Below are 230,686 nucleotides of genomic sequence, written 5' to 3' on the forward strand. Positions count from 1 at the left end.
GCAGGTCGTGGAGATGGGTCGGCTGCTCCAGCCGAAGGTCGAGGCGGAGATCGCGTTCATCCTGGACCGGGACCTGGACGATGGATCGCTCGACACCGAGTCGGTCCGTCGTGCGGTCGCGTACGCCGCGCCTGCCCTCGAGATCGTCGACAGCCGCATCGCCGGGTGGGACATCACCTTCGGAGACACCGTCGCCGACAACGCGTCCAGCGGCCTGTTCGTGATCGGCAGGCCAGGTCATCCTCTCGGGCGCGCTGGGCCCGATGGCACCTGTGGTCGCCGGCAACCACGTCACCGCGGAGATCGTCGGTTTGGGCGTGGTCCAGGCCCGCTTCGCGGACAGCGCAACCCCCATCCAGGCCACCAGTACCTCTGCAGGAGAGACAGCATGAACCACAGCACCATAGGGAAGACCAAGGTCGCCGTCATAGGTTCCGGGAATATCGGCACCGACCTGATGATCAAGGTGCTGCGGTACTCGAAGCACCTGGAGATGGGCGCCATGGTGGGCATCGACGCGGGCTCCGACGGCCTGGCGCGCGCGGCACGCTTCGGCGTACCACCACGGCCGACGGTGTCGACGGCCTATCGGCATGGCCGGATTCGCGGACATCGAGATCGTGTTCGACGCGACGTCGGCCGAGGCGCATGAGGTCAACGCGGCCAAACTGGCACCGCACCGCAAGCGCCTGATCGACCTCACCCGGCGGCGATCGGGCCGTTCGTGGTGCCGGCAGTCAACATCGAGGGGCACATCGACGCCGAGAACGTCAATATCGTGACCTGGCGTTGGTCAGGCGACGATCCCGGTCGTTGCGGCGGTCGCGCGGGTGGTACCGGTCGCGTATGCGGAGATCGTGGCTTCTATCGCATCCAAGTCCGCCGGCCCGGGGACGCGCGCCAACATCGACGAGTTCACCGAGACCACTTCGCATGCCATCACCAGCGTCGGGGGAGCGGAGCGCGGTAAGGCCGTCATCATTCTCAACCCCACGGAGCCCCCGTTGATCATGCGCGACACCGTCTTGTGCCTCGTGCACGCCCCCGACGAGGCCGTCCATACCGAGATCACCGCGTCGGTGGCGAAGATGGTCGGCGACGTGGCCGCCTACGTGCCCGGGTACCGGCTCAAACAGGCGGTCCAGATCAGTCCGATCCCTGACGACCAACCGGTACACACGTTGCTTCGCAACGACACTGACATCGCGCCCACCCATCAGGTGTCCGTTTTCCTCGAGGTCGAGGGCGCTGCCCACTACCTGCCCGCGTACGCCGGAAACCTCGACATCATGACCTCTGCCGCAGTGCAGATGGCCGAGCGCATCGCCCAGCAGAAGGAAGCAAACCGATGACCGCCAACCTGTTCATCCAGGACGTCACGCTACGTGACGGCATGCACGCCGTGCGGCACCGCATCGCGCCGGAGGATGTCGCCGCCATTGTGGCCGCGCTCGATGCGGCCGGTGTCGGTGGCATCGAGGTCGCGCACGGTGATGGCCTGGCCGGCAGCTCCCTGAACTACGGTCCTGGGTCGAATTCCGACTGGGAGTGGATCGAAGCCGCCGCTGACAACATCGAGAACGCTCGTTTGACCACCTTGCTGTTACCGGGCATCGGCGACCTGAAGCGGGCGTACTCCCTCGGCGTCCGCTCGGTCCGCGTAGCCACGCACTGCACCGAGGCCGATGTCTCGGCGCAGCACATCGCCACGGCACGTGAGCTCGGCATGGACGTGTCCGGCTTCCTGATGATGAGCCACATGGCGCCGGCCGGCGAGCTGGCGAAGCAGGCGGTCCTCATGGAGTCTCCTCATGGAGTCCTATGGCGCCAACTGTGTGTATGTCACCGACTCCGGAGGCCGGCTCACGATGGAGGGGGTCCGCGAGCGTGTTCGTGCCTACCGCGACGCGCTACCCACGGAAATCGGCATTCACGCGTACGAGAACCTGTCGCTGTCGGTTGCCAACTCCGTGGTCGCGGTCGAGGAAGGTGTGACCCGTGTCGACGCCTCCCTGGCGGGCCACGGCGCGGGCGCAGGCAACTGTCCGATCGAGCCCTTCGTCGCCGTCGCCGACCTGTACGGCTGGAAGCGCGGATGTGACCTCTTCGCTCTTCAGGACGCGGCGGACGATCTCGTGCGACCGTTGCAGGACCGGCCGGTTCGCGTGGACCGCGAGACTCTCACGCTCGGCTACGCGGGTGTCTACTCGAGTTTCCTGCGTCACGCGGAAGCCGCCTCCGCGCGGTACGGCATCGACGTGCGGGACATCCTCCTCGAGGTCGGCAGGCGAGGGCTTGTCGGCGGACAGGAAGACATGATCGTCGACGTCGCCCTGGACCTGGCGGCCGCCCTGACCTCATGAGAATGGTTCGCGCGACGTGCATGCCGACTCTGAAACGGATTCTCGCTCAATGCCATTCGCAGGTGCCGCGACCGAGTGACAGGCGCATCGAGACGCTGCCCTCGTTGAGGCGCCACTGTTGAACGACGAACGTTCGCAGACGCGCTTCGACAAAAGGATCCTCTGACGCGATGGCCGACGCCTCGGCCTCGTCGGAGGCTCGGAGGACCGTGACGCCCGCTCCCGGTCTCACGCCGGGGCCACTGACGAGGGGGCCCGACAGGAAGACGAGGTTGCGTTCCTCGAGGTCGAGCAGCCAGGCGACATGCGCCGGGGCGACGGCAGCGATGTCCTCGGCGGTCGTCCCGTCGACTGGGGTCGAGGTCACCATCCAGTAGTCGCGGCCCAGGAGCCGGGAGAGATCCGGAGTGTCGTGATCGGCAGCGGAAGGCAATGAATTCATCCCGAAACTGTATGCAATCTGAGCCTGACGTCAACATCCCGAGGAGCCTTGACAGCAAAAGTGCATACACATTACCGTCGGAGATAGCGCACAGGAGTGAAGCCACATGCGGACTCTCCGGCCGGGCTGTTCGAGGTGCAGTTCATCGACCACCACAGGACCCGGCCGCCACCCATCGGAAGGAAGGTTCACCATGCCGATCGCTGAACTCGGTCATTTCGGAGTTTTCTGCAATGACCTGGAGACCAGTACAGCGTTCTACCGCGATGTCCTCGGACTGACCGTCACCGACGAGGATCTGAATCTGGGCATGCGGTTCTTCAGCGCCCGACCGAACTTCGAGCACCACGAGTTCCAGCTCGTCGAAGGCCGGACCGTGGCGCGAGCCGACCAGGACACCAAGCTCATCCAGCAGGTCTCGTTCCGGGTCAATCATCTGACCGAGCTGCTCGAGTTGCACCGCAGATTCATCGAGCACGATGTCGACTTCGACATGATCGTGACGCACGGCAACGCGTTCGGCATCTACTTCTTCGATCCCGAGGGCAACCGGTGTGAGGTGTACTGGCAGACCGGGCTGCCGGCCCGCCAGCCGTTCCTGGCAGCGATCGACCTCACCGAACCGATCGAGAAGCTGCTGGCCGACAACGCGGCGCTGGTGGCTCAGTACGGGGAAACCGGCTATCTGCAGCCGGGGCTGGTGAAGAACCTGATCCCGGACGCGATCGACTCCTGACAGCGCGCGTTCGGCAAGGTTCCACAGGAGAGGAAACCCATGATCACGCTGACCGACATCGCCTACGTGCGGTCAGGAGTCGCCGATCTCAGGACCGCTGTCGACTTCGCGACTCGCATCGTCGGTCTCCAGCTCGCCGGCGAGACCGAACCGGGCGTCGCGCACCTGCGCGCCGACTCCCGCCACCACTGTCTGGCTCTGGTCGAGGGAGTGTCGGGGGTCCTGGCCTCCGGATTCACCGTTGCCGACACGGATGCGCTGGAGGCTGCCGAGAGCCATCTCGAGCGGGCTGGTTTCGCGGTGCGGCGTGGGTCGAAGCAAGAGGCTCGTTCGCGGCGCGTGGCCGATTTCATCGGCTTCGACGATCCCTTCGGGAATCGCATCGAGCTGGTCAGCCAACAGGAGACGATCACCCGGCCGGTCGCATTCACGCGACCGGCCGGCATCACGGAGTTCGGGCACCTGTGCCTCGACGCCCCTGACGTGCACGAGGCCTACCGGTTCTGGAACGGGCACTTCAATGCCCGCGTATCGGATTGGATCGGAAATGCCGCGTGCCTGATGCGGATCGATCCCGTGCACCACAAGCTCGCCGTATTCCAGGGCGAGAGCGCTGGTCTGTGCCACATGAATTTCCAGGTCGAGTCCATCGACGACGTGTTCCGTTCCTGGCACTTCCTGCAAGAGCACGACGTCCAGATCGAAATGGGTCCTGGTCGCCACCCGCAATCGACAGCGGTGTTCCTCTACTTTCTCGGGCCGGAGGGTTTCACCTACGAGTACTCGTATGGGGTGCGTCGCGTCGAAGACGAGGCGGCCTGGCGACCGCGCACGTTCGATCCGGACGAACCAGGTTCGATCGATATGTGGCTGGGCCCGGTCAAGCGGGTCTCGACGCAGCGTCCGGCCCCGGTGGCCGGAACTCATTCCACCCCAACGAGGAGCTAGGTAGTGACCGTCACCAGCGATAATCTGACTGCATCGATCCGCGAGGTCGATGGGGTGCGCACCGCTGTCATCGACACCGGGGAGCCCAGCGGCGAGAGCGTGCAGCCGCCGCTGCTGCTCCTGCACGGATCCGGTCCTGGTGTCAGCGCCGCGGCCAACTGGCGTCCCGTGCTGCCGTCCCTGTCGCAGACCCGGCGCGTCATCGCCCCCGACCAGTTGGGCTTCGGTGGCACAGCCACCGGTGAGCCGCGGACGTGGGGTCGGCAGGCGTGGACCCGGCACGCACTCGCGCTGATGGACGAACTCGGCATCGAGACCTTCGACATCATCGGCAACTCGATGGGCGGGGCCATCGCCCTTTCGCTCGCGGCCGAGCGCCCCCCGGCCGTTCGTCGCCTCGTCCTCATGGGATCGATGGGTGTCGCGATGGCGCTACCGCAAGGGCTCGACACGGTCTGGAGCTATCGGCCAGGAATGGAGAACATGCGCGAGATCATCGCGCTGTTCGCCTACGATCGGCGGCTGATCACCGATCAGCTGGTCGAGATGCGATACGGGGCAAGTGCCGAGCCCGCCGTCGCGAAATCCTGGGAAGCGATGTTCCCCGAACCGCGCCAACGCTGGGTCGACGACCTGGCACTGCCGGGGGCCGAGCTGGCGCAGGTGGCGCAGCCGACCCTGATGATCCACGGGCGTGACGACCGAGTGGTGCCGTGGAAGGAATCCTCCGGAGCGTTGTTGGAACTGCTGCCCGACGTCCGGCTGCACGTGCTGGGCAACTGCGGCCATTGGACCATGATCGAGAAGACCGCCGAGTTCCTCGGCGTCGTGGAACCGTTCCTGTCCGAGGCCCGACCTGGCTGAGCACGCGCGCTCGCGGGGCCTTCAAGAATTCACCCGTTTCTACGAGATCTTCCGCCGTGGTGGCGAACTCGACGGGGTGATCCCGCGATGCTGTCCGGCCGCAACACCCGCACCTCGCGGACGCCGAAGGTGGCTGGAATGGATTTGGCTTTCTGAGCGGAAGTCACTGAAGGAAATGAGGAGTTCCGATGTTCAGCACTATGCAGGACGAGCCGTTGTCGTTGGCGACGTTGCTGCGCTACGCATCGACGTTCGTCGGTGATTCGACCGTGTCCACGTGGACCGGTACCGGTGTGCGCACGATGACCTACCGGGAGGTGGGTGCGGAGTCGGCGCGGTTGGCGAACGCGTTGCGCGGGTTGAGGGTCGGGGTCGGTGACCGGGTCGGCACGTTCATGTGGAACAACAACGAGCATCTGGTCGCGTATATCGGGGTGCCGGCGATGGGTGCGGTGTTGCACGCGCTGAACATCCGGTTGTTCCCCGAGCAGGTCGTGTATGTGGCCAACCACGCCGAGGACCGGGTGGTGCTGGTGGACGGCAGCCTGGTGCCGTTGTTCGGTCAGATCTTGCCGCACCTGACGACGGTCCGCCACGTCGTCGTGGTCAACGGTGACGCTTCGACGCTGAGCGCGCCGGAGGGTGTGCAGGTGCATTCCTACCCGGAGTTGCTGGCCGGGCAGCCGGACAGCTACGACTTCCCGGTGCTCGAGGAGCGGTCGGCCGCGGCGATGTGCTACACCTCCGGCACCACCGGTGATCCGAAGGGTGTGGTGTATTCGCATCGGTCGAACTGGCTGCACGCCATGCAGGTGGCCGCGAACAACGGGATGGGCCTGTTCGAGACCGACACCATTTTGGCGATTGTGCCGTTGTTCCACGCGAACGCGTGGGGTTTGCCGTATGCGGCGTTGCTGTCGGGTTCGAATCTGCTGATGCCCGACCGGTTCCTGCAGCCGGGTCCGTTGCTGGAGTGCATGGCCGCGCGAAAGCCGTCGTTCGCCGCGGCCGTGCCCACCATTTGGGGTGGGGTGCTGGCGGCGTTGGCGGCGCAGCCGCAGGACATCACGCACCTGCGTGCGGTGGTGGTGGGTGGTTCGGCGGTTCCGCCGTCGATGATGCGGACCTTCCAGGACCGTCACGGGGTGCGGGTGCTGCATGCGTGGGGGATGACCGAGACCTCGCCGCTGGGCAGTGTCGCGCATACGCCGGCGACCGCGGTCACCGAGGAACAGCAGTGGGCCTACCGGGTGACCCAGGGCCGGTTCCCGGCCGGTGTGCAGGCGCGTCTGGTCGGTGATGAGGGTGTGGTCGCCAACGACGGGCAGTCGTTGGGTGAGCTGCAGGTGCGGGGCCCGTGGATCACCGGCTCCTACTATTCGCCGGATGGCACGGTGGTGGATCCGGAGAAGTTCGACGAGGGTTGGCTGTGTACCGGTGATGTCGGCAAGATCAGCCCGGATGGCTATCTCACCCTGGTGGATCGGTCCAAGGACGTGATCAAGTCCGGTGGTGAATGGATTTCGTCGGTGGATCTGGAGAACGCGGTGGTCGCTCATCCGGCGGTGGCCGAGGCCGCGGTGATCGGGGTGCCGGATGAGAAGTGGGACGAGCGTCCGATGGTGGCGGTGGTGCTGGCCGAGGGTGCCGAGGCGAAGCCCGAAGAGTTGCGCGAGTTCCTGGCCGACAAGTTCGCGAAGTGGCAGTTGCCCGAACGCTGGACGTTCATCGCGGAGGTCCCCAAGACCAGCGTGGGCAAGTTCGACAAGAAGCGGTTACGCGCCCAGTACGCCGACGGCGACCTGGACGTCACCACGCTGGGCTGAGCCCGCTTGCCCCGTCCGACCGGCCCCGCCGCACCACTTCAGCATCGGCAGTGGTGAGGTGGGGCCGGTCCGCGGCCGCCGCTCACCGTCAGTCCGGGACGCCGACCATCTCCAGTGCCTCCGGCACGGCGATCGGCTCGTAGTCGGGCGAGGTGTCGCTCAATACTTTGAGGGCGGTGTGGGCCAGGTGGCTGGCCATGAAGGCTTGCGCCGTGGCCTTGGAGCCGTCCGCCAGGGCAGACAGAATCCGCGCGTGTTCGTGATCACCGGCCGTGTGCCAGCTGTTCGGCTCACCACCCTGGTAGATCCGGATGTACCGGACACACCGGTCGGCCAGCTGACGCAACTGCTTCTGCATGGTGTCGCTGGCGCCACAGGTGATCGTGCGATGGAACGCCGAGTGGATGACGAACCAGCGCTCGGTGTCGCCCGCCTCCGCGGCCACGCGCATGGCCGCCAGCTGCTCAGCCGCCTGCTCTCGGGCTGCGGCGTCGAAGCTGCCCACTGTCATGGCCACGGCCAGCGACTCGAGCGCGATTCGGCTCGCATAGATTTCGTCGAGCTCACGGGGGTCGAGCATGGAGACGCGGGTGCGCTGGTTCGTCTCGATCTGGACCAGGCCCTCCTCCTGCAGCATCCGCAGTACCTCGCGCAACGGCGTGCGGCTGACGCCGAGCTGCTCTGCCAGCGACACTTGCGAGAGCTTCGTCCCAGGTCGCAGCGTGCCGTCGAGAATCCTCTCGCGCAGGTAGGCGTGTACGTGCGGGATTGCTTGGCGTGGCTCGGGTAGTTCCACCCTGGTGATGTGCGGGACGAGCACTTTGCGACTCATGACCCTAGCGTAAGCGATGTGTATACATATTCCTTCTCTTTCCCATGACGGCCAGGTAAAGTGTATACAGTATTAGAGTCGTGGCGCCTGCGAAGTCGTCCCCTCCCCACGAAAAGACCGGAAGGACGTGACGAATGTGAGAACTATCGGGGTCATCGGCCTGGGCAAAATGGGCCTGCCGATCGCTGAGAACTTGCTGAGCCGCGGCTTCGGCGTCGTCGGGTACCGGCGCAGCATCGAATGTCCCGAGCTCGAGGCCGCGGGTGGCACCCTTGCGTCGTCGCCGGCGGAGCTGGCCGCCTCGTGCGAAGTCATCGTGTCGATCCTGCCGACCGCGGATGACGTCGAGCACGTGGTCTGCGGGCCCGAGGGCACGCTGTCGACGATGCGCCCCGGAGCGGTCCACCTCGAGATGAGCACGATCCCGGTAACGAGCAAACTCGGTCTGATGCGTCAGCTCGGACACGTCGGGGCCACCATGCTCGACTGCCCGATCAGCGGCAGCCCCGGAATGGTCGGCCCGCGGCTGGCCACCGTCTTCGCCTCCGGAGCGGCGGAGGCGATCGATCGGGTGGCCGACGTCCTGGACGCCATCTCGGGGCCCTGGGTCAGAACCGGTGACTTCGGGACCGGCACCCACCTGAAGTACATCTCCTCCATGCTGGTGGCGACCCATACGGTCGCGGCCGCGGAAGCGATCGTGCTGGCCCGCCGCAACAACTTGGACCTGGATATGGTCCAGCACACCCTGGAGACGTCCATCGCGGGCTCGGCGCTGCTCAAGCAGCGAGGTCCCCTCATGGCGCACCGCTCATGGCTGCCGGCCCCCGGGCCCATCGCGACGCTGCACGAGATCCTCGACCAGATCGAGGTGCACCTGCACGATCTCGGCGAGCATCGGCCGGTGTTCGAGGCGGCCAAAGCAGTGTTCGACCAGGCCTTGGCCGACGGCTGGGGAGAGCTCGATATAGCCAGCGTGCACGACCAGATCTCCACCGAAGACGCGCTCTCGCGCAAGGAGTCACCCAATGATAGGAGTCACTAAATGATCTACGTCACCCATCGTCTCCCGGTCAACGAGGCGGGCGAGCCCACGCTCGATCGGGCTGCCGTGTGGCAGGGACTGGTCATGAAGGCCAACAACGCGCTGCCCTTCGTGCCGATCATGACCCACTGTCACGTCACCGCCCGCCTCGACGACGAGACTTTCGATCGTGAGATCGAGCTGTTCGGCGACCGCTACACCGAGCGGATCAGCCTCCAGCCCCAACGGCGGGTAGTGTTCACGCGCCTCTCGGGGCCGGTCCTCGGCACGATCGTCAATGACATCGAGGAAGACGAGGGGGAGCTGTTCCTCCGGTTCAGCTTCGCGCTGGTGCTCGAAAGCGCCCAGAGCGGTTCTCTCGAGGAGTCGGCGTACGCCGACGAAACCACGACCCATTACATAGCGGCCGTCGGCGCAACGCTCAACGCCATGCGTCGGGTCGCGCGCGGAGAAGCGCCCGTCGAGCTGTCCGCGAGCTGACGTCCGGCGACCGAACCGTCGACGGCGGCCCCGCGCTCCAGCGCGGGGCCGCGGTGCATTTGCTCATCGGCCTCGGCCGGCGCGAACGCGACCGAATCCACTTCCGCCGCAAGCTGATCCAGTCCGGCCGACATGGCGGCGAGATCGAACTCCGACAGCAGTCCGGCCTCGTGCGGCACACGCGCGTGGGATCAGTGAGCGGGGCGCGTCGTCGCCGCTTTGCGCAGCAAGTGTGCCCCCAGTCGGGGCAGTAACTCATGTTTGACGGCCTGCCATGAGCGGATCTCGTCCGCCGACATGGCGGCGGCGGGCTCGTCCCTCGTCTGGAGCCAGACGGTGCACGCGGCGGCGAGCACCGACATGGTGGCCACTGCCGTGGCGGGGTCGACGGCCATCGCGATCGCGCCGTTGCCACGCAGAATCATCGCGTCCGACGACCCGATCGCCTCGGCGAGTCGACGGCCGCGGTCGGCATCGCGGACAAGTTGCGCGGAGGGGTACACCGGCACGGAATCGCCCAGCCAGCACGCTTGGCCGTGGGTCGGGGCAATGCGCTCGGCGAGCATGCCGACGGCCAGCGATGCCGCTGGCTGGGCCCGTGCGATCGCTCCGGTCGCCGGGAATCGGTTGTAGAGGGCCAGATGGGCCCACGCCTCAGCCGGGCACCCGGATGGCAAAGACGTCGCGTTCAACGGCACGCGGATGCAGTTCGACACCTCGACGGTCGCGAGGTCTGCGGCCGGGGTGATGACCATGTGGTCGACGTCCCTGGCGGACACATGCCCGAAGGCATCGACCAGCCCCAGGGCAGCCATGGCTCGCGCTGCGTCGGCAACTTGGACATCGAGGGACCGGGCGGTGGAGGAGTGCACGACAGATAACTGTATGCACTCACGGATCGCAGCGCCATGCCTGGGGCGGAATCGGCCACGCTACCTGGAGCTGATTCCGGAAGGCGAAATTTGCGCCCGGGGATATGACGGGCGTCACTCCGGCGAGTCAAGGTGTATGTAGCTCAGTCGAAAGGATCCATCATGACCAGCGCTTCGACCGCCGCCGTGTTCCACGCGCTCGACACCCTCGACTCCAAGGCCTTTGCGGAGCTTTTCGCCCACGATGGCAACGCCATCTACGGCAACGGCCCCACCCTCGAGGGGCGCGAGGCGGTCGAGGCGGGCGCTGTCGGCTTCTTCGGTGCGATCGATGGGATGCATCACGACATCGTCAACGAGTGGGTCGTGGGCAACGACACCATCGTCGAACTGGCTGTCACATACACGCGTAAAGATGGTCAAAAGATCTCCATCCCGGTGGTGTCGATCTGGACTGTCGGCGGCAGTGGCCTGATCGACACCTACCGGGTCTTCTTCGACGTGGCCCCGGTCTCTGCATGACCACACGCAACGCGACAGGCGTGTCGCGGTCGTCACCGGAGGCGCCGCCGGTATCGGGCAGGCCTTCGCCGAGCGCCTGGCAGGCGACGGTCACGCGCACCTGAGGCGACGGTCACGGGGTTGCCGTCGCCGACGTCGGCTCCGCGGAAGAGACACTGCGCCTGAAGGCGGGCGGCCGGGGTTTCGTTCGTAGCCTTCGCCATGCACGCAGCCGAGAAGGCAGGGCAGAACGTCCCAGCCGGCCCCTGACCGGGCCGGACCTTCGCCCGCGAGGTCACGCAGCGGCCGGCAGCTGGCTCGGTGCTCAGTCGGCAGCCGACCATGGCGAGCAGCTCGCAGAGTCCGTCATACCGGCGGTCCGGTCAACACTGGAGTGAGTCAACGCTGGAGTGACCAGCGCGAGGCGGAGCCCCGCCCGTCAGGCAAAGTTCTCAGCGATCGCGGACGCGGTCGCCTGGACCTCGGGCACGAGATCGACGAGGTGCTTGCGGCTGGAGCCCGCCGACGGGCACGCCAACACGACCGCGGCGATGACCCGGCCCGACTGGGTGGTGACCGGGACGCCGACGGCGTTCACGCACTGCTCGCTTGCCTCCAGGCACAGGGCATAGCCCTGCCGGCGGACGACACCGAACTCACGACGAAGCGCGACAAGCTCACGCATCGAGCCATCGCGCATTCGGACGTGGCGGTCGGGGTAGAGCGCGACCAGTTCGCTGTCGGGGAGCTGGGCCAGGAGCACCTTGCCGCCCGATGTGGTGTGTGCGGGCAGCAAGAGTCCGACGCGACTCCCGACTCGGTGGGCACGGCTGCTCTCGACGCCGTCGATGAAGCGGCAGCCGTTGCCTTGCAAGATCACCAGAAAAGTTGTGCAGCCCAACCTGTGCGATAAATCCGCCAGATAGGGGTGGGCGAGGACGCCGAGGTCGCGGAGTGGCTCGGCGCCCGACGGAAGTTGCGTCAGCCGTGGTCCCGGCAGGTAGGCGCGTTTGCGGTCCTGTTCGGCGAACCGGTGTCGCTTGAGGGCGGACAACAGCCGGTGTGCGGTCGGGGGTGTCACCGCGAGCAGCTCCGCGGCGTCGGAGACCCGCAACTTGCCGTTCTCGCGCAGAGCGACGAGGAGCGTGAGCACGTTCTCGGCCGAAGACACCGACTCGTGGGATGGCATGGTCCCCGCCTTCATCGACGATCGACGACCCTTGTCATGCCGCGACCATCCTGTTCTCCAGCCGACCGAGGCCGTCGATCTCGGTGACGACCAGGTCGCCGGCGTTCAGGAAAGTCTTGCGCGGCATGCCGACGCCGGCCGGCGTACCGGTCAGGATGATGTCACCCGGCTCCAGCGTCAGCACGCGGCTTGCGGCCGCGATGAGCCGCGGCACTGTGATCACCATGTCGGCAGTGGACGCTTCCTGCTTGATCTCCCCATTGACTGTCAGCCGAAGCGTGAGGTCTTGCGGATCGTCGATCTGCCAGCTGGGGACGACTCCGGGTCCCAATGGGCACGACCCGTCGAATGCCTTGTGCTGGAACCAGTCCCAGCCGAATGGTGCCAGGACCGCGTCTTTCCTCGGGAACAGTCCCCGGGCGGACAGGTCGTTGGCGACGGCGTAGCCCGCCACGTGATCGAGGGCCGCGCGCTCGTCGATATTGTGCCCGCCGACGCCGATGACGACGGCCAGCTCGACCTCCCAGTCCACGTCGGCGCGGTCCGGCAGGCGCACGTCGTCGTGCGGTCCCACCACCGTCGTGGTCGGTGGCTTGAGGAAGAAGAAGGGCTCACCGTCCGGATCCGGACGCTGCGTGCCCATCTCCTCCGCGTGTCCGTAGTAGTTCGCCCCTGCGCAGATGACCTTGCGGGGGTAGGTGAGGGGTGCGACGAGCTCGACGTCCGGTACGACCTCGAGCGCCGAAAGCTGGAGGTTCTGGAGCAGCGGCGTGAACTCCGCCCACCGATCGAGAACTTCCAAGACAGTGAGACCTGACAGCGGCTCCGGCACTCGACCGACTTTGCCGCCGGCGAGCACGCCGACACTCGGCTGCGCTCGGTTGCTCCCGACGAACTGGACTAGACACCACTGCTGCGACATGGAACCCCTTAGGAATCAATAAGCTCCCTAAAGTGCACACACTTTTGCGATGGTTGTCAAGCCTGCCCGCTCGACCGGCTCGCTATTCCGGAGGCCGAAATTTGCCGTTCGGCCCCCGGGCGACGCCCGTCACCAAAGCCTCCGGCAAACACAAAGCCACACACTTCCGGTGGGCCTGCAACAAACGCTTCCGGCAAGCCATCACGACCTGCGCCGACAACAGCCGACACGAAAGCCCCTGGGCCGCACACATCTACCAGCGAGCACGCGCTTCCGGCAAAGACCACCCCACGCGGTGCGCATCCTCGCCCGAGCCTGGATCCGCGTCATCTGGCGCTGCTGGCACACCGGCACCGCCTACGACCCCGCCTGAACCGTCCTGGACTTGTTGGAGGCTCCCGTTTTAGCAAGGGAGACTGTCAGTCATGGGTGCACCACGGAAGTTCGACGAGGAGACTCGTGCTCGAGCAGTCAGGAGCCTGCCCTGGAGCCGGAAGCGTTCGGAACCCTTAGATCACCTAGCGAACAGACCATTCGCGCAGTTGCAGAGACGGAGTTCGCGATCTGGATGTCAATCACGTCCACGTCTCGGCCACGCTCAACCAGAGTTGACCGCCAGCCGAATCCGGTGAAGTGGCGGCATCGAACAGTACTCGAGCGCGTGTTCGTAGAGCAGGAAAGCGGCGAGGCCGCCGGGGGAACAATCCGTCGCACGCTCACGGAGCTTCTGCGTCCGGCACCTTGTCCAGGGCAGCGGTGATAGCGTCTGACCAAGCCCCGGCGGCCACGATCCTCGGAGGGATAGCGCGCCAGAGCCGCCGCGGCATGAGCAGCCTCAGGGTTGCGCGCATCTTCGTCGAACTACCTCGGCGGGTGTTGACGGTGGGCAGCCCAGGGACAGCGGTCCCCGCTCGAATCGACGAGGTCGCCATCGCGGCGACCACGCAGACCGGCGGCCAGGGCCTGACCATACTGCGAACGGCAGCGGGGAGGCGCCCACCATTGCGCAGCCACTGGTGCAGCTGCGTTCCCGGTTCGGGGTCGGACGACGAGACCGACGATCCTGATCGCCGCGCCGCCCACCAGAGGACGGACGATGACCGAGCACGCTTCGGGTGAAGCGGCAGTCGGGCGCACTCACGGAGTTCGACCGGCTTCGAGCAACATGCTTGCTGCGGCGGTGACATCGAGTTCGGGGTCGAGCATGGCAGCGGCGCGCAATCCGGCCACGGTCATCTCGAGGATGCAGTCGACCATGTGCTTCACATCGAACGGTTCGTCGTTCTGCAACCAGTAGACTGTCGCCTCGTCGAGTGCGCCGATAGTCGACCGCATCATCATCCGCAGGGCAGGGTTCTCGGGATCGAGTCCGAGCAGCGTGGTCCACTTCTCGATTGCGCGCCAGCGCCCGGCTTCGAACGCCTCCGCTGTCTCGGGGTCGGTGGCGCGCCCGCTCAGAACGAGGCGCAGTGCTAAGCCGCGGTGCGCGGCGAGATAACGAAAGTGGGCGTTCAATCCTGCGCGGATCTGCTCGGCGGCGGGAAGGTGGGGATCCGACTGCTGTACTCGCACGATCCGGTCCGAGGCGTCGCGCATAGCCTCGAGGTAGATGCCGCGTTTGTTGCCGAAATAGTGGAAGAGCAGCCCGTGGGCGACACCGGCCGTCTTGGCGATGTCGGCTACGGCCACCTCCTCGTAGCTCTGCGCGGAGAACGCCTCTACTGCGGCGTCGATGAGGCGCTGCCTGGTCTCGGCGGCTTGCGCCGCGCGCGTGGTGCGTCCTTTCGGTGCTGCCGCGGTCATCGGCTTCCCTTCCCTCGACGGTAACCAATCCGATAGTGCTAGCTCACTAGGGTGAAGAACAAATTGACTCCAAGTCATTGACATTCAGTCAAGAGCGAGTTTAGCCTATCCATCGGCAACCATGTGACCTGCCGTTTCCCCGGCGCCGAGCGAAGCGTCGAGCGGAGCCTGATCCGTCGCCACCGGCCCCTGTTCAGCGATCGAGGAGTTTCGATGCGAAATCGCACAGCCACCCCGGCTTATAGGCCCGACCTGTACTCTCGGACAGCGATTCTCGACCCTTATCCGCACTACCAGCGGTTGCGGGAGCTGGGGCCGGTGGTATGGCTGGTCAAGCAGCGTGCCTATGCGTTGCCTCGTTACGCCGAATGCAAAGCCGTGCTGCTGGACGACGAGACGTTCATCTCCGGCGAGGGCGTCGCATTGAATCCAGTGGCCAACAGGCTCTCGCGCGGTACCACCCTCAATAGTGACGGCGCGGACCACAGCCGTCGGCGTGCGCTTCTGGCGCACCGGCTGACACCCAAGGCGCTGCGCGCGTTGCGAGAAACGGTCGAGCAGCAGGCAGCGGCGGCGGTCGAGGCCGCGGTCTCGCGCGATGTGATCGACGGCGTCGAGCTCGCAACCGCGCTGCCGATGTCGGTCGTACCGGATCTGATCGGCTGGCCACAGCATGGCCGCGAACACCTCTTGCGCTGGGCCGGAGCGACTTTCGACTCGATGGGGCCGCTCAACGGCCAATCGATCCGGACCGCCCCGGCGAGCGCGGAGATGATGCGCTTCACCCGGCGGCTCGCCCGCGACCGAGACCTCCTACCCGGCAGCGCGGGGGAGGAGGTCCTGCAGGCCGCCGACGAAGGCAAGCTCCCGCACTCGGAATGCCCTGCGCTGCTGATCGACTACCTCGCGCCCTCACTGGACACCACGATCGGCGCCATCTCCAGCGCCTTATATCTCTTCGCCACCCACCCCTACCAGTGGCAGATGCTGCGATCCGACCCGGCGAAGATCCCGAACGCAGTGAACGAGGTGGTGCGGTACGAGTCACCATTGCGAGCATTCTCCCGCAAAGCAATCCGGGATACCTCTGTGTCCGGCACCACGATACCCAAAGGTGCGCGGGTGGTAGTCATCTATGCCTCCGCCAACCGAGACCCACGGGAGTGGGACGACCCGGACAGCTTCGACATCCGCCGCGACGCCTCCCGCCAGCTCGGCTTCGGACACGGCACCCACGGCTGCGCCGGACAAGGCCTGGCTCGGCTGGAAACCCAAGCCATGCTCCGCGCGCTGGTCGACCGCGTCGAACGCATCGAGATCACCGGCCCAGGCGAATGGGCGATGAACAACATCATCCACCGCTTCGAACACCTTCCCCTGCAACTCGTTCCCGCCTGAAAGACAACCGCGATGAAAATCTCCGTCGACTACACTCGCTGCGAAGGCCATGGCCTGTGCGCCGAACAGGCCCCCACCCTGTTCAGCCTCGACGACGACGCCGAACTGACCTACCAATACGAAGGCACCGACGTTCCCGACGAGCACATCGCCGCCGCCCGGGCAGCCGTCAACTCCTGCCCGATAGCCGCCCTGCGAGAACAGCCATGAGGCCGCCCGGCTCGATAGTCATCGCCGGTGAATCCATCGCGGGCGTCACCGCCGCGCGCGAACTACGGGCACTCGGCTACACCGGTTCGATCACGATCGTCGGCGGCGACAACGACGGGGCGTACGCCCGGCCGCCGCTGTCGAAAGCCGTTCTGCACGACCCCGCCGCGGAGGACACCCTGCAATATCGGCTCGACGGTGCGGACGTCAACGTGGTGCGGGAACCCGCCGTAGCCGCGGACCTGGATGATCGCACCGTTACCACCAGCACCGGCCGAATCGTCGGCTACGACGCGCTGATCGCCGCGACCGGTGCGAACGCCCGCCGCCTCGCGGCTCCGGGGCAGAGCGGCGAGCTGGTCCTCCGGACGCTCGCCGACGCCCGACTGCTGCGGACTCGGCTCGCCACGGCAACTTCGGCGATCGTGATCGGCGCCGGGTTCCTCGGGATGGAGGTCGCCACCGCCTGTGTCGCCCGCGGTATCCCGGTCACCGTGGTCGACGTCGACCCGCCGCTGCAGCGGATTCTCGGCCCTTTTCTCTCCGCCGCCGTCACCGCCCGCGCCGAGCAGCACGGTGTCCAGGTCGTGCAGACACCGCACTTCGTCACGCTTGCCGGCGACCCTGTGTGCGGCGTGGTCATGGTAGAAGGCCAAGTGCTATCCGCTGATCTTGTGATCAGTTGTGTGGGAGAAATTCCGAACACTGCATGGCTGAACGGTTCCGGGGTGGCCGACCACCTCGGCATCGGCATCGATGACCACTGTTCGACGACCGTACCCGGGGTGTACTCGGCCGGCGACGTGGCGTACCGGCGCTTCGATGGGCGCCGTTCGCCATTCTGGTCCAACGCTGTCGCGCAAGCCAAGGTCGCCGCCGCCTCGGCTCTCGGGCTGCCACTGCGAAGCACACCGACCGACGACTACTTCTGGACCGAAATCCTCGGCCTCGCGATCAAGATCGTGGGCCCACTGCCGGTGGCTGGTGAACCGACTGTCCTCGAGGGCAGCCTGGCCGACGGGGCCGCTTTGCTTCGCTGGGATGCCGGCGCTGCGAGATCGACTGTTGTCGCCTATGGGATTCGCAAGCCCGTCCCTAGATTGCGGGCCATGGCCAACACACTGTCCGGTTGACCTGGTGATCGTTCTCGAACCGAGCGCAGGCCCGGGACGACGAACCATCCGGTGATCGAACCGGGGCGGTCGACACCGCACCGGTTCCATTTCCGCGCGCGAGAACGATTCCGCAGCTTCGAGGCATGCCTGGGTGGCGATGCTGCCGGCCGGGCCTGCTTCGACATTCGAACGTGCCGCTCGACCGTAGGCTCGGTTGAGTCGTGGCGAAAGCCCAATGGACTCGCGACCTGCGTGGGGCGGTAGTGATGCGCGCGAGTCCATTGACGGACCTCACTATAACGGCGACACTGTAACCATTATGAGTGGACAAGTTACTGCAGCTGATCAGATCGACCAGGGCCCAGCCCTTCGTGGCCGGCCTCGTGACAGCAGGACGAGCGCGCCGCTGCCGTGGTCTCCGATCAGTTGAGCGCGCGGGCGCGCAGTGCTCTACGGACGCGCGCTGCGCTGATGCGTTCGGGACGGTGGGCCCTGGGTGGCGACATTGCCGAAAGGATCGGCGTCGCCGATCTGGCACGGGATGCCGGTGTCGCGATCGGGTCCTTCTACAACCACTTCAGTAGCAAAGACGAGTTCTTCGACACCGTCATCGCCGAGGTGATCGAAGACCTCGCGTGGATCCTAGACAGCGCTACTGCGGGTATCGACGACCCAGCCGGCATCGTCGTCGCGCACTTGCGTGCGCTCGGCACGGTCGGTGTCTGCCACCCCGACATAGGCGCGGTTGTCCTTGCGATGGGGTACCGGATCCTCGACGACCCGAGCATCAAGTCGCGTCTTGCCGCGAACATTCGTACCGGTATGTCAGCGCAGTGCTTCCATATCCACGACCTGAGCGCCGCTCTCGACCTGATCGGTGGAGTCGCCCTGGCGGTTCTGCGCACATCACAGCGCGATCCGGCCACAGTGACCGCGGCGTGGATGGACACCCTCGCCCAGCAGGCACTCAGCGCGCTGGGGCACCGTTGAGGCGGAGGCTGCAGGAGCGCCGGGTCGGCATGATCGTGCTCGAGAACTTCCCGGGAAACAGGGCGTGCCACCGCGGTCGCGCCGGACTCCGTGCTACGGACAGAGGCTCGAACCCCTCCAGGCCCGCCCCGGAAACCCCTAGGTCGTTGAGCCCCTCCATCGAGATCGTGGGCTCACCGCCGGTGGCCGGTGAACCGGACCACCGTCGAGGGCAACCTGGCAGGCGGGGCCGCTTTGCTCAGCTGGAGTTTCGGCGATGCGCGATCCACCTTCGGTCGTACATGGAATTAGCAAGCCCGTCCCGCAACTGCTAGCCATGGCCAAACGCGCGCCGGTGGACAGCCACCCGACCGGGGTGCTATTTCGTCAGTCCGAGCAGCGCGGCGGTCAGGCCGTAGTCAGGGCCGAAGTCCTGCATGTTCCCGGTACGGCAGCCGTCGGCTTTCATCTGGATGCGCTCGCAGAACAGGCTGATGATTTCACCGTTGAGGGCGGTGGGGATGATGACATGGGTTCGCACCCATCCGTTCTCGCGGTCCATGATGTTGTCGACGTTCTGAAACACCATCGGTGTGAGGTCGGCGACTTCGGTAAGGCCGGAGGCGTTGTCGCGAAGCTGGCGAGTGACGTTTGTGAGTCCGGTCAAGGTGCCCGCGAGCTGGTCCTGGTATTGCCCGAGCGTGCCGGAGGTATTGGCGAGGAAGGTGGTGAGCTGGTCCAGTGTCGCCTGCAGACCGGGAGATTGCTCGGCGAACAGGCCGGACATCTGGGTCATTCGGTCGCTGAAACCGCGGATGGTCTGGTCGTTTTCGGCGAGAATGGTGGTGAGCTCGTTGAGTCTGAGGATGATGTTCGACACCGCGTCCCTGTTGTCGATCCCGACCTCGAGTGCGGCCGACAGCGCTTCGAGGGTGTCGCGGATCTTCGCGCCGTTACCCTCGAGCATGGGGTAGAGCACCCGGCCCGACATCGGGCCGGGCCTCTCGGCGCCTTCCTGCGGTTTCAGCGCCGCCGCAAAGTGATCGATGGTCTTGATCATGGTGTCGAGTTCGACCGGGGTCTTGGTCCGCGATTTCGGCAGGTGCGCGCCGTCGGAGAGGGTGTCGCCCTGGGTGTAGACCGGGGTGAGCTCGATGTGACGATCGGTGACAATGGACGGCGAGATAATCGCCGCCACAGCGTCTTTCGGGATCTTCACGCGGGACTCGATCGACAGCCGCACCTCGACGAGCGTGCCTTTCGGTGTAACACTCTCGACTTTCCCGACTTCGAGTCCGAGGACGGTGACGGGGTTGCCTTCGTAGATACCGGCGATGTTGTCGAAATCAGCGGTGATCTGCGTGGTATCTCGCCACGCGTCGTTCGCCGCGTTGGGTAGTCGCGAGCAGCTGCCCACCGTCAGTGCCGTCGCGCTGATCGCGAGTGCTTTGACCGGCCAGAACTCGGTCGCCGAACTGAATTTCGGCACGGGCACGCCTCACTTCTTGCTTGATGCTCCACCCTTTGTGGGATGAAGATTGCTGGGTTGCCGGGATGGATGACGGAGCGATCTCGCGGGATACCACTGGATACATCGCGGTTGCGGATCGCACGGTTGAGTGGCTCGTCGGAGCCGAAGGCTGGCCGCTCGGGACGACAGATCGAGTTCTACCGTCGGCGGCTGTCGATCGGGCGTCAGGCGACGAGGCTTTGCACCTTCTTCAACGATTTGTCGAGCGCGCCGACAATGGAGTTCTTGAAGACGCCGCCCATGGGGCCGTCGATCATGCCGCCGTCGATACTTGCTGTCACGTCGACGTCGGTGGTCTCGGCTCGCTCTCGCAGGCTGATCGCCAGCGCCAGGTTGACACCGGCCCTGGTGATTCCGTTCATGGCGATCGTGCGGGGCGCGTCGACGTTTTCGAATGTCCATTCGATGGTCACCGGCATATTCATGACGCTGGCGCCCGCCGTGGCGGTAGCGCCGCTGACGATCTCGGTCGGAATGCCGCTCTTCCACGACTTGTGAATCACCAGCCACTCGCCCCATCGGGAGAGGTCGCCCACGACCTCCCAGATCTCCTCGGGACGCGCCTGGAAGCTGGCGCAGGTTCGAACGGTACGCATGGGTTCTCCTGTCCTGCGAACACCTCGCGGCGAGGAGGCCCTAGCACTGGAGTGCAGCTAATTCGGGTACAGCGTAGCCGATATAATGGGGCTCCGCCAAGCTGCTGACAAACGGTCCGGCGAAGTGGGTCGCAACCGGAGGTTGGATCCCGTTTGGCTGCGAGGTCACGGCCGCCCAGTGGAGCGACATCGGACGCCGCGGGCTCACGGATCTCCAATGTCGACAACGATGCGCGAGTGCGCCCCTGCCGCAGGTCCCCGATCGATCGAGTGCGCGGGCACTTCGCGCCATTCGGACGCGCCTGCGTTGATGTGTCCGGAACGGCCAGCCTTAGCGATCCGGCCGAAGGATCGGTATCGCCGATCTGGCACACGACGCCGGTGGCGCAATCGGACCCCACAACCATGCAGCAGGGCAAAGACAAATTCTTCGACACCGTCATCGCCGAGGTGATCGAAGACCTCGTGTGGATTTTTCGACAACACTATCGCGGGTATCCACGACCCAGTCGGCATCGTCGCCGCGCATTCGTGCGTGTTCGGCGCAGTCGGTCGCGCTTCCGATGGGCGCCGTCAGCGCAGAGCCGAAACCTCGACTTCGTCCGCGGGGCTCGGCATACATTGATCCGAGTACTGCCGCAGGCACCGGATCAGGTGGAATCCGAATGGGCCGCTGCGGCACGGATCGGTGCGAGGCCCGCGACGAGGAGTTGGAGTCCGAAACGGAATTCGCTTTCCAGGGTCTGAGCGGGTAGGCAGTCGGCGACGGCGATCGTGGCAGGGAATTGCGCCGAGTCGAGCTGGCGATAGAGGGCCGTGAGGGCGGTGGGGTCGATATTGGCTTCGGTGTCGTGGCCTTGAAGTTGTGCGGCGAAGCCGACGACGTAGCGGGCCAAGGTGGCGTACACCATGGCGGCCGACTGCGGGGGGAACCCGTTGGCCAGCAGCATCGCCAAGACTCGCTCGCGCAGGCGCAGTGCGTTGGGTCCGACGGGCACCTGTTCGATGAGCAGGGGAGCGACACCGCGGTGGCGGTGGAGGGCGGCGAAGATGGCTTCGGCCGCGGTGATGCAGGCGCGTTGCCAGTCGTCGTCGGTTGCGTCGTCGATGTGGACTTCGCCCAGGACCCAGTCGACGACGTGGCCGATGAGTTCGGCCCGATTGGCGACGGCTCGGTAGAGCACCGCGGTACCTGTTTCGAGGCGTTGGGCGAGGGTGCGCATCGACAGTGCGTCGGCGCCTTCCTCGTCGACCAGGCGCAGTGCGGTGGTCACGATCCGTTCGAAAGGCACCCGCGGGCGGCCGGGGGAGCGGCGGCCGGCGGTCTCTGCATCGGCGGTGGGCACGCTCGCATTCTCCCGGATCGGCGAACTGGACATACGCTCAGCATATAACGGTGACGACGTGGCCTTTATAGTTCGATCATGCCGCAAATATGCGGCAACATGCCCTGGCTCGGTCGCGCCGCGCCGGTCGAGCCCCGCGCAGGAGTCCGCCCTGGTGACTCACACCACCGGGCAGCAGTCCAGCTCACCGACTTTCCACCGTCACCGAACCGCTTGGTGCGGACGGCTCGACCATAGGATGCGCTGTCCGCACCAACTCAATGCGCGGAGCGGCGGCGATGGTCAGCCAGACTGTCGAGCCCGAAATCCGACCGCGGGTTGCGCCAGACCGAGTGTGCGTGGTTGGCGTGGCGTTGGGTGTTGTCGTACTCGATGAGCAGGTCGGGTCCCTGGATCCGGTAATAGTGCGGTTCGCCCGCCTGGCGGCTGCCCGCCCATCCGAAGTAGACCTCGTCGAGTACGTCGTCGGCCTTGTAGTGCGCAGCGTGGGCATCGGCGAGTGCGCTCGGCGCACGACCGGTGTACAGGCTGATCAGCTGCCGTAATACGTGCCGGTGCTGCGGGTCGAGGTCGCGCGCGGCCAAACCTTTGGGTGGTATGCAGATCGCCATGGCCGCATGGTCGGCTGCGGTGTATCCGCTACCGCTTTCGGCGCGTAAGTCGATATCATCGACCAGCTTTCGCAGCGCCGGATCGGTGAACCTGCCGCGCCAGAGATCCTGCATGTGCATCATCGCGTCACCGTGGGCGATTGTCGGCCGGTTGCCGGAGACGATGTCGGATATGGCGTTGGTGTGCAGCAAGGCCGCTTGGAACCTCTCGGAGTCCAGCGATCGCGCCAGGTGCCGCGCCGCCTCCTCCGGCCCGCCCAGCGGCCGTAGCGTTCCACCGAGCAAAACAGCACTGGCTGGATCGGCGCCGATGAAGCACGGCGTCGTCGAGACGATGCGCCCGCCGATGATGAGGTTGTTCAGCGAGATGTGGTGGCCGCCGAAGCGCCATGCCCAGACCGCGTCGCCCGGTCGGCCGAACAACCTCAGCCAGTACAGGCCGGGGTCTCGGCCCCGTTGCCGTCCCCAGTGGACGTGCCAACCTTCGACCCGATCGAGGACGTTCTCCAGGCCCATTACGGTGGCGACGGTCGCGTATCCGGCCTCGGATAGTCCCGAGGCGACCAGTCGCATCGCCAAGCTCTGCTGACGTGCGGTCTGGTCGCGGAGGGCGAGTCCACCGTGGTCGGTCGGAGTGTAGAACCAGCGAAGCCGCTCGGCCTCCGCGTCCGGAGCCAGAGGCGAGTCGAACTGCGCTCGCGTCAGTTGATCCGGGGCGAGCGATTCCAGCCATGCTGCCGCGCAGGCAGCCATGTCGGTGGCGACCAGCTCGCGGACCGGAGCAAGCGTGGCCTCATCCGGTGACATCGAGCATGACCTTGATCGCGTTGTCTCGCCGTTCGGCGTAAGTATCGAATGCTTCGGCGATGTTCTCGAGTGGGAAATGATGGGTGACCAGGGCGCTGGTGTGCAGTCGTCCCCGCGATGCCAGCGACAGGGCCCTAGCTACCGAGTTCGCGCCTTCGCCGCGGATGGTGTTGATCGAGATCCCATTCATGACAGCGTGATTGAGGTCGGCCGTCACCGGGTGTTCGAAGAAGCCCGCCAAGACGATTCTGCCGCCGCGCTTGACCATGTGGATCGCGTCGTCGACGGCGCTGGGAGCTCCGGAGCACTCCACGACGATGTCGGGGCCGAGTCCGCCGGTGATCTCTCGAACCGCGGCGACGGCGTCCTCCTCGCGGGCGTTGAGTAGATGGTCGGCCCCGAATTGCTTCCCGATCTCCAGTCGGTTGTTGCGTGTGCCCACTAGCATTACCGGCTCGGCTCCGAGTTCGCGGGCTACCTGGACGGCCATCAATCCGATAGGGCCGGGACCGATCACTGCGACGCGGGCGCCCACCAGCAGCGAGTCGAGCACGTCGTACGCGTGCATCACGGTGCCGGCGGTGGTCAGCACGACGGCCGAGTCGAAGTCGATGTGATCGGGAAGCCGGTACAGCGTGGAGACGTGGTTGACCACATACTCGGCGAAGCCGCCGTTGACCGTCATCCCCTGTGTCCGATGGCCTTTGGCCTGGTTGCCGTAGTTCAGACAGTCCGTGTAGGAGCCGGACAGGCAATTGACGCATCGCATGCAGCCCCGATGCGCCTCGGTGACGACGCGATCGCCGACGGCGAACTCGTCGACGGCGCTGCCGACCGCGACCACGACGCCGGCGTACTCGTGGCCGGGGATGAAGGTGTCCGGCGCCGGTCCGGCGCCGCGGAAGAAGCGACGGCTGCGGACCTTGAGATCGGTGCCGCACAGTGACGCCCGGTGAACTCGTACAAGAACGTCGTCCGGGCCCGGACGGGGCACCGGCATGATTTTGGTCTTGATAATTCCCGGCTCGCCTATCACTGCCGCGAGCATTGTTTCCGGAAAGGACATCACATTGCCTTTCAAGGGCTTTTTATGGTCCACAGGAGGCTATGTGAGCGAATTCTTTTCTGTCCAACGGTCGGCGGGTGGCCGATGGCGGAGAACTCTCGCCAATGGTTCGCTGTCCTGCACGTATAGGTCCTGCCTATAGGGCACCGCGAATATTCGTATTGGGCGCGCTCGTCGTCGTGGTGTTACGGTGCGAAACATCTGGAAATTGCCGGAATTATCGGCGTTCATTCGAGGAGTGGACTTTGGATCTCGAGATTGCCGGTCGAACCGCACTGGTTCTCGGCGCGGGCGGAGGCCTCGGTGGCGCCATCGCGGAGAAACTTGCGGCCGAGGGCGCCGGGGTGGCCGTCGCCGACATCCATCGCGAAGCCGCCGAATCCCGCTGCGACACGATCGTCGCGGCCGGCGGCCGAGCCGTCCCGGTGGCGTGGGATATCGCCGACCTCGACGCCATCGAGGGCAACGTCGCTGCGATCGAGCGAACCCTCGGCCCAGTCGACATCTTGGTCAACAACACCGGGGGGCCTCCGCCCTCGCCGATCCTGGGCCGGCCTTCTGCCATGTGGCTCGATCATTTCCGTTCCATGGTGCTTTCGGTGATCGCCATCAGCGACGAAATCGTCCCGGGTATGCGGACGCGCGGATGGGGCCGCGTCATCACCAGCACGAGCTCGGGGGTCGTCACTCCGATTCCCGGTCTCGGCCTGTCGAACGGTCTTCGTGCCGCATTGCTCGGCTGGTCCAAGACGCTGGCGCGGGAAGTCGCCGCGGACGGTGTCACATGCAACATCGTCGTGCCAGGTCGGATCGGCACCCGTCGCGTCGAGCATCTCGACCGGATCAAAGCCGAAGCCGAAGGCCGAACCGTCGAACAGGTCAGGGCCGACAGCGTCGCCACCATCCCCATCGGCCGTTACGGCGACCCGGACGAATACGCGGCGACGGTGGCGTTCCTGGCGAGCGTTCCGGCGTCGTACATCACCGGCACGGTGGTGCGCGTCGACGGTGGTCTCATTCCCAGCCTCTGATACTCACAGACAAAGGATCTCAACCATGGCGGTGCTCACCCGAGATGCGAAGGGCATCTTCGCCATCGCGCCCACTCCCTTCGATGAGCAAGGAGCGGTGGACTTCGACTCTCTGCACCGTTTGGTCGATTTCTACGAATCGGTCGGCGTCACCGGGGTCACCTTGCTCGGCCAGATGGGCGAGGCTCCCAAACTGACTCATGACGAGGCGACCCGAATCGTGCGGCACGTGCTGCGCAGGACCCGGCTTCCGGTCGTCGTGGGTGTCTCCGCTCCCGGCTACGCCGCGATGCGCGCCCTCACCGGTGAGGTCATGTCGGCGGGAGCGGCGGGCGTCATGGTCGCACCGCCGAACACCTTGCGCACCGACGACCAGATCGTCGGCTACTACGAGGGCGTCGCGGCTGTGCTCGGCGACTCGGTTCCTCTCGTCGTGCAGGACTACCCCTTGTCGTTCTCGGTGGTCATGAGCGCCGGGGTCATCGCGCGTATCGCCCGCGCCGTGCCCAGCTGCGTCATGCTCAAGCACGAAGACTGGCCGGGACTGGAGAAGATCAGCGCCTTACGGCACCTCGAAGCCGAGGGCGACATGCCACGACTGTCGATTCTGTGCGGCAACGGGGGACTCTTCCTCGACTTCGAGACCGCGCGGGGCGCCGACGGCGCCATGACCGGATACTGCTTCCCCGAGATGCTGGTCGATGTGGTCGGTCATACCGCAGCGGGCCGCTCCGAGGAAAGCCATGACATCTTCGATGCGCATCTGCCACTTCTGCGATACGAACAGCAGCCGGGTGTGGGCCTGGCCGTGCGCAAATACGTCATGCAACGGCGCGGCCTGTTCGCCTCCGACAACCAGCGCACACCCCGCAGCGTGCTCTCGAGCCGAGCACGGTCGGAAGTCGACCATCTGCTCGCCCGGCTCGCTCGCCGAGACCGCCGAGCGAATCGGGTCGCGTGACTCGCTCGCTGCGTGTCTGCGGTCGGCGGGGCCGGCGGTAACTTCATCTGATGCGCCTGCGCCAGCTGGAGTACTTTCTCGCCGTATGGGAAAGCGGGTCGTTCAGTGCCGCCGCGGCGCGGCTGTATGTCTCGCAGCCGTCGCTGTCGCAGCAGATGCGTCTACTGGAGAAGGAACTCGGCGCGCAACTGCTCGAACGCGGCCGCCACGGCCTGGCCCTCACGCCCGCAGGACGGGCCTTCCTGCCGCACGCCGAGCGGGTATTGCGGGCTGTCGGCGAAGCCGCGGATGCCGTGCACCAAGTGGTCGAGGGGCGAAGCGGCGACGTGCACGTGCTGACCGTCCGGTCGATCGCCTCCGGCATCCTGCCCTCGAGCGCCGTCCGGTGGCACTCCCTGTTCCCGACGGCCGTACTGCGGGTGCACGACTTCTCGCACCGTCGTGCGCTCGAGGAGGCGGTTCGCGGCGGACAGGGCGACATCGCGGTGGGTCCGCGGCCCGAACTGTGGGAGGGACCCGTGGTGTCGCTCGGTTATGAGGAGATGGTGCTGGTCGGCCCGGCGGGGCGGGACACGGGTTCCACGGTGGAACTCGACGAACTTGCCGCAGCCGACTGGATCCTTTATGAGCCCGAGCAAGGCATGAGCGAGATCGTGGACCGGACGGCGACCGCCCTCGGATTCACTCCACGCGCGGTCGCGCGTACCGGACAGGTGGCCGCCGCATTGCTGTTCGCCATGGAGGGCATGGGAGTCGCGCTGGTGCCCAACAACGCCGTACCGGGCGGCTGGATACGGCACGCCAGAAGGATCGGGCCGGGGGTTTACCGCGAGATCGTCGCCTACAGCCGCAGCACGCCGACGCAACTGGCGCAGCGGTACCGAGACTTGCTCACGTCCCTCGAGTTGCCACTCACCTCGGCCACGGAGCTTCCGGCAGGGGCTTTGCGCTGCTAGGCGTTCCTCGCCACGATCAACCGAGGCCATCGAGGCCTGGACTTCGCTGCTGGCTCGATCCGCAGAACTCGGCCCTGCGCATGATGATCCGAGCGGGGCGGGCGCCATCGATGAGGCCGCCGTCTATTGGCTGCCGAACGGCGAACCGTTCGACTCGACGCTGCGGTCGAGTGCCTGATGCAGCTGACCGTGGCGGCGCTGCGTTCGGCCGCCGCGCTGGACAGCACTTGTCGGCGTGGACGCGGCGCTTCGGCCGATGCTCGACGCTCCCTCCAGGTCTTCTGAAGTGCAGCAAGGATTTTCACCTATTCGTCGTTGAGCGGGTAGGTTCCGCCATATTGCGGGGAGCGTGCTCCACATCGCCCTCGCTTCGCCGTGGCCGGGCGGCTCCAAAAAAATAACGGCAACGATGTTGTTGAAACATATTGACGACTGCCGTGATATCGGCCACACTGTAGCCACTATGCCTGGACGAGTAGCTGTCGATAACCGGATCGACCCCGATCCGATCTTCGGGACCGAGTGGCAACGGAAGAGCGCACGCGGGAGCCGCAGGTAGTTGATGCGGCGAACGCGGGGGCGCGAAGCGTGCTGTCCACGCGTCGAAAGCGTCCACTGAATTGATGTTCATCCCTTCCGCTTCGAGCGGAGGGGCCAACTGAGCGACTACATGATCATTTATGAGCGTGTAGTCGGAAATGCGTAGTGATCGTGGACCGATCATGCGCGGACGCCGAAAAGCTGATCGGCGTATACCGGTCCCAAGCGAAAGTTCGATCGTTTTGACTCTGACACCCGACGTATTACCGCCGCAGCGGCGCGACGCCTCCGCATTGCGGATCGTGCGAGCGAATTTCTCCGATACCGTTGTTTCGGGGGTGCGCACCGGCGGACGGACCGTGGACATCGCGTTGGAGACCGTTGGCGGGGCGTTCGCGGATCTGGTTCGTCGCCGCTTCCAGTGGCGCGAGATGCTGCAACAGGCGTGGTACCTGATCACGGTCACAGCTCTCCCCGCGATACTCATGGCGGTGCCCTTCGGGGTGATCGTCTCGTTGCAGATCGGCAATATGATCCGGGAACTGGGCGGCGACTCCCTGCTGGGGGCGGCGAGCGGGCTCGGGGTCATCAAGCAGGGCGCTCCCATCGCCACCGGGCTACTGCTCGGCGGCGCCGGTGCGGCGGCGATCGCCGCGGACCTCGGCGCGCGCACGATCCGTGAAGAAGTGGACGCGCTGCGGGTGATGGGCGTCAGCCCGATCCATCGGCTGGTCATTCCCCGCACCGTCGCCATGGTGCTGGTCGCACCGCTGCTGAATGTGCTGATCATCTTCGCCGGCGTGGTCGCGGGGTACATGGTCGCGATCGGGGCACAGGGTGTGACCTCGGGAAGTTACTGGGCTACTTTCGGTTCTTTCACCACGGTCACCGATGTGGGCATTTCGCTGCTGAAGGCCATGGTGTTCGGATTGATCGTCGCAATCATCAGCTGTCAGCGCGGGCTCGAGGCCAAGGGCGGCCCGCGCGGAGTGGCAGACGGAGTGAACGCCTCGGTCGTGCTCTCGGTGGTGTGCATCATGATCGTCAATCTCACTGCCACCCAGTTGGTTCAGATGTTCGCACCGACGAGGTTGGCCTGATGACCGCGACTACGTATGCCCCGAAGGGACTGCGCTGGGCTTATCGATTGGCCCGCGACCGGAACATGCTGCTGCCGGTGGACTCCCTCGGATTCGCCCTGTCGTTCAGCTGGCAGGTGCTCTCGGCCATCCCCATGACGCTGAAGCACTATCGGATGCAAACCCTGCGCGCTATCGGTGACACAACCTGGGGGAGGGGTTCGCTGATCGTCGGCGGCGGCACCGTGCCGATGCTCGTCCTGCTGGGCATGGTGCTCGGCGCCAGTGTGGGCATCGAGTCCTACGGCACCTTGAACATGATCGGGCTCGGCCCACTGACCGGTGTGGTCTCTTCGTTCGCGAATACTCGCGAGCTGGCGCCGATCATCGCCGCCGTCGGATTCGCGGCGCAGGCCGGGTGCCGGATGACCGCCGAGATCGGATCGATGCGCATCTCCGAAGAGATCGATGCGATGGAATGCTTGGGATTGCGGTCGATTCCGTTCGTGGTCACCACCCGGGTCATCGCCGGCGTCGTGGCGATCGTACCCACCTTCCTGGTCACGCTGATCCTCAGCTATCTGGCCTGTGCCGCGATCGTCGTCGGCGTCCACGGTCAGGCATCGGGGGTGTACCAGCACTATTTCGACCAATTCGTCAGCGGTCCCGATATCGCCGCGGCGGTGCTGAAGGTACTGGTATTCGGCGTCGCGGTGATTTTGATCCATTGCTATCAAGGATTTTTCGCCGTCGGCGGGCCGGAGGGTGTGGGAATCGCCTCCGGCCGGGCGGTGCGTGCCAGTTTCGTCGCGATCATCACTTTGGACATGCTGCTGAGCCTGGTCATCTGGGGATTCAGCTCACCAGTCACGTTCACGGGGTAATGGAATGCCAACATATGGATTGCCGGGTACCGCGATCACCGCGAAGTCAGCACGACGGACAGGTGTGCTCGCATGCGCCGTCGCCGCGGTCGTCGCTGCGGTGTGGGTTGGGCATCACGCGGTGCGTGTGGACGCTCGAATGGCAGTCACGCTGCGCACCGAGCAGATCGGCGACGGCGTGGTCACCGGAGCTCGGGTGCGGCTGGACGGGGTGGCTATCGGCGCGGTCACCGGCATAAGCAGTGTCGGAGGCGGGCAGCAGCAGATCACTCTGCGGCTGGACGGCTCTCAACTGACCGGACTCACCGACGCCCTCGTCATCGACTACGCGCCGTCGAACCTCTTCGGTATCAGCGAGATCGAATTGCGTCGCGGCCAGGGTGGCGCCCCGTTGCGGGAGGGAGCGACCATCGACCTCACCGGTGCGGCGGCGTTCCGAGTCACCGATGTCACGATGGGCACACTGATCCGGTCACTGGGACAGACCACCGACCAGGTACTGACACCGGAACTCACCGGCGTTCTGACCGAGCTCGCCACCGATGCCAAGGCATTCACGCCGATGCTGGAGGCCATCGTGATGTTGGGGCGAGCGGTGGCCGATACCCAGCGATACGATCCGTCGTTCCTGATCGGCCAGTATGCTTCGACCCTGTACGGGACGGCCGAATTCGCGGGCGCCACTGTCGACCTGCTCGACCACATCAACAACATCGAAGTTCTGCGCACCGACCAGCCGCTCTTCGATGCCGGTGTCACCCTGCTCACCGACGACCTGTTTCCCGCGCTCACGAACTTGGGCCACGTCGGGCAGCGGCACTACACCGGCTACAGCGACATGCTGACGCCATTGCTGAGCATCACCGCCCAGATGGTGCCGACCCCGCAAAAGTCGAGTGCGGAGCTGCGAGCCATTCTGGAACGCATCGACAATTCGTTCGTCGACACCCCTGAGGGACCTGTTCTCCAGCTCGAACTCACCCTGCGTGGATTTCCCGTACTAGCCTCCCCGCTGCTTGGCTTCCCTGGGGTCGGTGCGGCGCTCGCGCCACCCGCACCGGCCGAGCCGGCAGCGATTCCGGGAGGTACTCGATGAAATCGATCGCCCACATAATCCTGCGTCTGGCGGCATTCGCGGTGGTGATGGCGGCCCTCTTGGCCCTCGTCGTGGCGGCAATCCAGCGCCCGGTAGCCGGGAGTACCGACACGTTCCGAGTGATCTTCACCGATGCCAACGGCTTGAAACCCGGTGACGACGTCCGCATGTACGGAGTGCAGGTTGGCAAGGTCGAGGCGATCGCCTTGGATCAGGGGCAGGCCTCGGTACGAGTGACCGTCCAACGCGACCACGCGGTGTACGAGGCGAGCACATTCGCGATCCGGTACCAAACGCTGACCGGCCAGCGGTATGTCGACGTGCGCCAGCCGACCACGCCGGGCCCGAAACTGGCGACCGGCGTGACCGTTCCGCCCGAGCGCACGATCCCCTCTTTCGACATCACTACGTTGTTCAACGGACTGCAACCGGTTCTCCGGGAATTCTCGCCCAGCGCACTCAACCAGTTCGCCGAGAGCGTCCTAGCCGTGATCGAGGGCAACGGCACCGGGTTGGGGCCCGCGCTGGACGCGGTGGAGCAGCTCAGCCGTTACGCCGTCGACAGGCAGACCCTGATCTCCACGCTCGTCCGCAACCTGCACATCATCGACGACCGTATCGGCGGCAAGTCGCCCTACCTGGAAGACCTGATCCAGGGCCTGACCGACCTGTTCTCCGTGCTGGAGGACAAGCTGAACGGTCTGGTCGACTACGCACTCGCCGCACCACCCGTGCTCGGCCCCATCGACGATTTGCTCGCGACGCTCGGGTTCACCCCCGAAACCAATCCGGATCTCGACAATGCCCTGCGCGCGGCGTTTCCCGACCCACAGTCGGCGGTGGAGGTGCTGGGCAAACTTCCCAGCCTCCTGCAGTCGCTGGAGGTGCTACTGCCGAAAACCGGGCCCGAAATGAACACCAGTTGCTCGAAAGGAGTCGCCGCGATGCCAGCGCAACTGCGGGTATTTATCGGCGGCCAAAGGATCGCCCTATGCAACCGCTGAACAAACTGCCGCGCGGACGACTTCGATTCCGTGGCGATAGACCCGTTGCCGAGGACCGGACGTTACGCCGACGGGAGCTGCGGCTCGGCTTGATCGGCGCGGCAACGGTGGTGTCGGTGCTGGCTGCCTGCGGAATCTTGTACGCGCTACCGCTGGGCAAGGTGGAATACCGAGCCGACCTGAGCGAGTCCGGAGCCATCCGTCCCGGTGAGGACGTGCGCGTGGCGGGGATCAACGTGGGCACCGTCGAATCGCTGGAATTGCACGACGATCGAGTGCACATGGTTTTCACGGTGGACAGCGATGTGTTCGTCGGTGATCAGTCGACCCTGGACATTCGCATGTTGACCATAGCCGGCGGCCACTTCGTCGCACTGACGCCCGCGGGATCGAAGCCACTGGGCAAGAAAGTGATCGCCAAAGACCGCGTACGGCTGCCGTACACGCTCGGTCAGGCATTCCAAGACGCGATCACCCCGTTGCGGGAGGTCGACGGGGAGGTTCTCCGGGACAACCTCGGCCAATTGCAGGCAGCATTGGTGGAAAGCCCGGACGGCCTGCGGCAGCTGGGACGAGCGGTGGATTCCGTCGTCGACATCCTCCACCAACAGAATATGGATGTCTCTCGCGCACTGGCGGTTTCCCAGGAATACCTGAGCAGGATCAGCGGCAATACCGCGTTGTACGGCCGGCTCAACAGCAAGCTCAACTTGACCACCGACATCCTCGTCGACAAGCGCGCCGAGCTACGAGTGTCGTTGGCTCTGCTGGCGCGGTTGCTGTCGCGCATCGCGGCAGCCGAACCCGCCTACGGCCACACGATGAAGCCGATGCTGGACGAACTCGCGGAGGCGATTCCGGGGCTCGAGCGGCTCACCGATCGCCTCGATCAGGTCATCGACTCCGTCCAGAGCATCGGTCAGCAGCTACAGCAGATCGCCGGACCAGACGGATACGCCGTCGATCAATCGAAGGCGACCGTCTCCGCGCCCGCACTGTGCATCCCCGTGCCCGGGAGGTCGTGCTGATGCGACGACTTCTCGCGTCCCGTGGATTCATGTCGGTCACGACCGTTCTGGTCCTGCTCGGGGTCTGCGCCGCCGCCTACCTCGTGCTGACCGGAGCCGGTAAGTCGATGCGCTCGTACTGCGCGATGATGCCGGATGCGGTGGGCCTATACCAGGGCAGCCATGTCACAATGCTGGGGATCCCGGTCGGCTCGGTGACTCGGATCGAGCCGTCCGGTGATGGCGTTCGTGTCGATTTCACGGTCGAAGCCGATCACCCCCTGCGCGGCGACGTATCAGCGGTGACGCTGTCCGACACACTCGTCGCCGATCGCAACCTCGCCATTCTCTCCGAGCCGAGACCGGCGCCCGAGTGGGGCGCAGGCCGGTGCATCACCCGGTCTCTCACTCCCAAGAGTATGACCGAGACGTTGAACGCCTTGTCGAAGCTTGCCACCGAGCTGAGCACGCCGGACGACCCGGGCAAACGGGACACAGTGAGCGCAGGACTGTCGGCTCTGGACACCGCCGTGTCGGGCACCGGCCCCGCGCTCAACGAGTTGATCTTCAAACTAGGCGATGCGCTGGAATCGCCGGACGCGGCCATCGGACGCATCGGTGAACTGATAGACGCGATCAGCAAACTCGGCGCGGTACTGAAGAACAACTGGGGCGATCTGGAACATATGCTGACGCGACTCGGCGGAATGCTGGATCAGGCCAATAGCGAGGTGATCGCACCGTTCATCGAAATCGTCGATGGACTGCGAGTGATCCTGCCCTGGTTCAACGACATCACCACCACGTTCGGGCAGCCGCTGCTGAACGTCGTGCACGCGACGGTCCCGTTGGTCCGCTGGGCCGGCGCCAATGTCGCGACGCTCGAACAACTCGTCAACATGATCCCTGCGCTGACCGATGCCTTCCAGCGGTCCGTCGATCCGAGTACCGGCCAGGCCGCACTCTCCTACGCTCCACCGAAAGTCGCTCTCGACCGAGCGGATGCCGAACAAGTGTGCTCGGCGATCGACGCGACACTCCCCGGCCGCTGCCGAAGCATTGAAAACGGTTTGGTCACAATCGATCTGGTACCGCTGGTGCTGGCTCTGGCAGGTGCACGATGAGGGGTCGGAGCGGATCGAAAGGCGCGACGAGACTGATCGCCCTTGTTATCGCAGCTGCCACGCTCGGCGGTTGTGCCTTCGATCCGTCGGCCATCACGATCCCCGGCGCGGGCCGCGGCGAGGCATACCGCGTGCATGTCGAATTCGCCAATGCCCTCAACCTGCCCGCACGGGCGAAGGTGATGGCCAACGGCGTACAGGTGGGTGATCTGGCGGCAGTGACGGTGGTCGACCCCACGGCAACGGTTCCCGGCCATGTGATCGCGGATCTCGACATCGACCGAGGGGTGGAACTGCCGGCGCGCACGACCGCGCAATTACGGCAGAACACCCTGTTGGGGGACGTCTTCATCGAGCTGACCACACCGCCGGACGGATTCGACGACACTCTGGCCGACGGCGGCGGCATACCGATCGCGCAGACGAAACCACCTGTGCAAGTGGAAGACGTGATGGCCGGCCTTGCGACGTTTGTCCAGGGCGGTGCGGTCCACCATTTCCAGGACCTGGTGAACCGCATGAACGCGGTGCTGCCGCAACAACCTCCCGACACAGCCCGCATCGCGCAGGTCATCGGTGCCGACTTCGAAGACGTTGCCCGGCATCTCGATGAGGTGGACCGCTTCCTCGACGGAATGGAGGCCGATACGGCGATGGCGCTGGACCGCGATCGAGCGTTGCGTGGACTGCTGAGCGAGCAAGGTACGACCCACGTCACCTCAGCACTGAAGTCGTTGATCCTCATCCTGGGGGTGGCGGGCGTCATGGGCGATCTCGTCCACTCCTTCGCCTGGATGACCTCGCTGATGACAGCGGGCGATGGCGCCGCAAAAGCCCTGATGCCGCTGCTGTTCACCAACCGGCCGCTGGACCTGAACGCGCCGTCGAATCTCAATCGAATCGTGTCGCTCATCCGAGATCAGATCATTCCGTTCGCCGAGCACGGCGCGAAGGTGAACATCACCCGCATCGACGCCGGGACCGGCATCCCCGCCGACGAACAGACCAGCCGGATCATCGACACCCTGCGCATGATCGGAGCCGTGCGATGACATCACGAGTTCGGGGCCCGGCGGTGTCGCTGGGCAGCCTCGCGGCCGTGTTACTCCTCGGCCTCGCCTACCTCACCTTCGATGTCGTCGGTGTCGACTGGTTCACCAGATACTCCACACTGACTATGACACTGACCAACTCGGGCAGCCTCGGCCCGCGCTCGCCGGTCCTTTTGTCCGGCGTCCGCGTCGGCGAGATCGTCTCCGTGCGTAACGAAAACAGCGGTGTCCAGGTCGGCATGCGCGTGCGGGACGACTACCGTATCCCGGTCGCCAGCACGGTGACCATCGAAAACCTCTCCGCGCTGGGCGAACCGCAGGTCCGATTCACTCCCGTCCAAGGCGGCGACGGACCGTATCTGCGCGACGGACAGCACATCAACACCGCGGCCATCCGTACGCCGACCTCGATACCGGAGGTCGCTCGCCAAGTAACCCATCTGATGGAACAATCAGACCCGCAGGCACTCGAAGACATCGTCGAGACTTTCGCCCAGGGGCTGGCCGGCACCGACGCCGTCCTCCCGCGGCTCGCCCGGTCGACCTCCCTGCTGGCCGCGACCCTGCTGGCCCGAACCGATGCGATCCGAGCCATGCTGGTCGACCTTCAGGCATTGGGCGGGGACATGGACTGGACCGGTCCGGCGATGAGCGCGGCCGCGCCGGGCTGGACACAAATCGGCGCCTCCATGAACGACCTCGCGCGAGCCATCGAGAGGTACGTCCGGATCGGCACCGTGCCGGACATGTACGTAGAGGGAAACGGCGTCATACCGTTCGCCGGTCAACTCACCCGGTATCTGGATGAGATGGGCCCGGACCTCGCCCGGTTGGTGCCCGTGCTCACCCCAGCAGCCGCGCAGGCTACTGGGCAGCTGAGCCGCGTCGACCTCAGCGCGCTGATTTCGCAAGCACTCGCCGAAACCGGGGACGGCGTCGTGCGCTTGCAGATCAACGTCAAATAGCGGACCGCACAGATCGAAACAACACCGCAGGAGTGCACATGACCACCGAGACCAACGACCGAATCGGCGAGGAAACGACAATCGACCGGCCTGCACAGGCAAGCGACCGATCCGTAGCGGCTGGGCGGGCATCGTGGACGGTGTCGATACGGCCGTCCGGAATCGCACTCGCAGCCGCGTTCATCGCCGTCGTAACGGCGATGGGCGTCTTCGCTGCTCTGTGGCTTTCGACTCGTGACCAGCTCAGCGACCGCGATGCCGCAGCGGCCGCCGACCGCCGTGCCGAGCAGGTCGCCACGGATTACGCGGTCGGCGCTTCCACCATCAACTTCCAGGACTACAACGCGTGGGTCACCAAACTCAAGGCGAATACCAGCGCGCCACTGGCGAGCAAATTCGACGCCACCGCTCCGAAACTGCAGGAGATCCTGGTGCCGTTGAAATGGTCCTCGACCGCCACGCCGATCAGTGCCGTCGTCGCCTCCGAGAACGGCGGCGTGTACAGGGTGAACGTCTTCTTGAACGTCAACTCCACCAACGCCCAGACGCCCGATGGAGGCCAGACGACGGTGACCTACAACGTCACCGTCGATTCGGGCGCGGGATGGAAGATCACCGATGTCGGCGGTATGGAGGGCGCTCTGCCGTTGAAATGACCGCTGCTGAACCGTAGCCGAGTCGGATCGGTCCGGTACCGGTTTCGAGGCGCTCGGCCGGGGGGCATACACAGCGCGTCGGCGTCTTCCTCATCGATCAGGCGCAGCGCGGTTGTCACGATCCGATCGAACGAACCTGTGGGCGGCCGGGGGAGCGTCGGCCAATGGTCTCAGTGGCGTCGGAATCGGTGGTGGGCACGCGCGCGCATTATCCCGGATCGGTGGTCCAGACGGCCTCGGCAATAACAGTCACAATGTTGCCGCAACTCTTGACCAGAGGTCATATATCGGCAACGCTGTAACCATTATGAGTAGAGTAGTAGCTGTCGATGACTACATCGATCCTGATTCGCGCTTCGTGAGCGTCGAAGGTCAGAACGTTCATTACAAGCGGTCGGGGACGGGGCGATCGGTGCTGCTCCTGCACGGCAGCGGCTCCTCGCTGCACTGTTTCGACCAGGTGGCCGCGACCCTGTCGTCGTCTTTCGACGTGATTCGCCCTGACCTGCCCGGATTCGGCCTCACGGGTCCGCGCCCCGACCGCGACTACCGGGTCCAGACATACGCCAAGACGGTCGCCGCCTTCTTGAATGCCCTCGGAGTGGTCGATGCTTCGGTGGTGGGCAACTCCCTCGGCGGCAACATCGCCTGGAATTTCGCACTGGATTACCCCCAGCGTGTAGATCGGCTCGTGTTGATCAACGCCACCGGCTACCCGGGCAAGTCGCTACCGCTGGCGCTGCGGCTGGCCCGTAATCCGATCGGTCGGGTGTTGTTGCCCCGCTTGGCTTCTCGGTCGGCCACTGCACGCAATCTGCGCTCGGCGGTCGGATCACGATCGTCGGTGGTGGACGACGAGATGATCGACCGGGTCTACGCGATGCTGACCAGGCCCGGCAACCAACAGGCGTTCATCGACTTCGCCAATACCGACCAGATCGACCGCACAGCCGAGATCCCGACCATCGCTGTGCCCACCCTCGTGTTGCGTAGCGCGTCTATCGACGGCCAGCACTTCACCCGCGATATCCCTGGCAGCCACGAACGAGTGCACCCCGGTGGCGGCCACCTGCTCCCCGATGAAGATCCGGCGTGGGTGGCAGGCGCGGTGTTGGATTTCTTGACCACCGAGGTGGCCGCACAGCCGAAGGAACAACGATGAAGTACTTCGTGGCCCGCGGCGAGACACGTCGCTTGGACGGGCCTACCAGAGGCGAGCTGCGCGGTGAGTTCCTCCGATGCGGCGATGGGATCACTCACTACGAGCTGAGCGGGCCCGCCGAGGCAGAGACCGTTGTCTTCGCGGGCGGTCTCACTGTCCCCCTGTTCTACTGGGACGAACTCGTGGCCGAACTGCACCGGCGCGGATTCCGCACCCTTACCTACAGCGCTTACGGCCGGGGCTATTCCGATCGCGTGGAGGCACGCTACGACGAGGCGCTGTTCGTGCGGCAACTCACCGACCTGACCGAGCGTCTGGATTTGTCCGAGCCATACCACCTCGTCGGAACTTCGATGGGTGCGCTGGTGAGCATGGCGTTCGCCGACCAGCACGTCGACCGGTTGGCTACCTTGACATTGGCGGGCCCCGCTGGGTTGCAGCCGGCACCTGCCGCCGCTCGGCTGTTGCGCCACGATTTCGTGGGAACCGTCCTGGCCAAGAGTCTGGGCAGCAGAATGCTCGACCGGCACCTCTCGCACAACGTGCGCGATCCACAGCAGTCCGCGCCACTCACCGCGATGGTGCGGGAGTGCTACCAGTTCGAAGGCTCGATCTACGCGTTGGCTGCCACGATCGCCGACTTTCCGCTCGGCGGCCGCCAGGACCTCTACCGGCGAACCGGACACCTGCCCGTGCCGCGGATGCTGCTGTGGGGCGACCAAGACCAGGTCACTCCTATCACGAACTACGACGAGGTGTGCGCGCTGCTGGCGCCCACCGAGTCACACATCTTCTCGCCGTGCGGGCACATGGTCCCCTACGAGGAACCCGCCCGAATGAGTTCCCGATTCGCCGCTTTCGTCGACGCCGCCAAGAAAGGGACGCACCGATGACGACCCAGCCCACCACCGATATCGTCGATGTCCTTGTCGTCGGCGGCGGACCGACCGGCACCGCCTTGGCGATCGATCTGACCCGTCGCGGACGGACGGTGCGGATCATCGACAAGGCCGCGCACGCCTTCGAGGGTTCGCGAGCGAAGGGAGTCCAGCCGCGCACCCTGGAAGTGTTCGAAGACCTCGGCGTCCTCGATGGCATTCGCGCCGGCGGAGCCGACTACCCGCTGCTGGGTATCCATGCGGGTCCGTTGAACATTCCTTGGCGCATGATCTCGCATGCCGACGTGAGCTCGGATGTGCCGCATCCGAATACGTGGTTGATCCCCCAGTTCCGCACCGACGCCGCACTGCGCGCCGGCCTGTGGCGGCTGGGCGTGTCCGTCGAATCCAACTGCGAACTGGTCGGATTCGAACAGTATCCGGATGCGGTCGTGGCGACGGTTTCCGGTCTTGACGGTGTGACCGAGATCGGCGCTCGTTACCTGGTCGGTGCCGACGGTGGGGCCAGCACGGTCCGGAAAACCGCGGGCATCGGCTTCGAGGGAACAACGGACGAAGCCGATCGGGTGATCATCGCCGACGCCGTGGTGGACGGCCTTTCCCGGGACCGCTGGCATGTGTGGCCGCGTCCGGGTGGCCGGTTCGTCGGCGCGTGTCCGCTGCCGCATTCCGATCGGTTTCAGGTGATGATCCGTCTGCGCCCCGATGAGGAGCCCGATCTCGACGAGGACAGCCTGAACGCTCGCATCCGCAAGCAGACCGGCGACAAACACATCCGCTTGTCGCATGTCAGCTGGAAGTCGGTGTTCCGCCCCAACATTCGCCTGGCTGAACGCTACCGTTCGGGACGGGTGTTCGTCGCCGGTGACGCCGCTCATGTCCATCCCCCCACGGGTGCGCAAGGACTGAACACCGGTGTGCAGGACGCCTACAACCTGGGCTGGAAACTCAGTCAAGTGCTCGCCGGTGCGCCCGACAGCCTGCTCGACACCTACGAAGCCGAGCGTCAGCCGATCGCGGCCGGGGTCTTGGGCTTGTCGATCGAGAAGTATCAGGGTCTGTCCAAGCTCGACCCGTCGTCCATCAAACGCGGTGATGACGAACGCCAGCTGGGCCTCCATTACCGCGGCGGACCCCTGGCGGCGGATGATGCCCAACGAACCGCGACGCTGCGGGTGGGCGATCGCGCGCCGGATGCGAGGCTGCTCAGCACGACAGGGGGATCGCGACGGCTGTTCGATCTCTTCGCCGGACCGCACTTCACCGCGATCGCCTACGGTTCCGCGGCGGCTGAGGACCTGGCCGCACTGCCGTGGCCCGCGAAGGGCGCGGAGCTGAAACGGGTCACCGTCGACAGTGGTGATCAGGCGGATGTGGTCCTCGCCGACATCACCGAGTCCTTTGCTCGGATCTATGGCCTGACCGACTCCACCCTGCTGCTGATCCGCCCCGACGGTTACATCGGCTCGATCGCCACCACCGATCGGCTCGCGCGCACACTGAAATCCATCATTGCGATGACCCCGGCGGTCGGATCCCCGGTGACACAGACCATCGGGAGGGAGGAGTGAACCGCGGCGGTTCACCCGTCCTGGTGGGCTCGGCCATGGACGAGAGGTGCACGGTAATCGCTGCGGTGACATCCTGTGTGGCACGGACACCTCGCCGACCTGACGAGGTTCGGATTTCGAAGGCCCGACCAAGGTCCGGCTGCCGCCGTCGGCGTTGCTGAGGGCGCGTTCATGAGATCGGAAATGCGATGTTGTGGCACCTGATGGTCGACTTCGGTCTGGGTTCCCCCTTGCATTTCGTCGCCTCCCGCGAGGCGGCTGTAGCGTTCGCGCGGGAGGTGATCGAAAAGGGCTGGGCGCGGGCCGCCGCCGTCGATGACCGCGTGGATCACAGCTACCCGACGATGCCGTGCCAATTCCTGTATGCGCCACCGAGGCCGGATTCCGCGCGCATGTTCTGAAATACCCGGGAGGTCGATGCTGCCCGGCGCAGCGCTTCACCAGGCAGCCGTTCGAGCGGCGTCGGCCGATGCGCGTCGGCCCGAGGGCGCACCGCGAACTCGTCGAAGCGATCGCAGCCGGTGATGTGGACCGGCTGCGAGGCATCATCGAATGGCACAATTGCGCGGCCCGCGCCGACCGCGCGTTCAAGGTCACCAGAGCCATGATCGAGTGGCTTCCCGCACGCCCGGCTGGGCGCGGTGGATAAAGTACGGGCGGTCAGGCTTGCAGCAGCATGCGCAGTTGGCGCTCGCTCAGCGCGGGCCGACCGAGAACGAGCTGGCGATGCAGGATCCCGTCGACTACGGCGACAAGTCCATCGGCGCGGTCGGTAGCGCAGGATTGACCACTCGGTCGAGGGTGGTGAACCCTCCGCTCTCGAGGTGGTTTCGGCACCGAAGCGCGCGCCGTGCGACGCTTCGGTCTTCGCGGCCGCAGTGGCGCCGGTACCGCCCAGTAATATCGGACACACTGTTGCCGATCTAGTTGGACGGAATGATCTATAACGGCAACGATGTTGCCATTATGGTCACTCGATTAGCGGCGCACGCCGCCTTCCCCTTATACCCGCACCTCCCGAGCGCGCGCGAACCCCACTTCAGGTCGATGGTGCGGATCGGTTACGCCTTCGCCGTCGTCATGCTCGGCACGACCCTGCCGACGCCGCTGTACACGCTGTATGCCGCCCAGCTCGGGTTCTCCATCGGCATGTCCACCACAATTTTCGCCACCTACGCCGCCGGAGTCGTCGCGGCACTGATTCTGTTCGGCCGATGGTCGGACACGCTCGGACGTCGACCGCTGCTCATTGCCGGACTGGCCTGTTCCGCGGCCAGTTCCCTGGTCTTCCTCACTGCTGGGTCGGTGTGGCAGTTACTGGTCGGACGGGCGCTCTCGGGACTGTCGGCCGGCATCTTCACCGGTACCGCAACCGCCATGATCATCGAAGCCGCACCGGTGAAATGGAAAAGCCGAGTCACTACCGTCGCCGGAGTCGCAAATATCGGGGGATTGGGCATTGGGCCAACACTGTCGGGGGTGCTGGCGCAATACGTTCCGTGGCCACTGCACTGCGTCTTCGTTGTGCATCTGGCGATGATCGGTGTAGCCGCGCTCGCGATCGTGCATGTGAACGAGACCGTTGCGACGCCGCCTGGAACTCTGCTCACTATGCAGCGGCTGTCCATTCCGCCTCAGGCGCGGGGTGTGTTCACCCGCGCGGCACTCGCCGCATGCGCTGGTTTCTGCGTAATCGGTCTGTTCACGTCGGTCGTGCCGACGTTTCTGCGCGAATCTCTGCACGTTCACGACAAGGCCATGGTCGGCTTGCTGGTTTCCGCAGCGTTCGCCGCGTCCGCGGCCACCCAAGCGTTCACCAGGACGCTACCTGCCTCCAAGGCCATGATCCTCGGTTGTGTGGCCCTGATACTCGGCGCCGCGCTGCTCGCCGCAGCGTTGAGCACTCGGTCGGTGGTCATGCTCGGCGCGGCTGCGCTGGTTACCGGCCTCGGGCATGGCGCGAGCTTCGGCACGGGGCTCGGCGCGGTAGTGGAAGCGGCTCCTCAATCGCGGCGCGGCGAGATCGCCTCCGCCTATTTCGTCGTGGCCTACTTCGCGATTTCCGTTCCGATCCTGGGCGTCGGCTTCGCCGCCCAGCGCTGGAGCCCGTCCCGCATCGGCATCGTCTTCGGAGCAGTGGTCGCTGCCGTGGCCACAGTGGCGCTCCTCGGCACGATCTGCGCCGCCCGGCCCCGCGAGTCACCCGACCCGGCGACAACGCGTGACGCGAGGCTGCGATTCGAATCTGAGTGATCATTCGCGGCAGCGCCCCCGCCGAACGTGTCCGTGAGTCGTTTCTCGCCGAGGGCACCCGAGCACGCCGACGCCGCGCTTGAAGGAATCCGCCGATCCGGGATGCGGTGCGTCTTCAGCTTCTCGCCTTCGTTCGGCGATCACGAGCCGGATCCGTCGTAGGCCCACCCGGAAGACATCCATAGTCTCATCGACACCACCGGTGCAGCCGACGACGGATCGCTTGTCCGCCTCGCACTGGGCTATCACGTCGATGAGTATTTGTTCGAGCTTGCCCGCGACCTCGGTCTGCCCATGTTCGCGCATGTCAATGACACCAGCTGGGGCCATGTGCTCGAGCAGTTCGAGAAGGAGGGACTGATCGGGCCCTGGGTCACCTACATCCACTGCCTCGGTCTCGAAGACGCCACGGGGCGAACTATCGCACGGACCGGTGGCAAGGTGTCGGTCTCCGCGAGCGCTGAGCAATCGCTCGCCATGGTCAGTCGGCCTTGCAGACGGCCCTGGAGCACCGCATTCCGGAGAGTTTCGGCACGGTCACGGTGGGCATCGCACCTGTCGACTTCTTCTCCCAGATGCGTGCGGCCTTCGATTGGCAGCGCGGCCGCATCCACACGGCGAGACTCCTCGAGAGGTCGGGGCGGCCATCCGCGACGGAAACGGAAATCCCTACGCACTCGGGGTGCGCGAGCGGCCCAGGACCGAGGTCTGATCCGCTCGGTCGAGCAGACGCTCCATATCCTGACTGTATCGTCACTTAAGAAGAGTTCATCAGTCAAGCTGCACTGAGAATTTCCTCATGATTGACTATGGACAGGGGTCGTAGGCGATCGCCGTTGACACGGGGTAGAATAACGGCAACACTGTTGTCACTATGATAGATGTGCTCCACACCTCATCCCAGGTATCCGATCGGACACGGTCACTCGAACGTCCGGCGGCCGGCCTTGTAGGTCGTTCGAGAGTTACCGACATCCTTTTCACGGATTAGGGAAGGCTGTCGTGACGTTCGACGTTGCCGTGATAGGCCTGGGTCCGGTTGGGGAGCTGGCGGCGCTTCTGCTGGCACGCGCGGGGTTGACGGTGTTGGTCCTCGAGCGCGAGGCCGATGTGTATCCCAATCCGCGTGTCGGCGTTCTCGACGGAGAAGCGTTACGCACGCTTCAAAAGGCCGGAGTGTACGAGCGCACGGTTCCAGACATGCTCCTCGGAGCTGGCGCCCAGTGGGTGTCGGCTCGCGGCAAGGTTGTCGCGACGACGCTGCCGACGGAGAAAATCCAAGGGCATCCGTGGATGTCCGCGATCTACCAGCCGTTGCTGGACAAGCACCTTCGGGCGGCCCTCGCGGAGTATCCGGATGTCGATATCCGACTAGGTCACCGGCTCACCGGGTTGACCCAGGACGACGAAGTCGTCGAACTCACGTTTCGTGATGTCGACGGCGGGACAGGGAACGCGCGTGCACGCTTCGTTGTCGGGTGCGATGGCGCCAATAGCGCTACCCGGGAAGCGATCGGCGTCCAGCTCGTCGGATCCGCATACACCGACACCTGGCTGATCGTCGATGCGAAGCTGCCGGAGCCGGTCACCCATCTTCCGTATTTCCAGATGACACTGGACCCGGCGGCGCCCAGTCTGACCGGCCGGCTCGCCGCTGGTGGGCACCGCTGGGAACGCAAGGTGATGCCCTGGGAGGACCGCGACGAGATCCTTACCCCGCAGGCTGCGCGGCGGGTGATCGCTGAGGTTGCAGACCCCGACACCGCGGAGATCTTGCGCCATCTCATCTACACCTTCCGAGCCAAGAGCGCCGAGCACTGGCGGGTCGGACGGGTTTTGCTGTGCGGCGACGCTGCCCACCTGATGCCTCCGATGATCGGCCAGGGTCTGAATTCGGGAATCCGGGATGTCACGAACCTGACCTGGAAAATCGCGGCCGTGGTGAATGCCGGCGCGCCACTGCAGATACTCGACTCCTACGAGGTCGAGCGCCGTCCGCACGCCGACGCGATTACCGCAATGTCGGTCCGGGTCGGCCGTCTGGTCACTATGCAATCGCGGTGGGCGGCAATGATTCGCGACGTGGTGGGAGTGACGCTCCTGCGCCTCCCGCCGCTACGGGAACACGTTCGCCAAGGACGCTGGCGCCCGCCAGCCCGATACCGACGCGGTTTGCTGTTGGCACAACCGTCGCTGCGCTCGCCGGTTGGCCGCTTATTTCCCCAGCCGCTCGTGCGGACGTTCAGTGGAGCGGAGCGTCGACTCGATGATGTCGCGGGCTCTGGCTGGCGCATCATCGGCTGGGACACCGATCCACGCGAAGCGCTGTCGACACACGGCCGCCGCATCGCCGAAGACGTCCTGGGCGCGAACTACGTAACGCTGACCTTCCCGGGGCAGCGCCCCGTCCATCGTGGAGCGCCGACCCAGATCCTCGAAGACCTCCATGAGCTGGCCCGCCCATACTTCAGGCGGCAACCATTCGTCGTACTCCGCCCCGACCATTATGTCTGCGCGAATCCCTCGTCGACTGCGCTCGACAGCACCGTATGGAAGTTGGCGCAGCAGATCTCGAAGGCGCACACCGAGGCCCTGGGGTGAACCGCGTCTGGACAGCATTTGCCGATTCGAGACGCTGCCGGTGCGGCTCGTGCCCAAGCGGAGACAGAGGCGGATCACCGCTGATCAACAGGTTCGCCACCCGTTCGGCCACCTCCATGGCCGATCGGGGGTGATCGACCTGTTCGGCCGTGCCACCGAGACCTTCGCGGCTGCGCTGCCACACCGCCGAGGTCAACCGGAGGTGTGCCGATCCTCCGCAGGTTCGTAGCGCCTCAGCAGACTCAGGGCCGCGAGGACGCTCGCCAAGGCGATGGCAGCGTAGCCGAGCACAATGCCCCACTGCGCGCTGCGCGGCTGGCTGACTACCTCACCTGCTGTCGATGAGACGAATCCGCTCGCAGCCAGGACGAAACCGTAGATGCCTGCACCTGCGGCAGCTCCGATGGTCTCGCCGGCCGACCAGATCCCGGCGAGAACCCCCGCACGGCGGCGGCCGGACTCGTTCGCGTCGGCCGCCAAGGTGTCGGCGAGCATCGCTTGCGGCAGGATCTGCGCCCCGGCGAAGCCGATTCCGGCGATCAGGATGGCCGCGCAGGCGACCTCGAACCGCACGGAATGCTCGACGCGTGGTAGGGCCGCGACCGCGAGAGCACCTGCGCCGAGGATCGAAAGCGCCACGGTCAGGCAGGCCTTCTTACCCCAGGCCGACGCAGCACGACGCCACGCCGGCATCGTCAGCAACATCGGTCCCACCGCGGAGAGGAACAACGCCGCGATCGCATTGTCCGATCCGAGAATCTGGACCGACAGGTATGGCAGCCCGGCCAACGTGACGGAGATGACCACCTCGATGAGCACGAACACCCCCAGCAGAGTGCGAAACGGGCGGTGCCGATGAGCCGTGGTCAGCGTTTCACGCAGCGATCCGACTGTCAGCGACCGGCTCGCCACCACGGCGTGGGTGGATCCGCGAGCGCTGTAGATCGCGCCGCACGCGCCGACAACGATCACGCCGCCCATCACGAGCGCCAGCACACGGTAGTCATGACGGTCGCCGCCGTCGGCCCCAGCGAACGAGGATGTCACCGCTGCCACGACAAGCATCGCCGCACCCAGCCAGGCGGTCCGCCACACCATCATCGACGTGCGTTCCGCCGAACTCGCCCCGAGCTCGGCGGGCAGGACACTGTAGGGGATCACGAAAGCCGAGAAGCCGAGGCCGGTCACGGCCAGCGCGGCGCCTACCCACCAGGCAGCACCGTTTCCGCTGACGGGGGCGGAAAAGATGGCCACGAACCCCAGCGGGAGCACGACCGCTCCCGCAATCATCCACGGTCTGCGAGGGCCGAGACGTGACACGGTCGAGTCGGTCAATCTCCCGATGACCGGGTTGTACACCAGGTCGAGCAGCTTGGGTACGAGGACGCCGAATCCAGCCGCCGCGGCGGCCACACCGAGTGTGTTCGTCAGGTAGTGCAAGAGGACGAGGCCGGGCACCATGGCATACGTCGCCGTTGCCAGGGAACCCAGGCCATAGGTCATCCGAAGGCGCGCCGAGAGGGCGAACCCACTACGTGGGTCGACGGCGGTCAGCGTCACGTCTCCTCCTCGCGGAGCACGAGAGCGGTGCGAGTCTCGACGCTTCGACGGGAACCGTGCGTATGCATCACAACTCCTTCCGACGGACTGCTCGAGTGTTCAACGCGGGGAGGTTTGGATTCGGGGTGCGCGGAGCAGGGCGCCGAGGGCGGCGGCCGTGACGACGGCCGCCACGACGATCAGCGAGGCCGACAAGCCGTCGATGAAGGCTGAGCGGACGGCTGCCGCCAGGGGCTCACCTTGCTGACCCAGTTGTGAGGCGGCCTGTAGCCCTGCGGCGGCGGAGGATTCGACCGCGTGCGCGGCTGCGGGTGGCAGTCGATCCAGCGCGGGCAGTGACGATGTGTAATGGCTCGAGAACACCGAGCCCATGAGGGCGATGCCGATCGCGGCGCCGACCTCCCGGGTGGCGTCGTTCATGGCGGATGCGACGCCTTGCTGATCGGCGCGCAATGATCCGACGATGACCGAGGTGCCCACGGCGCTGGTCACGCCCACACCGAGACCGGCGAGCACGAGGCCACCGAGAAAGGGCAGGTAGCCGGAGTCCACGTGCAGCAACGACAGCGCGTAGATGCCGGCAGCGAGGAGCAGCAGGCCTCCGCTCATGACCGCTTTGATCCCCATCCGCTCGGTCAGCAGGGGAGTCAGCACACTGACCGGCATGACCACCACCGCGATGGGAACCAGCGCGATCGCGCTCTGCAACGCGCTGTAGCCGAGGATCAACTGCAGATATTGCAGCCCGACGAAAAAGAAGCCGAATATGGCGAGGAACTGGACGAGAACGGTGACCGCTCCGGAGCGAAACCCGGGAATGCCGAACAGGCGCGGATCGAGCAGCGCGTGCTTGTTGCGGAACCCGAGTACGGCGTACAGCGCCAGCGCCGCTGCGGAAACAGCGAAGCTTCCCACCACCCGAGCGCTGGTCCATCCGGCTTCGCTGCCTTCGATGATGCCGTAGACGAGCGCGCCGATCGCGACGGCGCTCGTGTACGCGCCGAGGTGGTCGAGTGGGTGGCCTTCCTCGTCGCGGGTGTTGGGCGCCAGGAGCAATGCCAGCAGCCCACCGACCACCGCCATGATCGCGCTGGCCACGAAGATCGAACGCCAACTCCATACTTCAAGCAACAATCCGGCGGCGAGCATGCCGAGGATCGCGCCCGCGGCAGCGAATCCGGACCAGATCGCGACGCCGTGGTTGCGGCGTTCGGCTGGAAACGCCGCGGTGATGGTCGACAGCGTGCCCGGCATGATCATCGCGGCGCCGATGCCCATGACCGCGCGCCAGGCGATCAGGGTGGTCGTCGAATCGGCGAACGCGGCGGCAGCCGAACCGATCGCGAAGACCACGGTGCCGCCGATCAGTACATCGCGTCGGCCGAACTTGTCGCCGAGCGCACCGATCGGCAATACCAGCGCGGCCAGCGCGACCGTGTAAGCGTCCGCGATCCAGGTCAGCGATGTGGTCGAGGCCGACAGATCCACCGCGAGTTCCGGCATGGCCAGATTGAGCGCCGATACCGACGCGACCACGAGCACCAGGCAGGTGCACATTGCCGTCAGGATGCCGCTGGTACCCGCGCCCCCGGCCAGAACCTCGGCCGCTGGGCTCGGACTGCCAGGCGCACTCGCCCTGGTTTCGTTCACGTCTCCTCCTCGATCTCTTCAACATCACCGACAATACTGACTATATCGTCACTTATGACAGTTATTTCGATGGTCGCTACGATGCCGACCGCGACGCGCAGCGTGTCGAGCGCGCGTTCCTGCCGGAAGGTTGATTGACCGACAAAGGCGAGGGCCTCGATACAGCCGAAGCATGATCGAAGCTTGCTGAGCTACCTTGTACGCCAACCTTTCGGCGCAGCGATCACGGCCCGAGGAATAGTCGTTCGCATGGTAGGCGGGCCAGCGTCCGGCGATCCTCGATGGCGTCGCAGATCAGTTCGATTGTGCACCAATGCTTTCGTCGCCAGTCGTGGACGAGATTGCGCACCGCTGCTGCGGTGGCCGTGTAGTCGAAGACCGTGTCGGCCAGCCAGATCCGAAGGCGCACATCGCCTTCGGGTGGGAAGAATGCCTCGGCGGTCACCTCGTTGCCTGCTCGGGCATCGTAAGCGGCGATGGTCGTGCAGTCACGCTATCGTAGGGGGCTTGGACGCGGTCGGAGTATCCGCGTCCGTAACCGCTGTAGGCCAGGGTCCGTAATCCTTGGGCGTGCAGTGCCGCGGCCATCGCGTCCCAATAGAACAACGGGATCATCAGTCCGCCGGTGAGGACGACGATGTCACCGCCCTCAGGGCCGGTCAGTTCGTAGTGCGCGATGCCGTCGGACAACCGGATATAACTGCCGCGCAAACTCCGGCGCGCCGCGGCATCGAGCCGACGGTCTTCTGTGGCAGCGGAAAAGTACTTCATCGGCTCACCCCGCTCTGCGGCAGGGAAGTCAGGTTTTCGGGGATCGTCTCGGCGACCCACTGGGGGTCTTCCTCCGGGAGCAGGTGACCGCCCTCCGGATGAACCTTCTCGATACTGCCTGCGATATCGCGGGTGAAATGCTGCCCGCCCATACCCGCGCTACGCAGCACCAACGTGGGCACCGATATGGCGGGAATCTCGCCGCTGCGGTCGGGCTGGTCGGTGTTGACGAAGTCCACAAACGCTGAACGGTTGCCGGGTCTGTTCCAGAGCCGGTGGTTGCGAAGTGCCTCGGCCTCCACTCCGTGCAGGGAGGACGCGCTGCCGTGCAGTAGAAGCACGGTCGGACCCGTTCCGGTGCGCTTGTAGTGCACCTTCATGCCTTCCAGCACGACGAATTGCGAGTCGGGCTGGATGCCGCGGTCGAGTTGGGCGCTCATAATGGTTACAGCGTTGCCGATATTGTAGCGAGTGTCAAGAGCGGGGGGTGCAGGTTGCTTGACAGCGCAATGAAATATCGGTCACACTGTATCCGTATTTTTCGCTTGACCGCTCGACCTTCGAGCGTGAGGGATGGTTCGCCCTTCGCTGGTTGCCGATCTGTGTCGGCCCGTGGCACGAACCCCTTGTCGAGCCACGACGGGGGCGCACCGGTGTCTGCGCCGACCGCATCCCGGTTCGGCCTGTCCGCTGATTTGCCCTCGCGGGTGACGGGAGAAAACGAATGAGCCGCACACTGTTGCGTGGTGCGCAGGTGATCACCATGGCGCCGGATCGTCCCGACGTCGAGGACGTCGACATCCTCGTCGAGGGCGACCGGATCATCGAGATCGGTGATCGGCTCGATCCTGTGGGTGCTGACATCGTCGAGTTCGCGGGCCGGATCGTCATTCCCGGGCTTGTCAACGCTCATCTGCACTCGTGGCAGACGGCGATGCGTTTCGCGGGCGCGGACTGGTCTCTGCCGGAATATCTTGTCCACGCTCATGGAGTTGCTGCACGACACTATCGCCCGCAGGACATCCATATAGGGACTTTCGCCGGGGCCCTCAACCAGATCGACGGTGGTGTGACGACCATCGGCGATTGGTCCCACAATTGCGTGACACCGGACCACGCGGACGCAGCGATCGACGCGTTGCAGCAGGCGGGTATTCGGGCGGTGTTGCTGCATGGCACTCCGCACGGTCTGCGCGATCGGGTGCACGACACCCGGGAGATCGACCGCCTGCTCGGCGGAGTGATCGCCACGAGCGAGTTGCTCTCGCTGGGGATGGCCGTGGCGGGCCCGCAATTATCGAAGCCCGAAGTGGCGGTGGCGGATCTGCGTGCGGCCGCCGAACGTGGACTGTTGGCGTCGATGCATCAGAGCGCCGGACCGCCCGGTCCGGGCTGGCAGGCCGTCAGCGCCGCCGGCTTGTGGGGGCCCCTGACCAACATCGTGCATGGCACGGGTTTGACCACTGCTTGGGTGAAGCTGTTGGTCGAGGCCGGGGTCAGTTTCACAACGACGCCGGAAAACGAACTGGGCCAGGGGCATTGCACGCGAGTGACCGATCAGCTGCTGGGCCTGGGCGCGGCACCGTCGCTGGGTACCGACACCGAAATCGTCGCGCCGGGGGAAATGTTGGTCGCCGCGCGGCTGGTGTTGGCACGCCAGCGTGGCCTCGCGCATGAGCAGGCGCACGCAAAAACCGGCCTGGGTGCGCCGGTGGTCTCGCTCGGCGTGAAACAGGCGCTGGCGTGGGCGACCGTGGAGGGTGCGCGCGCGCTGGGCATGGCCGATCGGATCGGTCGCATCGAGGTGGGCATGCAAGCCGATCTCGTTGTGATCGACACGCGTGCGCTCAACCTGTGGCCGCTCCACGATCCGATTGCCGCGGCGCTGCATGCCAACGCCGGCAACATCGAAGCGGTCATGATCGCAGGACGCTGGCGCAAACGCCGCCACCAGCTCGTGGACTGTCCTGTCGACGCAATCATGGAGGCATTGCAACGGTCGGGTGAGCGTTTCGTCGACCAGATCTACGCGACCGGTCGTGTCGCGCGCATTCGACGGCGCGTGGTGGGGCACGTTGTGCGTCGGCAGTTACGGAAGCAAGCGCGTGGATCGGCGCACGATGCGCTGACATCGCAGGAAAGCCCGTCACAGGACCGTTGAGGCTACCTCCCGACATGGGCGTCGAATCCGCGCGACCGGTGTTGAATACCGCGGAACGGCACTGCGCCGGTCGGCAGTACCAGCCTGCCCTGGCCGCGTCATGTCGGCAAGTTCCGCTTCCCACTGTGGTTCATGTTTACTCGAGCCCGATACCGGATCTGAGATTTCAACGATGATCGACGCCCGGCGCAATGCAGGTATGCCGTGAACACACCCGGTTCCTGGCACCAGGAGGGGTTCGGCCTCTCCATGACCGAACGCATCAGCTACGGGAGCGGATCCCTGGCCACCGCAACCTATGCGGACGTTCCCGGGCTCGTCCTGTTGTACTACCTCACCACTATCCTTGGCCGCCGAAGGCGGCGGCACCCGGGGGTACCGACTAATGGCAGTCGCCATGGGATGCGTGATCCTCCTTGGCACATGCGGGGCGCTCTACAGTGCACGCCAGTCGACCCATATACCGACCGAGCCGACGAAACAGGCGGCCGGATCGCTGCGTGAAGTGTTGATCGGGGCCCGCCACAACCACCCCGTTTCGCATCATGCTCTTCGTATTCATGCCGATCGAGATAATTATCTCCGTCACATTGGCCGGCGCGCAACTCATACCACAAGCAATGCTCGCCGACATTCTTGCGAACGACGCGGCCGGGTCAGGTCAACAGCGGGGGAGTGCTCGCGGGTGGGAATCTGGCTTTCGTCGAATACTCGTTACGTCGTAACCGCCGGGGCAACATATTTTGGCGCCCGAAGCACTTCGCTGCTTGCGTTATCCGTTAAGCTGATCACCGTGCATATCATACGATTCATCACCGGTGAAACAATCCGCTACGGACGGAAAATCGACGACGCTACAGCAGAGTTGATCGAGGGGGATTTGTTCAACGCTTTGGAGCTGTCCGGGCGGGTGGTCGAGGTCGAGAAACTGCTTGCCCCGATTGTGCCGACGGATATCCTCTGCGTCGGCTTGAACTATCGCAAGCACGCTGAAGAAGGCGGCTCTACCATCCCTGAACTGCCGGTGTTGTTCATCAAGTCGAGCAACGCGCTGAACAATCCGGGCGATCCGATCAGGATCCCTCGGCTGAGCAGTCAGATCGATTTCGAGGGCGAACTGGCAGTGGTCATCGGCAAGACGTGCAAGGACGTCCGCAAGGACCGAGCGCTGCAGTACGTCTTCGGCTACACGATCGCCAATGACGTATCCGCCAGGGACTGGCAACGCGAGAAGCGTTTGGGCGGCGGACAGTTCGCGCGCGGCAAGAGCTTCGATGGTTTCTGCCCGCTGGGTCCTACCATCGTGACCAGCGACGAGATCGAGAATCCGAATGCACTGAAGCTCTTGACGAGGGTCAACAGCCACGTCATGCAAGACTGGACGACTGCCGACATGATCTTCGATGTGCCCACGCTGATCGAGAACCTCAGCAGCACGATGACGCTGCGCCCCGGAACGGTTCTGTTGACCGGCACCCCGCACGGCGTCGGCTTCGCACGCACGCCTCCCGTGTGGTTGAAAAATGGGGATACGGTGGACGTCGAAATCGAAGGCCTCGGCACATTGAGCAACCCGGTGGTTTGACGCTCCGCCAGTGAGACGGTACTTCTGCACACAACTGTCAGACGCCAGGCTCCAGCCCCGCAGGGCAAGCTCGGCTTCGTCGGCCTTCAATACGAATAGTCCCTAGATGCCGAAGGCATTCCGGCGCGAACCCGGCGCGAGAGGGTGGCCACTGTCTGCTATCGCGCTTCGGGCAGGGCGCGCCTTAACCTTCTGGTGTTGCGAAGAACGAACGGTGTGCACACCTGCCCGCCACCCCACGGCGGCCGCTGAGGGTTTGTCGATAAGTCCGAGCCCGCTGCGGCGCAGCCTGGCCTACTGCCAACGCCGTCGCGGAGTGCACCCACCATCACATCTGCTTGGGGTTCGCTGAACTGAGATTTTGTACCCGACTCGATGTTGACAACCCGAACGCGCAGTCAAAGCGATACCGCTCGGCACGCGCTGTGGACTATCGAGCACTCTTTCGATCGATGTCCGAACGCGGAAGGGCTGAGGTCGCGACGCGTTTATTTCGTCAGTCCGAGCAGTGCGGCGGTAAGTCCGTAGTCGGGACCGAAGTCCTGCATGTTTCCGGTACGGCAGCCGTCGGCTTTCATCTGGATTCGCTCGCAGAACAAGCTGACTATTTCACCGTTGAGGGCTGTGAAGAGCATCATTTTTACACGGGCATGTCCATGCTCTCGGTCGACCAGGTTGTCGATGTTCTGAAACACCATGGGTGTCAGGTCGACGACCTCGGTGAGGCCATGGGCATTGGCGCGGAGCTGATCGGTCACCTTCGTCAGCCCGGACAGGGTATCCGCCAACTGGTGCTGGTACTGCCCGAATGCGCCTGAGGTGTTGGCAAGGAAGGCGCTGAGCTGGTCCAGCGTAGCCTGCAGGCCGGGCGCCTGCTCGGCGAGCAACCCGTTCATTTGCGTCACTTTGTCACTGAAATCCCGCACCGCGCGGTCGTTTTCCGCGAGTATCGAGGTGAGTTCGTTCAGTCTGATGATGATATTCGAGACCGCGTCCTTGTTGTCGGTGCCGACCTTCAGCGCGCTCGACAGCGCCTGGAGAGTGTCGCGGATCTTCGTGCCGTTGCCCTCGAGAAGCGGGTGCAGCACTCGGCCCGACAGCGGGCCGGACCCTTCCATCTCGTCTTGCGGCTTCAGCGCGGCGGTGAACTGATCAATGGTTTGGATGAGCGTATCGAGCTCGATGGGAGTCTTGGTACGCGACTTCGGCAGGTGGGCACCGTCGGCGAGCGTCTCGCCGTGAGTGTAGACAGGGGTGAGCTCGATGTGGCGGTCGGTGACGATGGACGGCGAGATCAACACAGCCATCGCGTCTTTTGGGATCTTCACATCAGACTTGATCGACAGATACACCTCGATGACGGTGCTCTTCGGTACGATTCTCTCGACCCTGCCGACCTCGAGCCCGAGCACGGTCACGGGATTGCCTACATAGACGCCGGCGATATTGTCGAAGTCGGCGGTGATGCGCGTTGGTTCATTACCCACGTGCGGCAGCAGCGAGCAGGCGCTCACCGTGAGCGCGGCAACGCCGATGGCGACTGCCTTGACCGCGTTGCCCTTTGTCCGGGCAGCGAATGTCAGCATGGATATCCCCTGTGGTCTCGCATGATGCGCGACCTCTCTGTCAGACGAATAACGTGGTTTACGATCGTGGGCTGGGCGGGGTTTGGTTGCGACTCCCGGAAACTGGTCGTCGATACCTATCGCCATGCCGTCCACCCACGGCAATTCATCGCGTCTCAGCGGGCTGCACGACGCTCGGACGGCGCGGCAATCAGACGCGCGGCAATCGCCGAGCAAATGACGCGCGTAAGACAACGATTTCCATCGGAGACCTTCCTTGCATTGTCGCCACCAGTAGGCAGCTGGAAGCCCGGCTGCGCCTACAAACCGTCGATCGGCGCGGCATATGGCGAAGACGCCGGCCTTTCTCGGCGTCGTCGGTGCCACTGTACACAGTTCCGGCAACGATGTGTCCGAAAGTTCCGAATTGGCTGGCAATGCTCGCATCCCCGATAGACGCGCCGGTCGCGGCGCAGCTCAGAACCCCCGCTCGATCCAGTGAGGCAGTTGCGGTGCTTCGATGCCTATGGTGGTGCCGTCTCCGTGACCGGTGTACACCTGAGTGTCTTCTGGTAGGGCCAACAGTCGCTGCTGTATCGAACCGATGATGGTGGGGAAATCGGAGAAGGATCTGCCGGTCGCGCCTGGCCCTCCGGAGAAGAGAGTGTCTCCGGAGAACAGGCCTCGGGCCTCGGGCAGGTGCAGGCAGATGGAGCCTGGGGAGTGTCCGGGAGTGTGGATTACCTCGACGGTTGTCCCAGCGATCGCGATACGTAGCGAGTCGGTGGCAGCCCAGTAGCGCTGTCCGGGGTGACTCATGTCCCAGAGGGTTTGGTCTGCGGGATGCAAAAGCACTGGTGCACAGAGCTTTTCGCCGAGCAGGGGCGCGAAGGTGATGTGATCGTTGTGACCGTGGGTACAGATCACCGCGACGACGTTGCGATTGCCGACTGTTTGAATGATCGCTTCGGCATCGTGGGCGGCGTCGACGACGATGACCTCTTCGTCGTTACCGATCACCCACACATTGTTGTCGACTTCCCACACACCGCCGTCGAGTTCGAAGGTGCCGCTGGTCACCACGCGGTCGATACGGAGCCCCCCGCTCACAGGATGACCACCGAACGGAGCACATCACCGGTGCGCATCCTCTGGAAGGCCGCCTCGACCTGGTCGATCTTGATGCGCTCGGTGACGAACTTTTCCAGCGGTAACCTGCCTTGCTGGTAGAGATCTACCAGTGTCGGAAAGTCTCGTTCGGGTAGGCAGTCGCCGTACCAGGACGACTTCAACGCGCCACCGTGAGAGAACAAGTCCAGCAGTGGCATATCGAGCCGCATGTCGGGGCTCGGCACACCGACGAGCACCACGGTGCCGGCCAAGTCGCGGGCATAGAATGCCTGCTTCCACGTCTCGGGGCGACCGACCGCATCGATGACGACATCGGTGCCGAACCCGTCGGTGAGTTCCTGCACGGCGGCGACTACGTCGACATGGGAAGCATCAACGGTATGTGTTGCACCAAGGTCTCTGGCCCAGCCGAGCTTTCGTCGATCACGGTCCACGGCGATGATCTTCGATGCACCGGCCAGGCGTGACCCCATGATCGCGGCGTCGCCTACGCCGCCGCAGCCGATGACTGTGACGGAATCGCCACGGCCTACGTTGCCGGTGTTCACCGCGGCACCCAATCCCGCCATCACACCGCAACCGAGCAGTCCGACGACGGCAGGGTCGGCGGTGGGATCGACTTTCGTACATTGCCCGGCGTGTACCAGCGTCTTCTGCGCGAACGCCCCGATCCCGAGCGCTGGGGTGAGCTTCGTGCCATCCTCGAGCGTCATGGGCTGGCCGGCGTTGAACGTGCTGAAGCAGTACTGGGGACGCCCGCGTTTGCAGGCGCGGCATCGACCGCAGGTCGCGCGCCAGTTCAAGACGACGAAGTCGCCCGGTTGCACCGAATCCACACCCGCCCCGACGGTTTCGACGATGCCGGCGGCTTCGTGCCCGAGCAGGAACGGGAACTCATCGTTGATCCCGCCCTCCCGGTAGCTCAGATCTGTATGGCACACCCCGCACGCGGCGATCGCGACGACGACCTCACCGGCGCCTGGGTCGGGAATGATGATATCGGTGAGCTCGACGGGAGCTCCTTTCGCACGGGCGATTACGCCGCGCACCTTCTGAGGCATTTGATTTCCTATTCTTCACGGATCTGGCAAGCATGCGCCGGTCGACGAGCGACCGGGATTCATCCGGCACTCATCGGGTGGCGCCGGACAGTGTCATCAAATACGCGAGGACGAGCAGAGCTGTGATGACGGCGGGAAGCATGGCAGCTGGCTTGTCGCGGGCGCGTACGTGGACGACAACGGCACCGATCATCAACAACAGCAGCCCGATTCCCGCCGCCGCGCCGATCGGCCGCCAGCCGATGCCAGCCAGCAGGCCCAGCGCGCCAGCGGTTTCCAGGCCGCCGACCCACCGGAATGCGTTGAGAGACAACCCGGCGTGCGCGGCACGGTCCCGTGCCGATCCCACCGCGAAAACCTTGGGGCCGCCGACCAGCAGGAACAACGCCGCCAGCGTGACCGCGAGCACTGTCGAAGCGAGGTTCATCAGCGCACCGTCACATTCCATCGCATCGTGTATCGGTCCAAGACGTTCACGACGTCGCCCTCCGCGTCGGGATTATCGAGTGCGACCGTCGCTACGATTGCTCCGTCCTCGACGGTGGTGTTGATGCTGTGTACCGCACTGATCGCAGCGAGGGCGTCGAGGAGTTCGCGGCGGGTCGCGTCGGCGCGCAGGCCCAGTTTGTAGGGTTTGCCGACGTCGGTGATCGGCAGCACGTCCAGGATCGTGACCATCTTGGGCACGGCGGCGCGCTCAGGCACGTAGCGGGCCGCCCAGTCGAGCAGTTCGGCTTCAGTGACCTCACCCCGCGACGCGACGGTGACATAGGCGACGGGCACCTCTCCGGCATGGACGTCGGGACGTCCCACCGCGCCGACCGCGGTGACCTGTGGATGTGCCAGCAGAGCGTCTTCGATCATGGCCGGATCGATGTTGTGTCCGCCGCGGATGATCAAATCCTTGGCGCGTCCATGCAGATAAATGAACCCGTCAGCGTCGATGTGAGCCAGATCGCCGGTGTCGAGCCATCCCTCGACGAGTTTGCCCCTGCCATCAAGTACGTGCCGGTGCCCATCGTGACCGGTGACGTAGCCGGCGAACACCGTTGGTCCACTGATGGCGAGGACTCCGATCTCGCCGACCGCCAGTTCGGTCCAGGTTCCCTCCTCGTCGCTGCGCACCACCTTCACTTGCTGATAGGGCATGCGCTGACCAACCGAACCCGGCCGCGGCATGTCGGGGAAGCTACGTGCGCTGGCGCAGGTTGCTTCCGTGAGCCCATAACCTTCGACCAGCGTGATACCGGTGTGGGTCTCGAAGCTTTCACGCACCGCCCGTGGTAGCGGGGAGGCGCCCACCATCGCATACCGCAGGCTGGAGATATCGGCCGTGATCGGGCACTGGGCCAGCACCGCGTATACCGTCGGGACCGCGCTCATCGCGGCGAGGCGATAGTGGGCCACCATGTTCCAGAACTCGCCGTAAATCGCCAGATCCCGGTAGCCCAGCGGTCCGGCCCACACCACCGATTGGCCTTTGAACAAAGGCGCGAGCAGCGTGACGACCAGGGCGTTGACGTGGAACAGTGGCAACGCCGCGAACACTACGGAGTCATCATCCAGCAGCGAGTTCGCCGCGATCATCCATGCGTTGGCGACCTCGCCCGTGTGGGTGTGCGCTGCCAACTTCGGCACACCGGTGGTGCCCCCGGTGTGGAACAACGCGGCAAGATCGGTTCCGAGGGGGGGCTGCCCGACGAATGTGACATGCGCATGAGCAGCGGCCAGCTCGTCGAGGTAGCCGACGCGCACGCCATCGATGGGTTCCAGCGGCTTCGGCTCGGCCACGCCGGTCGGGCGCAGCACGAGCAGCGCGTCCAGCAGGCCGTCCGCAGCCAAGCGGCGGGCGCCGTCCCAGACGGGGGCCGACAACTCGGGGCCCGCGGCGATGAGAACTCGCGCCCCGGTGCGCCGCAATAGCTCCGCGAGGTGCTCAGCGGACAACCCGCCGTTGATCGGGGCGGCGACCCCGGCGAGCTGCGCGGCGAGCGTCGCCGGGATCAGCTCGGCGCAGTTGGGCGCGATCAAGGCCACCGCGTCGGTGCGGCACACGCCGATTTCGTGCAGCAGGTTCGCGTACCGGTGGACATCACCGAGCAGCTGTGAATAAGTGCGCCGCAGCGGTTCTCGCCAACGGGCGGCTTCCGGGAGCACGGTGACGGCGGTGCGGTCCGGCCAGGATTGCGCCGCCCGCGTCAGCAGGGTGTATGTCGATTCCGGCAGGCCGCGCTCGGCCAGTGGCACGGATTCGATCTCGGGCAGGTCGGCCGGTTCGGCGTAGCGGGGCCACAGCGGGCGCTCGGTCACCGGTGCCTCACCGTGGTGCGCTGGCGGCCCAGGTCGATGGCGCCGTCGTCGGTGGACACCGTTGCCTCGATGACATCGCCGTCGTGCAGGTACTTCGTATTCTTGGCCTGGCTTTTGAAGAACAGCTTCCACTTCGTCGCGGGCGGCAGCAGCGAGCCGATGATCTCGACCGGTTTGGGTGGGGCGCTGATCGCCGTGCCGACGGGGGTTCCGGTGAGTAGCAGGTCACCGGCGTCCATGCGCTGGAAACCGGTCAGCACGCGCAGGGTTTCCAGCGGCTGGTAGATCATGTCGGCGACGGTCATGTCCTGGCGCAGTTCGCCGTTGACCCACAACCGCAGCCGCAGATCGGTGAACCGTTTCAGCTCGTCGTCCTCCAGCAGCACCAGCGCGGGCCCGACCGGAGTGAACGTCGGATACGACTTCGCCTCGTAGAACTGGGTTTTCGGCAACTGGACGTCGCGGGCGGAGATGTCGTTGGTGACGACCAGCCCGGCGATGTAGTCGGCAACGTTCGCTTCGGTGATCTGCGAGCCGACCGGCATCTCGCGGCCGAACACCAGCCCGATCTCCACTTCGTAATCCAGCAACCGCACGTGCGGTGGCCGGATGACCTCGTCGTGCGGGCCGCTGATCGAACCGGATGTCTTGCGGAAGAACGTCAGCGGCACCGTGGCCGGGTCACCGCCGGAATCCTTCACGTGCGAGGCGAAGTTCGTCATCTGCGCCACCACCCGGCACGGCGCGGTCACCGGCGAGACCAGTGACAGGCTCTCGACCGGCACCACCTCGGCGCTCGCGGACGCCGCGCGGATCGCCTGCCGGTCGGCCAGCAGTGCCCCGGTGGTGGTGGCTGCGGTGTCGACCTTGGCGGCGCCCGCGGGTGTGGACACCCACCAGGCGTCGGAGGTACGGAGCACGGAAATACTCATGAGCTGGCTACTTTCAACAGGCCGCGCAAGCGACGGAAATCGAATTCGTTGTCCTCGCGCAGCGCCTCGACCATCGCGCGCAGCTCGCGAACGGAGTCTCGGCCCGGTTTGATGCCGAGGAAGTCTTTGCTGGCCGGCGGCCCCCACTGCGCCAGCCCGGAGGCGGTGAACGGCGCCCAGCCGGGTTCCACCGTGCAGTCGAACATGTCGCCGTCGCTGAAATGCTCGACCAGCAACCCGTCCGGATCGCGCCAGTAGTCGAAGATCTGACTGCCCTGGATATGCCTGCCGATCCCCCACGACCGGTAGTAACCGTGATCGCGCAGAAACTCCCCGCCCGCGGCCAGCGCGTCCAAGTCGGCGACTTGATAGGCCGAATGCACGTACCGGTTCACCGGCCCGAGTGCCAACGCCAATGTGTGGTGATCGGCGGGTGTCCGGCCGCGATCGCAGCGGATGAAGCTCATCGCCGGGCCGCGCCCGCGTTGGCCCGGGTAGTAGAGGAAGTCGCTGACTATCAGGCCCAGGTGCCGCAGGTACCAATCCAGCGTTTCGCGGAACCTGGTGGTCTGCACCACCACATGCCCGAGCCGCTGCACCCGCGCCGGCACGCGCGGCGGCCGCTGCGTCCGGTTCACGCGGGCCAGTTCGTGCCCGACGTTCAGCGTGTGCGGCGACTGCGCAGGAAGCGCGGGGAGTGTGTGGGTGGCGGCGACCACCCGCACCCGCAACCCGCTCGGGTCGCTCAGATCCACGGTCGATCCGCCCAAGCTCTCGGGCAAGTTCACCACCGTGCTGCTCGCGGCCCGCGCCAACCGCAGCAGGTCGGCGGTGTCGGCCGCGCGAAAGGCCGGGCCGACGAACCGCGAGCGCGCGCCCCGGCGAATCACCACACACGGCGCCCCCGGGTCCGCACCGCGTAAGTACAGCTCCTCGGCCGTGCGCAGCGAAGTCGAGAAGCCGAAAGCGTGCCCGAAGACCTCCGCGCGCTCCAGATCCGGCTTCTCGAACTCCAGCCACGCCAGATCATGCACTTTCACGATCGGATCGCGCGCCCGGCCGGGATGCTCGCCCGCCACAGCGCCGCGTTCGCTGTGCAAACCGGCGTGCGAGTCGTGCTGGTCGCCCATCGACCACTCCCTCCATATACTGAAGAATGCGTCACTGCTTGTCGAAACAACTCCGGTGGAACCCCATAACCAAGGAGCTGCACTCGGCCGGCTCACCGTGGGCTGGGATGGTCCTGCCCAGATCTTCGAGGAGCTGTCCGAATGACAGACTGCTTGTGTCGCAGAACTCCCATTCCCAGCGTGGGTGTGCGCAAGTAGGGGCCAGCTTTCGGTATTTCTCGGGGCGGGGGGGTTCGCCGCGATATCGCCACCGCGGCCCGCGCGGGCCGGTTCCGGGTCCGCGATGCCGAGGCGGCTTCGACGATCGTGGCGTGTACCGCCCTGTGCTCGGCATGATTGCTTCGTAAGGGTCCTGACCACGGCGACAGTCTTTCCGCTGATCACGTGGCCACGGACCTGCTGCGCGAGTTCGGGACATCCACGAGGCCGGTCGAATCTGCCAGCTCATCTGCTCTTCCTCGATGCGCGGAGCCAGCCATCTTCCTCAATGCGGCGACGGATTTCCGGATCCCGTAAGCGACAACCGTCGGTCGCATGTCAGCCCGCTTCCAGGTGAGCAGAGCGGCTCCGTCCGCGATGCTGCCCTCTACATTGGTCGGTTCGCCGACCAGTGGCAGCGGCCCAACGATTTTGATAGATACCCCCAGTATTTCGGTCCAGAAGTAGTCGTCGGTGGCGGACGTTGAAGATGCGAGCCCGAGGGCCGACGCGGCGGCGACCTTGCCTTGTGCCACAGCGTTGGACCAGAACGGGGCCCGTCGGCCGTCGTGGATCGAGTAGGCGACATCGCCGGCCGCGTAGACCCCGGCAGTCGTTGTCGCACACAGATGATCGATACCGATGCCGCGTTCGTCGGCTGGGCCGGAACCATCGAGCCACGAGGTATTCGGTACTTCCCCGGCGCAGGTGACCACGAGGTCGGCGGTCGATACCGATCCGTCGCCGAGAATGACACCGCAGACCGGATCGTCTGCGAGTGTGACCAACCGGGGAGTGTGCACTATCCGGACGCCGTGTTCTTCGGCCCGTGCGCGTACGGCGTCGGAGAGGAAAGGCCCGAGGATGCGCCGCAACGGAGGGTCGACGTCGATCACGGTGACCGCGACGCCGCGAGCGACGCACGCGCTGGCGACCTCCATTCCCAGGAACCCGGCGCCGACCACGATCGCCGAGGTGGCGGTCGATAGCCTCGCTCGCAACGTCCGCGCGTCCTCGAGTGTCCGAAGGACCAGTTCCCCGGTCTGTCCACGCGCGGCCAGCCGCCGTGCGTCGGCGCCGGTTGCGGCGATGAGCGCGTCATATGCGAGGGTGCGGCCGGTTGCGGTGGTGACGGTGCGGGCGTCGAAATCGGTGCTGACGGCGGCTTCGCGGAGGAGATCTATCTCTAGGTCGTCGAGCCGATACGACAGAGAGCCCTCGGCGGCCGGGTCGTGCAGGACCGCTTTGGACAATGGTGGTCGCGAGTAGCCGCCGAGTTCGTCGGCGCCGATGATGGTTAGTCGACCGGTGTGTCCTAGGGTGCGCAATTCACGCGCCGCGGTGATCCCGGCGATGGACTCGCCGACGACGACGATCGAGCGGGGGGAGGTCATGACTGCTCTCGCAGGATCGCTACCGGGCAGGAACTGATGGCCGCGCGGGCGGCGTTGACGTGCTCTTCGGGGACGTCACCGCCCTCGAATCGGTAAGTCAATTCGCCTGCGTCATCGAGTTCGAACACTGCGGGGGCCTGCTCGGCGCACATGCCATGGCCTTCGCAGCGAAGGTAGTCGACGGAGATCTTCATTGCGATTCGTCCTTCAGGCGGGAAAAAGTTGCAGGGGAAGGTTTTCGAAGCGGTGGATGATGTTGTTCATCGCCCATTGCGGTCGTCCGGCGATCTCGATGCGTTCAACGCGTTCGAGCAGTGCGGCAAGGATGGCCTGGGTTTCCAGCCGGGCCAAGCCCTGACCCGCGCAGCCGTGGGTGCCGTGGCCGAAGCCCAGTTGGCGGGATGCGTCGCGGCGGATGTCGAAAGTGTCGGGAGACTCCCACTCGAGTGGATCCCGATTCGCCGAGGAATACATCACCACCACCCGTGCGCCCTCCGGAATGGTGACCCCCGCCAGGGCGACGTCACGAATTGTCTTGCGAGAAAACGCCCGCAGCGGTGACTCGTAGCGCACGACCTCATTCACCGCATTGGCGATCATCGTGGGGTCGGACCGCAGTAGCTGCCACTGGTGCGGATGGGCGGCGAACAGGTACAGGGCGCTGGAGATCGCGCTGATCGTGGTGTCCAGTGAGGGTGCGAGAAAGTCGATCATCATGGCCGGGCACTCGTTGTGCGCGATCTTGCCTTCATCGGCGGCTTGGAGGATCTCCGCACCCGCGCTGCCGGGCAGTAGCTGCCGGTCGCGAGCGAGGCGGCGGGTAAACCGCATCATCTCGATGCTGGCCGGAGCGGTTCGGATCGATTGGTTGTTGATCGGCCCGAGTGAGTCGAAAGTGGCTCCAGCCCAACGCAATAAGTGCTCGCGGCCGTGCTGTGGCCATCCGATCAAATCGGGTACGACCGACATCGGCAGTGTGGTAGCCAATTCGACGCCGTCGATCCGGCCCCGCGCTATAGCAGCTTCGACGGCCGCGACCGCTTGCCGCTCGACCGTCTCACGCATCGTGCGCAGCGCCTTGGGGGTCAATCGTCGGCCTAGTAGCGCACGCCGCCGGCTGTGGTCTTCGCCGTCACTGTTGAGGGTGGTGCCACGCGAGAGCCGGTTGGCGACAGGATTCAGTCCGACGCCCTCGCCGGAGATGAAGGTGTCGTCAGCGAGTAGGGCCGTCTTGCACTCGGCATAGCGCGGTAATGCGTATGCCCGCTGCCGTGCCAACCACACGACCGGACCCAACTCGCGCATCCGGGCGTAGTGCGGATACGGGTCCATGATCGCGTGCCGCGAGTACAGGTCCGGCTGGTAAACGGGGACACCAGCAGTCTTACGCATCGAAACTCCTCAACACCAACGATCGTCCGTCGTTGGCTCATCACCGGATCGCCCCGGCCGAATCCCGCCTCGAACTGGACTCGAGTCACTGGATCGTCGGGCCGATCTGTGGCCTGCATCTCAGGCTAGCCATTTGATTGACCATGTGTCAATGACATGGAATCAACTTGTGTTTCCCACGGTGGCGGCCCAGTATCGGAGGAGGCGATCGGCAGGCAACAGGAGGGACACCGATGACCGCGACAACCGGGAAGGGACGTACGACGATGCGTGCTGCGCAGGCCGCCGAGACCCGCCAGCGCCTCATCGACGCCGCGGTCGAGGCGTTCTCCGAACACAGCTACGACGAGGTGGCCGTGGCCGACATCGCTAAAGCCGCCGGGGTGGCCCATGGACTGCTGTTCCATTACTTCGGCAACAAGCGTGGCATCTATCTGGCGGCCTTACGGGATGCCTCCGACCGGATCGTGCGAGTTCAGGGGCTCGATCCCGAGCTTCCGATCGTCCAGCAGATCCGCGCGGGGTTCCGCGCGCACCTCAGCTATCTCGCCGCACACCGTGGGCTCGCGCTCCGGTTGGTTCTAGGCGGACGAAGCGCTGATCCCGAGGCGTTCGAGGCTTTCGAAGCGGGTCGATGGCAGACGATCGAGGGGTGGACCACCGTGTTGGGACTCGACCCTCAAATTCCCGCCTTGCGCATGATGATGCGGTCTGCCACGGGTGCGATCGATGAGGCGACCCTCTACTGGTTACAGAACGGAGAACCCTTCGACATCGAATCCATGATCGATGCCCTGATCCCGATGGTGGTCGCCGGGCTGCGTGCTGCCGCTCAACTCGACCCCACCCTCGATGTGGACACCGCCACGCAAGCATTGCTGGATAGTCGCAGGCGGTGAACGTGCACCGTGCGGTGAAGCACCCTTCGTCGGGTGTATGGGTTCGCAGCTGTGCAGACTGAGGTTCACCCGAATGGTGGACAGGCGATCAAGCAGCTGCGGAGAGTGATTCGGGGGCATCGCGCAGCACCCTGCCACCAGGGCCGTCGCAGTCGGACTCGTTGACCCTCGCGCGCATCGAGGGGCGTGCGTTCCTCGAAGGCCTTGCCGTTGATCGTCCAGATATAGCGGGTGTCGTCCGCGCCGAGGGGCCAGGTCGAGCACGGTATCAGGGGTGCGCGGTGCAAGCCGGACGGCGTCGGTGGCGGTGAGGCGGGTTGCAGTAAGCGGCGCGCCGGTGAGCTCGCTGGGGCGGAGATGCGCCGGAGGTGGCGAACCACCGACCGTTGGCGGTCGCAGTTTTGCGCGCCGCCGTCGTGCCCGACGTGAACGAATGTCAAGGAGCGCGCCCCCGAAGCTCGGGCACCAGACGTTGGCCGATTGTCGCCCGGAGTGGTTGGCGCCTTGCGTAATGGACCAGTGATAGCCCATCTGCGACGTGGTCGGACCAAGGATCCGCGGGCCGCCAGGCGGTCGCCCCTTGACATCTTTATACCCTAGGGGGGTACGGTACGCGACGTCGGTATTCCCCTTCGGTAGGACGGAAAATGTCATGACTACGCAAACGCAGCCGACCACGCGAAAGTGGTTGGCATTAGCGGTTATTGCCGCCGCTCAGTTCATGGTCATCATGGACACCTCGATCATCGGGATAGCGCTGCCGAAGATGCAGGCGGAACTCGGCTTCTCTCAAGAGAATCTGACCTGGGTGTTCAACGCCTACGTGGTCGCCTTCGGTGGACTGCTGCTGCTGGGCGGGCGGCTGTCCGATCTGCTCGGCGCCCGCCGAGTGTTCGCCGCCGGCTGGCTGGTGCTGTTCGTCGGCTCGGTCATCGCGGGCGCCGCAGGCAACGTCGGCACCGAGTTGGCGGGCCGGGCAATCCAAGGTGGCGGCGCCGCGCTCATCGCGCCCTCCGCGTTGACACTGCTGATGATGCTGTTCGGTTCATCACCGCAGGAATTGACCAAGGCGTTGGCCGTGTATGGCGCCGCGGCCCCCGCAGGTGGCACCGCGGGCGTGTTCCTCGGTGGCGTCATCACCGAGTACGTCAGCTGGCCTTGGGTTTTCTACATCAACATTCCGATCGCGGTGCTCGCGCTGATCGCGGTTCCGGCCTTGATGCCGACCGCACCCGCGCGATCGGGTTCGGTGGATCTGCTCGGCGCGGTCACGGTGACCGCGGGTCTGGCCGCCGCGGTGTACGGCATCGTCCGGGCGCCGGAGATCGGCTGGGGATCGGGTCAGACCTGGGCCGTCCTCGCCGCCGCGGCCGCGCTGCTCGCCGGTTTCGTGCTCGTTCAATCCCGGGTTGGTGCACCGCTGATGCGGCTGGGCATCTTCCGCGCTCCGAACCTCGCGGCCGCCAACATCGCTCAGTTGCTGCTCGGCGCGGCGTGGGTGCCCATGTGGTTCTTCCTGAACCTGTATCTGCAGCAGGTGCTCGGCTACAGCGCCTTCCCGTCCGGTGCGGCACTGCTGCCGATGACCACGCTCATCATGCTCGGCATGGTGGTGCTGGCCCCGCGGGCAATGCAGCGCTTCGGCGCCAAACCGATGATCGTGACCGGTCTACTGGTGCTGGCGCTCGGCCTGGGCATCATGTCGCTGGTCCGTCCGACCGGGAACTTCTGGGTGGACGTCCTGCCTGCCTCCCTGGTGGCCGCCGGTGGCATGTCGCTTGCCTTCATCCCCTCACTGGGTACGGCTATCTCAGCCGCACGCCCCGAGGAGGGCGGACTGGCCTCCGGCATTGTCAACGTCAGCTACCAAGTCGGCTCGGCTCTGGGACTGGCCGCGATGACCGCCGTCGCGACCGCGTCCGGAGCTGATCGCATCGGCGATCTGCCCGAACTGACCAGCGGTTTCGCCGCGGCCTTCGCAGGTGCTGCCGCCATCGCGCTTGTCGGAGCGGGCATTGCCGCGGTGACCATGCGCAAGCCAGGGCTGGGCTCCGTGCCCGAAACCGCTCGAGCGTAGTGCGGGGTAGGCGTATAGCAGCGAGCCGCCGCCGTCGAATTCGCTTCGGGAGCCGGGTCGTGCGCTCAGCGTCAGCTGAGCGAACGACCCTGAGCCAGCCAAACAGACAGCATTGCTGCTCTGGGCTCCCGCAGATCCGGGCGAAACAGTCTCCCGTTTACCCGGCTCCTGTCACCCTGGTCACCAGGCGGTGTGGACCCATGCCCAGTGGGCGAAGGGCCTGGGGTGTTGACTACCAGCAGGCCAGGGCCTTGTTGAAGGGTCGCAGTCGTTTGTATCTACCCAGACGACCGGGAGTTGCCCAGGGCTCCGGCCTGACCCCGGGGCCCCGGCCGGCGGTGATCGGTCGCAGGACGCCTCGACCTCGGGTAGGCGCCGGAACGAAGTGATCCGCACTACGCACCCCTCCTGAAGGTACCCCGGGGGGTATTCTCGTCCGTAGCAGATACCCCCTGGGGTATAGAAAGGGTTGGATATGCGAGATTCGGAATTCCGCGTTGCCGTGACTGCTGCCGGTGAAGCCGCTGGCGGGCTCGGCCGGGTGGGTGCGGTGACGGTGGACCGTGCGCGATGGGTGTTCGGTTTGTGGTTGCTGGTGCTGGTCGTGCTCGGCGCGGCCGCGCCGTCGGTGTTCGATTCGCTCGCCGGCGCGGGGTGGCAGGCGAACGGGTCGGAGTCGGTGCGGGTGCGGGAACTCGCCGAGCGGCACTTCGGGGGGAACTCGGCAGCGGCGGTCCAAGTGGTCGTCCACTCCGATGCGGCCTCGGTCGACAGCGCCCAGGTGCAGCAGGTGCTCGGGGAGATCGCGGACGTGCTGGGCCAGGACTCGCGGTTCGGGACGGTGATCCCGCCGCAGCCCGGGATGACGATCAGCCCGGACGGGCACACCGGCATTCTCATCGCGGGCGCCACCGCCGACACCGACGAGATGGTCGCCGCGGTCGATGATCGCAAGGCCGAGTTGACGGGGCTGTCGGGCGACGGTGTCGAGGTGTATCCGACCGGGTCCTCGGCGTTGTGGAGTGACTTCAACGAAGCCAATCACGACGCCATGATGAAGGCCGAGATGTTCTCCTGGCCGGTCACTTTGGGCATCATGGTGATCGCTTTCGGGTCTTTGGTGGCTGCCGGTCTGCCGCTGTTGCTGACGATGGCGGGGTTGGTCGCCTCGGCGGGCGGGCTGGTGCTGCTCAACCAGGTCACGCCGATCTCGGTGTGGGCGATGAACTTCGCCATGATGTTCGCGCTGGCGCTGGGCATCGACTACGCGCTGTTCATCGTGTCCCGTTTCCGCGACGCGATCCGCGGCTCGGGCGATCCGCGTGCGGCGGTCGCGGAGACCATGGACACCGCGGGAAAGGCGGTGCTGCTGTCCGGGCTCACGGTGCTGGTCAGTCTGTCGGCGGTGTTGATCGTGCCGGCTCCGGCGGTACGAACGATGACGGTCGGCATCATGTTCGCGGTGTCGTTCGTGCTGGTGGCCACCTTGACCTTGTTGCCGGCGACGCTGGGCAAACTGGGGCGCAAGGTCGACGCCGTTTCGCTGCCGCATGTGCGCCGGCAGCAGCATCGCTCCCCGCGTTTCGCCGCCTGGGGTGAATTGCAGCATCGGCGGCCCTGGCCGTTCGCCATCGGCGCGTTGCTGGTGCTGGTCGGGCTGTCGATTCCAGTCTTCGGGCTGAAAGTGGCGATGCCGTCGATCGAGGTCGTGCCGGAGGACGCGGCGGTGCGGCGCGGGTATGAGCTCGTGCAGCGGGAGTTCGGCACGGGTGCGCCCGGCATGCTGCAGATCATCGCTCCGGCCGAGGTGGGCGAGCGGGCTTCCCAGGCCGCTATGGCCACCGACGGAATCGCCATGGTGACCCCGCCGCAGCTCGCCACCGACGGCAGCGGACTGGTTCTGCTGCAAGCCATGCCGACCGTCGACCCGTCGGATCCGTCCATGGGCACGATTCTCGACACGCTGCGCGCGGCGCTTCCCGACGGTGCGCTGGCCGGCGGCGCGGCGGCGGAGAATCTCGATCTACAGCAGGCGCTCGACGATTACCTCCCGATCATCGTGAGCGTCATCCTGGTACTCGGATTCCTGTTGCTGCTGGTGGCGTTGCGGGCTCCGCTGATCGCGGCTCTCGGCACGGTGGTGAGCCTGCTGTCCACCGCGGCGGCCTTCGGCGTGGCGAAACTGATCTTCCAGGACGGCCACGGCGCGAGCCTGCTCGGGTTCACCCCACAGGGCTTCCTCGACGGGTGGGGACCGGTCTTCTTCTTCGCCATGATCTTCGCGATCGCCATGGACTACACCGTGTTCCTGCTGGCTACGGCGAAAGAGCACTACGAGCGGTCCGGCGACCCGAAGGTCGCGCATGTGGACGGGGTCGCGCACTCCGGCCGGGTGATCCTCGCCGCGGCGGCGGTCATGGTGGCGGTGTTCTTCACCTTCGCTCTGGCCGATCCGTTGCCGCCCAAGGAAATGGGCATCATCCTCGGCGTCGCGGTGCTCCTGGATGCGGTGCTGATCCGGCTGGCGCTGCTGCCGGTGCTGCTGCGGCTGGCCGGGCATGCCGCCTGGTGGTCACCCGCGTGGCTGCGCCGGGTGCTGCCCGATGTCAAGTTCTCGCACTGAGCCCGGCCGCTGGGGTGGAGGGACTCACCTCCACCCCAGATACCCCCAGGGGTATACTGGAATCATCCGCCCAGCAATAACTAGGAGAAGATCTCATGGTTGGAGACGGCGACAGCATCGCCCAGGTTCTCAACCGCCTACGCCGCGCGCACGGTCAGCTCGCCGGCGTGATCTCGATGATCGAGCAGGGACGCGACTGCAAGGACGTCGTCACCCAACTCGCCGCCGTGTCCCGGGCGCTGGACCGGGCCGGCTTCAAGATTGTGGCCAGCAGACTGCGGGAATGCCTGACCAAGCAGTCCGAGGGCTCGGAGCCGATGACCGTCGAGGAGCTCGAGAAGCTCTTCCTGGCGTTGGCCTGATCCGCAGAGGCAGGAAAGGGACCCATGGTTACGACACATCGGCACCAAGGCTGGACCATCGAACGCATCGTGCCGCTGTTGGGCGGGACGATGGTATTCGTCAGTCTTGCCCTGGTGCTCGCGGTATCGCCCTGGTGGCTGCTGCTCACCGCATTTGTCGCCGCGAATCTGCTGCTCTACAGCGCCCTCGGCTGGTGTCCGGTGACGCTGGTGCTGCAACGACTCGGAGTGCCCCGGCTGAATTGTCCGGTGGCGGAGAGAGATCAGCGATGAGTCTCGCCTTGTCGACCACTCTGCGCGCCGACTTCACCGACGCCGTCGAGCGAACCCGAAAGGCGCTGTCCGAACAAGGTTTCGGCGTTCTCACCGAGATCGATGTGGCGGCGACCATGCGGGCCAAGCTGGGCGTGGAGATGGAGCCCTATCTCATTCTTGGGGCCTGTAATCCGCCTTCGGCGCATGCGGCCCTGGGTGTGGATCGGCAGATCGGACTTTTGTTGCCCTGCAACGTCGTCGTCCGCGCCGATCCTTCCGCTGCGGATTCGGTCATCGTGGAGGCCATGAACCCGCAGCTGCTGGTCGAGGTGACCGGCGAAGCCGCACTGCGGCACATCGCCGAACAAGCGACCGCCAAAGTGGCGGCGGCCATCGACTCGCTCGGCTGAAGCCGACGTCTGCGCGGTGGCGCCCGCGTACGGCTGGGGCGCCCTCACGTAACCGACCTGCTCACAGTCAGATGGAGAACAGGAACGCCAGCATGGCGGCCTCGCCGACTTCGCCGAGCAGGAGCCGCCGTAAGGGAGCACATGCGACCAGGACAGCAGGGCCAAGCCCCACGCGTCCTCGTCGGTGAGGGCACAGTCCCACTCGGGGTCGGCGAGGATGTCCTGGCTCATCAGTACGCGGGCGCAACCGTCGGTATCCGCGACCGGAAATCTATTCGCCTTGTTGAAAGATTATTTTCGGGCTGCCAAACTATTGTGATAGTTCGCTCTAAGTTATGACAGGTTGGGATGACATCTTCGATACGGCGCCGGTTCATGCTCGGCAGTGCCGTAGCTGCTTCGACGGGCCTCGCGCTCGGGACCTTGCCGCTGCGCGAGGTCGGACCGGCCAAGGCAGAGGGACCGTCCGGTCCGCATGCCGGGCACCAGCCGAATACCGGTCACGGCGGCGGGATCAGTGGGCCGACCTTCCGCAAGGGCGCGGTGGTCGATCACGTGGCGAACGGTTTCAATCCGACCGCGGTACTGCGTGATTTCGACTACGGGAAGACCTCGACGCGGCCGGACGGGCGGACGCTGCGCGAATGGGATGTCTTCGCCAGCGACGAGGACATCGAGATCGCGCCGGGCTTGAAATTCCCTGCGTGGACGTTGAATTCGCGTATTCCCGGCCCGACGTTGCGATGCCGTGAAGGTGACCTGCTGCGGGTCAATTTCACCAACGGCTCGGCGCATCCGCATACGCTGCACTTCCACGGCATCCATCCGGCCGATATGGACGGTATTCCGGGGATCGGTCGCGGTGTCATCGCGCCGGGTGAGAGCTTCACCTACGAATTCGACGCGACACCGTTCGGGCTGCACCTGTTCCACTGCCATGTCGGCCCGCTCGCCGAGCACATCGCCCGCGGCATGTACGGGACGTTCATCGTCGATCCGCCGCAACCGCGGCCGCACGCCGACGAGCTGGTGATGGTGATGCACGGCTACAACACCACGTTCGACGGCGAGGGCAACCAGCTCTACGCGGTCAACGGCATCCCGTTCCACTTCATGCACGAGCCGGTCCGGGTGAAGCGCAACGAACTGGTGCGCATCTACCTGGTCAACGCGCTGGAGTACGACCCCATCAACAGCTTCCACATCCACGGGAACTTCTTCGACTACTATCCCACCGGAACCCGCCTGCAGCCAACGGAATTCACCGACACCATCGTGCAGGGCCAAGGCCAGCGCGGCATCTGCGAGCTGCGGTTCCCGCATCCGGGGCAGTACATGTTCCACGCCCACAAAACCGAGTTCGCCGAACTCGGCTGGATGGGCATGTTCGAGGTGACGGAGTAGCCGTGATGACCGACACCGCACAAACCCGGCGGCCATGGCTGCTCGGACTCGTCTCTGTCGCCCTGCTCATCGTCGCGCTGGCCGGGCTGGCCCTGCTCGGCGGGCGCAGCCTGCCCGAACGCACCGGCCCGCCGGTCGAGGAGATCGCGGTCGAGCACACCGTGCTCGAACCCGGCTCGATCGAGCTGACGGTGCGCAATACCGGTCCCGACCCGGTGTCGATCGCGCAGATCTTCGTCAACGACGCTTACGTCGATTTCACCGGTCCCACCGAGCCGATCGGCCGTCTCACATCGACCGAGCTGCGGCTGGACTATCCCTGGCAGGACGGACAGCCCTACAAGGTCTCGATGCTGACCTCGACCGGTCTGGTGATCGAGCACGATATCCCCGTCGCGATCACCACACCGAAGCCGAGTGGGTCGTTCTTCGGGCTGATGGCTCTGCTCGGGACCTACGTCGGCATCGTTCCGGTGGTGCTCGGCATGTTGCTGCTGCCCGTGCTGCGGGTCGCGGGCAGTCGTGTGGTGCGGGTTCTGCTCGCGGTGACCGTCGGGCTGCTGGCATTTCTGGCGTGGGAGGGCACCAGCGAAGGGTTCGAGATCGCGGGCGGTTCCGGTGGCGCGTTCGGCGGCGCGACATTGGTCGTGCTCGGGGCCGGGCTGGCGTTCGTCACGTTGACCGCGGTGGACCAATGGCTGCGCAGCCGTCGACAGGCCGCCGCGGCCGGGGGCGCCACCGGGCTCCGGCTGGCCCTGATGATCTCGATCGGCATCGGCCTGCACAATCTGGGCGAGGGTCTCGCGATCGGATCGGCTTATGCGGTCGGCGAATTGGCGCTCGGCGCGTTCCTGGTGATCGGTTTCGCGATCCAGAACACCACCGAGGGCCTCGCTGTGGTCTCCCCGCTGACCGCACGTCGCCCGCCGCTGCTGACGCTGCTCGGGCTGGGTTTGATTGCCGGAACCCCCGCTATCGCGGGCGCTGTTCTCGGTGCGACGGTGAACAACGCCGAACTGTCGGCCCTGCTGCTCGGTATCGGAGTGGGTGCGATCGTACAGGTCATCGTGCAGATCGCGCCGAGCCTGCGGGAACAGCCGGGTGGAAAGGTCACCGCGGCCACGCTCGGCGGCATCGTCGCCGGCGTACTCGTTATGTACTCGACCGGGCTACTGGTGACCGCATGACCGACACCTTCGCACCACATTCCACTTGTTCCGGCTGCACCCGGCGCAGCGTGCTCATCGGGGTCGGTGCCGCCGCGACAGCGGCCGCGGCGGGATGCGCAAGCGGCAGCGCGGAATCCACCCCACTGCGGGTCGCGCTGGCCGAGATCCCCGTCGGCGGCGGACAGGTGTTCACACGCGAGCGTCTGGTCGTGACCCAGCCGACCCACGGGGAAATCCGGGCGTTCTCGACCGTCTGCCCCCACCAGGGGTGCACCGTCGGTCGTGTCGCCGACGGAATCATCGAATGCCCCTGCCACGGCAGCAAATTCGACATCGCCGACGGGTCGGTACTGCGCGGACCCGCGCGCGAGCCGCTGGAAGCCCGCTCGGTCACCAAGGAGGAGACCGAGATCGTCGTTCGATAGAGGCGGGCGATTGCCGATGCTGTTGTCGGCGGCTCGCTGGCCGTCGGTACGGCGGCAGTATTTCCGTTCGAGATGGATACCGTCGTGTCGCTGGTAGGCGGACGGCTCATGGCGACTCACTATGGTTTCTACAACCCGGTGGCGGGTGTGGGCATTCTGGCGGGGATACGAAAATGCTTAGATCCGAGGTGACGCCAGCTTCTACCGATGGGTGATGTCACAGGCGCCGATAGAACCACCAATGGCGGCGAGACCGCACCTGAACATCATCGATCGTGCACACATCCGAGCCTCCTCGAGATATCGATGAGTGTGACTGCGAGCCGAGAGTCGACAGCCGGGTGGTGGACAAGACTTGCCGCGACCCGCACACCTTTGCCCCGGGATGCCCGCGACGGGTGACGGTATCCCTGGCGCTACCCCGGCGGTCGGTCGGAGATCATCGGCCATCGCCGACCATGCCGTCCGCCAATGTCCGCGCAGCTGGGCTCCGGTTCGGCCGGCGCGGTGTCGATCCGGTGTCGGGGATGGTCAGCGGGTCGGGTTGTGGTGTTGGAAGTCGTCGGCGTGGTCATGGGGATCGGGGTTGGGTGAGTGCCCGCCGTGGCCGCCCATCATCAGCATCATCATGATCGGGCAGGCCAGGACGATCAGCAGCAGGAACAGTGTGGTGACCGGTACTCCGGTCGCGATCAGCACCGTCGCCGCGATGGCGAGGGCGATCAGGTACAGGGGTGCGTGGCGGATGTTCATGGTAGACCTCTTCGGGCAGCGGGATGATGCCCTTTCAGCCTTGCTGCCCGCGACCGATCGCCGCAGGGGCCGAAAGACAGTTCCTGTGATGCCCTTAGTTCCTGCACGGTTTCCCCAGATCGCGGCGTGGACAGCAGGATCGCTTCACCAGGTTCCCTCAGCTCTGGGGCGGGATTTTGTCGCGGCGCCGTCACAGCAGGAGAAAGACGACCTGTGGTCGGTCTGGTCCAGGATCGCGGTCGGCAGCACTGCGCCGCGGTCGACAGTGGTGGGAGGTGCGGCACGAAGGGCTGGCCGCGCGGCGATCATCGGGGCGGGGCGGGCGCGCCAACCGGGGCGGGCGCAGTCGGGGTCTGCGCGGGTGCTGGTAGCCGCAGGCGTTTGAGGGCTATCGCGTTGACGGCGACGATGAGGCTGGAGCCGGACATGGACATGGCGGCGATCTCCGGGCGGAGGGTGAGGCCGAAAGCGGGTTCGAAGACACCGGCGGCGATCGGCAGCGCGATGGTGTTGTAGCCGATCGCCCACCCGAGGTTTTGGCGCATCTTGCGCAGCGTGCCGCGGCCGATGCGTAGCGCGGTGGGGACGTCGAGTGGGTCGGAGCGCATGAGCACGACCTCGGCGGTTTCGATGGCGACGTCGGTGCCGGCGCCGATGGCGATGCCGAGGTCGGCCTGTGCGAGGGCGGGGGCGTCGTTGACGCCGTCGCCGACCATGGCGACTATGCGGCCATCGTGTTGTAGTTCGGCGATCTTGGCGGCTTTGTCGCCGGGCAGGACGTCGGCGATGACGGTGTCGATGCCCATGCCCGCGGCGATGCGTTCGGCGGTGGCCTGGTTGTCGCCGGTGAGCATGACGACTGCCACGCCGAGGTCGTGCAGTGCCGTGACGGCAGCGGCGGAGGTGTCGCGGGGTGCGTCGGCGATGCCGATCACCGCGGCCGGGGCGCCGTCGATCGCGGCGAGTACCGCGGTGCGGCCGGTCGCGGCGAGCCGGTCGCGTTCGGCGGCCAACTCGCCCAACGGGATGTTCTCGCGTTCGAGCAGTCGCCGGTTGCCGACCACTACCTGGTGTCCGTCCACGGTGGCGATCGCGCCGTGGCCGGGAACATTCTCGAATTCCGTTGCGGCCGTGTCGTTGCCGCCGCGGGATTCGGCGTGGCGGACGATCGCGACGGCCAGCGGGTGTTCGGACTCACGTTCGACCGCCGCTACCAGTCGCAGCAATTCTGCTTCCGCCATGTCTGCCGCGGTGATGACGTCGGTGACTTCGGGTTCCCCCTTGGTGAGGGTGCCGGTCTTGTCCATCACCACAACCTGGACATGCGCAGAGGTTTCCAGGGCGATAGCGTTTTTGAACAGCACGCCACGTTTTGCGCCGAGCCCGGTGCCGACCATGATGGCGGTCGGGGTCGCCAAGCCGAGGGCGTCGGGGCAGGTGATGACGATCACCGTGATGGCGAACAGGATCGCGGCACTGAACGGGCGATCGGTGAGCAGCAGCCATGCCGCGAGGGTGAGCCCTCCACCGATCAAGGCGACGAAGACCAGCCAGAATGCGGCCCGGTCGGCCAGTTTCTGGCCTGGGGCCTTGGAGTTCTGGGCTTGCTGAACGAGTGCGACGATCTGCGCCAGCGCGGTGTCTGCGCCGACCTTGGTGGCCCGCACGCGCAGCGTGCCGTTGGTGTTGATGGTCGCACCGATCACGTCCGAGCCCGGTGCTTTGTGCACGGGCAGGCTTTCGCCGGTGACCATGGATTCGTCGACCTCGCTGTCGCCGTCTTCGACGACGCCGTCGACGGCGATCTTCGCCCCGGGCCGCACCAGCAGCAGATCACCGACCGCGACGTCAGCGGTCGGGATCTCCACTGGTTCACCGTCTCGCAGTACCAGGGCCTTCGGTGGGGTGAGGTCGAGCAGGGCGCGGATAGCGTCGTTGGCGCCGCCGCGGGCACGCATCTCGAACCAATGTCCCAGCAGCACAAAGGACGCGAGTACGGTTGCGGCCTCGTAGAACACTTCGCCGCCGCCGGTCAGGGTGATCACCAGCGAATAGCCCCAGCCCGTGCCGACCGCGACCGCGACCAGCACCATCATGTCCAGTGTCCGGGCACGTAGCGCACGGATCGCGCCATCGAAGAAGATCCAGCACGAGTAGAAGATCACCGGCAGACTCAGCAGCAACGCCCACAGGTCTTGCCGCATGCCGAACGGTACCGGCAGATCCCGGCCGAACATCTGCGAACCCATCGGTGACCACAGCACGATCGGGATCGAGAACACCAGCGCCACCAGGAACCGGTTGCGCATGTCGGCCACCATCGCCGCCATCGAGCTGCCCGCGTGCCCGCCGTGCCCCATCGCCTCGTGCGGTGAGCGCAGGACCTCGGCCGTCGTCTCATGTTCGGCGTGGGCGCCGCGCTCGACCGGCGTCGCCGCATGCTCATGCGGCGACATTGCCGTCGTGGCGTGGCCGAGGTGTGCGCCGTCGGGCGCTGGCGGGTCGGGTTCCTGCATCGGGTCGCAGATGTGTGCCGGCACCGATCGGCCCGCACAGTGGTAGCCGCAGTCACAGACCACCCGGCGTAAGTCCGCGATCGAGGTGCGATCCGGGTCGTAGAGCACGGTCGCGGTCTGCGACACCGGGTTCGCCGACACCTCGACAACACCGGGCTGGCGACCCAGCACAGCCTCCACAACGTTCTTCTCGCTGGCCCGCAACATTCCCCTGACATCAAGTACCGCCGTCGTGCGCCCGGTGTTCTCACCCATTCCCGATGCTCCCTCAGATCGCGCAAGCCGGGCCGACCCGTCCCGTCGCGACCTCTACGATGCCCGCCGACTCGGGGGTCGTGGAATGGCCGATCGGCCCACCATCGAAGACCAAGGACCCGACTGTCGAAGCCCGAGATGGTGCCTCAGCGGACATCGGCGTCCTCACTGGTAGCCAGAGCCAGCACAGTTCTCACATGCCGGGTCGGCGTTTGCGTGGAAGGCGCGCGTCGGGTCGCTGTTCGCAAGCCAAGTCGCGTATCAATGCCCGGTAGGAGTCCTTGGGCATACGTCCGGCGAGCAACTCGCGCAGGGCCGCATTCTCGGTGGCCAAATGAATCGCGGACACTGCGTCCTCGCGCGGACCGCTGCGGCGACGATACCGACCGATGTAGGCGACGATGTCGGAGATCCCTGGTGCGAACAAGATAGCGAGCAGCAGGATTCCGCTTCCGGTCGCGATGCCCACACCCTCGACGACCACGCCATACGCGCTGTCCATGCCATCCACCTCCACCACGATCGAGGCGCGGGTCATTCGCGTAAGACAATCCTCACGCATCGGTGCGTGCCGGGTAAGAGGCTTGATACCTCCCGTGCCGGGACCAACGGTCCATTCCGTGCCAGCGCCGACCAGGCCAACTCGCCCGGCGACACACGCCGACGCCGCAGGCCGGCCAACACGCCGGAATCCGGACTCGGCTTGCGAATCGGCACTGGAGCGGGTGCATCGCGGCATTCTTCCCGGCAGTGACGTGGTGCAGCCGCATTGCCGACCGACAACCCGGTTTCCGAGTGGAACCGGGCAAAACCGCGGCAGTGAGCGGCAGCCCTGGAGTAGTAGCCGGTGCCTATCGGCGGCCTACCCGGTGTCTTGGTGGGCCAGTGGCCGCGTCTGGTGTATTCCAGTTCCGGGTGCTCCCGGTGCCAGACCGACGGGTGTTGCGTCTTCCGGCATGCGATGGCGTCCGCCGTGCTTGCGGACCTGCGCGTCGTCCTGGGTGGGCGCCTGAACTCACTTCTCGCCACAGGCGCTCATCGTCCGACGGGCCCACCCTTCGGATGGTCGTCGCCGTGCGCCGCCCTGACTGAACCCGCGGTCAAGTCCAGGGGCGTGGTGTAGGAGGGGCGGTCACCGCTGATCCGGTTGGTGGTCAGGCGGTGAGGGCTGGGGTGGTGGTTTCCTCCTGTTCATTCGGGTTGGTGTCGGTGGTGGTGCGGGATCGGGTCAGGACGTCGAGGCCGAGGTAGCGGCGGCCTTCGATCCATTCGTCGTGTTGTTCGGCGAGCACGGCGCCGACGAGGCGGATGATCGCGGCGCGGTCGGGGAAGATGCCGACGACGTCGGTGCGGCGGCGGATCTCCTTGTTCAACCGTTCTTGGGGGTTGTTGGACCAGATCTGGCGCCAGATCTGTTTGGGGAAGCTGGTGAACGCGAGCAGGTCGGCGCGGGCGGTGTCGAGGTGGTCGGCGACTTTCGGCAGTTTCTCGGTCAACGCGTCGAGCATCCGGTCGTATTGGGCGGCAACTGATTCCGGGTCTGCTTGATCGAATACCGAGTGCAGCAGGGTCCGCACCCACGGCCACGACGTTTTCGGACACACCGACATCAGATTGACTGTGTAGTGGGTGCGGCAGCGCTGCCAGCTCGCGCCGGGCAGGGTGGCGCCGATCGCGGCTACCAGTCCGGCGTGTGCGTCGGAGGTGACCAGACGGACTCCGGTCAGGCCGCGGGCGACCAGGTCCCGGAAGAACGACAGCCAACCGGCTCCGTCCTCACCTGAGGTGACTTGGATACCGAGGATTTCGCGGTAGCCCTCGGCGTTGACGCCGGTCGCGATCAGGCAGTGCACGTTCACCACCCGCCCGTTCTCCCGGACTTTCAGCACCATGGCGTCGGCGGCGACGAAGGTGTATGGACCTTGATCCAGCGGACGGGTGCGGAACGCTTCGACCTGGGCGTCCAGGTCGCGGGCCATCATCGACACCTGCGACTTGGACAGGCTTGTGATCCCGAGGGATTCGACAAGCTTCTCCATCCGCCGGGTGGATACTCCGAGCAGATAGCAGGTGGCGACCACGCTGGTGAGTGCGCGTTCGGCGCGTTTGCGGCGCTCCAGCAGCCAGTCGGGGAAGTAGCTGCCCGATCGCAGTTTCGGGATCGCGACGTCGATCGTGCCGACCCGGGTGTCGAAATCACGATGCCGGTAGCCGTTGCGGGAGTTGACCCGCTCGGGCGAGCGTTCGCCGTAGCCGGCACCGCACACCGCGTCGGCTTCGGCGCTCATCAGCGACTGGATGAACGTCGAGAGCATGGTGCGCAGCAGGTCAGGGCTGGCGACGGCGAGTTGATCGGACAACAACTTCGACGGGTCGATAGGCTCGACAGAGGTCATCGCGTGAACTTCTCCTTCGTTGAGCTTGGCGGTTCAAGAAGGATCACGCGGTGACCGCCCACTATCCGGCTACGACACGCTCACGCGGTCGCTCCGAAATCGCTGGTACACCACTCTGCCGGACGCAACCGAACCCGCGACCGCGCGGCGCCATCGACCTACCAGCTCGATCCTGCTCTCGACGGGGCACGGTGAGAATCACCGGCAGCGGTAGTCACGACCGCAGCGGCAGCGGTCATGGCCTGGCCACGATCACATCGGCGAGACCGGTCACGGCGCCGTGTCGAAAGCCATCACCTCGAACCACCGCAGAAGGTCACCGCCAGCGCGGCCGGCACGCTACGCAGGGATCCTATCCGGTAGGTGCGCTTTTTACCGGGTGTAGGACAGCATTGTCATCATGCCTGCTTCGCCGTGGTAGGCGTTGTGGCAGTGCATCATCCATTGTCCGGGGTTGTCGGTGTCGAAGTCGGCCTCGAGGGTCTGCATGGGCGCCACGATCGAGGTGTCCTTGCGTGGGCCGGTGCCGCGGCGCGGGGCGACCTGGAAGGTGTGGCCGTGCAGGTGCATCGGGTGGAACATCATCGTCTGGTTGACGAAACGCAGCCGCACCCGTTGGCCCTGGGTCACCTCCAGCGGGATGTGTTGATCGAAGGGCCGACCGTTGATTGTCCATACATACTTGTGCGAGTCAGAGCCGAGCTGGACTTCGAGTGTCCTGTCGGGTGTTTTCCCGGCCAGTCGTGCGGAGTCGGTGGCGGTGAGCTTGTCCGCGGTCAGCGGTGCGTCAGACAGTTCGGCCGGTCGCACATCGGCTGGGGGAGGGGTGCCGCCGCCGGTGCGGATCAGCGCGAGCCCTTGTCCGGTTTTGCCTTCCGCGGCGGCGACGAGTGGGAACACGCCGTCGCCGAGTTCGATGATCGCGTCGTAGCGTTCGCCCATGCCGATGAGCACACTGCTGGTGGTGACCGGGTGCACAGGGAAGCCGTCGGTGTGGGTGATGCGCAACCGGTGGCCGCCGACCGCGACGCGGAAGGCGGTGTCGGCGGCGGCGTTGATGATCCGCAACCGGATCCGCTGCCCGGATCGGGCGGTGAAGGTGTGCGGGTCGGTGCCGATGCGGCCGTTGACCAGGTAGTAGGGGTAGTCGGTCACATCTCCGGTGTCGGAGCCCAGCGGCGCGTTGGGGTCGGTGGGCATCGACATCGGCGAGTCGCCCATGTGCATGCCGCCGCCCATGTTCATGCCCGACAAGCCCTTGTCCTCGAGCTGCCGCAATTGCTTGTCGGGGTCACGGCCGTTGATGCCGTCGAGCCAATCGTCGAGCACCACGACAGCTTCGGTGTCGTAGTCTGTCCCGTCAGCGGGGTCCTCGATGATCAACGGGGAGTACAGGCCACGGTCGAGCTGCACACCCACGTGCGGGTGGAACCAATAGGTGCCGGCGTCGGGCACGGTGAACTCGTAGCGGAACGTGCTGCCTGGCGCGATTTCGGGCTGGGTTATGCCGGGGGCGCCGTCCATGTCGTTGCGCAGCGCGATGCCGTGCCAGTGGATGGTGGTCGGAGTCGGGAGCGCGTTGGTGACCTCGGCCCGCAGGACCTCGCCCCGGCGTAGCCGGATCTCGGGCCCGGGTAGTCGACCGGCGTAGGTCCAGGTCTGTACTTGTACGCCGCCCAGATCGACGGTCGTGGGCTCGGCACGCAGCGTCACCTCGCGCACCGCCGCTGTCGCCGACCGGCGGTTGTTCTCGGCCGCGCGGACCGCGTCGGAGTCGGGCAGCACGAGATTGGACGGATTCTGGGTGCTCTTCGAGCAGCCGGCCAGCATTGTGGCGGCTGCGGTGCCGGCGCCGAGGGCGAGGAAACCGCGCCGAGTCACTGGCGTCGAGAGCGGGGACTGATCGATGGACATGGAGAATCTCCCTGATGTGTCGAGACACGATGTCGGACAGGTCGAGGCTCGCCTCCGGTCGCTGGGACACGGACGCGCTGGAGCTGTCAGATCCGCAGAATCGACAATTCGGCCAGGGACGGCATGGTCCACGGTGGCGGCCGCTCGCGGTGCGTGCGCCGGTGACCTGGCTCGGGAAGGTGCGCAGTACGCAGGTCGACACCCGCCCAGGACAGCAAGACCAAGCCGATCGCGAGCGACACCGCCGACAGGATGAACACGCACGCATGCATCGCCTTGTGCGTGAGGGCGTGATGCTCACTCGCGCCGGACGCCGCACCGTCGTGATGAGCGCCGGTCGTCGTCGCCATGACGGTGGTGTGCTCGGTCGCGAGCCGATGCTCCCCGTGGCCGGCCGAGAAGACGCCGACATGCATGGCTGCGATACCGGACAGCAGGATCAGCAGGCCGAGCAGCCGGGCCGACCCGGTTGCTCGTGGCGGCAGCTGCTGTCCGGACACACCGCCATGATAAGTCCGGGTCCGGGCCACCCGCGCGACAATCCAGGAGGGTCTGGCTCGACCTTCGCCACCTTCGGAGTTCGACCGGCCGCGCCCGGTGCCGTCGCGATCCGGGCGGGTCTGCTGTCATAGCCCGAACAGTCGCTCGACATCGGCCGTGGGCGACCTTGTGTCGGTCGGCTGGGCTGATCGACGCGGTGTCTGATCGTCGTCGCATTCGCACTGGCGGCGGTCGCCATCGCTGCCTCGTTCGGACACGATCGGAACGGCAGATCGTCCAGAGCGATCCATCGCTGGCTCACGTTTGTACGGTATTGCGCGGCGTCCCCTGAGCGAATGCTTCGATGTTCTGCAGCGTCGTGTCGATGATCCGGTGCACTGCCTCGTCGGTGTTGTAGGCGTTGTGCGGTGTGATCAAGACGTTGGGGAAGCCGAACAAGACATGCTCGGCGACGAGCGTTCTCAGTTCGAGTGGGCCGAGAGTGCGACCGCGGAAGATCTCGGCTTCTTCTCCGACGACCGATTCTTCGGGCAGCACGTCCAGTCCGGCCGCTTTCAGTTTTCCGCTCGAAAGCGCCCGGATCAGCGCGGCCACGTCGACGATGCGCCCCCGCGCGGTGTTGATGAGGACGGCACCAGCCTTCATCAGGCCGAACTCCCGGTCGGAGATGAGATGGACCGTCTGCGGGGTGGCCGGGGTGTGCAGGGTGAGGATATCCGCGGCAGCGAGTGTTTCGTGCAGCGGAGCGTATCGGAACCCGAGGCGCTCGGCGACCGTATGGTCGGGGTGCAGGTCGGTCGCGACGATGGTCATGCCGAACCCGTGCGCGATCTCGATGACGCGGCGGCCGATGCGGCCTGTGCCGATCACGCCCAGGGTTTTGTCGCGCAGTTCGAATCCGCGCAGCCCGGACTGGGAGAATCGGCCGCGGCGGGTGCGTTCGGCCGCATCGACGAGGTGCCGGGCCAGCGCGAGGATCAGGGCGAAGACGTGTTCGGCGACCGTGGAGTCGCCGTAGTCGGGAACATTGCTGACAGTGATGCCGTGCGCGGCGCAGTACTCGAGGTCGATGTGGTCGTAGCCGGTGGAGCGGGTCGCCACCAGTTGCAGCTTCGGGAACCGTTCCAGCATGTCGGCGTCGAGCCGTGAGCGGATGAACGTGCTGAGCACGTCGGCGTCGGCCGCCGCGGGCACGGGGGGTGTGTCCAGCGGCTCGGGTGAGCAGATCAGCTCGTGTTCCGGTAGCAGCCGCAGGCACGCAGTATGTTCCCACTGCTCGACTTCGTATATCGCGATCTTCACCGGCGCTCCTCGGGCGGGGCCGTTCGGCGGTTTATGCCGGGGATTCACGGGACTGGTGCGTTCCATATCGGAAACCGGCGCTCGATATCGGATTCGATGGGCAGTTCACCGGAAAGCGCTGTGCGAACCTGTAGTTCGAAGGCACTGTCGCGCCGCTGGGTACCGGTGGGTGCGAAGGGGTGGATGGTGCCGCGTTCGAACAGATACACCAGCCCGAGCCGGCGCGCTCACTTCTCGTCACTTCCTCGATGTCGGGGTCGTCGATGTCCACCGTCGTCCCCGCCGGGCTCTGCCACTAGAGACATAGGTCCCGGCCCTGCTGCCATCGGTCGCAGGGCCACACCCACAATCGGAGATCGGATGTCGGCGGACCGGCGGAAGCGACCTCGACCTGCGCCCTCGAGCTGTTCGCCCCGCTGGTGCGGGGCTTCTTGAGCGGCGATGGAATTCGGACCCGAGCCGATCCTCCACGAACCATTGTGGCTGCAACCAGGGGCGGCCAGATCAGATACCCAGGCGTGGTCGCGCTCGTGTGCCGCGACCGAAGAGCACGGCTGCGATCACGACCAGTCCGCCAGGCCAGGCCAGGGCGAGCAGCAGCATTCCGGGCAGGTCGAAGTCGGTGGTCAGGCCGGTGTCGAACAGCAGCCGGGTGCTCGCGTATCCGGGCCAGAACCGCGCCCACGGGGCGGGTTCGGGGCGCAGCATCGGGCTCTGGATGAGGCCGAGGTCCAGGAACGGGATCAGGAAGGCGACGAAGACGCCGGCGACGCGGCCGAACACCGGCGCGAGAATCATCCCGATCAGGGCGTAGGTGAGCGCGGCAAGTATGAGGGCGATGATGAATCCGGCCCACTGCGCGGGCGTGAAGACCGTCGCTGTGACCGCGAGGGCGGCGAGACCGATGACCGCCACCGCGACCGTGAGGACACCGAAACGGACCGCGAGCAGGACGCTGCTGCGGTATCCGGCCAGTCGCAGTCGGCGATCGCCCGCCTCGGAGTCGGCCACCACGAACAGCCCGGCCAGGGTGGCCAGTGCGGCAACCGCGATCGGTGCCATCGTGCCCGCGTGCACCTCCGGGAACCAGAACGCGTCGGCAACGGTCCGATCCCCGTGACGCACCGAGATCGCAATGGTGCGTTCTGGGGTGGTCACCTTGGCGAGCAGGATGAACACCACCGGCACGACCACCAGCAACGCCAGCAGCGCCGGGTTGCGGCGCAGATCGACCAGACCCAGCCGCATCCCGGTGAGCAACTGCCCGGACGGGCGGTGCGCGGGCGGCGCGGCGCGGGCGGCGCGGACAAGCACGACCGATCCGACAGCGACCGCGGTGATCAACCACAGTAGGGCGTAGCCCAGGTCGGTGATCCGTCCACCGTGCCCGGACGGTAGGTCGATCATCCACAGGGTGACGAAATGTGTCGGCAGCCAGCGAATGAAGGTTTGGTCGGTGCCCATGCGGGAGGGCCCGAAGAACACGTCGATGATCCACACGAACAACACCAGCACCGCACCGTTGACCGGGTTGGTGGCCAGCACACCGATCACGGCCCCGATGGCCAGATAGATCACCGCGAACATCAGCGTCCCGGCGATCGTGCGCAGCGGGTGGTCGAGCCCGGTGCGCGCTGCCAACGCCGCCAGCGACACCGCAGACACCAGCACGGCCAGCAGCAGCCCGGTGGCGGCGCGGGCGGCGACCAGCCGTCCCGGCGCCAGCCCGGCAATCACCAAGCGCCGGTCGGCCGCGCGGGCAGCGCGGATCTGGAAGTACATCGCCAGGCCCGCCAGGAACCCCGCCGACCAGCCGACCGTCGCGGTCTCCACGGACATCTCGATACCGCCGAGCAATTCCATAGCATCGGAGATCGTTCCCGCGGCGACGAACACGAACAGTGCGGGCACGAGCACCAGCACCACTAGGTTCACCGGGTTGCGGGCGTAATCGGTGACGAAGGCCCGCACATAAGGGATGACGGATCGGCTCATGACGGCGGCTCGCTGGTCGGTGGCGGACCGTCCGAGGGTGCCGCGCCGACGACTCGCGGTGTCAGATGTCCGTCGGCCAGGTGCAGGATGCGGTCGAAGCGGTGCTCGTCGGCGACGAAGTGACTGATGATCAGCACCGAGCGGCCCGCGGCGCGACGGTGGGCGACCAGCTCCCAGAATTTCAGATAGGTGTCCCAGTCGAATCCGGCGTAGGGCTCATCGAGCAGCAGCACGGCGGGATCGGCCAGCAGGGCGAGGGTGAGATTCAGTTTGGCCAGCGTCCCGCCGGACAAGCGATCCGCCCTGGTCCGGGCGTAACGCTCGAAACCCAACGCCGCATACAGTTCTCGCTGCGCGCGCTGTTGATCTTCCCGGGTCATCCGGTAGGCACGGGCGAACAGCTCGATGTGCTCGTCACAGGTCAACCGCTCGTAGACCACGGGCTGCTGCGGGCAGTATCCGAGCAGCCCAGATCGGGTGACGGTGCCGGCGTCCGGCTGCAGTTCGCCCACGAGGATCTTCATCACCGTCGATTTGCCCGACCCGTTCTCCCCGACCAGCCCCACCACCTCACCGGGACACAACGCCAGACCCACCCCATGCAGCACCGTCTGCCTCGACGTGAAAGACCACCCACGACGGAAGGACTTCTCGATCCCGGTAGCCGTCAACACCGGCGCGCAGGCCCTCGCCTCGGCGGTAGATCCGGTGGCGGCACTGGCCGCGGCGGCGTGCTGTGTGGTCATGAAGTACTCCTGTGGTTCATCGCGCCGCCGCCGCTCGTCCCCGGGCATGCGGCAGCCGCGGCACGAACGCCGGTGTCCGCGCGGCGTACTCGGCCCACTGTGCACCGAACTCGGCGGCGACCTCGCGTTCCTCGTTGTGCGCCAGCCGCAGGTAGACCACAACCAGGATCGGGAACATGATCAGCGTCGGGATGGTCGGCCACTGCAACAGGAACCCGATCATCACCAGCAAGAACCCGTCGTACTGTGGATGCCACACCCACGCATACAGCCCGGTGATCGCCAACCGGTGGGCGCGGGCCGCATCGTGCAGCGGGCGCCACGCTGCGGCGATGAGCCAGAACCCACCGCCGATGGCGAGGTAGCTGGCCAGGTGGAACGGGCTCAGATGCGGATCACCGCTCCAGCCGATCAGGTCGTTCCACAAATGCCCGCCGGCATGCGTGTCCCGCAACAGCGGGAACCGCGACCCCAGCCACGAACCCAGCAGATAGATCGTCAGCGGGATGCCGTACATCTCGGTGAACAACGCCACCAGGAACGCGGTGTAGGCACCCATCGCCCGCCAATCCCGCGTGGTGCGCGGGCGGAAGAAACTCAACCCGAACGCCACGAACAACACGGTATTGAGAATCACCAACGGCCACAGGCCATACGCGGAGTCCGCCATGAGAGTCCTCCTCACCGACTACGCGCTCAACAGTGCCCGCTCCCTCCACCCGGGACAATGGCCCGAGGTCCGCGCTAGATAGGCCGAAGGCATCCACCTGAGCGTCCAAAGTCCCTACAGTCTGGAGAATCGCGCCGAACACCGGGAGTCCGGGTATGACGATCCGCGCCACGAGCCAGCCGGTGCGACCCTGGCGGATGCTGCTGGTCGCCACCGGAGTTTCTGCTCGGCGGTGATGTCCTCGCGATCCTCGCCGGTGCCCTCGAGGGGCCGCCGGTGATCGAGTGGTCGGGCCGCTTCGTCGTGGCGCTGCTCGCGCTGGGCTGGTTCGCCACCGCGCTGCCCTACGTGCTGTGGTTCACCGAACTGCGCCGCGCATCGGTCACCGCCGTGACAGCGTGGACATTGCTGGTCCCTGTGGTCGGTGTGCTGCGGGGCGTCATCGTGCTCGGTGAACGACCAACGACAGCCCAGGTCGTCGGCTACACGATCATGGTCGCGGCCTTGACCGTCGTCGCCAACTCCGATCGCCACGCTCGCGACCCAGCCACCCAGAATCCACGAATTAACCATTAGTACTCGCTGGTCGGGGCGTTTGCCCCTACCGCGCCGACGAGATCGCAGCGCACGCTGAAGCCACGACAGAAATCGGGCCATGTGCTCCACGTTCGACGTCGGCAGAGGAGATGACAACGGTGATGTTCTGGTACGACCACGACATGAGCGGATGGGGATACGCCTGGATGGGCATCGGGATGGTGGTGTTCTGGGCAGTGCTGATCACCGGCTTCGTCCTGCTCGTCAAATACGCCACCCAAACCGGCCGCACCCAGCCACCAGGACAACCACCTCCCACCGCGGAACAAATCCTCGCTGAGCGGTTCGCCCGCGGCGAGATCGACCGAGACGAGTACCTGAAGCGGCTGGAAACCCTGCGCGGACCCGCCACCATCCCAACCCGCACAACCCCACCCCAATAGGCGCTCACCGCGGCGATGTCGCCACCGACCACAGACGTCCCGACTGTCCGGACTGTGGCGCATCGTGCGGCTGGCATCGGCAGACAAGGTCTCCGCGTTTCGATGCAATGAATCCGTCATCGAGCTCGCACGCAACGACTCGCAGACCTCTGCGAAACCCAGCAGCCGACCGGAACCCTTGAATCGCCGTGTGGTTTCGGTCTCTGACCGATCACCTCGCCATCCATCCCGACCTCACAGCGCACGCCACGAACACAACAGCACCAGCAGTATGAGCGGATATGACTGACCGCGAACATGTCAGTACTCGACTCCGATGCTGCGCAGGCTGTGGCCCTGCGCCATCAGGGTGTGGACCTGGGCATGACGCTCGCGGGTTCGGACCGCGGTCCGATCGGCACGCAGATGTGGTTCGACCGGGCCGTGGGGCAGGGCCGCCGCGATTTCGCTGATGTCGAGCCGTGCCGGTGTGTCGTCGAGGCCGGGCACCGCGGTCAGGTGCAACTGCTTCGTCGTCCAACTGATCGCCGACCGGCCGGGTACCCGTCCGATCTGAGGCACCCGGCACCGTTGTGCCGTACTCGTATCAAATATCAAGTGCTGCAATAGTTTTAAGGAAACAGTGTGTTGACTATGTGTACGCGATATGCGGACACTGGAATTCTCGGCGACCCACATGAAGCGAAGGGGGGCCGAGGTGTCGATGTCTGCGCATACGCCTGACGCCGCCGCGGGTCACAAATCGCGGTCGTGTGGTGCTCGTATTTCGACTCGTCGGTCACCGATCCGCAGGGAATCGGCGCTCACCGTGAGTGGCTGGCCGCTGGGATCGAGCCCAGCGGCCGAGAATTCGTCTTGAGTACGGGCCAACGGGTGGAGCTTGTCTCGTTCGAAGCCATCCCTGCTGGGGGCCGTGATCCGCGGATGCCGGAGACCGCCGGCTGGATTACCGGTGAGAGCGCCGTGCGGCGCAGGCTGGCCGAGATTGCGGCCGGGCTGCGTTCTCGGATCGGGTTCGTGCTGCGCCAGGTCGAATCGGCTGGCCAGCCGCTCCCTGAAGGGCATCCGTGCAAACCGGTCGTCGCGGATTCCGTGGCGCTGGCGCGGCGGGTGCGCGACGAACTCGGCTTCGACGCGGCGCTCGATTATCCGGCGGCTGCCCTCACCGTCTTGGCAGAGCACGCGGAACCGGCGGGCCGAACTTTGCTGGTGGTGGGAGGCGGCATGCTCGGCCGAGCAGTCGCCGAACAAGCGGGATCCGCCGGGTACACGCAGGCGCTGATCGTCACCCGCGGCCCCAGTCGGCTGCGCAAGAGGCTCGTAGGCCCGACTCACCCGATATCGCTGGCGAGGGCCGACGGCGCCCGAGAAATGCTGGGCACCCGACGGTGGGATGCGGTGATCGCGACCACGGCCCTCGACGAGGGCTACCGGGCTCGAATCAAAACCCTCATCGACTCACCCGAATGCGTGGGCGCGGTGGACCTCTCCGGCGTGCCGCTGCGCAGCCGACCCACAGACCGGTATCAGCACATGTACGGGCCGCACTTCACCGCGCTGGTCCAAAAGCAGAACCGCTATGTCGCGCGGCGTGCCGAACTCGTGCGCCGCACGATCGCTGAATCGGTGGGGGAGCAGCGATGACTGTGGGTTCGGAGCCCAACAGCAGAACTGCAGCGAACGTCGAGGTGGATCGCATCGCGGCGCTGACTGCGGCTCTCGGGTACCTGGATGTGGAGAAGGTCAGGTCGTGGGGACGAGTACTCGCCGACCGGTTCCAGCAGGGTGGGCGGATCCTCGTGGTGGGCATCGGCGTCTCGGCGGCGCAGGCGCAGCACTTGGTGGCCGAGCTGGTGGGTCGTTTCGAGTCCGAGCGGGCCCCGTTGGCGGCGATGGCGTTGACCACCGATTCCGCGGTCGTGACTGCTCGCGGTATGCCAGAGACCATCTCGGGGAAGCCGTGGGCTACACGCGCCCCGACGACTGGTTCGCCGGATTCGTCAACGATGCTGTGCCGAAGTCGGAGTCGAGTTCCTGACCGGAGCCCGCACGTCCGGGGTTCGCGGGCAGCTTCATGAAATGGACTTGTGGGGGTGGTGCGAGTGCCTCACCCGCATGTGCACCAGGCGCGGGCCTTCCGGCCGGACAGTGAGAATGCTGCGGGAAGGCAGACGCGAGGCTGGGTCGTCCCGACAGCCATCCAGACGGTTGGTGACCTGGATTCGGGTCTGGGCCGATGCCCGTCACCGCATCTCAGTCGTGCAGGGCAGCGGGTCCCCACACGCCGCATGGTATCCTGTGTGGCTGCCGGGCTCGATCAGATCGGATCCCCGGGGTGCGGATTCACCTGTGTGACAGGTGCTTGCACGGTCACCCACTGTCCCCGGTCGGCGTCCCACCCCAAGACTTTTCGGTGCAGTGCTGGCTCGGTGGGGTCGAGGTCGAGCAGCGCCAGGCGCGCCTCGTCCGGAAGGTCGGCGGTGACCAGGATCGCGGCCGCATCCACGTTCTCGAGGTCGAGCACGGTGACCACCTCCAGATCCCCGTGTGATCGCCGTGCCCTCCGAAACCAGCGTTGGCGCAGCTGGGCCGGAAGCGCTGCCGCGCCGTCGGCGGCACGCTGACCGAGCGCTTCGAGGAATGCCTTACCGAACACTGTCGCCGCGGGCGCGACCGCGCCGAACGCAGCAGCCGAGAACTGCAATACATCGTGCGAGAGTGAGCCGGGATCGACCGGCGGCAGGCCACCGCCGCGTGATGGTGGCACGACATCTCCGCTACCGGCCCGTTCCGGGCTCGGCTGTGGCTGATTCACGGTGACCCTACCCCCTCGCTTCAGTGCGCCCTGATAGTACGCCACTGCACTTCTGATCTGTTCTGCCGCGACCTGACCACGATCGACGCAGCCGCCTTAGGCGCATCGCGGACTGAGCTGAGTTGAGGGGCCTGGCGGTGAGCGGCGGTGTGATCTTTTCGGTGTCGCGGCCGCCGCCGATGTGTCAGTGTGGAGCGACGCGAGATCCGTTGAGTGAGCGTGTGTTCGGTGATCCAGCAGGGAGGGTGCTGTGTTCGAGATCGACCAATTGAGCGAGGGCCAGCTGCGCGAGGTGTTCGGGGCAGATCGGCGGTGGCTGCGCGATCCGGGGTTCCCTGACGGCGAACGTGACAGCGACGGGGTGCCCCGGTGGCCGGCGGATCGGGTGTGGGAGTGGTTGGCCGCGCAGCAGCCGCAGGCGGCGGCGGTCGTGCCGTTGCGGTACTGGCCGCGTGGTGTGGCGATCTACCAGAGTGCGCGCGCGATTCCAGACGGGGTGGTGCAGGACTGGTCAGTGCAGGGAGTGGTGCTGCGGGTGGTGTGGCCGACGGTGGAGGCGTTCGCTTCCGGCGGGGTGGCCGCCGCCGCGGCGGAACTCGCCCCCGGGGTGCCGCGTGTGATCAAGGTGCATCACGATTTCGGGTTCCGTGGCCCGTCACTGTCGGTGCACGACGAGTCCGGGCGCACGATCAAGGCCGACGAGCCGGTGTGGCCTGAACTGGCGCTGGTCCTGGGTGGTCGGGCGCCGTACTGGCCTTACGGGCTGCGGGATGCTGCGGCGATGCGGCGCTGGCGGCCCGGTGACCAATCGGTCCCGGTGGCGGCTGCGGTCGACGCCCTGGACCCGGCGCCGCTGCTGCGGCTGGCGGCCCTCATCCCCGCCGGAGACACTGCTCACGCTGTGCTGGTCGAGCTGGCCCGCTACGCCGAGCACCGCGCCAGCGAGGACGCCGCGCACACGGTCGAGATGATCACCGGTGATGCGAACGTGGCGGCGTGGGTGGATCTGGCTGCCACCAGCATGCGGGTCCCCGAACCCGATGACCTCGATGAGGTCGTGCTGCGCGACGGGTGGCTGGCCGTCGCGGCCCGTATCGACACCCTCGCCCACCAGGCGGTGAGCGAAGTCCGCAACTCCCGCTACAGCGTGTTCCTGCCCTACACCGCCGCCGAGTACATCGACCCCACGACCGGCCTCGGCGCCGAATGGGCCGCCCGGCTGCGCCCGACCAGCCCGTACGCGGGTTTCGAAGTACTCTACGACCACCTCGGCCCCGAGGAGGAACACACCATCACCGGTTACCTGACAGATCCGGCCACCGACGCACCAGTCGTTCGCCTGGCATCCGGGAAACTTCTGGCCGCAGTGCCGCATCGACTGCCGGCCAGCAGCCCACTCGCGGCGCTCACTGTCGGGTCACCGATCTGGGTTCGCCTCGCCGACAGCACCGTGCACCTGGCTCCGCGGCGGGATGCACCCGGGATCAGCTGGGGCTATTCGGGCAGCGGCACCAGCACCCTCGCGCTGCTCATCGCGCGGCTGCTCGACGACATCACCGCACCCGCCGCTGACCAGCTTTACGGCGGCGGCCCCGGACTGGAGAACCTGTTGCAGGCCGCCTGGCCTGATGGCACCACCTTCGCCCGCGCCGACCTCGACGCCGCCCGCACCGGGCAGCCGTAGAGGCTTTCTCGGCCCAGTACATGCGTTCTCGGCTCCACCACGTCTCGGTCGTCCAGCCGTCGACTATCTCACCGGCGGCGTTGATCGGCGGGTAGCACAGCTGGTAGGAGGCCCACCGGTGACCTCGCCAGCGCTTCCGAGCGGCATCTTCCCTGCTTCCTGAAGCGGCCTTCAGGCCGCTTCAGCGTGGCTTCAGGGCCTTCTTGCCACTCTGGGCGCCGATGATCGACAACGGCGAAAGGGGAGAACAGACCATGAACCCGACAGTGCGCATCGACGGGTATCCCTACCGAGTGGTGGGCAGGACTCGCCTGACGACGGCCTCACGGGCGTGCTACGGCAAGTACCGGTTCGTCCTGCGGCGGTTGACGGACGGGTCGCTCTGGACGGTGTTCGACTCCCGGGTCACGTCCACGTCGGAACTGCTGAAATGCGAGGGCGAACCGCGGCGGTGACGACCCCGCCGAGGATCCGGCCGCCGTGTCCGGCGACCGGGTCCTCCGGCCTGCTAGCGTCCGCGCGCTTCCCGCTGGTGTTCGCGCGCTTGGGCGCGGGCGGCGCGCCCGGCGCGGGTTGTCCCGGTACCCGGTGTCGGCGGCGGGCGGTCCAGCTCTTCGGCCGGTGGCGGCATGCTCACGGCGAGGATGCGCGCGACGTCGGGCGGCAGTTTCGCCAGCAGTTGCGCTCGCTCTTCGATGATGCGTGCCAGCTGTTGCTGGCGGGCGTTCTCGGCTGCCTTCTGCGCTTCCTGCCGTTCGACAGCTCGCTGCACGGCTTGTTGCACTCGCACTTTCGCGTCCTGCTGTCGTTGTTGCTGCTGCCGTATCAGCTCCGGCACGTTGTGCAGCTCGCGTTGTACTCCACGTGCCTGCTGCTCGAGGGCCCGTCCGAGTTTGCGTGCCTTCTCCGCTTCGGTGCGGGAGACCTCCACCACCTGGAAGCGTTCGGGAAAGTCGCGTCGCAGCGCCTCGAGCTGCGTGCGGACCGCCGGGTCGGCGGCTCTGGCCCGGATCACCCACGTGCCTGTGGCGTGCGGGTCGCGGGCTAGGACTTCCCGGTCCAGGCGGAGTTGATTGAGTGTGTGGGCGGTGGCGCGGACCACGACACCGCTCTTGTACTCGGTGAAGTCCCGACCACCGTGCTCGTTGACGCGGGCGGTGTCATGAATTCGGGTGTTTCCCTTGCCCTTACCGAGTTCGATCTTCGCTTCGTGACGCCACCCGTTCTGGCGGGTTTCGCCGCGTTGCTGTGCCATCCCTCGATGGAAGTGGCGGCCGCGGTCGCGCGCTTTGCGGGATCGTTCGCTACGACGGCGTCGCTCGTCCTCCTCGGACATCCTCGACCGTCCCCCCGCCGCCGCACACGGTGCCCGCTATTGCGGCCATGCTCCCGAGTCTCTGTAATCGTCGATGCGATCGGCGATGTCGTCGGTGAACCCGGCGTCGTGTTCGATCATCGACAGCAGCATGTCCACGGGGTTGTCGACATCGGAGGTGTAGTCGTAGCAGACCGACGGCCCGATGCCTTCGTACACCGGGGTGCCGTTGGCGGGCACGTTCACCGTCAACCCGCCGGCGTTACGGACCAGGTATTCGGTCAGGTAGCAGACGAGTTGGTCAGCGACCTCGGCGTTGTCTTCCAGCGCCTTCCTGGTCGGGAACAGCGCGAAGGCACCGTATTCCACCCATTCGAGCATCTCAGGTGTGTAGCGTCCGACGACCGGGCAGGGTGGCACGCTCTCACCGATGGTGAAGTCCTCGGCGACCGGGATGGCACGCAGTGTGTCATCGAACAGTCTGTCGATCTGGGTGAAGCAGCGGCGCAGATCCCCCCACTCACCCCACTCAGGAGCCGTTTGGGCTGCTTCGTCGTAGACAGACGCGAGATCGGTCATCCACTCATCCCCTCGATACGCTGCTGCCGCGGTTGGTGTCGATCGTATCGGTCCTGGTGGTCCTCGAGCGCGCAAACCATCCGCCGCGGTCGTTCTTCGGCTGATGGTCGCCGACACCGGGCGCTCCCGGTGCGAAGAACAGCTGCGCACCGCCCGGCCGTCACGCTGCGGCGGGCCTATCGTCCGTTGCGCGTGGCGACATTCCCCATGGCCTGCGGTTGGTGTGGCGCTCAGCACCCGGACGATCGGGCCAAAGTGCGGCGCGACTGTCGCCTGGCGCAGCGGCAGCCTCCTACCGAGCACGGCGACGCGAGGCACGCTCGGCGAGGGCAGCGGCGACCACCCCACACGTCGCCCTGACGTTTGTCACCGAGAATCGGACTGGTCTGATCGAGGCGGTGAAGGAGAACAGGCACTTAGCTTCGTCTCCAGTTTGTCGGTGCTGATGCGTTAATATGGGGCCCGACATTGTGTTCCCCGCGCATGCGGGGATGAGCCGCCTGTGTCTTTCCTGTAGCGGCAGTTGCCTTGCTTCCCGCACGCGCGGGGCATTCTCCCCACCTCTGGCGGTCGGATTTGGGTGGCCCACGTTCCCGAGCACGGGGTGTACGGGTACGGGCGGACGCTGAAAGCGGTGCGCGAAAGCATCGAGGACGGGCTCAAGCATGTCGGCGTGACCGCAGAGGTCACCGTCATCGCAGTGACACCAGAGCTGGAGAGCCTGCGGTCGATCGAGGACACCTACATGACGGCCTTGCGCGAGGCGGTGGCTGCCCTGGCACTGGCCTCGACAACACTGGGGGACATCGCCCTGGCGACAGGAGCGCCAACCAATCAAGTAAAAGCCCTGCTTGCTAAACCCACCGTGGCTCCTGGCATGTGATGGAGGTCCCGACAGGTCTCCTGGCCCCACGCGGGTGCCGCTGGTCGGCGGCACCGGCTTCTACGTCGACCCCTACCGGCGCGGCCACCCCGCCATCGGCACCAGCGCCCCTGCCGAGGTCAACTGGACGCGGTGGCTGTGCACCCAGTGATGGGCGGCGCGGATTGCCTCGACGGTTCCAGTGCCGCGTAGTGCGATCATGGCGGCTTCGCCAGCGGCGGCCCGAGACTCGATACCGCGCCAGCAGCGCTGCTGCCACCAAAGAATGGTGTCGACGACGGCGTGATGGTCGTTGAGGCCATAGGTGTTGCAGACCAGTTGTAGTTGGCTCGCTGCCTGGGCGACATCATCGATACCGGGCCCGAGATTCAGATACTGCCAACACAGGTGCGCGACGTCGTGGATGCGAGCGCCGGGTGCTGCGAGGTCCCAGTCGATGAACGCGACTGGCCGAGCTGTCGGGGCACTGGAGTCGTAAACGGTGTTCTTCGGCGACAAGTCGTTGTGGCAGACCACTTCCTGGTCACGGGCCAAGGGCGTTCCCGCGGTCAAGTCGTGGAGCTGGCGCAGTAGGTTCGCCACCGCGACCAGGTTCTGGGGCCCGGTCACGGGTGGCTGTCCACCGCTGTGGGGAACGTGCCCGCCGAGGTAGGTGAGCATTTCTCGCCCGAGTGCGTCCATGCCGAGGAAACGGGGTGCGCCACGCCATCCCCGGTCCTCGAGATGACGAAGTAGCTGGTGGATGAATTCTGCGTGCGGGCCGGGCTGGCGGTGAACGGTGTCACCAACTCGGACGGCCCGGCTGATGAACCCTCCTTCCATGGGAATCTCGGTCACCAGACCAGTGTGAACCGCAGCAGTGGCGTGATGCGGTCAGGGTGCAGCGGCGCGAGCCTGCTATCCCATCCTTCGCCCTATGAGGGCACGGTGGGCTGTCATCGGATCTGCGCGCACTGCTCGGAGTGGAAACGCCACGCATCACCCACGATGGTGGCAAGGTCGGTGTGCTCCGGCTTCCATCCCAACTCTCGCCTCGCTTTGTCACTGGAAGCGATGCACACCGCAGGGTCTCCAGGTCGGCGACCCACGATTCGGACGGGGAAGTCGGCGTCGGTGACCGTCCGGACTGTGTCGAGAACCTCACGGTTGGTGAAGCCCTCGCCGTTGCCGAGGTTGTAGATGTCGTGTCGGCCGGGCGAAACGGCGTCGAGGGCGAGCAGATGCGCGGCCGCGAGGTCGGCGACGTGGATGTAGTCGCGGATACAGGTGCCGTCGCGAGTTTCGTAGTCGTCGCCGTAAAGGGTGAACTCTGGGCGTTGTCCGGCGGCGGCTTGCAGCAGGATCGGGATCAGGTGGGATTCGGGGTCGTGGCGTTCGCCCAGGTGCACGCCGTTGTCGGTGAGGACGGCTCCGGCGGCGTTGAAGTAGCGCAGTGACGTGGCGCCCAGTGTGGTGGAGGCTCCGCATTCCCCGGCGATGAGCTGGTCGACGGTGGCCTTGGTCGCGGCGTAGGGGTTGTTGGGCCGGACTTCGGCGGTTTCGTCGAAGGCGGTGCGGCCGTCGCCGGTGTACATCGACCCGGTGGAGGAGAAGATCAGCCGTGGTACGCCCGCGGCGCGGATCGCGCGCAGCAGGGCCAGGGAGCCCTCGATGTTGTTGTGCCAGTACTTCTCCGGGTTGGCCACGGATTCGGCGACCTCGATGCTGGCGGCGAAATGGAGCACCCCGTCGAACCCGGCGGCCGGGGTGAGGACGTCAGCGGCCTGGTGGACCGACATCCGGTGGAATGTCGCGGCGGCGGGCAGGTTGGCTTCGTGGCCGGTGGACAGGTCGTCGATGATCTCCACCTGGTGTCCGGCGGCGACGAGCTGGTGGGCGACGACAGAACCGATGTATCCGGCACCGCCGGTGACGAGCAGCTTCACGTAGCTCGGGTTCCTTTCTGGGACAAGGCTATCGGACAGTTGTGGTGGCGACGATATAGCCCTTGGGGTCGCGCCAGCACTGTCCGGGATGGGCGGCGAACCAGTCGCGGATGTCGGTGCTCACCGCGTCGAGGATCGCGGCGCGGTGACCGCTGGCGGCGTCGACGCCGCAGAAGGAGAACAGGGACTCGGCGAACCGGATCACGGGTTCGGGGGTGTCGAAGACGAGGGCGTTGTCGCACTGGTGGATTCGGACGTCGCCGAACACCGTCTCCATCATTGTCGGCAGAGTCGTGGAGTTCACGTCGTTGACCATGCCCGTGGCCGGGGCCAGGCCGTGTTGGGCGGCCCGATCGATGACGAGTTGGCGGGTGCGGGCGCAGGTGGCGGGGTGGTTGACGCTCACGGCGACACGGCCACCGGGGCGGGTTATCCGCCGCAGCTCGCGCAGGGCCTGGTGCGGGTCGGGGACGTGGTAGAGCATGTGCCGGGCGGTGACGGCGTCGAACTCACCGGCGGCGAACGGCAGCGCCTCGGCGACGCCCAGGACGCCTTCGACGCCGGGGATGGCGTCGGCGGCGGCGACCATGGCGGTGGAATTGTCCAGGCCGACGAGACGACCGCGGTGTCCGCGGTCGGCGAGGTGGGCGAGGAATCGGCCATCGCCGCAACCGATATCGGCCAGAGCCTCGCTACCGGTCAGCTCGAGCGCGGCCAGGACCGCGGCAACCGGGTCATCGGGACGTTCGCTGTGGCGGGCGTGGGTCTCGATGCGCACCTGCAACGGTGTGGTCGAGGCGTATTCCGAGGTCAGGCTGGGTCCGGTGGTGCTCATGCGCTGGGGTCCTCCTCAGCTTCGGGTGTCGTGTTCAGGTGGTGCAGGTGTCCGGCTGCCACGGTCAGGATCGGTGTGGTCAGCTGGTAGAGATCGCGGGTCGGGTCGCCGGGTACGGCGATAAGGTCGGCGCTGAGCCCGGCGGCGAGCGTACCGGTGAGATGCCCGATCCGGAGCGCATCGGCGGCCCGGCGGGTGGCCAGGTCGATGACCTGAGCCGGGGACAACCCGAGGTCTAGGTAGGCCAGCAGCGAGTGCGGGTAGCGGCCCGGCGGGCTGTGCGGGATGCCCGAGTCGCTGCCGGGGATCAGTTGGACACCGGCGTCGAGCATGACCCGCAGATGGCCGCGGCGCACCGGCCACGGCAGGCGCCCGGTCGCCGAGCGGGCGAGGTGGTTGATCGTGGGGCAGACCAGGATTGCGCGGTCGGCGATCTCGCGGACCAGACCGTGGTCGAGATGGAATCCGTCGGCGGTCATCCAGGTGCAGTGCTCGATCGAGTCGACCCCTGCGGCGACGGCCTGCCGGATCGCGGTGGTGCCGTGCGCGTGGGCGGCGACCGGCAGGCCGTGGTCGTGCGCGGCGTCGACAGCCGCCTTGAACTGGGTGTCGGTGAACTGCGGCTCATACGGCGAGCTGGCGCTGCCGGTGGTGAACCCGCCGCTGGCCATGATCTTGATCCAGTCCGCACCACGGGCGGCGTTCGCGGCCACCAGGTCCCGGATTTCGGTGATGGTGTCGACGGCCCCGCCGAGGCCGTGGCAGTGCCCGCCTGCCACGGTGAGCGGGATGGTGGCGGTCAGGACCCGCGGCCTGTGGTGAAGCCGGGTGAGGGTGTCGAGGTCGGTGTAGCGGGGTGCGCCGAGATCGCGCACCGTCATGACCCCCGCGTCGAGGAGTGCGGCCAGGCTGGCGCGAATGGTCGCGGTGACCGAATGACGGGTTGTCGCCTGGATCGCTGCCGGCGGGTGTGCGGCACCACCGAAGCTCAGGTGCACGTGCGCGTCGATGAGGCCGGGCAGCACGCTCGCCTCCGGCAGGTCGATCCGCTCGACATCGACACCGCTCCAGCCGCCGGGCACGTCAGCTGGCGGCCCGACCCAGGCGATCTTGCCGTCATCGACGACGACGGCGCCCGGAGTGTGCGCAGTGCCGGGGCCGGTGAGTACCCGGGCGGCGGTGATGATGCGCGCGTTCATACCGGATGCTTCGCTGGGGTGTGGCGGTCGCGCTCGGCGAAGACTTCGATCACCAGCGTCCCCGGCGCGACGAGGGCCGCATGCGGCACCTGGTCTGCCAGGCTGAAATGTTCTCCGCCGCAAATGGTTCGGTGCTCGTCTGCGGCGGTGAGCTCGACCTGTCCGGCGAGCACCAGCCCGAGTTGGGGGCCGTGCTGGTGGCGCGGCACACTCGCCCCGGTGGGGAAGGACCAGAACACGACCTGTCCGTGGGGGCCGGCCAGCAGGTAGCCGCGGCCGCCGGGGAACGGGGTATCGACGGCGGGCAGTTTTCGTACCCAGTCCGGCCAGTCATCCACGGTTGTGCCTTCCTGGTGTCGGACCGGCCGCCGGGGTGGGGCCGGTGTAGTTCGCCACCGGCCGTGCACCGAAGTTGTGCGGGCCCAGGTGGTGGTAGTAGTCGGCGCGCAAGCTCTGAAGGTGTGCGCGCAGCACCCGGTTCGGGTGGTCGATGCCGCGCCCGAACTCCACCGGTGAGATCCGCGCCAGCGAGTCGATGCAGTCGAGCGCCGTGGGCACGGTGTCACGGTCGATCGCGGTCATGGTGACGTGCAGCGCCGAGGCCGCCGCCTGCCGGAACCGGGGAGGCCCGTAGAGAATGACGGTGGCTGCCAGGACCGCGCGCTGGAACCCGTCGAGCAGATGCACACCAGCCACAGCCGTGTGCAAGGCCGCGAGCAGGTCGCGGTGGGTGGCCGCGACACCGAACAGGTGCGCGGCCGCAGTGATCACCAGCTCGTAGGCGGCGGCGTCGGTGAGCGGCATCGGCTGGCTGTGTTCGCGGGCGCGCACCAGCTCGGCGACCCCGTCGCGGCCCAGCACCGCACACGCCCGAGGGTCGTCGACCAGGCCGCCATACCGCTGCGGGCCACCGGCGCAACCGTCGAGGCAGGCCAGAGCGCGCAGCGCTTCCAGAGCCGTCTTGATGCGCCACGGCGTGGCCCCTGGCGGGCTGTCGGGGCAGTAGATCGTCGCCAACTGGTGGGTAAGCCCCTCCAGGCCTTCACGCGGGCCGATCGGTGGGTCGGCGATCCCGGTCGGGACGGGCCCGGCCAGCGGGTGGTCGGCGGCGTGGTGCAGGTCGGCGCCGAAGCGGCCCGCGACCCGGCCGACATTCCGGCAGCCGACGGCGAACGTGTCCGGAGGGGGAGTGGACCACTACGCACACGTGCTGTACCAGCGAAAAGTTCTGGTCGTGGGTGGCTGACTGTCGCAGGTTGGAGCCCTCGGCGGGGCGTTGTGAACGTGGGAATGGGGACGACCTGCGGTTCGGGCGGTCGGTTGGTGATCGAAGTCGACCGGCTCGATACCGACGATCTCTCCAGCGCCCGCCCGATCATTTCGGGCGAGCAGCATTGCAGCCCAACGAGATCCAGATCGCGATGCTCGCGGATACGGCTGATCATTTCGGTGCCGATGTTGCCGGTGGCGACCTGGAAGACTCGGACCTGGCCGGAAGAGCTCACGGCGAGACTCCTTCCTGTCATGAGGGAGGGTGATGTCGTCTGTTGTGTGCCGGTAAGTGCCGGTGACCGCCCGCGGCCGGGGTGCGACCGCGCCGCTGCCGGGTCGTGCGGGCGCGGTGGGCCCTCCAGGCGGTGTAGAACTGCCTCGCCCATTCGCGCACCGCGGTGAATCCCTGGATTCCTTGCGTGACAACGCAGGTGGGTCCGAGTAACGCTGGTGTGCCCAGATGCGGAGGTCGGCTTCGAACTGGTCGATGACGAAATCGGCCACCGTCGCGCCGTATTCGGTGATCTCGGGGCTGTCGTCACCGGGTTTGCGGCCGATCCAGTTGCAGCGCTGGCCGGACGGGCCCGTGGTCTCGGGCGCGCAGGGCCAAGGCCGCCGCGAGTCGCCGCCCGCGCTGGCTCCAGCGATGACGATTCGGGCGGGGTCGGTTCCCGGCTGCTCGGCGATCCAATCCGTCGATGTACGCGAACAACGCGTTCTCCGCGTCTTCTCTTGTGCGCCAAGCATTCCGGTATGCAAGCTCGGTCCTATAGCCTGATCTACTGCCCGAAAACAGGAAGGACGCCCTGTGGCCGTGACCGACCAGCCACGAGCACGCTATGCATTATCGTTCACGAGTGGCGGCCTCTTGGTCCGTGAGGGCGAGGTGGTCGCCGAGGTATATCTGGGTTGCCGTTCCTGGGACGAGACTCGCACCCGGATCGTAGAGGGTAACCGGCTACAAGCACGCACGTCCTCATCGAGCACTCGTGTCACCCGCGAGACCGTTCAACGTCTGTCCGTGCTGAGGGACAGTGAGCTCGAGCTGCTCATCGACGCAAGCCCCACCGAGCAGCGTCATCTCATGTGGGTTGCGGCCTGCCGTCGCTACGACTTCATCGGCGACTTCGCCGAAGAAGTTCTCCGCGAACGTTTCCTGCTGATGGCCCCCACCTTGAGCACCGAGGACTTCGACCGTTTCCTGACCGGGAAGAGCCTGTGGCACCCGGAACTCGACGAGCTGAAATCTTCGACCAGTCAGAAGCTCCGCCAGACCCTGTTCCGGATGCTCCACGAGGCAGGACTGCGCACCACGAGTGGGGACATCGTCCCTGCCGTGCTCTCCGCGCGTGTCGCCGAGCTACTCGGCCGCCGGACCCCTAGTGACCTCCGGTTCTTCCCGACCATGGCGCCGATCAGCGAGTTCGACCACGAGGTGCAGCTATGAGGACCGCCCAACGGAACCTCGTCAGCGACGAGAAGCACGTCTACGACGTGCTGCGCAGTGAGCGGTTCCTGAAGATGGAAGGCCTGTCCAAGGAAGTCCCGTTCTTCATCTACCACTTCCCGCCGTCATGGGCACTCGACGTCGACGACATGCGTGACCGTGTGCAGACGAAGCTGCAAAGCGACGAGGGGCGCAGTGTCGTGGAAATCAATCTCTACGACCTTGCCGTGGAGCTGTTGAAGGCCCGCGGTGTCTGGGAACGCGTCCTCGACCTCGAGCCAACGATGGACAAGTCGGAGTTCCGTGGGGTGTTGCAGGGCATGCTCGATCCGCATGACCACCTCGCACCCGCCATCCGGGCACGGCTCGATGAGCAGTCCAGCGACATGGTCTTCCTCACCGGCATCGGCGAGGTATTTCCCTTTATCCGCACCCACACGGTGCTGGAGAACCTGCAAAGCGTCGTGGTCGGGCGTCCAATGCTCGTCTGGTTCCCGGGCACCTATGAGTTCACTCAGACAGCCGGTCACCAGCTGCGCGCACTGAACCTCGGTGCCAGCGACAGCTATTACCGGGCCAAGGACATTCTGGAGCAAGAAGCATGAGCGTGCGCACGATCAACGAGATATTCGCCAAGCGGATCGACCGAGCAATCGAGGGTGTCATCAAGGCCGATGACACCTCCCAGCTCGCCACCGAGGTGGAGGAGTATGTCCTCACGAACGAGGCCGCCAAGGGCGTGGAACATGTGCTGGAGGCCTACACCAACTGCACGAACGCCAACGGCGTGTGGATCTCCGGCTTCTTCGGCTCCGGTAAGTCACACCTGTTGAAGATGCTCGCCCACCTGCTCGGTGATATCGACGGCCACGAGTATCCACGGGCCCGGGTCTCGGAACAATTCCGGGTCAAGGCCGATGACGCATTCCTGCCTGCCCTGATCGTGAAGGCCGACCGGATCGTGGCCAAGAGTCTTCTGTTCAACATCGACCAGAAGGCCACGCTGATCTCGAAGGACCAGAACGACGCGTTGCTCAAGGTTTTCGTGAAGGTCTTCGACGAAACCCGCGGCTACTACGGCAATCAAGGGCACATCGCCCGTTTCGAACGCGACCTGGACTCCCGTGGTCAGTACGCCGAGTTCAAGGTCTCCTTCGAGCGCATCGCAGGGATTCCGTGGTCGCAGGGCCGCGAACAGGCGGCCCTGGAAACCGGGAACATCGACAAGGCATTCGCCGAGGTCAACGGCTCCGAGAGCCCCGGCATCATCCGCCAGTACAGCCAGACCTACAAGGTCTCGATCGAGGACTTCGCTGACGAGGTCGCCGCCTGGCTGGGTCGGCAGCCCGAGGGCTACCGACTGAATTTCTTCGTCGACGAGGTCGGCCAGTTCATCGGCACCAACACCCAGCTCATGCTGAACCTCCAGACCATCGCGGAGTCCCTTGCGACGAAGTGCAAGGGGCGCGCGTGGATCTTCGTCACCTCGCAGGAGGACATGGAGAAGGTCGGCGGAGACCGCACCAAGCAGCAGGCCAACGACTTTTCCAAGATCCAGGCCCGCTTCAAGAACCGGCTCAAGCTCACCAGTCAGGATGTCGAAGAAGTCATCCGGAAGCGATTACTCGCCAAGACCGCGTCCGCCGCAGGTGAGATCGCGGCGATCTACAGCGCCGAGCACGCGAACTTCAAGACGCTTTTCAACTTCGTAGAGGGACGTCACTACCCGAACTACCGGGATGAGTCCCACTTCGTGGGCACTTACCCATTCGTGAGCTACCAGTTCCCGCTGTTCCAGTCCGCGATCGAAGGCATCAGCGACCACAACATCTTCGAAGGCCGCAACAGCTCCGTCGGTGAGCGCTCCATGCTCGGCGTTGTTCAGCAGGTCGCCACCGAACTGGCCGACAAACCCTTGGGGACGCTCGCTTCCTTCGACCAGATGTTCGAGGGCATCCGCGCCTCGTTGAAGTCCGCAAACCAGCGGGCCATCAACGACGCCGAGCGCAGCCCCTCGCTTCCTCCACTGGCCGTCCGGCTGCTGAAGGCCCTGTTCCTGGTCAAGTATGTGGACACCTTCAAAGCCACCGCCCGGAACCTCACCGTGCTCGTCTATGACCACTTCGGCACGGATCTCAGCCAGCTGGGCAAGGACGTCAACGCGGCCCTCAATGCACTGGAGGCGCAGACCTATATCCAGCGCAACGGCGACCTGTACGACTATCTGACCAATGACGAGCAGAAGATCGAGCAGGAGATCAAGAATGTCGACATCGACAACCCCGAGGTCTCCGGAAAGCTCAACAAACTGCTCGCCGAGTCCGTGGTCAAGCTGACCAAGACCACCTACAAGAACGGGCAGAACTTCCCCTTCGGATACAAGCTCGACGGCACCCCGTATGGCAAGCAGTACGAGCTGTCGCTCCACTTCACCAGCCCTGAAAGCGAATTCAGCCTGGATCAGATCAAGGCCCACAGCGCCGGGCTCGACGAACTGCGCGTTGTTCTCCCGGCCGAGGCCAACCGAATCCTCGGCGACCTGCGTCTGCTGCTGAAGACGGAGAAGTACGTCAAGCGTGCCCAGGGGTCGAGCCGCACAGCGATCGAGCAGACGATCCTGCAAGCGAAGGGAACTCAGAACGCGGAACGGGAAAAAGAAATCGTCGAACGGTTGCGTACCGCGGTCGGCGACTCGACGCTGATCCACAACGCCGGCGTCCTGGATGTCAGCTCGTTCGACGCACAGGCCCGGATCAACGAGGGGTTCCAGCGGGTCATCGCCGCGACGTACAAGAACCTCGGGATGCTCGCTGGCAAGACCTTCAACGAGCAGAGCCTGGGTGAATTCGTGAACCCCGCAGGTGACGGCTTGTTCCAGCAGACGGCGAGCATCCTGGAGGTTCCCGGCGGAGACGTGCTCGGTCACCTGGAGCTGCGCCGCAAGCGCCATGAGCAGGTCACCATGCGGCAGCTCATCGATCGATACACGGCGAAGCCGTTCGGCTGGGATCAGTGGTCTGTCGCCGCGGTGGTCGCATACCTTGCCGGTCAGTCGAAGATCGAGATCCAACTGAACGGGAAGGTCCTGGCTCGTACCGAGATCACCGGTGCGCTGCGGAACACACAAAGCTACTCGGCCATGGTCGTCGCGCCGCAGCGGGTGTTCGATGCCAAGATCGTGAATGCGTTCCGCAAGTTCGTCGTGGAATTCACCGATGACGGAGGGGTCACCAAAGACCCGTTGGAACTAGCGCGGGCTGGCAAAGAACGCCTGGAAGCCAGGCTCGCAGAACTGAAGACGCTGCGTACAGCTTCACCGTTCGCGTTCATCGATCAGCTGGACGAGCCGATCCAGATGCTCGCCGAGCTGTGTGAACACAAGGCGGACTGGTTCATCACCGACTTCAGTGACGCTGATGATCTGCTCGACGCGAAGGGCAACGTGATCGACCCGATCAAGGCCTTCCTGAACGGCAGCCAGTGCGGCATATTCGAAAAAGGCCTGGCCTTCATGCAGAATAACCAGTCCAACATCGCCTACCTGGTCCCCGGCGCCACCGACGCCGTCGAATCCGCCCTGGAAGACCCACAGATCTTCCGTGGCAACAAGACACGGCAGCTCGGTGCCGCGGTGGAGGACCTGGAACAGCAGTTGCACAGCCTGATCGACGCGGAACGTACCGCCGCCACCGACAAGATCAACGACTACTGGCTTCAAGTGCCGCAAAGCAGGGCATACGCCGACGCAACCGATACCGCCCAGCATTCGGTGACGAGCAAAACGCAGGCCGTCCTCGACCGGGTGCGGCAGGAGACACAGATCCCGGCCATCAGGAACCTCGCAGCCCACTTCGCCGACACGATCTACCCGGAGATCATCGACGAACTGGAAGCCGCCAAGGCCGCGCCCGATCCGAGCTCCGAACCGAAACCCCAGCCTGGTACAGACCCAGCCCCGAAGCCCGCTCCGGCGCCGGTCAAGCAGACCGTGTCGATCAAGAAGCTGACGCTGCCCGGCAATGGGCAGGTCCTCGAAACCGCGGACGACGTCGAGGTTTACCTCGACAGGCTCCGTGCGACGCTGCTCGCCACGATCAACAACAACAAGCGCATCACGCTCTGAGGCGGAAGAGAAACACATGGATACCAAGCCCCTGGAGCGATTCGCCACCCGGGCCCGCCGAGAACTGCTCGCTGCGGTCGAAGCTCAGGCTTCGGCGGTCCTCGCCGCTGGTTCGGTTGCGCGGAGCGAGCGTGGCCAGACGGTGAAGCGACTCGAAAGGGAGATCGCCGAGCACGGTCGCAAGCACGTGATCGACAAGGTCGCCTACACCTGGTTCAATCGGCTCATCGCACTACGCTATATGGATGCCTGCGGCTATACGACCGCCGGGATCGTCTCGCCAGCGCACGGCCACGACCACGGCCAGCCAGAGATTCTCGCCGACGCTAAGCGTGGATATTTCGATGCCGACGTCATCACTAGCGACCGCATGGCCGATTCGGTCCTGGGGCTGCTCGACGGGACCCGTCGCAGCACGGACGCCGAAGGGGAGGCCTACGCGCTGCTCTTGACCGAGTACTGCCGGTACTGGAACAAGGCCATGCCCTTCATGTTCGAGCGTGAAGGCGATTACACCGAACTCCTCGTGCCGTCAGGGCTTCTCGCCGACGGTGGGATTCTGTCGCGTGCCCGCGAGGTGCTCACGGAGGACGTCTGCAAGGACGTCGAGGTGATCGGATGGCTCTACCAGTTCTACATCTCCGAGCGGAAAGACGAGGTCTTCGCCGGTTTCAAGAAGAACAAAAAGGCCGGCGCCGACGAGATCCCGGCGGCAACCCAGCTCTTCACGCCACACTGGATTGTTCGCTACCTGGTTGAGAACTCGCTCGGCAGGCTGTGGATGCTCAACCGGCCGACCTCGCGCCTCGTCGACCGGATGGATTATTACATAGCCCCGGTCGACGAAATAACCGACTTCCTCGAGATCAACGGCCCCGAGGAGCTGACGGTGATCGACCCGGCCTGCGGGTCGGGCCATATGCTCACCTACGCCTTCGACCTGCTCTACGCAATCTACGAAGAAGAAGGTCACGCCCCCTCGGAAATCCCGAGTCTGATCCTCGCCCACAACCTCCACGGCACCGAGATCGATCCCCGCGCAGGATCACTGGCAGCCTTCGCGCTCACCATGAAGGCCCGCGACAAGGATCGGCGCTTCTTCACTCGTTCGCAGGTGAAGCCTAAGATCTGCGTGATCGAACCGATCTCGTTCGGACCCGACGAACTGGACTTCCTGGTGACCGCTGACGGCGACCGGCACGCGGAGGAGGCGTTCTGGAATCAGTTCCGCAACGCCGACCGGCTCGGTGCACTGATACAACCGGACGCCGACGAGGCCAAGCGAGCAGCTGGCGTACTTGAAGATTTGAAGGAGCAGAGAGGGACGCTCCTTTTCGAGACGCTGGACGAGGCACGCAAAGTCGTCGCGCAGGCCGCGATCCTCAGTCGCGAGTACGCGATTGCGGTGGCAAACCCGCCCTACATGGGCGGCAAGAACATGGACCCGTCGCTGACGGCCTTCGCGAAAGAGCGGTATCCGGACGCAAAGTCAGACTTGATGACGATGTTCATGAAACGCTCCAATGTGCTGACCAAATACGGCGGGTGGTGGGGCATGATCAACCTACCCTCGTGGATGTCTTTGTCGTCATTTGCAGAGCTCCGTGAGTGGCTCCTAAAGGGCACCTCCATTGACACGATGTTGCACTTTGGGCGAGGGGTCTTTGGATCAGACTTCGGCTCGGTTGGATTCGTAGTCGAGAACCGACAGCCATCCCAAGGAAGGCATGGTATCTACCGGAAGCTCTTCGAGGAGCATGTTGAGGTGCGCTCGAATGAGAAAATTGAAACGCTCTTCAGGATCCCTTCGTATCAGCGTTTTAATGTGGCCCAGGATGCACTCGTCGGAATTCCTGGCTCACCGATCGCGTACTGGCTCTCCGATGCCATGCGTGCCGCCTTCGCCAACGGGCGACCGCTGAAGGAAACCGCCGAGCCGAGGCAAGGACTTTCAACCGGTGACAATGACATGTTCGTCAGGAGCTGGTGGGAAGTAAGTGCCTCGCGCAGCGCTCTCGCAGTCGGCTCCCGAGAGGAGGCCGTCGAGTCTGGTGCGCGCTGGTTCCCGTACAATAAGGGAGGTGAGTTCCGAAAGTGGTGGGGGAACCAAGAGTATCTGGTTAACTGGGAGAATGACGGAAAAGCGATTCGGTCGTTTGGTTTGGAAACCGGCGGTCGAGTTAGGTCGGCGGTTCGCAACGTAGATTACTACTTCAGAAAATCCGTATCCTGGAGCAATGTAAGCTCGGGTGCCCCCGCATTTCGACAGTACCCCAGCGGGTTTATTGCTTCAGCTAGCACGGGCGATGGCGTCTATCCTGGGGATTCTCAGGAACTGGACAGAATTGTTGGAGTGCTGAACTCTTCCTCAGTACAGGCTATGCTTGCAGCAACCGCTCCGACTTTGACTTTCAACGTCGGCACGATCAGTCTGGTGCCGATGCCTATTTTCAATCTTCCCCAGCAGAATGTTGCCGCTGCAGTCGCCGACCTTGTTGCAACTGCACGTCGCGATTGGGACGACTTTGAGACCTCATGGGGGTTTGCAGCGCCGTCATGGCTTGATAGGTCTTCCGGATGTGCTGTGCGGCTCCGGGAAAGTGTAGTGGCGTGGTCGTCCCAATGGGCGGAAGTATCCGGGGAACAGAAGTTCCGCGAGACAAAGAATAATCGCGTCGTTGCAACGGCATATGGTTTGCGGGATGAAGTCCCGATCGAAGTGCCGCTGCACCAGATCTCGCTGACCCGCAACGTTGAGTTCAGGTACGGACCCGGAAAATCTGTCGCAGAATATGAAGCTCTAGAACGAGCCGACGTTGCTGCCGAGTTGATCTCCTACGCAGTTGGCTGCATGTTCGGTCGCTACAGCCTTGACGAGCCTGGACTGATCCTCGCTGACCAGGGTTCGACGCTGCAGGACTACCTCGCGAAGGTGCCGTCGCCGACATTCAATCCAGACGCCGACAATGTGATCCCGTTCGTCGACGACGGCTGGTTTGAGGACGACATTGTTGAGCGCTTCCGCAACTTTCTGCGTACCTCGTTCGGCGCGAAGCATTTCGAGGAGAACCTGCGTCTCGTGGAGGAATCCCTTGGTGTCAGGACGATTCGGGAATACTTTATCGTGAAGTCGAACCCATCCGGTAAGAACGTCGCGAGGTCGAGGTTCTACGAGGATCACGTGCAACGCTACAAGAAGCGCCCGATCTATTGGATGTTCTCCTCTCCCAAAGGATCATTCAACGCGCTGGTCTACATGCACCGCTACACCCCGTCAACGGTGTCGACGGTGCTGAACGAGTACCTCCGTGAATACCGAGCGAAGCTCGAGGTCGCGCTCCAGCGCGCTGAGGAAGCCTCTGCCGGTGGCGCATCGGCGAAAGCACAGAAAGAAGCTGATCGCCTACGCGCGATCCTCGCCGAGCTGCGCGACTACGAGCATGATGTCCTCTACCCGTTGGACATCCAGAGAGTAGAAATCGACCTCGACAACGGCGTGAGGGTGAACTACCCGAAGTTCTACCCAGCTTTGAGGAAGATCACCGGTCTGGAGGCATCGGATGGGTGACTTGAAGTCCGCCGGCGGACCGAGCGCGGCGGGCCCGACCGAGCAGAGCTCTGCGCTGATCGGGACGGCCGGGTCGGCTGTTGCCCCGCCAGCGAATGCGGCGTTGGCGCTGATGAATTGGCAAATCGGCCACCTGATCGACACGAGGAGGCTCCAGCAGCGCGCGGAGTACGGGGTTGCGCGTCGCGAATTCGGCTCCCGCCGAGATGACGAGGACCACGAATGAGCAAGACGCCCACGATCTCCAGCCATCTCGTGGACCGCTTCGCCGGGCAACGCATCGTCGTGTGGCACGACCCCGACGGCGGATACGCGGCTGACCTCCACAGCCACTTGCCGAGTGACGTCACCGTGCTGCGCATCGAGGACAATGAGTTCGCCGTCAAGCATCGTGTGCTCCGCGAGGATACGACGACTCGGTTTCTGCTCTACCGTTCTGGACCCGTCGCTGAAGGGGCAGGGAACTGGTTGCTCGACCTTGAGTTGGCCTATGGGCCCGTGTTCACGGCAGATCGTGGTGAGCTCATGCGGGCCGGCCTGGGGCTGACCCAGCCTGGTGCCGACGCGCTCATCGCCGAGCATGCCTCGTTCTTCGCTGACGCCACGTTGGTCGACAAACTGAAGGCGTTGCTCGCTCCGAGCGATGATCTCGTGACGGTGCGGGCGAAGATGTGCGCCGTCGCGATCGGGCAGAAGGAGCACAGCTTCTCCGAGCTCACACGTACCCTGCTGGTTCAGCAGGCACAGGACCGCTCGGCCGGTTTCGACGCCCTCTCCCAGTATGGGCTCGCCGACTTCCACTGGACCGGCGCGAAGCACATCTATGGGTACCGCTCGGAGTCACCGACAGTGCCGGGCTTCATTCTGTGGATGTTCCAGCAGGCTCGGGATGGCTTCGACGTCACCTCGTCGAAGCGTGCCCGCAACCTCGCAATCGACTTCCGTAGCTTCCGGGACTCCAAACGCAGCGCGACCGCGATCAAGATACTCGCCCGCAAGGCCGAGGAGGACCTCGGCTACCAGGAGGGAGTCGCTGAAATCCCGTGGGATGCGCTCAGGGACGCCGATATCTTCGAAGCCGCTGAGCGGGAGACAATCCACCGTCTCGTCGATGGGCTCGTCAACCAGACGATGCCGCAGCGCGATGTTCTCGAAGTCATCGGCGCCCGCCGTCGTGACAGCTTCTGGTTCGAAGATTACGCCACCCTCTACGAGGCATTGGCGGCCGCCGCCGAGCTTCTGCCCGCGATCCGCACCGGCCGACTGGATTTCACCAGCTTCGACGAGGGGATCACGCGGTACCGTGACGAGCTATTCCGTATCGATCAGCGCTACCGCCAGTTCACCTACGCCTACCTGACGGCCGAGTTCAAGCAGCCGCTCGATGAGTTGGCGGGCCGGGTCGAGGCTGCCTACGTCACGAACTTCCTGGCTCCGCTCGGCATAAGCTGGCAGCAGCAGGTCGACGCGGTCGATCAGTGGCGTACGCCCACCGTGACCTCTCAATCCTCATTCTACGACCAGTACGTCGCGCAACTCACCAAAGGTGGTCACAAGAAGGCCGTCGTCGTGATCTCCGACGCGATGCGTTACGAGATCGCTGAGGAGTTGACCTCGAAGATCCGTGGTGAGAACAAGTTCGAAGCCAAGATCGAGGCACTGCTGGGTGTGCTGCCGAGCTACACACAGCTGGGCATGGCGGCGCTCCTACCGCACAAGACCCTGGCGCATTCTCCGGCTGGTGATCCGGTTCTGGTCGATGGGCGGAAATCCGATGGTTCGGCGAACCGCAACAAGATTCTGAAGGCAGTGGGGGGCGTCGCTGTCCAAGCGAAAGACTTCGTGGAGATGAAGCCGGCCGAGCGGCGAGAACTGTATTCATCCCACCAGGTGCTCTACGTCTATCACGACACGATCGACGCCACGGGCGACAGCGCGAAATCGGAACACCGCACCTTTTCAGCAGTGGCAGAAGCACTCGATCAGCTGGTCGATATCGTGAAGAAGCTCGCCAACGCGAACGCCACGAACATCTTTGTCACTGCGGATCACGGCTTCCTCTATCAGCGCTCGAAACTGGCGCCGCAGTTCAACCTCACCGTAGAGCCGCAAGGTGATGAGATCGTTGCAGAGAAGCGCCGTTACGTGCTGGGCCGTGGCCTGAAGGAGGATGCCGGATTCCGGACCTTCCAACCGGATCAGCTGGGGCTGTCCGGCGATCTCGAGGTGCAGATTCCGAATTCGATCCACCGGATCGTCAAGCCAGGTGCCGGGTTCCAGTTCGTGCACGGGGGAGCATCGCTCCAGGAGATCGTGGTGCCGGTCGTCTCGATCAACAAGAGACGCAACAACACAGTCGAGCCAGTCAACGTCGACATCCACCCCGAGTCCGACAAGATCACTACGGGTCAGATTGTTGTCAAGCTCTACCAGTCGATGAAGGTCGAACCGCACCGCACTGCACGACGGTTGCGTGCCGGGCTGTACTTCGGGGACCAGCTGATCTCGAACGAACAAGAGATGATGTTCGACTCGGCGAGCGACCAGGGGCGTGACCGATTCCAGAGCGTTCGGCTCCTGCTGAGCAAGGACGCGGACGATGCGAACAACCAGAGTGTGGAATTCCGCCTGTCGGAGCCGATTGAGGGCACCGACCAGTGGAAGAAGTACAAGAGCGTGCCGTACACGATCAAACGTTCCTTCACAACGGACTTCGACTTCTAAGGGAGCGACGGTGAGCGAAAACATCGACCTGGACCAGGCCGCGCCCATCGAGGACGTTCTGGAAGCCGAGGCGCCGCACGCAACGGGGCAGCCCAGCGATCTGGATCGCAAGATCAACGAGCACTTCGCTGGCGCCGTGGTCCGCAAGGACCTGGTCAAGGCGGTCAAGGGCAACGCGATCGTGCCCTCCTACGTGTTGGAGTACCTGCTCGGTCAGTACGCGGCCTCCGACGATGGGGCCACGATCCGGGCAGGCATCGACAAGGTGCGAGAAATCCTGGCCCAGCATTACGTGCACCGCAACGAGTCCGAACTGGTCAAGTCGCGCATTCGTGAAAAGGGCCGCTTCCGGATCATCGACAAGGTGAGCGTCACCCTCAACGACAAACACGACGTCTACCAGGCATCCTTCGCCAACCTCGGAATCGGCGGAGTTCTCGTAGATCCGAGCACCGTCAACGCGAATCAGAAGCTGCTCGTCAGTGGCGTGTGGTGCCTGTGCGACATCGAATACTTCCACAGCGACGACCCCCGTGCCGTGCCATGGATTCTCGGCAGCTTGAAGCCGATCCAGATGTCGAACTTCGACTACCAGAATTACCTGGATGCGCGGGCGAAGTTCACCACGGACGAGTGGATGGATCTGCTGATCCAGTCGATCGGCTTCGACCCGGAGAAGTTCGGCCGTCGTGCCAAGCTACTCCAGCTCATCCGCCTCATCCCGTTCGTTGAGCGCAACTACAACCTTGTCGAGCTCGGCCCGAAGGGAACCGGCAAGTCGCACATCTACTCGGAGTTCTCGCCTCACGGCATGCTGATCTCCGGCGGTGAGGTCACCGTACCCAAGCTGTTCGTCAACAACGCCAACGGCCGCCTCGGGCTCGTCGGCTACTGGGACGTAGTTGCCTTCGACGAGTTCGCGGGCAAGAAGAAGCGCACCGACAGGGCGCTCGTCGACATCATGAAGAACTACATGGCGAACAAGTCGTTCTCCCGTGGAGTCGAGACCCTCGGCGCAGAGGCATCGATGGTGTTCGTGGGCAATACCTCGCACACCGTGCCGTACATGCTCAAGCACTCCGACCTTTTCGACGAGCTCCCCGAGAGCTACCACGACCCGGCCTACCTCGACCGGCTGCACTGCTACATCCCTGGCTGGGAATTCGACACGATCCGCGGCGACATGTTCTCCACCGGGTATGGATTCGTCGTCGACTACATCGCCGAGGTGCTCAAGTCGATGCGGGACCTCGACTATTCCGACCGCTACCAGCCGCATTTCACGCTTGGCTCAGACATCTCGAGCCGCGACCGCGACGGCATCCACAAGACCTTCTCCGGTCTCATGAAGCTGCTCTACCCGCATGAGAAAGCCACCGCTGAGGAGATCGAGGAGATCCTGCGCTTCGCGATCGAGGGGCGTAAGCGTGTGAAAGGCCAGATCCTGCGTATCGACGACACCATGGTCGCGGTGAATTTCGGTTACCGGCCGCTGGCCGGCGAATGGACGGCCGTCACCACGCTGGAGGAAGACGAGTACCCGGGGCATTATCACCGTGGACGACCGAGTACAGGGGACGTCAATGAGGTAGCTGCGGATCCGGCTACGCCGGCGACCGCGGCTGCTTCGGCTACGGTCAAGGAGGAGTTGTACCAAGGGCAGCGGGACTTCGTCGAGAACCAGCGCGGAGTCTCCTACGAGACCCTTCTCATGCCGTATCTGCGTGGTGCGACGGAGATCGAGTTGCACGACCCGTATATCCGGATGAGTCACCAGGGCCGGAACCTGGTCGAGTTGCTGGCGTTGATCGCGTCGGCGAAGGACCCTGCTGACGAGGTGTTGTTCAAGCTGTTCACCCTCCTCGAAGATGATCCTGACAAACAGAAGAAGCAGTTGCAGATGCTCCACCAGATCGTTCAGGGATCCGCCCAGCAGGGGATAAAGGTAGAAGTGGCCAAGGACCCCGGGGGTCACGACCGCTGGATCCGCACCAACAATGGATGGCGCATCAACCTCGGTCGTGGTCTGGACATCTTCCAGAAGCAAGAAGGCGGCTGGTTCGACTTCGGTAGTACCCGTCAGGAGTTCCGCCAGGTTCGCGCCTTCGGAGTGACGTACATCCGAGATGACGGCTGACATCATTCCGAGATCGGAAACCGGACGGGCCTAAACCGTGCAGGTTAGCCGATTCGCTAACGGCTGTCTTCCGACAGATTCCTACAGAAGGCGCGTGTTGCCGCGTGTTCGGTCCATTGAGGCGGGTGCCCGGCTGGGCTCACCACGCTCGCCGAACTGCGGCGAGCGCGGTCACACCGGCGACCTAAAGGTGCTGGGTCGTCCCCCATAGATGAGACGGATTGATCTGGCCCCCGCTCGGGAGGCCGCGGGTCGGGGGTGTTATCGAACGAGGCGAGCACGGCAGCGAGCACGCCCTCTTCGACCGCGAGCTGGGCTACCAATACGTCGTTTGATTCGGTCATGTCAGTGTTGGTTGGTCAAACAAACAGGTCAGGCCCGGTCAAGACCGGGCTTGACCTGTTACTTCTGTGGACGTAGCGGGGGATCTCGAAACTCAACACCTTCCAGAAACGAGTTACGAAGCTCAGAGGCTGTCCTTATTGCGGAGGGAAACGGAGGCTTTCAGGCGTCTTCTCGTCGGCGGCGGCCACCGTCGGCCGCACTGCCGTTCAAGCTGTCACAGAGGCTGGGCAGGAAACTATCCGGCAGATCGTTGCTCGGTTCGAGGCTGGCGAGCGCTCGACCACACTCATGCAAGCGTTCGGCCTCAGCAAGGGCAGTATGCTCAAGGTGCTTCGTGAGGCTGGGGTGGTGATGCGAAACCAGGGGCTGAGTACTGACTGAGCAGATCGAGGAGACACAGCTGCTGTACGAGGCCGGATGGTCGCTCGCGCGGATCGGTAAGAAATCGGCGTGGATCACATGGTCGCGCAACGACAGGATCAGGCGTGGGGTGCAGATGCACGACACGCACGGACGGAAGCGATCGGTGCAACCCGCCAGGGTAGTAGAGTCGTGATCGCAGTTTAGAGTCAAAAAATGAACCAACGACCAAGGACAATTCGCAAAGCAGCCGTATACCCTTCGATCGTCGTAGAACATATGGTTTAGACATAATGCACATAAATGAGGAGACGTTGTCAGGTAGCGTGCACGCACCCGGTTCACCGACGTACGCACTGCATACCCTCGGATGGCGATCCTTCCAAGATCTCTGTGCAGTTGTGGCACGTGAGGTTTGGGATGAATCGGCCCAACCTTTCGCGGATACCCGAGATGCAGGACGGGACGGTGCATTCTATGGAAAATGGAAGAACAGCTCCGCCGCACCCGAGCTACCTGAGGCGCCATACGTGCTACAGTGCAAATTCGTTGCCATTCGCGACAAAACTCTCACCCTTTCAAGTATTCGCGACGAACTTGGCAAAATTCGGAAACTAGTGTCCAAGGGCTTATGTAAGAGCTATATATTGATGAGCAATGCCAGAGTAACTGGCACCTCAGAAGCGCAAATCCGTGAAGCCATCCTGGCACAAGGAGTGGCAGACGCGCTTGTGCTTGGTGGTCAATGGATAAACCAAACGATTGCGTTAAACCAACGACTTCGTATGTTCGTGCCAAGAGTTTATGGACTCGGCGATCTTTCAAATATTCTGGATGAACGAGCCTACAGTCAAGCCAAAGCCCTCCTCGATTATCTGCAAGAAGATCTCGCCACTTTCGTTGTGACCAATGCATACCAACGGGCGGCGGAGGCCGTATCAAAGCATGGCTTTTGCCTCCTGCTGGGTGAGCCGGCGGTAGGAAAGTCTGTCATCGCGGCTACCCTAGCGATGACAGCACTGGATAGCTGGAAGTGCCCGACAATCCGCGCCGATGGCCCGGAAGACATCGTGACCCACTGGAACCCCAACGAACCGAACCAATTCTTCTGGATTGATGACGCATTCGGCTCGGTGAGGCATGAACAGGCTCTCACCGATGACTGGGCGCGTCGGCTCCCTAAAGTTATGGCAGCAGTGAGAGGTGGAGCGCGGGTAGTTATAACCTCCCGCGACTACATTTACCGCGCAGCACGCCCCCTCCTCAAGGAGTATGCATACCCCCTCCTCCGCGAACAGCATGTAGTCATTGATGTAGCCGAACTATCGAAGCCGGAACGCCAGCAGATAGTATATAATCACATCCGTTGCGGCGACCAACCCAAAAAAATCCGCTCCGCGCTAAAAGCGCACCTCGACCTTGCTGCAGACCAGAAGCCGTTCCGCCCGGAAGTGGCACGGCGCCTAGGCCAACAGACCTTCACCCGCGGGCTAACCATCTCGGCTTCCAGCGTCGAGGATTTCATGTCGAAGCCAAATCGGTTTCTGCAAGACATCTACAACGGACTTGAACCAGACTATATCGGAGCATTGGCACTCGTATACCAATCGGGTGATCTTCGTGTACCGCTAGAGATTCAGTCCAGCGAGCGTCGCGACCTGTTATCGCTAATCGGAAGCAGTGTAGGCGGGGCGGCAAGCGCACTGGAGATCATTGAGGGAACGTTCTTGCGCCGAGCCCGGAAGATGGGAACCGAGGATACTCAAGAGTACTGGTCATTCAGGCACCCAACCCTACGTGAGGGCTATGCAACCTACGTGGCTAGCAAACCGAATCTTCTCCGACTCTTTATCGAGGGCCTGGACGATAACGGAATCCTGACCCAGCTTGATTGCGGCGGCGGCGAGAAGCGAGGCACTCTGGTGCTAGTCCCTCCTTCTTTATATCCACTGGTGGCACAAAGGGTAGCCGACGCACGCCCAACGCGCAGAGACGGCGAAAGCTGGCAACAGTGGTACCTATGGACAAGCTTCTTAGCAAACCGCTGCTCACGCGGATTCTTCGACGCTTACATGCGTATTGACCCCAAGCTTGTAGATAGCGTTCTTACTATTGGACCGTTTCTCTCGGCTATGCCTCAAATTGGCGTACTGGCGAGACTGCACACCTTGGGGCAACTCCCAGAAGAAGCGCGGCGAACGGTGAGGGATACCGTTAGCGAGCTAGCGATAGAGATACCTGATGGAGGTTGGGTTGATCACGAGGGGCTCGCAGTCTTGCTAACCGACCAAGAGCGCGATGTAATATTTGATCGCATACTCTCAAAATTGCTCCCTGATATAAATAATCAAATTTCAAACTGGAGATGGAACGAACAGGGAGAGTCTGCCGAAGAGTATTATGCGCCTCTGATAGAGACCTTGGACTGCTATCGAAGGTCGTTCGATGCGCGCGGCAATAAAGTAGCCGCAGCAGCTTTCACCAAAGCTCTCGATAGGGTTCATGACCTGGAAGCGGAGGCTAGTTACTGGCAAGGCGACGAGCCTGACGAACCGCCTACGGCAAGAAGTAGATTGAGCGAGCTGCTGTCCAAAGACACCTCCTCCACAGCAGGTACCAGCGATCGCAGCGTGTTTGATGATGTGGATGAATAGTCCTGTGTCTCCTGGCGATGCAGACCGTAGATGGACGCCACCAGCCCAGCCTTGCTGTTCCGCGTCCGGCCGGTTTCAGCCAGTGCCAGTGATCCGTGCTTCGACCATCACGTTGCACCGGTTGGGCATGCAAGGTGTCGTGATGTGCGATGATGTTCTTGTGACGCCCGGGCTGCTGCAGGCTGTGCATCATCTGTTCGGTCGGCACGCACGGGCTCGCGCTGGGCGTCCAACATCCGTCGTCGAGTGAGCCTTGTACAGAGCCGTGTGAGCACCCTCGGTAGTTTCATGTGGTCGATCGCCGACCAACTTCGCGGTTCCTACCGCCCCAGCCAATGCGGCAACGTGATCCCGCTCACCATTCTGCGCCGCCTCGACTGCATCCTCGAGCCCGACCCAGAGACGGTGCGCGAACTGGCGGCGAAGTACGACAACCCCAACAAGGTCGGCAGCAGCGACCGACTCAGCGGATCCGTCATGGGCCGCCGCTTCTTCCAAAGTCGGCAACCGGGCGGCGTGTGATACCGGCACGGCAGGTTCCGCTGCGCGCCGCGGCGATGCCTTGAAGCTAATGCGTCGAACGCTGACTGTGAAACTTCCACGCATCATGCACGATGTCGATGATGTCTGGTTTCTGTGGTGTCCAGCCGAGTTCTTTTTGTGCGAGTTCGGAGGAGGCGTACAGGGTTGCGGGGTCGCCTGGTCGTCGTGGTGCTGTCTCGATGTCGAACGGTATTCCGGTGACCTCTTGGATTGCTTGGATGACTCGGTGGTTGGAGTAGCCGATGCCGTTGCCGAGATTGTAGATCTTGTGTTCGCCGGGGTGGATGTTGTTGAGGGCGAGGAGGTGGGCGTGGGCAAGGTCGGTGATGTGGATGTAGTCGCGGATGCAGGTGCCGTCGGGGGTGGGGTAGTCGTCGCCGTAGAGGGTGAATTTGTCGCGGTGGCCGAGGGCGGTGTCGAGGGCGAGGGGAATAAGGTGGGTTTCGGGGTTGTGGCGTTCGCCGATCATGGTGCCGTCGCCGCAGTCGTGGGCGCCTGCGACGTTGAAGTAGCGCAGGGAGATCGCGCCGATCCGGTGGGCGCGGGTATAGGTGGTGATGGCTTTGTCGATGGCGAGTTTGGTGTCGCCGTAGGTGTTGACCGGGTTGGTGGGTGAGGTTTCGAGCAAGGGGAGTTGGGTGGGTTCGCCGTAGACGGCGGCGGTGGAGGAGAAGACGAGCTTGCCGACGTGGGCGGTGTGCATGGCGTCGAGCAGGGCGAGGGAGGCGCGGGTGTTGTTGTCCCAGTGCCATTCGGGGTGGTGCATGGATTCGCCTGCGGCGATGAGGCCGGCGAAGTGCAGGACGGCGTCGTAGCCGGAGCCCGGTGTGAGGATTTGGGCGATGTCGTGGACGCGCAGATTGATGAATTCGGCGTCGTGGGGGATTTGGCGGTCGTCGTTGCGGGAGAGGTCGTCGATGACGGTGACGTGGTGTCCGGCGTCGAGGAGCAGTCGTGTGACGGTGGCTCCAACGAATCCTGCACCCCCGGTGACCAGGATTTTCATCTGACCTGCACTTTCATGGCGAGTAGGTGGTCGTGGATGGTCTGTTTGTGCGCGCGGAAGTGGTCTTCGGGGCTTTCTCTGTGTGCGCTGCCGGTCCAGCCGGTGATGCGTTCCCAGGCGCGCTGCTTCACCGTAGTCAATGCGGTCGAGTCGGGGGTGGTGTGCCATGCCTCGGCCATGGCGCGTGAGAGGGCGTGGACGGTTTGGTGGTGGCGGGCGACGATTCGGCCGCTGCTTGTGACGGCGTAGCGGGTGTAGTTGACCGCGTCGGGGCGTGGTTGTCCGAACTCGGTGTCGAAGCGGGTGAAGGCGTGGTGGAGGTAGGTCCAGAATCGTCCTGGATCCGTCGGCGGTTGGGTGGGGTCGGATCGCCAGCGCAGCTCGGCGCGCATCTGTTCGGCGAGGTGGGGCGCCATGCGATCGAAGTCGTGGTGGGCGTAGGCGCCGTCGAGCATGGCGGTGGCTCGCAGGATCTTCACGCACAGTCGGCTGATGAGCAGGTGGAAGTGCGTGGAAGCCGCTCGGGTCGCCCATTGGTCGTGGAGGCCGAGCCAGAAGTAGGCCTGGGTGTAGTAGAGCAGGATTTCGTAGGCGTCGCGGGCGTCGATTGTGACGGGGTGGTGGTCAGGCAGGCCGCGGTCGGTGGCGGGCAGGCCGAGGTTTTTGAAGTCGTGCCCGAGGGAGGTTTGGATGGCGCGGTAGTCGCCGAGCGGCATGGTCATCAAATCCACTGTGGCGAAGTATTTCTCTGCGATGGCCATAAGATCGTGGACTTGGGTTGAGGGGTGGTCTCCGTAGTGGACGTAGAGGAGGTCGACGTCGCTGATCAGCAGCGGCTTGCTGTCGTGGCGGATGAAGGTGGGTTCGCCGCGGGCGAGGGAGCCGCCGACGATCAGCCAGTCGTCGGCGGGTACGCAGTGTCCGAGCGTGCGGAGGTCTTCGGCGAGATCGAGGGCTTCGCGGGCGACGGCGGTGGCGTGGGGGAGTCGGGAGGTGATGCGTTGGGCCAAGGTGGTGGTGTCCACTTCATGCCTCCGGTTCGCTGGTAGGCGTGGGCATGGGCAGCAGGACTGGTCCGGGCTGGTGGGCGGGGACGGGTTTTTCCTCGTGGGTCTTTTTCGCGGTGATGTGCGGGCACAGTGATCCGCATATGGTGCAGGGCGCGCCTTTGCGCAGGCCGTGGGTGATGAACGCGTTGCCTGCCAGGCCGGGGTAGAGGGCGTGGCCTTGTTGGATGTCCCAGTCGTTGGCGCGGCGGGCGACGCTGATAGCGCGCTGTCGTGCGATTTCGGGTTTCCAGCCGCGTACGAGGTCGAGCGCTGTGATGGCGACACGGACCATGCGGATGGAGGTGGCGGTGTCGGGTGCGGTGGGCATGGCGTAGTGCTCGTTGTGGGTGATGGAAGCGAACATGTCGCCGCCGCACTGTCCGGCCGCCGCCACACCGAGGGCGTTGACGGTGTCGTCGAGGGTGACACCGTTGTCGATGACCATCGGTCCGGCCAGCCACAGCGGCGCGCCGCCCAGTGCTTCTTTGTAGGCGGGGATCAGTTCGGGAATGCGGTGCAGCGGCACGTGCCCGCCGCTTTCGCACAACACCTGCACTCCGGCGCTCAACGCGTCTTTGCGAAGTTCGGCCAGCAGTTGGATCTCGCGCCATTTCAGCTCGTCGCCCGCATCGGCGGTGGCGCCGGGGCGGAAGATGTCGCCGAGGTCGAGGACAACTTCGTGGCGGCGGCAGATGTCGAGGATTCCGTCGAAGTACTCGATCAGGGGGTTGTCGCAGTGGTGGATGCGCATGTAGCGGGCCAGCAACCCGCCGCCTCGTGAGGTCGTGGGCATGATTCGGGCGGATTTTTCGCTCATCTGCGCGAGGGCGGGGTTGATGCCTGCGTGGATGAGGACGAAGTCGACGCCAGCCGCCAGCCCGAGCTCGAATCGGTCCAGGAATTCGTTGCGACTCAACTTCTTCCGCGGATCAGCGAACAGGTCGTATGTCAGGCATGCGCCGAGCGGTACGCCCATGACTTCCTTCAGATCCGCGCGCAGCGCCACCCCTTCGGGGTTGGTGGTCAGGTCCATGACAGCGTCGGGACCGGCGGCGAGGATGACCGCCATGTTTTCCACGATGGTCTGCCGGTCGCGGTCACGCGGCCCCAGTCCGACGAGAGCGGCGACTTTGCGGCGTGTGTCCTCACCAACGAGCAGCGGTTTGAAGGCCGTCATGTGCCGGCTCGCGTGCGACCGCAGGAACACAAGGGTGCCGCTTTCGACCCGGCGGGCGGCGGTGTCAGGGTCGAGGTCTTCGGCCTGACAGGTGGCGATGAACTGGGGATCTGTTGCGAGGGCGAACATTCGGTATGTCCTTTCGATCATGGTTGTATCGGAGTGGTGGGCCCGGCAGGCCGCGGTGCGCGCGTTTGGCCGTCGACGACCTCGGTGACCAGGTCAGCCCAGTCGACAGCCAGGGCACTGACGTGGATCCATGCCTCACGCACGGCGGGTTCGGAGGCGTGCTCGGCAGTCGCGAGGATCAGTTCGGCATCGACGTACGCGGCGGCCAGGGCATCCATGGCTGGCCCTATGCGTTCGGTGCCGCGTCGTTGCTGAATGTGGGTGCTGACCCAGTTGTCGATCAGCGTGACGACATCGTCTCAGCGTCGGTCGACTCCGGTCGCGCGTTCGGGGATGATGCGGCGGGTGCGGTGCAGATGCGCCAGCGCTTGCGCCCATCGCGTGATCAGGCAGATGCGCCAGCGCTTGCGCCCATCGCGTGATCAGGTGATCGCCCGGGTTGTGGCCCGTCACGCCGCGGAATGCCGCGCAGAGCTGGTGCCAGTCCGGAATCCGAGGCAGCCGAGGATCCGACCTGGGGAGCGAGACATCCTGTCGCGCAGCCGTTGTCATCTGCGATGAACGAGTGAGTATGGGTGTGTGGCGTTCGGTGGGCATGCTCGGGCTACGCCTCGGTTCCGAACGAGTAGGCCATCGCCGCGAGGTAGGGCAGACATCCGCCGCCGTGGGCAGCATGAGCGTGGAGAATCAAGCGGGCGCGGTCCAGATCCAAATCGATAGGTTCGACCGCGCAGTCGCGATATTGCACGGTCCACAGATCCCGTGTGTTCTGCGAAATTCTCACGACAGCTCCCTGACAGTCGGTGGGTGGGTGGGCACGCCGATGCCGGGCCCAGTCGCACAGCGTCCGAATCCGGCTCCGCCCGTTGCTGTTTCCTTGCGAGGGCGGAACAGCCTCGACCGCATGCCCCGGCATCGGGTGCTGGTCCCAGATTCGCGGCTGCGGCTTGCCATCCCAACGCCCGACGGGACTAGCCACTGTTTTGAAAGTGGGTTGTTGACGGCGTCGCTGCGCGGCGGCCTCAACAGCCTGGTTGTGATCGAGATCCCTTGCTCGCGTTGGCATGTCGGTGGGCAGATGAGAGGAGGTCTCCGGTAGATGGGTTAGCGACCAAGCAAAACCTTGAATACCGGAGACCTCGTGCCCAGCGTAGCGGTGACGAGGCGCGCGGATCTGACCGACGCCGAATGGGCGCGGCTGGCACCGCTGTTGCCTCGCGGGAAGAAGGCGGGACGACCGTCGAAGTGGACGAAACGGCAGCTTATCGACGGGATCCGATGGCGGGTCCGGGTCGGTTCTCCGTGGCGGGACGTGCCCGCGCATTATGCGCCGTGGCAGACGGTCTACGGGTTGTTCCGCCGCTGGCAGCGCACCGGTATTTGGGCGTTGATCCTGAAGATGCTGCAAGCGGCCGCCGACGCGGCCGGGGCGATCGTGTGGGACGTCAGCGTGGACTCCACCATCACCCGCGCGCACCGGCACGCTGCTGGTGCGCGCCGCCACGGCGCAGCTCAGGTCGAGCCACCCGGTGGGGTCGACACCGAACCCGGCGACCACGCGCTGGGCCGGTCTCGCGGTGGCTGGACCACGAAAACCCACCTGGCTACAGAGCAGGGCCGCAAAGTGCTGTCGATCGTACTCACCGCTGGCCAGCGGGGAGACAGCCCGCAGTTCACCGCGGTACTCGACGGCATCACCGTGCCACGGTTGGGTGCCGGGCGGCCGCGGACCCGCCCGGACCGGGTACGCGCCGACAAGGCCTACAGCTCTGCCGCCAACCGCGCCCACCTGCGTAAACGGGGTATCAAAGCGACGATCCCGATCAAGAAGGACCAGACCGCCAACCGGAAGAAGAAGGGCTCGGCCGGGGGCCGTCCGCATGCGTTCGACGCTGAGGAATACAAGCTCCGCCACGCCGTGGAGTGCGGTATCGGTCAATTGAAGGAACACCGCGCCGTGGCAACCAGATTCGACAAACTCGCCGTCCGCTACCAGGCCACCATCCGCATCGCTGCCATCAACCAATGGCTCCGACACGGGTGAGGGCGGGCAACTGCCCGCCCTCACCCACTTTCAAAACAGTGGCTAGCCCCACTGGGGCTTGCGCATCGCAAACAACTGGCTGGGATCAGGCGAAAGGATCATTTGTGCACGTAGAAGCCATCGACCGCATACTGTGAGACAGACTGCGGTCAACCGACTGAGGTGAGATATGAACACTGGGGGACGTATCTGCCGCACATGCCGCACGACGCTGACCACACAACACGCCGGAAACCTCTGCGCCGACTGCGCCTGCGCTGCCGGGTTCAAGCACGCGCTCACCGCCGACTTCTTCGACGATCCCACTATCCGCGCGGCGCTGGCAGACCACGACTTCAGCGTCGTGTTCACCTTGATTCGCGAAGCAACCGGCCTCTCACAACTTCAGCTGGCCGCGCTACTCGACCTCACACAGTCCAGAATCTCAGCCGTCGAACGCGGAGAACGCCGCCTCACCAGCGCCAAGCTGGTCGCCAGAATCGCCGATACCTTCGCGATCCCCGCTTCGCTACTCGGGTTCGGCTCCGGGACTGCGAGTAATCTGGCCCCCGAGGAGGTGACGTGGGTGGAACGCAGAGACTTCATCACCCTGGCAACCGCAGCCGCACTCGGTTCCCACCTTCACCCGCAACTCGACCGGCTGGGCAGCATCCTCCCTGACCGGCTCGAGCCAGTCAGCCGACCACACATCGGATCCGCCGACATCGACGCGATCGAAGCCATCACCGAAGGATTCCGGCGATGGGACCTCGCACACGGCGGCGGACTCTGCCGGACCGCGGCACTCACCCAATTGCACCAAGTTCGCGCCCTGGAAGGCGCCGCATGCACCGCCGACGTTCGAACACGGCTGTGGATCGCTACGGCCGACCTGGCGAGCATGGCCGGCTGGCTGGCCTACGACATCGAAGAACACGACTCGGCCCGCAAACTGTGGACATACGCCCTGCAAACCGCGCACCGCGGCCAAGACCATCCGCGCAGCACCGACCTGACGGTCAGCATTCTGCTCGACATGGCCCACCAGTCCCTGCACCTGAAACGACCTGAAGAAGCACTGAAATTCGTGCAGCTCGCCTCATCGACCGCCGCCAACAGACGCCATCCGATCAGCACCATCACCGCCGGGTACATCGCAACGGTAATGGGGTGGTGCTGGGCATCCCTGAACGACTCCGCAGCTACCCAGCGCGCTCTCGGGCTATGCGAAGACCGTTACGCCGCAGCCGAACCCGACACCACTCCCTCCTGGGCATGGTTCGTGACCCCCGCGGAAATCGCCGCTCAACACGGCCATGCGATGTATTTGCTGTCGCTCTCCGACCCCAAATTCGCGCCCTCGGCAGTCGAGCGTCTGTCCACAGCGATCCCTGGACACGCCAGCGAACATGCGCGCAGCCGCGCCGTGGCCTTGCCCACCCTTGCCGGGGCTTGCTTGCAGGCGGGTGATTTCGAGTCGGCCAACCGGTACGGGCGTGAGGCGATCACGGCGATAACCGAGCTGTCGTCACCTCGCTGCTACGTCCGCCTCCGCGACCTGGACACTATCGCCACTCAGCACGACAGCGATCCGATCGTTGCTGAATTGCGCAGCGATCTAAGAGCGGTCCTCGCCACTGCGGCCTCATGACCACCGAGAGCCAGCTCCCCGGTCGCGCAGCCGTGCGCGCCGCATGTCAAGCGTTCGGCGTCGACGACCGCGACGCGCAACTGCTGCATCATCGGTCGAACGCAGTGTGGTTGCTGCCCCACGCTGATCTCGTCGTGCGCCTGGCACCCGACACCGCCTACCGCCGCGAGCGCGCGCACACCGCCGTCGCCGTCACACAGTGGCTGGCAGCCGAAGTCCAACCCATCGCGCTCACTCCAACGGCCGGAACCCAGCCAGTTACCGCCGACGGCGCGATCGCTACGTTCTGGCCCTACCGCCCCTCGCCAGATCGGCCAGGTCCGGCCGACCTCGGCACACTGGTGCGGCGGCTGCACTCGGTGGCGCGGCCGCCGTTCCCGGTGCCGCGATACCGGCCGCTGCGGCGGCTGTTCGAAGCCCTGGCTCTTGATGACGAGCGGACGACACACGCACTCACCGACTCTGACCGCGCGTGGGTGCGCGCCCGCGCCGAAGCACTGGTCGGCCAGTTCACGCAGACCGAGTTCCCGCTCGGGGAGGGCCTGGTGCATGTCGATGTCCACAGCGAGAACGCCGTCTGCGATCACGGTCGGTGGGTGCTGATCGACTGGGACCAGTGCAGCATTGGGCCGCGCGAACTCGACCTGGTGAACGGGTTGCCCGATCACTTTCATCAACCACAACACGAGCGGGAACGCTTCGCAGCGGCATACGGTTATGACCTTCTCGACTGGCCCGGATGGACCTTGCTGCGCGACATCACCGAGCTGCACTCCCTCGGCGCCTACATTCGGCTCGCGCCGACCAAGCCAGCAGCGGCCGAAGAACTGCGACAGCGCATCCGATCGTTGCGAATAGGGGACAAAGCCGCAGTCTGGCAGGCGGTGTCGTGATCTCGTGCGTCGTTCTCGGCGACCATCGCAGTGGTCAGTCCGAGCGAGTACCAGCTCGGTGTGCTTGGCGCCGAAGGAGCAGTACTACAGTCCGTAGTCGTAGTCGTAGCTGTACACGTAGTTAGTGTCTGTTTCCGGAGTGTCGAAGGGCTCATTGCGGCTCGCCCCGTTCTCGGTGGAAGCTGTTGGTTGCGCAGAGACCGGTCCGTGGTGCGTATTGAGGTCGAGATGGCGGCGAGCCCGGTCTTCGAGGTCGCGTTGCCGCGGTGTCAGCTGCGTGCGGCGCTGTTGTTCGGTGAACGCGTCGTCGAGTTGGCGTTCCTCGCGAAGCCAGCGTTGTTCTGCCTGAGCCAGTTTGCGTGCGAAGGCGTTGTCGCTGTGGTCTGCGGCGGCCAGCTCGGCGGCGCGCGCGGCGTGGTTGTCAGCGCGGTGAAGCGTCGCGTCCCAGGTGTCGTGCGCGAGGGGCACTGCGGCACGGGTGCGGCGGGCGGTCTCGCGGGCGGCAAGCAGGTCTTGTTCGGCATTGTTGAGGGCTTGGCGTAGGTACTCGAGGCGGGCAGCGTGCTCCGCGCGTGCGGTGCGTGCGGAGGCGGTGTTGGTGCGCCACCAGGGGGTCTTTGGCGGGTTGTTCTGTGCGGTCGCTTGTTGCCGGTGAGCGAGGGTGAGGGCGTGTTCGGCGGTCACGACTGCAGCCTGTGCGTGGCGGGCGGTGCGGATCGCTGCCGCGTGTTGATCGAGTTCGGCGTGAGCGCGGCGTACAGCGTCGGCGTCGCTGCCGCGCTCGTATCGCTGGCTACGTTCGATGATGAGACCCATGTCCAGGATCGGGTCGAGATCGAAATCGCGCCGAGCAGATTGGATCTCGTCTTCTAGTTCCCTATCGCTCATGCGGCGCCACTGGTCGACCCGGAGTTCAGAGACCGCGCGGGCGACTTGGTCGGCGTCGCGGCGCTGCGCGTCGTCGAGCGTTTCAACCAGTCGCCAGTGCAGCGCGGCGGCGGGCTGTTCGTCCGGTAGCGGGCGCTGCGCGGCGGCGGTGCGGACGGCGGTCGGTACGTCGAGTCCGGTGTCCGCGGCGTGGGACAGTTCCTCGGCCAGTTGTGGCCAGTACGGGTCGGCGGGGATCCGGGCGTCGACTTCCCGGGCGATAGGTGTCCATCGGCGGGTGTCGGCGTCGAGGTCTCCGAGACGGGAGCGCACCGCGGAGTCCAGCTCGAGCTGGGTGCGGCGTTCGTCGACCGGCTGCTGTACGAGCCCGGTCGGGCGTCGGTCGTGGTCGCCGATCGCGTGGCTGGCTCGCCAGATCGCGAGTGCGGCAGTGAGGTTGGGGTCGTGCCCGGCCAGTTGCCGCGCCCACACCGGCGCGGTCTCGGGTGTCCAGGCGCGGGCGGTGGTGCGGATCTGGCTGGACAGATTCAGCATCTGCGCGGTGCGTTCCCGCAGGTGGGCGCCGAAGTCCGGATCGTCGCGCAGCACAGGCGGGACTTCGGGCACCCACCCCAGCGGACCGGAACCGGCGGTGTTGCGGCCGACGCGCCACACCAGCACGGCGGCTTTGTCGTCGGCGGTGTCGAGTTCCCGCGCGGTGATGGCGTCGGTGAGCGTCGTTATCGGGTCGCGCCCGGCCAGGGCGATCATGGCCAGGTGCTGGCGCAGCACTGGCCATGCATCCTCATCGGTGAGACCGGGCATCAAGCGTTCGGCGGCCGCGGTGACGGCGGCGTGGTGCTCGTCGCCGAGCACTGCGTCGGCGGCCGCGCCAAGCGCCTCGAGGTAGGCGTCGACGACTCCGGCGAACTGGCGTTGGGGGTCGGCGGCTTGGCGGGCCTGGGTGGTCGCGGAGACTTGGCCGCCGTCGCGGCCGAGGATCTGGGTGAGCAGGTCGATCGCGGTCGGTGGGTGCAGCGCGTTCCACGTCTCGGCGGGTGCGTCCTGGCCGTCGCCTGCGGTGGCGAGGTAGAGGTGTCCGCCGCCGCGGGCGCGGGTGGCCAGCACATACAGTTGGAAGCAGTCCTCGCTGCCGGTCAGCACGCCGTGGCAGGTGTCGGTGGTCAGGCCTTGCGCGGAGTTGATCGTGCGGGCGTAGCCGAGTTCGACGCATTCACGCACGTAAGCGGTGGGCAGGGTGACTTTGCGGCCGGATCCGATGTGGGTAGCGGTGATCCGCCCGTCCGGGTAGACGGCACGGACCTTCCAGCGGTAGCCGTTGCGGACGTGATCGGTTTGCGAGATCCGCAGCCGATAGTTGTTCTCCCTGGTCGTGATGATGTCCCCGACCGAAGCCGTAAGCCCGTCCGACAGCAGCGTTTCCGGTCCGTGCAAGCCTTCGCGGCGGAGGCGTTCGTCTCGGGCGAGGGCGTTGAGCTGGCGCACCAGTTCGTTGGTCGGCGCCAGCAGCGCGACGTCGCGGCCTTGGGCGTAGTCGACCCGCCACGCCCGGTACGCGGCGTGCACCACGGCGCCGAGGGTGCCGACGTGGACGCGGCCGTGGTCGGTGTAGAACGCGATCGCGGCCGTATCACCGTGGCGTAGGGCGAGGCTGGCGGCGCGCTCGCTGGGGTTGTCGAAGCGGACGACGCTGGTGAGGGTGGCGGCTCCGGCGTGGTGGACGATGTCGCGGATCACGCCCCCGGCTTGCACGGAAGACAGTTGCCGGTCATCACCGACCGCCCGCACGCTCGCTCCGCGTTCGATCAGCCAGGACACGGCCGAATCCAGTTTGAGAGTAGGTGTTTTCGCGGCCTCGTCCAGTACGACCACGGTGCGGGGTCCGATCGTTCGCACCCAGTCCGGTGCGTCGTCGAGGGCCCGCTCGCCGGAGCGGAGGTCGTTGATCACCGTGACGAGCATGTCCACGGTCTTGGACTCCGCACCGATCTCGCTGCCGAGGACGCCGGCGGCCGGTCCTTCCGGTGCCAGCCCGAGCACGGTGCCGCCTTCGGCGGTCCAGGCGCGCACCAGCGCGGCCATGGCGGTGGTCTTACCGGTGCCGGCTGGGGCGATGGCGATGTGTAGCCGTCGTCCGGAGGTGGCGAACTCGCGCAGCAGCTGTACCTGGCCGTCGTTGAGCATCTGGCCGTTATTGTTGGCGGCGTGCTCGATGATCGCGGCATCCACCGCGGCCGCCGCGATAGTGCGCCCGCCTTCGAGCAGGCTCGCCGCGATCAGTCGTTCCTCGGCAGCGAGGATCTGCGGGCTGGTGAAGAGCTGGGAGCCGGAGGTCGTGAACACGCTGCTTCCGTCGCGGCGGATCAAAGCCTCGACGGTGGGTGCGATGTCCTCGGCCTCCGGTGTGCCGCGGGGGATCGACCGCGGCTCGCTCAAGGCAGTGTCGGTGACCTGGGTGATGAGGGTGTGCCAGTCGACTGGGTTGATGCTGCCGCGCAGCTGGCGGGTGGCTTCGGCGCGAATGTGGCGGAACTGCCAGGTCGCCCGGGAATCGGAGACCACCTCGACGACCCGTGCGGCGGTCGCGGCGACCCACGCGGCGTCGGTGGCCTCCCGCTGCGGGACCGGCTGTCCCAGGGCGCTCGCGACCATCGCATCGACCGCGCTCTCACCACCCAGCAGCTGCACGGCATCACGTCGCCAATCAACGCGTTGCTCAGCACGCGAACGTGCCGCCACCTTGTGGCCGCGGGTTTTCAAGGTGGCTTCTTGGGCGAGGTCGTGCAGCTCACCCGGTGTGGGTTCGCGGCCACGCTCGGCTTGAAACTGCGTGGTGCGTATGGTCAGCTCGGTGTCCACGGCGGCCGATCGCTTCGACCATTCCTCGGCCAGGCGCTCCTGGACGCCGACGATCTCCCGTACTGGTCGCTTCCCGCGCCGGCGTCGGTTGCTGCTGTGGCGTTCGGCGAACTGCACGTTGAGCGACTGTTCGAGGTAGTGCTCCAGCCGGGTGTTGAACAGCTCGGAGGCGGCGACGTTGTGCTGGTAGATCATCCTGCCGTCGAGTGCACCCCACTGTCCGTCGTGGCGTTTGACCGCATTCGAGATCACTACGTGGACGTGCAGATTCGGGTCACCGGCACGGGAGTCACGGTGCTGGAAGGCGGTGGCGATCAGGCCGCCGACGACGTCGACTTGGCGGCGGCTGTGCCGCCCGACCCGGGTGAACACCGCGTGCTCCTCGAGATAGGCCAGCGCGTCGCGTAGGGCGGCATCGACGGCGGCCTCGATCTTTTCCGACACTTCACGTGGGGCCAGCGCCCACAACGTCGACACCGACTTGACCGGCGAGAACGTGAGGTCGAATCCGGCGACCCGCTTCGAGGGCGCTCGGCTGGCGCGAGCCACCCAGCCCGACAGCTCCCTGTCGTCGCGGGGTGGGCGACCGTATTCCTCGGCGAACATGCGCCCCGCCACATCGGTGGCGATGCGGCTGCGCTCCTCCGCGGGGATCGGGGCGTAGTCGACGCGGCCGTGCTCGGCGTTGTAGGCGGCATAGGCGCGGGCCCGCTCGTAGCGGTAGGAATACTCCGCCACCGCGTGTTTCGTGAACGGAGCACCCAGCCGGACCAGCCGTACCGCGTGCGCCCGCGCGGTACGGCGCGAGATGCCCTCCACAGCGCGGGCCTCTACTTCGGCGGCGATCATCGCCTCGGCGTTCGGATGCATACCGCGACCGAACAACGCCCGCATCTGCGCTTCGGTCACCACCTCACCGACCTCGATACCGACGTTCGGCAGACCGGAACCCAGCCAGCGTCCCGGGGATTCGCCGCGCTCGCTGTAGTAGGTCGAAAGGTCCTGCGGACCGCGATCATTCACGTCCTGCGTGGCGATCGAGCGGAGGTAATAGGTGTAGCCGTCGCCACTGCCGAGCTTCGCCAGTGACATCACACAATCCACCGTACGCGCTCCGACTGCGAAGTGACCGTGATGTTTCCGCGACCAGGGAGCATGAGGTGTGGCAGATTTTTGTTCTATGTGCTGGTAATGGAGGGTTTTGAGTTAGCGGAAGGGGTGGCGAGAGGTTGGTTGGATAGCGGTGGGAGCACATGCTAGTTGCGAGTTGAGCATTCGAATATTCTGTGAGATCGAATGAATTGAGGGTTGCATGGGCCTAGTTGGCTCTGTCCGCGAACTGTCAGTTGTTCGCTAATCCTGGCGGCGTGTCGCGACCTACACCTCTTCGGAAATGTTCATGAATGCCGACGGCAGAGCGCAGGTCGAGGACTCGGCCGAGCAGCCATCACGTGCCGCGACACGCGGTAGTGCCGATGGGCGGTCGGCGGGCGTCACGAGATCAACTGCGGCGCAGGTTGTCCGCTCATGCCGGTTTCCGTGCATCCAGCGGGATCGGTCTCGAGTGTGGATCTGTCGATCGGGGCAGCTCGTCGCGGATGACTGGGATCGACCCAGCGGCCACGCACTTCTCGATGATCTCCCTACTCGGGAAGGTCGGCTGGCCGACGCCGTCGCGCTCGGAGACGATGCCCCGTGTCGGCTCTTCGGGCAATGCCGGCTCGGACCGGTCGGTAATTGCGCGCGACGCCCACAGATGTCGTGAGAGCTGGCCCGCCAGGCATGCACCGGCCGCGTTCAACAGTACGTCGTCGACGGATGAGTGACGGCCGATAGCGAGGGCGAACTGTGCAGTCTCCACCGCGATCGAAGCTGCTGCTCCCGCCAACAGGATGCGGTACGAGCGGGCGAACCACGCGGGGCGCACCGGCAACAGGAAGCCGAGTGCGGCGAAGACCAGCAGATTCCCGCCGAACTGCTCGATTACTCGGTCGTCGGCCAGTTGCTCGGCCAGATCACGCAGCGGCACGAGATTCACCGAACGACCTCTTCCGGTCGGTGTGAGGATCATCCACAACCACGGCGCGGTACCCGTCACCATCCCGACATCGCACAGCGCCGCCCGCCACCCGCGCCGCCCAGCCAGCCACCAGGCCACGAGACCGGCTACCGGTATCGCGGCGATCGCGGCCACCACGACCCGACCCCACGCCTCCCACGTCCCGTTCACCCCGCCAGTATCACCCAAATCACCAGCGCCACAGGCTTGGCCGAAATCCCCACCCACAGCCTGCACTTATCGCCGCCCACGCGCATCCATTGAGAGCGAACAGAGCACGGAGCTGTTCGACCGGCTGTCACGGGTTCACATCTGTCGGCGCTCTGACGGACCCTCGGCTACAGGTGGTGGCGAAATCGCCGTGTTTCGGCTTTCATGGAAGGCGGGAGAATCGGCAGGCCTGGAGGAACCATGCCTTTCGATCTCCACGGTGAGCCCTCTACTGGCCATCTCGGCGCCAGAGCTCGTCCTGGGCCTTTGTCTCCCGCGGCGGCGCGCTCATCGTTCACCTCTACTCGCACCAGCACACCGGTCTGCCGTTCTTGGCGGAGGGATAGCCACGCCCGAACGCGCGCGGCTCGTGATTGGTACAGAACGAGGTACCGGTCGTCATCGGTCAGCTACCAGTCGGCCAGCGTAGCCGAGGACGTGCGCCGTGTGCCCTGATGGCAGCAACGCGCATGATCAGGCTGCCAGAAGCCGCACGAACGATGTCACTGTCGTCGTTCCAGAGGACCCGCCTCAGCTCAACGCCATGGCCGCTAAAGTGTTGCTGGAGATCATTCTCCGACACGTCCGCGAGACTCGTGGCGAGACCGTCGATAGTCCCCGACCGAGTCCAGCATCAACACCACGGCCGACTGCCTCCATCACAACTCCCGAGGATGGGGCAATTCGGCCAAGTCACTACCGAACGCCGATGTCTTTCTCAACCAGCAGGAGGAATCGCAGCAATGATCAGGTTCGCTTTCGCCGGGCGGGTCTCCACCGAAGACCAGCAAGATCCGGACGCATCTCGCAACTGGCAGCTCGGACGAGCGAACGCCCTGGTCGGTCAGCACGGGCGGATCGTCGCGGAGTTCTTCGACATCGGGCAGTCGCGGTCGATTCCGTGGAAGCGCCGCCCCGCAGCCGGGCGGCTGCTCGAGCTGCTCAAAGAACCCGGGCGAGGGTTCGACGCGGTCGTGATCAGCGAACCGCAACGCGCGTTCTACGGCAACCAGTTCGGGCTGACGTTTCCGGTCTTCGTTCACTACGGCGTGCAGCTGTGGGTGCCGGAGGTCGGCGGTCCGATCGACCCGGACTCCGAAGCGCACGATCTGATCATGTCGGTGTTCGGTGGCATGTCCAAAGGCGAACGCAACCGCATCAAGATCCGTGTCCGCGCCGCAATGGCCGCGCAAGCGCAAGTCGAGGGCCGCTACCTCGGCGGCCGACCACCCTACGGGTATCGTCTCGCCGACGCCGGGCCTCATCCCAATCCGGGCAAAGCCGCCGATGGTAAACGGCTGCATACCCTCGAACCCGACCCTGTCACCGCGCCGGTTGTGCAACGAATCTTCAGCGAGTACCTCTCTGGCATAGGGATTTTCGCCATCGCGCAACGACTCACCAGCGACAACATCTTGTGCCCGTCGGCCTACGACCGTAGACGCAACAGCCATCGCTCCGGCGCCGCGTGGTCCAAGAGCGCGGTGCGCGCGATCCTGGGCAATCCGCGCTACACCGGCTACGAGGTGTGGAACAAACAGCGCAAGCAGGAGTCCCTCATCGACGTCGATGACGTCGCCTTGGGCCATCACACCCGCCTGGCGTGGAACCCGAAGACGGAGTGGGTCTACTCCGACAAACCCGCCCATAGCGCCCTCATCAGCAAGGACGCCTTCGAGCAGACACAACTACGGCTCGCCGCCCGAGGCCCGCAATCGACGGGCAGGACCACAACCCGCAGCCAGCACCCGTACGCCTTCAAGGGGCTACTGTTCCACGACGCCTGCGGACGCCGCATGCAAGGCAACTGGAACCACGGGCTGCCGCACTACCGCTGCCGGTATCCCTCCGAATACGCCCTCGCCAACAAGATCGACCACCCGACCACCGTCTACCTGCGCGAAGACCAGCTCAGCGGCCCGATCGATTCATGGCTGGCCGACATCTTTCACCCCGACCAGATCGAGCATTCGCTGAGCATGCTCGAGGACGCGCAAACCGACAACACTCCCGCCATCGAGAGTGCGCGACGATCGCTTGCCGAACACGACCGCAAACTGTCCCGGTACCGAGCAGCGCTGGAAGCGGGCACCGACCCGGCCCTTGTCGCGGGCTGGACCCAACAAGTTCAGCGCGAACGCCAGGCCACCGCGGCACACCTCACCGCGCTGGAAGCCGAGCAACGCTCGGATCACCACTTGAACAAGGAGGAGATCCACCAGCTTGTGACCTCACTGGGCGGCCTGGTTCACATACTGAAGGCGGCTGACCCCACCGACAAACTCGAGGTCTACCGGCAACTCGGTCTGAAGCTCACCTACGACCACGAAAAACGGGTGGTCGTGGCGGAAACTGCTCCACAACCACCCGTGTGCGTAGTGTCTGTGTCCGGAGGGGGACTTGAACCCCCACGCCCGATAAAGGGCACTAGCACCTCAAGCTAGCGCGTCTGCCATTCCGCCACCCGGACCGGTGTGCTCAGCAAGATTATCGGATCACTCCGCGTGGACCAAATCGCGGCTGGATCTGCGGATTCTCGAGAGTCGAAAGGGGAAGCTGTGAGGGGTTTGTGGTCGGTGGAGGGCTTCCAGCGCCACACGCCTCGAGCATCCCTCCACTACGCCGGGTGCGAGCTGCAACTCCGCGCGCGACGGCGACCGCCGACCCCCGGGGCGCAGAGGCTCCGGGAGGACGCAGAACTGCTTCGGCTTCGCCGTGCCGACGATCTCACCGTGGCGAGCCGATCTCGTTGCGAGATATTTGCTGGCGCGGTTGAAGGGGGCACAGGCGGAGTCGCTGTCCGATACCGCCGCCGATGCGGCAGCTACCGTCGCTCTCGCCTGCCGAAGGCAGCAGGCATCGTAGCTTTCGCCGGAACGCTCAACCGTTAAGGCGAGGTTTCCACGTCCGCCACCGTATCCCGTTCGTTACTGTCAGCTTTTCATCGGATCGTGGCCCCAGTTCATCAGCGAGTATCGCCATTTACTGTTCTCGATTTCTCCGGAGGGACGTTGTTCGAGGTGGCGATGCGCGTAGCCGACGACTTTGCGCATGTGCTCGTAGTCAGCGTCGGTCAACTCGTTTTTCTCGAGGATGTCCACGATGCGGCGTCCGCTGACATGCCCGGCCGACTCGCCGCCGTCTTTCGGATTCTGTCCCACCGACTTCGATTCGTCGGTGTCGAGCCACCGGCGCAGTTCTTTTGCCGTCATATTGACGATATCGTCGAATTGTGTGCGGGTGTCTTCTTTGTCCATCGTCATGGTGATCCCGCTTCCGATGTCAATCTTTGTGGCGTAGAGCGTCTGGTTTGTGCACCGCATCACGACCGCTTTTCGCACTGCGCACGCGATACTGTGGATCTTGCTCGGATGCCCGGACCGTACGGCCGGCCGCCTCGGTGTCGGAGGTGATCACCTCTTCTACCTCGCCTTCCGTAGTACTGCCGTGGCTATCCCATTCGACTTTGTCGCCTTTACTGAACGATCGTTTGCTCATGATCGATTCCTTATCCGTTCCCGTTCCCGACGTGCACGTGATACCCGCGCGACGGTGCCGAAAACTGATAGCTGGAGAGGTACTGCGCGGTGTCGGCACAGTCTGGGCGTGGTGGCGCCGAGCAGTCGAGGCAACTCGAGGTGGTCTGTCGAACTCGAAGGGCCCACCCGGACAATGGTGATTTCCGACGGTCTGGGCGGCAAACGCGAACGCAGACATCACGCGCGCGGGTGATTGTGGAGCCGGATCGGCCACAACCACCCGCGTTCGTGTTTGTAGATGCGTTCGGAACGAATTGCCCGGTAAACCAGAAGTTTGCTATGGGCTCGCGAGGGGTCAGACAAGCTCTTCGAAGGTGCGTTCGAAGCCAAGCGCGCCGTGGCCATCCGCTACCTGGCGGTCGAGGAGAGTTTTCAGGGGGGCGACGAAATCGAGGGTGACGTTCGCGTCGCGGCTGGCGCGGTTGATCGCGTCGAGCGCGGCCTTGTGGAACGCGATGGATTGGACCGGGTCGGTGTAGGCCGCCGAGTCGATGACGGCTCCCTGGTTCGGCAAGGACTGGGTCATCGCGCTGACCCACGCCGCGGCTCGCCGGCCGAATTCGGCGGCGGAGACGCCGACGGAGCGCATCATGGCCGCGCCGTGCAGGAAGCCGCCGAACATGGCGTACATGGTGGCGAGCAGGGCGAAGTCGTAGGTCGAGGCGAAGCCCGCGTCTTCGCCGAAGTACTCGGCGGCGGCGAGCAATTCGAGGGATTCGCGGTGAGCGTCGAAGACCTGCTGTGAGCCGCTGTAGAGGATGGAGGCGCCGGGCTGGCCGATCATCGGGGGCACCGCCATGATTCCGCCGTCGAGGTAGTGGCAGTCGTGCCGCGCCGCCCAGGCGGCGAGTTCACGGGCCTCGTTGGGAGCGGTGCTGGTCAGGTTGATCAGCTGACGTCCGGTGAGCCGGTCGGCCACCGGGTCGAGGGTGGCGTGCACCGACGCGTGGTCCAGCAGGACGGCGATGATCGGACCGTCGGCGCCGATCGCCTCAGTGACTGTCGCGGCGCCGATGGCTCCGGCCGCGAGGAGTTCGGCGTCCTTGCCGGGGGTGCGGTTCCAGACTGTGGTCGGCAGGCCGGCCTTCAGGAAGGTCGCGGCCAGCGCTCGGCCCATCGCGCCGAGTCCCAGGATGGTCACCGGGGTCTTCGTGGTTTCCGCCATGGCGGGGTCAACTCCTTGGGGTCGAGAAGGGTCCTGGTCAGCGCGCTGAAACCAAGAGTGCTCGGTACCCGGCGTGGAGGCAAGTACCTACTATTTTGTCGGGTACTTACCGAATGGTTTGTGAACAGCTAGAGAGGTTGACCATGGGCGCGAAGCGATCGGGACCATACTTCTGCGGCATCGACGCCGCGATGGATGTCGTCGGCGGGAAGTGGAAGGCGCTGATCCTTTGGGAGCTGGAGAACCACCGCGTCCGGCGCTTCGGCGAGTTACGTAAGGGACTGCCGGGGATCTCGGAGAAGATGCTGATCCAGCAGCTGCGGGAGCTGGAGGAGGACGGCATCGTCAGCCGGACCGTCTACCGCGAAGTGCCGCCGCGCGTGGAGTACCGGCTCACCGAGATCGGCGGCGCGCTCAACGCCGCGCTGGCCCCGCTGGGCGACTGGGGACGCGCCCGGATCGATCGGATCGGGGCGCAGCGGGTGCATCAGCAGCTCTGAAGTGAATCCTTCAAAAGTGAATGTTTCACCTGGGCAACATCATTGAGCGGAAGATCAAGCTACTAGTTGGTAACTTTAGTTACTTTTGTGCACACCGGATGTAATTGACGCATAACCGGGCCCGCCGTATGTTCCACGTCACAACTTTTGCAAGATGTGGGTGGCTGTGCAGATGTCAGATGATGGGTACGACCTACGGGTCTTGCTGACGCGGGCACTCCGCCGAATTCAGGAGTTGGAGGCAGGGCCGCAGCGCGAGCCGATCGCCATCGTGGGGATCGGCTGTCGCTTCCCCGGCGGCGCGGAAAACCCGCAGCAGTACTGGGAACTGCTGACCTCGGGCCGCGACGCGATCGTCGAGGCGCCGGAAAACCGTTGGACCGTAACGGATTCGGCGCCTCGGCGAGCGCGGCGGCGGGCCGGTCTGCTCGCCGGTGCGATCGATGCCATGGACGCGGAGTTCCTGGGCATCGCGCCGCGCGAAGCGGCGGCGATGGATCCGCAGCAGCGGCTGGTATTGGAAGTCGCTTGGGAGGCAATAGAAGACGCCGCCCTGGTCGCGGACGGCCCGGCCGCGGCGCGCACCGGCGTGTTCCTCGGCGTCAGCTGGCAGGAATACCAGCGCACGATCACACCGGACTGGGTGAACTCGGTGGACGCGCACACCCTCACCGGGACGATGTCGAGCATCGTGGCCGGGCGGGTGTCCTACGTGCTCGGGTTGCGCGGTCCCGCGGTGGCGATCGACACGGCGTGTTCGTCGTCGCTGGTGGCGGTGCATCAGGCGTGCCGCAGTCTGCGCGCGGGGGAGTGCGACGTGGCGTTGGCGGGCGGGGTGAATCTGCTGCAATCCGAACTCACCTCGGAGGCGCTGGCCCGGATGGGGGCGCTCTCATCGGACGGCCACTGCCGTCCCTTCGACGCGCGGGCGAACGGGTACGTGCGCGGCGAGGGCGCGGGTGTCGTTGTCCTGAAGACACTTTCGCGGGCGATCGCCGACGGTGACCCGATCAGGGCGGTCATCCGGGGATCGAGTGTGAACCACGACGGCCGGTCCATGGGGTTGACCGCGCCGAACCCGATGGCGCAGCGGGAACTGCTGCGCGATGCCCTGAGCGACGCCGGCTGCGCCGCCGACCTGGTGGGCTACGTCGAGACGCATGGCACGGGCACGCCGCTCGGGGATCCGATCGAGATCGAGGCGTTGTCCAAAGTTCTGGGCGCGCCGCGGGCGGATGGCTCGGTGTGCCTGCTCGGTTCGGTCAAGTCGCAGATCGGTCACCTCGAGGCGGCCGCGGGCGTCGCCGGGCTGATCAAGGTGGTGCTGCAACTGGAGCACGAACGCATCCCACGCCAGCACGATTTCGCCACGATGAACCCCAAGATCACGCTGGACGGCACGGCGCTGGCGGTGCCGACCCGCGATGTCGAGTGGCCGCGAACCGACCGACCGCGGCTGGCCGGGGTCAGTTCGTTCGGCTTCGCGGGCACCAACGCGCACGTGGTGCTGGAGCAGGCGCCCGAACCAGCGGCGCGCGCGGAATCGGAAGACCCTGTGCTGCTGACACTTTCGTCGCGCACCGCTTCGGCGCTCGACGCGCTGCGTCATCGCTATGCGGAGCATCTCGATCGGCGGGACATCCCGCTCCGCGATGTCGCCGCCACCGCCGCGCTGGGGCGAACGCATTTCGCCCATCGGCGCGCGGTCGTGGCGCGCACGGCCGAGGAGGCCGCACGCGAACTCGCCTCCCCGGCAGGTAAGTCGACCGACCCGGACTCGGGGGAGCCGCGGGTCGCGATGCTGTTCACCGGACAGGGCGCCCAGTACGCGGGGATGGGTGCGGCGCTCGACCGCAAATATCCGGCTTTCCGCGTCGCACTCGACCGCTGTGACGAGCTACTCGGGTCGCTTCCCGGCGGGATGGGTTTGCGATCGGTGCTGTTCGATGCGAACCAGGAGTTGCTGGCCCGCACCGAGTACGCCCAACCGGCCCTGTTCGCTATCGAATGGGCATGCGCCGAACTGTGGTCGTCATTCGGCATCCGGCCGCACGTCGTGCTGGGACACAGCCTCGGTGAGCTGGTGGCCGCGACCGTCGCGGGTGCGTTGGACCTCGCTACCGGGTTGCGTTTGGCAGCCGAGCGCGGTCGGTTGATGCAGGCGGTGGCACAGGAAGGGGCGATGGCGGCGGTGTTCGCCGCGCCCGCGGAATTCGAAGCGCTGTTGGCGGATCTCGCGGCGAGTCTGTCGGTGGCCGCGGTCAACGCCCCCGGGCAGTTCGTCGTCTCCGGTGCGGTGGACGCGGTGGGCCAGGTGCTGCGAGCAGCCGAGCAACGATCGGTTCGCACCGTGCGGCTGCCCGGCGCGACGGCGTTTCACTCGCCTCTGCTGGATCCGATACTGGACGACTTCCAGGCGCGGGTCGCCGAGTTGGTGCCCGCCCCGCGTGCGGCGGCGATTGCGCTGGTGTCGAACGTGACCGGCGCACGGATCGAGGCCCCGATGGATGCCGCGTACTGGCGTGCGCATGCCCGCGGCACCGTCCGCTTCGCCGAGGGTGTGCGCTCGGTAGCCGAATTCGGTGTGGATGCTTATCTCGAGGTGGGACCGCATCCGGTGCTGCTGGAGTTCGGCAGGCAAGCCGACCCGGACGCCTTGTGGGTGCCGAGCATGCGCCGTGCGTCCGTGGATGACGAGGTGCTGTTGCGCGGTATCGGCGACCTGTACTGCGCGGGCGCGGCGATCGACTGGAGCGCGGTGGTGCCCCCGGACGCGCGCCGGCGCAACGGGCTGCCCACCTATCCTTTCGAACGTGTGCGGATCACCGTGCCGTCCGCGGACACCGGATACCTTGCCGAGCACCGGTTTCGGGATCGCGCGGTGGTGCCCGCGGCGGATCTCGCGCTGCGTGCCTTGCGCGCGGCAGGCGGCGCCGACGACGAGCTGATCGACTTCGTGGCCGCACGGCCGGTGCCGCTGGATGAACTGAATGCGCCACAGGTGTCGGTCGGGGAGGGCCGCACCGAAGTTCGGTTCCAGGTCGACAACGGCAGCGTCACGGCGGTGTCCGCGGTAGTTCGAGCCGCCTCGAATCGGCCGCGCGATTCCGGAAGGCTGTCCGCGGCGCGGCTCACGCCGTCCACCGAGTGGGAGACCGACGATTTCTACCGTCGCTGCGCGGATGCCGGGTTGACGTTCGGTCCGCGGTTCCGCTGGATCACTCGGCTGCGGCTCGGTGCCGACAGCGTGCTCGCCGAACTGACGCGCCCGGCGGAACTCGCCGGTGAACCGGACGCCTGGCTGCCGTGCCTGCTCGACGCCGCGGTGCAGACCGGGCTCGCGCTGGTGACCCGTGGCGATCGCGCGGCCCAGTTGCCGGTGGGTATCGGCCGTTTGCGGCTGTCCGGGGCGCAGGCCGATGAGCGGGCGTGGGCGCTGGCCGAGCGCACCGGCCGCACGATTCGCATCACCGTCTTCGATACCGCCGACACGGTGATCTGCGATATCGAAGACGTATGGTTCGCCGAGTCCGGCACCGCCGGGCAGTCGCAGGATCGGGATCGCATGTCGCGCTTCACTCATCGTCCGGCCTGGGAGCCTGCCGCGGCGGCGCCGCGCGGACAAGGCATCGCCCCGGTGCTGGTGATCGGCGTCGGCCGACAGGCGGACCGGCTCGCCGCCGCGTTGCGCGCTACCGGCACCGATGCGGTGGCAGTGGAGCGTACGGTCGATCCGGCCGTCTGGCCCGGCGACGGCCGCGCGGTGATCTACCTCGCCGATGTCGAGGCGGACGACAGTGCCGACGCGGCGCGCACGGAAACGGAGTTCGCCCTCGGCGTGGTGCGGGCGATGGCTCGGACCGTCGCCTACGGGCCGCTGCATCTGGTGACCGTGGGGGCGACCGGCGCGTTGCCCGGAGAACCTGTGCGTCCGGCAGCCGCGACGCTGTGGGGGCTGGGCACGGTGGTGCGCACGGAGCTTCCCGAGTTGGGTTGCCGACTGATCGATCTGCCCGTCGGCGCCGGCTGCGACGACCACCGCCTGGTGAACGAAATCGCGTCGGAGGCAGTGGATTACGATGTTGCGCTGCGCGGACGCCAGCGGTACACGATGCGTCTGCGGCCGTCCGAGGACGTCGAGACGGTGCCGCGGCTGGATCGCGCTGCGGCGTATCTGATCACCGGCGGACGCGGAGCGCTCGGGTTGACCGCCGCGCGAGTCCTGGCCGAGGCCGGTGCGGGCACGGTGGTGCTGGCCGGTCGCAGTGCCCCGGCTGGGGGAGACGAGCAGGAGGTGGCGCGCATCGCCGCCCTGGGTGCGCGCGTCGAGACCGCGGTGGCCGATGTGGCGGATCGGGATGCGCTGTCTCGTTTGATCGGTCGTTTCGGCGGCGAGCTTCCGAGGCTGGCCGGAGTGGTGCATTGCGCGGGCGTTCTGGACGACGCGCTGCTGATCGAGCAGACCTCGGGACACCTCGAGCGGGTGTTCGCGGGCAAGGTCGCGGGCGCTTGGCACTTGCACGAGTTGACCGCAGGCCGGTCGCTGGATCTGTTCGTGCTGTTCTCGTCGGTCAGCGCCGTGGTGGGCACCGCCGGCCAAGGCAACTATGCTGCGGCGAACGCCTACCTCGATGCCCTCGCTCGCCTGCGTTCGGCGCAAGGGCTGCCCGCGGTGAGCATCGCGTGGGGTCCGTGGGCGGGCACCGGCATGGCTGAGGGACTGAACGATGCGGCCCGCCGAGCGTGGGTGCGCCATGGCGTCGCCGAATTGGCTGTCGAGGACGGCGCTCGGGCGTTGCGCTCGCTGGTGGCCGCGGAAGGAGTCGTCGCGGTGTTCCCCGCCGTCGCGAATGTCGCCGCGGAGCAGGAAACGGTCGGTCAGGTCGATGAGCAGGACGTGCGCGACTCGCGCGACCCGGCCGAACTGCTGGAGCTGGTTCGCGCCCATGCGATGACGACGCTGGGCCGCACCACCGCCGTGGCCGATCGCACGCCGCTGCGCGAACTCGGGCTGGATTCGATGATGGCCGTGGAATTGCGCAACGCGCTCTCCGCCGATCTGGGGGTACGGCTTCCGGCCACCCTGCTGTTCGATCATCCGACCGTCGCCGCGGTATCGCAGGAGATCGCCAGGCTCGGGGCGAAATCCGCACCCGCCCCACGCCGCACGGCACGGGAGCAGGCCGAACAGCGACCGATCACGCGCATCTCCGAGCAGCTCACCCCCGCGGGTTACCCAGCCGAACTCCCGGTTACACCTAGTACACCGGACGTGACTCAACTCACAGGACCCGAATCTCGCTCCGTTCCTGAGGATTACGCCGACGCGATCGCGATCATCGGCATGGGCTGCCGCTACCCCGGAGGCGTCCGCGGGCCCGCCGACCTCTGGCATCTGCTCACCACCGAAGCCGACGCGGTAACCGAGGTGCCCACGCACCGCTGGGATGTGGAAGCCTTCTTCGATCCGGACCCGGATGCCGAGGGCAAGACTTACACCCGCTGGGGTGGTTTCGTCGACGGTGTCGAGGAATTCGACGCCGGATTCTTCGACATCTCCGTGGGCGAGGCACGGATGCTGGACCCTCAGCAGCGGCTGCTGCTGGAAACCTCGTGGGAGGCGCTCGAACACGCCGGTTATCCCGCGAGCCGTCTGGAGGGCAGCCGGACCGGCGTCTTCGTCGGGTTGATGTCCAACGACTACGCCGAACGGATGGCGCGGGCGGATGTCGCCCCCAACGCCTGGTTCGGCACCGGCAACCTGGCAAGCGTCGCCTCCGGACGGCTGTCGTATTTCCTCGGCGTGAACGGTCCGAGCCTCACCATCGACACCGCGTGCTCGTCCTCGCTGGTGACCGTGCATACAGCGGTGCGCAGCCTGCGCAGCGGCGAATGCGATCTCGCCCTGGCAGGCGGGGCCACGGTGGTGCTCACCCCCTCGCTGGACATCTACTTCGCGCGAGCGCGCGGCCTGGCCGCCGACGGGCGGTGCAAGAGCTTCGACGCGCGCGCCGACGGCGTGGTCTGGAGTGACGGCGCGGGAGTGCTCGTGCTCAAGCGGCTGGCCGACGCGCAACGGGACGGCGATCGTGTGCTGGGGCTGGTCCGCGGGTCTGCGGTCAATTCCGATGGCCGCAGTCAGGGGTTGAGCGCGCCGAACGGTCCGGCGCAGGAACGGGTCATCCGGGCGGCGCTGACGGACGCGGCGGTCGAGGCCGGGGACATCGATTACGTCGAGACGCACGGCACCGGCACCGCGCTCGGCGATCCGATCGAGGTGAACGCGCTCGCCTCCGTGCTGGGGGAGGGCCGCACCGAGGCCGCGCCGTTGTGGATCGGCTCGGTGAAGTCGAATCTCGGGCACACCCAGGCCGCGGCGGGCATCGCCAACATCATCAAGGTGATCGAGGCCCTGCGGCACGAGCGCATTCCCGCCTCGCTGCACTTCCGGTCGGGTAATCCGCACATCGACTGGGATTCGGTCGCTATCCGGGTGGTCGCCGAGGAGCGCCCGTGGCGCCACGCACAGCGGCCGCGGCGCGCGGGCGTGAGCGCGTTCGGGATCAGCGGGACGAACGCGCACGTGGTGATCGAAGAAGCACCGCAGGCGCCGGAGGCCGCTGCCGCCGACGATTCCGGACCTCACCTGCTGGTCCTGTCGGCGAAGAACGCTGATGCCCTGCGGGCACTGGCGGCTCGGTATCGGGATCTGCTGGCCGCCCGTCCCGACACGGCGCTGGTGGATCTGTGTGCGTCGGCGGCGGTGGGTCGCACGCATTTCGGCGAGCGGGTGGCGATCGGCTTCGACACCGGCGCACAGCTGCGTGCCGCGCTGGAGGACGTCGCGACCGGGAGCACAGCGAGTGGATCGGTCGTCGGGGTGTCGAGTGGCGCGGCCGAGCTGGCCGGTCGCTACGTCGGCGGCGCGGAGATCGACTGGGCGGCAGCGTATTCCGGTCGGCCGTGGCGCCGAGTCGACCTACCGACCTACCCGTTCCAGCGCAAGCGGCACTGGCTGGAACTCGAGCCCCGCTCCGGCGGCCCCGTGAAACTCACCGCCGCCCAGGCGGCTGCGGCGCGACCACTCGAGCAAGTGGACTCCGCTGCCGAGCCTCGCACATGGCCCACGTCCTCGCGCACCTTGCGACTCACGCCCGAGATGTTCGCAGGGCATCGGCTACGTGGTGTGCCAACGGTGCCCGCCGCTTGGCTGTGCGCTCAACTGCACGAGATCGCCGCTGAGCTGCCGGGCGGCTGGGCGGTCACCGGCCTGCGCCTGGTGACGCCGCTGGAGGTCGCGGCCGAAGCGGTCGTGCGAGTCATGCTCGATCGCGGGTCGGACGGCTACGATGTGCGCTTCGTCGGTTCCGACGATGCCCGGACCAGCTACGCGCACGCGAAACTCACCGCCACGCAGACGGCTCCAGCGCCACCGCACGAGCCAGTGGGACACGCTGCGGAGCGTGGGATATGGCCCGGCTATTACGAGACTGTGGCGCGGCTGGGCCTGCACCTGGGGCCCGATTACCGCTGTGCCACCGAGTTCCGGCGGGTCAGCGACACCGACGCGGAGACCGTCTTCCGGTTGCCGCAGGACCTTCCGGCGACGCTCGACCCGGTCCTGCTCGATGCGTGTCTGCACAGCATCGTGCTGACCGCCGATGCCGCGGAGGGGTTGTTCTTGCCCTCCGGGATAGATCGTGCTCGATTCTTCGGCAGCCCGACTGTCGGGGACACGATCGTCCGCTGCCGGGTACGGGTGACCGAACGCGGCGCGCGCGTCATCGTCGGTGACGCCACACTGTATTCGGCATCGGGGCGCCCGCTCGCCAGCTTGCACGGGGTCAGCTTGATCGCGGCGAAATCCGCTCCGGAAGTCGTTGCCGCCGAGCAGGACTCGTCCAGGCCCATGGGCCTGCTGCACCACGTCGAGTGGGTCTCGGCCGAGAGCGCTGCGCCCGCACGGGGGAATGCCGCGGGCCGCTGGCTGATCTTCGCTGACGGGCCGGTCGGCGACGCCGTCGCGGGCGGGCTGGTCGCACGCGGAGCTGAGACCCTGGTTGTCCGCCCAGAAGATACGGCCTCGCCCTTCGCTGCCACGAACTCGGTGCAAGGCATCGTCTTCGCGTGGACCGCGGCGTCCGCGCAGACCCGCATCGAAGCTGCCCTGCGGGTGACGCGCGCACTGGACGCGGCAGCGCACCGGCCCGCGGCGCTGTGGTTACTGACCGTGAACGCCCAGCGCGTCACCTCCGCCGACCGGCCGGATCCCGATCAGGCTCTCCTGTGGGGCTTCGGTCGCACACTGGCCACCGAGCACCCGGAGTTCGGGTGCCGATTGCTGGACGTGCCTGCCGAACTCGGCCAGGACAGCGCGCCGATCGTCGAGGGCTTGCTCGGCGAGCGCGCCGCCGGCGAGTTCGCGATCCGCGACGGACGTTGGCTGACGGCTCGGCTCGCCGACGGCCCCGCACCTTCGGACGACTACCGGCTGGTCGCGCACCGTTCCGGCGATGTCGACCGGATGCGACGGGAACCCGCCGCTCGACGCGCGCCAGGAGCCGGAGAGGTCGAGATCGCTGTCGCCGCCACCGGACTCAATGCCCGTGACTTGTGGGTGGCCTCGGGCCTGCATCCCGATGGTGCGGTGCCGCTGGGGGCGGAATGCGCGGGCCGGATCACCGCGGTGGGGGCGGGGGTGGGTGGTTTCGCGGTCGGTGATCGTGTCGTCGCCTTGGCGAGGGACTGTTTCTCCCGTCACGTGACCGTCGACCAAGGCATGGTGGCACCACTGCCGGAACGCCTCACGTTCGCTGAAGGGGCGACCGTGCCATACGCGTTCACCACCGCCTGGTACGCGCTGTTCGATGTCGGCGGCGTGCGCGCCGGGGATCGTGTGCTCGTGCACGGGTCGGCCGACGGCGTCGGGATGGCCGCGGTGCAGGTGGCCGCGCACGCCGGGGCGCAGGTGTTCGCGACCGCCGCGCTGTGTCGCTGGGCGCGCAGCGCGGGACTGCCGGTCACGCAGATCGATACCTGGCACCACGAGGTGGGTGACCACGTCCGGGCGGCGACCGCGGGGCACGGCATGGATGTCGTCGTGCACACCTTGGGGGACGACTTCGCCGCGCAGGCGGTCGGCATATTGCACGCGGACGGCCGACTCGTGGACGTCGTCGACCCGGTACAGCGGCAAACCGCCCACCGCAGCGGCGAGATCGACCATCGCGAGTTCGATCCGGCCGCTACCGACCCGCGGCGGCTCGGGGAGATCCTGCGCGGCGTGATGGCGCTGTTCGAGCAACACGCACTCGATGCGCTGCCGCACGCGGTGCACGGCATCGATCGTGCCGCCGAAGCGTTTCGCGCCATGTCGCACCGGAGCCATCCCGGCCGCATCGTCCTGCTCGGCCGAGACACCCCGACCGCCGCGGGCGGTGATCCGTCGAGCGATGGCACCTACCTGGTGACCGGCGGGTTCGGTGGCCTCGGCGCCGCGGCCGCACGGTGGCTGGTGGACCGTGGAGCCCGGCATCTCGTGCTGGTCGGCCGTCGAGCGCCGGACGCGGCAGGTGCGCGGCTGCTGGAATCACTGCGCACCGGCGGCGCCCGCGTGACGGCGCACCAGGCCGATGTCGGCGACCGCGCGTCCGTCGCGGCACTGCTGAATGCCATCGCGGACTCCGGCTTCCCGCCCTTGCACGGCGTGGTCCACTGCGCGGGAGTGCTCGACGACGGCGTGGTGACCGAACAGACCTGGTCGCGATTCGAGACCGTGTTGCGACCCAAATATCATGCGGCGCTGCACCTGGATGAGCTCACCCGCGACCAGCCGCTGGAACTGTTCGTCACCTATTCGTCCGTCGCGGGCGTGCTCGGTACCCCCGGTCAAGCGAACTATGCCGCCGCGAACGCGGCCTTGGACGCGCTGGCTTGGCGACGGCGGGCCGAGGGATTGCCCGCGCTGAGTATCGGGTGGGGACCGTTCGCCGATGTGGGCATGGCCGCCGGTCGCGCCGAGGTCACCGCGCGGCTCACCCGGCGTGGTCTGCCGCCGCTGTACGAAGGCGATGCCGTCGCGGCGCTGAGTCATCTCGTTCGCCACGACAGCACTGTCCCGGGTGTGTTCGCTTTCGTGCCGGAACGGTGGTACGCCAACCGCTCGTCGCAGGTCGCGGCGCCGTCTGCCCCCCTGCGGACCGAGCAGCCGACGTCACGGCAGCCCCGGCCCGCGTCGAACGACGTCGCGCCCTGGGAGGCGCTCGTGCAGCGCGTCGCGATGCGGGTACTGGACCGCCCGAGCGAACTCGACCCGGATCTGCCGCTGCACGACACCGGAGTCGACTCCCTCACGGGGATGGAGCTGCGAGCCGCGCTGGCCGCCGAGATCGGAATGCCGCTGCCCGCCGGGCTCGTCTTCGACTACCCGACCGTGCGTGACATCGCGCGGTTCCTGCACCGTAAGGGCGCGCCCGCGCCTACCGAAGGCGAAGCGGGTGGGTCGGCCGACAACATCGTGAGCATCAGCCCCGCGGCAGACACCTCGACACTCTCGGAGACGGCGTTACCGGAACCTCCTGTGCAGCAACAGAGTTCGACACTGTCGGTATCGAACGGCTCGGAGAGCGACCAGAACGATTCCGACGACGACCCGATCGTCATCGTCGGAATGAGCTGCCGCTTTCCCGGCGGCGTGCGCACACCCGAGGACTTCTGGGATCTGCTGTGGCAGGGCCGCGACGCGATCACCGAGGTGCCGCCGCAGCGCTGGGACATCGACGCCTACTACGACCCCGATCCCGCGGCCTTGGGGCGCATGTACACCCGCTGGGGCGGTTTCGTCGACGGTGCGGACGAATTCGATCCCGCGTTCTTCGGCATCGGCGCGGCGGAAGCGCGCGCGATGGACCCGCAGCAACGCCTGCTGCTCGAGACCAGCTGGGAGGCGCTGGAACGCTCCGGGCGCGCACCCGGCGGTCTGGCGGGCAGCCGCACCGGCGTGTACGTCGGCCAGTGCTTCAGCGAGTACCCGAGCACGCCGACCCGGGCCGCCCACCCGACCGCGATCGGCGCCTACTCCGTCATCGGTTCGGCGCCGAGCGTCGCGGCCGGGCGACTGGCCTACGTGCTCGGGCTGCAAGGGCCGGCGATGACGCTGGACACGGCGTGCTCCTCGTCGCTGGTGGCGCTGCAATCGGCCTGGGACGGGTTGCGCGCGGGTCGCTGCGATCTGGCGCTGGTGGGCGGTGTCAATCTGCAACTGGCCCCGGAGACCACCATCGGCTTCTGCCGTCTGGCTTCCCTGTCGCCCGACGGACGGTCGCGGGCGTTCGACGCCGACGCCAACGGCTACGTTCGCGCCGACGGTTGCGGCGTGCTGGTACTGACCCGGCTGTCGGAAGCCCGCCGCAACGGCGATCGGGTGCTGGCCGTGGTGCGTGGCGTCGCGGTGAATCACGACGGACGGTCCAACGGTCTCACCGCGCCCAACGGCCCGGCCCAGCAACGCGTCATCACCGACGCACTGGACCGGGCGGGCATGCGGCCGGACGCGGTGGACTACGTCGAGGCACACGGCACCGGCACCCCGCTCGGCGACCCGATCGAGGCCACCGCACTGGCCGAGGTGTACGGCGCGGGGCGCGCACAGCCCCTGCTCGTCGGGTCGGTCAAGACCAATATCGGGCACACCGAGGGCGCCGCCGGTGTCGCGGGGGTCATCAAGGCCGTGCTCATGCTGCAACACCGCCGGATTCCGCCGAGCTTGCATTTCCGCACACCGAACCCACTGATCGATTGGGCAGGACTGCCGCTCGAAGTCGTCGGCGAGGCGCGGGAGTGGCCCCGGACCGTGCACCGACCGGCGATCGGGGTCAGCTCGTTCGGCATGAGCGGTACCAACGCGCACGTCATCGTGTCGGAGGGTGACCCCACACCCGCCCCGCGACCGGAATCGCCGACCGCGCAGGTACTCGCGCTCTCCGCACGCGACGAATCCGCCCTCGCCGACCTCGCGCAGCTCTGGGCGTACGAAACCGCCTCGGCGCGTGTGTCTCTGGGGGATCTGGCCTACACCGCCGCCACCGCCCGAACGCATTTCGAGCAGCGGCTCGCGGTCGTCGCCGCGACCGGCGACGCCGCATCGCGAGACCTGCGGGACCGGCCGCCGACCCTGCTCCGCGGCCGGGTGGAGCGGACATCGAAAGCGAAGGTGGCGCTGCTGTTCACCGGACAGGGAGCGCAGTACCCCGGCATGGCGCGCGAGCTGTTCGACTCCGAACCGGTCTTCCGCGCGGCACTGCGGCACTGCGACGCGGTGCTGGGACCGATCGAGGACGGCATCGGGCTGATCGACGCCGTGTACGGCGAGCACGGTCCCGAGCTGCTGCGGCGCACGGTGTTCACCCAGCCGGTGTTGTTCGCCGTCGAATGGGCGTTGTGGGAGCTGTGGCGGTCATGGGGAATCACCCCGGCCGCGGTGCTCGGGCACAGTGTCGGCGAGTACGTCGCCGCCTGCGCGGCGGGCGGCATGGCCGTGGAGGACGCTCTGCGACTTGTCGCCGTGCGCGGCAGACTGATGCAGCGCCTGCCGGACGGGGGCGGGATGCTGGCCGTCGACGCTCCCGCCGAGCAGGTGTCGCCGCTGGTCGCGCGGTATGAACCCACGGCGTCGATCGCCGGGTACAACGGACCGGCCCAAGTGGTGGTCGCCGGAACACACAGTTCGCTCGATCTGCTTCGGGAAGAACTGTCCGCCCAGGGTTTCCGGACCGCGGACCTGACCGTCTCGCACGCTTTCCATTCGGCGGCGATGGATCCGATCCTCGACGACCTCGCCGTGGCGGCGGCGCGCGCCACGATGACCGATCCCGCGATTCCGCTGGTGTCCAACCTCACCGGGGCGCCGCTGCGCGCGGGGGAGTTCACCCCGGAGTACTGGGCGCGGCATGCTCGTCAGCCCGTGCGCTTCGCTCAGGGCATGCGCGCCATGGCCGAGCTGGGAATCGATGTGTTCCTCGAGATCGGGCCACAGCCGACGTTGTCCGCGCTCGGCAAGCGAGTGCTGGGGGATTCGGCACGGTTCGTCGCGTCGTTGCGACGCGGGCGCGGCGACCGGGAGACGATGATGACGGCCCTCGGCCACCTGTACGTCGGTGGCGTGCCGGTGGACTGGGAACAGGTCCACCGCCCGCACGACCGTCGGCGCGTGCTCGCCCCGACGTACCCCTTCCAGCGGCAACGTTATTGGGTCGAGGCCCGGTCGGAAGCCGCGCTTGCGGCACCCGGCAGCGCCTCCGAAGGGCACCCTGGGCTTTCGGCCCGCACCGCTGACCTGCTTTCGACACAGAACTCCATGACCACCGGGAACGCCGACCACACACATCGATCCGGCGACGCCACGACCGCAGCCGCGCTCGTCTTCACCGCAGGGCACCCGAATGGGAGTTCCGGTGGCGCGTTGCCGGAGCCGGGTGCGACACCTACCGCTCCGGCTGGACCCGAAGACGTGCTTCCCGATCCGAGCGTCACTTCCGCAGAGCTTCCGGGCCGGGCCGCACATTCGGCTCCTGGTGCCATTCCCGTCCGAGAAGCGGGCCTTGGTCCGCGACGGGGGGACACGCTCGCCGAACCGAGCAATGGGCGCGCGAACCTTCCCATGCGAACCGGGACTGCTCTGACCTTCGATCACCACGCGGGCAACGCAATCAGTCCGGAATCTCGTGGCGTGACAACGCATTTCGATGTGACGCTCGCCCCGGACTCCCCACGTTATCTGGCCGACCACGTCGTGGATCGGACTGTGGTCGTTCCCGGCGCCTGGTTCGTCGCGACCATCGCCGACACCGCGCGCGAACTCCTCGCCGGTGACGTCGTCGCGATCGACGACCTGGTGATCACCAGCGGTCTCACGCTGACCGGGCCGCGGCAGGTGCGGGTGAGTTTCGAGCCGACCACCGACGGAATGGCGGTGCGGGTCACGACCGAAGGCGCAGGTCACCACGCGCGCGCCCGCGTTCTCGCGGGTCCGCACCGGATTCCGGACGGTCCCAGCCCGGCGCAGGTCCTTCCACGCTGCCCGGAAACTCTTGCCGGAAGCGACTTCTATCAACTGCTGGCCCAGGCGGGTCTGCCTTACGGCCCCGCGTTCCGCCGTGTCGTCGACGTGCGCTTCGGCCCGCGCGAAGCCCTGGTGACGTTGTCGGATCCCGACATCGACGGCGGTGCGGGCCTGGTGCACCCGGTTCTGCTGGACGCGGCGTTCCAAGCCACATACGCGGCGATGTCGCCGCGAGCAGGCGAGCAGACCTGGGTGCCGTTCGCCGTGGACCGGGTCTTCGTCTCGGCCGCCGCGGGCACCGTTCGATTCGGCCATGTGCGCGTCGTCGAGCAGACGCCACAGCTGTGCGTCGCCGATGTTCGACTGCTCGATGAGGAGGGTTACCCGGTGGTGGTCGCGAACGGACTGCGAGTGATGCCGACACCGACACCGGACGGGCCACCTTCTGCCCGTGTGTCCAGTGACCGGGTCGTCGCGGATACCTACCGGATCGACTGGCGGGAAGCCGAATCGGCGCAGCCTACCGCCGCAACCGGACGCTGGCTGATCATCGGAGCGGCCGGAGACTTCACCGACGGGCTCGCCGACGCCTTACGGGCACGCGGTGCGGACTGCGCACTCGCCCGGCCCGGCCGCGGTTTCGGGTTTCGTGCCGAGAACGAGTTCGAGGTCGACTTGGACGCGCCCGCGGCGGTGCGCGCACTGCTCGGCGCGGCCGGCGACGCACGCACACCGCTGCGCGGGATCGTCTTCGCGGCCGCGCTGTCGGCCGATGATGCGCCCCCGCCGGTCCGCGCCGAGCGTCTGGTGGCGAGTGCGTTGCATCTGGTGCAGGCCGCGGCACTGGCGGGCGAGCCGGCGGTGTGGCTGGTCACACGGCACGGACAGCGGGTCGATTCCGCCGATCGAGTGACACCGGAGCACTCCGCACTGTGGGGTTTCGCCCGCAGCGCACAGCTCGAGCACCGCGAAATCGGTTGCCACGTTCTCGATCTCGATTACCTGACCGATATCCACGCCGTGGTCGACGCGCTGGTCACACCCGCTGCCCCGGGTCAGCTCGCGCTGCGCCAGGGACGTCGGCGCGTGCCGCGGCTCGTGCCGATGGACACCGTACCCGGCGGCTCCCCGGCCGGTTCCGGCGTGGGGCAGACCGTGCTGATCACCGGTGGTCTCGGTGGTGTGGGGTTGCGGCTGGCTCGCTGGTTCGTCGAACGCGGGTGGCCGGATCTGGTGCTCGCCGCACGGTCGGCACCCGACGCCCGGGCAGAGTCGGTCATCGCCGAACTGCGAGGGCGTGGAGCCCGGATCCGGGTGCGGTCCCTCGACGTCGCCGATCGCGCTGCCGTGGCGGCCACGCTGGACTGGATCGACCGCGAACTGCCACCACTGGCCGGGGTGGTGCATCTGGCCGGGGTACTCGATGACGGGGTGATCGCCGAGCAGACAGCCGAGCGGGCCGCGCGGGTGCTGGCGCCGAAGACGTTCGGGGCCTGGCATCTTCACGAGCTGACCGCGTCTCGGTCCTTGCGTTTCTTCCTGCTGTTCTCTTCCGCCGCGGGAGTGGTCGGTTTACCGGGCCAGTCGAGCTACGGCGCCGCCAATGCCTTCCTCGACGGGGTGGCCGAGTTGCGGAGTGCGTCGGGCTCGCCCGCGCTGTCGATCGCGTGGGGTCCGTGGGCGCAGACCGGAATGGTCGAGCGGCTCAGCAGCGGTGCGGTGCAGCGGCTGGCCCGGCGTGGCTACGGCATGCTGTACCCGGAGCGCGCGCTCGATGCTCTCGCCCACCTGATCGATGCCACGGCGGCCGGTGCGCTCACCACCATGCCACTGGAACTGTCGGGTGTGGCCGGCGCCGATCTGCCCGAGGTGCTGTGGGATCGGGTCGCGCCATCGCCATCGCCCGCCGCGAACGTCTCCGCCGCGGGCGATGGCTCGGACCTGTCCGCCCGAACTGAGGCACTGGTGCGGCGCTGCCTCGGGCTGGCACCCGACGCCGATCTCGATCGGCCGCTGCACGAACTCGGGCTGGACTCGGTCGCGGCCCTCGAGATCCGCGACGAACTGTCGCGCTCGAGCGGGCACCGGTTGCCCGCCACGCTGGCCTTCGAGTACCCCACACCGCGCGCGGTCGTCGGCCTGCTGGTGCGGTTGGCGTCGGCTGGGGAGTCGACCGAGTTCCATGGCAATTCATCCGTGCGATCGGCGGCGCTGATGTCCGCTCCCGCAGTGGCATCAGCGGTCGCCTCGGTCCCACCGAACGCAGCCGCAGGCGCCAGCGCGCGGCGGGCGTCGGACGGTGAAATCACCGCAGTCGAGAACGAACCCGACACCTACAGTGCGTCGACCCCTGCCGAACGCCCCCTGCGCGATGAGGGAGAGTCCGCACACGAGTTCGCGCCGCGACGAGCAACTGCCGACTCGTTTGCCTCAGTTGCGACACCGACCGTGCCCAACGCAGCGCACGGCTCGAATTCCGGCTATCACGCCGACGCGATAGGGGATATCGCGATCGTGGGTGTCAGCGGGCGTTACCCGGGCGCGGACGGGCTCGAAGAGTATTGGCGCGTGCTGGTCGAGGGACGCGACTGCGTCACCGAGATCCCACCGCACCGCTGGGACCACACGCGCTATTTCGTCCCGGACCGGCACAACCCGTTCACCTCCTACACCAAGTGGGGCGGGTTCCTCGATGACGTCGACTGTTTCGATCCGCTGTTCTTCGCCATCTCGCCGCGTGAGGCGGAGATCTTGGACCCGCAGGAGCGGCTGTTCCTGCAAACCGCTTGGGCCGCGTTGGAAGACGCCGGACATTCCCGCGCCGACCTGGCCCGGGGCGGTCTGCGGCCGGAGCAAGCCGGTGTGTTCGTCGGCGTCATGTGGGGCACCTACCAGATGTTCGGGGCGGAGGAATCGCGGCTCGGGCGCGGCACGCTGCCCGGGTCGACGTTCTGGAGCATCCCGAACCGTGTGTCGCACGCCTTGGATTTCCAAGGGCCGAGCATGGCGGTGGACACGGCGTGTTCGTCCTCGCTCACCGCCCTGCACCTGGCCTGTCAGAGCATCCGCACCGGCGAATGCCGGCTGGCGGTGGTCGGCGGCGTCAATTTGTCGCTGCATCCCTACAAGTTCGTCGCGCTCAGCCAGGGGCAGTTCGCCTCCACCGACGGCCGGTGCCGTTCCTTCGGCGCGGGCGGCGACGGATACGTGGCCAGTGAGGGCGTCGGGGCGATGGTGCTGCGGCCGCTGGCCGACGCCGAAGCCGACGGCGACACCATCTACGGCGTCATCAAGGGGACCGCGATCAATCACGGCGGCCGGGTCAACGGATTCACGGTGCCCAATCCCGACGTGCAGGCGGCGGTGATCCGCTCGGCGCTGCGCGTCGGCGGGGTCGACCCGGCATCGGTGTCCTACATCGAGGCGCACGGCACCGGCACCGCCCTGGGCGACCCGATCGAAATCGCCGGTCTGGCCAAGGTTTTCGGCGGCTCCGGCGTGACCGGGCTGCCCATCGGCTCGGTGAAGTCCAACGTCGGACACCTCGAAGCGGCTGCCGGTGTGGCGGCGCTGACGAAAGTGCTCCTGCAACTGCGCCACGCGACCATCGTGCCGTCGCTGCACGCCACACCACCGAATCCGAATATCGACTTCGCGGCGACACCGTTCCGGATTCCGAGCCGGCCGCTGCGGTGGCCCGGTGGAGATCCGGCGCGGCCGCGCCGTGCGACGGTGAGTTCGTTCGGCGCGGGCGGGGCCAACGCCAATGTGGTGATCGAAGAGTACGTGGACCGCCGAGCGCAGACGCGGTTCAGTGGCGGGCAGGTCGTGCCGGTGTCGGCTCGCGACCCGGAGCGACTCGCGGATTACGTTGCCGCGCTAGACCGTTTCCTCGCCGGGCAGCAGCCGAACCTCGGCGATCTCGCCTACACCATGCAGGTGGGTCGGCAGGCGGGTCGTGCGCGCGCCGCGTTCGTCGCACGGGACATCGACCAATTGCGCACTGCCGTACGCGCCTGGGTCGATGACGTGCCCGGCGCGAGGTCGTGCCGGGATGCGGCCGAGGATTCCCGGATCGCGCGCTGGCTCGGCGGCGGCGACATCGATTGGACAGCCGTCCGCGATCCCGGACCCCGCCGCCGAATCCCCGCCCCGACCTATCCGTTCGCCCGGGAGCGGTATTGGATTCCCGACGTCGTGACTGGTCCGGTGCCGTCCACATCGGACGCGCAGTCGGTGTCCACACAGGAGAACACGCCGCTGGCACCATTCGCCGCATCGCACCCGTCCGTGCCGGAATCGAGCCCGGTGTCACATCACCCAACGAACAGGCGGTCGATGTCAGCACGGGAGAACACGCTGCCGGCACCACCCTCGTCGGCCCATCCGTCCGTGCCGGAACCCGGCTCGGTGTCACCACCGGTAACCGGGCGGCAGTATGCGCCGATGCCGGAGTACATGCCGCTGTCGCAAGTCGACTCGGGGCAACCATCCGCACCGGAAATCCCGCCCCCCGCACAACTCGCGTCGAGCCAGTGGTCTGGCCCGGAACCAGAAGAAACGCTGCCGAAGCCCCCGTCTAGTGAACAGTTCGCGCAGAAGTACACGCCGCTGCCCCAGGCAGCGGCAGCCCCAACCGCATCGTTGTCGCAACTCGCACCAGCCGAACGCCGGTTGCTGGTTCCGGTTTGGCGGGAAGCTCCACTGCCCGGGAGTGACGCGCGTTTCCCGCGCACCTTGGTTGTCTATGACGCACGGACCCCGCAGTACTTGGTCGAGGCGCTGGCCGCCGCCGGTGATCCGGGCCGTTTGGTGCGGCTGTCGGATCTGCCGGGCGATTTGAACCGGGACGACTTCGACGCGGCCGCCGCTCTCGGCCGGACATTGGCGGCGCGCTATCCCGACACCGACTGCTTGCTCGACGTGTGCGATCTCGTTCCCGCGCCGGCGGGCCGACCCACTGGCGACCTCGGCCGGATGGGCCTGTACCAGGGCGTGCTCGAGGCGCGCACCGGTTCGCTCACACTGATGCACGTCGCCGCCGGGCATCCCGGCGCAGGCGGTCCGGAGTCCGCGCCGTTGGGCGGATTGGCCGCCGCGCTGGCCGAGGAAATCCGTGACGTGCGCACCCGCAGTGTGCACTTCGCCACCGAGCATGCCACGGTGTGCGCCGATCCCGCCCGATTGCTGGCGATCCTGGGCGCGGAATGCTCCGCCGCCGAGGACAGCGCGCCGCGGGTGCGGTATCGCGACGGGATACGCGAAGCCGTCGAACTGGCGGACGCTTCGCCACGCGACGGTCTCGTCGTCGATCCCGCCCGCACCTATGTGGTGACCGGCGGCACGCGTGGACTCGGTGCGGAGTTCGCGGCGGCGCTGGTCGAGCGCGGTGCGCGCCGGTTGGCCATCCTCGGCCGGGAACCGCTCCCGCCGGAATCGGAATGGGATCGCGTGGCGGCCGAGGCCGGGCCCGTGGCGGAGAAGCTGCGGCGGCTGGTCGAATTGCGGGATCGTGGTGTCGCGCTGCGGACCTACTTCGGCAGCCTCACCGACGAGACGGGTCTGTCCGGCTTTTTCGACACGGTCCGGCGCGAGCTGGGCCCGATCGGCGGTGTGCTGCACTGCGCGGGCAGCGTCTCGACCGAGAGTCCGGCGTTCGTGCGCAAGAGCGGGCCGGCCATCGCGACCGTGCTCGAACCCAAGCTGGCGGGCACCGCGGTCCTCGCCGACGTGCTGGCCGCCGATCGCCTGGATTTCTTCGTGTTGTTCTCGTCGGTGTCGGCCGTGCTGCCCGGCTTGGCGGTGGGCCTGTCGGACTACGCGATGGCCAACGCGCACCTGGACCGCTTCGCCGAAGCCCAGCACGCCGCCGGGCGGCCCTGGTTCCGGTCGGTCAACTGGCCGTCGTTCCGCGGCACCGGGTTCGGCGAGGTGACCAGCACGGCCTATCGGGCCACCGGCCTTCCCGCGCTGACCGCCGCGGAGGGATTCGAGCTGCTCGACGCCGCACTCGGATTGCCCGGCGCTCCGGTCGTCTTGCCGTACTACGGTGCCGCACTGCGGCTTTCGACACGGACGAGTAAGCCGCTGCAGGCGCCGCCTGCACCGGCTGCCGCTCCCACGGCGACGAACGGGTCCGCGGCGGCGTACGAGGAACTGCTGCGGATCTTCTCCGACGAGTTGAAGCTGGCCCCGGCCCGCTTCGAGGGCGACAAACGGTTCGAGGAATACGGCGCGGACTCGGTGCTGATCGCCTCGGCGGTGCGCCGGATCGAGCAGGTCGTCGGGCAGCCCTTCGACCCGGCGCTGGTGCTGGAATTCCCGACGTTGGACGCGCTGGCGAGTCTGTTGACCGAGCAGTTCCCCGAACGCTTCGCGTCCGAACCAGCACCGAATCCGTCGCGGAAACCGGACGATCCGCCGAGCACAGGCGAGACCGGAAGGTCACGTCCCAGCACGGCCGCCTGGGCGGCCGACGCCCGCCGCGGCCGGGCGGCCGAGCCCATCGCCGTGATCGGCGTCGGCTGCCGTCTCCCGGGCGGCGACACGCCGGACGCGTTCTGGCGTCTGCTCGCCGCGGGCGAATCCGGCGTCCGCGAGGTGGACCCGGCTCGCTGGGACCCGGCCCGGTTCTACCGCCCGGGCGGCGGCCCGGGTCTGACCAACAGCAAGTGGGGCGGATTCGTCGACGGCGTGGATCTGTTCGATCCGGAGTATTTCGGGGTCACCGACGAACTCGCCTGGCAGATGGACCCGTTGCAGCGGCTGCTGCTCGAAACGTCGGTGCTGGCCACCACCGACGCCGGATACCGGCGCGACGAGCTGGCGGGCAAGCGGGTCGGCGTCTACGCAGGCAGCCGGGCGGCGAACTACTTCAACCGGATTCCGGTCGCCGACCGGCACACCATCATCGGCATCGGGCAGAACTTCATCGCGGCGCGCATCTCCGACTATTTCGACTGGCACGCGGGCAATGTCGTGCTCGACAGCGCGTGCTCGTCGTCGCTGCTGTCGGTGCATCTGGCCTGCCAGGCGCTGCGGGCGGGCGAGGTCGACGCCGCGCTGGCCGGTGGTGTGGAGGTGCTGCTGGACGAGATGCTGTTCGTCACCCTGTCCGCGGCGGGTGTGCTCTCGCCGCACGGCCGGTGCGCCACGTTCTCCGAGGACGCCGACGGTTTCGTGCCGGGCGAGGGCGCGGCGCTGCTGATGCTCAAACGGCTCGACGACGCGCTCGCCGACGGCGATCGGGTCTACGCGGTGCTGCGCGGCTCGGCGATCGGCAACGACGGGCACACCATGGGCATCACCACACCCAATATGCGGGCGCAGATCGAAGTGGTGACCGCGGCGCTGGACATGGCGGGCATGTCGCCGGACGCGCTGTCGTATATCGAGGCGCACGGCACCGGCACCATGATCGGCGACCCCATCGAACTGAAGGGGTTGGCGACCGTGCTCGGTGACCGCTCGCGCGGCCCGGAGCCGTGCGCGGTCGGCAGCGTGAAAACCAATATCGGGCATCTGCTTTCCGCGGCGGGCATCGCCGGGGCCGTCAAGACGATCCTGGCCGTGCACCACGCGGCACTGCCGCCGTCGCTGCATTGCGACAACCTCAATCCGCGCTTCAAGTTCACCGGGTCGCCGCTGCAGGTGAACCGCGAACTGCGTCCGTGGCGGCCCGCCGACGGCAGGCCGCGCGCGGCGGGCGTCAGCTCGTTCGGCTTCGGTGGCACCAACGCCCACCTCGTCGTCGAGCAGGCGCCCGACGGGCACCGGCCGACTCGCCGACCCCTTGATCCACCCGTCTTCCGCAAGAGGAGCTTCATGCTGCCGAAAACGGTTCCCAGCACATCGACGGAGCCCGCGCCGCGAATCGTGGTCCCGATGCCGCAGAACGCGCCCGCGCCGTCGTTCCTCCGCGTGGAGCCGCTGCGATGAGCGGGATCGAACTGGACAGCTTCGCCACCACCGTGCGGGCCGAGGATCCGGTGGTGCGTGACCATCGGGTGCACGGCGTCCGGATCCTGCCCGGCGTGGTGTATCTCGACATGATCCTGCGTGCGGCGATGGCGGCCGGTTACCGGCCCGGCGACCTGACGATCCGGGAGGCGCTGTTCCAGCGTCCGGTCGCCCTCGGTGACGACGGCGCGGTGCGCATCGCGTTCCGGGTCGATCGAGCGACGGGACGAGTCGCCATCGACGTCCAGCGCTTGGACGCCACGGGCGCACCGGACGGACCGGTCGAGCCGGTCGCGGAATGTGTTGTGGTACAGACTGATTCGTCTGGCGAGACACCGAGGATCGATGTGGATTCGTTCCCGGTGGCGTCGCGGGCGCGCGGGCTGGCCGAGATGTACGCCCAGAGCGGTGGCCGCGGCATCGAGCACCGCGACTTCATGCGCGCCACCGGCCATTTCTCCCGCCGCGACGACGTGGTCACCGCGACGATGGGGCTGGGCTCCGAAGCGGCCGCGCATCTGCCCGGATTCCTGCTGCATCCCACGTTCCTGGACGCCTCGACCATCGTGCCGTTCGTCGACCCGCACCGGCTCGGCGTGGACGACGACAGCGCGTTCATCCCGATCTACTTCGGTGACGTGCGCGCCTGGCGAGCCACCCCCGAGCAGGTGTACGTACGAGCCACGGTGCACGGCGGTCACGGCGCGGACCTGCTCGAAGCCGACGTGGCGCTCTACGACCGCGACGGATCGCCGGTGGTGCGGTACCGGCTGACGTCCAAGCGGGTGCGTGGCAGCGCGGACATTCGACGGTTGCTGGCCCAGTCCGGCTCGGATGCCTCCGCGCGGCCTGAGCCGCGGCGTCCCGCGGACCCCGGCTCGGCTCCGGACCTCCCGTCGAACGATCCGCGTGCGATGATCACCGCCGACCTGGCGGCCCTCGTCGCCACCGAGCTCGGCGCCGATCCCGCCGGTATCGCGACCGACGTGGGGTTCTACGAGCTCGGCTTGGATTCCGGTCGCCTGCTGCGGCTGACCGCCGAACTGGAGGCGCGGGTAGGCGAACCGCTCTACCCGACACTGTTGTTCGAGTACCAGACCATCGAAGCGCTCGCCGGACACCTCGCCGACACCGCGGGCGCGAACTACCGTCCCGCAGCCACTGCGCCGCGGACCCACCCGGATTTCGATTCCACCGCGGAGCCGACCGTGCTCGACGCGGGCGAGCAACCGGCCGTGTCGACCGCGGAGGCAGGCACAGACCGGAGATCATCCGACCTGATCGCGGCGCCCGAACCTGTCGTCACTACCGAAGACGACCTGGTTACCTTCGGATTCGATTGGGAAACCGACACCACCGCGCACCCTCGTCGCGAACCGACCGGGCTGCTCGTCTTCGACACCGCCGACCACCCCTACCCGCCCAGCCCCGCCACCACGGTCATCCGCGTGCGGCCCGGTAGTGAATTCGTCTCCAGCGCGGACACTTTCGTCATCGACCCGGCGGACGCACAGCATATGGGCCTGCTGGTCGCCCAGCTGACGGCCCGGCGGCTGCGCTTCGACGCGGCGTTGTATCTGTGGCCGGAAGCCGTGCCGGAGGACGACCCGCAGGCGCTGATCGAGCGGATGTACCTGCCACTGCGCGATCTGGTGCGTGCGACCGCCGAGGCGTCCGAGCCGCCGGTGCGCCGCGTAATCGCTCTCACACCCGCGACCCCCGCAGGGGAATCGAGTTGCGCTCTACTGGGCGGCTTCGCGCGCACGCTGCGGCTCGAGCAGCCGCTACCACTGCTGAAGGCCGTACAGCGCGACCCAGCCACGACGGTCGGCGACATCGTGGCCACCGAACTGGGCATCGACGAACGCGATCCCGACACCGAGATCCGCTACCGCGACGGACGACGCGAGGTCCGCAGGCCACGTGTGCTCACCGGCTCCGTGACGGGTTCCGGCGACCCGGTGCTGCGCCGGGGATCGGTGGTCGTCGTCACCGGCGGATTCGGCGGTATCGCCCGGCATCTGGCGCGCCGCCTCGCCACCGAGTACGGCGCCCGGCTGGTCCTGGTGTCGCGGCGCCCGCTCGACGCGGCGGCCGCCGGTCTGCTCGCCGAGCTCAACGACCTCGGCGCGGAAGCAGTGCACGTGCGCGCCGACGTGTCGGTCGCCGCGGACGCCGAACGCGTCGCCGCGATCGTCCACGCCACTTTCGGGCCGGTCGACGTGCTCTACCACGGTGCGGGACAGTTGCGCGACGGACTGCTGTCGGGCTCGGGCCGCGACGACGCGAGATCCGTTCTGGCACCGAAGGTCTACGGTGTCGGACACTTGATCCGCGTGTTGCCGGAGGCTCGCCTGACCGTGTTGTTCTCGTCGGTTTCCGCGGTGCTCGGCAACCCTGGGCAAGCGGATTACGCGGCGGCCAACCGCTATCTGGACGCCTTCGCCGAACACCGCGACCGCGCCGGACACCGGACGATCAGCGTCAACTGGCCGCTGTGGGCCGAGGGTGGGATGCGTCCTCCCGCCGAGCAGATCGCCGCGCTGCGGCGGGTCGGCGCCGGACTGCTGCCCACCGCGAACGGACTCGATCTGCTGTTGTCCTGCGCGACGCTGAGTCGTGCCCAACTCGCCACGGTCTGGGGCGAGCCCGAAACTCTGCGGGCACGACTGCAACCGGCGGCCCCACCGGTGAGCGCGCAGGCAGCTGACCCCGGGACAGTGCACGAGCACCATGCGGCCGTCGGCGGCGAGGAGCCGATCGCGATCGTCGGAATCAGCGGCCGCTACCCGGACGCGGAGGACATCGAGGAGTTCTGGCGTAACCTGCGGGACGGACACGACGCCGTCGGCCCGGTTCCCGCCGAACGCTGGTGGCTGACCGCCGCCCAGGGCGGCCCCGGCGCGCCCCCGATGGTCGGCGGATTCCTGCGCGACGTGGACGGTTTCGACCCGCAGTTCTTCCGCATTCCGCCAGTCCAGGCGCCGTTGCTGGACCCGCAGGAGCGTCTGTTCCTGCAGCAGGCGTACGCGGCGCTGGAACACGCCGGCTACCACCACAGCGACCCGGCCGTGCGGGATCGCCGCGTCGGCGTGTTCGTCGGCGCGACCTGGAGCGACTACCGCCTGCTCGGCGTCGCGGCCACCCGCGACGGCGATCCGGTCGCGGTGGCCTCGATTCCGTCGTCCATCGCCAACCGCACCTCCTACACCCTCGGTCTGCGCGGGCCGAGCCTCACCGTGGACACCGCGTGCTCGGCGTCGCTGACCGCGCTGCATCTGGCGCGGCGCAGCCTGCTCGACGGCGAATGCGACGCGGCGATCGTGGGCGGGGTGAACCTGCTGCTGCACGAGGACAAATTCCTGCTGTTGCACAGCCTGGGCATGATGTCCGACAGCGGCCGGTGCCGGCCGTTCGCCGCCGCCGCCGACGGCTACGTTCCCGGCGAAGGCGTCGGCGCGCTGTACCTGAAGCCGCTGTCGGCCGCCCGCGCCGACGGCGACGCCATCCACGGCTTGATCCTGGGCAGCGCGGTCAACCACGGCGGGCAGACCTCCGGCTACAGCGTGCCCCATCCCGGCGCGCAAGCCGAGGTGATCAGCGCGGCCCTGCGCGCGGCGGGCGTCGATCCCGGCACGATCGACTACCTCGAGGCGCACGGCACCGGCACCCCGCTCGGTGATCCGATCGAAATCGCCGGTCTGGCCGCGGCCTTCGGCCGGTCCACCGGAACGGGCCGCTCCCGCGCACTCGGGTCGACGAAGTCGAACATCGGTCACCTGGAGGCGGCAGCAGGCGTCGCGGGCCTGACCCGGGTGCTGCTGCAGATGCGGCACGGCCGGATCGCGCCGACGTTGCACGCGGCACAGGCCAATCCGGCCATCGCGTTCAACTCGGTACCGTTCCGCCTGCCGCGGGAACTGGAGGATTGGCCGCGCCGCACCGTCGACGGCGTCGCGGTGGCGCGGCACGCGGGCATCAGCGCGTTCGGCGCGGGTGGCGCCAACGCCCATGTCGTGCTCGCCGAATTCCTCGACGACCGCGCCCGCCCGGCCGCGACGGGTGGGCCGGAGATCTTCGTGCTGTCGGCTCGCACACCGCAGCGGCTGCACCGCTACGCCGAAATCATGGCGCGGCACTTCCGCGCGCTCGATCCCGCGGATTTCACCGACGCGGTGCGCACCTTGCAGGTGGGCAGGCCCGCGCTGGCACACCGGCTGGCGGTGGTCGCGTCCGCGCCGGTCGAGGTGGCCGAGGCGCTCGACCAATTCCGCACCGACCAGCTCGGCCCCGTGGTCACCGGCACCGTCGACGCGCAGGCTCGGCCACCGCTGTTCGCTGCGGCGCACAGCGAGCAGGACCTCGCCCGCCAGTGGGTCGCGGGCGCCGAAGTCGATTGGCGCGCACGCGGCGGTCCGCGGCGTCGCATCCCGTTGCCCGGGTATCCCTTCGAGCGCACCGGCTACTGGATCATCGCACCGCCGCGCTCGGGCTTCGACGCCGCGGCGGAGCGTTTCGAGGCGTCCGTCCAGCCCACGGGCATCGTGGAGCCCGGTAAGGCCGAACTCGGCCGCTACGCGGCGATGGTGCTGTTCGCCACCCTCGCCGGAATGGGACTCACCGCGGGGGAGTGGACCACGGAGTCGCTGGACGCGCGCCTGGGTGTGCGACCGGAATTCGACCGGCTGCGCACCAGCTGTCTGGACATCCTGCGGCGCCACGAGCTGATGCGGTGGCAGGACGAGCGGATCGTGGTCCCCGGCCCGCCTCCCGGCACGAGCGGGATGCGCGCCGACCTGCTCGCCCGTTTCCCGGAGACCGCGCCCTACGTGGCGTTGCTGGACACCTGCCTGGCCGCGTATCCGCGTGTACTGCGGGGGGAGCTGTCCGCGACGGAGGTGCTGTTCCCCGGTGGCGACCTCGGATTGGTGGGCTCGATCTATCGCGGCAACGCCGCCTACGACTTCACCAACGGGTTGCTCGCCGCCCTGGTGTCGGCGCTCGCCCAGCGGCACAGCGACACGCGGCCGCTGCGGATCGTCGAAGTCGGCGCGGGAACCGGCGGTTTCACGCACGCCGTGCTCGAGGCACTCGCCGCGAGCGGGATCGCGTTCGACTATCACTACACCGACGTCTCGCCCAGTTTCCTCGCGCACGGACGACGCACCTTCGGCACGCGCGAGAACCTGCGTTTCGCGGTGCTGGACATCGAGACCGACCCGGTCGCACAGGGATTCCCCGCGAACGAGGCCGACCTGGTGCTCTGCGCCAACGTTCTGCACGCGACGCGCTCGATCGACGCGACTCTGCGCAACGTCCGGCGGCTACTGGCGCCCGGCGGTGCGCTCGCGTTCACCGAGGCGACCGCCGACCTCGAGGTGCTCGCGCTGACCTTCGGACTGCTGGACGGTTGGCACGCCTACCGCGATCCCGAGGCGCGTATCCCGCACTCCCCGTTGCTGTCCGAGCCACAATGGCAGGCCGCGATGACCGCGGCGGGATTCACCGGAGTCCGTTCGTGGGGTCCCGGTCTGTCCGCGGACGCGGAGCCGAGTTTCCGGCTGCTGGCCGCGGTCAGCGCCACCGCGCAGCTCCCGCTTACCGGGGCCGCGGAGCCGCCCGCCGATCCCCAGCCCACGGTGGCCGCCGAGCCAGCCGCCACAGCGCAACTCCACCCTGCGGTGGCTACCGAGCCAGCCGCCGATACACAGCTCCACCCTGCGGTGGCTGTCGAACCAGCTGCCGGTGCACAGGCCGGACCCGCAGACGCCGCGGAACGCCTCGCCGCAGTGAGCGCACCACCGCGGCCCGGCAGTGTCCTGGCACTGGAGTCCGAACTCGTCGCCATCGTCGCCGACGGACTCGGCGTGGCGCGCAGCGAGGTGCGCGCGGAATTGCCGCTGTCGGAGTACGGGGTCGATTCCATTCTCGCGGTGAAGATCATCGACCGGGTCAACGCTCGCTACGGCTTGGCGCTGCGCCCCACGGTGGTGTTCGACCATTCGTCGGTGCGGCTGCTCAGCGCCCACATGGCCGAGAAAGGCGCCACGGCGACGAGCGCGTCGTCGGCACGAGTGCCCACTCGAACATCCCCCATCACGGGCGCATCGACGCCCGGCACCCGAACCGTCGCGGCGCAGGCCGCGCGGCCCAGCGAGAGGCCAGCATCAGTGGACGTCGCCATCATCGGCATGTCCGGGCAATTCCCGGGCGCGGCGAACCTCGAGCAGTTCTGGGGCAATCTCGCCGCCGGGCGCGACACCGTGACCGAGGTACCCGCGTCACGCTGGCCGATCGCCGACCACTTCCGGCCGGGAGCGGCGACACCGGGCAAGACCTACTCCAAGTGGGGCGGATTCCTCGACGGCGTAGCGGAGTTCGATCCGGCGTTCTTCGACATGGTGCCCGCCGAAGCCGACTACATGGACCCGCAGCAGAGGTTGTTCCTCGAACACAGCTGGCTCGCACTCGAAGACGCCGCCATCGACCCGAAGTCACTGCGGCGCAGCCGATGCGGCGTGTTCGCCGGGTCACCGGGGTCGGACTACGCCAACCTCCTGCGCAGTCGCGGAACGGCCGGCTCCCATCACATGTTCACCGGCAACAGCCCGGCCATCTTGCCCGCCCGGGTGGCCTATCACCTGGATCTCACCGGTCCGTGCCTCGGTCTGGACACCGCCTGCTCCTCGGCGCTGGTCGCGCTGCACCAAGCCTGCCGCAGCCTCGCCTCGGGCGAGTCGGAACTCGCGCTGGCGGGCGGGGTGGCGGTGTTCGTGACGCCCGAGTACCACCTGCTCGCCTCCTCGATGGGCATGCTGTCGCCGCGGGGCCGGTGCGCGAGCTTCGCCGACGACGCCGACGGCTTCGTGATCGCCGAGGGCGTCGGCGTGGTGGTGCTCAAACCGCTGGCCGCCGCGCACCGCGACGGCGACCCCATCCACGGTGTGATCCGCGGGATCGGGATCAACCACGACGGCCGCACCAACGGCATCACCGCGCCGAGCGTCCGGGCGCAGACCGAACTGGAACTGGCGGTGTATCGCGACGGCGGGATCGATCCGTCCACCATCGGATACGTCGAAACGCACGGCACCGGAACACGTTTGGGCGATCCGATCGAGATCGAGGCGCTCACCGCCGCCTTCCGCCGCTACACCGGCGCGGTCGGCGCCGTCCCGGTGGGGTCGGTGAAATCGAACATCGGGCACGCCTCACATGCCGCGGGCATGGCGAGCCTGTTCAAGGTGCTGCTGGCCATGCGCGCCGGACAGCTGCCGCCCTCGCTACACGTGGCAGCGGTGAACCCGCTGCTCGGGTTGGACGAGTCGCCGTTCTTCGTCAACACCGAACTGCGCCCGTGGACCGGTACCCCGCACCGGGCCGCGATCAGCTCCTTCGGCTTCAGCGGCACCAACGCGCACCTCGTGGTCGACGGCGCACCTGAGCCGGGTACGGCCCGGCGCGAGGTACCGGGCGGCCCGCAGCTGATCGTGCTCTCCGCCCGCAGCGCCACGAGCCTGACGCAGATGGCCCGGTCGCTGCGCAGACATCTGACCGCGCATCCCGAACTGGTGCCCGCGGACATCGCGCGCACGCTGGCGTTCGGGCGCGGCGGATTCGAACATCGGCTCGCCGTGGTCGGAGATTCAGTGGACGCGATCGCGGCGCGGCTGGCCGCTTTCGTGGAAGGCGATCGTCCGCCAGGTGTCTTCACCGGAACGATCGACACCGCCACCACGGACCGGGCCGGAGCCATCGCGCTGGACGACCCGGTTGTGGCGGCACAGCAGTGGGCCGAGGGTGGGCAGGTCGAATACGCGGGCTGGAGCGACCCGGCCGCGCGCCGTATTCATCTGCCCGGCTACGAGTTCGACCGTGAAAGGTGCTGGGCACCGGACACGAGTGATGCGCCTTCGTCCACGCACGCAGTTGACGCCGCGCGCTTGCCCTCTCAGCGCTTCCCCGACCCACGGGGCGTCGCCGAACCTCAGGGATCTGCCGAACTTCGGGGAGCCGCCGAACCGCAACGAGCCGCCGGACCGCAGACAGTCACTGAGCCGCAGGGAGTCCCCGCGGCGCAGCGCGCTCTGGCGCCATCGACCGGCGCGGTATCGCAAGCGCCGCTTACGGCTGACTCCGTCAACGTCGCCGCACCTGTCGCGCCTGGACTGGGGTCGCTCGATGGCTCCGCGGCACCACGAGGGACTGACGAAGGCTCGGTAGTACCCGCAGCCCGGACGGCGGCTGCGCCTCAGGAAGACACCAGGGTCCGCAACGCTGCCGCCCCCGACGCTCGCGCGCTCGTCACGCCTGAAGCCGAGCCCACGTTGCCGGGCTCCGCACCGTTGCGGCAGGCCGCCGAGACCTACCTGAAAGGTCTGCTCGCCGAGTACTGCCGACTCGACCCGCAACGGATCCGCACCCGCATCCCGCTGCAGGACTATGGCATCGACTCGGTGCTGATCAGCAAAATGAACGACCGGCTGGAAACCGATTTCGGTCCGCTCCCGAGCACGCTGTTCTTCGAGTACCAGACCGTCCGCGACATCGCGGGCTACCTCGCCGACGAGCACGCGCCGCGCTTGACCGTGCTCACCGCCGACGCGACCTCCGCGGCACCATCGCCAGGCAACGCCGCCGCCGCGACCAACGAGGCACTGCGGCCCAGCAACGCCGCCGACGCAACGCTCGCCGCGATCGCACCCGGCGATACCGCCGCCGACACGACGCCCGCGGCCACGTCGGCCGGCAACGCCGACGACGCGACCGGCCACCCCTCCGGGGCGGCGCACACGGTCGCCCTCGATGACACCGGGCGCGAGTCCGTCCCCGGCGACGCGGACGATTCCGACGACATCGCCGTCATCGGCATGGCGGGCAAGTTCCCGATGGCGGGAGATGTCGAGGAATTCTGGGCCAACCTGGTCGCGGGCCGCGACTGCATCGTGGAGGTCCCGCCACAACGCTGGGATCACCGCGAGTACCTGTCCGAGGACCCCGACGAACCGGGCACCACCTACGCGCGCTGGGGTGGGTTCCTCGACGACGTGGACAAATTCGACGCCCGCTTCTTCGGCATCACCCCCAAGGACGCCGAGGAGATGGACCCGCAGCAACGACTGTTCCTGGAAACATCGTGGGCGGCACTGGAAGACGCGGGCTACTCGCCGGACCGGGTGCGCCGCAGCGCCGCGGCGCGCGGCCTGCCCGATGCCGGAGTGTTCGCCGGGGTGGGTTATGCCGAGTACCAGGCGTTCGTCGGCGTGCCGATCTCCGGATATTTCGCGGTGGCGAACAGGGTCTCGTACCACTTCGGCTTCAACGGACCGAGTCTCGCGGTGGACACCGCGTGCTCGGCGTCGCTGACCGCGCTGCATCTGGCCTGTGAGAGCCTGCGCCGCGGCGAGTCGGCCTATGCGCTGGCCGGCGGGGTGAACGTGTCGATCCACCCGGGCAAGTACCTGCTGCTCGGTTACGGCCGCTGGGCCTCCACCGACGGCCGCTGCCGGTCTTTCGGCGCGGGCGGCGACGGCTACGTGCCGGGGGAGGGGGTGGTGACCCTCGTGCTCAAACCACTGCGGCATGCGCGCGCCGATGGTGACCGCGTTTACGGCGTGATCCGGGGCAGCACGATCAACCACGGCGGGCGCACCAACGGGTTCACCGTCCCCAACCCGGTCGCCCAGACCGACCTGATCGGCCGAGCGCTGACCACGGCCCGCGTGGACGCGGGTGACATCGGCTACGTGGAAGCCCACGGCACCGGCACCGCGCTGGGCGATCCCATCGAGATCGCGGCGCTGACCAAGGCCTACCGCCGTTCGACGTCCGAGCGCGGCTACTGCGGCATCGGCTCGGCGAAATCCAGTGTGGGGCATCTGGAAGCGGCCGCGGGCGCCGCGGGGGTGGTGAAGGCGCTGTTGCAACTGCGCCACGACACCATCGCGCCGAACTTGCATGGCGATCCGCCGAATCCGGGCATCGATTTCGCGGCGTCACCGTTCCGCGTCATCGACCGACCCACGGCCTGGCCGCGACCCGACGACGGCAAGCCCCGTATTACCGCCGTCAGCTCGTTCGGTGCGGGCGGCTCGAACGCCCACGTGATCCTCACCGACGCCGAGCCCACCGTGCCCACCGCCGAAGACGGGCAGCCGCGAATCGTGGTGCTGTCGGCGCGCGATGGCGACCGGCTCGCGGAACTGGCCGCTCGCACAGCGGACCGGCTGCGCGAACACCCGTTGCCGCTGCCCGATGTGGCGTGGACGCTGGCCGTCGGGCGGAGCGCGTTCGCACATCGCCTCGCGGTGGTGGCCACCTCTACGGCCGAACTCGTGGAATTGCTCGACAGCGCCGCCGATCCGAGTGTCCCGGCACCGGCCGAAGGGCTGCTGGTCTTCCGTGGCGTGGCCCGCACCCACCGCGAACTCGACGAACTGCCCGGCGAGTCGGACGCCGACCGCGCCGAAGTGCGTGGGCTGCTGCGCTCGGGCAATCTGCCACGGGTCGCCGAGTTGTGGGCCGGCGGATGGACCGTGGACTGGGAACAGGGGTACGAGCAGCCGTTCGGCCGGACCGTGAGCCTGCCCGGCTACCCGTTCGCGCGGCGCAGGTACTGGATCGTTCCCGAGGACTACCGCAAACGCAGTCACCCGGCGACCCAGGTGGTCGCGAAAACAGTGGTCGCGCAGGAAAACGAGCGATCCCGGGCAGAGCAGCGCAACGGCCGTTCCACGAATGGCACCGCGCGCCGAACCGAACCGGCGTCGACCGAACCGATCGGGTCGCCCACCGACCTGCCCGCTCCGACCGGCGTCGCTGAACCGGTCACCGCCGACCCAACCGGCGTCGCCGAACCGGTCACCACCGACCTGGCCGACGCCGCCGAACCAGTCACCAACACCCCTATCGGTGGAACCGAATCAGTCACCACCACGCCGCCCGGTGGAACCGAACGAGTCACCACCACCCCGCCCGGCGGAACCGAATCAGTCACCATCGACCCGACCGTCGCCGAAGCGGTCACCGACCCGACCAGTAGCACTGAACCGGTCACCACAACCGCGACCGGCGACGAATTCGACAGCGCCCTGTGCAATCGGCTCGCCGAGCACATCCGCGACATCTTCGCGGATCTGACCAAGTCCGACCCGGCCGATCTCGATCTCGACGCGGATTTCACCGACTTCGGGTTCGACTCGGTGGCCACCGTCCGGATGCTCAACCGGCTGATGAAGCACTACGACGTCAAGATCCCGGCGGAGTCGACCGAGCTGTATCCCACCATCGCGTCGCTGTCGCACTACCTGGTGGCCGACGGCATCATCGCCGGGACGACGCGGGACGACGCCCCGCGCGCCACCGCGGTGGACCCGGCCGCGACAGTCCAGCAGGACATCCCGCTGGTGCGCATGGGCGCCCCGATCCCGGTGCGATCGGTCTTCATCACGGGCGTGACCGGCGTGCTGGGCGGCAAGCTGCTGCACGATCTGCTCACGCGCTCCGACGTGCGAGTGACCTGCCTGGTGCGCGGCAAGACCGTGGCCGCGGCCGAGCGCCGGGTCAAGCACTTCCTGAGCACCTACGATCCGGACGGATCGCTCGACCAGGTGTTCGCCGATCGCGTGACCACGGTGCTCGGCGACGTCGCCGAGGAACGGCTCGGCCTGGACGAGGCGACCTGGCGGCGGATCGCCGACGAGGTGGACCTGACCATCCATGCCGCGGGCCGCACCACCTTGGTGACCTTCTACGACGCGCTGGCCCCGATCAACGTCGAAGGCACCCGCCGTGCGGTGGAGTTCGCGCTGCGCTCACGCGGCAAGTACCTGGTGTACGTGTCGAGTTTCAGCGCCCTGGGTGACCGGCTGAACTTCAACAACCCGCCGTTCACCGAGCGCGACCTCGAACTGGGCCAGGGGTACGATCATCTGCCCTACCAGCAGACGAAGTACGAGTCCGAGAAGCTGATCCGCGCGGCGAGCGAGCGCGGACTGCTCTGGGACATCGTGCGCCCCGGCAATATCATGGGCGACAGCCGCACCGGCCGGTACCCGTTCTCCGAGGTCAGCGTCAAAGGCGCGTACTACGACATCCTCAAGACGATGATCGAGACCGGCGAGACGATGCTGACGCCGGTGCACTGGGACATCACCCCGGTCGACTACGTCAGCGCCGCGATCACCCACATCGCGCTGCACCGCGCGACTTACCGGGAGACCTACCACCTCACCAACCCCGACATCCGGCGTTATTACGACGTAGTCCGGTATGTCCAGCGCGCCGGGTACCAGGTGGATCTGGTGCCGCTGGAGGAATTCCACCGCAAGGCCACCGACCGGCAGATCCACCGGCTGGGCACCGACGAGGTCTACGACAGCCAGACCCTGGAGATGTTCAAGTACGGCATCGAACTGTTCGGCACCATCCACTACGAGGAGAGCTCCTACGCCGACTGTGCCTACACCCGGCGGGTGCTGGGCGCGGCGGGCATCGACTGCCCGCCCACCGAGGACCTGGTGCGGGTGTATCTGGCGCACTGTGCCGAAGTGGGCTACATCCCCGCGCCGCGCGCGGCCGAGTCGACCGCGGAGGCGCTGCGATGAGCGGCGAGTGCACGATCGTCTTCCCCGGGCAGGGCGCCCAGCGCACCGGTATGGGTGCGGACTTCTGCGCCGAGTTCCCCCTCGCCCGAGACACTTTCGCCGAAGCGAGCGACGCGGTGGGCGAGGATCTGCTGCGGATCTGCGCCGAGCGGGATCCGCGGCTGCATCGCACGGAGTACACCCAGCCTTGCGTGCTTACCATGGAGATCGCCGCCTACCGGGTGCTGTCGGCCGAATTCGGTGTGCGGCCGGTCGCTTTCGGCGGGCACAGCCTCGGCGAGTACGCCGCGCTGGTCGCCGCGGACGTGTTCGACCTCGCCGACGGGGTGCGGCTGGTGCGCACCCGCGGGGCGCTCATGCAGCGCGCCGTGCCGGAGGGTGCGGGGGCGATGGCCGCGCTGATCCTGCCGGACATCGCCGGCTCGGGGGTGAGCGATCTGGTGGCCGAGGCGGGCGCGGAGGTGGCCAACGACAATTCGACCGATCAGCTCGTCATCAGCGGTGGCAGCGACGCGATCGCGGCCGCGCGCGTCATCCTCGCCGAACGCCTGCCGGACCTGCGGTTCGTCCCGCTGCGGGTGAGCGCGCCGTTCCACTCGCGGTGGATGCGCGGCATCGAATCCGAATTCGCCGGACATCTCGCCGAGTGCGCCCCGCGCCTCCGCGCCGAACGTGCGGTCGCGGTGACCTCGAACTACACCGGGGAGTTCCACCGGCCCGAAACCGTCACCGAGCATCTGGTCCGCCAGATCTCGGCTCCGGTGCGCTGGACCGCGAACATGCGCGCGTTGCTGCGCTCGGGCACACCCCGCTACGAGGTCGGCCCGTCGGCGCCGTTGTCGAAGTTCTTCGCGACGCTGGGCGCGCCGGTGACTCGCATCGCGACAGTACGCGATCTCCGTGCGCTACACGATGATGCGAGAGGCATTGCAGCCGAGCCGCTTCCGGTGCCGACCGAGTCCTTCCACAGAACGACGATCACTGCGGCCGACACGATTCCGGCTTCGACGCCACCTCCAGCCGCCCCAGAATCGGTACGACCCACCGATACGGGCGGGCTGACCATCCACCGCAAGACAGCGGGAACGCCGAGTCTGCGGTTGTTCTGCTGGCCGTTCGCCGGTGGCAAAGCCGCTGCATACACCCCGTGGCGGCGCGATCTGCCCGACTGGGTGGAGCTGTGCGTGATCGAACTGCCTGCCCGGCAGCGGCATCTGGCGCAGACACCGATCCGCCGCTTCACCGATCTCCTCGATGCCGCGTTGGCGCGGGTTGTGCCGCTGACCGATCTGCCGTTCGCCTTCTTCGGCCACAGCTTGGGCGCGCTGGCCGCCTACGAGGTAGCGCGCCGCCTGCCCGATTCGATCGTGCCGCGGGCACTGTTCCTCGGCGGCGCGGTGGCCCCGCACCTGCCCAGGCCAGGGCGCTTGTCGGAGCTGTCGGATCACGAGTTCGTCGCCGCGGTGGGCCATTACGGCGGCATCCCGCCGGAGGTGCGCGAGACCCCGGAGGTGATGGCGCTGTTCCTCCCCGCGTTGCGCAGCGACTTCGAGATCTTCGACGACTACCGGTTCACCCCCGCCACCGCCCCGTCGTGCCCGGCCCACCTGTTCGGCGGTCGCGACGACCGCCAGGTGGCGGCCACCCAGTTGGAGGCTTGGCGCGACGTCCTTCCGGGCCTGCGCTCCACCGAGCTGCTGCCCGGCGGTCACTTCTTTCTCGCCGAGCAGCGGGCAGCGCTGCTCGGCTCGCTCGCGGACAAGCTCGCCGCTGTCCGCCCCGACGCGGTATCCGCCTGATGAAGGGATGCAGTAAATGAAGGTCGAAGTCCTCACCCCCTCGTGCAACCTCGACACCGTCCGCGACGGGCGCGGCGGCATTTTCACCTGGGTTCCGCCGGAACCCCTGCTGGAGTTCAACCTGATCTACATGCACCCCGGCAAGGTGCGTGGCCTGCACTACCACCCGCATTTCGTCGAGTACCTGCTGTTCGTCGAGGGCAATGGCGTGCTGGTGACCAAGGACGACCACGAGGACCCGAACTGCCCGGAGGAATTCATCCACGTGGGCAAGGGCATCTGCACGCGCACGCCGATCGGGGTGATGCACACGGTGTACTCGATCACCCCGCTGACGTTCGTCGCCATGCTGACCAAGCCGTGGGACGAGTGCGATCCGCCGATCGTGCAGGTGGCGCCGCTGCCGCACACCTTGGAAGGCAACGGCGCATGAACGCAACAACCCCCAGCGGGGAGGCGTCGACGGCGGCCCGCTCTCGTGCCGAGGTCGACGCGGCGTGGGTGGCCGGGACGCGGCGCAGCCCGGCCGCACGCTGCGACGCGCACACCGGAAAGGACGCCGTGTGAGCCGATTACGGGTGGCAGTGGTCGGCGCCGCGGGATACGTGGGCGCCGCGCTGGTCGAAGCGCTCGGCAGGAGCGGAGGGTGGGAGGTGGTGCCGGTGGTGCGCGCCGACCATGAGCTGCATCGCACCGCAGGTCGCTACGACGTGCTGGTCAATGCCGCCTGCCCGTCGAAACGTTTCTGGGCCGAGCACAATCCCGACGCCGACCGCCAGGAGACGGTGGACAAGACGCGCCTGCTGCGCGAGCGGTGGCGCTGGGACCGGTTCGTGCAGATCAGCAGCATCTCCGCGCGCACCCAACTGGACACCGTCTACGGACGCCACCGCGCGGAAGCCGAGCAATTGTGCTCCGGCGCAGATGATCTCGTCGTCCGCCTCGGCCCGATGTACGGCGGGGACTACCGCAAGGGCGTGCTGGCGGATATGGCCGCCGACCGCCCGGTGTTCGCCAGCGGCTGCTCGCGCCAGAGCTTCGCCCCGGTCGACTGGTGCGCCGACTGGATCGCCGCCCACCTTACGGACACCGGCCTGCGCGAGGTCGGCGCACGCACCACCGTGACGCTGGCCGAGGTGCGGGACGCGGTGGGCTCGCGGTCGGAGTTCGCCAAAGACTATGTGGACGACCAGTTCCCGATCACCGCCACCGGCCCCGACTGGCCGGAGGCGGCGGCGGTGATCGACTGGCTGGCCGGGCGGAGGGTCAGCGATGCGCGGGCGAACTGATGCGGTGCCTGCTGGGGCGCAGGTACTTCTCCGCGCACAGCACCAACAGGAAACGCACGCTGGTCGCCACGTCCCGGGTGCGCATCTTGGAGGCGCCCGCGGTGCGGTTGAGGACGTGGATCGGCACCTGCTCGATCCGGTAACCGTTGGCGGCGAGGATGTACAGACTTTCGAAGAAGAAGGAGTATCCGGTCGAGCGAACACGATCGAAAGCGGACACCGGAACCGTGTCCAGCCGGTAGTATCTGAACGCGCCGGTGGCATCGTAGGGCATTCGCAGCAATGTCACGGTGAGAAAATGCCCGACCCGGGTGAGGACCTTGCGGAAGGGAGTCCAGTCGGCGAGGCTGTCCTCTTTCAGATATCGCGAACCGACCACGATGTCGAAACCGTCCGCCGCCGCGCGCAATGCCGGAAGATACGACGGCGGATGCGCGAAATCGGAATCCATCGTGATGATGTGCCGATATCCCTGCGCGTAGGCCCAGCGGATACCGGCCTGGTGCGCGGAGCCGACGCCTTGGCGACCGGCCCGATGCAGCACGTGGATGCGGGGCGCATGCTGTCGGGCCAGGTCATCGAGTACATCGCCGGTGCCGTCCGGGGAGTTGTCGTCGACGAAGAGGACATCGAAATCGGTGCCCTGTTCCAAGATCTGAGCGAGCAACGGGCCCACGTTGCGACGCTCGTTGTACGTCGGAATCATTACCAGAGTTTTTTCGGAGGCCGCGCTCATGCAATCGAATTCTAATACCGGCGGCGACCGAAAGATAGGTATTGCCCGCCATTTGGCTACCGGTTAGTCTCGGGGTTGGAGGTTTGATGAGAAAGGCGCTGATAACCGGCATCACCGGCCAGGACGGGTCATATCTGACGGAATTCCTGTTGCAGCAAGGATATGAGGTGCACGGGATTATCCGGCGTGCGTCGAATTTCAATACCGACCGGATAGACCACCTGTATTCCGATACGCATTCCCAACGCCGGCTGTTCCTGCACTACGGGGATCTGATGGATTCCAGCAGTCTCAACCGGATCCTGGAGGACGTGCGCCCGGCGGAGATCTACAACCTGGGTGCGCAGTCGCACGTGCACATCTCGTTCCAGATCCCGGAGTTCACCGCCGAGACCAACGCGATCGGCACGCTGCGCATCCTCGACGCCATCCGTAAGACCGGCATCGCGACCCGGTTCTACCAGGCCTCGTCCTCGGAGCTGTACGGCGGCCTGCACGACGTCGCGCTCAGCGAGGACACACCGTTCCATCCTCGCTCGCCGTATGCCGTGGCGAAGCTGTACGCGTACTGGATCACGGTGAACCATCGCGAGGCCTACGGGATGTACACCGTCAACGGCACGCTGTTCAATCACGAATCACCTAGGAGGGGAGAGGTTTTCGTTACTCGCAAGGTGACAAGGGGCGCCGTGCGCATCGCGCAGGGCAAGCAGGAGAAGCTTTTCATCGGCAACCTCGACGCCCGCCGCGACTGGGGGTACGCCAAGGAGTACGTCGAGGCGATGTGGCTGATGCTGCAACAGCCCGAACCCGACGACTACGTGATCGCCACCGGTGAGACGCACAGCGTGCGCGAGCTGTGCGAGACCGCGTTCTCCGCCACCGGGGTCGAGTTGATCTGGGAGGGAACGGGTCTGGAGGAGAAGGGAATCGATCGGCGCACCTCGCGGGTGCTGGTCGAGGTCGATCCGACCTATTTCCGGCCCGCCGAGGTGCATTATCTCACCGGTGATCCGACCAAGGCGAGACAGAAGCTCGGGTGGGCGCCCCGCACGAGTTTCACCGAACTGGTCGAGTTGATGGTGGCCCACGATATGGAGAACGTGTGACACGAGCAGTGGCGGTGCAGTGCTGCCGGGTGTGCGGGAACACCCGGCTCGAGACGGTGGTCGACCTCGGCACGATGGCGTTGACCGGGGTGTTCCCGGCCGACGACCCGACCGAGGTGCCGCGCTACCCCTTGGAGCTGGTGCGCTGCGTGCCCACCGGTCCCGAGGAGTGCGGGCTGGTGCAGTTGCGACACACCGCCGATTTCGACGAAATGTATTCCCCCGGTTACGGCTACCGCTCCGGACTGAATCGATCGATGATCGAGCACCTCGCTCACCGGGTGGCCAGGATCCGGCAGCGGGTGCCGTTGACGCCCGACGATGTGGTGATCGACATCGGCAGCAACGACGCGACGCTGCTGCGCGCCTATCCCGAAGGGTCGGCGACGATCGTGGGCATCGACCCGCTCGGGGAGAAGTTCCGCCGGTTCTATCCGCCGCACGTGCGGTTGGTGACCGGCTACTTCACTCGCGAGCTGGTCGAATCGGCGCTGGAAGGGCGGCGGGCCAAGGTGATCACCTCGATCGCCATGTTCTACGACGTCCCCGATCCGCTGGGTTTCATGCGCACCGTGCACGACAGCCTCACCGACGACGGCGTCTGGGTGCTCGAGCAGAGCTACCTGCCCGCGATGCTGGCCACGACCTCCTACGACACCATCTGTCACGAGCATCTGGAGTACTACACCCTCGACCAGCTCGAGTGGATGGCGCGACGGTGCGGCTTCGTCGTGCTCGAGGTGGAACGCAACACCGTCAACGGCGGCAGCTTCGCCCTCACCCTGGGCAAGCGGGGGGCGCCCTCGCCTGCCGATGCCGCGGCACTGGATCGGATGCGTCAGGAGGAGTCCACGCTCGCGCTGCACACCGGGCAGCCGTACGCCGACTTCGCCAAACGAGTCGACCAGCATCGCGACCAGGTCCGGGATTTCTTCGACCGCTCCCGCAAGGCCGGTCTGCGCACGCTCGGTTACGGGGCCTCCACCAAAGGCAATGTGGTGCTGCAGCATTGCGGGATCGGCCCGGAGGACCTGGAGTGCATCGCGGAGGTCAACGACGACAAGTTCGGCAAGTTCACACCGGGAAGCGCGATACCGATCGTGTCGGAGGAGCAGGCGCGCGCACTGGCGCCCGACCAGTTCTTCGTGCTGCCCTGGCATTTCCGCAGCATGATGCTGGAGCGGGAGAGCGCCTTCCGCGCGGCGGGCGGACGGCTGGTGTTCCCGCTGCCGGAACTGGACGTGGTGTGAGATGACCATCGTCGTCACGGGCGCGGCGGGGCAGGACGGCACACTGCTGTCGGACCTGCTCGCCGCGCGCGGTGAGCGAGTGCTGCGGATCGGCCGCGACGGCCCGGTCGACATCACCGACGCGGCCGCCGTGCAGCGGCTGGTCGCCGCCGAACGCCCCGAGCAGGTGTACCTGCTGGCGGCGGTGCAGCACTCCTCGCAGGACGACCACGGCGACCCGCGCGAGCTGGCCCGCGCCTCGTACCGGGTGAACACGCTGCCGGTGCAGCATTTCGCGGAGGCGATCGATCGTCACCGCACCGGCACCCGCCTGTTCTACGCGGCCTCCTCGCATGTCTTCGGCTCCGAGGGCGCCGCGGTGTGCGACGAGAACAGCGGGCTGCGACCGGACTCGATCTATGGAGTGACCAAGGCGGCGGGCCTGTTGACCTGCCGCGCCTACCGTGCCCGTGGCGTGTTCGCGGCCGCGGGCATCATGTTCAACCACGAATCACCCTTGCGGGCCGAGAAGTTCGTCACGCGCAAGATCGTGCGCGCCGTCGCGCGGATCCAGCGCGGAGAGATCGGCACGCTGGAGGTGGGCCGGTTGGACGCCGGCGCCGACTGGGGATACGCGCCGGATTACGTCGAGGCGATGACGCGGATCCTGGCCCTCGGCGAGCCGGACGACTTCGTCGTCGCCACCGGCGAACACCACACGGTCGCGCAGTTCTGCGCGGCCGCGTTCGGCATGGCCGGACTGGACTGGAAAGACCATGTCCGCGAACGCTCCTCGATGCTCACCCGCAGCAGGCAGCCGCTGGTGGGCGACGCGACGAGGTTGCGCGAGCGGACCGGGTGGCGCCCTTCGGTGGACTTCCACGGCATGGTACGGGCCATGCTCGTGGCCGAGGGCGTGCGCCCGGCGGAGGAATCGGAGCCGGTGCCCACCGGCGGAACGGATGGATGTACGTGACCCTGAACGACGAGAATGTCCTTGCCGCCCAGTTGATCTCCGTCGCCGACGGCGTCTACGAGGAGACCGCCGCCCGGATCGGCGAGATCGGCACCGAGACCGTCGCCGACGCGGTGCTGAAGGAGATCGCCTGGCGCGCGAGCCACGGCTCCCAGCCGCGGCAGCCGGTGACCGCCGTGTTCGAGCTGGCCCACGAGGGCAAACAGCTGGACTATCTGGTCACCTTCGGCGCCGACGACCCCGCGATCGCGCCCGGCACCCTGGAGGATCCGTGGCTGGTGGTGCGTCAGGATCTGGTGGAGCTGCTGCGCGCGGTCTACGGCCCGCCCGACACCGTCCTCGGCACTCGCGCCATCGCGATCAAGGACGAGCCGGGGCCGGGCAGTTTCGCCCCCGACGACCCGTGGCGGCTGGCGCGCGACGCCGCCGCCCTGGCCGCCGACCGGATCGTCACCGCGTGCCGCCCGCACCACTACGACCTCGACGCGCTGTCGCTGTACTTCGGTTCGGACAAGTGGGGCGGGCACTGGTACACCCAGCACTACGAGCGGCACTTCGCACCGCTGCGCGACAGCCGGGTCCGGGTACTCGAACTGGGCATCGGCGGATACACCGCGCCCGATGTCGGCGGCGCGTCGCTACGGATGTGGAAACAGTACTTCCGCCGCGGGCTGGTGTTCGGACTGGACTACTTCGACAAGTCCGGCATCGCCGAGCCGCGCCTGCAACCGCTGCGCGGCGACCAGGGCGATCCGGCGTTCCTCGACGAACTGGGCCGCTCGCTCGGTCCGTTCGACATCATCATCGATGACGGCAGCCACATCAGCGGTGACGTGATCGCCTCGTTCCGGGCGCTGTTCGCGCACCTGCGGCCCGGCGGGCTGTACGTGGTGGAGGACACCCAGACCTCCTACTGGTCGGGCTGGGGCGGAAGCAGCACCGCGACCGACGATCCGGCCACCACCATCGGCTACCTGAAAACCCTGGTGGACGCCCTGCACCACCAGGAATTCGAGAAGGAATCCGGCCGCGCGGCGGGCGCTTTCGACGAGTGGATCGGAGCGCTGCACTTCTACCACAACATCGTGGTCATCGAAAAACGCCGCAACGCCGAGCAATCGGCTCCATCATGGGTGCCTCGGCACACCAATCCGATGGAGTGGATGAAGCCGAAGGAGTGATCGGATGAAGTTTCTTGTCGTGCCGGTGCCCTCGTCGGGCCACCTGCTCGCGATGGTGCCGTTCTGCTGGGCGCTGCGGCTGGCCGGGCACGAAGTGCTGGTCGCCTCACGCAACGACGTGACGGCCACGGCACTGCGCTCGGGGCTCAACGCCGTCGAGCTGACCGCGCTGAACGTGCCGATGGACCAGCTGCGCACCCAGGTGAACCCGGCCATGTTCCCGCTTCCGCTGTTCGCCGACCGCGACCAGTCCAGCGGGCAGGGCCTGTGGCAGGTCGCCGCGCAGAACTGGCACAACCACGCCCGTCAGTACCTCGACACGTTCGCCGCGGTGGCCACCGACTGGGCGGCGGAGGTGATCCTCACCGACCCGCTGGCCACCATCGGCCGTGCGCTCGGCGCGGAACTGGACCTGCCGGTGCTGGTGCACCGCTGGGGGATCGACCCCACCGGAGGCCCCTTCACCGAACGCACCACCGCACTCGCCGAGGAGGCAGGCACCCGGCTGGCCGATCCGGTCGCCGTGCTCGACATCTGCCCGCGGCGGCTGCAGGCGCCCGACGCAGCCCCGGGCACCGCGCTCGGGTATGTCCCGTTCAACGGCACCGGCGCGCTGCCGCCGTGGCATCGCAACGAGCGCGGCCGCAAGCGGATCGCGGTCTGTATGGGCGGCAGCACGCTCGGCCTGACCGGACCGCGGCCGCTGGAGTCGGTGCTCGCCGCGCTGCGCGAGATCGATGATGCCGAGGTCATCGTCGCGCTGACCGCACGCGACCGGGCCACGGTCGGCGAACTGCCCGAGCATGTCCGGGTCGTGGAAGAGGTGCCGCTGAACCTGTTCCTGCCCGGCTGCGATCTGCTCGTGCACCACGGCGGCTCGACCACCGGCCTCACCGCGGGCTGGTTCGGCGTGCCGCAACTGGTGTTGCCGCAGATGTTCGACCAGTTCGACTACGCCAGGGGCCTGGCGCGCACCGGCGCCGGACTGGCCGCCGAGACACCGGCCGGTCAAGGTGACATCGACGCGCTCGCCGGCTCGATCCGAACCCTGCTGCAAGAACCCCGCTTCCGTGCCGCCGCCGAACAGATCGGCGCCGACCTGCGCGCCGCGCCCACACCGAACGACGTGGTGAACCAGGTCGTTCCGCTGCTGGGCGAGCGCGCCGCAGCAGCGACCAGATAGACCATCCGCGCGGCCCGAACCGGGCGGCGCGGGAACCGAAAGCCGTAGGTTGCAGATGATATCCAGGACTTGGACCAGGTTCCGGGGTTCGCTCGACTACTACGCCGCGATGTACGCGGTGTTCGTCGTCGGCATTCTCGTCCCCGTCGTGCTGATCGTGCTCGCGCTCACCGGGCTACCCGGGCCGGTGACCGCCGTGCTCGGCGTGGTGTGCGCCGTGGCGCTGTTCGTGCTGTGCGTACCGGCGGTGCCCGCCGAGTGGCGGGAGGTGGTGCGCGGCAAACCGATCGTGGTGCGGGTGCTGTGGAGCGTGGCGATCCTGCTCGTGGTCGCGGTGCTGGCCCGGTTGACGCAGTTCATCCTCGACGCCGACAACGTGGACGCCTCGCTGTCGGCCGACGACGACTTCCTGGTGAAGAAGACCCACCTGTCCGGCTACATCAGCGGTGCGCTCATGGCCGAGCACGATCCCGCCGGACTCTACGACCGCCACCGCTACGCATCGCCCCAGGCGGATTCGGTGCTGCCCGCGGTGACCCCGCAGGATCGCGACGCCTACCTGTACCCGCCGCCGTTCCTGCTGCTGCCGCGGTTGCTGCTGCTGTTCAGCCACGACTTCGCCACGCTGCGCGCGCTGTGGTACTCGCTGTACGTGGCGATCGTGCTGGTGGCCATGTTCGCCATCGCCCGCTGGATCGGCGGCAGGCAGGGCGGGGTGCTGGCGGCGCTGACGCCCGTGGTGTGGATCAGCTTGCCCACGCTGGCGACCCTGCAGATCGGCAACATCCACGTGCTGGTTCTGTATGTCGGCGGCGCGGGTGCGATGGTCCTGTTCCATTTGCGGCGCAACATCTTCGGCGGCGCGGCGCTGGCGTTCGCGATCATCGCCAAGGTGTCCCCGGCGATCCTGCTGGTCTATCTGCTGGTCCAGCGGCGCTGGCGGCCCGCGGTGTGGACCGCGGCGTTCTGCGGACTGTACTCGCTGGCCACGCTGGCGATCTTCGGCTGGGAACCGTGGCGGCAATTCCTGTCCGACGGCACCTGGCAGCGGCTGGCCAGCGGCGAGTTCCACCAGTTCGTGCTCGTGGAGCGGGCCAACCAGCTGGTCAACTATTCGCCGTTCGGGCTGCCGTACAAGGCGAACATCATGGGCTGGGACATCAGCGATCCCACCGGGCCCGCACGAGTGATCACCAATATCTACACACTGCTGTTGCTGATCCTGGTGGCGGTCACCGCGGTCCGCATCCACCGGCGGCTGTCGGCGGGGGCCGAGGGGCCGCGGGTGCGCGCCGAGCAGCTGGCGATCTGGCTGGCGGTGCTGACACTGGCGTCGTTCCGCGCCCCGTTCGGGCCGTGGGTGTACATCGCCGTGGGCGCGGTGTGGATGCTGGCGGTGTACGCCGGGCTGATGCGCGGCGGCAAACGCACCGTCGCCCTGCTCACCGTGGCCTGGCTGATCGTGGCGGTCTACAACGAGAACGTCTACTTCACGCTGGTGGCGCAGACGGTCATCTACGTGGCCTGCTTCGTCGTGGCTTGGCGGGCGAGTTCGGGCACCGAGCCGGAACCGGCGCCGGCCGCGCAATCGCCGCAGACCGAACGAGTCGGTGCGGCATGAGCGGTCAGGCCCGGAGGCGGCAGCGCAGCGTGACCACGCAGGGCCCCGCTCATGCCGACGATCGACACAGCATGAGCGGTCAGGCCCGGAGGCGGCAGCGCAGCGTGACCACGCAGGGCCCCGCTCATGCCGACCAACGACACAGCATGAGCGGTCAGGGGAGAGGGAACGGATGAGCACGTATTGCGTGATCGGCGCGGGCGCGGCCGGTTTGGCCACCGCACGCGGGTTCGCCGCGCACGGTCTGGACTTCGAGGTGCTCGAGGCGGCCGACGGGATCGGCGGTATCTGGGACGCGCGACGGCCGGACTCGCCGGTCAGCCACAACACGCACGTGATCGCCTCCAAAGGCGTGCAGGCGTTTTCCGGATTCCCGATGCCGGAGGACTATCCCGACTACCCCGGCCACGAACTCGTGCTGCGCTATCTGCACTCCTACGCCGACGCTTTCGACCTGTGGCCGCACATCCGGTTGAACACCTCCGTCCAGCGGATCGAGCCCGGCGCGGACGGCTGGGCGGTGACGCTGGCCGACGGGTCCGAGCGATCGTACGCGGGGGTCGTCATCGCCACGGGTCACGACCGCAGCCCGCGACGCATCGATATCCCCGGCTCGGGCACGGTGCCCGTCCTGCATTCGAGCGAGTACCGGCATCCCGAACAGGTGCTGGGCAAGCGGGTGCTGGTGATCGGCGCGGGGCAGTCGGCGGCCGACATCCTGTCCGACTGCGCGGTCAACGCCGCGCTGACCCTGCACAGCAGCAGGCGCGGGTTCTATTGCATGCCCAAGTACATGCTGGGCCGCCCGACCGACAGCATGCTACAGGGCCGGATGTGGCGGCCGCTGCGCAAGCGGGCCTTCGAGCGGCTGTTCTCGTATCTGCGTGGCCGCTCTCGCTCGTTCGGGCTTCCGGTGCCCGATTTCGGCGAGGGCATCGTCATCCCGATGCTCGGCGACCAACTGCACCACCACTACACCCACGGCGACATCACGCCCAAGCCGGACGTCGCCGCGATCGACGACGACCGGGTGACCTTCACCGACGGCACCGAGGAGAAGGTCGATCTGGTGGTGCTGGCCACAGGGTTCGTCCCGAACTATCCCGTGGTCGAGCGCGCCCATCTCAACTGGGCCGGGGACAGTTTGCGACCGGGCTTGTATCTGAACATCTTTCCGCCGCACACCCGCGACCTGTTCGTGGTCGGGATGGTGCGGCCGATCGGCTCGCACTGGGACGTCTACGAGAAACAGGCCGAACTGGTCGCCGAGTACCTGCGGGCCAAGGCGAGCGATCCGCGGCGGGTCGAGCGTTTCGATCGCGCCACCCAGGGCCGCCAGCCCGACCTGTATGCCGGGCTGCGGCTCTATCACGCCGACCAGTATCCGCTGGTGGTGGAGAAACAGGACTACGTGAACCAGCTGCGCAAGCACGCCAGGCTCTTGAAGTGAAAGGTCGGACCATGAAAGCACCCGGGCCAGGTCTGGTGGAAACCGGACGCATGCTGCCGAAATTGGCGAAGAACCCGCTGGCGACGGTGGGCGCGCTGCTGGAGGGCTACGGCGACGTCGTGCGGGTCAAGGCAGGCCCGATGCTGGTCTACCTCGTCGCGGACCCCGCGATGACCGAGTACGTGCTCAAGGACAACTACACCAATTACCGCAAGAGCCCGATCTACGACGAGTTCAGCATCCTGCTCGGCGACGGGCAGCTGACCACCAACAACCTGGAGTACTGGCGCACGCAGCGCAAGCTCATCTCCCCGGCGTTCTCCCACTCGCACGTGAAGGGTTTCGCCGACGACATCACCGACAGCGCCGCGGCGATGCTCGACGGCTGGGACGCCGCGGCCGGGGAGTTCCGCGACATCTACGACGACTACGTCAAGCTGCTGCTCGCGGTCACCGGGCGGATCCTGTTCAGCATCGACTTGTCCACCGACACCGGTCAGGTGACCGACGCGATGCGCGCGGCGTTCGCGTTGATCATGAAGCGGGTGAACGCGCCGGTGAAGCTGCCGCAGTCCTTCCCGACCCCCGAGGCCCGCCGGGTCGCGCGCAAAGTGGGCGAACTGGACGACGTGGTGCGTCATCTCATCGACGAACGCCGCCGCGGCGGCGACACCACCGACGTGCTCACCGCGCTGGTGCGCGCCCGCGACGAAGGCGGGAAGGGCATGCGCGAGGAGGATCTGCTCAACGAGATCAAGACCCTGCTCGTGGCCGGTCACGAGTCCCCGGCCAACGCGCTGTCGTGGGCGTGCTACCTGCTGGCCACCCACCCGCAGATCCAGGAGCGGCTGGCCGAGGAGGTGCGCACGGCGATCGGTGACCGCACCCCTGCGTTTTCGGATCTGGCGCAGCTGAGCTACTGCCGCATGGTGATCGAGGAGACCATGCGGCTGTATCCGCCGGCCTGGATCGTCGAGCGCACCCCGATCACCGATGACGAGATCGGCGGCTACCATGTGCCCGCGGGCGCGCGAGTCACGTTGTGCATGTACTACATTCACCGCGACAAGCGGCTGTGGGACGACCCGGAGGAGTTCCGTCCGGAGCGTTTCGCCGACGCGGCGGTGGCCGAGCGGCACAAGTTCGCGTTCTTCCCGTTCTCCGGCGGCCCACGCATCTGCCTGGGCAAGGACATGTCCATGACGGAGATGGTGCTGATCCTGGCCATGACGGTGCAGCGTTTCCGGCTCGAGCTCGACGACAGCCACCCGGTGGTGCCGCTGGCCTCGGTGAACCTGCGCCCGGAGTTCGGCATCCGCGTCCGCCCGGTGCGCCGCGTCACCGAGCCTGTGACGACCTGACGACCGTGTGTGCTCGGCGCCGCCGGAACGGAACTCCGGAGCCACTCAGCAACGTCATGGACGGACTGCCGGGAACCGCGCCGCCGGTCGATGTCCCCGCGACGCCCGGCGGCGAAGCGGCTTCCGGAGCGGCCGAATGCTCGATCCGCGGCCTGGCTCCTACACCTCGGACGACCCGCTGTCGGCAGGAGCGGCGGTCGCGAGCCATGCCTCGCGGGCGCTGGGGTAGCGCGGAGACCAGTTCGTGGCGGCACGAAAGCGGTTGTTGCTCACCCGGAGTGACCGGGTCAGGGACGTAAGCCGGTGACCGCCGAGCAGCGCGGCCCGCCCGGGGACACGCAGCCAGGGCCGCTTGCCCGCGGCCGCGGCCAGGGCGGTGGCGTACTCGCGTTTGGTGAGCGGTTCGTCGTCGACGATGTTGTAGGTGCCCGCCGGGGCGGTGAGCGCCGCGATGACGGCCGCGGACGCGTCGGCCAGGTGAATCGTCGAGATGTAGGCGTCGGCGCGGCCCAATACAGGCGCGATGTGGCAGCGGGCCATGGCGAGCATCTGTTCGCTGTGGGCGGCGCCGACGCCGCAGAAGACGCCGAATCGCAGCACGATTCCGGTTCCGCCCGCTGCCGTGAGGCGATGGGCGTTGTCCTCGGCGACGATGCTGCACAGGGCGCGGGGGTAGCGGTCGGCGGGGACGTCCTCGGTGATCCACTCGGATCCGCTGTCCGGGTAGATCATGCTGATCGATTCCTGGATCAGCCGGTCGACACCGGCGGACAGTGCGGCATCGACCAGGGCGGTGGACCCGTCGATGCGGACGTGCTCGTTTCTGCGCCAAGCGCGGTCGGACATGAACTGTGCGACCGAGGGAAGAGCGCTGGCCATGTTCACCACGGCGTCGTGTCCGGCGATCGCGGCGCTCAGCTGGTCTCGATCGAACAACGACGCCGTGACCGGCCTCGCACCTCGGGCGCGCACCGCAGCCGCCTTCTCCTCGGTGCGGACCAATGCCGTCACCTCGTGGCCTGCGTCGACCGCTGCTGCGACGACATATCGTCCGATCGCGCCGGTCGACCCCGCGACGAAGACCTTCATGACCAAAGCCTAGTGCGAACGAGCGGGTCGACCGTGAAGCACCGCATCGGGCGCTACCGGCCCAGCAGCGCGACGCTGCAGGCGATGATCCAGGCCACCCAGCCCAGCCAGCCGATCAGCCCGACGACCGCGATGCGGTTGGTGCCGTCGACGTTGTAGGGACCTGCCGACGAGGAGACGAACAGCAATGCGGCACTGGCGTATCCGAGCCAGGCATGCCAGTCGGAGAGGAATCCGGCGTCGGCTCCGGCGATGCTGAAACCCAGCAGCGCCGCGGCGAGGAAGACCTGGTTGAACCCGAACAGGACATTGCTCGTTCCCCACAATCCTGCGGTCGTGCCATGGCTGTGCGTGGCGGCCGCGGCCATCCCGAACCGCAGGGCCTCGATCACGGTGAACGTGGCGTTCTGCATCAGGATTCCGCCGAATCCCACCAGCGCCCAAGCCGCTGATCCTTCGCCGCCGCGCCACGTCACCGACAGCAGTCCCGCGGCGAAGACGGTGGTACCCAGCCACATTGCCGGAGCGAGCGTCGAAGGGCGCTTCACCGCCTCCCCGGCGGCGGCGAAGGCTTCCTCGACCGCGCCGATCTTCGCCGCCGACACGGGGAACGGAAGCCGCGCACGCGCATAGAGGAGGTTGACTGCCAACGCGGCCACCACGAACCCGATGCCACCCACGCCTGCCACAGTGGTGAATTCCATCGAAATGCCCTCTCCCGCACCAGGTTGCTCGCTGGGCTTCGCCGTGCGGCAGCCAATTGGTTTTACATGACCTATATTGAATATAGGAGCAGTGGGATCGGAGGGCAATGGTGGACGCACAGCCGCAGCGGCGACGCTACGACTCGCTGCGCAGGCAGGCGCAGGCCAAGCGCACCCGCACCGACATCGCGGAGGCCGCCGGGCGACTGTTCGTCACCCGAGGATGGGCCGGGACCACTATCGCCGATGTGGCCCGCGAGGCGGGTGTGTCCGTCCCGACGGTGTACGCGGCGTACGGCAGCAAGAAGGGGCTGGTCTGGGCCCTGGTCGATGCGGCCGACGTGTCCGGGGACATGCCGCGGATGCTCGGGGAATTGGAAGCCTGCCCCACCCCCGCACAGCAACTCGCCGCGATGGCAGGCTACGACCGCCGCCTGTTCGAACGCGCCGGAGACCTCATCGCACTGGTCCGGGAATCCGGGCGCACCGAACCCGAACTGGCGACCCTCTACGCGCAGGCGCGTGAAATCGCCGACCGAACGCGCGTCGAGGTGTTCTCATCGTGGCCGGACGGCACGCTGCGACCCGGCCTGGACATATCCACCGCCACCGACATCTACGCCGCGCTGTGCAACATCGACGTCTACACCACGTTCATCACCGAACGCACCTGGTCACCCGAAGCGGTCGAACGCTGGTGGAGCGAAGCGCTGGCCCGCGAGCTGCTGGCCCCGTGAGCTTCGGGGGTGAGTCAGCGCGAGCGTTCGCAGGTTGCGGTTCAGCCCAGTAGCTCCCGGCTCAATGCCACCAATTCGCCGATCGTGAGGGCTTCTTCGCCCGGAGCCGGAGGGGGATCGGCCGCCGGAGTAGTGAGGGACCGGGAGGGGTGCTCAGGTGCCGGGTACGGCGCTGCGAGTCGAGTGCTCAGTTCGGCGGCCAGTAGCTCGACCGTGGGGCAGCCCCAGATGATGGCGGCGGGCACGTCGATGCCCAGGCGGGCGGTGAGGCGGGCGGCCAGTTCCACGGCGTGCACCGAGCCGATGCCGAGCTGGTCGAAGTTCTGGCGGACGGCGACGCGGTCGGGGGCGATGCCGACGACTTCGGCCAATTCCCGGGTGACCAGCACGGCGAGCGCCGCGGCATCTCGCTGGGCGGTGTGTTCCGGCGCGGCAGGCGGCTCGATCGTCGTGGGCTGCGTTGCCGAATCCCCAACGCGGGCTCCGGCCGGTGCGGAGGTCCGCACCGACGACACGGCCGGCGCGGGGGCGCTCGCCTGCTCGATGGGTTCGCTGTCGCGGACCGGATGAGCAGCGGCCGCCGCGGACTCGGATGACAGGACATCGGCTGCGGAATCGCGCGTAGCGACGCCCTGTGCTTCGGTGGACGAATCCGGAACCACCCAGTGCCGTTCTCGCTGGAACGGATAGGTAGGTAGCGTGATCGGCCGTCCGGGCGGGTTCACGGCCGCCCAGTCCGGCTCGATGCCACGCTGAAACAAGATCCCTGCCGCGGTGAGCAAGTCGCGACGGGCGACGGTGCCGGGCCGCAGAGCCGCCGAGAGGACAAGACTCAGCGCTTGGTTCTCCGCGCCGTCGGCGTCGCCGGGTCCGGTCCCGTCGAGGTAGCCGTCGAGAAACTCGACAACCTGACCCACCTCGTCGGCCACCACCGAAAGACGGTGCTGCAACGGCGTTCTCGTCGCGAGGGTGTGCGCGAGATCGCCGAGGTGGAGACCGGGTTCGCGCACCAGATGCGCACGCAGCCGCAAAGCGTGCGCCCGAAGCGCGGTTTCGGTGCGCGCGGACAGCACCACCAGACGCTCGGAGGGGCCGGGGGCGGTCAGCGGGTCGGGCGCAGGGGCCGCTTCGACGATGACATGGGCATTGGAGCCGCCGAACCCGAAAGCGCTCACCGCGGCGCGTGCCGGACTATCGTGCTGCGGCCACGGCAATGCGGTATCGGCGATACGCACTCCAGCGGTCGCCGGATCGAAATATTCTGGCGCGCGGTCGAAATGGAGACTACGCGGAATGCGGCGGTGCGACAGGGCAAGTGCGACTTTCACCAGTCCCGCCAGACCCGCGGCCGCCTCGGTGTGCCCGATATTCGTTTTGATCGACCCGACCCTCAGCGGCGAGTCCGGTGCGCGGCCGCCGCCGTAGACCTCGGCCAGCGCGGACAATTCGGCGCGATCACCGACCGCGGTGCCGGTGCCGTGCGCCTCCACGTAATCGACAGTCAGCGGGTCCACCCCGGCCTGCGCGCAGGTACGTCGGATCAGTTGCCGCTGCCCGTCGGCGCTGCTGGCGGGCATGGAGTGGTGCCTGCCGTTGTTGTTGGTGGCGCTGCCCAGCAGGGTGCAGTACACGCGGTCGCCGTCGCGCAGCGCCTGGCGCAGTGGCTTGAGTATCACGACCGCGCCGCCTTCGCCGCGCACGTAGCCGTCGGCGGAGGCGTCGAAGGTGCGGGATCGGCCCCGCGCGGACAGCACACCCAGCGCGGACAGCCCGATCGCGGTCTCCGGGATCAGATTCAGCTGCACCCCGCCCGCGACCGCCAATGTGCTCTCACCCGCCCGCAGCGCCTGGCAGGCCAGATGCACCGCGACCAGCGATCCCGCGCAGGAAGCGTTCACGGTCATGCTGGGGCCGTCGAAACCCAGGAAGTACGACACCCGGTTGGCGATCACGCCTTCGACATCTCCGGTACTGGAGAACGGGGTGATGGCGGTGGCGCCACGGGAGAGTTTGACGGCGCGATAGTCGTTGAACTTGTTGGCGAAATACACGCCGGTCCGCGGCACCCGATCGGGCCGGATACCCGCGTCCTCGAACGCCTCCCACGCCAGTTCCAGCGCCAAGCGTTGCTGCGGATCCATATCGGCCGCTTCGCGCGGGGTGACCCCGAAGAATTCGGCGTCGAAACCGGCCACATCCGCCAGATACCCACCGGCGACCGACACCGTCTTGCCCGCGGCGGCGCGGTCGGAGCCTCGATAGTCACCCGGCCAGCGCCCCGGCGGCGGTTCGTCGGCGATCGCATCGATCTCATCGATCAGCAACCGCCACAATGCTTCCGGAGAATCTGCGCCCCCCGCGAAGCGACAGCTCATGCCGATCACGGCAATCGGCTCGGCACGTGCCGAGCCGTCGAATACCTCCTGCTGAGAACGGGTGCGCCGCTTGGCTTTCTTCACGCTTCTCACCTGCCCGCATTCCACCGACCGTGCACCCGCGGAACAAGCGGTGCGGTGAATCTGCCGATCTTGTTGTGGGGTCGGGACATGTGCCGGAGACTTTACCTGTGCTGTTTTCCGAACGCCCCGTTTTCGCTCGGGTGACGTCCGTGCTGGGGGGCGAGGCACGGCGTCGAGAACTACTCCGTTTCGCCTCCGTGGGTGTCGCCGCGTTCACGCTGGACACCGCGGTCTTCCTGACGTTGAAGAGCACTGTGCTCGAGGCGCACCCGATCACGGCGAAAGTGATCGCGGTGCTGGCGGCGATCACGCTGTCGTACGTGCTGAACAAGCAGTGGTCCTTCGACGCGCGCGGCGGGCGGCGCGGACATCACGAGGCCGCGCTGTTCTACCTGGTCAGTTTCCTGGCCGTCGCGATCAACACCGCACCGCTGTGGGTGTCACGGTATGTGCTGCACCTGGAGGTGCCCGAGGTCTCCCGCTTCACCCAGAACATGGCCGACTTCGTGGCCGCGCAGCTGATCGGCACCGCGTTGGGCATGGTGTTCCGGTTCTGGGCCTTCGTGCGGGTGGTGTTCCCGGATGAGGTCGAGCGCCCCGGCACAGCCTGAGCGGACAGTTGCGCTCATCCTGATGACAACCCTGTCGCGCGCGATCACGCACCGTGCGGGCCGCACCACGCCGCCCGCGATACCCCGGCCGTACGTTTGTATCGCCGCGCGGGTGGTAGGAAAGGGAGCGTGTCCGCAACTGGCGAAGGAATCGACCCGAACAGAAGCTCGCGCGCGGTATCGGAAGTGGTGGAGCTGGTCAGCACGCTGATCCGCTTCGACACCTCCAATACCGGCGACCTGGCCACCACCAAGGGGGAGCGCGAATGTGCGCAGTGGGTGGCCGACCAGCTGCACCAGGCCGGTTACGTCACCGAATACGTCGAGTCCGGCGCTGAAGGTCGCGGCAACGTCTTCGCACGGCTGGAAGGCGCGGATCCGAGCCGTGGCGCGCTGATGATCCACGGGCATCTGGACGTGGTGCCCGCCGAGGCCGCGGACTGGAGCGTGCACCCGTTCTCCGGCGCGGTGCGCGACGGCTACGTGTGGGGTCGCGGCGCGATCGACATGAAGGACATGGTCGGGATGACATTGGCGGTGGCCCGCCAGTTCAAGCTCGAGGGCACGGTGCCGCCGCGCGATCTGGTCTTCGCATTCCTCGCCGACGAGGAGAACGGCGGCAAGTGGGGTTCGCAGTGGCTGGTCGACAACCGCCCCGACCTGTTCGACGGCGTCACCGAAGCGGTCGGGGAGGTCGGCGGGTTCTCGCTCACCGTGCCGCGGCCCGACGGCACCGAGCGCAGGCTGTATCTGGTGGAGACCGCCGAGAAGGGTCTGGGCTGGATGCGGTTGCGCGCCAAGGCTCGCGCGGGCCACGGGTCGTTCCTGCACGAGGACAACGCGGTCACGATCCTCGCCGACGCGGTGGCCCGGCTGGGCAAACACACCTTCCCCGTGGTGCTCTCGGAGTCGGTGGCCGCCTTCCTGGCCGCCGTCGCCGAGGAGACGGGTCTGCAATTCGATCCGTCCAGCCCGGACATCGAGGGCCAGCTTGCGAAGCTGGGCACCATCTCCCGCATCATCGGCGCCACGCTGCGCGACACGGCCAACCCCACCATGCTGCAGGCCGGCTACAAGGCCAACGTGATCCCGCAGACCGCCGAGGCGGTGGTGGACTGCCGTGTGGTGCCCGGGCGGCAGGCGGCGTTCGAGCGTGAGGTGGACGAGCTGATCGGCCCCGACGTCGAACGCGAGTGGATCACCAAGCTCGACTCCTACGAGACGACCTTCGACGGCGACCTGGTCGACGCGATGAACAACGCCGTGCTGGCCCACGACCCGCGCGGCCGCACCGTGCCCTACATGCTCTCCGGCGGCACGGACGCGAAAGCGTTCGCCCGGTTGGGCATTCGCTGCTTCGGTTTCGCACCGCTGCAGTTGCCGCCGGAGCTGGACTTCACCGCCCTGTTCCACGGCGTCGACGAGCGGGTGCCGGTCGAGGCCCTCGAATTCGGCACCCGCGTGCTGGAACATTTCCTACTGCACAGCTGATCCGATCCGCAAAGAGAGGTTTCATGACCTACAACCCCTACGACGCACTTCCGCAGGTGCCGTCGTTCACCCTCACCTCCACCGATGTCACCGACGGCCAGCAGTTCGACAACGAGCAGGTCAGCGGCATCTTCGGCGCGGGGGGCAAGGACATCTCCCCGCAGCTGTCGTGGTCTGATTTCCCGGCCGAGACCAAGAGCTTCGCGGTGACGGTGTACGACCCCGACGCGCCCACCGCCTCCGGCTTCTGGCACTGGGCCGTCGCCGACATCCCCGTGAGCGCGACCTCGCTGCCCGCGGGGGCGGGCAGCGGCGAAGAAGGCGGCGCACTGCCGACCGGCGCGATCACCCTGCGCAACGACGGCGGTTTCCACGGCTTCGTCGGCGCCGCTCCGCCGCCCGGCCACGGCCCGCACCGCTACTTCATCGTCGTGCACGCCGTCGACGTCGAAAGCCTCGGCATCGATGAGTCCGCCACCCCGGCCTACCTCGGCTTCAACCTGTTCTCCCATACGCTCGCGCGCGCCACGCTGGTCGCCACCTACGAGCAGAAGTAGAGCCCCGGTCCTCGACTGTGGCCCTGAGCGAAATGCTCAGGGCCACAGTGCTTTTCTCGAGACCACGCGCCGGAACCGTAGTCACGCAGGCGCGGAGCGGTCGCACAGCGTCGAGAATCGAGTGCATGGACATAGATGAGGCAGTTCGCGGCGCGCGTCTGCTGGCTCGCGATATCGAACATACTTTGGGCTTTTCCGCAGAGGTCGGCACCGAGTACACCGAACAGTGGCGCAGCCTCCGCGAACTGTCGGGGCGTCCGCGACCCACTGCGTGGGTGACCCTCTCGGTGCCGGAGGTCGGCACGACCGTAGCTCTGGACCCCAGCGAGCCGGGCAGCACGACTGCCGAAGGGTTCGCGATGGAGTTGGTTCGAGTCCTCCAGGACGACATCCAGATCCACATCCGGGAGCCATGGCCGAGGGATCCCGCCGCCCGCGGCCGCGCGCTGGACCCGACGGAGCGAGGTTGGCGGAGCCAGACAGATCGTGCCCATCTCGTGCCGTATGGCGAACTCGGGTCCGGATGAACGCCACTATTCAATCCGACCAGTCGGTCTTCCCAGTGATGGTTCGTTGTCGCCGCGCCCTGGCCGACCGGAGGCGTTACGCTGCGGCTGGACAGCCGCCCAAGTGGGCGCGCGAGGGATTGATGAGGGTACGAACTTGATCATTCGCACGGAAACAGCCTGGGCGCTCTTCTTCGCCGGGCTCATCTTCCTGTGGGCACTGGTCCTCGGTGTGTGGAAATGGCAGGCGATGACCACCTCGCCGGACGGTCTGGCCCACCCCTATGTCGACATCGCCCACCGAGCCGCCTTGCTGTACTCGTTCGCGACCGGGCTGATCGCATGGTTCGTCGAACTGTCCGGCTGGCCGACCGCGGTGAACGCCACCGCGGCCGCGGCGATCATCGCGCTGTTCGTGGTGACGATCGCGAACTACATCCGGCTCGGATTGCAGCGCGAGACCGACAACCAGATGCGCAACCCGCCGTCATCGATGCGTTTCGTCCTCGCCGCACTGATCATCGGCGAGATCGGCGGCTTCAGCGTGCTACTGGTCGGCTTCGCCGTGGAGCAACTCTTCTGAGATCGCCGTCCGCGGCACATCATTCAGAAATGCGTAGCGGTGGTACTGGGCGATCATCCGCATCGCCGGGATCAGGGACATCACTTTCCCCATCAACCGGTAGCCGCCGGACACTCCGGTTTTGAACGACTCGGCGTCGAACACCGACAGGGCGGAGATCGGGCGCACACCGGGCACCGCGGCGACGATGTCGTCGGGACCGTTGATGGCCCAGTGCAGCGTCGAACCGGAGCGCCGAACGACGGCGTTGATCTTCTGGGACTTGATCCCGAGGGTGTTGAAGGCGTCGAATTGCAGTTCACCGGAGGGGAAGTGCGCGACCACCGCGCGCAGTAGAGCCACGCCGTCGGCTTCGGTGAGGTACATCGTCAGCCCCTCGGCGATGAGCAGCACGGGGCGGTCGGACGGAATCTTCTCCAGCCATGCCGGGTCTGTCACGGACGCGGCGACACGGTGATGGTGTTCGCGGGACGGGTAGAGCCGTTCGTGCAGCGCGATCACTTCGGGGTAGTCGACGTCGTACCACTCGACGCCGGGGCTTGGGTCCAGCCGAAACGCTCGGCTATCCAGCCCACATCCGAGATGCAACACCGTGGCACGGTCGTGCTCGGCGAGGAACTCGCGCGCCCAGTGGTCGAAATGAACGGTGCGAACGGTCACTCCGGACGCATTGCGCGGCGTGATGCTGGTGCTGCGCCAGTCGTAGTCGATGCGGGCGACCGCGTCCTTGGCCAAGGCGTCACCGAGTAGCGGCTTGTCCGCATCCGCATCCAGGGCCTTGGCGTACAGCGTCGCGAGCATCGTCTGCGGTGCTCCGGTGAGGTCGACGCGAATCTTTCCCGCTCCGGATCTATCTTCGTTTGAACGCATGTTCAATATGTTAAACACGCGTTCAATCGAGAGTCAAAGGACGCGCGGATCCACTGGTTCGCGGGTTGCCGGTTCCAGCTGCGGGCGCTGCCGGTGCAGGACGGAGCGCCCGGCCACCCGGAGTTCCGACCCCACCGCCGCCCAGCTGAAGCACCGTGATGCAGGTCACATCAACGAGTTGTCACGTTCGGACGGGCTGGCTTGTCCCATAGCCGACCACGCAGAACAAGCCCAAGGAGCAAGCGATGAACACCGACACCACTGCCCGAGAAATCGTCGTCCTCGGCGCCGGCTACACCGGCATGCTGGCCGCCATCCGGCTGGCTCGCAACACTCGCAAACTGGATGTGCGCATCACCTTGGTGAACCCCTCCGTCCGCTTCACCGAGCGGCTGCGCATGCACCAGGTCGCCGCCGGACAGGAATTGGCCAACCACGATATTCCCGCCCTGTTGACCGGTTCGGGCATCGACTTCCACCAGGCCACCGCCACCGCCATCGACGCCGAGGCTCGCCTGATCACCCTCGACGACGGCGCGATCCTGCACTACGACAACCTCGTCTACGCGCTCGGCAGCAGCACCGACACGAGCATCGTCCCCGGTGCGAGCGAGCACGCCTGGACGCTCAATGATCCCCGTCTGGCGCACCGCTTTTCGCAGCGCTTGATCGAAGTGGCGGTGGCCGGTGGCGGCGTCACCGTCTGCGGCGGCGGACTCACCGGCATCGAAGCCGCCGCCGAGATCGCCGAGGCGCACCCGGACCTGACCGTCACGCTCGTCAGCCATGCCGAACCCGGCTCGATGATGGGAGACAAGGCCCGCGCCTACCTGAACCGAGTCCTCGACCGGCTCGGTGTGGTCCGCCGGGTCGGCGTGAAGGTCACCAAGGTGCTGCCCGACGCCGTGCAATTGGACACCGGCGAACTGATCGACTCGGAGCTGACCTTGTGGACCACCGGCGTCAAAGTCTCACCTCTGGCCGCCCAGGCCGGAATCGCGACGGACGCGAAAGGCCTCATCATCACCGATCCCACCCTGCGCTCGGTGTCGCACCCGGAGATCCACGCCATCGGCGACGCCGCGCTGGTTCAGCAGAACTGGGGCCAGGTCCACGGCACCTGCCAGAGTGGTTTGCCCACCGCCGCCTACACCGCCGACACTCTGGCCCGGCTGCTGCGCGGCAAGACCGTGAAGCCGTTCCGCTACGGCTACTTCCACCAGCCGGTGAGCCTGGGCCGCAAGGACGCGGTCATCCAGTTCACCAATGCCGATGACACCCCGAACCGCTGGTACCTCAAGGGCAAGGCCGCCGTCGCCTACAAGCAGTCGGTGAGCAGCACTCCGCCGCTGGCCTTCAAGATGAGCAAGTACATGAAGGCGCAGGTGCAGCTGTCCAAGGGCGGCCGCGCCACCCGCGAGACCGCATGATCCCCCGCGTCGGAGGCCGGATGACGAATCCGGCCTCCCAGTGGACCCAAATCCTCGAGACCGGTAGGTATGAGTCCCATGCAGGACCACAGCGATAGGCAGGCGCCCGCCGCCGAGCGGGCCGACGCGCCGATCGACCCCTTCGTCGAACACCGCCGACTACTCTTCGGCACCGCTTATCAGATGCTCGGCAGCGTCGCCGATGCCGAGGACATCTTGCAGAGTGCCTGGCTGAAATGGAACGCGGCAGACCGGGCTGCGGTCGAGCACCCCAAGTCCTACCTGGTCCGCACCGTCACCAATCTCTCGCTCAACCGACTCACGTCCGCCCGGGCCACCCGCGAAACCTATGTCGGTCCGTGGCTTCCCGAACCGCTGCTCACCGCACCCGACACCGCCGAGGAGATCGAAATGGCCGACACCGTGTCGACCGCCATGCTGGTCGTCCTCGAAACCCTCGATCCCACCGAGCGCGTTGTCTTCGTACTGCGCGAAGTGTTCGGTTACACCCACGCCGAAATCGGCGGGTTCCTGGATCGTCCCGAGGCGACCGTCCGTCAGATCTCGCACCGTGCACGCAATCACGTGCAGGCCCGCCGCCTGCGCTTCGACGCCGACGACGAATCCCGCAGGGAGATCACCGAGAAGTTCATGGCCGCCTGCCACGGCGGCGACCTCAACGCCCTCATGGAACTGCTCGCTCCCGACGTGACCTTGTGGAACGACGGCGGCGGCATCGTCACCGCGGCCCGCCGCCCACTGCACGGCCCCGACCACGTGGCGCGCTGGATGCTGGGCGTCATGACCAAGCCGGTCTCCGCCGGCATCCGCCTCGAATCCGCCATCGTCAATGGCGAACTCAGCATCATCGGCGTGATCGGAGACTACCGAGTCGGCGCCCTCACCTACGACATCGTCGACGGCCGCATCGAAAACATTCGCTTCCAGGTCAACCCGACCAAGCTCGGTGGGATCCAGTCCACGGGCGAAGGCTCCTCCTGAGGGGCTTGCGCTAGGATCGACCGAATTCGCCTCGAGCTAATCCAGCGGTAAATGCGTCCCATGCGCTGCCGGTGAACATGAGGGCCGGACCGGCCGGATCCTTGGAGTCCCGCATACCGACCAATCCATTGTCCAGGTATGCCACTTCGACGCAATCCTGGTTAGGTCCGCTGCGACTGCTCTTGAACCACGCCGCCTTCGCCAGGTAGGTACTCACTCGCCATACTCCTTAGCGATCTTCAACACCAGTTCCCTGGTTTCTTGCTCATCGAGCGCTGCGGTACGAATCGCGTTGCACGCTGTCTTGTATTGGTCGATCTCACTGGGCTTGTCAAGGTAAAGGGCACCCGTGTAGCCCTCAACGTACACCACCGGCGGCTCCGTGAAAGACTGCAGTGCTGGGAACTCCATGAGCGTGAACGACCCTGTTACCAGGGGAAATACGCGCTCAGTGAGCAACGGCACTACGCGCAACGTTACGGTGGGCAACCGCGAAGCTGCCAGGAGGTGGTGAAGTTGTTCCGTCATGACCGGTGGCCCACCGACCCGGTACCTCAGCCCCGCCTCCCCGAGGTACACGTTCATGCTGAAACGGTCACGTGACTCCTGTAGGCGTTTCTGGCGCGTGGCTGCGATCTCGATTCGACGCTCGACATCGGCCGTGGGCATTCCGGGGTACGCGCCCCAGATCACCGCACGCCGGTAAGCAGGAGTCTGGAGCAGACCAGGAAGGAGGGTCAGGTGGAAAGTAGTCAGCCTCCTGGCCGCTTCTTCCAACCCCAAGTAGAGATCGAAGTAGGTCGGCACAGCATCGCCGTAGGCGTGCCACCATCCGGTCTTTTTGGTCTCCCGAACCAGACCCATCAGTGCTGCCATGTCGTCCTCATCGGCTCCATACAGTTCACAGAGGGCCTTGATGTAGATGTCTTTGAGCTTTACGCCCTGACCTCCTTCCAACCGCCACATGGTCTGCGGCGACACCTCGATGACCCTGCATGCCTGTGCAACGGTGACTCCGGACGCCTCGCGTAGCTGACGCAGTCTGCGCCCCAGCATGCGACGCGGAACCGTGGAGCCCGAACCTTCAGTCATTAGCCAACCTCACGGCTGTGTGTGAATTTGGAAGACTCTTTACCGCAAGTCTGGAAGATGGGGAGAAATTCAGACTACTCGCGCCACGGAATATTCCAAAACTGTGGTCGCACAGCGTCTACTAGGGGTGCGCCAGGCGCGCCGAGCGGAACGCTAAGTCCCACTGGGCAATCCGCTCCGCGATGGAAGAGCTGGCCGACGCGAAGCGGGCGCGCCTCAACCAGTTGTGCGATGCAGTAGGGGGTTCCGATGGTTCAGATAGCTTTTGGAGACACGCCGCTGTCGCGGTGCGCCTACTACCGGGAGGTGTGCGATCTTCCTGCGCAGGTCGATCCACCCTACGTGGGGCGCATAGTCCTACGCATGGGAGTGGCGTGGGCGGTGATCATGCCCGCCACATTGGGTCAGGACGTGAAGGTGTGGATGCAGCGGCACGGCCACGCGGTCGGGCCGATCATGTCGCATCCCCGGTCGAAGCGGTGGACTTACCTCACGCAACCCGATCTGCCGGACGACATGACACTGTTCGCGGAGATGTTCCGGCTCAACGTCTCGGTGGTGCGGGCAGGCGGCACCGTCGCCTTGCCGAGTCCGGCCGATCGGGGGACCACGTTCCGGACGTGGATCAACCTCCCGGACAACACGTTCCGTCCCACCGGGAGCGTCGTGGTGGCCGCCATCCGTGGATGCGTAGCCGAACGCATCGCGCGCCGAAGGCAGGGCTTCCCGCATGCCTGAGAGCGGCGGCAATACACGGAACACCCTGGTGCACTGCGGAATAGGCGAAGTCGATCGCCGGGGAGACGGCGCTCGAACGGCAAGCAAGTGCCAGCGGTGAACGGTGATGAGCGCCGTGGATCTCCGGTCCCGTCCGAGCCGGATGTCCACTTGTCGGTGTTCTGGCACGGTGCCCGGATGGACTTCGTCGCCTGCCTCACCGCCGCGTGCTCGTTCGTACAGGAGTGGCGTGCCCGGCACTGGCACGACGCGGTCGAAGTGTCGACCGACGACGTCGACGGGTACCCGCGATTGCCGTGTGAGCGGCTGTACCTGGAGCCGTGAAAGTCCCGACGGATGAACTGCGACCCCGGGCGTAATGCTCGGGGCCGCAGTCTTTTCCGGCGAGCTTACTTGACGCTGATCACCCGGTCGGAGGGCTCTTTGGCGTAGAGCGCCTCGATGTCGGCCTGGTATTTGGCCGCGATGGGGGCGCGCTTGAGCGACATCTTCGGGGTGAGTTCGTCGCCGCCGGGCTCCCAGACGGCGCCGAGGATGGTGAAGCGTTTGATCTGTTCCACGCGCGAGAGTTTGGTGTTGCCGGCCTGGACCGCTGCGAGAACCTCGTCGATGATCTGGCGGCGGGTGGCCAGGGTGGCGATGTCCTCGCCGGTGGCGTCGAGTTCCTTGGCTCGGATCGCGGCGACGTCGGGGTCGAGCACGATCAGGGCGGCGATGTAGGGCTTGGCCTCACCGATGGCGACGACTTGACCGACCAGCGAGGAGGCGGCCTTCACCGAGTTCTCGATGTTGGTGGGGGCGATGTTCTTGCCCGCCTCGTTGATGATCAGTTCCTTCTTGCGGTCCACGATCCGCAGGTAGCCGTCGGCGTCGAGGGTGCCGATGTCGCCGGTGTGCAGCCAGCCGTCGGAGTCGATGGCCTCGGCGGTCTTGTCGGGCATGTTGCGGTAGCCGCGGGTGACGATCGGTCCGCGCACCAGCACCTCGCCGTCGGCGTCCAGCCGCAGTTCCATGCCGTCCACCGCGCGCCCGACCGAACCGGGGCGGGGCTTGTCCAGCTCGGTGAAGGTGCCCACGCCGGTGGTCTCCGACATGCCCCACACCTCGCTGACGGTGAAGCCGAGGCCCAGGAAGTGTTCCAGGGTCTCCGGCGGGATGGGGGCGGCCCCGGAGGAGGCGACGCGCAGCTGGTCGAGCCCGAGGGCGTGGCGCAGCTTGGACAGCACCAGCGTCTCGGCGATCCTGTGCTGCGCACTCAGCAGCGGACTGCGGCCTTTGCCGGCCAGATCGGCGCGCGCGGCGGCTATTCCGGTGCTGATCGCCCAGTTGGCCAGTGCCTTCTTCACCGGGCTCGGCTCTTCGGCGAGCTTGCCCTCGACGCCGGCCTTGATCTTCTGCCAGACGCGCGGGACGCCGAAGAAGATCGTCGGGCGCGCGTCGGGCAGGGCGGCGGCGACTTCGCGCGGGTCGGGCACGGTGGTGATCTGGATGCCGGTCAGCAGGTTGATCGCGTGGCCGGAGATCCGGTCGGCGACGTGCGCGGCGGGCAGGTAGGACACCGCGCGGTCGTCCAGGCCGACCTGCAGCGGGCCGTTGACCAGGGCGATGATCTGGGCGAGCACGTTGCGGTGGGTGATCTCCACGCCCTTGGACGGGCCGGTGGTGCCGGAGGTGTAGATCAGGGTGGCCAGGTCGTCGGGGCCGACGGCCTGCCAGGCGGCGTCGAAATCGAAGTCGGCGGCGGGTGCGGCTTGCACCTCTTCCAGGGTGATGGCGCCGTCGGCGGGTCCGTCGACCATGATGATGTGCTCGACCGGCACCCCGGCCGCGGTGATCCGGTCGAGGAACACCTGTTCCGTCACCACGACTTTGTTGCCCGCGTTGGTGAACAGATGGGTGATCTGTTCGGGGGAGCTGGTGTTGTAGATGGAGAACGGGGTGGCGCCCAAGTGCAAGGCGGCGGTGTCGACGAGGTTGAACTCGGGGCGGTTGGTGAGCATGATGCCGACCGTGTCGCCGTGGCCGAGGCCCAGACCGGCCAGGCCCGCGGCGATCGAGCGCACCCGTTCGGCGTAGTCGCGCCAGGTGTACTCTTGCGTGCCGCCCACCTTGCGCAGTGCGATCTGGTCGGGGCGCAGCCGCGCGGTTTCCTGGAATGCGGCGGGGACGGTGTACACCGTTTTGCCCGATTGGTGCGCGTATCCGATTTCTGTTGTCGTCATATCCCTGTTCCCGATATCGCTGGGGTGAACCGGCCGCCGGTATCCGCCGACGCCCGATCCGAGACTCGAACCCTGACATGATGCGGCGAATGCATCGTCAGTCTCTCACGAGTCGGCGCGCCACGTGTGGCGCGGCTCACTCATCGTAGCCAGAGGCGGGAATCGTGGGGGCCGAACTTCAACAATCCTTCAGGCACCGATCAGATCCGGCGCGGACCCGGACCCGGGACGCGGACGGAGGTTCTCACCAGGGGTGATCACGACCGGGTCGACGGCCAACGGCTGGTCACAGCCACCGTCGCGCTCCTCGAGCGCCCACGGCACCGCATCGGTCGGTATCCAGTGCTTGCGCCGGGTGCGCTTGGCCTCCAGATACTCGCGGGCACGCTCGCTCAGCGCCCTCGTTCGCAACGGCACCGCGGTGACCTGCAACCCTTCCTGCCGCAGCGCTTCGACTTTGGCGGGATTGTTCGTCAGCAGCTGCACCGAACGCAGTCCGAGATCCGCCAGCGCACGCGCGGTGGCCACGTAGGTGCGGGCATCGGCCGGGTAGCCCAAGTTTTCGTAGCTGGTGAAGGTGTCCGTGCCGGAACGCTCGCTCTCGCGGTAGCCCAGCGCCTTGACGATCAGCCCCGCCCCGCGGCCCTCCTGCTCCAGATAGACCAGCACTCCCGAACCCGCGGCCTGGATGAGATCCAGCGCCTTGTCCAGCTCCGGCCCGCAGTCGCAGTCCTGCGACCGCAGCGCCTCCCCGTACAGGCAGCGCGAGTGCACCCGGACCAGGCAACCGTCGGCGACCTCGCCGAACAGCAGCAGGTGCCCCCGCTCATCGTCCCCGTTCAACTCCACCACCCGAACTCGCAGATCATGCCCATTGCGACGAAACCGATGTTCGGTGTCGGCAGGATCCACAACGTTGGTCAATGCTCCTCCGTAGCGAGTCTGAAAATTCGCTCGACCTCACCCACCAGTGGCATCGCCCCGGGGACGTCCCCGATCGATTGCGTCGCCACCATTGCGGCGGTCGCCCAGACGTAGTCGTTGCGTGCGGCGGGGCGGCGCGTCGAAACGAGACGATATACCAGGGCGGCGGAGAAGGCAGCGTGAGCGCCGACCGAGTCGTCCAGCGCCGTCGGGAACGGCTGAAAATGGTCGTTGACCTGCTCAGACCACACCGCGCACCGGAAATCCTTGATCGCGCACACCGCTGCCACACCCAGCGCGCGCAGCCGCGTCGCGGTCTGGTCACCGCACGACGCGCCGCCGTCGGCCATCGCCAGCGCCTGCAGGTCCTTGTCGCCGCCGACGAGGTAGTCCACCACACCGAGATGCTGATACAGATACTGCGGGCGATCCAGCCGCGGCGCCGGATGCACGACCACCAGCGGCCGTCGCGGCAGCCTGCGCAACTCCGCCATGATCTGCTCGATCACCCCGGTGGGTTGCTCGAAGGTCAGCAGCACCGCATCCGAGGTGGCCAGCGCCGAGCGGATCGCGTCGCTGCGCAAGTCCTGGGCGCTCAACCGGATTCGCTCGTCCTTGCAGCCGATCGTGCTCGCCGCGCCGGTGCCCGCCACGATCACGGCGGTCACCGGTGTCGGCGCGTAGGGCACCACCTTGACCAGTTCGGTGTCGACGCGTTCGCTGCGCAGGTATTCCAGGATGCGGTCGCCCGCGTCGTCGTCACCGACCGCCGAGATCAGACGCACCCGCAGCCCGAGCCGGGCGGCCGCGACCGCGCGCGTGAGCCCCTTGCCGCCGGGATGTTCCCCGTAGCCGCCGCGGGTGGTGCCACCGGGCCCGGGAATACGGTCGACCGCGTACATGTGGTCGATGACCGCGTCGCCGATCACGGTGACCACCCCCCGGGTGTCCACCGGATCCGATTCGGCGACAGCGGTTTCCGCGGAGGCGGGGAAGTCGACGACGTGCGCTCCGTCGAACACCGAGGCGGTGGCCAGCTGCGCGGCCAGCTCGGTGAACGCGCGGCGTTCGGGGGCCCCGCGCAGGGACCGCACCGTCAGCGTGCCCGGAATCGGCTGCGCCCCAAGGGCTTCGTGCAGCGCCGCCCACCGCGCGGCGAGATATTCGCGCCGTTCGCCCAGATCCGAGGCGTAGAGTCGGCCGAGATCGATCCCCGCGGGCGGGTTTTCGCGCAGCAGCCCCAGTGACAACTCCGCATCGACGACGAGCCGGTGGGTGGGCTCCAAACTGCGGGCCAGGTCGCGCACCAGCGGCAGCACCGCTTCTTCCCGGTCGACGCCCGCGCGCCGCGCGTACTGCCGCACGGCCAGCAGATCCAGCAGGGGCAGTACGTCGATTTCGGTGCTGCGCAACCGATCCGAGCTCAAGCCGGACCGTTTGCACAGCCGGGTGAGGATATTGCGAACGGCAACCATTCCCGAATCCTGCGGGACCATGGCGATGCCACCCTCCTCTTCGGCACGACACCGGGGCGTCGTGCGCAAGTTGGCCACGCAAATCGGGTTTAACCAGCGGGCAAATTGTCAATTACCAAATTACAACGGCAATTGCGCCCGGGGAACGGCAAATGACACACTGGATATGGCGATCCCCATCGCACCACCAGGCATCGGGAGGGCTGGTGATGAGAATGATCCTTCAGATACGGCAGTCTCGACGGCGACGGCAACACCGCCCCGCCGGAGCAGATACCGAGCTGGTGCCGAAGCCGGTGATGGACTGAACCAGCCGCCGGACACTCCGCGCGACAACACACCGGTCATCGCCCGTGCCGCGCCGGCACGCAGACCACGCCCCGCGATCGGCCCGCCCCCGCGGCCTCGGCGCTCCGCTGCCCGGCCGGATCGCACGGCGTCCATCCTCGCGTCGACCGGGACTCACACACCCCGCTCGACACCCAGCCGCACCCTACGAACCACTCGGTGCTGCGGTTGCCACACACCCGCGAGCTACCCCCTGGTCCACCCGGCCGGGCAGCGGACTTCATCGGCCCGGGCACACATGCATCGTGCCCGCCCAACCGGCAGAAACCACGGTGCGGCACGCCACAACGCCGCACCAGCGGATGCACGACTGGAGGCATTCGTGATCATCGAACTCAGCACCCTGGAGCCGGCCTCACTCCACCTGTTGCACCGGAGACTGCGATGACCATCCACTCCACCGAATGGACGATGACCAGTGACATAACCCCGGAATCGGCCTGCCGTGACACCGACGCGACCGACGGCTGGCGGCTGAGCTGGCTACCGGACCGGCGGCTGACCCACAGCCAGGCGCTGGCCGGCATGCGGCTGGACGAACTGCTCAGCGACCCGCACCTCGTGCACGACCGCATGGCTCAGGCCCGCGTCGAGGTCTACGCCGACCAGCTGGGCATCCTGCGCGATCACGCGGTGATCCTGCTGGCGAAGCGAATGGCCGCGCGTCTGGGGCAGGAACTGCGGCCGAAGGGAGATCCAGCGCCGCCGGGGCGTGGTCCACGGCCCCGGCGCGCCCGCACTCCCGAACCACCGTTCGTGCCCGGCTGAGGCCCGCAGATTCAGGCGTGCGCTTTGTGCTCCGCACCGACGGCCTCACCGAGGTGGGCGTACCCCCCGGCGCGCAACCGCCGCGCCAGGCCCCGATGGATCCTGCGCATCCAGAACGGCCCGCCGTAGATGAACCCGGTGTAGCCCTGCAACAGCGTCGCACCGGCGAGAATGCGTTCCCACGCCTGGTCGACGGTTTCGATGCCGCCGACCGAGATCAGCACCAGCCGGTCGCCGACGCGCCGATACAGCCGCCGCAGCACCTCGAGCGAACGGTCGGCGACCGGCGGACCGGACAGGCCGCCCGCGCCCATGGCGTCCACCTCCGCAGCGTCGGTGCGCAGCCCATCACGCCGGATCGTGGTGTTGGTGGCCACGATGCCCGCCAGACCGAGTTCGACGGCCAGGTCGGCCACCGCGTCTATGTCCTCGTCGGACAGATCCGGCGCGATCTTCACCAGCACCGGCACCCGCACACTGTCCAGTACCGCCCGCAGCAGCGGGCGCAGCGATTCGACCGCCTGCAGATCACGCAGGCCCGGCGTGTTGGGCGAGCTGACGTTGACCACGACGAAATCGGCCAGCGGCCCCAGCAGCGCGGCGCTGGTGGCGTAGTCCGCGGCCGCGGCCTCCGGTTCGACGATCTTCGTCTTGCCGATGTTCGCGCCGATCGGCACCACGCCACGCCGTGCGCGCAGCCGGTCGGCGACCGCGGCGGCGCCGTCGTTGTTGAAACCCATCCGGTTGATCAGCGCCCGGTCGGCGGGCAGCCGGAACAGCCGCGGCGCGGGATTGCCCGGCTGCGCCTGGGCGGTGACGGTGCCGATCTCGGCGAAACCGAACCCCAGCGGGGCCCAGGCATCGACGCCGTCGGCGTTCTTGTCGAAACCGGCGGCCAAACCGAGCGGTGCGGGGAACTCGACCCCGAACGCTTCGACGCGCAGGATCGGATCACGGGCGACGAGAACCTTGCTCATCGCCCAGCGCAGCGGCGCGACCCATGCGGCGAAGCGGATGACCGCGAAGACGAGGTGGTGGACGCGTTCCGGCGCGACCAGGAACATCAGTCGCAATAGCAGGGCGTACATCGGCTCACATTCCGGGTTCGGGCTGGGGTAGTAGTGCGGATTTTCGCCGCCGCAGCAGCACCCGCCTGCTGCCGTCGGTGTAGGCCCGCACCCGCGAGAGTTCCCAGCCACCGAACTCGGCCTGGATCGCCAGCCGCATGGACGCGGTCACCCGCGTGACATCCGGCGGCAGCCGCAGCGGCACGTATTCGTAGTCGTCGCTCGAGGTTTCCCAGCCCGCGGGCAGCGCGCGCCCGCGCCCCCGGTGCGCTGCCGGATCAGCAGATGCCGCGGTATCGTCGCCCGCGCGTGGTGTCCGAGCCATCAGTGCCCTCTCTTCCGATCGTCCGCACCGATCCGTTGCAGACCGTCGCCGGTCGCGGACCCCACGAACAGATCACCGGTGCCTTGCTCGACAGCCACCGAGTTCGGTTGCCGGACGGTGGCGTAGCGGCCCACTTCCTTCGGTATACCAGTCGACAGGTCGAATCCGACGACCTCGTTGCGCTGCGTGCACGTCACCCACACGGTGTCCGACCGCTGATCGTAGGCGAGTGCGTAAGGCGAAGATCCTACCGGGAAACGCTGGCGCAGCACGAGCGGTCCGGCAGTGTAGACCAGCAGCTCCCCACCGGCGGTGTCGGTGACCACGAACCGGCCGCGGGCGTCACCGATCAGTTCGGTGGCCCCGTCCCCGGCCCGCAACGCCAATCCGGGGCGTTTCTTGCGAGGATCGACCTCGAAGATCGCGGTCTGATGCCGGTCGAGCACGGTCAGCTTGCCGTCGGCTTCGGCGAGTTCGTCGGCCGACACCAGCCCGGACACGGTGTGGGTCACCTCGCCGCCGGACGTCAGCTCCAGCACCCGGCCGTCGGCGGTGCCGACCAGCAACCCGCCGTCGTCGCGGGCGCGGACCGACCGCACGTCGCCGTCGACGGCGACCGCGGTGACCGCGCCGGAGGCGAGATCCACCCGCAGCACCCGGCCCGGCGCGGCCGCCAGCATCTCACCGGGCCTGCCCGGGGTGAGACCGCTCGCGCGATCGGGCAGGGTCACCGTGCGCACCACCGGCTCGGCGGCGGCCGTGTCCACGACGGTGAGGACGGCGCCGTCCAGCGCGGCCAGCAACCTACTGCCGGAGTCGACTTCCAGCGCGGCGATCGGACCGGCGGGCACTACCCGGCCCGCGGGCGGCGTGGTCACCGCGGGCGCGACCGCAGCCGTGGCCGGATCCCTGGTCGGCAGGTCGGGACCGCCCGCACCGGAGCATCCGGCCAGCAGTACCAGCACCGCCGCACCCGCGAATGCCGAGACGACCGAGCCGCGAGGGCGCATCCACCGAACTCCTTCTACCGACGAATCTTCCGCTATCTCACCATCTGACCATGATGGCGTAACCAACCGACCGACCGGGGTGTCGGCTCGAGCGGAATGTCGGTACCCGGCGTTACGGTGGAGACCACACCGTCCGATATAGGGAGATCCGGGTTGAAAGCCGACCATCCGTCGGGGTTTGTTCTCGACGACATCACCGTCGGCGCGTACGCGCACGGGTTCGGCACCACCGCCGACGGGCATCCGTTCGCCTTCCGCACCATCCGCGCCACGCTGACGCTGGAGATCTACCGCCGCGGTCTGGGCGAGGCCGTCCCCGGCCCGGAGGACGTGCTCGCGGTCGCCGAAGCCACGGTCACCGACATCGACCTCGACGACGAGCGCAGTGTCGCCGCGCTGGTGCGGGATATGATCCCCGACACCGCGACGATCGACACCGCCGCGCAACGGGACGTCACGACCGTGCGTGCCCTACTCGGACGGATCAGCTCCGTCATCGAAGGTATGTAGGAAGTGATGACCCGCACACGACTCGCCCGCACCGCGCTCACCGCGGCCGTTCTACTGCTGGCCGTACCGGCCGCCGCCTGCGACAGCGGAACCGACGATGCCGCGGTCGACGCCGCCCGCTCGTCGGCGAACGCGTCGCTGTCGTCCTCGATCGCCGTCTCCTCCAGCGCCGCGCACCCGCCGCTGCCGACCGCCGCCGACCTGGACGCCCAGATCAAGCGGGCACTGGACCCGGCGCTGCCCGACAGCGAACGCACCGCCCTCATCGAGGACGGCGACTCCTTCCGCCAAGCCATCCCCGACATGTACAAGGCGCTGCAGGACAACCCGCGCGCCGTCTACGGCGTCACCGACCCGGTGTTCGACAACCACGACGGCACCCTGACCGCCACCATGCGCCTGGACAAGGACGGCACCGGCGCCGCGGTCCGCACCACGGTCGTGCACTTCGTGCTCGTCGACGGCAAGTGGAAGATCTCCCGCACCGACCTGTGCGGCATCTTGCGCTCGGCCGACTACCGCACCCCGGCCTGCGGCTGACCGGGCCCGCGACGCGATGCGCCGTTCCGGATCACTACGGTGGGGACGGTTCGTCCACCGCAACCGCTACCTCGTCCTGGCCTTCTTCGTACTGTTCGTGCTGGTCTCCGGCTGGTACGGCCGCGACCTGTCCGGGCGGCTGACCCAGGAGGGCTGGTTCGACGAGAGCAGCGAATCGGTGGCCGCCGCCGAACTGGCCGACCGCACCTTCGGCCGCGACACCGACAGCGACCTGATCCTGCTCTACACCGCCCCCGACGGCGCCACCGTCGACGACCCGGCCGTACGCGGCCCGGTCACCCGGCAGCTGGCCGGACTGCTGGCCACCTACCCCGACCGCATCCAGAAGATCGACAGCTACTGGGACAGCCCGTTCTCCGCCCAGGCCACCGACGCCACCCGAACCCACGCCTTCGCCAGCGTCGGCTTGCGCGGCTCGGGCACCGCCACGGTGGAGAACTACGCGGCGATCAAGGAGCACCTCGGCGCCGGACGCGCAGGCGGCGGGCCGGGCGGCACCACCGTGCAACTGGCCGGGTTGCAGCCGATCGTCGAAGGCATCAACACCGGCATGCAACGCGACATCAAACGCGCGGAGATGATCGCCCTGCCGCTGGTGGCGATCCTGCTGTATTTCGTGTTCGGCGGCGTCATCGGGGCACTGCTGCCGGTGCTCATCGGCGGCATGACGATCCTGGGCACCCAGGGCGGGCTGCGGCTGCTGACCGACCACATCGACGTCAACGTCTTCGCCAGCGCCGTGATGACCCTGGTCAGCCTCGGCTTGGCGATCGACTACGGGCTGTTCACCGTCACCCGCTTCCGGGAGGAACTCGCCGCCGGCCACACCGTCGAGGAGGCCACTGCCCGCACCGTCGCCACCGCCGGGCGCACCGTGCTGTTCTCGGCCGCGATCATCGCCCTCAGCCTCGGCGCGCTGTTCATCTTCCCCAACGGGGTGCTGCGCTCGGTGCCACTGGGCGGCATCAGCTCGGTCCTGCTGGCGGCAGTGCTGTCGGTGACCGCGTTGCCCGCGGCATTGAGCATCGTCGGGCGCCGCATCGACTTCCTGGGCTGGAAACGGTTCTCCCGCAGCAAGACCGAAGCCCAGATCGATGCCGGATTCTTCTCCCGCCTGGCGCTGTGGGCGATGCGCAGACCGTGGGCGGTGGCCGTGCCGATCGTGCTCGCGCTGCTCGCGCTGGCCCTCCCGATCCGGCACATCGAATTCGGCGGGCTCAGCGAACGCTATCTGTCCGACGACAACCCCGCCCGGGTGGCGCAGGAACGGTTCGACGAGCTGTTTCCCAGCTTCCGCACCGAACCACTGAAACTGGTGGTGGTCGGCGCCGACCCGCAGCAACTCAGCGACATCCGCTACGCCGCCAACCACATTCCCGGCCTGACCGGACGCTTCGAACCCGCGGCGCCCACCAAGGACGGCATCAACGTGCTCGCCGCCGGATTGGCCGACAAACGCGACGCCGACCAGGTGATCGCCGCACTGCGCGCCATTCCCGAACCACCCGGAGTGCAGGTGATGGTCGCCGGTGTGCCCGCGCTGGAACGCGACAGCATCAACGGACTGCTCGACGGCCTGCCGACCCTGCTCGCCCTGCTCGTCGCGGCGGCGCTGGCGCTGATGTACGCGGCGTTCCGGTCGCTGGTACTCGCGCTGAAGGCGGTGGTGATGAGCGCGCTCAGCCTCGTGTCCACCCTCGGCATGCTGACCTGGATGTTCGTGCAGGGGCACGGTGCGGGGGTCTTCCACTTCACGCCGGGACCGTTGATGTTCGCGGTGCTGGCGCTGATCGTGACGGTGGTGTTCGGGCTGTCCACCGACTACGAGGTGTTCCTGCTGTCACGAGTGTCGGAGGCCCGCGACGCCGGCGCGGACGCGCCCGAGGCGATCCGCTACGGCATCGCCCACACCGGCGGCGTGATCACCTCCGCCGCCGCGATCCTCATCGTGGTGACCGGCGCGTTCGGGTTCTCGGATCTGGTGCTGATGAAATACATCGCCTACGGCATGATCGCCGCACTGATCCTGGACGCTACTGTCATCCGCCTGCTGCTGACCCCCGCGGTGCTGAAACTGATCTGGCGGTAGGACCACAGGCGCGGCTTCGCCCGGCACCGGTAGCCGCACGCTCGAGGCTTCCCCGGTGAGCTGGACCGGAGCAGGCGAGGGCGAACGTGGCGCTACTGCCGAACGGGCGGGTCGACGGCGTCTCCAGCGCGGTGAACGTGTCGCATCCCCGGCGGAGGCGCGGATGTGATGACTCTGCGGCAGTTGCCCGCAGCCGCGGTCCGGATCGCGATCAAGCCTTCCGTCGCCGCACGCCGATTGATCCGGGCACCCACCACTGGCCGAACCGGCCGCACAGTTGCGACAACCACTCACCACACCGCGGTTTCGTAGATCAGCGGCGTACGGGCAGGACCAGTTGGGCGCCGGTGACCGGGTGGTCGAGCACTTCCACCGGGTGCTGGTAGACGCGCGTGAGCAGTTCGGTGGTGAGCACGTCGCGGGGTGGCCCGTCCGCGGCGATGCGACCCGCGTCGAGGACCGCGACGCGGTCGGCGTAGGCGGCCGCGATACCGAGATCGTGCAGGACAACCACCACGGCGGCGCCTTCGGCGGCGCGGGCGGCGGCCAAGCGCAGCACGGCCTCCTGATGCCCCAGGTCCAGGGCAGCGGTGGGCTCGTCCAGCAGCAGCGTGGCGGTGTCCTGCGCCAATACCCGCGCCAGCGCGACTCGGGCGCGTTCACCGCCGGAGAGGGTCGGGAACGACCGGGCGGCGAGGTGTTCGACGTCGGTGGCGGCCATCGCCGCGGCGATCTGTTTTTCGTCGAGTTCGCGGCGCTCGGTGCGCACCCAGGGCGCGCGGCCCATCGCCACCACTTCGCGCGCGGTGAAGGGAAAGCCGACAGTGTGAGTCTGCGGCAGCACCGCCCGCCGCCGGGCCATGTCCAGCGTCGTCCAGTGCGACAACGGCTGCCCGTCGAGCTCGACCGTCCCCGCGCTGAGCGCCAACTCCCCGGCCAACGCGGCCAACAGCGTCGACTTGCCCGCCCCATTCGGCCCGACCAAAGCCACGACCTGCCCCGCGACCGCCTCGAAGTCCACGCCCTCGAGCACCAACCGCGCCTGCCCGCCACCCCTGCGCTGCACACTCACCCCCACCGCCCGCACCGTCGCATCCCCCTGCTGCGGCCACCCCGGCACCTCATGCACCGTCGGCAACAACCTCACCCCGCACCTCCCGGCCACGAGTGGCACACCATCGAGAGCTCTTCTCGGCGTTCGCCACGACGATGTGCCGCTCGACGAACGAAACAGGGGGTCATGCCCAGCCTCCGGAGCGGGCTCTCGTGCGGCGCAGCAGCCAGAAGAAGACGGGGCCGCCGATCAGGGAGGTGAGCATGCCGAGGGGGAGGTCGGCGTTGTCGACCAGGGACCGGGCGGTGACGTCGGCGGCCAGCAGCACCACCGCGCCGACGATGGCGCTCAGCGGGATCAGCACCCGATGGGCGGGGCCGACCAGCATCCGCACCAGGTGCGGGACGATGAGCCCGACGAACAGGATGATGCCGGTGAACGCGACACCGGCGGTGGCCAGGACCGCGACCACCACGATCACGTTGCGGCGCAGCCGCTCCACGTCGACACCGAGATGCCGGGCCGCGGACTCTCCGAGCGCCAGCAGATCCAGTCGCGGCGCCAGCAGCACCGCCGCGACGACACCGACCGCGGTCAGCGGCGCCACCACCCCCACCGATTCCCACCTGGCCCCGTTGAGCGAGCCCAGCTGCCAGAACACGATCTGGTCGCGCGCCGCGGGAGAGGCGACGAACAGCAGCAGCGCGATCAACCCACCCGCGAAAGCGTTGATCGCGACACCGGTGAGCACGAGCGTGACGACCTCGGTGCGCCCGCCGGAGCGCGCCAGCAGATACACCAGCAGCGTGGTCGCCAGCCCCGCGACGAACGCCGCCGCGGCCACCGACCACGCCGCGACGAACGCCCCACCCACCACGATGACCGTGCCCGCGCCGACCGCCGCGCCCGCGGACACACCGATCACGCCCGGCTCGGCGAGCGGATTGGCGAACACACCCTGCAACAACGCACCCGCTGTCGCCAGCGCCGCACCCACCAGCACCGCCAGCACCACCCGCGGGAACCGCACCTCCCACAACGTCACCTCACCCGCGGGATGCGCGGGCATCGGCCCGATCTCCAGCCCGATCCGGTGCAGCACGCTGCCCGCCACCTCGGCGGGCGTCGTCGGCACCTGCCCGATCGCCGCCGACGCCAGCGCCAGCGCCACCAGCCCCGCCAATGCGACCACGAACACCAGCACCAGCCGCGAACGGCTGCGCGACTTCGGCACCGGCGTCACCGGCCGCGCCGCCTCGGTCTGCGACAGGCTCATGCGTGCCCGGTGCCGTACACCGCCGCGCTCAGCGCCGCGATCACCCGCCCGGTGTTGGGCCCGAAACTCAGCAGCACCGCATCGGACATGTCCACCACCCGCCGGTCCCGCCCGGCCGGGGTCTGCGCGATGCCGGGCACCTTCTGCAATCCCTCCACACCGCCGACGGACTTCAGCCCGTCCGACATCACCAGCAGCACATCCGGCGCCGCGCCGATGATGGCCTCACTGGTGATCGCGGTGAACGGCTCGCTCAACCCGGACACGGTGCCCGCGTCCCGGGCGTGCAGCGCCGCGATCAACGCGTCCGCGCCCGACCCCGGGCCCGCGAGCATGGTGATGGCGGTGGAACGCAGGTACAGGAAAGCGATGGTCAGCTGGGGATTCTGGGCGGGCACCGCGGCACTCGCGGCCGTGATCTCGTCGCGGGTGCGCTGCGCCAGCGCCTGCCCACGATCCGGCACACCCAACGTGCCCGCGACCGCCTCGATCTGCGGCACCACCCCGTCCATCGTGCGCTCCGGGTCGAAGTAGACGACGGTGACACCGGCCGCGCGCAGCTGTTCGCGCACCGCGGGCGCGGCGCTGGTGGTGTCGGTCAGGAACACCGACGGCCGCAGCGCCAGCACCGACTCGATGTTCAGCGACCCGTTGCCGCCGGCCACATTGGGCACCTCCCGCACCGCGGGAAACGCCGCCGAGGTACTGCGCCCCACCAGTTTCGGCCCCAGCCCGAGCGCGTACACGATCTGGGCGAGGGTGCCGTAGCGGTCCACGGCGATGATGCGGGAAGCGTCGGTCACGGTGACCTCCGCGCCGTCGAACGAACGCACCGTCACCGGCAACGCCGGCGTGGGCTCCGGCCCGATCGGCACCGGATCCAGATCCGTCAGCGTCGCCGTCGTAGGGCCGTGCCCACCGTGCGAGGAACCGGCATCGGCGCCACACGCCACCGACCCGGCCAGCAGGCTCACCGCGAGCAGGGCCAGGACGGCACGCCACCACCCGGTTCGGACTCGGTTCCCACGCCCACCCCCGGTCGCTGCAGTGCTCATGCAGGCAAGGCTAATCTGCGTCACTCGGCGCGTGCACTGACGTCGTCCAAGGCGGCCGCGATCGCCCGCGGCAGTTCCAACGTCTCGGCGGCCAGCACGCCCGTGAGCTGCCCGATGTCGCGGGCACCGACGATCATGCTCGCGATGCCCGGCCGGTCGCGGATCCAGGCCAGCGCCACCGCCAGCGGCGAGGTACCCAACCCGTCCGCGGCGGTCACCAGCGCATCCACCACCCGGGTGGCGCGGTCGTCGAGACCGTTGCGGATCTCCGCCGCGGTCGCTTCGTCGGCGCCCCGCGAATCGGCGGGAACACCGTCCCGGTACTTACCGGTCAGGATGCCGCCCGCCAGCGGCGCCGAGGCGATCACCCCGACTCCGTGATACCGCGCGGCCGGCACGACGTCGGCCTCCGCGCCCCGCGCCAGCAGCGAATACGGAGTCTGCGCCGCGGTCACCGGCGCGACCGCCGCCAGGCTGGCCAGCTGCCAAGCCCCGAACCCGCGCACCCCCGCGTAACGCACCCGGCCCGACCGCACCGCCTGCTCCAACGTCGAGGCGACCTCCTCGAGCGGCGTCCTCGGATCCCAGACCCCGACATTCCAGATGTCCAGATGATCGGTGCCGAATTCCAGCAGCGTACGATCCAGTTGCCGCAGCAGCGCCCGCCGCGACGTGTCCACGGTGACCTGCACCGCTCCCGGCACTCCCGCGGCGGAGAACTCCCACGGCGCGATGCCGGCACACCCGCTGAGCACCACGTCGTCCCGCGAGACCAGATCCCCGAGCAGCTCGGCCAGGATCCGCTGCGCGGCGCCGCCCGCGTAGGCGGGGGAGGTGTCCACCAGCGTGCCGCCCGCCTCGACGAACGCCACCAGCTGCCCTGCGGCGTCCTCGGCGTCGGTGTGCGAACCCCAGGTATGGGTCGCCAGGCCCATCCGCGACACCCGCAGGCCGCTGCGGCCCACCGTCCGCTGTTCCATCACCGTGTCCGCGCTTTCGTCACGGCGCCAAGCCTAGAGTGTGGATACGCGACTGGGCGCCCACCAGCACCGTGGGTCGCGCACTTCGGTGAGCGGGGAAACCGCGCCACCCTCGCGAACCCGGCAGCGGCGGCAGCACCACGGCCGGGCACGCCACGGCGGCCTCGACACTGTACTGTCGCTGCGTGATTGGGGCGGCGGTCACGCGGACATGACCGCCCGCCGCACCAATGCGCAGGTAGCAACATGTATTTCAAGTGGAGGATGGTTCGTGATCGGTGAGTCGATGACCTGGGTGCAGGCCTTGGTGCTGGGTCTGGTGCAGGGGCTCACGGAGTTTCTGCCGATCTCCTCCTCGGCGCATCTGCGCATCGTGTCGTCGGTCTTCTTCGGCCAAGACGCGGGCGCCTCGTTCACCGCGGTGACCCAGCTGGGCACCGAGGCCGCGGTGCTGGTGTACTTCGCCAAGGACATCTGGCGGATCGTGTTGGCCTGGTTCGCGGGTCTGCGCGAGCAGGTGAGCGCGCGCGGTCGCCAGGAGCTCCCTCTGCACGATCAGCCCACGACGAAACTGCCGGTCATCACCGCCGACCACACGCGCGTTCTGGACCAGCGGGCCCAGCGCGACCTCGACTACCGGATCGGCTGGTATGTGATCATCGCCACCATCCCGATCGGTGTGCTGGGGTTCGTGTTCAAGGACCAGATCCGCACCGGCGCCCGCAATCTGTGGCTGGTGTCGTTCATGCTGATCTTCTTCGCCCTGGTCATCGCCGCCGGTGAGTACTTCGGCCGCAAGGAACGCTCGATCGAGCAACTCACCACCCGCGACGGTCTGGCCATGGGTTTCGCGCAGTGCCTGGCTTTGATCCCCGGTGTCTCGCGCTCGGGAGCGACCTCGACCGCGGGCCTGTTCCTGGGCTTGGAGCGCGAAGCGGCCGTGCGGTTTTCGTTTCTGCTCGCCATCCCCGCGGTGACCGCCTCGGGCCTGTTCAGCCTGCCCGACGCGTTCGAACCCGCAGGTGAGGGCCTCAACGCCAGCGGGCCGCAGCTGCTGGTGGCCACGGTGCTGGCGTTCGTGGTCGGCTACGCGTCGGTGGCGTGGCTGCTGCGTTTCGTCGCACGGCATTCGCTGTACTGGTTCGTCGGCTACCGCGTCGCGCTCGGCGCGATCATCATGGGTCTGCTGGCGGCGGGCGTAATCTCGGCGACATGATCGCTAGGCTGACCGCATGACGGTGATCCTGCTGCGGCACGGTGTGTCGACCTCGAACACCGCCCGCACCCTGGCCGGTCGCAGCACCGGCGTCGAGCTCACCGAGCGCGGCGAGGAGCAGGCGAGGACCGTGGCCGAACGACTGGCCGGGCTGCCGATCGAACGGATCGTGCACTCCCCGCTGCTGCGCTGTCAGCGCACGGTCGCCCCGCTGGCCGAAAAGTTCGGGCTGGAGCCGGTTTTCGACGACCGCCTGCTCGAGGTGGACTACGGCGAGTGGACCGGCCGCCCGCTCGCGGAACTGGTGGAGGAACCGCTGTGGAAGGTCGTGCAGCGGCACGCCTCCGGCGCGGTGTTCCCCGCCGGTGAGGGTTTGGCGCAGGTGCAGGTGCGCGCGGTGGCCGCCATCCGCGACCACGACCGCGCCCTCGCCGAGCAGCACGGCCGCGACGCGTTGTGGGTGGCGTGCACGCACGGGGACGTGATCAAGTCGATCCTCGCCGACGCGCTGGGCATCCATCTCGACGGTTTCCAGCGGATCGTCGTCGAGCCCGCCTCGATCAGCGTCGTGCGCTACACCCCGACCGCACCCTACGTGTGGCGGCTCAACGACACCGGCGCCGACCTGTCCGCCCTCGCCGCGACCGGCCGGCAACGCCCCGCCGGCTCGGCGGCGCCGGGCCCGGAGGCCTCCGGGCCTGTTCCCGGTGGTGAGCTCGGCAATACCGGAAGTGCGGATAATGGGAATGCGGAGCGCCGAGATTCCTTGTAAACAACCGAGCGGTCGTTGTATGGAATCCCCGCGCCGCGGGTAGTCGATCAGGGTCACGTATCAGGAGGTGCATGTGTCACGCGCAATCCATGTATTCCGCACCCCCGATCGTTTCGTCGCCGGGACCGTCGGTGAGCCGGGCGATCGCGCGTTCTACCTGCAGGCCGTGCAGGAACCGCGCGTGGTCAGCGTGCTGCTGGAAAAGCAGCAGGTGAAGGTGCTCGCCGACCGGATGGGTCTGCTGCTGGACGAGGTCGCGCGCCGTTTCGGCGCGGAAGTGCCCCCGCAGGCGGAGGATGTCAGCGACAACGCGCCGCTGGTCACCCCGATCGACGCGGAATTCCGGGTCGGCACCATGGGCCTGGGCTGGGACGCCGACGCGGGCGCGGTGGTGGTGGAACTGCTGGCGATCACCGAGACCGAGGTCGACGAGTCGGTGGTGCTCGACGACACCGAAGAGGGCCCCGACGCGGTGCGGGTGTTCCTCACCCCGATCCAGGCCCGGGAATTCGCGCTGCGCTCCACCCGGGTGATCGCGGCGGGCCGCCCGCCCTGCCCGCTGTGCGGCGAGCCGCTGTCGGCCCGCGGGCACATGTGCGTGCGGACCAACGGCTACAAGCGCGGCGACATCTTCGGCGCGGCCGAACTAGAGGAGTGATTCGGTGGCCGAGACCGGGGACGGATTCCACAGCGGCGAGCTGACGGTGATCGGGCGGGTGAACACCGCCAGCAACGTGACCCTGGTCTGCGACGTACGCGGCCCCGCCACCGACGACGCCCCGCTGCGGGTGGTCTACAAACCGATCCGCGGCGAACGACCGCTGTGGGACTTCCCCGACGGCACCCTGGCCGGGCGTGAGGTGGCCTCGTATCTGATCTCCGAAGCGATCGGCTGGGGCGTGATCCCCGAAACCATTGTGCGCGAGGGCCCTTTCGGCCCCGGCATGGTGCAGCGCTGGGTTGTCGGCGTGGACAACCACACCGACCTCGGCAACCGGCTCGACCTGATCGATCTGTGCCCCGCCGGAGCGGTACCCGAAGGGTTCTGTGAGGTCCTGCGCGCGGTGGACGACATGGGCAACGAAGTGTCCCTCATCCACGCCGACGATCCGCGGCTGCAGCGCGTGGCGGTGCTGGACGTACTGCTCAACAACGCCGACCGCAAAGGCGGGCACGCGCTGGAAGGACTCGACGGACAGGTCTACGGCGTCGACCACGGCATCTGCTTGCACACCGACCACAAACTGCGCACGGTGCTGTGGGGCTGGGCCGGTCAACCCATCGGCGACGGGCTGATCGCGGATGTCACCGCCTTCGCCAAGCAGCTGCCCGGCACCTTCGCCGACACGCTCAGCAGGCACATCACCGACACCGAGATCGACGCGTTGATCGAGCGCACCCAGCACCTGCTCGACGAACCGGTGATGCCGCTGCCGCGCACCGCGCGCCCCATCCCGTGGCCCGCGTTCTGAGCGCCACCACAACCGATGCCGCGGCACGCGATCGCGGGCACAGTGGAAGCGGGAAACGCTCGGCGCGACGACGAGGAGGACGCGATGACCCACGCCCCCGGAGACCCCGCGGCACCGACGGTGCGGATCGTCGTCGGCGCGCCCACCTACCGCATCGCGTTGCACTACGTGCACCTCTATGACAAGAAGCCGTACCCCGACGCCGACCTGCACCTCTACGACAACGGCGTCTACTGGCTGCGCTCGGAGGGGGAGAACCACTTCGGGGTCTACGTGCTCACCGAGGGCTCGGTGGACTCCGGGCGGTTCACCATCCGGTTCATCTCGTTGCCTTCCCCGGACTGGGGCGATACGGTCGCATACCACGAACTCGAGTTCGACGTCGCGCGCGGCGAATTCACCCAGATCGCACTCGCCGACACCGACCCCGACATCCCGGATCTGGACGGAACGTTCGCGATCACGCCCAACACGATCGCCGATCCCACCCGCCGCACCGGCGGCTGATTCAGCCGATTCAGCGAAAACCGAATTATTGACATCCCACGAATCGCTCGAAAACGCAGGTCGCGGCGGGCCGGGCGCACCGCGCGGCGGGCGAGGGCACCGGGCCGGGGACGGATGATCCCCGCCACACCTTTACCCTCGTAAGCATGCAGTCCTGGTCCGATACCGCCCTCCCGACCGTCCCTGGAGCAGGACCGCCGTTGCGGTTGTACGACACCGCCGACCGTCAGGTACGTCCGGTCACCCCCGGCGCCACCGCCACCATGTACGTCTGCGGCATCACGCCGTATGACGCCACTCATCTCGGGCACGCCGCGACCTACCTGACCTTCGATCTGGTCAACCGGCTCTGGCGCGACGCCGGCCACGACGTGCACTACGTGCAGAACGTCACCGATGTCGACGATCCGCTGTTCGAACGCGCGGCCCGCGACGGCGTCGACTGGCGCGACCTGGGCGCCGCGGAGACCGATCTGTTCCGCGAGGACATGTCCGCGCTGCGGATCGTGCCGCCTCGCGACTACGTCGGCGCCGTCGAATCCGTCGACGAGGTCGTCGAGTTCGTGCAGAAACTGCTGGCTTCCGGCGCGGCCTACATCGTCGAGGACGCCGACTACCCCGACATCTACTTCCGCGCCGACGCCACCGAGCAGTTCGGCTACGAATCCGGCTACGACCGCGACACGATGGAGCGGCTGTTCGCCGAACGCGGCGGCGACCCGGATCGTCCCGGCAAACGCGACAGCATCGACGCGCTGCTGTGGCGCTCCGCGCGTCCCGGCGAGCCGTCCTGGCCTGCCCCGTTCGGCGCGGGCCGCCCCGGCTGGCACATCGAGTGTTCGGCGATCGCGTTGAACCGCATCGGCCCGGAGTTCGACATCCAGGGCGGCGGCAGCGACCTGATCTACCCCCACCACGAATACTCCGCCGCGCACGCCGAGTCGCTGATCGCCGGGCGCCGCTTCGCCCGCCACTACGTGCACGCCGGCCTGATCGGGCTGGACGGGGAGAAGATGTCGAAGTCGCGCGGCAATCTCGTGCTGGTCTCGGCCCTGCGCCGCCAGGGCGTCGACCCGGCCGCCATCCGGCTCGGACTGCTGGCCGGCCACTACCGCCAGGACCGGATGTGGACCGATGCTCAGCTCGAGCAGGCGCAGCGTCGCCTGGCGCTGTGGCGCGAAGCCGCCGCACTGCAAGCAGGACCCTCCGCCACCGACACCGTCGCCCGCCTGCGCCAGCACCTGGCCGACGACCTGGACACCCCCAAAGCGCTCGACGCCGTCGACAACTGGGCCCGCCAGGCCCTCGACTACGGCGGACGGGACACCGACTCGCCCGCGCTGATCGCCACCGCCGTGGACGCGCTGCTGGGCATCCGCTTGTAGCCGCCCGCCTCTTGCCCGTATCCGCCGCGCGTGATGGGGTAGCGGCGTGTGCAAGCTTCCCGGACCGGGCCTGTCGGGTCCCCGCGGCAAACTGGCGGCCCTCGCGGCCGGACGATTGCGGCCCGCCGCCGAGCCCGCGGATCCGCGGACGATCGCGGCCCGCAGGCGTTTCTTCGGCCCCGACACCGTCGACGCCGCTACCGGTGCGCTGCGCACGGACCGGGTCGTGCTGTCCTGGGTGGGCTGCACCACCTACGCGATGGCCATCGGCGGTTCGGTGTTCCTGCTCGACGCGTGGGTGCCGCGGCTGACCAGCACCGGCTACGTCCCGGCGACGCCGCAGGAGCTGGTGGACCTGGCGCCCGCAGCGATCTTCATCGGTCACGGACATTTCGACCATGCCGGTGACGCGGGCCGGATCGCGCAGGCCAGCGGCGCCACCGTGCACGGCACCGCCGAGCACTGCGCGGCGATCACCGCGCAGCTCACCGACGCGGCGTTCCCGACCGTGCAGCACGGTGACGCGGACACCGCGATCGGCGCCCGCGCGGACTGCACCGTCGGCGCGGTCGAGCTCACCGTCATCCGGCATCTGCACTCCGCACGCACCCCACCCGACCCGGTCAGCGGATCACCCCGCTTCTTCCCCCGCCCGGAACCGGGCGTCGTACTCGCCCACCCGCCCACACTGAGCGGACTGCTGCAAGGGCTACCGCGACTGCGCGACCCCGAGGGCGGGGTGCTGCTGTATCAGTTCCGGGTGCCCGGTTTCTCCCTGGTCTGGCACGACTCGACCGGGCCGCTCACCGAGCGCGCACCGCACGTGTTCGACGTGCTGGCCGCGCTACCGGCCACCGATGTACAGATCGGCGCGGTGCAGGGCTACAACCAGATCAGCAACGGCCTGCGCGACCCCCGCACCTACATCCAGGCCCTCGCCCCGGCGGTGTTCGTCCCGTCCCATCACGACAACTGGCTGCCCGGACTCACCGCGAGCGCGGCGAGCTACGACCCACCGCTGCGCGCGGAGCTGGACAAGATCGCCGCGGCGCGCCGCCCGGAACTGCGCGCCCTGCACGACCCCGCCGACTATGTGCGCCCGCAGCGACTCACATTCCCGCTGTGAGCGCGTCCGCGCCTGCGACACGTCCCGCGACTGCGGTTCGTACACGGTCCGGGGCAGTTTCCTCGGCGTAGAGCAGCGCGATCTGTTCGGCGTATTCGGCCGCGATCGGCGCGCGCCGCAGCTTCATCGTCTCGACGAGCACGCCGCCGCCGAACCGCTTGTCCGGCAAGAGGATCGGTGGGTCCGGTCGCGCGGAGTCCGGCGTTACGGCTGGCTTACCTGCCCGGAGGCGATGAGTTCCCGGGCAGGTCGCGAGCTACTCGGCCGCGCGGGTGCGAATCAGCCCGCGCTGCCGCTACCGGCTTGGAACACCACCGTCAGAAGATCGGCGAAAACCGTCAGTAATTCCACGATCACTCCATATTCGTCGGAAACATGAAGTCAGCAGCGTGTACGACGCGATGGTCTTTCTCGTGAACGACGAATGAATAATCAGGTGCAAGCCCTATTCGTTCAGCGGTGCGCGTCCCGGATTCGTTCGCCGTGCCAGCACCCGCACCATTGTCGTCCCACCGTGTCCGAACTGGGCGTTTACGCCAGTGCGGGCCGGTTCGGCAGCGCGGTGCGACGAATGCATTATTCCGCTGATCGGACTGCGTTTCGCCGCCGATCGAATCACCGGGCCGGAAAGGAATCCGGCGTCGCGGATCGTCACACCCACATGAAGCGAAAATTCTTGGGCTGCAGCGATTTGCCGGAGAATTGACTCGGAAGTGGCGATCGCATTCCCTGGTTGGTCGGCGCCGCGACGGCAGTGGCGTGCAGGGTGTTCTTGCCCGTGCCGAGGGTGCCGGAATCCTTGCCGCCCAGCGGGGCCGGCAGGGGAGGGCGGTCTCGGTGACGGCGCCTTCGGGCGTGGTGGCGCCGACGATGTGACGCGGCTGTCCGATCGGTCATGGGCACTACGTATTGCAGCAGGTAACAGCTACCGGAGCGTCTTCTCGGGGTACGCATCGGTACTTCCCGAGCTCGGTCCGGCCGACGCTACGATGGGGTACTGTTCGGTCCCTCCCCCCTGACCGAACGAAGAGAACGGCGCACGTATGTCACGAGTGGTCACCAAGGAGCAGTACTTCGACACCGGCTTGGCAGTGCTCGCCGAACTCGGCTTCAAAGGTCTCAACATCGGTGTGCTGTGCCGGCAGCTCGGCGTCACCAGCGGGTCGTTCTACCACCACTTCGGCAGCTGGCAGGGGTTCGTCGACGCCCTGCTCGAGCACTGGGAGAACCGCCAGGTGCGCATCCTGGGCACCATGCCGTTCAACAAGGGCAACCCCGACGACGACATCCGCGCGATGTCCGACCTCGCCGCCGGGCTGCACCACGCCGCCGAAGCCGCGATCCGGGCTTGGGCGGCCAACGACGAATCGGTCAACCTCGCCCTCAAACGCGTCGACGAATCCCGCAGACGCACCGTGCACAAGGCGGTCAAAGGGATCGTCGGCGACGACGACACCGCCGCCGTGGTCACCTCGCTGGGCATGGCGATGCTCGTCGGCTACCAGCAGATCGCCGCGGGCGGGGAGAACCTGTCGCTGGACCGGCTGCTGGCTGAATACGCGCGACTGATCTACTCCCACGCCCAGCGCTGAGTCCGCACCGCTACCCGAGCAGTTCGTCGACGAAGCACCAGCGCCACGCCTCACCCGGCTCCACACTGCGCATCACCGCATGGCCGCTTCCGGCGTAATGCTTGCTCGCGTGATTGCCCGGCGAAGAGTCGCAGCAGGCGACGTGCCCGCACGACAGGCACATCCGCAGATGCACCCAGGACAGCCCTTCGGCAAGGCATTCGGCGCATTCGTCGGGTCCGGTGTGCGCACGCACCAGCGGCGCGTCCCGCAGATGCGCGCAGACGTCGTCGGCCACCGTGACGGCCAGCGGTTCGACACGCTCCTCCTCGGCCTCGTCGAAGCGGTCGATGATCGACTCTTCCAAGTCCAGCTGCGCCAGCACGTGTTGCAGGATCTCGTAGTCCACGGTGCCCGAATCCCGCACCCGCAACACTGTTTCCCGTTCGGCGCGCAACATCGCCAACCGCAGCCGCCGGTACTCCGCGGTGGGTGTCACCAGCTCCGACTCCGCGCGCCCGAGCCGCTCCCAGGCGGCGTTGGCCTTCCACAGGACCCGATCGCGCAACGTCTGCACCACTGTGTCCGGGGTGTCGGGCGTGACCTGCTGCTCGAGTGCCGCCAGACCGGCCGCGGTGGCCTGCTGCAACAGGTTGGCCTTCTGCAGCGCATCCTCGGCGCGGCTGGGCGCACGCAACCGCAGCCATCGCACCAGCCACGGCAGCGACGTCCCTTGCAGCAGCAGCGTCCCGCCCACCACCACCAGCGCCAGCAGTTTCAGCACGGCCAACTGCGCGGTGTCCTGCGGTAGCAGCAACACCGCCGCCAACGTCACCACACCCCGCATCCCCGCCCAGGACACCACTACCAGATGCCGCACCGGCACCGCCTCGCCGTTGCCGAGACTGCGCGACAACAGCGCCGAGCCGAAGACCCAGATCGGACGCGCCAGCATCGTCGCGGCCAGCACCGCCAGCGCCGTCAGCACCAGGGTGGCGTGATCGAGATCGCTGTGCCACGCACCCTCCACGATCGCGCGAACTTGCAGCCCGATCAGGACGAACACGGCACTTTCCAGGATGAACTGGATCGTGCGCCAGTTGATGCGCTCGGCGATGCGGGACGCGGCGCTCTGCCAGGCCGGCGCGTTGTGGCCGAGGATCATGCCGCAGGTGACCACCGCGATCACTCCCGAGGCGTGAATGCCCTCGGCGGGCAGATACGCCGCGAACGGCGCGAGGAACGACAACGTGGTGTCCATGACCGGATCGGTGATGCGGCGGCGCAGCATCGCCAGCACGTACGCCACGACGATCCCGATCGCCGCGCCACCACCGGCCGCCAGCAGGAAGTCCGCACCGGCCTCCCACACCGACACCGCGCCCAGCGTGGCGGCCAGCGCGGTACGCAACGCCACCAGCGCGGTCGCGTCGTTGAACAGCGACTCGTCCTCGAGGATCGTCACGATCCGCCGCGGCATCCCGATCCGCCGCGCCACCGCCGTCGCGGCCACCGCGTCCGGCGGAGCCACCACCGCGCCCAACGCGACGGCGACCGGGAACGGCACCTTCAGCAGCCACCACACCACCACTGCCACCGCGAACGTCGTGAACAGGACCAAACCGACCGAAAGCAACGCGATCGTGCGCACATTCGCCCGGAAATCCACCAGCGACGTGCGGATCGCGGCGGTATACAGCAAAGGAGGCAGGAAACCGAGCAGAATGATCTCCGGCTCCAGGTGGATCTCCGGCACGAACGGCAGATACGACGCCGCCACACCGCCCACCGTCAGCACCAACGGTTCGGAGACCCCGAACCGACGCGCCAGCGCCGCCAAGGCGGCCGCCGACGCGATGAGAACAACCAGGCCGATCGCGACATCCACGGTGGAATTCTCGCAGAGCGCACGATCGGCAAACGGCCCGCGCGGTAGATGACACGTGCGCGGTCGACGGAACTACTGTGCCCGGCGCGATCACGCGCCATGCTTGTCGACGACAAGGAGGTAGAACATGGAGGAGTTCGCGTCCTGGCGGGCGAACGGACGACGCCACACTCATCGCGGCCACCAGATCTTCTGGCGCGACGGAGGCGGTGGCACCGACGGGACGCTGGTGTGCATCCACGGATTTCCCACCGCGTCCTGGGACTGGCATCGGATCTGGCCCGGTCTGTGCGAGCGATTCGCCCGGGTCATCGCGCCGGACATGATCGGTTTCGGCTGGTCGGCGAAACCACGCCACTACGACTACGGCATCGCCGACCAAGCCGACATCCACGAGAACCTGCTGCGGGAACAGGGCATCAGCCGATACCACATCCTCGCTCACGATTACGGCGACACCGTCGCCCAGGAACTGCTGGCCCGCGACGCCGAACGCCGCGCCGCGGGCGACGAATCACTGACGGTGGAATCGGTGTTCCTGCTCAACGGCGGCCTGTTCCCCGAGGCACACCGCCCGCGCCTGGTGCAGCGGCTGCTGGCCGGCCCGCTCGGCCCGCTCGTCGGCGTGCTGGGCACCGAGCAGACCTTCCACCGCAGCCTGGCCGCGGTGTTCGGGCCCGATACCCGGCCCGCCGGCGCCGAACTCCACCAGTTCTGGCTGCTGTGGTGCAGCAAGCACGGAAAACGCAACGGCCACAAACTGATCCGTTACATGGCCGAGCGCCGCAAGCACCGGCAGCGCTGGGTGGGTGCCCTGCAGCAGGCCCAGGTGCCGGTCCGGCTGGTCGACGGAACGGCCGACCCCGTGTCCGGTGGGCACATGGTGCGCCGCTACCGCGAGCTGATCACCGACCCGGACGTGGTGGAGTTGCCGAGGATCGGCCACTACCCGCAGCTGGAAGCACCCGAGCAGACTCTCGCGGCGCTGCTGGAATTCCACGGCACCCGGGTGCACAAGCCCACCGCGTGACCGCTTGCTGTCGTCGCGGACCGGCTGGCCGGTCCGCGACGACAGCACCTTCTATGGCGGGCGCCATAGTATGGCGGTATGGCAACGACGCGTCGATCCCGCAGCGCCCAGACCCCACGTCCACCCAGGGGCGAAGCACGGCAGCGCATGATCGACGGCGCGATCGACTCCCTCCGCGTGCACGGCGCCAGCGCCACCAGCGTCGACCGGGTGCTGGCCGCCACCGGCGCGCCACGCGGCTCGGTCTACTACCACTTCCCCGGCGGACGCACCGAACTGATCACCGACGCGGTCAGCACGGCGGGGAAGCTGATGTCGGACTACATCGAGCGCCTGGCCAGAGACGACGAACCCGCCGCCGCGCTGGACCGCTTCGCCGCGATGTGGCGGCGCACCCTGCTCGACAGCGATTTCCGGGCGGGCTGCCCGATCCTCGCTGTCGCCGTCGAAACCAACGACGAGGCCCCGGAGTTCGCCCATCTCGCCGCGGAGATCTTCCGCCGCTGGCAGCAAGCGCTCACCGGAATGCTGACCCGCCACGACGTACCGGCCGACCGCGCGGACCGCCTCGCCACGCTGACGGTGGCAGCGTTCGAGGGCGCCATCGCGCTGAGCCGCGTCCACCGCGACATCACACCGCTCGACGACGCGGTCGCCGCGTTGCGCGAGCTGATGCCCGCCGCGCGCTGAGGCCCCCGACGTGCACCGCGTCCGCCCTTGACACACCCATTATGGTGAATGCCATAGTCGGGAACAGGCCGCGCCACCCCCGAATCACCCTCGCGCGGACACAGTCTCGCCTTCCGACCGCTGACATGCGCACCGAAGGAGCCGCCGATGCCCGCCGCCGATCTCCACCTGGAAACCATCCGACTCGAACGCACCGGGCGGGTACTCACCGCGCGCGTCGTCGCACCACCGTTGAACTTCGTCACCACCGCAGTCGTCCGTGACCTCGACATCCTCACCGCCGCGGTCGACGCCGACGACACGGTCGGCGCGGTCGTGCTCACCGGAGGACTACCCGGCCGCTTCCTCACCCACGCCGACCCCGCCGCCCTCAGCGGCATGATCGAACGACCACACCCCTTCGTCCCCGCCCGCGCCGCGGCGCCGTTCCTGCGCGCCGCCGCGGCCGCGCTCCGCGTGCCCGGCGCCACCCACCTCGTCGAACGCCACGGCGGAGGCCTCGGCGCCGGCCTGGTCTGGGGCCACCGCTGGAAACGCACCACCCTGCGAATGAACCGCTCCGGCGTCGCCTACCTCGCCGCCGTCAACGGCCCCGCGCTCGGCGGCGGCCACGAGATCGCGCTGGCCTGCGACCTGCGCTACGCCGCCGACGCCGACCACGTGCGCCTCGGCCAGATCGAGACCCTGGCCAACCTCATCCCCGGCGGCGGCGCGACCCAACGCCTCACCCGCCTGCTCGGCGCCGCCAAAGCCATCGAGGTCACCCTCGAAGGCACACCGTTCACCGCCCGCGAAGCGTTGCGCCTCGGCCTGGTCCACCGCGTGCTGCCCGCCGAGGACCTGCTCACCGAAACCCAGGCAACGGCCGCACGGCTGGCCGCACGCAACCCGGTCGTCGTCGCCGAACTCAAACGCGCCGTCTACTTCGGCCCCGACAAATCCCTCTCCCGCGGCCTGGACGCCGAACAGGCCGGATTCGTCTCCGTCGGCACCACCGCCGCGGCCGCGCGCACCACCAAAGCCTTCTTCGAAGACCTCGACCGGCTCGCCGACACCCCCTTCCTCGCCGACCCGCAACCGTGGCTGGACGGCACCCGCGTCGACCAGGTGAGCGAATGAGCACCCCCGCGGCCACCGGAACGTGGCACAAGACCGCCTGCATCCTGTGCGAGAACAACTGCGGACTGCTCATCCAGCTCGAGGACCGCCGCTTCGCCAAGATCCGCGGCGACAAAGACCACGTCGCCTCCGCCGGCTACACCTGCAACAAGGCGCTGCGCCTGGACCACTACCAGAACGGCGGAACCAGGCTCACCACCCCGCTGCGCCGCGAACCGGACGGCACCTTCACCGAAATAGACTGGGACACCGCTATTTCCGAGGTCGCCGCCCGACTCACCGCAGTCAAGGACACCTACGGCGGCGACAAGATCTTCTACTACGGCGGCGGGGGACAGGGCAACCACCTCGGCGGCGCCTACAGCACCGCCCTGCGCCGCGCCCTCGGCAGCCGCTACCGCTCCAGCGCCCTCGCCCAAGAGAAAACCGGCGAAGGCTGGGTCGACGCCCATCTCACCGGCGGCCACACCACCGGCGACTTCGAACACGCCGAAGTCGCGATATTCCTCGGCAAGAACCCCTGGCAGTCCCACGGCGTCCCCCGCGCCCGCACCATCCTGCAACAGATCGCCAAAGACCCCGCCCGCACCATGATCGTCATCGACCCGGTGCGCACCGAAACCGCCGACCTCGCCGACATCCACCTGCAAGTACGTCCCGGCACCGACGCCTGGTGCCTGGCCGCCCTGCTCGCGATCCTCGTCCGCGACGACCTCCTCGACCAAGCCTTCCTCACCACACACACCACCGGATCCGACACCTTCCGCGCCGACCTCGCCCACATCGACGTCCCCGCCTACGCCGACATCTGCGGCATCCCCGAAGACCTGCTGCGCAGCACCGCCCACCGCATCGCCGCCGCCGGAAGCGTCGCCACCTACGAAGACCTCGGCGTCCAGCAGAGCCCCAACAGCACCCTCATCTCCTACCTGAACAAACTGCTGTGGCTGCTCACCGGCAACTTCGCCAAACCGGGTGCCATGCAACCACATTCGTGGATGGCGCCGCTGGCCGGCTACAGCCGCCAGATCAAACGCAGCCCCGTCACCGGCGCACCCATCCTCGGCGGCATGCTGCCCTGCAACACCATCGCCGAAGAAATCCGCACCGACCACCCCGACCGGTTCCGCGCGATGATCATCGAATCCGCCAACCCCGCCCACTCACTGGCCGACTCCACCGCATTCCGCGAAGCACTGCACGCCCTCGACCTGGTCGTCGTCATCGACATCGCCCTCACCGAAACCGCGCGCCACGCCGACTACGTCCTGCCCGCCGCCAGCCAATTCGAGAAATGGGAAGCCACCTTCTTCAACCTCGAATTCCCGCACAACACCTTCCACCTGCGCGCCCCCGTCCTCGACCCGCTCCCGGGCACGCTGCCCGAACCCGAGATCTACGCCCGGCTGCTGCGCGAACTCGGCGCCGTCGGCCGCGGAAAACTCGCCCTGCTACGCACCGCCGCGAAACTCGGACGACGCGCCTACGCCTGGACCTTCGCCGCCCTGCTGGCCACGGACAAATCCCTCGGCGGCCTGGCCCCCTATCTGCTGTACGAAACCCTCGGCCCCACCCTGCCCGACAACGCCCGCTCCGCGGCCGTCCTGTGGGCACTGGCCCAGCGCCTCGCCAAGGTCTACCCGGCCGCGATGCGCCGCGCCGGACACCGCGACGCCGACGCACTGTTCGACGCCATCCTCACCGGCCGCTCCGGAGTCACCTTCACCCTCGACGACTACGAGCACGCCTGGGACTACCTCCCGCACCCCGACAAACGCATCCCGCTGGCCATCCCCGAACTCCTGCACACCCTGCGCGAACTCCCCACCACACCCGCCACCCACACCACCACCGAATTCCCGTTCGTCCTCGCCGCGGGGGAGCGCCGCTCCTTCACCGCCAACACCATCTTCCGCGACGACACCTGGCGCCGCCGCGACCCCGAAGGCGCACTACGGCTCAACCCCGGCGACGCCGCCCGCCTCGGCCTCGCCACCGGCGACCGCGCCCGCATCACCACCCGCCGCGGCAGCGCCGTGGCCACCGTGGAAACCAACGACCGCATGCAACCCGGCCACGCCTCCCTGCCCAACGGCCTCGGCCTGGACCTGCCCGCAGGCACCGGCACCCGCCGCACCGGCGTCGCTGCCAACGAACTCACCGACCTCACCTGGCGCGACGCCTTCGCGGGCACCCCCTGGCACAAACACGTCCCCGCGCGCATCGAACCCGCCTGACCACCGGTGACCGCTCTACTTGCCGAGGTGCCGGTAACAGCGGGGCGGGGTAGCGTCGAACTCCGCGGCGATGAGCTCGACGCTGTAACAGCGCGCGCCTCGCTCGTCTTGCTCGTCGTAATGTCGAGCCCGCTGCACCTGTCGCGCACCGGGTTCGGATTTTCCGGTCGGTCGGCGCGTCCACGGGCTCGAGGCAGCGGCGAGGCCGTTGTTGCCGTACAC

General features: G+C 66.9%; 177 protein-coding genes, 1 tRNA gene and 8 pseudogenes (1 of these 186 only partly in view). 106 read left to right on the plus strand and 80 right to left on the minus strand.

What is annotated here, in order from left to right; genetic code table 11:
• From LTT66_RS32620 to dmpG, 3 pseudogenes are all read left to right on the plus strand, one after another.
• Positions 1-392 (plus strand): annotated as a pseudogene (locus LTT66_RS32620) (2-keto-4-pentenoate hydratase); it begins 299 nt to the left of the window's first position.
• Positions 389-1,352: pseudogene (locus LTT66_RS32625) on the plus strand (acetaldehyde dehydrogenase (acetylating)). Before LTT66_RS32620 ends, LTT66_RS32625 begins: the two co-directional pseudogenes overlap by 4 nt.
• Positions 1,349-2,363 (plus strand): annotated as a pseudogene (gene dmpG / locus LTT66_RS32630) (4-hydroxy-2-oxovalerate aldolase). Before LTT66_RS32625 ends, dmpG begins: the two co-directional pseudogenes overlap by 4 nt.
• Positions 2,364-2,409: 46 nt before the next feature.
• Here dmpG and LTT66_RS32635 read toward each other — a convergent pair.
• Positions 2,410-2,805, minus strand: a complete 396-nt coding sequence (locus LTT66_RS32635) for a YciI family protein (RefSeq protein ID WP_233062354.1) — start codon at positions 2,803-2,805, stop codon at positions 2,410-2,412.
• Between the two features lie 193 nt (positions 2,806-2,998).
• Here LTT66_RS32635 and LTT66_RS32640 point away from each other — a divergent pair, with 193 nt between their 5' ends.
• From LTT66_RS32640 to LTT66_RS32655, 4 genes are all read left to right on the plus strand, one after another.
• Positions 2,999-3,541, plus strand: coding sequence for a VOC family protein (locus tag LTT66_RS32640; protein ID WP_233062355.1), 543 nt, complete (start codon positions 2,999-3,001; stop codon positions 3,539-3,541).
• A 39-nt stretch (positions 3,542-3,580) separates the two neighbouring features.
• On the plus strand, positions 3,581-4,489 hold the full coding sequence (locus tag LTT66_RS32645; RefSeq protein ID WP_233062356.1) for a VOC family protein: 909 nt from the start codon (positions 3,581-3,583) through the stop codon (positions 4,487-4,489).
• 3 nt (positions 4,490-4,492) lie between these two features.
• On the plus strand, positions 4,493-5,353 hold the full coding sequence (locus LTT66_RS32650) for an alpha/beta fold hydrolase (protein WP_233062357.1): 861 nt from the start codon (positions 4,493-4,495) through the stop codon (positions 5,351-5,353).
• 188 nt (positions 5,354-5,541) lie between these two features.
• On the plus strand, positions 5,542-7,179 hold the full coding sequence (locus LTT66_RS32655; protein ID WP_233062358.1) for a long-chain fatty acid--CoA ligase: 1,638 nt from the start codon (positions 5,542-5,544) through the stop codon (positions 7,177-7,179).
• Positions 7,180-7,267: 88 nt separating this feature from the next.
• Here the strand turns inward: LTT66_RS32655 and LTT66_RS32660 are convergent, their stop codons facing one another.
• A complete protein-coding gene (locus tag LTT66_RS32660) occupies positions 7,268-8,011 on the minus strand; it encodes a GntR family transcriptional regulator (RefSeq protein WP_233062359.1) in 744 nt (247 codons plus the stop codon).
• Positions 8,012-8,147: 136 nt separating this feature from the next.
• Here LTT66_RS32660 and LTT66_RS32665 point away from each other — a divergent pair, with 136 nt between their 5' ends.
• Together LTT66_RS32665 and LTT66_RS32670 are read left to right on the plus strand one after the other, a co-directional pair.
• Entirely contained in the window at positions 8,148-9,056 is a 909-nt protein-coding gene (locus LTT66_RS32665) for an NAD(P)-dependent oxidoreductase (protein WP_233062360.1), read from the plus strand.
• Positions 9,057-9,536, plus strand: a complete 480-nt coding sequence (locus tag LTT66_RS32670; protein ID WP_233062361.1) for an SRPBCC family protein — start codon at positions 9,057-9,059, stop codon at positions 9,534-9,536.
• A gap of 191 nt (positions 9,537-9,727) precedes the next feature.
• Here the strand turns inward: LTT66_RS32670 and LTT66_RS32680 are convergent, their stop codons facing one another.
• On the minus strand, positions 9,728-10,408 hold the full coding sequence (locus tag LTT66_RS32680; protein ID WP_233062362.1) for a class II aldolase/adducin family protein: 681 nt from the start codon (positions 10,406-10,408) through the stop codon (positions 9,728-9,730).
• A gap of 162 nt (positions 10,409-10,570) precedes the next feature.
• Here LTT66_RS32680 and LTT66_RS32685 point away from each other — a divergent pair, with 162 nt between their 5' ends.
• A complete protein-coding gene (locus tag LTT66_RS32685) occupies positions 10,571-10,930 on the plus strand; it encodes a nuclear transport factor 2 family protein (RefSeq protein WP_233062363.1) in 360 nt (119 codons plus the stop codon).
• Between the two features lie 418 nt (positions 10,931-11,348).
• Here the strand turns inward: LTT66_RS32685 and LTT66_RS32690 are convergent, their stop codons facing one another.
• From LTT66_RS32690 to LTT66_RS32700, 3 genes are all read right to left on the minus strand, one after another.
• Positions 11,349-12,098: an IclR family transcriptional regulator gene (locus LTT66_RS32690; RefSeq protein ID WP_233062364.1), complete on the minus strand. Its 750-nt coding sequence runs from the start codon at positions 12,096-12,098 to the stop codon at positions 11,349-11,351.
• A gap of 34 nt (positions 12,099-12,132) precedes the next feature.
• Positions 12,133-12,900, minus strand: a complete 768-nt coding sequence (locus LTT66_RS32695; RefSeq protein ID WP_233062365.1) for a fumarylacetoacetate hydrolase family protein — start codon at positions 12,898-12,900, stop codon at positions 12,133-12,135.
• A 1,257-nt stretch (positions 12,901-14,157) separates the two neighbouring features.
• A complete protein-coding gene (locus LTT66_RS32700) occupies positions 14,158-14,823 on the minus strand; it encodes a TetR/AcrR family transcriptional regulator (RefSeq protein ID WP_233062366.1) in 666 nt (221 codons plus the stop codon).
• A 213-nt stretch (positions 14,824-15,036) separates the two neighbouring features.
• Between LTT66_RS32700 and LTT66_RS32705 the strand changes: the two genes are divergently transcribed.
• From LTT66_RS32705 to LTT66_RS32720, 4 genes are all read left to right on the plus strand, one after another.
• On the plus strand, positions 15,037-16,221 hold the full coding sequence (locus LTT66_RS32705) for a cytochrome P450 (RefSeq protein WP_233062367.1): 1,185 nt from the start codon (positions 15,037-15,039) through the stop codon (positions 16,219-16,221).
• A 12-nt stretch (positions 16,222-16,233) separates the two neighbouring features.
• Positions 16,234-16,431, plus strand: coding sequence for a ferredoxin (locus LTT66_RS32710; protein WP_233062368.1), 198 nt, complete (start codon positions 16,234-16,236; stop codon positions 16,429-16,431).
• Complete coding sequence (locus tag LTT66_RS32715; RefSeq protein WP_233062369.1) at positions 16,428-17,564, plus strand: NAD(P)/FAD-dependent oxidoreductase; 1,137 nt, start codon at positions 16,428-16,430, stop codon at positions 17,562-17,564. The genes LTT66_RS32710 and LTT66_RS32715 overlap by 4 nt, the downstream gene beginning before the upstream one ends.
• Positions 17,565-17,957: 393 nt before the next feature.
• Complete coding sequence (locus tag LTT66_RS32720) at positions 17,958-18,536, plus strand: TetR/AcrR family transcriptional regulator (RefSeq protein WP_233062370.1); 579 nt, start codon at positions 17,958-17,960, stop codon at positions 18,534-18,536.
• 358 nt (positions 18,537-18,894) lie between these two features.
• Here LTT66_RS32720 and LTT66_RS32725 read toward each other — a convergent pair whose 3' ends face one another.
• Positions 18,895-19,932, minus strand: a complete 1,038-nt coding sequence (locus LTT66_RS32725) for an MlaD family protein (protein WP_332909702.1) — start codon at positions 19,930-19,932, stop codon at positions 18,895-18,897.
• On the opposite strand from LTT66_RS32725, the gene LTT66_RS32730 reads away from it, so the two are divergent.
• Positions 19,850-20,050, plus strand: a complete 201-nt coding sequence (locus LTT66_RS32730) for a hypothetical protein (RefSeq protein WP_233069544.1) — start codon at positions 19,850-19,852, stop codon at positions 20,048-20,050. The two genes, LTT66_RS32725 and LTT66_RS32730, sit on opposite strands and share 83 nt — an antisense overlap.
• A gap of 160 nt (positions 20,051-20,210) precedes the next feature.
• Here LTT66_RS32730 and LTT66_RS32735 read toward each other — a convergent pair whose 3' ends face one another.
• The 4 genes from LTT66_RS32735 to LTT66_RS32750 form a co-directional block, all read right to left on the minus strand.
• The gene (locus tag LTT66_RS32735; protein WP_233062371.1) at positions 20,211-20,582 is read right to left on the minus strand and encodes a type II toxin-antitoxin system Rv0910 family toxin; all 372 of its coding nucleotides are present in this window, start codon (positions 20,580-20,582) and stop codon (positions 20,211-20,213) included.
• Between the two features lie 710 nt (positions 20,583-21,292).
• On the minus strand, positions 21,293-22,021 hold the full coding sequence (locus LTT66_RS32740) for a TetR/AcrR family transcriptional regulator (RefSeq protein WP_233062372.1): 729 nt from the start codon (positions 22,019-22,021) through the stop codon (positions 21,293-21,295).
• 224 nt (positions 22,022-22,245) lie between these two features.
• Entirely contained in the window at positions 22,246-23,406 is a 1,161-nt protein-coding gene (locus LTT66_RS32745) for a DUF3500 domain-containing protein (RefSeq protein ID WP_233062373.1), read from the minus strand.
• Positions 23,393-24,400: a zinc-dependent alcohol dehydrogenase gene (locus LTT66_RS32750; protein ID WP_233062374.1), complete on the minus strand. Its 1,008-nt coding sequence runs from the start codon at positions 24,398-24,400 to the stop codon at positions 23,393-23,395. Before LTT66_RS32750 ends, LTT66_RS32745 begins: the two co-directional genes overlap by 14 nt.
• A 317-nt stretch (positions 24,401-24,717) precedes the next feature.
• On the opposite strand from LTT66_RS32750, the gene LTT66_RS32755 reads away from it, so the two are divergent.
• The 17 genes from LTT66_RS32755 to LTT66_RS32835 all read left to right on the plus strand — a co-directional run bounded on the left by LTT66_RS32755 (position 24,718) and on the right by LTT66_RS32835 (position 42,712).
• Positions 24,718-25,503, plus strand: coding sequence for an SDR family oxidoreductase (locus LTT66_RS32755; RefSeq protein WP_233062375.1), 786 nt, complete (start codon positions 24,718-24,720; stop codon positions 25,501-25,503).
• A 25-nt stretch (positions 25,504-25,528) separates the two neighbouring features.
• Complete coding sequence (locus tag LTT66_RS32760) at positions 25,529-26,464, plus strand: dihydrodipicolinate synthase family protein (protein WP_233062376.1); 936 nt, start codon at positions 25,529-25,531, stop codon at positions 26,462-26,464.
• A gap of 50 nt (positions 26,465-26,514) precedes the next feature.
• Complete coding sequence (locus LTT66_RS32765) at positions 26,515-27,420, plus strand: LysR family transcriptional regulator (RefSeq protein ID WP_233062377.1); 906 nt, start codon at positions 26,515-26,517, stop codon at positions 27,418-27,420.
• A 782-nt stretch (positions 27,421-28,202) separates the two neighbouring features.
• Positions 28,203-29,060 carry an MlaE family ABC transporter permease gene (locus LTT66_RS32770; protein ID WP_233062378.1) on the plus strand — a complete coding sequence of 286 codons (858 nt, stop codon included), beginning with the start codon at positions 28,203-28,205 and terminating at the stop codon, positions 29,058-29,060.
• Positions 29,060-29,923, plus strand: coding sequence for an ABC transporter permease (locus LTT66_RS32775; protein ID WP_233062379.1), 864 nt, complete (start codon positions 29,060-29,062; stop codon positions 29,921-29,923). Before LTT66_RS32770 ends, LTT66_RS32775 begins: the two co-directional genes overlap by 1 nt.
• 139 nt (positions 29,924-30,062) lie before the next feature.
• Complete coding sequence (locus tag LTT66_RS32780) at positions 30,063-31,019, plus strand: MlaD family protein (protein WP_233062380.1); 957 nt, start codon at positions 30,063-30,065, stop codon at positions 31,017-31,019.
• A complete protein-coding gene (locus LTT66_RS32785; RefSeq protein ID WP_233062381.1) occupies positions 31,016-32,023 on the plus strand; it encodes an MlaD family protein in 1,008 nt (335 codons plus the stop codon). Before LTT66_RS32780 ends, LTT66_RS32785 begins: the two co-directional genes overlap by 4 nt.
• Entirely contained in the window at positions 32,011-33,051 is a 1,041-nt protein-coding gene (locus tag LTT66_RS32790) for an MlaD family protein (RefSeq protein WP_233062382.1), read from the plus strand. The genes LTT66_RS32785 and LTT66_RS32790 overlap by 13 nt, the downstream gene beginning before the upstream one ends.
• Before the next feature lie 83 nt (positions 33,052-33,134).
• Complete coding sequence (locus LTT66_RS32795) at positions 33,135-34,154, plus strand: MlaD family protein (RefSeq protein WP_233062383.1); 1,020 nt, start codon at positions 33,135-33,137, stop codon at positions 34,152-34,154.
• Entirely contained in the window at positions 34,151-35,206 is a 1,056-nt protein-coding gene (locus LTT66_RS32800) for an MlaD family protein (protein WP_233062384.1), read from the plus strand. The genes LTT66_RS32795 and LTT66_RS32800 overlap by 4 nt, the downstream gene beginning before the upstream one ends.
• Positions 35,203-36,171 carry an MlaD family protein gene (locus LTT66_RS32805; RefSeq protein ID WP_233062385.1) on the plus strand — a complete coding sequence of 323 codons (969 nt, stop codon included), beginning with the start codon at positions 35,203-35,205 and terminating at the stop codon, positions 36,169-36,171. Before LTT66_RS32800 ends, LTT66_RS32805 begins: the two co-directional genes overlap by 4 nt.
• A gap of 38 nt (positions 36,172-36,209) precedes the next feature.
• A complete protein-coding gene (locus LTT66_RS32810; protein ID WP_233062386.1) occupies positions 36,210-36,827 on the plus strand; it encodes a hypothetical protein in 618 nt (205 codons plus the stop codon).
• A gap of 112 nt (positions 36,828-36,939) precedes the next feature.
• On the plus strand, positions 36,940-37,989 hold the full coding sequence (locus tag LTT66_RS32815; protein WP_233062387.1) for an alpha/beta fold hydrolase: 1,050 nt from the start codon (positions 36,940-36,942) through the stop codon (positions 37,987-37,989).
• Positions 37,986-38,882, plus strand: coding sequence for an alpha/beta fold hydrolase (locus LTT66_RS32820; RefSeq protein ID WP_233062388.1), 897 nt, complete (start codon positions 37,986-37,988; stop codon positions 38,880-38,882). The genes LTT66_RS32815 and LTT66_RS32820 overlap by 4 nt, the downstream gene beginning before the upstream one ends.
• Positions 38,879-40,459, plus strand: coding sequence for an FAD-dependent oxidoreductase (locus LTT66_RS32825; RefSeq protein WP_233062389.1), 1,581 nt, complete (start codon positions 38,879-38,881; stop codon positions 40,457-40,459). The genes LTT66_RS32820 and LTT66_RS32825 overlap by 4 nt, the downstream gene beginning before the upstream one ends.
• Before the next feature lie 188 nt (positions 40,460-40,647).
• Entirely contained in the window at positions 40,648-40,860 is a 213-nt protein-coding gene (locus LTT66_RS32830) for a hypothetical protein (RefSeq protein ID WP_233062390.1), read from the plus strand.
• 535 nt (positions 40,861-41,395) lie between these two features.
• Positions 41,396-42,712 carry an MFS transporter gene (locus LTT66_RS32835; RefSeq protein WP_233069479.1) on the plus strand — a complete coding sequence of 439 codons (1,317 nt, stop codon included), beginning with the start codon at positions 41,396-41,398 and terminating at the stop codon, positions 42,710-42,712.
• On the opposite strand, the gene LTT66_RS32840 is transcribed toward LTT66_RS32835, so the two are convergent.
• The gene (locus tag LTT66_RS32840) at positions 42,713-43,018 is read right to left on the minus strand and encodes a hypothetical protein (protein WP_233062391.1); all 306 of its coding nucleotides are present in this window, start codon (positions 43,016-43,018) and stop codon (positions 42,713-42,715) included. It lies immediately after the preceding gene.
• 696 nt (positions 43,019-43,714) lie between these two features.
• Between LTT66_RS32840 and LTT66_RS32845 the strand changes: the two genes are divergently transcribed.
• On the plus strand, positions 43,715-45,313 hold the full coding sequence (locus LTT66_RS32845) for a bifunctional 3-(3-hydroxy-phenyl)propionate/3-hydroxycinnamic acid hydroxylase (RefSeq protein WP_233062392.1): 1,599 nt from the start codon (positions 43,715-43,717) through the stop codon (positions 45,311-45,313).
• Positions 45,314-45,505: 192 nt separating this feature from the next.
• On the opposite strand, the gene LTT66_RS32850 is transcribed toward LTT66_RS32845, so the two are convergent.
• The 5 genes from LTT66_RS32850 to LTT66_RS32870 all read right to left on the minus strand — a co-directional run bounded on the left by LTT66_RS32850 (position 45,506) and on the right by LTT66_RS32870 (position 49,734).
• Positions 45,506-46,873 carry an MFS transporter gene (locus LTT66_RS32850; protein WP_233062393.1) on the minus strand — a complete coding sequence of 456 codons (1,368 nt, stop codon included), beginning with the start codon at positions 46,871-46,873 and terminating at the stop codon, positions 45,506-45,508.
• Positions 46,874-46,972: 99 nt separating this feature from the next.
• The gene (locus LTT66_RS32855) at positions 46,973-48,523 is read right to left on the minus strand and encodes an MFS transporter (RefSeq protein WP_233062394.1); all 1,551 of its coding nucleotides are present in this window, start codon (positions 48,521-48,523) and stop codon (positions 46,973-46,975) included.
• A 223-nt stretch (positions 48,524-48,746) separates the two neighbouring features.
• Positions 48,747-48,968 (minus strand): hypothetical protein, encoded by a 222-nt coding sequence (locus tag LTT66_RS32860; protein ID WP_233062395.1) that lies wholly within the window; start codon positions 48,966-48,968, stop codon positions 48,747-48,749.
• Positions 48,965-49,294 (minus strand): alpha/beta fold hydrolase, encoded by a 330-nt coding sequence (locus LTT66_RS32865; protein ID WP_233062396.1) that lies wholly within the window; start codon positions 49,292-49,294, stop codon positions 48,965-48,967. Before LTT66_RS32865 ends, LTT66_RS32860 begins: the two co-directional genes overlap by 4 nt.
• A complete protein-coding gene (locus LTT66_RS32870; protein WP_233062397.1) occupies positions 49,291-49,734 on the minus strand; it encodes an alpha/beta fold hydrolase in 444 nt (147 codons plus the stop codon). The genes LTT66_RS32865 and LTT66_RS32870 overlap by 4 nt, the downstream gene beginning before the upstream one ends.
• Positions 49,735-50,018: 284 nt before the next feature.
• Here LTT66_RS32870 and LTT66_RS32875 point away from each other — a divergent pair, with 284 nt between their 5' ends.
• Both LTT66_RS32875 and LTT66_RS32880 read left to right on the plus strand, forming a co-directional pair.
• Positions 50,019-51,455, plus strand: coding sequence for an amidohydrolase family protein (locus LTT66_RS32875; protein ID WP_233062398.1), 1,437 nt, complete (start codon positions 50,019-50,021; stop codon positions 51,453-51,455).
• A gap of 685 nt (positions 51,456-52,140) precedes the next feature.
• Entirely contained in the window at positions 52,141-53,040 is a 900-nt protein-coding gene (locus tag LTT66_RS32880; protein WP_233062399.1) for a fumarylacetoacetate hydrolase family protein, read from the plus strand.
• A 488-nt stretch (positions 53,041-53,528) separates the two neighbouring features.
• On the opposite strand, the gene LTT66_RS32885 is transcribed toward LTT66_RS32880, so the two are convergent.
• The 10 genes from LTT66_RS32885 to LTT66_RS32930 form a co-directional block, all read right to left on the minus strand.
• Positions 53,529-54,626 carry an MlaD family protein gene (locus tag LTT66_RS32885; protein WP_233062400.1) on the minus strand — a complete coding sequence of 366 codons (1,098 nt, stop codon included), beginning with the start codon at positions 54,624-54,626 and terminating at the stop codon, positions 53,529-53,531.
• Between the two features lie 456 nt (positions 54,627-55,082).
• Complete coding sequence (locus LTT66_RS32890; RefSeq protein WP_233062401.1) at positions 55,083-55,715, minus strand: MBL fold metallo-hydrolase; 633 nt, start codon at positions 55,713-55,715, stop codon at positions 55,083-55,085.
• Positions 55,712-56,797: an S-(hydroxymethyl)mycothiol dehydrogenase gene (locus LTT66_RS32895; protein WP_233062402.1), complete on the minus strand. Its 1,086-nt coding sequence runs from the start codon at positions 56,795-56,797 to the stop codon at positions 55,712-55,714. Before LTT66_RS32895 ends, LTT66_RS32890 begins: the two co-directional genes overlap by 4 nt.
• A 70-nt stretch (positions 56,798-56,867) precedes the next feature.
• Positions 56,868-57,224, minus strand: a complete 357-nt coding sequence (locus tag LTT66_RS32900; RefSeq protein ID WP_233062403.1) for a DoxX family protein — start codon at positions 57,222-57,224, stop codon at positions 56,868-56,870.
• Complete coding sequence (locus tag LTT66_RS32905; RefSeq protein ID WP_233062404.1) at positions 57,224-59,107, minus strand: acyl-CoA synthetase; 1,884 nt, start codon at positions 59,105-59,107, stop codon at positions 57,224-57,226. The genes LTT66_RS32900 and LTT66_RS32905 overlap by 1 nt, the downstream gene beginning before the upstream one ends.
• A complete protein-coding gene (locus LTT66_RS32910) occupies positions 59,104-60,039 on the minus strand; it encodes a fumarylacetoacetate hydrolase family protein (protein ID WP_233062405.1) in 936 nt (311 codons plus the stop codon). The genes LTT66_RS32905 and LTT66_RS32910 overlap by 4 nt, the downstream gene beginning before the upstream one ends.
• Positions 60,036-61,169 (minus strand): VOC family protein, encoded by a 1,134-nt coding sequence (locus tag LTT66_RS32915; protein WP_233062406.1) that lies wholly within the window; start codon positions 61,167-61,169, stop codon positions 60,036-60,038. The genes LTT66_RS32910 and LTT66_RS32915 overlap by 4 nt, the downstream gene beginning before the upstream one ends.
• A gap of 380 nt (positions 61,170-61,549) precedes the next feature.
• Complete coding sequence (locus tag LTT66_RS32920; protein WP_233062407.1) at positions 61,550-62,761, minus strand: NAD(P)/FAD-dependent oxidoreductase; 1,212 nt, start codon at positions 62,759-62,761, stop codon at positions 61,550-61,552.
• The gene (locus LTT66_RS32925) at positions 62,758-62,955 is read right to left on the minus strand and encodes a ferredoxin (protein ID WP_233062408.1); all 198 of its coding nucleotides are present in this window, start codon (positions 62,953-62,955) and stop codon (positions 62,758-62,760) included. The genes LTT66_RS32920 and LTT66_RS32925 overlap by 4 nt, the downstream gene beginning before the upstream one ends.
• 13 nt (positions 62,956-62,968) lie before the next feature.
• Positions 62,969-64,153, minus strand: coding sequence for a cytochrome P450 (locus LTT66_RS32930; RefSeq protein WP_233062409.1), 1,185 nt, complete (start codon positions 64,151-64,153; stop codon positions 62,969-62,971).
• A 233-nt stretch (positions 64,154-64,386) separates the two neighbouring features.
• Between LTT66_RS32930 and LTT66_RS32935 the strand changes: the two genes are divergently transcribed.
• From LTT66_RS32935 to LTT66_RS32980, 10 genes and pseudogenes are all read left to right on the plus strand, one after another.
• The gene (locus tag LTT66_RS32935; RefSeq protein WP_233062410.1) at positions 64,387-65,052 is read left to right on the plus strand and encodes a TetR/AcrR family transcriptional regulator; all 666 of its coding nucleotides are present in this window, start codon (positions 64,387-64,389) and stop codon (positions 65,050-65,052) included.
• Positions 65,053-65,704: 652 nt separating this feature from the next.
• A complete protein-coding gene (locus LTT66_RS32940) occupies positions 65,705-67,129 on the plus strand; it encodes an MFS transporter (RefSeq protein WP_233062411.1) in 1,425 nt (474 codons plus the stop codon).
• Between the two features lie 475 nt (positions 67,130-67,604).
• Positions 67,605-69,752 carry an MMPL family transporter gene (locus tag LTT66_RS32945; RefSeq protein WP_233062412.1) on the plus strand — a complete coding sequence of 716 codons (2,148 nt, stop codon included), beginning with the start codon at positions 67,605-67,607 and terminating at the stop codon, positions 69,750-69,752.
• 95 nt (positions 69,753-69,847) lie between these two features.
• Complete coding sequence (locus LTT66_RS32950) at positions 69,848-70,114, plus strand: metal-sensitive transcriptional regulator (RefSeq protein WP_233062413.1); 267 nt, start codon at positions 69,848-69,850, stop codon at positions 70,112-70,114.
• Between the two features lie 24 nt (positions 70,115-70,138).
• Entirely contained in the window at positions 70,139-70,387 is a 249-nt protein-coding gene (locus LTT66_RS32955; RefSeq protein ID WP_233062414.1) for a YgaP family membrane protein, read from the plus strand.
• Positions 70,384-70,779 (plus strand): DUF302 domain-containing protein, encoded by a 396-nt coding sequence (locus LTT66_RS32960; protein WP_233062415.1) that lies wholly within the window; start codon positions 70,384-70,386, stop codon positions 70,777-70,779. Before LTT66_RS32955 ends, LTT66_RS32960 begins: the two co-directional genes overlap by 4 nt.
• Positions 70,780-71,127: 348 nt before the next feature.
• Positions 71,128-72,183, plus strand: coding sequence for a multicopper oxidase domain-containing protein (locus LTT66_RS32965; RefSeq protein WP_233062416.1), 1,056 nt, complete (start codon positions 71,128-71,130; stop codon positions 72,181-72,183).
• Positions 72,184-72,188: 5 nt separating this feature from the next.
• Positions 72,189-73,370, plus strand: a complete 1,182-nt coding sequence (locus LTT66_RS32970) for a ZIP family metal transporter (RefSeq protein ID WP_233062417.1) — start codon at positions 72,189-72,191, stop codon at positions 73,368-73,370.
• On the plus strand, positions 73,367-73,777 hold the full coding sequence (locus LTT66_RS32975; RefSeq protein WP_233062418.1) for a QcrA and Rieske domain-containing protein: 411 nt from the start codon (positions 73,367-73,369) through the stop codon (positions 73,775-73,777). Before LTT66_RS32970 ends, LTT66_RS32975 begins: the two co-directional genes overlap by 4 nt.
• Before the next feature lie 36 nt (positions 73,778-73,813).
• A pseudogene (locus LTT66_RS32980) lies at positions 73,814-73,942 on the plus strand (MFS transporter); the annotation flags it as partial.
• Between the two features lie 366 nt (positions 73,943-74,308).
• On the opposite strand, the gene LTT66_RS32985 reads toward LTT66_RS32980, so the two are convergent.
• From LTT66_RS32985 to LTT66_RS33030, 11 genes are all read right to left on the minus strand, one after another.
• A complete protein-coding gene (locus LTT66_RS32985; RefSeq protein WP_233062419.1) occupies positions 74,309-74,530 on the minus strand; it encodes a DUF2933 domain-containing protein in 222 nt (73 codons plus the stop codon).
• A gap of 305 nt (positions 74,531-74,835) precedes the next feature.
• A complete protein-coding gene (locus LTT66_RS32990; RefSeq protein ID WP_233062420.1) occupies positions 74,836-77,301 on the minus strand; it encodes a heavy metal translocating P-type ATPase in 2,466 nt (821 codons plus the stop codon).
• 193 nt (positions 77,302-77,494) lie between these two features.
• On the minus strand, positions 77,495-77,839 hold the full coding sequence (locus LTT66_RS32995) for a hypothetical protein (protein ID WP_233062421.1): 345 nt from the start codon (positions 77,837-77,839) through the stop codon (positions 77,495-77,497).
• A 616-nt stretch (positions 77,840-78,455) separates the two neighbouring features.
• Entirely contained in the window at positions 78,456-79,697 is a 1,242-nt protein-coding gene (locus LTT66_RS33000; protein ID WP_233062422.1) for an IS256 family transposase, read from the minus strand.
• A gap of 372 nt (positions 79,698-80,069) precedes the next feature.
• Entirely contained in the window at positions 80,070-81,611 is a 1,542-nt protein-coding gene (locus LTT66_RS33005) for a multicopper oxidase family protein (protein WP_233062423.1), read from the minus strand.
• Between the two features lie 86 nt (positions 81,612-81,697).
• On the minus strand, positions 81,698-82,111 hold the full coding sequence (locus tag LTT66_RS33010; RefSeq protein ID WP_233062424.1) for a DUF6153 family protein: 414 nt from the start codon (positions 82,109-82,111) through the stop codon (positions 81,698-81,700).
• Positions 82,112-82,409: 298 nt separating this feature from the next.
• Positions 82,410-83,414 (minus strand): hydroxyacid dehydrogenase, encoded by a 1,005-nt coding sequence (locus LTT66_RS33015; RefSeq protein ID WP_233062425.1) that lies wholly within the window; start codon positions 83,412-83,414, stop codon positions 82,410-82,412.
• Between the two features lie 44 nt (positions 83,415-83,458).
• Positions 83,459-83,623: a PspA-associated protein PspAB gene (pspAB, locus tag LTT66_RS37560; RefSeq protein WP_408638701.1), complete on the minus strand. Its 165-nt coding sequence runs from the start codon at positions 83,621-83,623 to the stop codon at positions 83,459-83,461.
• 295 nt (positions 83,624-83,918) lie between these two features.
• Positions 83,919-85,409, minus strand: coding sequence for an ABC transporter permease (locus LTT66_RS33020; protein ID WP_233062426.1), 1,491 nt, complete (start codon positions 85,407-85,409; stop codon positions 83,919-83,921).
• Positions 85,406-86,155, minus strand: a complete 750-nt coding sequence (locus tag LTT66_RS33025; protein WP_233062427.1) for an ATP-binding cassette domain-containing protein — start codon at positions 86,153-86,155, stop codon at positions 85,406-85,408. Before LTT66_RS33025 ends, LTT66_RS33020 begins: the two co-directional genes overlap by 4 nt.
• Positions 86,156-86,171: 16 nt before the next feature.
• Positions 86,172-86,825 (minus strand): methyltransferase family protein, encoded by a 654-nt coding sequence (locus tag LTT66_RS33030; RefSeq protein ID WP_233062428.1) that lies wholly within the window; start codon positions 86,823-86,825, stop codon positions 86,172-86,174.
• Between the two features lie 276 nt (positions 86,826-87,101).
• Here LTT66_RS33030 and LTT66_RS33035 point away from each other — a divergent pair, with 276 nt between their 5' ends.
• Both LTT66_RS33035 and LTT66_RS33040 read left to right on the plus strand, forming a co-directional pair.
• Positions 87,102-87,401, plus strand: a complete 300-nt coding sequence (locus LTT66_RS33035) for a DMT family transporter (RefSeq protein ID WP_233062429.1) — start codon at positions 87,102-87,104, stop codon at positions 87,399-87,401.
• 119 nt (positions 87,402-87,520) lie between these two features.
• Positions 87,521-87,805 carry an SHOCT domain-containing protein gene (locus tag LTT66_RS33040; protein WP_233069480.1) on the plus strand — a complete coding sequence of 95 codons (285 nt, stop codon included), beginning with the start codon at positions 87,521-87,523 and terminating at the stop codon, positions 87,803-87,805.
• Positions 87,806-88,105: 300 nt separating this feature from the next.
• On the opposite strand, the gene LTT66_RS33045 is transcribed toward LTT66_RS33040, so the two are convergent.
• Positions 88,106-88,366, minus strand: coding sequence for a PH domain-containing protein (locus LTT66_RS33045; protein WP_233062430.1), 261 nt, complete (start codon positions 88,364-88,366; stop codon positions 88,106-88,108).
• A 363-nt stretch (positions 88,367-88,729) separates the two neighbouring features.
• On the opposite strand from LTT66_RS33045, the gene LTT66_RS33050 reads away from it, so the two are divergent.
• Together LTT66_RS33050 and LTT66_RS37565 are read left to right on the plus strand one after the other, a co-directional pair.
• A complete protein-coding gene (locus LTT66_RS33050) occupies positions 88,730-89,449 on the plus strand; it encodes a hypothetical protein (RefSeq protein ID WP_233062431.1) in 720 nt (239 codons plus the stop codon).
• Positions 89,446-89,883, plus strand: coding sequence for an SIS domain-containing protein (locus LTT66_RS37565; RefSeq protein WP_408638702.1), 438 nt, complete (start codon positions 89,446-89,448; stop codon positions 89,881-89,883). The genes LTT66_RS33050 and LTT66_RS37565 overlap by 4 nt, the downstream gene beginning before the upstream one ends.
• A 239-nt stretch (positions 89,884-90,122) precedes the next feature.
• Here the strand turns inward: LTT66_RS37565 and LTT66_RS33055 are convergent, their stop codons facing one another.
• Positions 90,123-90,572 carry a hypothetical protein gene (locus LTT66_RS33055; protein ID WP_233062432.1) on the minus strand — a complete coding sequence of 150 codons (450 nt, stop codon included), beginning with the start codon at positions 90,570-90,572 and terminating at the stop codon, positions 90,123-90,125.
• A 298-nt stretch (positions 90,573-90,870) separates the two neighbouring features.
• Here LTT66_RS33055 and LTT66_RS33060 point away from each other — a divergent pair, with 298 nt between their 5' ends.
• Together LTT66_RS33060 and LTT66_RS33065 are read left to right on the plus strand one after the other, a co-directional pair.
• Positions 90,871-92,304: a hypothetical protein gene (locus LTT66_RS33060; protein WP_233062433.1), complete on the plus strand. Its 1,434-nt coding sequence runs from the start codon at positions 90,871-90,873 to the stop codon at positions 92,302-92,304.
• 254 nt (positions 92,305-92,558) lie between these two features.
• Positions 92,559-92,759 carry a hypothetical protein gene (locus LTT66_RS33065; protein WP_233062434.1) on the plus strand — a complete coding sequence of 67 codons (201 nt, stop codon included), beginning with the start codon at positions 92,559-92,561 and terminating at the stop codon, positions 92,757-92,759.
• Between the two features lie 53 nt (positions 92,760-92,812).
• Here LTT66_RS33065 and LTT66_RS33070 read toward each other — a convergent pair whose 3' ends face one another.
• Both LTT66_RS33070 and LTT66_RS33075 read right to left on the minus strand, forming a co-directional pair.
• Positions 92,813-93,559, minus strand: a complete 747-nt coding sequence (locus LTT66_RS33070; protein ID WP_233062435.1) for a hypothetical protein — start codon at positions 93,557-93,559, stop codon at positions 92,813-92,815.
• 117 nt (positions 93,560-93,676) lie between these two features.
• Positions 93,677-94,198, minus strand: coding sequence for a hypothetical protein (locus LTT66_RS33075; protein ID WP_233062436.1), 522 nt, complete (start codon positions 94,196-94,198; stop codon positions 93,677-93,679).
• Positions 94,199-94,832: 634 nt separating this feature from the next.
• On the opposite strand from LTT66_RS33075, the gene LTT66_RS33080 reads away from it, so the two are divergent.
• A complete protein-coding gene (locus LTT66_RS33080; protein ID WP_233062437.1) occupies positions 94,833-95,081 on the plus strand; it encodes a hypothetical protein in 249 nt (82 codons plus the stop codon).
• 72 nt (positions 95,082-95,153) lie between these two features.
• Here the strand turns inward: LTT66_RS33080 and LTT66_RS33085 are convergent, their stop codons facing one another.
• The 8 genes and pseudogenes from LTT66_RS33085 to LTT66_RS33120 all read right to left on the minus strand — a co-directional run.
• Entirely contained in the window at positions 95,154-95,918 is a 765-nt protein-coding gene (locus tag LTT66_RS33085) for a phosphotransferase (RefSeq protein ID WP_233062438.1), read from the minus strand.
• A 98-nt stretch (positions 95,919-96,016) separates the two neighbouring features.
• Positions 96,017-97,006, minus strand: a complete 990-nt coding sequence (gene galE / locus LTT66_RS33090; RefSeq protein WP_233062439.1) for a UDP-glucose 4-epimerase GalE — start codon at positions 97,004-97,006, stop codon at positions 96,017-96,019.
• A gap of 28 nt (positions 97,007-97,034) precedes the next feature.
• Entirely contained in the window at positions 97,035-97,841 is an 807-nt protein-coding gene (locus LTT66_RS33095) for a class I SAM-dependent methyltransferase (protein WP_233062440.1), read from the minus strand.
• Positions 97,838-99,040: a metal-dependent hydrolase family protein gene (locus tag LTT66_RS33100; RefSeq protein WP_233062441.1), complete on the minus strand. Its 1,203-nt coding sequence runs from the start codon at positions 99,038-99,040 to the stop codon at positions 97,838-97,840. Before LTT66_RS33100 ends, LTT66_RS33095 begins: the two co-directional genes overlap by 4 nt.
• A complete protein-coding gene (locus LTT66_RS33105) occupies positions 99,037-99,378 on the minus strand; it encodes a cupin domain-containing protein (RefSeq protein WP_233062442.1) in 342 nt (113 codons plus the stop codon). The genes LTT66_RS33100 and LTT66_RS33105 overlap by 4 nt, the downstream gene beginning before the upstream one ends.
• On the minus strand, positions 99,371-100,057 hold the full coding sequence (locus tag LTT66_RS33110; protein WP_233062443.1) for a hypothetical protein: 687 nt from the start codon (positions 100,055-100,057) through the stop codon (positions 99,371-99,373). The genes LTT66_RS33105 and LTT66_RS33110 overlap by 8 nt, the downstream gene beginning before the upstream one ends.
• Before the next feature lie 318 nt (positions 100,058-100,375).
• Positions 100,376-100,566, minus strand: a pseudogene (locus LTT66_RS33115) (dihydrodipicolinate reductase); the annotation flags it as partial.
• 64 nt (positions 100,567-100,630) lie between these two features.
• Positions 100,631-100,873, minus strand: a pseudogene (locus LTT66_RS33120) (Rieske 2Fe-2S domain-containing protein); the annotation flags it as partial.
• A 325-nt stretch (positions 100,874-101,198) separates the two neighbouring features.
• Between LTT66_RS33120 and LTT66_RS33125 the strand changes: the two are divergent.
• From LTT66_RS33125 to LTT66_RS33160, 8 genes and pseudogenes are all read left to right on the plus strand, one after another.
• Positions 101,199-101,759 carry a DUF1819 family protein gene (locus LTT66_RS33125; protein ID WP_233069481.1) on the plus strand — a complete coding sequence of 187 codons (561 nt, stop codon included), beginning with the start codon at positions 101,199-101,201 and terminating at the stop codon, positions 101,757-101,759.
• The gene (locus tag LTT66_RS33130) at positions 101,756-102,364 is read left to right on the plus strand and encodes a DUF1788 domain-containing protein (protein WP_233062444.1); all 609 of its coding nucleotides are present in this window, start codon (positions 101,756-101,758) and stop codon (positions 102,362-102,364) included. Before LTT66_RS33125 ends, LTT66_RS33130 begins: the two co-directional genes overlap by 4 nt.
• A complete protein-coding gene (brxC, locus tag LTT66_RS33135; RefSeq protein ID WP_233062445.1) occupies positions 102,361-105,882 on the plus strand; it encodes a BREX system P-loop protein BrxC in 3,522 nt (1,173 codons plus the stop codon). Before LTT66_RS33130 ends, brxC begins: the two co-directional genes overlap by 4 nt.
• A gap of 16 nt (positions 105,883-105,898) precedes the next feature.
• The gene (gene pglX, locus LTT66_RS33140; protein WP_233062446.1) at positions 105,899-109,450 is read left to right on the plus strand and encodes a BREX-1 system adenine-specific DNA-methyltransferase PglX; all 3,552 of its coding nucleotides are present in this window, start codon (positions 105,899-105,901) and stop codon (positions 109,448-109,450) included.
• A 222-nt stretch (positions 109,451-109,672) separates the two neighbouring features.
• On the plus strand, positions 109,673-112,174 hold the full coding sequence (gene pglZ / locus LTT66_RS33145) for a BREX-1 system phosphatase PglZ type A (protein ID WP_233062447.1): 2,502 nt from the start codon (positions 109,673-109,675) through the stop codon (positions 112,172-112,174).
• Positions 112,175-112,184: 10 nt separating this feature from the next.
• On the plus strand, positions 112,185-114,311 hold the full coding sequence (brxL, locus tag LTT66_RS33150; protein WP_233062448.1) for a BREX system Lon protease-like protein BrxL: 2,127 nt from the start codon (positions 112,185-112,187) through the stop codon (positions 114,309-114,311).
• 1,106 nt (positions 114,312-115,417) lie between these two features.
• A complete protein-coding gene (locus tag LTT66_RS33155; protein ID WP_233062449.1) occupies positions 115,418-117,670 on the plus strand; it encodes an nSTAND3 domain-containing NTPase in 2,253 nt (750 codons plus the stop codon).
• Positions 117,671-117,937: 267 nt separating this feature from the next.
• Positions 117,938-118,117 (plus strand): annotated as a pseudogene (locus LTT66_RS33160) (type I restriction-modification system subunit M N-terminal domain-containing protein); the annotation flags it as partial.
• A 121-nt stretch (positions 118,118-118,238) separates the two neighbouring features.
• Here LTT66_RS33160 and galE (LTT66_RS33165) read toward each other — a convergent pair.
• The 3 genes from galE (LTT66_RS33165) to LTT66_RS33175 are packed head-to-tail and all read right to left on the minus strand — an operon-like array spanning position 118,239 to position 121,574.
• Entirely contained in the window at positions 118,239-119,219 is a 981-nt protein-coding gene (gene galE, locus LTT66_RS33165; RefSeq protein ID WP_233062450.1) for a UDP-glucose 4-epimerase GalE, read from the minus strand.
• Complete coding sequence (locus LTT66_RS33170; protein WP_233062451.1) at positions 119,216-120,244, minus strand: nucleotidyltransferase family protein; 1,029 nt, start codon at positions 120,242-120,244, stop codon at positions 119,216-119,218. Before LTT66_RS33170 ends, galE (LTT66_RS33165) begins: the two co-directional genes overlap by 4 nt.
• A gap of 1 nt (position 120,245) precedes the next feature.
• Positions 120,246-121,574 (minus strand): phosphomethylpyrimidine synthase ThiC, encoded by a 1,329-nt coding sequence (locus LTT66_RS33175; protein ID WP_233062452.1) that lies wholly within the window; start codon positions 121,572-121,574, stop codon positions 120,246-120,248.
• Between the two features lie 65 nt (positions 121,575-121,639).
• On the opposite strand from LTT66_RS33175, the gene LTT66_RS33180 reads away from it, so the two are divergent.
• Positions 121,640-121,996 carry a hypothetical protein gene (locus tag LTT66_RS33180; RefSeq protein WP_233062453.1) on the plus strand — a complete coding sequence of 119 codons (357 nt, stop codon included), beginning with the start codon at positions 121,640-121,642 and terminating at the stop codon, positions 121,994-121,996.
• Positions 121,997-122,178: 182 nt separating this feature from the next.
• Here LTT66_RS33180 and LTT66_RS33185 read toward each other — a convergent pair whose 3' ends face one another.
• On the minus strand, positions 122,179-122,358 hold the full coding sequence (locus LTT66_RS33185) for a hypothetical protein (protein ID WP_233062454.1): 180 nt from the start codon (positions 122,356-122,358) through the stop codon (positions 122,179-122,181).
• A gap of 372 nt (positions 122,359-122,730) precedes the next feature.
• Here LTT66_RS33185 and LTT66_RS33190 point away from each other — a divergent pair, with 372 nt between their 5' ends.
• The 3 genes from LTT66_RS33190 to LTT66_RS33200 all read left to right on the plus strand — a co-directional run bounded on the left by LTT66_RS33190 (position 122,731) and on the right by LTT66_RS33200 (position 126,141).
• A complete protein-coding gene (locus LTT66_RS33190) occupies positions 122,731-123,618 on the plus strand; it encodes an IS5 family transposase (protein ID WP_408638878.1) in 888 nt (295 codons plus the stop codon).
• Between the two features lie 343 nt (positions 123,619-123,961).
• Positions 123,962-125,248 (plus strand): helix-turn-helix domain-containing protein, encoded by a 1,287-nt coding sequence (locus LTT66_RS33195; protein WP_233062455.1) that lies wholly within the window; start codon positions 123,962-123,964, stop codon positions 125,246-125,248.
• Positions 125,245-126,141, plus strand: a complete 897-nt coding sequence (locus LTT66_RS33200; protein WP_233062456.1) for a phosphotransferase — start codon at positions 125,245-125,247, stop codon at positions 126,139-126,141. Before LTT66_RS33195 ends, LTT66_RS33200 begins: the two co-directional genes overlap by 4 nt.
• A gap of 84 nt (positions 126,142-126,225) precedes the next feature.
• Here LTT66_RS33200 and mobF read toward each other — a convergent pair whose 3' ends face one another.
• Together mobF and LTT66_RS33210 are read right to left on the minus strand one after the other, a co-directional pair.
• Positions 126,226-130,980, minus strand: a complete 4,755-nt coding sequence (gene mobF, locus LTT66_RS33205; protein WP_233069482.1) for a MobF family relaxase — start codon at positions 130,978-130,980, stop codon at positions 126,226-126,228.
• A 433-nt stretch (positions 130,981-131,413) separates the two neighbouring features.
• Positions 131,414-132,118: a VanZ family protein gene (locus LTT66_RS33210; protein ID WP_233062457.1), complete on the minus strand. Its 705-nt coding sequence runs from the start codon at positions 132,116-132,118 to the stop codon at positions 131,414-131,416.
• A gap of 782 nt (positions 132,119-132,900) precedes the next feature.
• Here LTT66_RS33210 and LTT66_RS33215 point away from each other — a divergent pair.
• Positions 132,901-133,800 (plus strand): annotated as a pseudogene (locus LTT66_RS33215) (recombinase family protein); the annotation flags it as partial.
• A 285-nt stretch (positions 133,801-134,085) separates the two neighbouring features.
• Here LTT66_RS33215 and LTT66_RS33220 read toward each other — a convergent pair.
• The 5 genes from LTT66_RS33220 to LTT66_RS33240 all read right to left on the minus strand — a co-directional run bounded on the left by LTT66_RS33220 (position 134,086) and on the right by LTT66_RS33240 (position 136,861).
• On the minus strand, positions 134,086-134,355 hold the full coding sequence (locus tag LTT66_RS33220; protein ID WP_233062458.1) for a hypothetical protein: 270 nt from the start codon (positions 134,353-134,355) through the stop codon (positions 134,086-134,088).
• 187 nt (positions 134,356-134,542) lie between these two features.
• A tRNA-Leu gene (locus LTT66_RS33225) sits at positions 134,543-134,627 on the minus strand.
• A 463-nt stretch (positions 134,628-135,090) separates the two neighbouring features.
• Positions 135,091-135,420 carry a DUF3140 domain-containing protein gene (locus LTT66_RS33230; RefSeq protein WP_233062459.1) on the minus strand — a complete coding sequence of 110 codons (330 nt, stop codon included), beginning with the start codon at positions 135,418-135,420 and terminating at the stop codon, positions 135,091-135,093.
• 19 nt (positions 135,421-135,439) lie between these two features.
• Positions 135,440-135,655, minus strand: a complete 216-nt coding sequence (locus LTT66_RS33235; protein WP_181725290.1) for a hypervirulence associated TUDOR domain-containing protein — start codon at positions 135,653-135,655, stop codon at positions 135,440-135,442.
• Positions 135,656-135,991: 336 nt separating this feature from the next.
• Positions 135,992-136,861, minus strand: a complete 870-nt coding sequence (locus LTT66_RS33240) for an NAD(P)-dependent oxidoreductase (RefSeq protein WP_233062460.1) — start codon at positions 136,859-136,861, stop codon at positions 135,992-135,994.
• 143 nt (positions 136,862-137,004) lie between these two features.
• Between LTT66_RS33240 and LTT66_RS33245 the strand changes: the two genes are divergently transcribed.
• The 7 genes from LTT66_RS33245 (at position 137,005) to LTT66_RS33275 (ending at position 175,072) form a co-directional block, all read left to right on the plus strand.
• Positions 137,005-137,361, plus strand: a complete 357-nt coding sequence (locus tag LTT66_RS33245) for a winged helix-turn-helix transcriptional regulator (RefSeq protein ID WP_233062461.1) — start codon at positions 137,005-137,007, stop codon at positions 137,359-137,361.
• Positions 137,362-137,533: 172 nt separating this feature from the next.
• Positions 137,534-159,358, plus strand: a complete 21,825-nt coding sequence (locus LTT66_RS33250) for a type I polyketide synthase (protein ID WP_233062462.1) — start codon at positions 137,534-137,536, stop codon at positions 159,356-159,358.
• Positions 159,355-171,984 (plus strand): thioester reductase domain-containing protein, encoded by a 12,630-nt coding sequence (locus tag LTT66_RS33255; protein WP_233062463.1) that lies wholly within the window; start codon positions 159,355-159,357, stop codon positions 171,982-171,984. Before LTT66_RS33250 ends, LTT66_RS33255 begins: the two co-directional genes overlap by 4 nt.
• Positions 171,981-173,783 carry a thioesterase domain-containing protein gene (locus LTT66_RS33260; protein WP_233062464.1) on the plus strand — a complete coding sequence of 601 codons (1,803 nt, stop codon included), beginning with the start codon at positions 171,981-171,983 and terminating at the stop codon, positions 173,781-173,783. Before LTT66_RS33255 ends, LTT66_RS33260 begins: the two co-directional genes overlap by 4 nt.
• Before the next feature lie 16 nt (positions 173,784-173,799).
• Positions 173,800-174,216, plus strand: coding sequence for a cupin domain-containing protein (locus LTT66_RS33265; RefSeq protein ID WP_043692050.1), 417 nt, complete (start codon positions 173,800-173,802; stop codon positions 174,214-174,216).
• Positions 174,213-174,350: a hypothetical protein gene (locus tag LTT66_RS33270; protein WP_233062465.1), complete on the plus strand. Its 138-nt coding sequence runs from the start codon at positions 174,213-174,215 to the stop codon at positions 174,348-174,350. Before LTT66_RS33265 ends, LTT66_RS33270 begins: the two co-directional genes overlap by 4 nt.
• A complete protein-coding gene (locus LTT66_RS33275; RefSeq protein ID WP_233062466.1) occupies positions 174,347-175,072 on the plus strand; it encodes an NAD-dependent epimerase/dehydratase family protein in 726 nt (241 codons plus the stop codon). Before LTT66_RS33270 ends, LTT66_RS33275 begins: the two co-directional genes overlap by 4 nt.
• Here LTT66_RS33275 and LTT66_RS33280 read toward each other — a convergent pair.
• Complete coding sequence (locus LTT66_RS33280) at positions 175,050-175,778, minus strand: polyprenol monophosphomannose synthase (protein WP_233062467.1); 729 nt, start codon at positions 175,776-175,778, stop codon at positions 175,050-175,052. The genes LTT66_RS33275 and LTT66_RS33280 overlap by 23 nt on opposite strands.
• Before the next feature lie 116 nt (positions 175,779-175,894).
• Here LTT66_RS33280 and gmd point away from each other — a divergent pair, with 116 nt between their 5' ends.
• From gmd to LTT66_RS33320, 8 genes are all read left to right on the plus strand, one after another.
• A complete protein-coding gene (gmd, locus tag LTT66_RS33285; protein ID WP_195101544.1) occupies positions 175,895-176,917 on the plus strand; it encodes a GDP-mannose 4,6-dehydratase in 1,023 nt (340 codons plus the stop codon).
• On the plus strand, positions 176,914-178,167 hold the full coding sequence (locus tag LTT66_RS33290) for a class I SAM-dependent methyltransferase (RefSeq protein WP_233062468.1): 1,254 nt from the start codon (positions 176,914-176,916) through the stop codon (positions 178,165-178,167). Before gmd ends, LTT66_RS33290 begins: the two co-directional genes overlap by 4 nt.
• Before the next feature lies 1 nt (position 178,168).
• Positions 178,169-179,122, plus strand: a complete 954-nt coding sequence (locus tag LTT66_RS33295; RefSeq protein WP_233062469.1) for a GDP-mannose 4,6-dehydratase — start codon at positions 178,169-178,171, stop codon at positions 179,120-179,122.
• A complete protein-coding gene (locus LTT66_RS33300) occupies positions 179,119-180,303 on the plus strand; it encodes a class I SAM-dependent methyltransferase (protein WP_233062470.1) in 1,185 nt (394 codons plus the stop codon). Before LTT66_RS33295 ends, LTT66_RS33300 begins: the two co-directional genes overlap by 4 nt.
• Positions 180,304-180,307: 4 nt before the next feature.
• Positions 180,308-181,486 carry a nucleotide disphospho-sugar-binding domain-containing protein gene (locus LTT66_RS33305; RefSeq protein WP_233062471.1) on the plus strand — a complete coding sequence of 393 codons (1,179 nt, stop codon included), beginning with the start codon at positions 180,308-180,310 and terminating at the stop codon, positions 181,484-181,486.
• Positions 181,487-181,541: 55 nt separating this feature from the next.
• Complete coding sequence (locus LTT66_RS33310) at positions 181,542-183,107, plus strand: glycosyltransferase family 87 protein (RefSeq protein WP_233062472.1); 1,566 nt, start codon at positions 181,542-181,544, stop codon at positions 183,105-183,107.
• 172 nt (positions 183,108-183,279) lie between these two features.
• Complete coding sequence (locus tag LTT66_RS33315) at positions 183,280-184,557, plus strand: flavin-containing monooxygenase (RefSeq protein ID WP_233062473.1); 1,278 nt, start codon at positions 183,280-183,282, stop codon at positions 184,555-184,557.
• Positions 184,558-184,568: 11 nt separating this feature from the next.
• A complete protein-coding gene (locus LTT66_RS33320) occupies positions 184,569-185,918 on the plus strand; it encodes a cytochrome P450 (protein ID WP_233062474.1) in 1,350 nt (449 codons plus the stop codon).
• 159 nt (positions 185,919-186,077) lie between these two features.
• On the opposite strand, the gene LTT66_RS33325 is transcribed toward LTT66_RS33320, so the two are convergent.
• Together LTT66_RS33325 and LTT66_RS33330 are read right to left on the minus strand one after the other, a co-directional pair.
• Positions 186,078-187,007: an NAD-dependent epimerase/dehydratase family protein gene (locus LTT66_RS33325; RefSeq protein ID WP_233062475.1), complete on the minus strand. Its 930-nt coding sequence runs from the start codon at positions 187,005-187,007 to the stop codon at positions 186,078-186,080.
• A gap of 53 nt (positions 187,008-187,060) precedes the next feature.
• Complete coding sequence (locus LTT66_RS33330; RefSeq protein WP_233062476.1) at positions 187,061-187,711, minus strand: hypothetical protein; 651 nt, start codon at positions 187,709-187,711, stop codon at positions 187,061-187,063.
• 107 nt (positions 187,712-187,818) lie between these two features.
• Between LTT66_RS33330 and LTT66_RS33335 the strand changes: the two genes are divergently transcribed.
• Complete coding sequence (locus tag LTT66_RS33335; RefSeq protein ID WP_233062477.1) at positions 187,819-188,448, plus strand: TetR/AcrR family transcriptional regulator; 630 nt, start codon at positions 187,819-187,821, stop codon at positions 188,446-188,448.
• Positions 188,449-188,489: 41 nt separating this feature from the next.
• Here the strand turns inward: LTT66_RS33335 and LTT66_RS33340 are convergent, their stop codons facing one another.
• Positions 188,490-190,907, minus strand: a complete 2,418-nt coding sequence (locus LTT66_RS33340; RefSeq protein ID WP_233062478.1) for a beta-ketoacyl synthase N-terminal-like domain-containing protein — start codon at positions 190,905-190,907, stop codon at positions 188,490-188,492.
• A gap of 107 nt (positions 190,908-191,014) precedes the next feature.
• On the opposite strand from LTT66_RS33340, the gene LTT66_RS33345 reads away from it, so the two are divergent.
• The 5 genes from LTT66_RS33345 to LTT66_RS33365 all read left to right on the plus strand — a co-directional run bounded on the left by LTT66_RS33345 (position 191,015) and on the right by LTT66_RS33365 (position 194,655).
• Positions 191,015-191,518: a GtrA family protein gene (locus tag LTT66_RS33345; protein WP_233062479.1), complete on the plus strand. Its 504-nt coding sequence runs from the start codon at positions 191,015-191,017 to the stop codon at positions 191,516-191,518.
• Positions 191,519-191,647: 129 nt separating this feature from the next.
• Positions 191,648-193,009: a M20/M25/M40 family metallo-hydrolase gene (locus LTT66_RS33350; protein WP_233062480.1), complete on the plus strand. Its 1,362-nt coding sequence runs from the start codon at positions 191,648-191,650 to the stop codon at positions 193,007-193,009.
• 23 nt (positions 193,010-193,032) lie between these two features.
• The gene (locus tag LTT66_RS33355) at positions 193,033-193,566 is read left to right on the plus strand and encodes a YbhB/YbcL family Raf kinase inhibitor-like protein (RefSeq protein ID WP_233062481.1); all 534 of its coding nucleotides are present in this window, start codon (positions 193,033-193,035) and stop codon (positions 193,564-193,566) included.
• Positions 193,567-193,691: 125 nt separating this feature from the next.
• Positions 193,692-194,093 carry a hypothetical protein gene (locus LTT66_RS33360; RefSeq protein ID WP_233062482.1) on the plus strand — a complete coding sequence of 134 codons (402 nt, stop codon included), beginning with the start codon at positions 193,692-193,694 and terminating at the stop codon, positions 194,091-194,093.
• Positions 194,094-194,229: 136 nt separating this feature from the next.
• Positions 194,230-194,655 (plus strand): hypothetical protein, encoded by a 426-nt coding sequence (locus LTT66_RS33365; RefSeq protein WP_233062483.1) that lies wholly within the window; start codon positions 194,230-194,232, stop codon positions 194,653-194,655.
• Here the strand turns inward: LTT66_RS33365 and LTT66_RS33370 are convergent.
• Entirely contained in the window at positions 194,620-195,489 is an 870-nt protein-coding gene (locus tag LTT66_RS33370) for a class I SAM-dependent methyltransferase (RefSeq protein ID WP_233069483.1), read from the minus strand. The two genes, LTT66_RS33365 and LTT66_RS33370, sit on opposite strands and share 36 nt — an antisense overlap.
• A 281-nt stretch (positions 195,490-195,770) precedes the next feature.
• On the opposite strand from LTT66_RS33370, the gene LTT66_RS33375 reads away from it, so the two are divergent.
• Both LTT66_RS33375 and LTT66_RS33380 read left to right on the plus strand, forming a co-directional pair.
• Entirely contained in the window at positions 195,771-196,955 is a 1,185-nt protein-coding gene (locus tag LTT66_RS33375; RefSeq protein ID WP_233062484.1) for an NAD(P)/FAD-dependent oxidoreductase, read from the plus strand.
• A gap of 78 nt (positions 196,956-197,033) precedes the next feature.
• Positions 197,034-197,957, plus strand: a complete 924-nt coding sequence (locus tag LTT66_RS33380) for an RNA polymerase sigma-70 factor (RefSeq protein WP_233069484.1) — start codon at positions 197,034-197,036, stop codon at positions 197,955-197,957.
• A gap of 10 nt (positions 197,958-197,967) precedes the next feature.
• Here LTT66_RS33380 and LTT66_RS33385 read toward each other — a convergent pair whose 3' ends face one another.
• Positions 197,968-198,174 carry a DUF397 domain-containing protein gene (locus LTT66_RS33385; protein WP_233062485.1) on the minus strand — a complete coding sequence of 69 codons (207 nt, stop codon included), beginning with the start codon at positions 198,172-198,174 and terminating at the stop codon, positions 197,968-197,970.
• Positions 198,171-199,013 (minus strand): helix-turn-helix domain-containing protein, encoded by an 843-nt coding sequence (locus tag LTT66_RS33390; RefSeq protein WP_233069485.1) that lies wholly within the window; start codon positions 199,011-199,013, stop codon positions 198,171-198,173. Before LTT66_RS33390 ends, LTT66_RS33385 begins: the two co-directional genes overlap by 4 nt.
• A gap of 399 nt (positions 199,014-199,412) precedes the next feature.
• On the opposite strand from LTT66_RS33390, the gene LTT66_RS33395 reads away from it, so the two are divergent.
• The gene (locus LTT66_RS33395) at positions 199,413-199,787 is read left to right on the plus strand and encodes a DNA-directed RNA polymerase subunit beta (RefSeq protein WP_233062486.1); all 375 of its coding nucleotides are present in this window, start codon (positions 199,413-199,415) and stop codon (positions 199,785-199,787) included.
• Positions 199,788-199,964: 177 nt separating this feature from the next.
• A complete protein-coding gene (locus LTT66_RS33400) occupies positions 199,965-200,111 on the plus strand; it encodes a hypothetical protein (RefSeq protein WP_233062487.1) in 147 nt (48 codons plus the stop codon).
• Positions 200,112-200,176: 65 nt separating this feature from the next.
• On the opposite strand, the gene LTT66_RS33405 is transcribed toward LTT66_RS33400, so the two are convergent.
• The 3 genes from LTT66_RS33405 to LTT66_RS33415 all read right to left on the minus strand — a co-directional run bounded on the left by LTT66_RS33405 (position 200,177) and on the right by LTT66_RS33415 (position 204,408).
• The gene (locus tag LTT66_RS33405; RefSeq protein WP_233062488.1) at positions 200,177-202,009 is read right to left on the minus strand and encodes an AMP-dependent synthetase/ligase; all 1,833 of its coding nucleotides are present in this window, start codon (positions 202,007-202,009) and stop codon (positions 200,177-200,179) included.
• A gap of 189 nt (positions 202,010-202,198) precedes the next feature.
• A complete protein-coding gene (locus tag LTT66_RS33410) occupies positions 202,199-202,933 on the minus strand; it encodes a GTP cyclohydrolase II (RefSeq protein ID WP_233062489.1) in 735 nt (244 codons plus the stop codon).
• On the minus strand, positions 202,930-204,408 hold the full coding sequence (locus LTT66_RS33415) for a carbohydrate kinase family protein (RefSeq protein ID WP_233062490.1): 1,479 nt from the start codon (positions 204,406-204,408) through the stop codon (positions 202,930-202,932). The genes LTT66_RS33410 and LTT66_RS33415 overlap by 4 nt, the downstream gene beginning before the upstream one ends.
• Positions 204,409-205,140: 732 nt before the next feature.
• Between LTT66_RS33415 and LTT66_RS33420 the strand changes: the two genes are divergently transcribed.
• Positions 205,141-205,524, plus strand: coding sequence for a hypothetical protein (locus LTT66_RS33420; RefSeq protein ID WP_181724256.1), 384 nt, complete (start codon positions 205,141-205,143; stop codon positions 205,522-205,524).
• Between the two features lie 11 nt (positions 205,525-205,535).
• On the opposite strand, the gene LTT66_RS33425 is transcribed toward LTT66_RS33420, so the two are convergent.
• The 3 genes from LTT66_RS33425 to LTT66_RS33435 are packed head-to-tail and all read right to left on the minus strand — an operon-like array spanning position 205,536 to position 207,926.
• On the minus strand, positions 205,536-206,612 hold the full coding sequence (locus tag LTT66_RS33425) for a quinone-dependent dihydroorotate dehydrogenase (protein WP_233062491.1): 1,077 nt from the start codon (positions 206,610-206,612) through the stop codon (positions 205,536-205,538).
• Between the two features lie 4 nt (positions 206,613-206,616).
• Positions 206,617-206,916 (minus strand): DUF5703 family protein, encoded by a 300-nt coding sequence (locus tag LTT66_RS33430; protein WP_233062492.1) that lies wholly within the window; start codon positions 206,914-206,916, stop codon positions 206,617-206,619.
• The gene (locus LTT66_RS33435; protein WP_233062493.1) at positions 206,916-207,926 is read right to left on the minus strand and encodes a YncE family protein; all 1,011 of its coding nucleotides are present in this window, start codon (positions 207,924-207,926) and stop codon (positions 206,916-206,918) included. The genes LTT66_RS33430 and LTT66_RS33435 overlap by 1 nt, the downstream gene beginning before the upstream one ends.
• 153 nt (positions 207,927-208,079) lie before the next feature.
• On the opposite strand from LTT66_RS33435, the gene LTT66_RS33440 reads away from it, so the two are divergent.
• Genes LTT66_RS33440 through LTT66_RS33450 form a run of 3 tightly spaced genes read left to right on the plus strand, consistent with a single transcriptional unit; the run spans position 208,080 to position 211,086 of the window.
• Positions 208,080-208,436: a hypothetical protein gene (locus tag LTT66_RS33440; RefSeq protein ID WP_181724259.1), complete on the plus strand. Its 357-nt coding sequence runs from the start codon at positions 208,080-208,082 to the stop codon at positions 208,434-208,436.
• A 6-nt stretch (positions 208,437-208,442) separates the two neighbouring features.
• Positions 208,443-208,976: a hypothetical protein gene (locus tag LTT66_RS33445; RefSeq protein WP_233062494.1), complete on the plus strand. Its 534-nt coding sequence runs from the start codon at positions 208,443-208,445 to the stop codon at positions 208,974-208,976.
• A gap of 16 nt (positions 208,977-208,992) precedes the next feature.
• Positions 208,993-211,086, plus strand: coding sequence for an MMPL family transporter (locus LTT66_RS33450; protein ID WP_233062495.1), 2,094 nt, complete (start codon positions 208,993-208,995; stop codon positions 211,084-211,086).
• A 313-nt stretch (positions 211,087-211,399) separates the two neighbouring features.
• On the opposite strand, the gene LTT66_RS33455 is transcribed toward LTT66_RS33450, so the two are convergent.
• The 4 genes from LTT66_RS33455 to LTT66_RS33470 form a co-directional block, all read right to left on the minus strand.
• A complete protein-coding gene (locus LTT66_RS33455) occupies positions 211,400-212,233 on the minus strand; it encodes a heme ABC transporter ATP-binding protein (RefSeq protein ID WP_233062496.1) in 834 nt (277 codons plus the stop codon).
• 91 nt (positions 212,234-212,324) lie between these two features.
• Positions 212,325-213,416 carry a FecCD family ABC transporter permease gene (locus LTT66_RS33460; protein WP_233062497.1) on the minus strand — a complete coding sequence of 364 codons (1,092 nt, stop codon included), beginning with the start codon at positions 213,414-213,416 and terminating at the stop codon, positions 212,325-212,327.
• A complete protein-coding gene (locus tag LTT66_RS33465) occupies positions 213,413-214,471 on the minus strand; it encodes a heme/hemin ABC transporter substrate-binding protein (protein ID WP_233062498.1) in 1,059 nt (352 codons plus the stop codon). The genes LTT66_RS33460 and LTT66_RS33465 overlap by 4 nt, the downstream gene beginning before the upstream one ends.
• A 20-nt stretch (positions 214,472-214,491) precedes the next feature.
• A complete protein-coding gene (locus tag LTT66_RS33470; RefSeq protein WP_043692142.1) occupies positions 214,492-215,451 on the minus strand; it encodes an aldo/keto reductase in 960 nt (319 codons plus the stop codon).
• A gap of 286 nt (positions 215,452-215,737) precedes the next feature.
• On the opposite strand from LTT66_RS33470, the gene LTT66_RS33475 reads away from it, so the two are divergent.
• From LTT66_RS33475 to LTT66_RS33505, 7 genes are all read left to right on the plus strand, one after another.
• On the plus strand, positions 215,738-216,667 hold the full coding sequence (locus LTT66_RS33475) for an undecaprenyl-diphosphate phosphatase (RefSeq protein WP_195068939.1): 930 nt from the start codon (positions 215,738-215,740) through the stop codon (positions 216,665-216,667).
• A gap of 16 nt (positions 216,668-216,683) precedes the next feature.
• Positions 216,684-217,439, plus strand: coding sequence for a histidine phosphatase family protein (locus tag LTT66_RS33480; protein ID WP_233062499.1), 756 nt, complete (start codon positions 216,684-216,686; stop codon positions 217,437-217,439).
• Positions 217,440-217,512: 73 nt separating this feature from the next.
• Positions 217,513-218,097, plus strand: coding sequence for a DUF3090 domain-containing protein (locus LTT66_RS33485; RefSeq protein ID WP_039798216.1), 585 nt, complete (start codon positions 217,513-217,515; stop codon positions 218,095-218,097).
• A 4-nt stretch (positions 218,098-218,101) separates the two neighbouring features.
• Positions 218,102-218,911: an SCO1664 family protein gene (locus LTT66_RS33490; RefSeq protein ID WP_233062500.1), complete on the plus strand. Its 810-nt coding sequence runs from the start codon at positions 218,102-218,104 to the stop codon at positions 218,909-218,911.
• Positions 218,912-218,995: 84 nt separating this feature from the next.
• On the plus strand, positions 218,996-219,418 hold the full coding sequence (locus tag LTT66_RS33495; protein WP_233062501.1) for a hypothetical protein: 423 nt from the start codon (positions 218,996-218,998) through the stop codon (positions 219,416-219,418).
• Between the two features lie 146 nt (positions 219,419-219,564).
• On the plus strand, positions 219,565-220,803 hold the full coding sequence (mshC, locus tag LTT66_RS33500; protein WP_233062502.1) for a cysteine--1-D-myo-inosityl 2-amino-2-deoxy-alpha-D-glucopyranoside ligase: 1,239 nt from the start codon (positions 219,565-219,567) through the stop codon (positions 220,801-220,803).
• Positions 220,804-220,849: 46 nt separating this feature from the next.
• Positions 220,850-221,929: an MBL fold metallo-hydrolase gene (locus LTT66_RS33505; RefSeq protein ID WP_233062503.1), complete on the plus strand. Its 1,080-nt coding sequence runs from the start codon at positions 220,850-220,852 to the stop codon at positions 221,927-221,929.
• On the opposite strand, the gene LTT66_RS33510 is transcribed toward LTT66_RS33505, so the two are convergent.
• A complete protein-coding gene (locus LTT66_RS33510) occupies positions 221,913-222,098 on the minus strand; it encodes a hypothetical protein (protein ID WP_233062504.1) in 186 nt (61 codons plus the stop codon). The two genes, LTT66_RS33505 and LTT66_RS33510, sit on opposite strands and share 17 nt — an antisense overlap.
• An 874-nt stretch (positions 222,099-222,972) precedes the next feature.
• Here LTT66_RS33510 and LTT66_RS33515 point away from each other — a divergent pair.
• Positions 222,973-223,521, plus strand: coding sequence for a TetR/AcrR family transcriptional regulator (locus LTT66_RS33515; protein ID WP_043692161.1), 549 nt, complete (start codon positions 222,973-222,975; stop codon positions 223,519-223,521).
• A 10-nt stretch (positions 223,522-223,531) separates the two neighbouring features.
• Here LTT66_RS33515 and LTT66_RS33520 read toward each other — a convergent pair whose 3' ends face one another.
• Entirely contained in the window at positions 223,532-225,388 is a 1,857-nt protein-coding gene (locus LTT66_RS33520) for a Na+/H+ antiporter (protein WP_233062505.1), read from the minus strand.
• Between the two features lie 127 nt (positions 225,389-225,515).
• Here LTT66_RS33520 and LTT66_RS33525 point away from each other — a divergent pair, with 127 nt between their 5' ends.
• The 4 genes from LTT66_RS33525 (at position 225,516) to LTT66_RS33540 (ending at position 230,464) form a co-directional block, all read left to right on the plus strand.
• Complete coding sequence (locus tag LTT66_RS33525; protein ID WP_233062506.1) at positions 225,516-226,418, plus strand: alpha/beta fold hydrolase; 903 nt, start codon at positions 225,516-225,518, stop codon at positions 226,416-226,418.
• Positions 226,419-226,496: 78 nt separating this feature from the next.
• Entirely contained in the window at positions 226,497-227,108 is a 612-nt protein-coding gene (locus LTT66_RS33530; RefSeq protein WP_233062507.1) for a TetR/AcrR family transcriptional regulator, read from the plus strand.
• 147 nt (positions 227,109-227,255) lie between these two features.
• Complete coding sequence (locus LTT66_RS33535; RefSeq protein ID WP_233062508.1) at positions 227,256-228,227, plus strand: enoyl-CoA hydratase/isomerase family protein; 972 nt, start codon at positions 227,256-227,258, stop codon at positions 228,225-228,227.
• Entirely contained in the window at positions 228,224-230,464 is a 2,241-nt protein-coding gene (locus LTT66_RS33540; protein WP_233062509.1) for a molybdopterin-dependent oxidoreductase, read from the plus strand. Before LTT66_RS33535 ends, LTT66_RS33540 begins: the two co-directional genes overlap by 4 nt.
• Positions 230,465-230,686: the final 222 nt, after the last annotated feature.

The sequence above is a fragment of the Nocardia gipuzkoensis genome (assembly GCF_021183645.1).
Taxonomy (GTDB): Bacteria; Actinomycetota; Actinomycetes; order Mycobacteriales; family Mycobacteriaceae; genus Nocardia; species Nocardia abscessus.

Coding starts and splice junctions, on each gene's coding strand:
- LTT66_RS32635 (WP_233062354.1), bottom strand. CDS start 2,805: ATGAATTCATTGCCTTCCGCTGCCGATCACGACACTCCGGATCTCTCC.
- LTT66_RS32640 (WP_233062355.1), top strand. CDS start 2,999: ATGCCGATCGCTGAACTCGGTCATTTCGGAGTTTTCTGCAATGACCTG.
- LTT66_RS32645 (WP_233062356.1), top strand. CDS start 3,581: ATGATCACGCTGACCGACATCGCCTACGTGCGGTCAGGAGTCGCCGAT.
- LTT66_RS32655 (WP_233062358.1), top strand. CDS start 5,542: ATGTTCAGCACTATGCAGGACGAGCCGTTGTCGTTGGCGACGTTGCTG.
- LTT66_RS32660 (WP_233062359.1), bottom strand. CDS start 8,011: ATGAGTCGCAAAGTGCTCGTCCCGCACATCACCAGGGTGGAACTACCC.
- LTT66_RS32670 (WP_233062361.1), top strand. CDS start 9,057: ATGATCTACGTCACCCATCGTCTCCCGGTCAACGAGGCGGGCGAGCCC.
- LTT66_RS32685 (WP_233062363.1), top strand. CDS start 10,571: ATGACCAGCGCTTCGACCGCCGCCGTGTTCCACGCGCTCGACACCCTC.
- LTT66_RS32690 (WP_233062364.1), bottom strand. CDS start 12,098: ATGCCATCCCACGAGTCGGTGTCTTCGGCCGAGAACGTGCTCACGCTC.
- LTT66_RS32700 (WP_233062366.1), bottom strand. CDS start 14,823: ATGACCGCGGCAGCACCGAAAGGACGCACCACGCGCGCGGCGCAAGCC.
- LTT66_RS32705 (WP_233062367.1), top strand. CDS start 15,037: ATGCGAAATCGCACAGCCACCCCGGCTTATAGGCCCGACCTGTACTCT.
- LTT66_RS32710 (WP_233062368.1), top strand. CDS start 16,234: ATGAAAATCTCCGTCGACTACACTCGCTGCGAAGGCCATGGCCTGTGC.
- LTT66_RS32715 (WP_233062369.1), top strand. CDS start 16,428: ATGAGGCCGCCCGGCTCGATAGTCATCGCCGGTGAATCCATCGCGGGC.
- LTT66_RS32730 (WP_233069544.1), top strand. CDS start 19,850: ATGTTGTCGAAATCAGCGGTGATCTGCGTGGTATCTCGCCACGCGTCG.
- LTT66_RS32740 (WP_233062372.1), bottom strand. CDS start 22,021: ATGTCCAGTTCGCCGATCCGGGAGAATGCGAGCGTGCCCACCGCCGAT.
- LTT66_RS32745 (WP_233062373.1), bottom strand. CDS start 23,406: ATGTCACCGGATGAGGCCACGCTTGCTCCGGTCCGCGAGCTGGTCGCC.
- LTT66_RS32760 (WP_233062376.1), top strand. CDS start 25,529: ATGGCGGTGCTCACCCGAGATGCGAAGGGCATCTTCGCCATCGCGCCC.
- LTT66_RS32765 (WP_233062377.1), top strand. CDS start 26,515: ATGCGCCTGCGCCAGCTGGAGTACTTTCTCGCCGTATGGGAAAGCGGG.
- LTT66_RS32775 (WP_233062379.1), top strand. CDS start 29,060: ATGACCGCGACTACGTATGCCCCGAAGGGACTGCGCTGGGCTTATCGA.
- LTT66_RS32780 (WP_233062380.1), top strand. CDS start 30,063: ATGGCAGTCACGCTGCGCACCGAGCAGATCGGCGACGGCGTGGTCACC.
- LTT66_RS32785 (WP_233062381.1), top strand. CDS start 31,016: ATGAAATCGATCGCCCACATAATCCTGCGTCTGGCGGCATTCGCGGTG.
- LTT66_RS32790 (WP_233062382.1), top strand. CDS start 32,011: ATGCAACCGCTGAACAAACTGCCGCGCGGACGACTTCGATTCCGTGGC.
- LTT66_RS32800 (WP_233062384.1), top strand. CDS start 34,151: ATGAGGGGTCGGAGCGGATCGAAAGGCGCGACGAGACTGATCGCCCTT.
- LTT66_RS32805 (WP_233062385.1), top strand. CDS start 35,203: ATGACATCACGAGTTCGGGGCCCGGCGGTGTCGCTGGGCAGCCTCGCG.
- LTT66_RS32810 (WP_233062386.1), top strand. CDS start 36,210: ATGACCACCGAGACCAACGACCGAATCGGCGAGGAAACGACAATCGAC.
- LTT66_RS32820 (WP_233062388.1), top strand. CDS start 37,986: ATGAAGTACTTCGTGGCCCGCGGCGAGACACGTCGCTTGGACGGGCCT.
- LTT66_RS32825 (WP_233062389.1), top strand. CDS start 38,879: ATGACGACCCAGCCCACCACCGATATCGTCGATGTCCTTGTCGTCGGC.
- LTT66_RS32830 (WP_233062390.1), top strand. CDS start 40,648: ATGTTGTGGCACCTGATGGTCGACTTCGGTCTGGGTTCCCCCTTGCAT.
- LTT66_RS32835 (WP_233069479.1), top strand. CDS start 41,396: ATGATCTATAACGGCAACGATGTTGCCATTATGGTCACTCGATTAGCG.
- LTT66_RS32840 (WP_233062391.1), bottom strand. CDS start 43,018: ATGCGCGAACATGGGCAGACCGAGGTCGCGGGCAAGCTCGAACAAATA.
- LTT66_RS32865 (WP_233062396.1), bottom strand. CDS start 49,294: ATGAAGTACTTTTCCGCTGCCACAGAAGACCGTCGGCTCGATGCCGCG.
- LTT66_RS32870 (WP_233062397.1), bottom strand. CDS start 49,734: ATGAGCGCCCAACTCGACCGCGGCATCCAGCCCGACTCGCAATTCGTC.
- LTT66_RS32875 (WP_233062398.1), top strand. CDS start 50,019: ATGAGCCGCACACTGTTGCGTGGTGCGCAGGTGATCACCATGGCGCCG.
- LTT66_RS32885 (WP_233062400.1), bottom strand. CDS start 54,626: ATGCTGACATTCGCTGCCCGGACAAAGGGCAACGCGGTCAAGGCAGTC.
- LTT66_RS32895 (WP_233062402.1), bottom strand. CDS start 56,797: ATGCCTCAGAAGGTGCGCGGCGTAATCGCCCGTGCGAAAGGAGCTCCC.
- LTT66_RS32900 (WP_233062403.1), bottom strand. CDS start 57,224: ATGAACCTCGCTTCGACAGTGCTCGCGGTCACGCTGGCGGCGTTGTTC.
- LTT66_RS32910 (WP_233062405.1), bottom strand. CDS start 60,039: ATGAGTATTTCCGTGCTCCGTACCTCCGACGCCTGGTGGGTGTCCACA.
- LTT66_RS32915 (WP_233062406.1), bottom strand. CDS start 61,169: ATGGGCGACCAGCACGACTCGCACGCCGGTTTGCACAGCGAACGCGGC.
- LTT66_RS32920 (WP_233062407.1), bottom strand. CDS start 62,761: ATGACCTCCCCCCGCTCGATCGTCGTCGTCGGCGAGTCCATCGCCGGG.
- LTT66_RS32925 (WP_233062408.1), bottom strand. CDS start 62,955: ATGAAGATCTCCGTCGACTACCTTCGCTGCGAAGGCCATGGCATGTGC.
- LTT66_RS32930 (WP_233062409.1), bottom strand. CDS start 64,153: ATGCGTAAGACTGCTGGTGTCCCCGTTTACCAGCCGGACCTGTACTCG.
- LTT66_RS32935 (WP_233062410.1), top strand. CDS start 64,387: ATGACCGCGACAACCGGGAAGGGACGTACGACGATGCGTGCTGCGCAG.
- LTT66_RS32940 (WP_233062411.1), top strand. CDS start 65,705: ATGACTACGCAAACGCAGCCGACCACGCGAAAGTGGTTGGCATTAGCG.
- LTT66_RS32945 (WP_233062412.1), top strand. CDS start 67,605: ATGCGAGATTCGGAATTCCGCGTTGCCGTGACTGCTGCCGGTGAAGCC.
- LTT66_RS32950 (WP_233062413.1), top strand. CDS start 69,848: ATGGTTGGAGACGGCGACAGCATCGCCCAGGTTCTCAACCGCCTACGC.
- LTT66_RS32955 (WP_233062414.1), top strand. CDS start 70,139: ATGGTTACGACACATCGGCACCAAGGCTGGACCATCGAACGCATCGTG.
- LTT66_RS32960 (WP_233062415.1), top strand. CDS start 70,384: ATGAGTCTCGCCTTGTCGACCACTCTGCGCGCCGACTTCACCGACGCC.
- LTT66_RS32965 (WP_233062416.1), top strand. CDS start 71,128: ATGACATCTTCGATACGGCGCCGGTTCATGCTCGGCAGTGCCGTAGCT.
- LTT66_RS32970 (WP_233062417.1), top strand. CDS start 72,189: ATGACCGACACCGCACAAACCCGGCGGCCATGGCTGCTCGGACTCGTC.
- LTT66_RS32975 (WP_233062418.1), top strand. CDS start 73,367: ATGACCGACACCTTCGCACCACATTCCACTTGTTCCGGCTGCACCCGG.
- LTT66_RS32985 (WP_233062419.1), bottom strand. CDS start 74,530: ATGAACATCCGCCACGCACCCCTGTACCTGATCGCCCTCGCCATCGCG.
- LTT66_RS32990 (WP_233062420.1), bottom strand. CDS start 77,301: ATGGGTGAGAACACCGGGCGCACGACGGCGGTACTTGATGTCAGGGGA.
- LTT66_RS32995 (WP_233062421.1), bottom strand. CDS start 77,839: ATGACCCGCGCCTCGATCGTGGTGGAGGTGGATGGCATGGACAGCGCG.
- LTT66_RS33000 (WP_233062422.1), bottom strand. CDS start 79,697: ATGACCTCTGTCGAGCCTATCGACCCGTCGAAGTTGTTGTCCGATCAA.
- LTT66_RS33005 (WP_233062423.1), bottom strand. CDS start 81,611: ATGTCCATCGATCAGTCCCCGCTCTCGACGCCAGTGACTCGGCGCGGT.
- LTT66_RS33020 (WP_233062426.1), bottom strand. CDS start 85,409: ATGAGCCGATCCGTCATCCCTTATGTGCGGGCCTTCGTCACCGATTAC.
- LTT66_RS33025 (WP_233062427.1), bottom strand. CDS start 86,155: ATGACCACACAGCACGCCGCCGCGGCCAGTGCCGCCACCGGATCTACC.
- LTT66_RS33030 (WP_233062428.1), bottom strand. CDS start 86,825: ATGGCGGACTCCGCGTATGGCCTGTGGCCGTTGGTGATTCTCAATACC.
- LTT66_RS33050 (WP_233062431.1), top strand. CDS start 88,730: ATGCCGGAGACCGCCGGCTGGATTACCGGTGAGAGCGCCGTGCGGCGC.
- LTT66_RS37565 (WP_408638702.1), top strand. CDS start 89,446: ATGACTGTGGGTTCGGAGCCCAACAGCAGAACTGCAGCGAACGTCGAG.
- LTT66_RS33065 (WP_233062434.1), top strand. CDS start 92,559: ATGAACCCGACAGTGCGCATCGACGGGTATCCCTACCGAGTGGTGGGC.
- LTT66_RS33070 (WP_233062435.1), bottom strand. CDS start 93,559: ATGGCACAGCAACGCGGCGAAACCCGCCAGAACGGGTGGCGTCACGAA.
- LTT66_RS33075 (WP_233062436.1), bottom strand. CDS start 94,198: ATGACCGATCTCGCGTCTGTCTACGACGAAGCAGCCCAAACGGCTCCT.
- LTT66_RS33095 (WP_233062440.1), bottom strand. CDS start 97,841: ATGAGCACCACCGGACCCAGCCTGACCTCGGAATACGCCTCGACCACA.
- LTT66_RS33100 (WP_233062441.1), bottom strand. CDS start 99,040: ATGAACGCGCGCATCATCACCGCCGCCCGGGTACTCACCGGCCCCGGC.
- LTT66_RS33130 (WP_233062444.1), top strand. CDS start 101,756: ATGAGGACCGCCCAACGGAACCTCGTCAGCGACGAGAAGCACGTCTAC.
- brxC (WP_233062445.1), top strand. CDS start 102,361: ATGAGCGTGCGCACGATCAACGAGATATTCGCCAAGCGGATCGACCGA.
- pglX (WP_233062446.1), top strand. CDS start 105,899: ATGGATACCAAGCCCCTGGAGCGATTCGCCACCCGGGCCCGCCGAGAA.
- pglZ (WP_233062447.1), top strand. CDS start 109,673: ATGAGCAAGACGCCCACGATCTCCAGCCATCTCGTGGACCGCTTCGCC.
- galE (WP_233062450.1), bottom strand. CDS start 119,219: ATGAAAATCCTGGTCACCGGGGGTGCAGGATTCGTTGGAGCCACCGTC.
- LTT66_RS33175 (WP_233062452.1), bottom strand. CDS start 121,574: ATGTTCGCCCTCGCAACAGATCCCCAGTTCATCGCCACCTGTCAGGCC.
- LTT66_RS33200 (WP_233062456.1), top strand. CDS start 125,245: ATGACCACCGAGAGCCAGCTCCCCGGTCGCGCAGCCGTGCGCGCCGCA.
- mobF (WP_233069482.1), bottom strand. CDS start 130,980: ATGTCACTGGCGAAGCTCGGCAGTGGCGACGGCTACACCTATTACCTC.
- LTT66_RS33230 (WP_233062459.1), bottom strand. CDS start 135,420: ATGACGATGGACAAAGAAGACACCCGCACACAATTCGACGATATCGTC.
- LTT66_RS33235 (WP_181725290.1), bottom strand. CDS start 135,655: ATGAGCAAACGATCGTTCAGTAAAGGCGACAAAGTCGAATGGGATAGC.
- LTT66_RS33240 (WP_233062460.1), bottom strand. CDS start 136,861: ATGGCGGAAACCACGAAGACCCCGGTGACCATCCTGGGACTCGGCGCG.
- LTT66_RS33245 (WP_233062461.1), top strand. CDS start 137,005: ATGGGCGCGAAGCGATCGGGACCATACTTCTGCGGCATCGACGCCGCG.
- LTT66_RS33250 (WP_233062462.1), top strand. CDS start 137,534: ATGTCAGATGATGGGTACGACCTACGGGTCTTGCTGACGCGGGCACTC.
- LTT66_RS33255 (WP_233062463.1), top strand. CDS start 159,355: ATGAGCGGGATCGAACTGGACAGCTTCGCCACCACCGTGCGGGCCGAG.
- LTT66_RS33260 (WP_233062464.1), top strand. CDS start 171,981: ATGAGCGGCGAGTGCACGATCGTCTTCCCCGGGCAGGGCGCCCAGCGC.
- LTT66_RS33265 (WP_043692050.1), top strand. CDS start 173,800: ATGAAGGTCGAAGTCCTCACCCCCTCGTGCAACCTCGACACCGTCCGC.
- LTT66_RS33270 (WP_233062465.1), top strand. CDS start 174,213: ATGAACGCAACAACCCCCAGCGGGGAGGCGTCGACGGCGGCCCGCTCT.
- LTT66_RS33280 (WP_233062467.1), bottom strand. CDS start 175,778: ATGATTCCGACGTACAACGAGCGTCGCAACGTGGGCCCGTTGCTCGCT.
- gmd (WP_195101544.1), top strand. CDS start 175,895: ATGAGAAAGGCGCTGATAACCGGCATCACCGGCCAGGACGGGTCATAT.
- LTT66_RS33295 (WP_233062469.1), top strand. CDS start 178,169: ATGACCATCGTCGTCACGGGCGCGGCGGGGCAGGACGGCACACTGCTG.
- LTT66_RS33305 (WP_233062471.1), top strand. CDS start 180,308: ATGAAGTTTCTTGTCGTGCCGGTGCCCTCGTCGGGCCACCTGCTCGCG.
- LTT66_RS33310 (WP_233062472.1), top strand. CDS start 181,542: ATGATATCCAGGACTTGGACCAGGTTCCGGGGTTCGCTCGACTACTAC.
- LTT66_RS33315 (WP_233062473.1), top strand. CDS start 183,280: ATGAGCACGTATTGCGTGATCGGCGCGGGCGCGGCCGGTTTGGCCACC.
- LTT66_RS33320 (WP_233062474.1), top strand. CDS start 184,569: ATGAAAGCACCCGGGCCAGGTCTGGTGGAAACCGGACGCATGCTGCCG.
- LTT66_RS33325 (WP_233062475.1), bottom strand. CDS start 187,007: ATGAAGGTCTTCGTCGCGGGGTCGACCGGCGCGATCGGACGATATGTC.
- LTT66_RS33330 (WP_233062476.1), bottom strand. CDS start 187,711: ATGGAATTCACCACTGTGGCAGGCGTGGGTGGCATCGGGTTCGTGGTG.
- LTT66_RS33335 (WP_233062477.1), top strand. CDS start 187,819: ATGGTGGACGCACAGCCGCAGCGGCGACGCTACGACTCGCTGCGCAGG.
- LTT66_RS33355 (WP_233062481.1), top strand. CDS start 193,033: ATGACCTACAACCCCTACGACGCACTTCCGCAGGTGCCGTCGTTCACC.
- LTT66_RS33360 (WP_233062482.1), top strand. CDS start 193,692: ATGGACATAGATGAGGCAGTTCGCGGCGCGCGTCTGCTGGCTCGCGAT.
- LTT66_RS33375 (WP_233062484.1), top strand. CDS start 195,771: ATGAACACCGACACCACTGCCCGAGAAATCGTCGTCCTCGGCGCCGGC.
- LTT66_RS33380 (WP_233069484.1), top strand. CDS start 197,034: ATGCAGGACCACAGCGATAGGCAGGCGCCCGCCGCCGAGCGGGCCGAC.
- LTT66_RS33390 (WP_233069485.1), bottom strand. CDS start 199,013: ATGCTGGGGCGCAGACTGCGTCAGCTACGCGAGGCGTCCGGAGTCACC.
- LTT66_RS33395 (WP_233062486.1), top strand. CDS start 199,413: ATGGGAGTGGCGTGGGCGGTGATCATGCCCGCCACATTGGGTCAGGAC.
- LTT66_RS33400 (WP_233062487.1), top strand. CDS start 199,965: ATGGACTTCGTCGCCTGCCTCACCGCCGCGTGCTCGTTCGTACAGGAG.
- LTT66_RS33405 (WP_233062488.1), bottom strand. CDS start 202,009: ATGACGACAACAGAAATCGGATACGCGCACCAATCGGGCAAAACGGTG.
- LTT66_RS33415 (WP_233062490.1), bottom strand. CDS start 204,408: ATGGTTGCCGTTCGCAATATCCTCACCCGGCTGTGCAAACGGTCCGGC.
- LTT66_RS33420 (WP_181724256.1), top strand. CDS start 205,141: ATGACCATCCACTCCACCGAATGGACGATGACCAGTGACATAACCCCG.
- LTT66_RS33425 (WP_233062491.1), bottom strand. CDS start 206,612: ATGTACGCCCTGCTATTGCGACTGATGTTCCTGGTCGCGCCGGAACGC.
- LTT66_RS33430 (WP_233062492.1), bottom strand. CDS start 206,916: ATGGCTCGGACACCACGCGCGGGCGACGATACCGCGGCATCTGCTGAT.
- LTT66_RS33435 (WP_233062493.1), bottom strand. CDS start 207,926: ATGCGCCCTCGCGGCTCGGTCGTCTCGGCATTCGCGGGTGCGGCGGTG.
- LTT66_RS33445 (WP_233062494.1), top strand. CDS start 208,443: ATGACCCGCACACGACTCGCCCGCACCGCGCTCACCGCGGCCGTTCTA.
- LTT66_RS33450 (WP_233062495.1), top strand. CDS start 208,993: ATGCGCCGTTCCGGATCACTACGGTGGGGACGGTTCGTCCACCGCAAC.
- LTT66_RS33460 (WP_233062497.1), bottom strand. CDS start 213,416: ATGAGCCTGTCGCAGACCGAGGCGGCGCGGCCGGTGACGCCGGTGCCG.
- LTT66_RS33465 (WP_233062498.1), bottom strand. CDS start 214,471: ATGAGCACTGCAGCGACCGGGGGTGGGCGTGGGAACCGAGTCCGAACC.
- LTT66_RS33470 (WP_043692142.1), bottom strand. CDS start 215,451: ATGGAACAGCGGACGGTGGGCCGCAGCGGCCTGCGGGTGTCGCGGATG.
- LTT66_RS33475 (WP_195068939.1), top strand. CDS start 215,738: ATGACCTGGGTGCAGGCCTTGGTGCTGGGTCTGGTGCAGGGGCTCACG.
- LTT66_RS33480 (WP_233062499.1), top strand. CDS start 216,684: ATGACGGTGATCCTGCTGCGGCACGGTGTGTCGACCTCGAACACCGCC.
- LTT66_RS33495 (WP_233062501.1), top strand. CDS start 218,996: ATGACCCACGCCCCCGGAGACCCCGCGGCACCGACGGTGCGGATCGTC.
- mshC (WP_233062502.1), top strand. CDS start 219,565: ATGCAGTCCTGGTCCGATACCGCCCTCCCGACCGTCCCTGGAGCAGGA.
- LTT66_RS33515 (WP_043692161.1), top strand. CDS start 222,973: ATGTCACGAGTGGTCACCAAGGAGCAGTACTTCGACACCGGCTTGGCA.
- LTT66_RS33525 (WP_233062506.1), top strand. CDS start 225,516: ATGGAGGAGTTCGCGTCCTGGCGGGCGAACGGACGACGCCACACTCAT.
- LTT66_RS33530 (WP_233062507.1), top strand. CDS start 226,497: ATGGCAACGACGCGTCGATCCCGCAGCGCCCAGACCCCACGTCCACCC.
- LTT66_RS33535 (WP_233062508.1), top strand. CDS start 227,256: ATGCCCGCCGCCGATCTCCACCTGGAAACCATCCGACTCGAACGCACC.
- LTT66_RS33540 (WP_233062509.1), top strand. CDS start 228,224: ATGAGCACCCCCGCGGCCACCGGAACGTGGCACAAGACCGCCTGCATC.